This window comes from Streptomyces sp. NPDC028308 (assembly GCF_055565855.1).
Genome location: NZ_JBVHTO010000004.1, coordinates 54,206 through 272,059, shown reverse-complemented (window position 1 = coordinate 272,059; position 217,854 = coordinate 54,206). Strand labels below are relative to the sequence as shown.

Below are 217,854 nucleotides of genomic sequence, written 5' to 3'. Positions count from 1 at the left end.
GGGGGGGGGGGGGCCCCCCCGCCGGGGGGGGGGGGGGGGGGGGGGCCCCGGCCCCCCCCCCCCCCCCCCCCCCCCCCCCACGACAGCGGGAGGCGCCGGACGACCACGTCCGCCTCACCCGCTGGGGCCGGTGAGGCGGACGTGGCGGACGCGGCCGGAAACCGTTCCCGGGGAATCGCACCACGTAATCCCATTGCAGGGACTCCCGGCGGGTGCTGGAGTGACCCCATGGATCACGTGGGAGTACTGGCCCTGTTCGACCGGGACATGCGGGAGGGCGCGCGGCCCGACAGCCCGGGAGCCCGGGTGGAACGCGTCGGCAGGGTGGTGCGCCAGGTGGGCGCCGAGCAGGGCTGGAACGGAGTGGTCTGGTCGGACCTGGACGAGACGAGCGCCGACGCGGCGATCGCCGGGCAGATCCGGTACTTCACCGGTCTCGGGCGCGAGTTCGAGTGGAAGCTGTACGGACACGACCGGCCGGACGACCTCGGGCAGCGGCTGCGGGCGGCCGGGTTCACCCCGGAGCCGGAGGAGACGCTGATGGTCGCCGAGCTGGGCGACCTGGCCCTCGACGCGGCGCCGCCGGACGGCGTACGTCTGCTGCCCGTCACCGACAGCGCCGGTGTCGACCTCGTGGCGGACGTCCACCGGCAGGCGTTCGGCACCGACAGCTCGCGTATGCGCCACCAGCTCCTCGCCCAGCTCACCGGCGACGCGGACGACGTCGTCGCCGTCGTGGCCCTCGCCGGTGACGTCCCGGTGAGCGCGGCCCGCATGGAACTCCTCCCCGGCGCCCGGTTCGCGGGACTGTGGGGCGGCGGCACCGTCGAGGGCTGGCGTGGCAAGGGCATCTACCGCGCCCTGGTCGCCCACCGCGCCCGGGTCGCCGCCGACCGCGGGTACCGCTACGTGCAGGTCGACGCCTCCAGCCAGAGCCGCCCGGTCCTCGCCCGCCTCGGTTTCGTGCCGCTGACCACGACGACGCCGTACGTGTACGCCCCCGGTTCGGACGCCCCGGCGTAGACGGCGTCACCGCTCGCAGGCACGCGGGCCGCCCAGGGTTGAGTCCTGGAGGGCCGCCCGTGCCCCGCTCCCGTCCGTGCCGTCAGTCGAGACCGAACGCGTCCGCGAGCGACTCGACCTGTGCGGTCAGCAGCGTGCCGCCGTCGTGCCCCATGCCGTCGAACTGGCCGGACACCTCCAGGCCGACCGCGCCGTGCAGGTGCGACCAGGCGAGCACCGCGCCGGCGAGCGCCACCCCGGCCGCCTCCTCATCCATGTCCCGCGATGAGGCGGGCTCCCCGTCGGCACCACCCGTGCTGCGGGCGACCCAGCCGGCGACCTCGGCGTCCGCGCGCACCCATGCCGTCGTCTGCGCGACCACCGGCCGTACCGCCGGGCCGGGACGCGCCCCGTGGAAGGCGGCGAGGAAGGGCGCGAGCACCGCGCGGGCACTCTCCAGCGTGTCGGGCGGCGCGCTGTAGCCCGGGACCGGCGTGCCCTGGATCAGCAGGTAGCGGTGCGGCTGTGCGACGGCCCACCCCCGGCACCCGGCGGCGAGCGCCCGGACCCGCTCGCGCGCCGGAGCGTCAGGCGGGAGATCCCCGGCGGCCGCCGTCACCGCCGCCGCCAGGTCCGCGTAGGCGTCGCGGATCAGATCGCTCAGCAGCGCGTCGCGGCTGTCGAAGTACCGGTACAGCGCGGGCCCGGAGAGGCCCACCTCCTTGGCGATGCGCGTGAGCGCCACCGCGGCCGTACCGCCCTCGGCCACCTGGCGCAGCGCGATGTCCTTGATCTCCGCGCGCGTCTGCTCGCGGTAACGGGCCCTCGGACCCTGCTGACTGCCGGCCACGTACGGCTCCTCTCTCGATCCCGCTACACACCCTAACGAACCGCGAGTGGGAACCACTCTTGCTACTAGCCATCGCAAGAGTTACGGTGTCTAACGGAAGCGAGGAGCGGTCACCGACACGCCTCTCCCGCACGCCGTGGCTTCCTCCGCGGACCCGTGCGACCACCTCCAGAGACAAGGACCCCGTATGTCCACCGCCACGCACACCTCCCGCGCCCTCCACGTCGTCCTGGGATCCGGGCCGGCCGGAACGGCGCTCGCCCGGGAACTCGTCCGCCGGGGCCACGCCGTCCGGCTGGTCGACCGCAAGGGCACCGGACCCGCCCTCGAAGGGGTCGAGCGCTTCGGTGCCGACGTCGGCACCGAAGAGGGCGCCGCGGCCGCCACGGCCGGCGCCGAGGTCGTCTACCACTGCGTGAACGTCGCCTATCACCTCCAGGTGGAGGTCATGCCGCGCATCCAGGACGCCCTGCTCGGCGCCGTGCACGGCACGGGCGCCCGGCTGGTCGTCCTCGACACCCTGTATCCCTACGGCGAGACCGGGGGAGCGGTGATGACCGAGGAGTCCCCGTGGAACGCCACGAGCCGCAAGGGCCGGATGCGCGCGGACCTCGACGCGAAGTACCTCGCCGCCCACCGGGAGGGCCGCGCCCGCGTCGTCCTCGGCCGGTCCGCGGACTTCGTCGGCCCCGGCGTCCTCAACTCGACGCTCGGCGCCCTGGTGTTCCCCGCCGCCCTGACCGGCGGCGAGGCCGTGGGTCTCGGGGACATCGACCTGCCGCACAGCTACACGTACATCGAGGACGTCGCCACCGGCCTCGCCACCCTCGGCGAACACCCCGAGGGCGACGGCCGGGTCTGGCACCTGCCCACGGCGCCCGCGCCCACCACCCGGGAGGTCCACGCCCTGATCGAGAAGCGTCTCGGCCGCCCGGTGCGCGCCGTGGTCCTGAAGGACGCGGCGCCCTACGGCCCCTTCGACGAGCAGTTCATGGCCGAGTACGCCGAGATGTTCTACCAGCACACGGAACCGCAGATCGTGGACTCGTCCGCCTTCGAGCAGGCCTTCGGGGTGCGGCCCACGCCGCTCGCCGACGCGCTCGACGCGACGCTCGCCTGGTACGGGGAGTGGCTCGCCCGCCAGTGAGCGGGCGCGACGGGAGTGCCGCGAGCCCCGGGGCGTCCGCGTCCCGGCCGCCGCACGACGCGGCGTGGCATGTCACATCCCGGCCCCTCGGATCCGTCCCCTCCGTATGACCACGAACCAGCAGATCCTTCTGGCGGGCGCGAGCGGCGTCCTCGGAGCCCACGTCACCCGCGCGCTGACCGCGGCGGGCCACACGGTCACCGGTCTCGGCCGGGGTCCCGCCAACGGAGTACGGGCCGACCTGACGGACCGGGACGCGCTGCTGCGCGCCGTCGACGGCCGGCGCTTCGACACGGTCGTCCACGCGGCCACGGCGCTGAGCCGGCCGCCCCTGCGCCACCGCGACATGCACGCCACCGACACCCTGCGCACCGACGGCACGGCCCACCTCGTCGAGGCCGCGCGGATCACCGGCGCCCGGCGGTTCGTCGTGGAGTCCATGGTCTTCGGATACGGATACGGCGACCACGGCGCGCGCGAACTGGCCGAGGACGACGACCTGTTCGGGCCGCCGGGAACGACCCCCGAACTGGAACGGCACATCGCCGCGATGCGCACCAAGGAGCGACTCGCGTTCGACGCCCCGGACCTGGAGGGCGTCTCCCTGCGCTTCGGCCTCTTCTACGGGGCCGGCGGCACCGACGCCCTCCTGCCCCTGCTGCGCAGGCGGGCGCTTCCCGTCGCCGACGACCGCGGCCGTGTCCTGCCGTGGGTGGAACTCGCGGACGCCGCGGCCGCCGTGCTCGCCGCCGTGGAGCGGGGCCGCGGCGGCCAGGCGTACAACGTCGCCGACCGCACGCCGATGGGTTTCGGCGCCCATGTCCGGTCCGTCGCCGAGGAGTTCGGGCTGCCGAGGCCGATGACCGTACCGCTGTGGCTGCTGCGGCCGATGTCGTACGCCCACGTCGCGGCCTCGTCCAGCCTTCGCGTGTCCATCGCCAAGGCGGAACGCGAACTGGGCTGGAGCCCCAGGTTCGCGTCCCCGCGTGAGGGTCTGGCCGCACTGGCCGGACACTCCTGAACGCGCGGCCGGGGCGGCCTCCCGTGCCCACCGGCCGGGCCGGACCGGTCCGCGCGAGGCGACCCGGCCCGGCCGGTGGCGTCCTTCCGTCACGCCCGAGGCGTGCTCCGCGTCGCGTTGACGATGCACACCATCCCCAGCACCACGGCCAGCGCCCCGATGATGATGCTGTTCAGGACGACTCCGGTGTCGGGGCTGGAGCCGACGATCCACGGCGAGATGATCATCCAGGTGCCCAGTGCGCACAGGGCGCCGCTCAGGCCGTACATCCGTTCCGGCGAGCTGGTGAATCCGAGCGCCAGCACGCCGATCGCGATGCCCATGATCAGGTTGTGCGCCACGAGCGGGGGCTGGCTCGTCGTGTAGTGGAGTATCCACGGCGACGCGGCGCAGTACAGACCGAGCAGGAACACCGGTCCGTCCACGAGCGCCACGTCGCGGCCACCGAGCAGGCGGGCGTACCGGGCCCGCATCTCCGGGGCGTCGGGGTGACCGGTCATGTCACCCCGGGTGTGCGAGACGTCGGCCATGACTCGTCTCCTTCGCTCTTGACGGGCTCGACCGCTGGGAGAATGTGCGGTAAGCACCGCGTAAGTACCATCGTGCGCTTATTTTTCCTTTATGTGTAGCGGTGCGGTAAAGGGAAAACTCGCCGACAGCGGTGCGTGGACGTGGTGTTCACCGGACCACGGCTGCCGTTCCGGAGACGAACGCGCAGGTCGGGGGTGCTCGCGAGGAGCCAGGACATGCAGCGTCGCCCGCCGGTCGCGGGGACCGGCGGGCGACGCCTGGGAAGACCGTCGGGGACGGGGCCGCCGCCGCGGACCCGACGGTCCGGTTCTCAGGCCGGCAGCGCCATCAGCGCCACCGGGGACGAGGTCGGTTCGGCGGACCCGCCGGCCGGTTCGACGGTGACGCCCATGCCGGACGCCCCGTCGACGGACCCCTCCATCAGGACCGCCTCCGTCGTGCGGCCGGGGTCCATCAGCCCGGCGGACCGCATGGTCCCCGCGTCGTCGAACCAGAGCTGGTACACCTTGCCGGCGGGCGGCTCGGCCATGCCCGAGGCGATGAACACGGCCTCGTCCAGGCTCTTGGAGACGACGACCGTGCCCCGGGCGCCGTCCGCGAGCTTCGCGCTGCGCGTCCTCGCGTCCGGCGCGCCCAGCACCGAGGCCACCGCGTCCGTACGCTGCTCGGCCCGCTGCGCCTGCTGCCGTGCGTCCTGCGCGCGGTCGTGCTGCCAGACGGTCGTCCCGCCCAGCGCCGCCGCGGTGGCGACACAGGCGGCGAGCGCCCAGCGCGACAGGCCGCGGGCCCGGGCCGCCGACCGCGCGGACCGCGGCGGGGGGACGGTACGGGGAGCGTCCTGGCGGACCGTCGTGATCCGTTGCAGCACCCGGGCCCGGAGTTCCGGGCGCGGTACGGCCGACACCGCGAGGGCCAGCCGCGCGGCCGTCTCGGTGAGTTCGCGGACCTCCTCCGTGCAGGCCTCGCAGTCCGCCGCATGCCGTTCGAAGGCGCCGCGCTCGTCCTCGGAGAGCGCGTGCAGCGCGTACGCGCCGGTCAGTGTGTGCAGGTCGACGGTGCTCACGCCGCCACCCCCAGGCAGTCGCGCAGCCGGATGAGACCGTCGCGCAGCCGGGTCTTGACCGTGCCGAGCGGCAATGACAGCAATTCCGCCACCTCGCGATACGTGAGCCCCCGGTAGTACGCCAGCGTCACCGACTCGCGCTGCAGTTCCGTCAGGGTGCGCAGACAGCGCCGCACCTGTTCGCGCTCCAGACGGGCCTCCACCTGTTCGGTCACCTCGTCGTACTCGGGCGTGCGTTCCAGCAGGGCCGCCTTGTGGTCGCGCGCCACCGAGGCCTCGACCGAGCGCACCCGGTCCACGGCGCGCTGGTGGGCGAGGGTCAGCACCCAGTTGATCACCGAGCCGCGGTCGGGCCGGTAGCGGACGGCCGTCCGCCACACCTCGACCAGCACCTCCTGCGCGACCTCCTCCGACTGGGCCCGGTCGCGCAGCACACTGCGCACGATGCCCAGCACCGGACTCGCCACGGCGTCGTAGACGGACGCGAAGGCCTCCTGGTCCCCGCGCGCCACCTCGCCCATCAGCTCCTGCAGACTCGGCTCCGTGTACGGGTTTCTCCCGATCTCCACGGCTTCTCTCACGGGACGGTCCTCCAGGGCTTACGAGTGGTACACGATTGATCCGGAGCCGGTGCCGCGGCGGATTGGTCCGCTGCCGGAACCGTCAAATCCGGTGACTCGCCCTCGCGCCGTCACCGCATCCCGGAACGGGCTGTCAGTGCTTCCTCCGCGCCGGTCACCGCCAGGCCGTCACCTCCTGCTGGAGGCAGCTGCGCAACTGGTGGAGCCCTCGGCGGGCGTGGCTCTTGACGGTGCCCAGCGGCCAGCCGGTGCGCTGGGCGATCTGCGTCTGGGTCAGGTCCTCGTAGAAGGCGAGGTGCAGGACCCGGCGCTGCGGAGCGGGCAGTCTCGCCAGTTCGTGCCGCAGGAGGACCCGGTCGAGGACGGACTCCGGATGCTGGGCCGAATGGTCCGCGGCGGCGAGGGCGGAACCCGCGGCGGCGACCAGGTCGCTGCGCCGGGCCCGCGCGGTCAGGGCGTCGGCGATCTTCCGACGGGTGATGCCGACCAGCCACCCGGCGAAGACACCGCGGTCGGCGCGGTAGCCGGCGCGGCCCCGCCAGGCGGCGAGGAACACCTGCTGGGTGACGTCCTCCGCCTCCCTGGTGTCGCCCAGTGAACGCCAGGCGAGGGTGTGCACCAGCGCTCCCCAGCGCCGGTAGGCGACCGCCAGGGACCTCTCGTCGCCCGCCACGAAGCCCTCGACGAGGTCCGTGTCGGCGATCGTCTCCGCCTCAGGGTCCCTCCGGGGCAACGTAGTTGCCGTCATGACCACGACTCCTCACGGTGGGGCGCAATCCGCTTTTACGGTGGTCTCATGCTCCGAAGCACACGTACGGGGGACAACTCGCATCGTTTCTGCGTCGTATAGTCGACGCATGAGCGAGAGTGGACCGTCCGGGCGGCTTGCGGAGCCGCCGCCCCCGGAGGCCGGCGTCACCACCGGCGCCCTGGCCCGCCGGCTGGGGGTGTCGCCCACGACCCTGCGCTCCTGGGACCGCCGTTACGGCGTGGGCCCCGCGGTGCGCGCCGACGGACGACACCGCCGCTGGACGCCCCAGGACGTGGCGATGCTGGAGACGATGTGCCGCCTGACCTCGTCCGGGGTGCCGCCCGCCGAGGCGGCCCGCGCCGCCAAGGAGGCCGCGGGCGCACTCCCGCCGTCACCGGGACCGGCGTCGGCCACCGGGACGGGCGCCCCCGGCCGCTCGCGCGCGGCCGGCGCCCTGCCCCTCGGCAACGCCCGGCAGGAGTGCCGCGGCCTCGCCCGCGCCGCCGTCCGGCTCGACGCCCCCGCCGTGGAGCAGCAGCTGGCCTCCCTGGTGGAACTGCACGGCGTGGTCGCCACCTGGGAGGACGTGATGGTGCCGACGCTGCACGCCGTCGGACGCAAGTGGGAGTCGTCCGGGGACCGGTACGTGGAGGTGGAGCACCTGCTGTCCTGGCACATGTCCACCGCGCTGCGCCGTGCGACCTGGCCGGCCGGCCCGAAGACCGCGGACACCGGGGCGGGCCCCGTCGTCCTCGCCTGCGTCCCCGGAGAACAGCACACCCTGCCGCTGGAGGCACTCAACGCCGGACTCGCCGAAGCCGGCCTGCCGACACGGATGTTCGGCTCGGCCGTCCCCGCGGAGGCCCTCACCGCCGCCGTGGGGCGACTGGGCCCCTCCGCCGTCGTGCTGTGGTCCCAGGCGCGCTCCACCGCCAGCCTCCCGCTGGCGCGGCACGTCGCGGGCACGCGCTGGGGCGTCAAGGGCGCGCGCCGCAGGCCGGTCGTGGTGCTCGGCGGCCCCGGCTGGGCGGGCCACCGGACCCAGGGGATGCTGCGGCCCCCGGGGCTGCGGGACGCGCTCGCCGCACTGGCCGGCACGTACGGCACCGGCGCCCAGGAGGCACACACCTGACCGTCCCGACGGCCCGACGACCTCGGGCGCTCCCGCATCCATGCATCCGCGGAACCGGGGCAACGGGAAGAACGGGGTGCGGCACGTGCGCGACCGCGTACGGCGGATGCCCGCGGGCGTCCCGCCGGGACGCCCTCCACACTGTGAAGGGTGGTAGCCATGGCCGGGACCCGCGCAGCGGCGGACGTGCTGGTGGTCGGAGCGGGTCTCGCCGGCCTCGCCTGCGCCCGGGACCTCATCGACTCGGGGCTGACCGTCCGCGTCCTGGAGGCGTCCGACGCGGTCGGCGGACGCATGCGCACCGACCGGGTGGGCGGCTTCACCGTCGACCGCGGCTTCCAGGTCTTCAACACCTCCTACCCGCAGGCCCGTCGGCGGCTGTCCGTGCGCGACCTGCGCCTGCGGCCCTTCACCCCCGGGGTCCTCGTCCACACCGACGAGGGCAGGCTCCGCTTCGCCGACCCGACCCGCACGCCCCGCATGGCGGCCGATCTGCTGCCCGGACGGCTCGCGGGCCCCCGCGACCTGCTCGCCCTCGGCACCCTCTCGGCCCGCGACATGCTCGCGCCGGCGCGCCTGCTCAAGCGCGGGCAGGACCGCACGACCCGGACGGCACTGGCCGCCGCCGGGTTCTCCGAGGACTTCGTGGAGCGGTTCTTCCGGCCGTTCCTCTCCGGCGTCTTCCTGGAGGACGAGCTGGAGACCTCCAGCCGCGTCTTCCACCTGGTCTGGCGCAGCATGCTGCGCGGCACCCTCTGTCTGCCCGCCGACGGCATCGGAGCCGTGCCCCGTCAGCTCGCGGACGCCCTGCCCTCCGGAACGGTCCGCCTGGAGTCCCCCGTGGACAGCCTCACCGACGAGGGGGTCCGGCTGAGCGCGGGCGACGAGGTCCCCGCGCGCGCCGTCGTGGTCGCCACCGGGCCGGGCCCCGCCGCCGGACTGCTGCCCGAGCTCGACCTCCCGCCCTACCGCGTCGTCACGACGTACTACCACGTGGCGGAACGCTCACCGCTCGCCGAACCGACGCTGCTCACCGACACCAGCCGCCGCTTCCTCAACACGTGCGTGCTCAGCGAGGTGGTCCCGGGCTACGCGCCACCCGGCTCCTCACTGGTCGCGACCTCGGTCCTCGGCGGCGACGACGAGGGCCGTGAGGCCGGCGTACGCGACGCCCTCGCGGAGGTGTACGGGACGCCGACGGACGGCTGGCAGCTGCTGACCGTGCGGACCGTGCCGGACGCGCTGCCCGCCATGCCGCCACCGCAGCCGCTCAGCCGCCGTGCCCTCGTCGCCCCGGGACGCTACGTGTGCGGGGACCACCGGGCCACCGGCTCCGTCCAGGGAGCCCTCGCCAGCGGGGCACGGGCCGCCCGCGAGGTGCTACGGGACCTGGGCCGGTAGCCGCGCGGGCCCGGCGGACCGGGCCCCCTCGGGCCGGGGTGGCGTTCCGCTCAGCCGCCGCTGCGGGCCTGCTTGAATCGGGCCAGCCCCTCCGAGAGCTCGACGACCGGGCCGGGGTAGTCGAAGGCGGCGCGCTCGGGGCCCGCGAGTTTCCAGGGCTCGTGAACGGCGGAGGCGTCCAGCCCCGCGAGTTCGGGCACCCAGCGCCGTACGTACGAGCCGTCGGGGTCGTAGCGCTTCGCCTGGATCACCGGATTGAGCACCCGGTTGGGCCGGGTGTCCGTGCCCGTGCCCGCGACCCACTGCCAGTTGAGCTGGTTGTTGACGAGGTCGCCGTCGACCAGCAGGTCCAGGAAGTGCCGGGCCCCGACGCGCCAGTCCACGTACAGCGTCTTCGTCAGGAAGCTCGCGGTCAGCAGCCGGCCGCGGTTGTGCATCCAGCCCTCGTGGCGCAGCTGGCGCATCGCCGCGTCGACCAGTGGGTAACCGGTGCGCCCCTCCTTCCAGGCGGTCACGTCCCGCTCGGCGGAGGCGCCGGACCGCCAGCGGTCGTTCCGCGGGCGGTAGTCGGCGGTGGCCGCGTCCGGTCGCGCGGCCAGCACCTGGTGGTGGAAGTCCCGCCAGGCGAGCTGCCGTACGAAGGCCTCGGAGCCCGGTCCGCCGGCCCGGCGGGCGCGGTGGACCAGCTCGACGGGCGAGAGCGTCCCGAAGTGAAGATGGGGCGAGAAGCGTGACGTGGCGTCCCCGGCCAGGTCGTCGTGCCGGTCCTCGTAGCCCGCGATCCCGTCGCGCAGCCAGGACGCGAGCCGCTTGCGCGCCTCCGTCTCACCGCCGGTGGCCAGCCCCTCGGAGGTCCCCGGCGTGGCGTCGCGCGAGGGCAGCGGCTCGGAGTGGACGCCCTCGGGCACCCGGACCTGCCGGGGCGCGCCGAGGACGTCGCGCAGGTGCTGTTGGGACCAGCGCCGGAAGTAGGGGGTGAAGACGGAGAAGTGGTCGGCGGAGACCGGCGTGACGGTCCCCGGCGCGACCGCCGTGATCACGGTGTCGTGGACGTGCAGTCGGCACCCCTCCGCCTCCAGCGCGGCCCGCAGCCGCTCCTCCCTGCGGTGGGCGTAGGCGCTGACCCCGGCCGCCATGTGGACCTCGTCGGCCTCGGCCTCGGCCACCACCTTGCACACCTGGTCGACGACGTCCCCCGAGCGCACGACGAGCCTGCCGCCCCGCTCGCGCAGCTGGGCGTCGAGGTCGGCCAGGCAGTCGGCGAGGAACGCCAGCCGGTTGGGCGCGGTGAATCCGGCCGCGTCGATGGCCGCGTCGCGCACGAACAGGGGCACCACCTCCGCCGGGCCGTCGAGCGCCGCCCGCAGCGGCGGATGGTCGTTCAGGCGCAGGTCGGAGGTGAACAGGACGACCGAGACGTTCATGGTGCGACTCCGGTGCGGGCGGCGGGGAGGGGACGACCGACTGATTCGGGCGCGGCGCCCCCGGCGGATGCGCGGGTACGGGCGGGCCGTCGCGCCGCGGTCACGGGGCGTGCGAGGGCGCGGGCTCCGGCGCGCCGGCGGTGGCGTCCCTTTCCGCGGCCCTGGCGATGTTGCGGGCCATCCCGCCGAAGACGACGGCGTGGAAGGGCGAGACGCTCCACCAGTAGGCGTGTCCCAGGAACCCGCGTGGATGGAACAGCGCCCTCTGCCGGTAACGGGTCCGCCCGTCGTCGCCCACCTCGGCGTACATCTCGAGCCAGGCCAGGCCCGGCAGCCGCATCTCGGCGCGCAGCCGCAGCAGATGACCGGGCTCGATCTCCTCGACGCGCCAGAAGTCCAGGGAGTCGCCGACCCGCAGCCGGGCGGCGTCGCGGCGGCCCCGGCGCAGTCCCACCCCGCCCACCAGCCGGTCCAGCCAGCCGCGGACGGCCCAGGCCAGCGGGAAGGAGTACCAGCCGTTGTCCCCGCCGATGCCCTCGATGACCCGCCACAGCGCCGCGGGGGAGGTGTCCACCGTCAGCTCGCGCCGGTCCGTGTAGAGGCTGCCGCCCGCCCAGTCGGGGTCGGTGGGCAGCGGGTCGCTGGGCGCGCCGGGCACGGACGCCGACGACCACCGCGTCGTCACCTGGGCGTCGCGCACGCGCTGCAGGGCCAGCCGCACCGCGTCGTCGAAGCCGATCGGGCGCCCCGGCGGGTCGGGGACGTACCGCGTGATGTCGTGCTCGTGGCACACCACCTCGTGGCGTAGCGACTCGGTGAGCGGGCGGGCGATCGACCGCGGCACCGGGGTCACCAGCCCGACCCAGTGGCTGGACAGCCGGGGAGTCAGCACGGGCACGGGCACGATGAGACGACGCGGCAGACCGGCGATCGAGGCGTAGCGGCGCATCATGTCGAGGTACGTCAGCACTTCGGGGCCGCCGATGTCGAAGGCGCGATTGACGTCGGCGGGCATCCGGGCGCTGCCGACGAGGGTGCGCAGCACGTCCCGTACTCCTATGGGCTGGATGCGGGTGTGCACCCAGCTCGGGGTGACCATCACCGGCAGCCGCTCGGTGAGGTAGCGCAGCATCTCGAACGACGCGGAGCCGGAGCCGATGATGACGGCGGCCCGCAGGACGGTGGTGGGCACGCCCGAGTCGAGCAGGATGCGGCCGACCTCGGCGCGGGACCTGAGGTGCGGCGACAGCTCCTCCTCTGGCACGCCGTCGGGGGTGAGGCCGCCGAGGTAGACGATGCGCCGGACGCCCGCGGCGCGGGCCTGCTCCCCGAAGACGCGGGCCGCCCGGCGGTCGGTGTCCTCGAAGTCCTTTCCCGTGCCGAGCGCGTGCACCAGGTAGTACGCGACGTCCATGCCGCGCATCGCCTCGCCGACCGACCCGGCGTCCGTGACGTCGCCGCGCACGACCTCGGCGTCGCCCGCCCAGGGATAGTCGCGGAGCTTGGCGGGGGAGCGGGCCAGACATCGGACGCGGTGCCCCGCGGCCAGCAGTTCGGGGACCAGCCGGCCCCCGATGTAGCCGGTGGCGCCGGTCACCAGACAGTTCAGGCCGGGGCCGGCCTCGTCAGCGCTCATCGCTTCTCCGCTCACCATGTCGTCCGTTTCCGTCGGCCCCCTTCACGATCTCTTCCACGCGGAGGGCCCCGGCGGATGCGCGCGTGTACTCCGTCCGGGGCCGGGGCCTTCGCGCGCGGGCGGAACGCGGACTTCTATAGGCTGATCGCGTGGCTGGACGAGACGACGGTGACGACCGTGCGCGTGACCGCGAGCGCGACGGCGACCCGGCGCGCACCGGTACGGCGCCCGCGGACCTCCGTGCCTTCGCGGTGCAGCTGCGCCGGATGAACGGTGAGATCAACCGCCTGGTGCACGGGTTCGCCGGCGAGCACGGTCTGCACGCCACCGACATCCAGGCGCTCGCCGCGATCCTCGACTCGGCCGAGCCGCTCACGCCGGGGCGGCTGCGCGAGCACCTCGGGCTCACCTCGGGCGCCGTGACCGCCTGTCTGGACCGGCTGGAGCGGGCCGGTCACGTCCGCCGGGTCCGGGAGAGCGCCGACCGCCGCGTCGTCCACGTCCACTACGTGCCCGACGCCCGGTCGGCGGCGCGCGCGCACTTCCGGCCCCTCGCGCAGGCCACCGAGACGGTCCGCTCGCGCTTCGGCGAGGAGGAGCTGTCGGTGGTGCTCCGCTTCCTGACGGCTCTCAACGAGGAGCTGTCCACCGTGCGGTCACCCGGCCGCTGAACCGCCCGCCCGGTGCATCCGGGCGGGCGCCTGGTCCGGAACAAGAGGGCGTGGGCTACGATCCGGACCCACTATTTCTCAATGATTGAGATTGTTTTTCATTGAGATACCTGATAGCTGTACTCGTCCCTGGAGAACCATGTCCCCCCTCACCCCGCGGCGAGCCCGATGGCTGCTCCCCCTCGTCCTGCTCGTCGCCTGGCTCGGTATCGGCGCGACCCTGGGGCCCTACGCCGGAAAGCTGGGCGATGTCGCCACCAACGACCAGGCCGCCTTCCTGCCCCGCAACGCCGAGTCGACCAAGGTCATCGCCGAGCAGCGCGCGTTCCGGCAGAGCGAGACACTGCCCGCGATCGTCGTCTGGACCGCCGACGGCGCCGAGCTGACGGCGCGGCAGCGCGCCGCGGCCACCCGCGCCCTGGCCTCCCTCGCCGGCGCGCCGGGCGTCGTCGGCAAGGTGTCGCCCGCCCTGCCCTCCGAGGACGGCGAGGCCCTGCAAGGAGTCGTCCGGCTGGAGCCCGGCCTCGGCGAGGAACTGCCCACGGCACTCGACCGGATCCGCACGGCCGCCGGACAGGTCCCCGGTGCGACCGTCGAGATCGCGGGCCCCGCCGCCAGCCAGGCCGACCTGTCCGACGCGTTCGCCGGCATCGACGGGCTGCTGCTCGGGGTGGCCCTGCTGACCGTTCTGGTGATCCTGCTGCTCGTCTACCGCAGCCTGCTGCTGCCCCTGGTCATCATGATCGGCGCGGTCTTCGCGCTCGGCCTCGCCTGTGCCGTCGTCTACGTCCTCGCCGACCACGACGTCGTACGCGTCGACGGCCAGGTGCAGGGCATCCTGTCCATCCTCGTCATCGGCGCCGCCACCGACTACGCGCTGCTGCTGACCGCTCGCTACCGCGAGGAACTCGCCGCCCGCGACGACCGGTTCACGGCCGCCAGGGCGGCCCTGCGCCGGTCCTGCGGCGCCATCGTCGCGAGCGCCGGGACCGTGGCGCTCGGCCTGCTGGCCCTGCTGCTGAGCGACCTGACGAACAACAGGGCCCTCGGGCCCGTCGGCGCCATCGGCATCGTCTGCGCCGTACTGAGCACGCTGACCTTCCTGCCGGCCGCGCTGGTCCTCCTCGGTCCCGCCGCCTACTGGCCGGCCAAGCCCCGCTCCGCCGAGGCCGGCGGAGGCGGACACGGCATCTGGCGCCGGGTCGCGGCGCTCGTGGACCGCGCGCCCCGGAAGGTGTGGGCGTCCGCGCTGGCCGCGCTGTTCGTCTGCGCCGCGTTCGCACCGGCGCTCACCGCGCGCGGGGTCCCCCTGGACGAGACCTTCGTCAACGACGCCCCCTCCGTCGCCGCGCAGGAGACCCTCGGCCGTCACTTCCCGGGCGGCTCCGGCAACCCGGCCGTGGTCGTCGCCGACGCGGACCGCCTCCCGCGGGTCACCGCGGCCGCGCGCGGTACCGAGGGCGTCGTCTCGGCCGTGCCGGTCACGGCGAGCGGACGGCCCGGCGGGGGAGACCCGCAGGTCGTCGACGGCAGGGCGCGCCTCGACGTCACGCTGCGGGCCCCCGCGGACAGCGACGCGGCCAAGGACACCGTGGCGCGGCTGCGCGAGGCGGTCCACGCCGTGCCCGGAGCGGACGCGCTGGTCGGCGGCTACACCGCGCAGCAGTACGACACGCAGGACACCGCCGAGCGCGACCGCACGCTCATCGTCCCCGTGGTGCTCGCCATCATCCTGCTCATCCTGACCGGACTGCTCCGCTCGCTGCTGATGCCGGTCCTGCTGGTGGCCACGGTCGCCCTCAACTTCCTCGCCACGCTGGGCGTCTCCGCCCTCGTCTTCCGGCACGGCTTCGGCTTCACCGGCACCGACGCCTCCGTCCCCCTGTACGGCTTCGTGTTCCTGGTGGCCCTCGGCGTCGACTACAACATCTTCCTGATGTCCCGGGTCCGCGAGGAGTCGCTGCGCCACGGGGTGCGCCAGGGCGTGCTGCGCGGACTGGTGGCCACGGGAGGTGTGATCACCTCGGCCGGTGTGGTGCTGGCGGCCACCTTCGCGGCCCTCGGCGTCATCCCGCTGGCCTTCCTCGTCCAGATCGCGTTCATCGTCGCCTTCGGCGTGCTGCTCGACACGCTGGTCGTGCGGTCCCTGCTCGTACCGGCGCTCGTGCGGGACCTCGGGCCCGTCGCGTGGTGGCCCGGCCCGCTCAGCCGCAGGCGCGAAGGCGGCCGACAGGAGTGACATGTCCCGGCGGAACGCGGGCAGCCGGTATGTACGAAGTTGCCAGGCGGAGTCGATGGTGGAGGTGTCTGCCGGTATGGGTGCGAAGGTGTTGGAGCGGTTTCCAGCGGGGTCTCCGCGCGGATCGTGGCCGGCGGAGGAGTACGCCGCCCGCCGCCGGGCCGAGGGTGAGCCCGCCACCGTGGTGATGGACCTCAAGTCGGACGCGTTCCTCGTGGTGGTCCCGGCGCGGGACGACGACCGCGGCTGAGTACGACGTGGGGCAGCGGGGTGAGGGCGTCGCCGCCCCCCGACGAGGAGTGGTCGCGGGCCGGTGCGGGAGCCCGGCCCGTAGCTCGCGGGACGCGGACGCCGCGGGCGTCAGAGCAGCCGCATCGCGAAACTGACGGTCGTCCCGTGGGCGCCGGGCGTGATGGAGAGCCGGTCGGCGACGAGCCGGGTCAGCCACAGTCCGGCGCCCTCCGCGGACGCCTTGGGGGCGTGGGGGAGGTCCGCGAGTACGGCCTCGGTGCAGCCGGGGCCCCGGTCGCTGATCCGGCACTCCAGTTCACCGCCCCGCCGCAGCAGGACCAGCGTCCCGTCCCCGCCGCCGTGCTGGACGGCGTTGGTGGCCACGGCGTCCATGGCGACGACGAAGTCGTCGCGCCGCGGCTCCACGAGCCCGGCCAGCGTCGCGTGCCCCTCCACGAGCACCCGCAGGCGCGGGAGGTCGCCGCTCGCGAACCGGCTGTGCAACAGGACGTCGTGAGGGGTCGGCGCATGCCCGTCACCCGTGTCCAGAGGCATGGGCCGATCACCCGGACACTTCGATGTCGGCCGGTCGCGCACCCAGGCGGCTCAGCAGGGTGGCGTGACGGGCGGAGCAGCGGATCCGCACCCGGTGCCCGGAGTCCCCTTCGAGCAGCCGGACCAGATCCCGCGCGCACCGCACGCTCAGGAACTCGACGCGCCGCAGATCCATCGTGACCGGGACGTCCCCGACGGCGCGGTCCAGGGTGTCCCGCAGCGCCCGGACGAAGTCCGCCCGGGTGGTCAGGTCGGCCTCACCGACCACGTGGAGCGTCCTTCCCGCGTGCAGACATCTCAACTGCCCGATCCGGGTGAGGAGATCACGGGGGTGCGCGTGCCGCATGGTCCGCAGCACGGGCTCCTCGAAGCGGTCCTCGTCGTAGGCGCAGATCTCGCTGTAGAAGCCGTCGGCGAACAGATGCCCCGCCCGCCGCTCCCGGTCCATCATCGCCTCGACGTCGGCCCCGAGGTCCGCCACCCAGCCCATGTCGATGTAGGTGCGCAGTCCGGTGAAGCCTTCGTCCCGCGCGCTGCGGGTCTCCTCGGTGATCCGCTCCCACTGCCGGTCCGCCGTGAACTTCGCCTCCGGCATGATGAGTTGACGCATGCTGCTCAGTGACAGCCGTCCCGTGCGCCGGGCCGTGGCCAGCAGCGGACCGGGCGCCTCCTCGAAGGCCGACCAGACCTGGCTCTCCGCCAGGTGCGGGGGCCCGAAGACGATGACCTTCTCGCCGCGGGCCAGGCCCGCCCACACGAACGCGGACATCACGTCCCGGCCGTGGGTGTCACCCTCGTAGCCGAAGAACGCGTGGTCGCCCGGCCGCATCTGCTGGACCGGAATCGTTCCGGGATGTCGCGTGTTCTCCTCGTGCTCGCTCATGAGCAGGCCCGTTCACCTCCCGACTGCTGTCGCGGTGCTACACAGCGTAGTGGCGGGGGCGGACGCGCAAGGGGGAACGACGAGTTCGGTGCCACGCGCCCGCCGAAGCGGTACGGTGCCCTCACTCCCCTTCTTCCACCTGTCGGTGCGGGCGCGCCGAACCCACGTGCCGGGCCGCCGAGTTCAGGCCGGTGCCCCCGTCGGTCGGTCCGGACGCCTCAGCGACCCGCCCAGCGCGGCGGACCTGCGGACGAACGCCTCGTGCAGGTCGTGGGCCGCGCGCGGGACGGACTCGGCCCGGCGGCGCCGCAGCATCAGCAGGACCCGGGTCGTGTCGTCGTCGAGCGGACGGTAGGTGATCGCGCCGCGCCGCTCCAGCGGGTCGCCGACGACGCTGAAGTCGGGCAGCACCGTGCAGCCGAGGCCCTCGGCGACCATCAGCTTGCCCATCTCGGCGCCGTCGGTCGAGTACGAGAAGACGGGCCCGTGCCCCTCCAGGAGCCGCCGGACGTAGCGGTGCATGACGTAGCCCGAGCGCATCGCGATCAGCGGTTCGTCGAGGAGGGCCGACGCCGGCACGACCGGCAGGGCGGCCAGGGGACTGTCCGGATGCAGACACAACACCGGTCGCCCGCGCAGGAGTTCCGTGCTCTCGAAACCGGCCGGCATGTCGTCGCCGTCGAGGTGGTTGACCAGCCCGAGGTCGAGGCCGCCCTCCGCCAGGGTGCGATGGATGTCGGACTGCTGCGCCCCCACGACCTCCACCTGCGTCATCGGGTGGGCCGCGCGGAACTCCCGCACGGTGGGAATGAGCAGCGGCACCGTCGCCGCGTTCACCGTGCCGACGCGGACCATACGGCTGATGCGGTGCTGCTCGCCCGCCGCGCCCCGCAGCCGGTCCACCGCGTCGAGCACGTTGATGATGTGCGGCAGCAGCTCGCGGCCCTCCGCGCTCATCCGCGCGCCCGAGCGTTTGCGTTCCAGCAGATCGACTCCCAGTTCCCGCTCCAGATTGCGCACCGTCTCGCTCACGCGGGCTGCGAGAGATGGAGTTCCTCGGCGGCCCGGCGCAGGGAACCGAGCCGGGTGACCGCGGCGATGTATTCCAGCTGCTCTGTTCGCACGGCAGCAGAATGCGGGTGGCGCGGCACGGGGTTCAAGGGTTTCCCTGTCACGCCTTCGTGAAATTCGGCGGTCCGGATGACGAGACCGCGCCGCCGTTCCTTGACGGCCTCGACGGGCGGCTGCGACGATCGACGACATGAAGATGCGACTGGACCTCACGCGGCGACGCCATGTCGACCTCGCGCGTGTCTCCAGCTCCTTCTGTTGTCGCGAAGCCTGACGATTCCCGACGGTAGGGTCCCCTTCGCACCGGCGGCCGCCTCACCTCACAGCGGCGTCCGGCCCGGCCCCTTCCACTCGCGCAAGGACCGGCTCCGCCCTTTTCCGCGCGGCGCCGTCTTTTCCTCGTGACCGTCGCGGCTCATGAATTCCGAAGCCGTCCGCATTTCCCCGTGAGAAATGCCGGGCCTCCTTTCGTCATGCCTTCCTCCAGCACGCCGGGAGCATCTCCGTGTCCGCAACAGAACCCGTCCGATTCGCCTACTGGGTGCCGAACGTCAGCGGCGGCCTCGTCACCAGCAAGATCGAACAGCGCACCGACTGGGGCTACGACTACAACCGCGAACTCGCCGTCCTCGCCGAGAACAACGGCTTCGACTACGCCCTCAGCCAGGTCCGCTACATGGCAAGCTACGGCGCCGAGTTCCAGCACGAGTCGACCAGCTTCAGCCTCGCCCTGCTGCTCGCCACCGAGCGGCTGAAGGTCATCGCCGCCGTCCACCCCGGCCTGTGGCACCCCGGTGTCCTCGCCAAGCTCGGCGCCACCGCCGACCACCTCTCCGGCGGCCGCTTCGCGGTCAACGTCGTCAGCGGCTGGTTCAAGGGCGAGTTCACCGCCCTCGGCGAGCCCTGGCTGGAGCACGACGAACGCTACCGCCGCAGCGAGGAGTTCATCCGCGCCCTGCGCTCCGTCTGGACCGAGGACCACGCCGAACTCGCCGGCGACTTCTACCGGCTGCGGGACTTCACCCTCAAGCCCAAACCACTCAACACCCCCGAGCGGCCGCATCCCGAGATCTTCCAGGGCGGCAACTCCACCGCCGCCCGCGCCATGGCGGGCCGCGTCTCCGACTGGTACTTCTCCAACGGCAAGGACTTCGAAGGCGTCACCGAGCAGATCGCGGACGTGCACAAGGCAGCGACCGAAGTCGGGCGCACGCCGCCGAAGTTCGGCCTCAACGGCTTCCTGATCGCCCGGGACACCGAGGCCGAGGCGCGCGAGACCCTCCGTGAGATCGTCGCCCGCGCCGACACCGAGGCCGTCGAGGGCTTCGGGGCCGCCGTGCGGCAGGCCGGAGCGTCCACCGCCGACGGCAAGGGCATGTGGCAGGACTCCGCCTTCGAGGACCTCGTGCAGTACAACGACGGCTTCCGCACCGGGCTGATCGGCACGCCCGAGCAGGTCGCCGAGCGGATCGTCGCCTACAAGCGCCTCGGTGTCGACCTCCTCCTCCTCGGCTTCCTGCACTACCACGAGGAGGTCGAGTACTTCGGCCGCCGGGTGCTGCCGCTCGTACGCGAGCTGGAGAGCCGGCTCCCCGACGGCGAGGCCGCGTCCGCCCCCTCGCACGCCTGACATCCACCGACCTCCGCTCACGAAAGAGGGCCCCATGGCCACCGTCCTGTCCGTCTCCGGCAGTCCCTCTGCCTCCTCCCGCACCGCGAAGCTGCTGCGCCATCTCGACGCCCGGCTGGCCGCCCAGGGACACGAGGTGATCCCGCTCGACATCCGTACGATCCCCGCCGAGGCCCTGCTCGGCGCGGACTTCAGGCACCCGGCCATCGTCGGGGCGACCGCGCTCTTCGCGCGCGCCGACGGGGTCGTGGTCGGCACACCCGTCTACAAGGCCGCCTACTCCGGTGTGCTGAAGGCCCTGCTCGACCTGCTCCCGCAGTACGCGCTCACCGGCAAGACGGTCCTCCCGCTCGCCACCGGCGGCAGTACGGCACACGTCCTCGCCCTCGACTACGCGCTCCGCCCCGTCCTCAGCTCCATGGGCGCCGCGCACATCGTCCAGGGCTGGTTCACCCTCGACAAGGACATCACCACGGGGGAGGACGGCCAGATCTCCGTGGCGCCCGCGGCCGCCGAGGCCCTCACCCAGGTCGTCGACCAGTTCGCGGCGGCCCTCGGCCGTACGCCCCTGCTGGCCGCGGCGGGCTGACCCCCGTGTCCGTCCCCGTGATCGCCGACGACGCCGAGGCACTGGCGGTGGCCGCCTCGCTCGCGGAGGAGTTCCGCGCCGGTGCCTCGGCGCGGGACCGTGAACGGCGGTTGCCGCACGCCGAGTTGGAGCGGCTCTCCGTCTCGGGACTGCTCGCCGTCACCGTGCCGGCCGAGCACGGCGGGGCGGACGTCCGCCAGGAGACCCTCGCGGAGGTCTTCCGCCTGCTGGCTTCGGCCGACGCCAGCCTGGCCCAGATCCCGCAGAGCCACTTCGTCTATGTCAATGTGATCCGCCGTCAGGGCACGTTCGAGCAGCGGAAGTTCTTCTTCGCCGAGGTGCTGGCCGGGCGGCGCTTCGGTAACGCCCAGTCGGAGGCGGGCACCCGGCACGTCCAGGACATCCGCACCCGGCTGGAACCGGCCCCCGACGGCTCCTACGTCCTGACCGGCGTCAAGCACTACTCCACCGGCGCGCTCTTCGCCGACTGGATCCCGGTCCTCGCCCGCGCCGAGGACGACGACCTGCACGTGGCGTACGTCCCGCGCGAGGCGCCGGGGGTAACCGTGGTGGACGACTGGGACGGCATGGGCCAGCGCACGACGGCCAGCGGCACCGTCCGGCTGGACGCCGTGCCCGTGCCCGCTGACCGGGTGGTGCCGCACCACCTCACCTTTCGCGGACCGCAACTCCACGGAGCGGTGGCCCAGTTGCTGCACGCCGCCATCGACACCGGCATCGCGGCGGGCGCGCTCGCCGAGGCGGTGTCCTTCGTCCGCACCAGCAGCAGGCCCTGGTTCGAGAGCGGTGCCGACAGCGCCGCGGAGGATCCGCTGCTGATCCAGCGGATCGGTGAACTGGCCGTCCAGGTAAGGGCTTCCGAAGCGCTCCTGTCCGCCGCGGCGCGCGCGGTCGACACGGCCCGGGCCGGGCTCACCGACGCGTCGGCGGCCGAGGCCTCGGTCGCGGTGGCCGCCGCGAAGGCGCACGCGGCCGCCACCGCCGTGGAGGTCGCGGGAGCCGTCTTCGAAGTGTCCGGAACCCGTTCCGCCCTCGACTCCCTGAACCTGCACCGTCATTGGCGGGACGCCCGCACCCACACGTTGCACGACCCGGCCCGCTGGAAGATCCAGCACATCGGCCGGTACGTGCTCAACGGAACCCTTCCCCCGCGTCACGGACTCCTCTGAGTCCCCCACGATCGGAGACCCCCGTGCCCCTCACCTTCCACTGGTTCCTGCCCACCAACGGAGACAGCCGGCATGTCGTCGGCGGTGGCCACGGCACCCCGGCCACCGCCTCCGGCCGGGACCGGCCGCCGACCGTCGGCTATCTGAGCCAGATCGCGCGCGCCGCCGAGGACCTGGGATTCGTCGGGGCACTCACCCCCACCGGCGCCTGGTGCGAGGACGCCTGGCTCACCACCGCGATGGTCAGCCAGCACACCGAGCGGCTGAAGTTCCTGGTCGCCTTCCGGCCCGGCTTCGTGTCCCCGACGCTCGCCGCGCAGATGGCGTCCACCTTCCAGCGGCAGACCGGCGGCCGGCTCCTGCTCAACGTGGTCACCGGCGGCGAGAGCCACGAGCAGCGGGCCTACGGCGACTTCCTCGACAAGGACGCCCGCTACCGCCGTACCGGCGAGTTCCTGCAGATCGTGCGCGACCTGTGGGAGGGCAAGACCGTCGACCTGTCCGGCGAGCACCTGAAGGTCGAGGACGCCCGCCTCGCCCGGGTGCCCGACCCGGTCCCCGAGATCTACTTCGGAGGCTCCTCTCCCGTGGCCGGCGAGGTCGCCGCGCGGCACGTGGACGTCTACCTCACCTGGGGCGAGCCGCCCGCCCAGGTCGCAGAGAAGATCCGGTGGGTCCGTGGCCTGGCCGAGAAGGAGGGGCGCCGGGTGCGCTTCGGTATCCGGCTGCACGTCATCACGCGCGACACCTCGGAGCGGGCCTGGGCCGAGGCGCGACAGCTGCTCGACGGGTTCGACCCGGAGACGGTGAGGTCGGTGCAGGCAGGACTCGCCCGCAGCGAGTCCGAGGGCCAGCGGCGGATGCTCGCCCTGCACGGCGGCGGACGGGACGCTTTGGAGATCCACCCGAACCTGTGGGCCGGGATCGGCCTGGTCCGGGGCGGCGCGGGCACCGCACTCGTCGGCAGCCACGACGAGGTCGCGGAGCGCATCGTCGAGTACCACCGCCTGGGCATCGACGAGTTCGTGCTGTCCGGCTACCCGCACCTCGAAGAGGCGTACTGGTTCGGAGAGGGCGTACTCCCGCGCCTGGCGTCCCAGGGCCTCTGGCACCACCCGTCCGCCCCGTCCCCGACCCCCACGTCCCAGGTGCCTTTCACGAGCTAGTGTCCTGGGCACGGCCACGGCATCGACCGCTCAGGGGAGCCGCTTCAGGGAGCCCTGCTCCAGCATCCTGTTCCCGCCCCCTGAGAGGCGTGCGCCTGGGCCCGACGGGCGCACAGCCTGGCACTCGCGTACAGGGATCCGAAGTCAGCGTCGAGACCGTCCTGGTCCGGGCGAGGCGCACCACCTCGCCGTCACCGGGACGTTTCCCGGATCACGGCAAGGAGCGCCCGGTCAGTCGGGAGACCGTCGGCGTCGAAGGCGCGGTGGCGACCGAGGTGTTCGATTCGTCCGCCGGTGCAGGTCGTCTGCAGGTACTCCGTGAGCCAGACGTCAGGCGTCGGCACCATCCGCGGTAGTCCGAACGACTCGGGCATCTCGTTCTCGCCGCTGTCGAAGAACATCACCTTGCCGGTCCGGGCCCAGAGCCCTCGAAGCAGGTCGGTGGCGGCTTCAAGACCCAGCCCCCGCACCAGGTGATGCCAAACGGACAACAGGAGGGTGCAGTCGGTCGCCGGAAGAAGGGCGAGTGTGTCGGGGCGAAGCTCGAGGTCCATCACCGCGACGTTGTCCAGCTGGTTCCGTCGTACGGCTGTCATCGCTGTCCGAACGCTTTTCGGATCCGACTCCAGTGCCACGGAGGGTATCCCGCGCTTGGCGAGCTTGATCGGGAAATAGCCGACGTTTGCGCCTACGTCCATTGCGCTCTCCACCCCGAGCCGCTCGACGACCGGCTCCATCGCCGCCCATCGCGACCCGGTACCGACCGATCGCTTGGCCTTCCGCACGGGTATGCCTGGGACCGGCTGGTAGATGCCATCGGGCAGTGCGTCGAGCTTGAGGCGGACCAGATCGATCGCGTCGTCGAGCTTGCGACGCATGCTGCGCAACAGTCGAACCGAGGGGAATCGCTGATGGAGGCGCACCATCCGCGTGGAACTCTGAGTTCGGTCCAATTGGTCCACGGGTACCTCTATCGACTGGCGATATTATTCCGGTCGCTAGTATTCCTGACTTAAAGTGATAATACCTTTCACCTTGGCGTTCCGCAATTTGGCGTAGAGGGAGAGACCGGGGGTTGCGTTCGCCCCGGCGCCGACCGCGGCGGCGGCTTGTCGCTGCCGCTCGTGAGGATCCACCAGGCCACTTGCCCCCTCCGTCGGGAGCCACGCGGCCGGAGCGTGACCAAGGTGCGGCCTGCTGAGTGATGGAGAACGCGTCGAGCCAGGTGGCAGCGCTTGGTCGGCGGGAGTGACGGAGCGCTGATTACCTGGATCCCGGCCTGCTCGGAATTCTAATTGCGCCACTGATTCCTATGACGATGCCAGTCGACCTTACGAACTCGACAATTCCGGCGGGATCGTCGTGCCGGAACACCGACGTGGTTGGCCCTCCCGTCTGATCGCCCAAGATGCCGGCCCTCCGAGTGGGGCATCGGAGTTCCTTTCGCTGCAAAGGCCCCCGGAATGGACGTCCGGCACCCGATCCCACCGAGATGCCCGGCCCGGATGCCCCGCCTAGCATCGGTGGTGGGCACGTGGGTCCTCGGTCCGCGAGCGTCGTCCTCGCGGGACCCTTGCGCCGGGCGGGAGAGGCCCGTGAACGCACCTGCTGAGCTCGTGATCGACACTCCGGCCGGTCTCGCGCACATCACCACACCGGCTCCACGCGCCGTCTGGTGGGAGTTGGCGGGCAAGGATCCGGACACCAACCCCAGTCAGACTCCACTCTGGCTGGACTGCCTGTGCGCCACAGGGCCGTACCGGGACGCGAGCCGCCTCTACGAGTTCGAGCGAGGCCGACGCCTCGTGCTCCCCATGGTCGCCAGAAGACACCGCCCGCGGATCCTGGGCGTGGAGGAGTCCTGGCCTGCCCAATGGGGCATAGGAGGGCCGGTGTGCGCGGAAAGCGTGAGTCCGGCGGAGGCACGTGCGGTCCTCGCGGACCTCGCGCGGCTGCGCGCGCTCCGGGTCGGTGTGCGGCTGCGGCCGACGGGCCAGGCCGCATGGGCGAACGCCGCGACCGGCTTCGATCTCGAGCCCCACATGACGCAGATGGTGAATCTCGACGGTGGCTTCGGCACCGTCTGGGAGGAGCGTTTCGGACGTCGCAGGCGGCGGGACATCCGACGGGCCGAGCGCTCGGAGATGGACGTCGAGGTGGATCGCGGCGGCCGGCTGGTTCCTGCCTTCTACCACCTGTACCGGAAGTCGATCGTGCGCTGGGCCGAACAGCAGCACGAACCGCTGGCATTGGCCCGCTGGCGCAGAACGCGGGAGTTCCCTCTGAGCCGGCTGGAAGAGGTGGCTGCCCGGTTCGGTGACCGGTGTGCGATCTGGATGGCCTGGCGCGCCGGTGAGCCAGCCGGGGCGTGCATCGTCCTGCGCCACGGTGGTCACGCCAAGATGTGGCGCAGCGCTATGGACCGCGAACTGGCGCATCCGGTGCGCGCCATCCCCCTGCTCTACGGGCTGGCGATCGAGGACGCATGCGAGGCCGCCTGCCGGACGTTCGACATGGGAGAGTCCGTCCCGCAGTCCTCGCTCGCCGAGTTCAAGGCGGGGTTCGGCGCGGAGTGCTTCCACTCTCCGCGGCTCCTCCGGGAACGGCTTCCCGTCTCGGCCGCCGATCGCCGGCTGCGGACGGCCGTCAAACGCCTGATTCGCTTTCAGGACCCCTAAGGTCTCCTCCCTCCCGTGGTCACCCCACGTCGACGGGTTCCGCATCGTCGCTGTGATGAAGGGGTTTCAGGCCGTAGGCGTCCAACATCATGCCCAGCAGTCCGAAGTGACTGTTCGGTTGGGCATGGTCGCCCTGCCGGACATGTTCACCCACCAGGATGGTGGGGACATGGTTGGGTCCTTTCGCATCGTCCTCGTCCCAGGTGACGACCAGCAGACTGTTGTGGGTCATCGCCCATTCGGCGTAGCCGCCGAGATTGTTCCGCAGCCAGGTGTCCGCCTGCCGCACACCGCCGTCGTGCATGTCGTGTTCGAGGTCCGGGACGACGAACGCGACCGTCGGCAGATCCGTGAAGTCGCGAGGGAACGCGGTCCACGGGCGGTTGGCGGACGCGGGAAGGTTGTCGAAGTTCACCCACGGGTTGTGCCTGCGCACGTAGGCGCCGTCGGCGCAGCCGGTGAACCCGACGCGCGGCATGCTCTGCGCATAGCCCACGAAGGTGTGGCCGGCTTGGAGGAGTTGAGAGCCGAGATTCCGCGACGTGAGTCTGTGCGGGCAGGAATCGTCGTCGACCCCCAGGAAGGAGCCCGAGAAGAGCGCCAGGTAATTGGGCTGACTGGGGTGGGTGAGTGCGTAGAACTGGGTGAGGGAGGCCCCCTGCCGGGTCAGTTGGTTGAGGTACGGGGCCTCCGCGCTTCCGATGACGGCGCCGTACGGCTGATCCTCCTCGATCACCACGACGATGTGGTCCGGCCGGGGAAGCCCGGTTCGACCCGGTGAGTCGTCACAGCCCGCAGTGGTCAGGAGCGACGCCATCACGGCCGCCCATGCGAGGAGTTTTCTCGCCGAACGGCGTCCCGGCCCCAGTCCTACGCCTCTCACCTGTGGCTTCACCGCTCTCTGTCCGGGGGCCGTTTCGACGCGCGCCGCGCGCGACCGCCGCGAACCGCCACTTGCAGCAATCGGAAATACCGTCACAATCGGTATTGATACCTCTTCCTGGTCGACATCCAGCGCTGATCTGGACCGACAAGCGGGGGTGCCGACGGACGTGTCGCCTACGGCCGTCGTAACAGGGCGGGAGACCGACAGGCCGGAACCGGAAGGTGCCACATGCGTCGAGTCAACGCCTCCGTCGGCCGTGGGAGGACGGCCGGTCCCCTCGAGGAGTCGGCGTTCAGCGTCCTGAGAGGCGTCGTGGGAGTACCGGTTCCCCGGGAGACTTCTTCATGGGCAAGCTCCAGACGCTGACAGGCGGGCGCGTGGCGTCCTTCACCAACGCCGCGGTCCGGCGGCCCGGTGCCGCCGGGGAGCGGCGCCCCTCCGACCGGACCACGGCGCTCCAGTGGGCGACGCGCCTGATCCTTCCCGCTGCTCTCGCCCTCTGGCTGCTGTCCCTGCGCCACGTGGATCTCGCCGGGATGCGCGACTACGGTCTGCTGCAGGTGCTGCCGGTCCTCTTCTGGGTCGCCGTCGGCCTGCTCACCCTCGGCTTCTGCCTGGCGCTGACCGGCCGACGAACCGGCGGTGGATGGTTCGCGGGCTACGTCCTGGGGCTGATCGCGGTCATCCACGCGACCCCCACACTGCTCTATCCGACACTTCGCTACAGCTGGGCATGGAAACACGTCGCGGTCGTCGACGCGGTGATCCGCAACCGCGGTGAGGTACCCAACGCGGACAAGCTCGCCCTTTACAACCAATGGCCCGGATTCTTCGACCTCAACGCGTTCTTCGTGCAGGCCGCTGGTCTGGACTCGGCGCTCGGCTACGCGATCTGGACCCCGCCCGTCTTCAACGCCGTGCTGCTTGCTCCCTTGCTGCTGCTCTACCGGACCGTGACCCGCGACCGCCGGCTGATCTGGGGGGCGGCCTGGGTCTACTACTCGTGTTCCTGGGTGGGGCAGGACTACTTCGCCCCCCAGGCCTTCGCGTTCCTGCTCTTCGTGACGGTGATCGCCCTGATCATGGGACAGTTGCCCACCTCCGCGCTGTACGGTGCGGACGGCATCCACAAGGACCGATGGCCTGTGGGCCGATTCGTGCTGGTCATGGTGATCGCAGCCGTCATCGTGTCCTCGCACCCGCTGACACCACTCATGCTCATCAGCGCACTGGTGGTGCTGTCGCTTCCGCGGCGCAACCGACGGGCCGTACTGCCCGCCCTGGCCGGTACGGTCCTGCTCACCGTGGCCTGGGACGCCACCGTCGCCCGCCCCTACATCTCGGCGAACCTGAACGACTTCCTGGGCGCGCTGCTGAAGCCCGACACCAATGTCGTCTCGGGGCTGGCCGCCCTCGGCACCGCGGCCCCGGGCCACGTCGTGGTGGCGTGGGTCGACCGGAGTCTGTCCGCCACGGTCTTCCTGCTGGCGGGCATCGCTTTCCTGACCCGCCCCTGGGTCCGCCGCACCGGCCTGCCCCTTCTCGTCGTCGCTCCGCTTCCGGTCCTGGCGGCGAATGCCTACGGCGGAGAGATGATCTTTCGCGCCTATCTCTTCGCACTGCCTGCGGCCTCGTTCCTGATCGCGGCCCTCCTCCGCAAGCCGGGCCTTCGGCCGCGCCTTCATGTGCCGGCCGTCTATCCCGTGCTGCTCGTCCTCCTCGCGGGACTCATGTTCGGTTACTACGGCAAGGAATCGGCGAACTACTTCACGAAGGACGAGGTGGCTGCCGGACGTTTCGTCGCGGCCACCTCGCCGCCCGGATCCACGATCGTCTCCCTCACGTCGGCCGTGCCCGGCCTGTACCTGCACTACGACCAGAACGCCCAGGTGCAGTTGGACGAGCAGGACATCGGCGACCGACGGCGCCTGGTGAAGGATCCGGTGAAGGGCTTGGCGGGCTTCGTCCAGCGGGCCACCCCGCAACAGCCCGCGTACATCATCCTGAGCCGGGCCCAGGCGGCCGACATCTACCAAAGAGGAGCTCTGCCCGCCAATACATTGCTGCGCCTGGAATCGGCCCTGTCGAAGAACCGGGACTACATCCCCGTCTTCCGCGGCAAGGACGTGGTGGTCTACCGGTATCAGGGCGCGAAGGGCGGAACGGGACGATGACCTCTCTGCGGCTGGGACTCGCGCTGTCCGGCTGGGCGGCTCTGGCGGTGGTCACCTTCCTGCCGGACGCCCTGATCCTGCGCGTCGTGGTGACGACGGCGTTCTTGATCGCCTGTCCCGGGCTGGCCGCCTCCCGTCGGGCCCGGGCGGGCACCGTGGGCGCCACGGACCGCACGGCGGTTCTGGAGGGGGGTGTCCTTGCCGTGACGGTCAGCTTGTCGATGGCGGTGCTCGTCGCGGTGCCCCTGTTCCTGAGCGACGCGTTCACCGTCACCCGGGCGCTGCTCGCGCTCGCCGCCGCCACAACCGTCCTGGCCCTGATGACGTGGCCGGGCGGACATCGGCGCCGGGCACCGCGAGTCACTCCGGACGCGGACCCAGGGACGGCTGACCCCGGCCGGCCGGAGCTGCCGGCCTCGGACTGAGGCGCCGCTGCGACCTCGCCGAGGTGCCGCAGGCGTTCACGTGAGGCGTCGCCGCGGTCCCGTAGGCCCGAAACACCCGCTCAGCCCCCGCCTGCCCGGCGGGGGCGGTTTTCGAGCCCTCTCTCCTGTTCGCTTGACTCCACTCGCAAATCGGGCGAATGTGTACATATACGTTGTAAATATATGTTGTAGGTGTCACTCGGAGACGCATGATCATGTACAACGAACCGATCACCAGTAGCGACCGGGAAGCCGGGGCACAGGCCGCCGTCAGCCTGGTCATCCCTGCCCTCAACGAGGCGCGCAACATCGCGTGGGTATTCGAGCAGATCCCGGCCTGCGTGGACGAGGTCATCCTCGTCGACGGCGACTCCACCGACGCCACGATCCCCATGGCGCAGTACTGCCTGCCGACCGTGCACAGTGTGCGACAGAGCGGCCGTGGCAAGGGCAATGCGCTGCGTACCGGCTTCCTCGAGGCCAAGGGCGACTACGTGGTGATGATGGACGCCGACGGCAGCATGTCCCCCGCGGAGATCCCCCACTTCGTGCACTTCCTCGACCACGGCTACGACTTCGTCAAGGGCTCGAGATTCGTCGCGGGCGGTGGCTCGCTCGACCTCACCCCCATCCGCAAGATGGGCAACCACGCGCTCCTGATCGCCACCAACCGGCTGTACCACGCCCGCCTGACCGATCTGTGCTACGGCTTCTGCGCCTTCCGCCGCAGTTTCCTCGACCAGCTCGACCTGCATGCCGCGGGCTTCGAAATCGAGGCCGAGATGATCGTGCACGCCCTGCGCTCCGGCCTGCGCATCGCCGAGGTCCCCAGTCTGGAACTGCCCCGGCGCAGCGGCTGCTCGAACCTCCACGCCATATCCGACGGACGCCGGGTACTCCGCACCCTGTTCGCGGAACGGCCGGGCGCCCGGCCCTCCGCCGCTCGCGCCGAGAGGAGCTCGGCGTGAAGTCCGCCCCGGTCCGCTCCCCTCTCCTCCGGCCCCCGGTGCCAGTGGTGGACATCGATCTGGCCCGTCCCGGCGAGTTCCGGCTGCCCGGTGACCGGGGCCAGGTCCAGCCACAAGGACAGGCCCGGGCACTCGTACGAATGCACGGTCGTCCCCTGGGCATGGTCAGCGCCGCGGACACCTCCGGACCCGACGGCCTGTGGCGGGCGCTGGCCGGCGCAGCGCACGTGGAACTGGCAGGGCAGCTCGCGCGGCACCGCGCCGAGGACCGGACCGGACCGGACGACGGTGCCACGGAAGAACAGTGGCGGGCGGACCGACCCCAGGCACTCGACCGGACACCCGTCATCAGCGTGATCGTGGCCACCCGTGACCGGCCGGAGAAACTGCGACGCTGCCTGCAAACGCTGCTGCGCTCGCAGTACCCCGAGTTCGAGATCATCGTGGTCGACAACGCCCCAGCCGACGGTGCGACCGAAGCCCTGGTCCGCAGGGACTTCACCGGACGGGTCCGCTACGTCCACGACCCCGTCGCCGGGCTGGCGCGTGCCCACAACCTGGGGCTCGCCAAGGCGCGCGGATCCGTCGTCGCCTTCACGGACGACGACACGCTCGTCGACCCCGGATGGCTGTCGGCGCTGGCCGAGACCTTCGCACGGGACACGCGGATCGGCTGTGTCACCGGACTGATCGTGCCCGCCGAACTGGAGACCCCGGCCCAGAACGCCCTCGAACTGCAGGGTGGTTTCGCGAAAGGGTACGTGGCGCGCAGCTGGTCACTGATCGATCCGCCGGCGGACCCGCTGTTCCCCTTCACTGCCGGACGCTTCGGCTCGGGCGCCAACATGGCATTCCGTACCGACGTGCTCCGCGCCCTGGGCGGCTTCGACCCCGCGACCGGCGCCGGGACCCCAGGCCGGGGTGGTGACGATCTGCTCGCCTTCTTCGAGATCCTGACGGCCGGTCACACCCTCACCTACCAGCCGAGTGCCATCGTCTGGCACTGCCATCGCCGCACACGGGACGCCATAGCCGCTCAGGCGTTCGGCTACGGTGCCGGCCTCGGTGCCTATCTCACCGGCGCGCTGCTGAGGAACCCGCGTCTGCTGCCCGCACTGCTGCGGCGGCTGCCCCGCGGCATCCGCTACGCCATGACCAGATCGCGCGACCGCGGCGCCCATCCCGAGGCCGAGTGGTCCCGGCGCTTGGCGCTCCTGGAAGCACGGGGGATGGTCTACGGCCCCTGCGGGTACCTCCGCGGACGGCTCACGGGCGCTGACGCGGGAAGCTGATGGTGAGCGCCTTGGGAACCAGCCCGATCGCCGACTCGGCCGCGAGACGCGCCGGAATGCGACGACGCCCCCTGGGCATGCTGCGCGCCGGTATCGGCGCCGCGCTCCCGCGGGAGCGCGTACTGCGCACGGGACACGTCCTCGCGTTCAGTTCCCTCATAAACGCCGCCTTCGGCTTCTTCTTCTGGATCTTCGCGACGCACCTGTACGACGAGCGGACCGTGGGCCTGAGCTCCTCGGCACTCGCCGCGTCCCTCCTGCTCACAGGCATCGGGCAGCTCAACCTCAACGACTTCCTGGTGCGGTTCGTACCGACCGCCGGCCGCCGTACCCGCCGACTCGTCCTCACCTGCTACGCGACCAGCATGTCCTTCAGCGTGGTGGTGGCCGTGGCATTCCTCGCGCTGGTACCGGTGGTCGCGCCGAGGCTCAGTTTCCTCCTGTCCCCGGTCACCGCGATCTGCTTCGTGGTGGCCACGGCGGGCTACGCCGTGTTCGTCCTGCAGGACGGCGCGCTCACCGCGGTCCGTCTGCCGGGCTGGGTCGTGGGCGAGAACCTGATCTTCGCCCTCGCGAAGATCCTGCTACTCGCTCTGGGCGCCGCCCTGGGCCTCTTCTCGGGGATCCTGCTGTCGTGGGCCGGAGCTCTCGTGATCTCGCTGATCGTGGCCAACTCCGTTCTGATACGCAGGGGGATTCCCCGCCACGAGCGGGAAAGGCAAACCGTGCCACCACCGCCCCGCATGCTCGGCTACGCCGCGGCCGACTGGTTCGGCGCCCTGTTCCGGGTAGCCGCGTACACCCTGGTCCCGCTGATCGTGCTGAACAAGCTCGGCGCCGAACAGAGCGCCTACTTCGCGGTGGCCTGGAGCCTCGCCTATGTGCCCTATCTGCTCGCCCGCAACATGGGGACGTCGCTGCTCGCGGAGTCAGTGCGCGGGCCCGAACGACTCGTGGAGCAGTCCCTGCGCGTCCTGCGCCACTCGGGTCTGCTGCTCGGCGGAGTCACGGTCGTCCTGGTCGCCGCGGCTCCACAGATCCTGTCGCTCTTCGGTGCCGCGTACGCGGCCGAGGGAACCACGCTGCTGCGGATGCTGGCCCTGTCCGCCCTGCCGAACCTGCTGCTGAGCGTGGCCATTGACGTGGCCCGGGCGCGGCGGCGCCTGCGCTGGGCGGTGGCGCTGCAGGCGGCGATGTGCGTCCTGGTGCTCGGGCTCACCCCGCTGCTGCTCACGGAGTTCGGTGTCGTGGGCGCAGGCATCGCCTGGCTCGTCACCCAGTGCGTGATCGCCGTCTTCCTGCTCGTTTCCTGGTCCCGCTGGCTCGTCCCCGTCGCTGAAGGGTCATCATGAACAGCGCACTTCCAACCGGTCGCACCGTCCCCACCCTGTCGGTCGTCATCTGCGCCTACACCCTCGACCGGTGGGACGACCTGCGGGCCGCGATCGGGTCGGTACTGGTCCAGGACCCGCCGGCCGACGAGGTCGTGCTGGTGGTGGACCACAACCAGGACCTCCTGGAGCGGGCCGCGCGGGAGCTGTCCGGCGTCCGAGTGGTGCGCAACCAGAGGCGGCGCGGTCTGTCCGGGGGCCGCAACACCGGAGTGGCGGTCTCAGGTGCCGAGGTGGTTGCTTTCCTCGACGACGACGCCACCGCGGAACCGGGCTGGACGGGCCGCCTGCTGGCCCCCTACGGCGATCCCCGCGTCATGGGCGTCGGCGGGTTCGTCCGGCCGCGGTGGGCCTCCCGGCGACCGGTGTGGTTCCCGCCTGAATTCGACTGGGTGGTGGGCTGCTCCTACCGGGGACAGCCCCGACAGGCCGCCCGCGTCCGCAACTTCATCGGCGCCAACATGTCCTTCCGCCGGAGGGAACTCATCGCGGTGGGCGGCTTCCTCGACGCACTCGGACGCGTGGGCAGCCGTCCGGTGGCGAGCTGCGACGAGACCGACCTGTGTCTGCGGATCGCCGCCCGCAGCCCGCAGGCCGTCCTGATGTACGAACCTGCCGCCGAGGTACGGCACCGGGTCCCCGAGTCCCGCGCCAGCTGGGCCTACTTCCGCAACCGCTGCTACATCGAAGGGCTGTCCAAGGCGCTCGTAGCACGGCGCTGCGGCAGCGGACCGGCGCTGGCCAGCGAGCGCGCGTACGTGCGGTCGACCATCCCCAGGGCCCTCGCCCGCAACCTGACCGGGATCCGGCGCCCCGGCGCGCTGCGCACGATCGGGGCGCTGTCCGGGGGTGTGTGCGCTACCGTCGCCGGTTACCTCGTCGGATCGGTCCGGCCGCTGGGTTCCCAGGACCTCTCCCGGAGGCAGGAAGCAGCGAAGTCACCCGCGACGGCCGGCTCATGAGCGGGGTACCCGTCTTCCTCTATCACGCGGTGTCGAACGACTCGCCGCGCTGGCTGGCGCAGTTCACGGTGAGTCCCCGCACGTTCGTGGAGCACCTGGACATGATCGCCGACAGCGGACTGCGCGTGATCCCCTTGCGGCAGCTGGTCGCGGCACTGCTCGGCGGCCCTCCGGTGCCACCTCGGTCGGCGGTCCTCACCTTCGACGACGGATACGCGGACTTCGCCTCCACCGTGGCTCCGCTGCTCGCCGCACGGGGACTCGGCTCGACCCTGTACGTGACCACAGGCGCCCTCACCACCGCTGGACGGCCGTCGGGCGGCGGGCCGTTCCCGTCCGCGGCGACGCTCAGCTGGGCCCAGGTCAGGGAACTGGACACGGCGGGGGTCGAGATCGGTGGACACACCCTTACCCATCCGCAACTGGACACGTTGCCCCCGACATCGGTGCGGGAGGAGGTGGCCGGCTGCAAGCAGCGGATCGAGGACGAGCTCGGGCACCGTGTCGACTCCTTCGCCTACCCACACGGCTATTCCAGCCCGCGCGTTCGCGCGCTGGTACGGGAGGCCGGCTGGATCTCGGCCGCCGCCATCCGCTCGACGTCGGCCTTTAGTTCGGAGAGGGACGATCCGCTGCAGTTCGCCCGGCTCATGGTCCGGGCGGACACGGGTCGGGACCGTTTCGCGCTCTGGACCAGAGGTGGGGGAGCCCCCGTGGCCCCCTTCCCCGAGGGACTGCGGACCAAGGGCTGGCGGGCCTACCGCCGGGCGAGAGCGGCGACCGGTCGGCCGTATCGGGCGATACCCGCGTGACCATCGACCGGGCGCCGCAGTCGCACGGACCGCTGACGGCGTGTCAACGCTGCCAAATTCGAACGAAGTCCACGAGCATGCGCGCCGAGACGCTGTCCGCGGACGGCGCGTAGGGCAGGCCGACGGCCAGGTTGAGGATGACCTCCATGGGCACGTGGGGAATACGTTCCGGGTCGGTCACCCGGAACCGTTCGACCCCATCCACGTACCAGACGAGTCTGTCCTTCTCCCAGAGCACCGCGAAGACGTGGAAGCCCTCGGCGAACCCGGCCGCGGTGAAGGTCCCCCTCTGCTTCCTCTTGGCGCCCTCGGCGTTCCGCCAGTGCACGAACATCGCCAGCTGATTCGGTGAGCCGAGGAACTCCATGATGTCGATCTCGGGTGGGGTGTAGCGGCTCGCGGGCATCATCCAGAACTCCGGTGCCATCCCGGCCTGCGCCGGGATGTGGATCGCCGCCTCGAAGTAGCCGTAGGTGAAGGTCTCTCGTGGCTGGGCGTACCAGTTGTCCCGGCCGGTGGAGATCATGCCGGACGCCCAGGGGTAGACCTTTCCGTCGCTGCCTGGCGTGGCCCTGCGCTGGGCGGTGAGGGTCAGCTTCCCCCCGCTCACGGCGACCTGACCGGGCTGGTACCACTCCAGTTCGTTGTTGCTGCTGATGGTGCAGCCGCGCTCGTTCCAGTCGTAGCACGTGGTCCAGCGGTCCGTGGCGAGACGGGAGCCGTCGAACTCGTCGTGGAAGGCCATGCGCCAGTCGCCGGGTACCGGAGGCCGCGGCACCTCCGCTCCGGGCGTCGAAGTGCAGCCGCCGCATGCCACCGACAACAACATGAGCACTCCGAGCACCACACCCCGTGACGTCATGGACGGGTGCGCATCCCGGCCGCGACGGCGCCGGCCACTCGGCGCGCGGCGAAACCACTGCTCGCGACGAACCGCAACACGGGGCCGAAGGCGCAAGCGGCAGCCAGTTTCGTCTCGCGCGGCGCCGAGGCGGGTCACGGCCGCGTACCGGCCCAGCGGGCGCATTCGTCGACCACGGGTGCGACCGTGTGCGTGAGCCAGCCGTAGCTGCGGCCGAACCTCGGAGACTTGCGGACGTTGTTCGCCACATGCCACAGCCAGCTCAGCAGGGGAATGGCCACCGGGTCGGCGACACCGTGGTCCGGGTTCAGTCCGGCCAGGGCGAGCAGGGCACGGTCGGCGTCCGGTACCCGGCCGGCGCGCAGCGTATCGGCGACCAGGCCACCCAGCGGGCGGCCGGTCACGGTACTGCGCAAGGCCATGACGAAGGAGTAGGCGTCTATCTCGCACGGCCCGTCGGCGCGGCCGCTGCTCCAGTCGAAGACACCGGTGACCTGGAGGGGGTCGCCGTCGAGCAGCACGTTGCCGGGGTGGTAGTCGCCATGGGTCCAGCCCTCGGTCAGCACAGCTCCGGCCAGGGCCGCGTCCAGCCGGTGGCGCAGGGTCTCGAATCCGGCCGCTCGCCGACCGGACCGGTAGAGAGGCATTCCGGCGGAGAGGGCGGTCAGCTGCGACTCGCACCAGGCCGGGATACGGTCGGCCGCTTTGCGGCCACGGCCGGTGGCGGCCCGCAGCTCGGCCAGCAGCCGCATGGCGGGAGCTGCGACGGCGAACGGGTCCTCTGGGGCGTCCAGGATCAGTCGTTCAGCCGGAATGCCCGGGAGCCGGCTCTGGGCAACGGTTCCCGAGGGTTCGGAAGAGCCGGCGAGCCGGGGCAGGAGAGGACGCCAGGGAGCGAGTCGGTTGTCGGCCTCGAGTTCTTGCAGGACTTCCCGCTCTCGCGCCATGACGTGGGCCCCGGCCTCATTCCTGGGGTGCTTGACCACTAGTCTTCCTGCGCCGTGTCGCAGCTCGAAGACCAGCAGGCCCGCCTCGGGCAGCGAGGGTCGCCGGACCACGGTGATGTCTTTGCGACCGGCGCCGCGCATGAGCCAGTGAGCCCGGAGGCGGTCGTCGAGGCCTGCCAGTGCGCGCGGGAAGTAGAGGGGCAGCAAACCGGAGAGCGAGGACATCTTGGCGGGAGTCTTCATACCAGACCTTGCCAGGCCTTCCGCTGCACGACCCGCGCATGCGGGGAATCCATGAACAGGGTCGGTATGCAGCCGTCGAAGCTATGGAATAGCTTGAGAATTTCTACCCATATCGTACCTTTCCGGACGAGATTCTCGGAATGGACCGTAGCGGTGGGCTTGCTGGAGTGGTGCCCGTGCTCCTTGCCGAATCGGCAACCATCCGCTGCATCGCGGCAGGCTGGGCGAGGTGCGCACGGTCTGGCGGGCCGGATCCTGGCGCCGTTCAGTCTGCTCCGCACCCGGCCACCAGTGGCGCCGTGGACGTGACCAAGGCGTGCGAGCAGGCCGATGCCGTAGTCCTGCAGCGCACCGATTGGCCCCAGTGCCAGTACATGACCACTCGCCTCGTACATCGCCCGTCCCATGGCATCGGCGCTTCGGGGGCCGATCTCCTTGGGACGGGCGTGAGTCGCCGTCGCCCGGGGCGTCGACGGGATCAGCGCTGCCAGGCCCTCACGTAGTCGACCATCATGTCCGCGGGGACCAGGTTGGTTCCGCTGTGACTGGGGTTGATGGCGTTGTTGAGGATCAGGTACATCGGGGCGGAGGTGACCCCGGAGGTGATCTGACCGACCTGCTTGCCGTCGTAGTAGTACGTAACGGAACCCTGCTTCCATTCGGCGCCGAAAGTGTGCCAGCCGCCGGAGTAATTGCCGGAAGCACAACCTCCCGGACCGCCTGCCGTGGAATGGAAGTGATAACAGGCCGAGCCGCCCAGGCCCTCCAGGACGTCCAGCTCGCCATCCGTCGGCCAGTTCTGTCCGTCCAGCCAGAAGGACGGCCAGTTGGCCATCTGCGTTCCGGAGGAGGGCGTATAGATGCGGGCCTCGAAAGCGCCGTAAGTGAACTGTGCCTTTCCGTTGCTGGTCACCAGGCCGGAAACGTTGGGATACGTCTTGCCGCTGACGGTGGTCGGCTTTGCGATGAGCTTGAGATGGAGGGAGCCGTCGCCGACAGTGACCTGGGACGGAGAATAGGCGGACCCTTCAGCGGAGTTGGGCGGCTTGGTGTCGCACTCGGAACAACCGAACCAGTTCGAGTTCCACTTGGAACCGTCAAGCTGGGTGCCATTGAACTCGTCACTGAATACAGGGCGCCATGCGCCGGCGATACCCACGGGCGCAGCGGCGTTCGAGGGCGGCGCAGAGGATGGTGCGCTGGGGGTGGGTGTAGCTGTTGGAACGGGAGGCGGCGATTGCGTAGGGGTGGACGCAGGAGTCGAAGCCGTCGGCGTCGGTGTTGGCATCGTTGTGGAGCCGGTGCCGGAGGTGAAGGACTTCACCGGGGAGAGGCTGTGCCAGTTGCCGTGAGACTTGTACGCGACGAAATATGTGTAGGCGCCCGCCGGGAATGTACGCGAGCCCGAGGTGTACGTGGTGGGCGTGGTCCTCAGAGTGGTCGCGGTGGCCCCGGGGAAGTCGTATTGACCGCCATCGGCGGATCGCACGGCGACAGTCAGCGCCTGCAGTTTGACTGTTCTGATGCCATGGACCGTGGCGGTGGCTTTGGTCTGTCCGTTCGCGGCCGCCGATACGGACAGGGAATCGACCACGATGTTGGTGGTGGCGGCATCCGCCGGGTCTGTTTGTGTAAGGAGCCCTCCGACCACTGCGGCAGTGGCGAGCGAAAGTGCTGCCAGCTTCGTTCGCATAGCGCGCGAACGACGGTGCTTCGGCGTATCAACTGTGCAATTCATTGGCATGTACGCGTGACCTTTCGCCCCCATGTGGCAGTCGAGCCATGATCGAGAGGTGAGTGGTGGAGACTGAATGGTCATGGACTCTGCGTGAGGCGAACCCAATCCGCAAGTGCTCGACCGACGCCGAAGCATGCCGGTAATCCTTCGACATTCCTGTCGGGCAGCCGAGTTGGCCAACTCGAGGCGGATTCAGTGATGTCCGACACGTCAGAAATAATTCGGGCATAAGGGTCGAATTATGCGCGTCTGGTGTTCAGTGACCGACGGGGCCACGTCGCGGACAGGCCCGCTGCGGCTGCCGCCGTTTCCTGTCCCTGACCCAGGATGCGAGGAGCGGCTGCCACTTGAACTCGCCCTCGCCGCCTTGCCGTCGACCAGGGGCCGCTGGACGGGCAATGGCGGAGCAGGGTGTCGTAACCCCCGCTACGTGCGGGTCACCTGTCGACGAACCGGTGTCTGGTGCCCGCCGGCGAGGTGAAGAGCCGGCCATCACGGACCTGCCATTCGCTCGTTCCGGCAATTTCGTGGCTGACGAGGAACAGGCCTTGGACGAGGTCTCCGTCATCGTCGGAAGCGGGGATCCGAGCGATCTCCTTGATCTGGTCGGCGAACCAGTCCACGGCGGACTCACGGATGTCAGCCCCGTAGAAGATGTAGTGGGCCCAGTTGACGTGTCGGCGCGGGGAGCCCCACCCATCGGAGTAGTGGTCGTCCTCATGAGAGGAGATGACCTTGCGGACGGCGGCGAGTTGCGTCGCGTCGCACTCCAGCCCCCCTCTGATCGACTCGTACACGCCCATGAGCTGTCCTCTCTTGCTCTCCAGCAGCACTCCGACAGCCTTCGGCTGACGTCGGCTGCGTAGGCAACCCGGTCGGCGGCCCGCCGCAATTTCACGGCGTCGGACTGCATCTGGTCCAGGTACCTGTCCCCGGGGATGGTGCCGTCCGCCGGCCAGGCACCCCGCGTCCGGGTCCGGGGGAGCCGTCAGCCGAGCCGAGCCGGGTGGCCGCTCAGGCCTCGTCCTCGGGAGTCGCGAGCGCAGCGAGGTGCGCCGTGCGTACCTCGGTCGTCTGGCCCTGCACCAGCAGGAACAGCCCCTCCCGGGCCAGCCGTTGCGCCGGGCCGGCGAGGTCCATCGACCGTCCGCCGCCGGCCACGACCGCCGCCGTCGTGGCCGCCCGCATCAGGTCGTAGGCCCGCGTCTTGCAGGCCAGCCGCTCCGCGACGCGCTCCTGCGGGTGGGGATGGTCGGCCAGCGCGTACGCCTGTTCACGCACCCGGCCCAGCCGGGCACGCAGGTCACGCGCGGTCTCCCCGGCGACGGGATCGCCGTCCAGCAGCGCGAGCGCCGCCTCCGCGACCCCGAAGACGGCCGGGGAGGCGTTGGTGTTCCTCGGCCGGTCGGCGGCCGCCCACGTCTCGAACGGCACGCGCAGCGCCACGGCCTCCTCAGGGAGCCACAGGCCGTCCAGCGCGAGGGAGACCGTGCGGGAGGCGGTGAGCGCCGCCAGCCGCATCGGCGGCGACGGACGCAGCCCCGGCTGCTCGCGTGCCTCCGTGAACGCGAACAGCGCCTCACCCGACTCGGTCACACCGGCCAGCAGCATCACATCGTTCAGGCCCCAGCCCGTGTACCAGGGGACCGTCCCGTCGAAGCGCCGCCCGCCGCGCTCCCGCGTCACCCGGACCGGCACGCGCGGAAACGCCCGCAGCTGCGCGTACGCCACCCCCGACAGCAGCTCCCCACGCGCCAGAGGACCCAGCAGCCGCTCCCGCACCGGCAGGTCGCTCCTGGCGAGGGTCTGCACCGGCGTGTGGTGCTGGGTCTGGACGAACCACGTCGAGCAGCACGCGCCCGCGAGGATCTCGGCGACCTCCCGGGCCACCGCGGCGGGCGCGGCCGACCCGCCGTACTCCACCGGAGCGCTCACCCCGAGCAGCCCCGCCCGCCTGATCGCGTCGAGGTGGCCGGCCGGCACTCCCTCCTGGTCCACCCGCTGCGCCGCGGGCGCCAGCAGCTCGGCCGCCAGCCGCCGCGCACGGGTGACGAGAGGGTGCGGTGCGGTGGTCATCGGAGAAAATCCTCCCGGTGTCGTCGTGTCCGGTGTCGATCCCGCGGTCTCCCGTTCGTGTAGGCAGTGACAAGCGGGTCGACACCGAGGAGGACACGTCATGAAGCACTACCTGTTGAGCGTGATGCAGCCGGTGGGAGAGCCGCCTGAGCCGGAGGTGCTGGAAGAGATCATGCACAGGGTGGAGGGGTTCCACGCCGAGCTGCGCGCCGCCGACGCCTGGGTCTTCGCCGGAGGACTGCACGGCCCGGAGACGGCCACCGTGCTGCGGGCAGGTGAGGGCGGCGACGTCCTGGTCACCGACGGCCCCTACACGGAGAGCAAGGAGTACCTGGGCGGGATCTGCCTCATCAAGGCCCCCGATCTCGACGCGGCCCTCGACTGGGGCCGCAGGGCGGCGCGGGCGACCACGCTCCCGATCGAGGTGCGCCCGTTCATGGGCGAAGCCGACGGCTGATGGAGACCACCGGCGCGGAGATCGAGGCCGTGTTCCGCGCGGAGTACGGCCGCGCCGTCGCCGTGCTCGTCCGCTTCCTCGGCGACATCGACCACGCCGAGGAAGCGGTCCAGGACGCGTTCACGACGGCCGTGCGGACCTGGCCGGAGACCGGTGTGCCGCCGAGTCCGGCCGGCTGGATCATCACCACCGCCCGCAACCGCGCCGTCGACCGGCTGCGGCGCGAGTCCTCGCGGCAGAGCCGGCACGCGGAGGCGGCCCGCCTGTACGCGCCGGACGCACCGGCCGAGGAGGGCCCCGTGCGCGACGACCGGCTCCGTCTGATCTTCACCTGCTGCCACCCGGCCCTCTCCCGACAGGCGCAGGTCGCCCTGACCCTGAGGCTGCTCGGCGGTCTCACCACCGCGCAGATCGCCCGCGCCTTCCTCGTGCCCGAGCCGACGATGGCCCAGCGGCTCGTCCGGGCGAAGGCCAAGATCCGCGACGCCCGCATCCCGTACCGGGTCCCGCGCGACGCCGACCTGCCCGACCGCGTGGCAGGGGTGCTGGCCGTCGTCTACCTCGTCTTCAACGAGGGGTACGGCGGCCGGCCCGACCTGTGCCGGGAGGCGATCCGTCTGGGGCGCCTGCTGACCGAGCTGATGCCGGACGAGCCCGAGGCCCTGGGGCTGCTCGCGCTGATGCTGCTGGTGGAGTCCCGGCGTCCCGCGCGTGAGACCCCCGACGGGGAGCTGGTTCTCCTCGCCGACCAGGACCGCTCCCGCTGGGACCGCGAGCTGATCGCCGAGGGGCAGGAACTCGTACGCCGGTGCCTGCGCCGCGACCGGCCCGGCCCCTACCAGATCCAGGCCGCCGTCAACGCCGTCCACAGCGACGCTCCGGACGCCGCCGCCACGGACTGGTGGCAGATCCGCCGGCTGTACGACCAGCTCATGGCCCTCGCCCCGAGCCCGGTCGTCGCCCTCAACCGCGCCGTCGCGGTGGCCGAGACGTCCGGTCCGCAGGCCGCCCTCGCCCTGACCGGACAACTGGACCTGGACGGGTACCACGCCTACCACGCCGTACGGGCGGATCTGCTGAGCCGCCTGGACCGGCGGGCGGAGGCGGCCCAGGCCTACGAGGCCGCCCTCGCGCTGACCGCCAACCCGGGGGAGCGTGCCGTCCTGGAACGCCGCCGGAGGGAGCTGGACGAGCGCCGCACGGACCCAACCCCGCCCGCCCCGCCCGCCGAGCCTCCCTGACGCCGACCGGGGCGGAGATGGAGCCCGTTCACGCACCCCGCGGTCCGTGAATGCCGTACGACTCACCGACGCACAGAGCGGGGACGAGCCGACGGCCGCGCGGAAACACGGAGGCCGGAGTGCCCGGAATTTATTTGGGCACATGAAAGGTTGGTATATACATCGAGACGTCCGACCAGCTCACGAGCACCACGCGCGGCTTCACGGCCGCGCCCGACCAGCGAGGCACCGTGAACCACTCCACCCCCGAGCAGCCCGCCGACGTCGTCGCCCGGCTGCGCGCCACCTTCCGCTCCGGCCGCACCCAGCCCCTCGAATGGCGCACGAGCCGGCTGAAGCAGCTGCGCGAGCTGCTCACCGCCCACGGTGAGGACCTCGCCGCCGCGCTCCACGAGGACCTCGGCAAGAGCTCCACCGAGGCGCATCGCACGGAGATCGACTTCACCATCCGCGAGATCGACCACACCCTCGAGCACCTGGACACCTGGCTGCGCCCCGAGTCCGCGCCCGTCCCCGCACACCTCGGCACCGACGCCACGGCGTGGACGCGGTACGACCCGCTCGGCGTCGTCCTGGTCATCGCCCCCTGGAACTATCCGGTGCAGCTCCTGCTCACGCCGCTGCTCGGCGCGCTGGCCGCGGGCAACACGGTGGTCGCCAAGCCCAGCGAGCTGGCTCCCGCCACGTCCGCCGCACTGGCCCAACTGCTGCCGCGCTACCTGGACACCGACGCGGTCGCCGTCGTCGAGGGCGGCGTCCCGGAGACCACGGCCCTGCTGGCCGAGCGCTTCGACCACATCTTCTACACCGGCAACGGCACCGTGGGCCGCGTCGTCATGCGGGCCGCCGCGGAGCACCTCACGCCGGTCACCCTCGAACTGGGCGGCAAGTCACCGGCGTTCGTGGACCGCGACGCGGATCCGGCCGTCGTCGCCGACCGTCTCGTGCGCGGCAAGTTCCTGAACGCCGGGCAGACCTGCGTCGCACCCGACTACGTGTTGACCGACCCCGCGACCGCGCGCGCCCTGGAGCCGGAGCTGGCCCGCGCCGTCGAGGCCCTCTTCGGAGCCGACCCGAGTACCTCCCCGGAGTACGGACGGATCGTCAACGAACGGCACTTCGACCGGCTCGGCGCCCTGCTCGACTCCGGGCGGACCGTGATCGGCGGCACGTCCGACCGGGCCGCCAAGTACATCGCGCCGACCGTGCTGGCCGACGTCGATCCCGCGTCGCCCGTGATGCGGGAGGAGATCTTCGGCCCGGTCCTGCCGATCGTCACCGTGGCGGACCTCGACGAGGCCATCGGCTTCATCAACGACCGCGACAAGCCGCTGGCGCTGTACGCCTTCACCGAGTCGGACGACACGCGCCACCGCCTCGCCGCCGAGACGTCCTCCGGCGGCCTCGGGTTCGGTCTCCCGCTGGCTCATCTGACCGTCTCCGACCTGCCGTTCGGCGGAGTCGGCGAGAGCGGCATGGGTAGCTACCACGGGCGCTACTCGATCGACACGTTCAGCCACCGCAAGGCGGTGCTGGAGAAGCCGCTGCGCTGAGCCGCGCGACGACACGGCCCGGGTCCGTCGAGGACGGCCCGGGCCGTCGGCGTGTGCGTGCCAGGCAGTGGCCGTGAGCCCGCCGGTGTCCGTGAGTTGTCCGGTGTGCGTGGGGCCGGCGGAGGCGGTGAGTCGCTCAACCTCCGCCCGTCGGGGGGCGGTTCGGTGCCAACGTTGTCAGATCCGACTGGTCTACACCCTTGACTGGTACAGACCAAAGCGGTTGAGTGTGGCCTCACAACCCCCCACCGCGGCCGCCCCCGACGCCGTGGCCGGCGCGGTCCGGCGCGTTCGTGCGGGCCTGCTCCGCTCCGCCCTGTGCCGGGCGCGGCCGTGTTCGCGAAGGAGTCGATTTCCTGTGTCGAGACGCCGAATCTCCGCCGTCATGGCCGCCCTCATCATCGGCACGGCCGCGCCGGTCCTCATGCCGGCCGCGGACGCGTCCGCCGCGTCCTGTTCTAGCTACCCCTCCTGGGTCGCCGGGAAGTCCTACGTCACCGGCAACATCGTGCGGTACACCGACGGCAAGGCTTACATCGCCGAACACGACAACCCGGGCTACGACCCGACCATCAGCACCTGGTACTGGGAGCCGTACGCCTGTGACGGCGGGTCCACCACGCCCTCCGACGGCTTCGTCGTGAGCGAGGCGCAGTTCAACCAGATGTTCCCGAACCGGAACTCGTTCTACACGTACAACGGGCTGAAGGCCGCCCTCAGTTCCTACCCCGGCTTCGCGAACACCGGCAGCGACACGGTCAAGAAGCAGGAGGCCGCCGCCTTCCTCGCCAACGTCAACCACGAGACCGGCGGTCTGGTCCACGTGGTGGAACAGAACACCGCCAACTACCCCCACTACTGCGACTGGAGCCAGCCCTACGGGTGCCCGGCCGGCCAGTCCGCGTACTACGGCCGCGGCCCCATCCAGCTCAGCTGGAACTTCAACTACAAGGCCGCGGGCGACGCGTTGGGCATCGACCTGCTGCGCAACCCCAACCTGGTGCAGACCGACGCGTCCGTGGCCTGGAAGACCGGCCTCTGGTACTGGAACACCCAGAGCGGACCGGGCACGATGACGCCGCACAACGCGATGGTCAACAGCGCGGGATTCGGCCAGACCATCCGCAGCATCAACGGCTCGCTGGAATGCGACGGCAGGAACCCGGCGCAGGTCCAGAGCCGGGTGGACGCCTACCAGCGGTTCGTGCAGATCCTCGGCACGTCGGCCGGCGGCAACCTCTACTGCTGAGTAATCCCGCCGGTTCTGCACTGTCAGGTGCATGGCAGGTGCGGCATCCTGTGTTCGCCTTCGCTCCTCCCCGTCGTCCGGCACGGAAGGACACCGTCACAGTGATGCCGCATCCCCGCCCCCTGCGCCCCCTGCTCGCCGTCACCGCCGCAGGCGCGGCGCTCGCCTCCGTCCTCCTCGGCCCCGGTCCCGCGAGCGCCGCCGACGTGCCCGCCGCCGGCGCCTACTACGTCCAGAGCGCGACCACCGGTCTCAACGCCGCCGACAGCGGGGGAGCGGTCGTGCAGCACAACCCCAGAGGCGACGAGGACCACCAGCGGTGGACGCTGCGGGCCGGTGGATCCTCGTACGTCCTGGAGAGCGCCGACAGCGCGGGCAGCTGTCTCGGCCGCTCGGGGGACCAGGCCAGAACGGCGCCCTGCGACAGCGGCGACGCCGCGTGGGAGGTCATCCCGGCCGGGTCCGACCGGTACACCCTCAAGGTCCCCGGGGCGGACCGGTACCTGACCGTGGGCGCCGCGCCGGCCGGCTCCACCTACCCGGCCCAGCTGGTGGTCGGCGCCGCCGGGGACCTCGCGGCCTTCTACCTCACCCCCGTGGACCCGGTCACCTCCCCGATGCCTCCCGAGGACCGGCGCACCCTGGACCAGGTCACGTTCCTCACCGCCCACAACGCCTACGCCAACGGAGTGGACGGCGGCTTCGCCCCGCCCTTCGTCAACATGTTCCCGAACCAGAGCCGCGGCATCGACCGGCAACTCGCCGACGGGGTACGGGGTTTCATGCTCGACATCCACCAGACCCCGGACGGCGCGATCCTCTGCCACAACAGCTGCACCCTCGTCAGCAGGCCGGTCGCTCTGTGGGTCGACCTCCAGCGCATGGTGAACTTCCTGAAGCAGCACCCCGACCAGTTCGTCACCGTGTTCCTGGAGGACTACGTCGACCCCGGCGTCCTGCGCGCCGAACTCGCCCGCGTGAACGGCCTGTCCGACGTCCTCTACCGCCCCGACCGGACCGGCGTGCGCCAGAACGGCTGGCCCAGGATGGCCGACCTGCTGGCCGCGGACGACCGGCTGCTCATCTTCACCGACCACAGCCGCGCCGCCGACGAGTCGGCGGGCCTCACCCGGGACAGCTTCGGCGTCATGTACCAGCGGGAGTGGACGGTGGAGAACTACTGGTCCATGGGATCAGGGCTCGGTTCCTCCGACTGGTCCTGCTACAGCCGCTGGTACGACATCCCGCTGACCCGCACGGAGGGCGCCTTCCGTCCGCTCTTCGTCATGAACCACTTCCGCGACGCCACGATCGCGTCCACGGCCTCCACGGACAACACCAAACTCGCCGACCGCGCCCAGCGCTTCTGCCGCCCCGCCGCCCGAAAGAAGCCCAACTTCCTGGCCGTGGACCGCTACGACCTCGGCAACCCGACGGCAGCGGTGAACACGTTGAACACGTACACGTATCCGTAGAGGTTTCGGGGTGCGGCAGTTCGGCGACGGGGCCCGGCGATCGCGGGCCGCGTGTGAAGCCTCGGCGGCATACTGTCCCGAGCCATGACCGGCGGACGGGACCTGTCATGCGACCGGAGGGGGGAACCGAAATGCCGCTGGAGTTCGGACTGTGGCGCGTGGACGACAAACCCGTGCGCGTCCTCAAGCGGCCGATGCCCCTGGAGTCCCGGCTCGAGGAACTCATCGAGGCGGATCCCGGCATCCTGGGGCATCCGCTGCTGCTGATAGGCCGTCAGGTTCCTACGCAGTACGGCAAGGTCGTCGACCTGCTCGGCATGGACGCCGAGGGGGGTCTGCACGTTCTGGAGCTCAAGAGGGACCGCACACCGCGCGAGGTGGTGGCCCAGGTGCTCGACTACGGTTCCTGGGTCCAGGCGCTCACCAACGAGCAGATCCGCGAGATCTACTCGTCCTACGCTCGTGGCAGGGGGCTTCCGGAGGAACTGGACGAGGCGTTCGCGCTGCGGTTCGGCGGCACCCCGCCGGAAGCGCTCAACGCGACCCACGCCCTCACCATCGTCGCGAGTGAGATCGACGCGGCCACGGAGCGCATCGTCACGTATCTCGCGTCCGGGTTCCAGGTGCCGGTCAACGTGCTCTTCTTCCGCTACTTCGAGGACGAGGGCCGCTCCTACCTGGCCCGTACCTGGCTGATGGACGAGGCGGAGACCGCGGCACCGGCGGCCGGAGGGAAGGGGCGCGGAAAGCAGGAGCCGTGGAACGGGACGGACTGGTACGTGTCGTTCGGCGATGAGCCTGGCGGCCGGAACTGGGACGACGCCTGTCGCTACGGATTCGTGTCGGCCGGCGGCGGGGAGTGGTTCTCGCGGACGTTGCGCTCCCTGCCACTCGGGGCGCGAATCTTCACCCACATACCCAAAGTGGGATACGTGGGTGTCGGCACGGTCTCCGGGGAGGCGCAGCCCTACGAGGACGCCGTTCTCGAAGTCGACGGTGACAGTCGGCGGATGGCCGACCTCCCCCTGACGGGCACCTACCGACGGGCCGGGGAGACGGCGGACCCGGGCGGGGAGGACGCTCGCGAGTGGGTCGTCCCGGTCACCTGGGAACGTGCCGTGCCGCGTGAGGCGGCGTTGTGGCGCACCGGGTTCTTCGCCAACCAGAACTCCGCGTGCAAGCTCCGCGCCCGCTTCACGATCGAAGAAGTGTCCCGCCACTTCGGCATCGACGCGGAGATCTCCTGATCGACGTCCAGCACGACCCAGCCCACCCGGGCGGATCCCGGCCCCGAACTCACCCCCGCGGAAGGCCGATCTCCGCGAGGTCCTTCGTGAGGTCGGCCAGGGTGATGTCCGGGTTCAGGAGTGTGACCACTTCCTCCGTCAGGGGGAGGGACGAGTAGACGTGGCGGACCGCCTCCAGGGGGACCGGGACCTCGTAGTAGTCCTCGGCCCACCGCTGGTACGCCTCGGGTGAGCGGTCCACCAGCAGCTGGAAGAGGTGTCCGGCACCGTCCGGGTCCCCGGTCCGCGAGTCCGGGAAGTCGATCGCCCCGGCGCGCCAGGCGTCGTCGCCCGCCTCGCGCCACAGGCACACGGTCACGACGGGCATCCCGTCCTCGTCGCAGAACGCGGGCTCCTCGACGCACCCCCGGAACACCTCGGGCACCTCGTCCAGCACCCCGGGCCACGGGCCGTCGTTCGCGTAAGGGCTCATGGGCGACTCGTGGTCGAATCCACGGATGTAGACACCGGCGGACGAGAAGACGACGGAGTACTCGTCGCCGGAGCCGTTGCTCATCAAGGCCGAAGACTCCCGCTCCGGCCAGCGGTCGGCGAAGGAGTGGTGGCGGTCCGGCCCGTCAGGGTCCAGAACCGCATCCAGGACGGCCAGGGCACGGCAGTGCTCACGCAGAACGGCTGCACCGGGCAGCTGCCGCGCGACATCAAGTACGGTCACCCGCACATCAAAGCGCACGGCACTGACAGGGCGTAGGCCGAGAGCGGCTCCGAGCGACCCTTGCGGCTCGCGCCCGCGTTCACCTGACCTGTGGCACACTGCCGCGATGACTCCAGAGGCGATCACCGCGGCCGCCGCCGGCACGTGGACCATGGGCGATCTCGTCGTCAACCGCGTCGGGTTCGGCGCGATGCGGCTGACGGGCAGTGCCGCCTTTCACCAAGGGAAGCCAAGCGACCGGGACCGTTCGATCGCCGTGCTGCGGCGGGCGGTCGAGCTGGGCGTCAACCACATCGACACCGCCGCGTTCTACTTCTCGTCCCTGCGCTCCGCGAACGAACTCATCAACAGCGCACTGGCCCCGTACCCGGACGACCTGGTGATCGCGGCCAAGGTCGGGCCGTACCGCGACTACTCGGGGGAGTGGCTCGCCCCGGCGCGACCCGAGGACCTGCGCGGCCATGTCGAGGAGAACCTGCGCCAGCTCGGCCGCGACCACCTCGACCTCGTGTACCTGAGGCGCATGCGGCAGGAGTCGATCTCCGAGCACTTCGGCGCGCTGGCCGAGCTGCGCCAGGCCGGACTGATCCGGCACCTCGGTGTCTCCTCCGTCGAACTCCGGCACCTCGCCGAGGCCCAGGCCATCGCGCCGGTGGTGAGCGTGCAGAACCAGTACGGACTCGGTGCGTCGGACCCCGGGACCGACAACGTCCTGCGGTCGTGCGCGGAACAGGGCATCGCCTTCGTGCCGTTCTTCGCCATCGCGGGCAAGGGCGGTGCGCAGGGCGCGGACGCCCCGGCAGGCCCGGACGACGACGCCGTACAGGCCGTCGCGCGGGCGCACGATGCGACGCCCGCGCAGATCCGCCTGGCCTGGACGTTGCGGCAGGGCCCGCACGTGCTGGCCATCCCCGGCACCGGCAATCCGGACCACCTTGCCGAGAACGTGGCAGCGGGCGCGCTCCGACTCACGGACGAGGAGACGGCCCGCCTCGACGCGGTGCATCAGGCGGCCCGATGAGAGTGGCCCGCACGCACGGCGGGCCACTCCCCGCCCGCCTCAACCCCCGCTCGCCCGAGGTCTGTTACGCGGTGTCACCGGCCCACAGTTCGGTGCTGTGGGCGCCGACGAGAGCGCTGATGCGGGCGAGTACGTCACCGGCCGGACGCGGGTCCAGCCGGCGGCCGTCACGCAGGCGCAGAGCGACCTGATCGTCGACTGCCTCCTTGGCGCCGATGACGGCCTGGTAGGGAACCAGACGTTCCTCCCGGATGCGGGCGCCCAGGCTGCCGCGTTCCGGTCCCACGATCCGGGCACGCAGTCCGAGACGGGCGCAGCGATCGGCGAGGGCCGCGGCGTCGGTCAGTTCGTCGTCGGAGACCGGGAGCACGACCAGCTGAGTGGGGGCGAGCCAGGCGGGGAAGGCGCCGCCGTGCTGTTCGACGAGATGGGCGACGGCCCGCTCCACGCTGCCGATGATGCTGCGGTGGACCATGACCGGGCGGTGTCTGGCGCCGTCCGCACCGATGTAGTGCAGGTCGAACCGCTCGGGCTGGTGGAAGTCGACCTGGACGGTGGACAGGGTCGACTCCCGGCCCGCCGCGTCGGTGACCTGGACGTCGATCTTGGGCCCGTAGAACGCGGCCTCTCCCTCGGCTGCCTCGTAGGCCAGACCGGAGCGGTCGAGGACGTCGGTCAGCAGGGCGGTGGACCGTTCCCACTTCTCGGGTGCGGCGACGTACTTGCCACCGCGGCCCGGCAGGGAGAGACGGTAGCGGGTCGCGGTGATGCCGAGCGCCGCGTACGCCTGCGCGATCAACTCCAACGCCGCCCGGGCCTCCTCGGCGACCTGGTCCAGGGTGCAGAAGATGTGCGCGTCGTTGAGCTGGATGGCCCGCACGCGGGTCAGTCCGCCCAGCACGCCCGAGAGTTCGGACCGGTACATGCCGCCGAGTTCGGCCATGCGCAGCGGCAGTTCGCGATAACTGTGCGAGCGGGAGCGGTAGATCACCGCGTGATGCGGGCACAGGCTCGGCCGCAGGACGACCTGCTCCCCGCCGAGGTCCATCGGGGGGAACATGTCGTCGCTGTAGTGCGCCCAGTGCCCGGAGATCTCGTACAACTCCCGCTTGCCGAGGACGGGTGAGTACACGTGCTGATAGCCCGCCCGTCGCTCGGCGGCACGGATGTACTCCTCCAGGGCGTGCCGCACGGCGGCGCCGTCGGGCAGCCAGTACGGCAGGCCGGCGCCGATCAGGGGATCGGTGTCGAACAGGTCCAGTTCACGGCCGAGTCTGCGGTGGTCGTGCGCGGTGGTCATCGCGGTCTCCTCGCTGGTGGCGGAGCGAGTGGCCGGGCATACGACGCAGCCCCGGGGCACTCGCCCCGGGGCTGCGGATCAGGTCGTCTGTCAGCGCGCCGGGACACTCTCCGGCGTCGTCGTGATCATGGCAGCGCGCTTCATGACGGGGACGTTAGCAGGGCGCGGCGATGTCCACAGGTCATTTTTCGTCGGCCGTGCCCGGACGTGCGGAGGTGGCGACCCACCGTACGGACACCTGAACGCCCCGCTGTGACAACGCAGTTGCCCGATCGTGCACCGCACGCGGTGAACGGGCCGACGGCGAACTACGACTGGCGCGCGTCGGCGATCCGGTCCAGTTCCCGCATCGCCTCGCTGTGCGCGCTCATCCGGCGGCTCACCGTGCCGGTCGTGAACAACGCGACGCCGACGACCGACACCGGCACGGAGAGACCGAGTACGGCGAGCGCCTCGGGCCAGTCGCGCTCGTTCCCGCAGTAGTCGTATCGCTGCAGCCCGTCGTTGGCCGTGCCGCGATCCGTGAACAGCCGCGACTCGCACTCCCTGGGGTACTGGTCGTCGGGCTTCCTCTCGACCTCGTAAGGCGTCAGTACGAGCACGGCGCACCACGCCCACAGGAGTCCCGCCAGAGCCAGCAGGCCGATGCCCCAGCCGCGTATCCGGCCGGACCGGTCGCGGAAGTCGAGGTCGTACTCACGTGATCGCATGACGGACGAATCTAGTGGCCGCGCAGCCGTCTTCACACATCGGCCGGACGGACGAGAGCGCCCCGCGGGAGCCGAAGCCGCCCTCGCTGCCGGAGCCGCCGCGAGGGGCGAGCCGCGAACAGTGAGGAGCCGGCCGCCGATCCGCACGGCAGCGGCCCCGCGCGGCTAGCTGAGCCGCGCCGCGGGCGTACGCCTCGATCGCGCCCCGCTGGTACGCGGCCGGCCCCGGAGCGATCGCCTCGTACGCGGCGGGCCAGGCGTCGTTGTCCACACACGCGCGCCCGATGGCCCGGTAGTTGCCCGGTAGTCCTCGGCGGACACGGCGCGCAGCCCCGTCAACGCCCTGCGCGAGTTCCCCGAGTCGGCCGGGACCCTTCGGTGTCACCACCGATGCCGTTTTGGACGGGCACACCGACGCCGTTCCGGACCGCCGTGTGCCCGCCGGTCAGTCCAGCTGGTCGTGCAGGAAGGACACCGTGCTCTGCCAGGCCTGCGCGGAGGACTTCGGGTCGTGGACCTCGGGGCGGCCGTCGTTGAAGAAGGCGTGCTGGGCCGGATAGACGCGGAAGTCCGGCGTGATGCCGGACTGCTGCTGGATCGCGGCCCGCAGCTGGTCCAGCTTCTCCGGCGGGATGCTCGTGTCGAGCTCGCCGTAGTGCCCCTGGACCTGGGCCTTGAGGGCGGAGAAGTCGGGCAGCTCACCCTGGATGACGCCGTAGTACGGGACGGCCGCGCCGACCCGCGGGTCGGCCGCCGCCAGGTAGATCACGAAGCCGCCGCCCATGCAGAAGCCGACCGCGCCGACCGTCTCCGAGGTGACCTCCGGCAGGCCGAGCAGGTGGTCGACCGCGCCGGAGAGCAGCTCGACGCCGCGCGCCACGGGCAGGTCCTGCATCATCCGCAGGGCCTCGCCGCTCTCGTGGGCGACGTTGCCGCCGTAGAGGTCGGGAGCGAGGGCCACGAAGCCCTCCTGAGCGAGCCGGTCCGTGACGTCGGCGATGTGGTCGGTGAGGCCCCACCACTCCTGGATGACGATCACGCCGGGGCCCTGCCCGGACGGGGGCAGTGCCAGGTACCCGTGCGCGGTGGACCTGGCGCTGGGGAAGGTGACGTTCTGGTGGGCGGGGGCGCCGGTCGGCCTCGGCTTCTCGGTCATGCTTTCAACTCCTGTGGGGACAGCGCTGGGCGGGGGACTGGGTCCCGAGTCGATCTCCACGATGTCACGGGCGGACCCACACCCCGGTACCGGCCCGCGTGACCCGCCGGTACCGTCCGGCGACACCTATCCGTGCCGGTCCGCGACACCTACCCGTACCATCCGACGGCCCCCCCGGTACCGAGACGTAGGACCCGGCCGTACCGATCCGTGGGCCCGCAGACCCAGAGACCCTTCGTCCCGCCTCCAGGCGCCCGCGAGGACTCCCGAACACCGCCCCCGAACAGACGCCGCCGACCCCAGGCACCCCACCGTGGACACAGGCCCTTCGCCGATGCCGTACCCTAGCGTGTTACGTATAACTTCCGGAGAGGTCCTGATGAGACGCATCGCCCTGGTCACCCTCGTCGTCGACGACTACGACGAGGCGATCCGCTTCTACACCGAAGCCCTCGGGTTCCGGCTCGCCGAGGACGCCCCGCGGCCCGACGGCTCCCGCTGGGTCGTCGTCGAGCCGGGCGCCCCGGGCCAGGGCACCGGGCTGCTGCTGGCCCGCGCCAAGGACGACGCCCAGCGCGGCCGGGTCGGCGACCAGACCGGCGGGCGCGTGGGCTTCTTCCTGCACACCGACGACTTCGCCCGGGACCAGGAGAGGATGCGCCGCGCCGGTGTGACCTTCCTGGAGGAGCCGCGCCACGAGCCCTACGGCACGGTCGCCGTCTTCCAGGACCTGTACGGCAACCGCTGGGACCTGCTCCAGCCCGCCCCCGGCGCCTGAGCCCGCGCCCGCACCCCACTCCGCCCCACAAAGCCCGCCACCCGCACGACCAGCCGAGGAACCGAGACGCATGACCGCGCACCGCATCGACACCGACACCATCCGCCGCCTGCCGAAGGCGGTGCTGCACGACCACCTCGACGGCGGCCTGCGCCCCGCCACCCTGGTGGAGCTGGCCGCCGAGGTCGGCCACACGCTGCCCACCACCGACCCGCAGGCGCTCGCCGACTGGTACTACGAGGCCGCCAACTCCGGTGACCTGGTGCGGTACATAGCCACCTTCGAGCACACCCTCGCCGTCATGCAGACCCGCGAGGGCCTGCTGCGCACCGCCGAGGAGTACGTCCTCGACCTGGCCGCCGACGGGGTGGTCTACGGCGAGGTGCGCTACGCCCCCGAGCTGATGCTGAACGGCGGGCTGACCCTGCCCGAGGTCGTCGAGACGGTGCAGGAGGGCCTCGCGGCCGGTATGGCGAAGGCGGCGGCCGCCGGCACCCCGGTGCGGGTGGGCACCCTGCTGTGCGGGATGCGCATGTTCGACCGGACCCGGGAGATCGCGGACCTCGCGGTGGCGTTCCGGGACGGCGGTGTCGTCGGCTTCGACATCGCCGGCGCCGAGGACGGCTTCCCGCCGGCCGACCACCTGGCCGCCTTCGAGCACCTGCGCCGCGAGAGCGTCCCCTTCACCATCCACGCCGGTGAGGCGCACGGCCTGCCCAGCATCCACCAGGCCCTCCAGGTCTGCGGCGCCCAGCGCATCGGGCACGGCGTGCGCATCACGGAGGACATCGTGGACGGCAAGCTCGGCCGGCTCGCGGGCTGGGTGCGCGACCGCCGTATCGCCCTGGAGATGTGCCCGACGTCCAACCTCCAGACCGGCGCCGCGACCTCGATCGCGGACCACCCCATCACGGAGCTGCGCGACCTGGGCTTCCGCGTCACCCTCAACACCGACAACCGTCTGGTGTCCGGCACGACGATGACCCGCGAGATGTCCCTCCTGGTCGAGCACGCCGGCTGGACCGTCGAGGACCTGCGCACGGTCACGGTCAACGCCCTCAAGAGCGCCTTCATCCCGTTCGACGAGCGGGCCGCCCTCATCCGCGACGTCGTACTGCCCGGTTACGCCGCCGCGTCCGGGCGTACGGACGCGGCGGCCGCCGCTCACGCGGGCGTCTGACTCCTCAGCGCCGCAGACCCCGGACGTACGCCGCCTGGCCGACGTGCTGGAGGTCGTCGGCCAGGACGCTGACCAGGCGCACGCCCAGGGTGACGGGCGGGTCCCACCGCTCGTCCACCACGCGCTCCAGGTCCTTGTCGGCCAGTCCGCGCAGGAACGCCGACGTCTGTTCGTGCACGGCGTCGAAGTAGCCCGTCAGGAGGTCGCCCGAGTCCACCCGGACCCGGGCGACCTCCTCCGGCGTGTGCCCGTATCCGGTGTCCGACTCGGGCAGTCCGAGCGCGAAGCGGTCCGCCCAGCCGGCGGAGAGCCAGACCTGTTCGCGGCCGGCCACGTCCGCGACGTGGTCGTCCTGCACGCGCGCGAGATGCCAGATCAGCCAGGCGATCGAGTTGGTCCCGTCCTGGGGCGGGGTGTTCAGCTCGTCGGCGGAGAGACCGTCGACGGCAGCGTGCACCTCCTCCTGGATGCGTCCGTAAGCTTCGGCGAGAACGTCCTTGGAATGCATGCCCCCCACCCTCTCTCAGCGGTGGCGTGAACGCGATCGACGCGCTGGCGTGTGTCCGTCACCGCCTCGGCGGCTCCCCGGGGGCCGAGCCGTGCCGTGGAGCGGCCGGAATCCGACGGCCCGACCGCCCTCCGCCCCGCCCCGGCACACCCTGCGCCCGGCGTGAACTCACCCCGGCGGAACGGAAGGTGTCGCCGGCGACGGCGACGGCAAGAAGACGACGGGCTGCTCCGCAGGTACAAGTAGGGGTGGCGCGGTCCCGGCGGGTGTCCGGCCGGGACCGCGGCCCTCATCCGGTGGTGCAGGGCGTCCCGTTCAGCGTGAACGACGCCGCTTTCCCGGTGTCGCCGGAGTGGCTCGCCTGGAAGCCGATCTGCGTGGCGGCCCCGGCGGGCAGCGTGGAGTTGTACGACAGGCCCCGGGCGGTGACCGCGCCGCCGGCGGGGCTGTAGGCCGCTCCCCAGCCGGAGGTGATGGTCTGTCCGGGCGGCAGGGTGAAGGCGAGCGACCAGTCACGGACGGCGGCCGTCCCCGTGTTGGTGAGGGTGATGGTCGCCGTCAGGCCGCTGTTCCAGGCGTTGACGGTGTAGCCCACCCGGCACGCTCCCGGCGAGGGCTCGGGGCCCGGGCCCGGAGCGGTCGCGTCGAGACCGAAGAACGCGATCGCGCGTGCCGCCATGCCGGCGGTCGGCAGGGTGTGGCCGGTCCCCTGGATGCTGATCGCCTCCACGGGCGCCTGGGCGCCGGTGCCGCCGTGACGGGTCCGGGTCCAGCCGGACTGCGGCTGGTCGGTGTACGCGGGGGTCCGGCTCACCCCGTGCACGTTCGTCCACTGGTCGATCTCCTCGCCGAAGTTCGGGTAGCGCAGTGTGGTGTCCTCGGTGCCGTGCCAGATCTGCACGCGGGGGCGAGGACCGCTGTATCCGGGGTAGGCGGCCCGGGCCAGGTCGCCCCACTGCTGCGGGGTCCTGTCGACGGTGCCGTTGGCGCAGGCGCTGTTCCAGCCCGAGCCGTCGGTGGTGGCGAAGCAGGAGTGCGGTACGCCCATGAAGGCGGCCCCGGCCTTGAACACGTCGGGGTAGTCGCCCAGCAGCACGTTGGTCATCATGGCGCCCGAGGAGGCGCCGGTGACGTACACCCGCTCCGGGTCCGCGTTCAGATGCTGCTCGACGTACCCGACCATCGACCCGATGCCCACCGGGTCGCTGCCCCCGTCACGCCGGAGCGCCTGGGGCGAGGAGACGTCGAAGCAGTTGCCGCCGCGGGTCGCCGAGGGGTAGACGACGACGAACCCGTACCGGTCCGCGAGCGACGCGAACTCCGTGCCGGTGTGGAAGGCGGGTCCCGAACCGGTGCAGTAGTGCACCGCCACCAGCACGGCCGGCCGTGCGCGGACGCTGTCCGGCACGTACAGGTGCATCCGCAGACCGCTCGGGTTGGTGCCGAAGGAGGTCACCTCGGTGAGGGTGGCGGCCGACGCCGGGGGAGCGGCGGCGACGAGCAGGAGCGACGACAGCAGGGGCAAGACTCCCGCGAGGAGAGCCGTCAGCAGGGCTCGCACCGGTCGCCGTACGGCGGCAGGCTCGTGCGTGGATCCGCAGGTCATGTGCGCGTCCTTCCTGTGCGGGTTGCCGTACCGGGGAAGGCCGTCCGAACCCGCCTCGCGGGGCGGGGCGGACGGCCCGGACGACGCCGGTCAGGAGGCGGTGCAGCTCCCGAGCAGCGGCGGCGACGTGTTGCCGTTGGTCATGACGGTGAAGCCGAAGCTGGTCGACGCCCCGGCGGCCAGGCTGCCGTTGCCGTTCGGCCGCATCGTCATCACGTTGCCGCTGCTGTCCCAGGTGGGGGACCCGTTCCAGGTGGCGGAGACCTTCTGCGGCGGGGTCACGGTGACCGTCGCCGTCCAGCCGGTGATCGCGGTGCTGCCCGCGGTCACGGTCACCTGCCCGTTGAAGCCGCCGTTCCACTGCGCGGTCGTCGTGTAGGACACGGAGCAGGTGGCACCGCCGCCTCCGCCTCCGCCGCCCGTACCGCCGAGAGCGGAGATCACGGCGTCGTAGGCGGGCTTGGCGGCGTAGTTGCCGTCGAAGAGCAGGGGAGTGCCGCTGCTGCGCCAGGAGTACTTGTCGGTGATGCCCCAGACGGTGATGCCGGTGCACCGCGAGACCCCCAGACAGGCCTTGACCACGTTGCTGTAGCTGGTCGCCTGGGAGGAGCCGGAGCCCTCGATGTCCAACTCGGTGATCTGTACGTCGACTCCGAGGTCGGCGAAGCGCTGGAGGTTGGCCCGGTAGTCGGAGGGCACCGGCGAGGCGCTGTTGAAGTGGGACTGGAAGCCCACGCAGTCGATCGGCACGCCGCGGGACTTGAAGTCCTTCACCATGTTGTAGACCGCGTTGCTCTTCGCGTTGACGCCGTCGGTGTTGTAGTCGTTGTAGCAGAGTTTGGCGGCCGGATCGGCGGTGCGCGCGGTGCGGAACGCCTCCTCGATGAAGCCGTTGCCGAGCCTGTCCTGGAACGGCGAGCTGCGTCGTGCGCCGCTGCTCCCGTCCTGGAAGGCCTCGTTGACCACGTCCCACGAGTGGATCTTGCCCTTGTAGTGCTGCATGACCTGGGTGATGTGGTTGTTCATCGCGGAGCGGAGGTCGGAGGCGCCGAGTCCGCTCACCCAGCCGGGCAGTTGGGAGTGCCAGACCAGTGTGTGGCCGCGGATCTTCATGCCCTTGCTCTGCGCGTGGCCGACGATCTGGTCGGCCTGGCCGAAGCTGAACGAGTTCCGGTTCGGCTCGACGGCGTCCCACTTCATCTCGTTCTCCGGGGTCACCGAGGTGAACTCCCGGTCGAGGGTGGCCGCGTACGCCGACTCGCCGAGGTGGCCGGCCGCCACGGCTGTGCCGAAGTAGCGGCCCTGCGCGGCCGCCGCCGAACCGAGCGTGGTGGCGGCGTGGGCCGTGTCCGAGAGGGCTCCGACGCCGCCTGCGGCGAGGAGTCCCGCCGTGGCGAGGACGAGTGCCCTGCGGGCTCGGGACCGGCGGCGGGGCGGGGGTGCGGGCCCGCGGTCGACGGGCGGCGGGCTTGCAGTCATGTGCATGTCATCCCCTTCTACGGGTTGCCGGAGAGGTCCGGCAGCGTGCATGAGGGTGGGGCGGATGAGAGCGCGAGGCGCTGCATTCGAAAGTTGCGAGCGTGTTTCCGAATGGCTGCGCAGAACGTACGGGCAAGGGTCGTGCCGGTCAACCACTTGCGCGCAGATCCCGGGCCGTTGGGCCGAAAGGTGTGCAGGCGCGAAGGCGGTCCGGCCTCGTCGGTAACGGTTTGATCGCGCGCCTGCACCCCCGTTGACCCCTGCGAAGTGCTCCTTTACGGTCCAGGAATCGCAGCGACTTTCGGCAATGCAGCCGAAACTTTCGAAAGGTGCGCCATGAAGACACGTGCGCGGTTCCCCCGGATGCTCGCCGGAGGCGTGACGATGGCCCTGGCCCTGAGCCTGTCCGCCTGCGGGGACGGGGACAGCACGTCGTCCTCCGACGGGGGCAAGATCCACGTCCTCGTGTACGGGGACGCCACCAACAAGGTCGAGAAGCAGCTCGTCGCCGACTTCAACAAGACGTCCAAGGTCAAGGCCGTCCTGGACACCATCCCGGGCGCCGACTACCAGCAGAAGCTCCAGACGATCATCAGCACTCCGCAGGCTCCGGACGTCTTCTTCAACTGGGGCGGCGGCAGCATCCAGCCGTTCGTCAAGGCGGACCTGCTCCTGCCGCTGGACGACATGATCAAGGACGACCCCGACCTCAAGGCCAAGTTCCTCCCCTCGGTCTTCAACACGGCCGTGATCGACGGCAAGTCGTACGGCATACCGATGCGCGGCACCCAGCCCGTCCTGCTGTTCAGCAACAAGAAGGTGCTCTCCGAGGCGGGCGTCGAACAGCCCAAGACCTGGGACGAGTTGCTCGCCGCTGTCAAGAAGCTGAAGGCCGCCGACGTCACGCCGATCGCCCTCGGCGGCGGCGACCAGTGGCCGACGCTGATGTGGTTCGAGTACCTCTACGACCGCGTCGCCGGTCCCGGGCTCTTCAAGAAGGCGCTCGACGGGGACAAGGACGCCTGGGCGAGCGCGGACAGCAAGAAGGCGCTGAGCATGCTCAAGGAGCTGATCGACGCCGGTGCCTTCGGGACCAACTTCGACTCGGTGAAGTTCACCGACGGCGGGTCGCCCGCCCTGCTGGCCGGCGGCAAGGCCGGCTTCGAACTGATGGGCTCCTGGGAGTACTCCACCCAGCAGGACGCCAACAAGGAGTTCGCCGAGAAGAACCTCGGCTACAGCTCCTTCCCGAGCATCGACGGCACCAAGGGCGACCCGGCCAACCTCGTCGGCAACACCAACAACTTCTACTCCGTGCTGAAGAAGACCAAGCACCCGGAGGCCGTCGCGGAGTTCATGAAGCTGATGTACTCCGACGGGTTCGTGAAGAAGCAGCTGTCCATCGGCAACCTGCCGACCACCACGAACACCGAGAAGTTCCTCGACACCGCCGCGAGCCCCGAGTACTCGCGCTACCAGTTCGACCTGGTGAAGAAGGCCCCGTCGTTCCAGCTGTCGTGGGACCAGGCGTACCCGCCGGCGGCCATCACGCCCATCCACCAGGCCGTGCAGCAGTTCTTCAACGGCCAGCTCGACGCGGACGGCTTCATCAAGGCCATGCAAGCCCTTCCGACCGCCTGAGTCCGGCATGACGACACAGATGACGCCCGTCCGCCCTCCCGCCCCGGCGCAGAAGTCGGCACCGCGCCGGGGGCGGAGCTCCCAGGTCTCCGGCGTGGGGCAGCCGGGATTCGCCTGGGCGCTGCCCGCCACCGTGTTCTTCGGCCTCTTCGCGATCGCCCCGCTGATCATGGTGGGGGTGCTGTCCTTCACGAGCTGGAGCGGCCTCGGATCACCCGAGTTCGTCGGCATGGACAACTGGACCCGGGTCTTCGAGGACCCGGTCATGATCAAGAGCATCTGGCTGAGCCTGCTGATCACCGCGCTCGGCGTGGCCCTGCAGACCCCGCTGAGCATCCTGCTCGGCGTGTGGGCCGCCGGAAAGCAGCGCAACCGCGCCGTCCTCTCGACGATCTACTTCGTCCCGCTGCTGCTGTCCTCCACAGCCGTCTCCGTGCTGTGGCGGGCGCTGCTCGACCCGAACTTCGGGGTGCCGTCGCAGGCGAAGTGGCTGTTCGGCGACGGCAACCTGTTCGGGAGCCAGTCCACCGCGATCGGTGTCCTGGCCTTCGTGAGCACCTGGCAGTTCACGCCGTTCCACACGCTGATCTACCAGGGGGCCGCCCGCGCGATCCCCCAAGTGCTCTACCAGGCAGCGGAGATCGACGGCGCGGGACGCTACCGGCAGTTCTTCCACATCACCCTGCCGCAGCTGCGCAACTCGATCATCACCTCGATGATCCTGATGGTGGTCGGCGGACTCACGACCTTCGAGACGGTGCTCATCCTGACCCAGGGCGGGCCCGGCACCGACACCACCATCAGCGCCTACTACATGTACCAAAAGGCCTTCAAGGGCTTCGACTTCGGCGCCGCCTCGGCCATCGCGCTGGTCCTGGTGATCGCGGCCACGATCATCTCGCTGATCGTGGTGCGCGTCTCGGGCTACGACAAGATGCGCGGCTCAACGGAGGGTCTGTCATGAAACGACGCCCCAACTACGTGGCCGGGGCGGCCTCCATCGGCTGGCTCTTCCTCGTCGGGCTGCCGCTGTACGTCATGCTCGCCGCGACGGTCCAGTCCCGCTCCGAGTACGCCCAGAACGGCCCCCTGTCCTTCCCGGACAGCTTCACCTTCGACAACTACACCGGGGCCTTCTCCAACGGCTTCGGACGCTACTTCCTCAACACCGTCATCGTCACCGTCTGCGTCGTCGGCCTGGTGCTCCTGCTCGTGCCACCGCTCGCCTACGCCATCGTGCGGGCCCGCGGCAGGGTCACCTCCGGGATCTTCCGGCTGTTCCTGCTGGGCCTCGCCATCCCGGCCCAGGCCGTGATCGTCCCGATGTTCTACCTGATCAGCAAGGCCGGCCTCTACGACAACCTCATCGGTGTCATCCTGCCGACGGCCGCCTTCTGCATGCCGATCACCGCGCTCATCCTCAGCGGCGCCATGCGCGACATCTCCCAGGAGCTGTTCGAGGCCATGGCCATGGACGGCGCCTCCACCCGGCGGGTGTTCTTCCAGCTCGTGCTGCCGCTCTCCAAGAGCGGGCTGTCCACGATCGTGGTGTTCTCCGCGCTCCAGGCGTGGAACGGCTTCCTGTTCCCGCTCGTCCTGACCCAGTCCGACTCGACCAAGTTGATCACGCTGGGCCTCTACAACTTCCAAACCGAGCACGGCATCAACATCCCCGGCCTGCTGGCCGCCGTGGTCCTGTCCATGATGCCCGTCCTGCTCGTCTACCTGTTCGCCCGTCGCGCCCTGGTCCAGGGCCTGATGGGCGTCGGAGGAAAGTGACCGCCAACGTGGCAGTTGAGACAACCCCCGTCACCGTCCCGCACCTCTGGAACGACCCCGCCCAGGACATCGACACCAGGGTCTCGGCCCTGATCGACGCCATGACCGTCGAGGAGAAGGTCGCCCAGCTCTTCGGTATCTGGGTCGGCGCGTCCGACGAGGGCGGCGAAGTGGCCCCGCACCAGCACGACATGGAGGAGGCCGTCGACATCGAGACCCTCCTGCCGGCCGGCCTCGGCCAGCTGACCCGGCCCTTCGGCACCGCTCCCGTCGACCCCGCACTCGGCGCGCTCTCCCTCATGCGCACCCAGCAGCGGATCACCTCGGCCAACCGCTTCGGCATCCCGGCCGTCGCCCACGAGGAGTGCCTCACCGGCTTCGCCACCTGGGGTGCCACCGCCTACCCCGCGCCCCTGTCCTGGGGAGCCACCTTCGACCCGGACCTCGTCCGCCGGATGGCCACCGCCATCGGGCGCGACATGCGCTCCCTGGGCGTCCACCAGGGCCTCGCGCCCGTACTCGACGTGGTGCGGGACGCCCGCTGGGGCCGCGTCGAGGAGACCATCGGGGAGGACCCCTACCTCGTCGGCAGCATCGGCACCGCCTACGCGCAGGGCCTGCAGTCGGCCGGAGTCGTCGCCACCCTCAAGCACTTCGTCGGGTACTCGGCGTCGCGCGCCGGACGCAACCTCGCACCCGTCGGCATCGGGCCGCGCGAGCGCGCCGACGTCCTCCTGCCCCCCTTCGAGATGGTCCTGCGCGACGGCGCCGCCCAGTCGGTGATGCACGCCTACACCGACACCGACGGCGTGCCCTCCGCGGCCGACGAGGAACTGCTGACCGGGCTGCTGCGCGACACCTGGGGCTTCGAAGGGACGGTCGTCGCCGACTACTTCGGCATCGCCTTCCTCAAGATCCTGCACGGTGTCGCCGGGGACTGGGCCGACGCCGCCGCGGCCGCGCTGCACGCGGGCGTGGACGTCGAACTGCCCACCGTCAAGACGTTCGGCGCACCCCTGTTGGAGGCCGTCTCGGCCGGGCGCGTGCCCGAACCGCTCGTCGACCGCGCCCTGCGCCGGGTGCTCACCCAGAAGGCCCGGCTGGGCCTGCTCGACGCCGACTGGAGCCCGGTGCCCCCCGCGCTCGCCGACGCCGACCCGGACGACCCCCAGGCCCTGCGCGGCACGGTCGACCTGGACACACCCGCCAACCGCGAACTGGCCCGGGAGATCGCCGAACAGGCGGTCGTGCTGCTGCGCAACGACGGGACGCTGCCGCTCGCCCGCCCGCGCCGCATCGCCCTGGTGGGCCCCAACGGCGACGAGCCGACCGCCGTGCTCGGCTGCTACTCCTTCCCCCTCCACGTCGGCGTGCACCACCCGCAGGTGCCGGCCGGGATCGACCTGCCGACCCTGCGGGACGCCCTGGAAGAGGAGTTCCCGGACGCGGAGATCACCGTGGTGCGCGGTACCGGGATCGACGACGGGGACACCTCCGGCATCGCCGGGGCGGCGGAGCTGGCCGCACGGGCCGACCTCGTCGTCGCGGCCCTCGGCGACCGGGCCGGCCTGTTCGGCCGGGGGACCAGCGGCGAGGGATGCGACGCCGACTCCCTGGCGCTCCCCGGCGCCCAGCAGCACCTGCTCGACGCCCTCCTGGACTCGGGTACCCCCGTCGTCGCCGTCCTGGTCGCCGGCCGGCCCTACGCGCTCGGCGCCGCCACGGACCGGGCCGCCGCCATCGTGCAGTCGTTCTTCCCCGGCGCGGAGGGCACGAAGGCGATCGCCGGCGTCCTCAGCGGCCGGGTCGGCCCCAGCGGCCGTCTGCCCGTGAGCGTGCCGCGCGGTCCGGGCGCACAGCCGTCCACCTATCTCGGCGCGCGGCTCGCCCAGGCCAGCGAGGTGTCGAACATCGACCCGACCCCGGCCTTCGGGTTCGGACACGGCCTGTCGTACACCACGTTCGCCTGGAGCGACCTCGCCGTGGACGCCACGGAGCGCCCCACGGACGGGGAGTTCACCCTCGCCCTCACGGTGCGCAACACCGGGGACCGGGAGGGGACCGAGGTCGTCCAGCTGTACCTGCGCGATCCGGTCGCCTCGGTGGTCCAGCCGGTCCAGCGGCTCGTCGGCTACACGCGGGTGCGGCTCGCGCCGGGCCAGGCGCGACGCGTCCGGGTGACCGTACCGGCCGACCTCGCGTCGTTCACCGGGCGCGACGGGCGGCGTGTGGTGGAGCCCGGGGAGCTGGAGCTGCGACTGGCGGCGTCCAGCACCGATCCGCGGCTGACGGCGACGGTCACGCTGACCGGTCCCGAACGGCACGTGGACCACACCCGGCGACTGCACGCCGACTTCACCCAGTCCGCCGGGTGACCGGTGACCGCCGCCGCGGACCGGTGTCCCCGGTCCGCGGCGGCGGCTCCCTCACACGTGTGTGACGTCCCGGGCGGGCGGCTGATCCGTGAGGACGGCCATCAGCGCCCGGGCCGCGGGACTCGTCGCCTCCTCCGGCGGCAGCATGGCGACCGTCTCGTACGACACGTCCTCGACGCCCTTCAGAGGGAGCGCGGTGAGCACGGACGCCTCCGGCTTGTGGCCGAAGTGCCGGGGGACGACGGCGATACCGAGGCCCTGCTGGATCAGTTCCAGCAGGCTGTGCACGTCGTTGACCTCCAGGGCGACCGTACGGTGGACGCCGGCCATCGCGAAGGCGGCGTCGGTGACGCGCCGCGGCCCCCAGTCGGGGTGGAAGTCGACGAAGGCCTCGCCGCCCAGGTCCTGCGGTGCGACCGGCCCGCCCCCGGCGAGGCGGTGCTCCGGATGGCACAGGACGGTCATCGGCTCGCCGGTGAGCGGCACCGAGCGCAGCTGCTCGCTGTCCGCCTGCGTCCGGACGGCGAACGCCAGGTCCAGGCGGCCGGCCGCCACCTCCTCGGCCAGTGCCCCCGAGCCCGCCTGCCGCAGCCGGATCTCCACGTCCGGGTGCTGCCGCCGGAACGCCGCCAGGAGCCTGGCCACCCCGACCCCGGCGACGCACTGCTCGGTGCCCAGCGACAGGGTGCCGCGCAGCACGCCCTGCACCGCCGCCACCGCGTCGTGGGCGGCCCGCACCTGGGCGAGGATCCGCTCCGCCTCGCCCAGCAGGGCGCGGCCGGCCTCCGTGAGCGTCACGCGGCGGGTGGTGCGCACGAACAGCGGTGCCTGGAGCTCCCGCTCAAGGGCCCGGATGGACGCGGACAGGCCGGACTGCGACACCAGCAGCCGTTCCGCCGCACGGGTGAAGTGCTGGTCCTCGGCGACGGCTACGAAATGCTGGAGATGGCGCAGTTCCATGATTGAGAAGCGTAGACGCTGAATCCCATCCGATTCTCCTGTTGGACCGCATGCCGGTGCGCGGGTGAAAGTGGAGGACGTCCCTCTGGATCTCTCCTCCTGGAGCCCACGTTGTACACGCCGCACACCGACCGTTACGAGGCCATGCCCTACCGCCGCACCGGACGCAGCGGCCTGAAGCTCCCGGCGCTGTCGCTGGGGCTCTGGCACAACTTCGGGCCGGACCGTCCGGTGGACACCCAGCGGCAGATCCTGCGCCGCGCCTTCGACCTGGGCGTCACCCACTTCGACCTGGCCAACAACTACGGCCCGCCGCCCGGCGCCGCCGAGTCCGCGCTCGGGGACGCGCTGCGGGCGGACTTCGCGCCCTACCGCGACGAGCTGGTCATCTCGACCAAGGCCGGATACCTGATGTGGCCGGGCCCGTACGGCGAATGGGGATCGCGCAAGTACCTGCTGTCCTCGCTGGACCAGAGCCTGTCCCGGATGGGCCTGGAGTACGTGGACATCTTCTACTCGCACCGCCCCGACCCGGAGACCCCCCTGGAGGAGACCATGGGTGCCCTGCACTCGGCGGTCCTCCAGGGCAAGGCGCTGTACGTCGGAGTATCGAACTACTCCCCGGAGCAGACCAGGGAGGCCGCCCGCATCCTCGGTGAACTGGGCACGCCGCTGCTCATCCACCAGCCGCGCTACTCGATGCTCGACCGCCGGCCCGAGGAAGAGGGCCTCCTGGACACGCTGGACGAGCTCCAGGTCGGCTCCATCGCCTACTCGCCCCTGGAGCAGGGCCTGCTGACCAGCCGCTACCTCGACGGCATCCCCGAGGGTTCGCGCGCGGCGAGCGACAGCCCCTTCCTGAGCGCCGACAAGGTCACCGAGGAGCTGGTGGGGCAGCTGCGCGAGCTGAACGAGGTCGCCGAGTCCCGGGGCCAGTCGCTCGCGCAGATGGCGCTGGCCTGGGTGCTGCGCGGTGGGCGGGTGACCTCCGCGCTGATCGGGGCCAGCAGCCCCCGGCAGCTGGAGGACAGCGTGGCGGCGACGGGTGCGCTGGACTTCTCCGCCGAGGAGCTGTCCCGGATCGACGGGATCATCGGCGCGGCCGGCCGCTGAACCGGGGACCCTTCCTCAGCCGCCCGGCGCGTCGAGACGCTCCAGCAGATGGACGGTCACCGAGTCTCCGGCCTCCTTCCCGATCGCCTTGCGCACGTCGGCCTTCACGGGCAGCTTGTGCGTTCCGTCGCCCAGGGCCATGAAGGAGCTGCGGAAAGGGTGACCGTCGATGGTGCCCCGCACCTTGACGAGGCCGCGCGTCCCGAAGAACGCGGCTGAGCCGGGCCACACGACGTAGGTCCAGCCGCCCTTCTCCGTGCTCTTGAGCAGTTCCGCCGTGAAGTGCTCGTCCAGGTTGTTCGCCGTACTCATGTGTTCCTCCGCTCCCGGTGGTTCCTCTTCCCAAGAGACCACCGGGAGCGGCGGAACTCATCGCGGGCGCTCAGGCGGCCCCGGCCGGCACCCGGTCCAGGAAGCCGAACACGTCCTGGATGCGGCCCCCGGCGTCGAGGGTGATCACGTCGGATCCGGCGACGGGCGCCGAGCCGTCCGCGTCGGCGACCAGTTCCCAGCCGAAGCGCGCGATGTCGTGGTGGGCGTCGACGGCGCCCGTGAGCCGGAACGAGTGACCCGGGAACTGCTCCTGCGCCGCGGCGATCACGGCGGCGAGCTGCTCGTGCCCGCGGACGTCGGCGAGCGGATCGGTGTAACCCCCGTCGGTGGCCCACGCGGCGGCCACCGCCTTCACCCGGCTCTCCGGGTCCCGGGCGTTCCAGGCCTCGAAGTAACGGGCCACGGCGGATTCATGACGCTCATTGCCTGCGGACATGGTCGATCAGCCTCCATCGAGATGTACGTGCTGGTCAGAGACCGGATTCCGCGGTGTGTTCGCCCGCCGGGATCCGGTACCGCAACCATGCCGGGCCGCCCGCGGGAGCGTCGATTACCTCCGGGGTAAGAGGGCCCGAACCGTTTCGGCCAGTCGCGGCACGGAATATGCCAAGAGACTGGCTGGAATGGCATGGTGACAGAGTGTCAGTAGTGGCGATACTCGATGAACAGGGTGATTCAGCCACGTCCGCCGAGCACCCTCGCACCGAGAGCATCTTCGCACCACAGCACCGCACACGAGCCGCAAGGAAAGAGAGGCCGGACCGGCAGCGAGCGCCGTAATGGGGGAGCGATCGTGCATGACGAATTCCTGTGCCATGTGACCGCCTACGGAATATGCGGCGGCCAGCGCGTCGGCGTCCCCTTGGGGACCTACCGCGCACCCACACTGGCGCTGGCCCTGTGGTGGATGCGGGACCGCGCCTCCTGGATCGCCGAGCGCCTCGATCCGCGCCCGGACAATCCGAACTTTCCCCCGAACTCCATCACGCCGGTGGGAGCGGGCGTGCCCGACGTGCCGGCCGTGCTGCGCGCCTGGTGCGGCGACACCCTCCAACAGGAGGTCGTCGCCGAGGAGTTGGCCGCCGGGAAGCTGGTTCGCATCACCACGAACGACGACACCACCGAGTACGAACTGCTCGCCGAGTCCGTCGACGCGCTGCGGATGCAGCGCTTCGTCCCCGTCCTCTCCACGCCCGCGGCCTGACCCCCGCCCGTGCCCGGCCCTGACGCCGGTCCTGCCGCCCGTGACCGCTGCCGCCCAGGCGGGCATGCGGATGAATCGCTAGAATTCAGGCATGAGAGAACGGCCGGTCGCGACAGCGCCCGAGCTCGTCCTCGAGACCGAGGCGGGCTCCACGGTGATCAGTCCCAGCCGCGACTATCACGTCGGGCGGGACCCACTCAGCGATGTCGTCATCGACGACATCCGAGTCTCGTGGCACCACGCCGTACTGCGACCGGAGGGCGACCACTGGACGGTCGAGGACGAGGGCAGCACGAACGGCACCTTCGCCGACGGCCGCCGCGTCCACGAGTGGGGCGTCGGCCCGGGCAGCGTCATCCGCTTCGGCAACCCCTCGGACGGCCCCCGCGTCCTGCTCGTCGACCGCCGGCCGGCCGCGCCGGAACGCCCGTCCGCCGTCCACACCCCCTCCGCCACCGGGACCTTCCGGCAGCCGACCACCGTACGGCCACTGCCCGCCCGCACGGTACGCATCGGCCGCGGCGGCGACAACGACCTGGTCGTCGACGACCTCGTCGTCTCCCGCCGGCACGCAGAGCTGCGCGCCCGGGCCGACGGCACCTACGAGATCGTCGACCTCGGCAGCCACAACGGCACGTTCCTCAACGGACAGCCCGTCGAGCGGGCCGTCGTCACCGCCGGTGACATCGTCGGCATCGGCCACTCCGCCTTCTGCCTCGTCGGCGACCAGCTGCAGGAGTACGTCGACACCGGTGAGGTCTCCCTCGACGTCCAGGACCTCGGTGTCGCCGTCGACCACGGCCGCAAGACGCTCCTCGACCAGGTGTCCTTTCCCGTCGGCGAGAAATGCCTGCTGGCCGTCGTCGGCCCCAGCGGCGCCGGCAAGTCCACCCTGCTGAACGCCCTGACCGGGCAGCGCCCCGCCGACCGCGGCACGGTCCTGTACGACGGCCGGGACCTGTACCGGGACTACGCCGAACTGCGCCAGCGCATCGGGCTCGTGCCCCAGGACGACATCCTGCACGCCCAGTTGACCGTGCGGCGCGCGCTCACCTACGCGGCCGAACTGCGCTTCCCCCAGGACACCGCCAAGGCGGAACGCCGCGCCCGGGTCGACGAGGTGATCCGCGAGCTGGGCCTGGAGGAGCGGGCCACGCAGCCCATCCACAGCCTGTCGGGCGGCCAGCGCAAGCGCGTCAGCGTGGCCCTCGAACTGCTGACCAAGCCCTCGCTGCTCTTCCTCGACGAACCGACCTCCGGCCTCGACCCCGGCATGGACCGCTCGGTGATGCACATGCTGCGCGGCCTGGCCGACGACGGCCGGACGGTCATCGTCGTGACGCACAGCGTGCTCAGCCTCGACGTCTGCGACCGCCTCCTGGTGCTCGCGCCCGGCGGCAAGGTGGCCTTCTACGGGCCGCCCGAGGAGGCCCTCGCCTACTTCGGTTTCGAGGAATGGCCCGAGGCGTTCGAGGCCTTCGAGCGGGACCACGACCGGGACTGGGCGGGGGACTACCGCGACTCCGTGCTCAACCGCCAGTACATCCTCAACGCGTCCGCCCAGCCGCCCCTGCCGCAGGAAGAGCAGGCCCGCGTCTTCGGACCGCCGCCCAAGGCACAGAGCTGGGGCGCCCAGCTCGGCACCCTGGTCAGACGCTACGCCGCCGCGCTCGGCGCCGACCGCACCTTCCTCATCATCATGATCGCGCTGCCGTTCGTGATGGGCGCCATGGCCCGGGCCCTGGCCGGGAGCAAACTCACCCAGGAGACGGCGATGAACGCGCTGCTCATCCTGTGCGTGGGCGGCGTGCTCACCGGCGCGGCCAACGCCGTGCGCGAACTGGTGAAGGAACGCGTCATCTACCAGCGGGAGCGCGCCGTCGGCCTGTCCAGATCGGCGTACCTGATGTCCAAGGTCGTCGTCCTCGGCACCGTCACGATCCTCCAGGCGGTCGTCCTCACCCTGGTCGCCCTGCTCGGCGTCGACCTCAACGCGCCCGGCGGAGAAGGCGTCCTCATGCCACCCCTGGCCGAGATCACGGTGGCCGTGGCCATGCTCGCCTTCACCGCGATGATGCTCGGCCTGCTCGTCTCCGCGCTGGTCCGCAAGGAGGAGGTGACCATGCCGTTGCTGGTGCTGCTCGCGATCGTGCAGGTCGTCTTCTGCGGCGCCCTGCTCAAGCTGAACGGAGTGCCCGGCATCGAGCAGCTGGCCTGGCTGGTGCCCTCGCGGTGGGCGCTCGGCGCGATGGCCGGCACGATAGGACTCGCCCGCGTCGTGCCCGGGGACCTGACCGGTGATCCCCTCTTCAAGCACTCGGTCGGCGTGTGGCTGCTGAACATCGGGATGCTGGTCGTGCTCTCCGTCGTCTTCGGATACCTGGTGGCGCGCCTGCTGCGCCGACACGAGCCCGCGGTCATGCGGAAGTAGGTGCGATGACGGCTCCCGACTTCCGCCCCACCCATGTCGTCCCCCAGGACGGGATGTCCGCCTGGGAGACACCCGATCCCTCCCGGCCCACCGTGCCGCTCGACGCCCTGCTCCCCGTGCAGCTCGCCGAGCGGCGCGGGGACTGGGGGCGGATCGTCTGCGCCAACGGCTGGTCCGCCTGGGTCGACGGCCGCCTGCTGATCGCCGTCCCGCAGGCACCGCCCGCCGCGAGCAGCCCGCTCACCCGTACGGCGGACCCGCGCCCCCTCCTCACCCGAGTCCAGGAGTCGCTCGCCCGCTACCGGAGCGCGACGGAGGACCTGACCGCGGGCCGCCTCGACGGAGAGGCGTTCCGCGGCCGTACGCACGGGATGCGGGCCGGCGTGGTCGTCGACGGGGAGTCCGTGTGGCTGTACGACGCCGAGCACGAGCGATGGGTGTACAGCGACGGCACGCGGCTCAGCACCTACGCGGCGCCGGGGGAGCCCTCGGCGGCGGCCCCGGAACCGGCACGGCCCCCCCGGGAGGCCACCCGGGTCGTCGAGGCCGACGCCGACCCGCCTCCGGCCGCGCCCGCCGCGGAGGCCGGCCCCGCGACGGCCGGGCCCTCGGGACAACCCGGGCCCGCCGGTCCGACGGGACCCCCGGACGATGCCGAGCCCGCCGGGCCGGCGCGCCCCGCGACGCAGGCGCCCGCCGGGCCGACCCGCTTCACGGGCGAAACGGCGTCCCCGCAGCCCACGCGGCGCGCGGGGGAGACGGACACCGAGCCGCCCCTCCCCACGGACGAACCGCCCCGCCTCGTCCAGGAACCGGGGCCGGGCGAGCCGACGCGCCCGGCCCCGGACCCCGCTCCTGACGGCGGGTATGAGCCGACGCGTCTCGTCGCGGAGCCGGCGCCCGACGGTGGACACGAAGCGACCCGTCTCGTCACCGAGTCGGACGCTGCCGGGGAGCCGACGCGCCCGGCGCCGGACCCCGCTCCCGACGGCGGGCATGAGCCGACCCGTCTCGTCACCGAGTCGGACGCCGCCGGGGAGCCGACGCGTCTCGTGCGGGACCCGGGGCCCGAGGGCGGGCACGGGGCACCCCCTCTCGTCGCGGAGCCGCAGCCTGAAGAGCAGGAGACGCGTCTGTTGCGGGAACCGGCTCCGGACGGTGGGCACGGGGCGACCCGTCTCGTCACGGGGTCGGAGGCCGCCGGGGAGCCGACGCGCCCGGCGCCGGACTCCGCTCCCGACGGCGGGCATGAGCCGACCCGTCTCGTCGCGGAGCCGCAGCCTGAAGAGCAGGAGACACGTCTGTTGCGGGAACCGGCTCCCGACGGTGGGCACGAGGCGGCCCGTCTCGTCACGGGGTCGGAGGCCGCCGGGGAGCCGACGCGTCTCGTGCGGGACCCGGCGCCCGACCGGGGGCACGAACCGACCCGGGTCGTGCGGCGTCCGGACGCGTCGCGGGGTGTGCGCCGGGGTGACCACTGATGGCCGACACGCCCCACGACACGAGCGTGTACGCGGGGCGCCCCTCGGGTCTGGTCGGGAAGCAGATCGCCGGCTACCGGATCGAGCGCGAGATCGGCCGCGGCGGCATGGCGGTCGTCTACCGCGCCAAGGACCTGCGGCTGGACCGGACCGTCGCCCTGAAGCTGCTCGCACCGGAACTCGCGCGCAACGACACCTTCCGCCGGCGCTTCACCCACGAGTCGCGGGTGGCGGCCGCCATCGACCATCCGCACATCGTGCCGGTCTTCGAGGCGGGCGAGACGGACGGCGTCCTGTACATCGCGATGCGCTTCGTCTCCGGGCAGGACCTGCGCCATCTGCTGGACCGGGAGGGTCCGCTGCCCGCCGGGACGGCCGTCCGCATCGCCGCGCAGGTGGCGTCCGCGCTCGACGCCGCGCACGAGCACGGGCTCGTGCACCGGGACGTCAAGCCCGGCAACATCCTGGTGGCGCGCGGCACGGACAGCGACCACCCCGAGCACGTCTACCTCACGGACTTCGGCCTGACCAAGAAGTCGCTGTCGCTGACCGGCTTCACGACCGTGGGACAGTTCGTGGGCACCCTCGACTACGTGGCACCCGAGCAGATCTCGGGGCGTCCGGTGGACGGGCGCTGCGACGTGTACGGCCTCGCGTGCGTCGTCTACGAACTGCTGGCCGGGCGGCCCCCATTCCAGCGGGACGACGACATGGCCCTGCTGTGGGCCCACCAGTACGACCAGCCGCCGCCCCTCACCGAGAAGCGCCCGGACCTCACCTCCGGCGCCGACGCCGTCCTGGCGCGGGCGCTGGCCAAGACCCCGGACGACCGGTACGACTCCTGCCGGGCGTTCGTGGCCGCGCTGCGCGCCGCCGTGACGGGGCGGGTGGAGGGAGGTCACGAGCCGACCCGGGTGGACCACGGCGCCCTCGCCGCGCCGGAGCACCCCGGCGCGCCGCCCGAACCGCCGGAGTGGGCCCGCCCGGTCTTCCGCCGTTAGGCCCTACGGGTTGCGGTCGCGGGCCCCGGCCGCCGGGACCTCGCCGCGGCGACGCACCCGGGTGGCCGACAGGGCGCCGAGGAACCCGGCGACGAGCCCCCACAGCAGCGCGAAACCGACCGCCGTCCAGATCCGGGGCCGCAGCAGGAGCTGTCCGGAGAGACCGCCGCCGAGGTCTCCGATGCCCAGGAGCGACAGCCCGTAGTGCGCGGAGAGGCGGGCGAGGAGGCAGATCGCGAGCACCGTGAGCGCCAGGGCGACCGCCAGGTGCAGGGCGTGCTGCCAGGCGCGTACCCGGGCGGGGGAGCGGGTGGCCATGAGGAAGGCGGCGCCCAGCACCAGTACGGCGTCGACGGCCACCAGCCACCACACCCGGCCGTCGTACTCGGCCAGGGTGCTCAGGTTGAGCGTGGAGATGTCCCGGGTGCGGAGCACCTCGTCCAGGACGTGCGGCATGGGCAGACCGAACGGGCCCTGGACGCGGCCTTCCCAGGAGGCGCCCAGGCCGATCGTGAAGGCGAGCCAGACGAGGTTCGGCAGGCCGAGCAGGATCACCGCGAAGGTCTCGGCGACGTGGCCTCGGGTGGCGGCGACGACCAGGGCGACGACGAGACCCACGGCCACGCAGGACAGGAGCAGGGCGACCATCGCGAAGGCGGCGGGGCGCACCGGCTCCTGGAAGCGCAGCAGCCGTGCGGGGAGCGGGGCGCGGGGCGACACGAGCACCGCCAGCACGATGACGCCGGCCAGCCACAGCAGCCCGAACAGCACCGTGAGCGGCAGATCCGCCTCGAAGCCCACCTTCGGGGACGCGCCGAGCAGGTCGCCGATGTCGGAGACGACACCGTCCCCGAGGGAGATCTCGAAGTCCTGCCGGGCGGCGAGCGCCAGTCCGATCAGCCCCAGCAGCCATACGACGGCGACCCGGGCGGCCCAGCCGCTCAGCTCCGAGGTGCCGGCCACGGCCCGGTGCCGCAGCGGGCGCAGGAAGCCGGCCGCGACCACGAGGGCGCCGGCGAGGGTGACCGACAACGGCATCGCGGTGAGGTCGGCCTGCGTGTCGGCGATGGCCCCGGCGTCGCCCGAGAGCTCGATGCTGCCGCCGACCGCGGTCACCACGGCGGCGGCGACGACCCGGGGGAACGCGCTGCCGGGCAGGTCTGCCGCGCCGGCCGCCCAGAGTCCGAGGGCGGCGACCGCGCCCATCGCGATCAGCGCGGCCAGGACCGTGGTGACGGCCTGGATCCAGCCGTGGCGGGCGACGGTTCGGTCGGACGGTGTCTGGGCGCTCACGTTGTCACGCTAAGCAGGGCGGCAGAGGTCCGCCCGCCGGGGAGGGCCGACCGCGTCCGCTTGCGAGGGACGCGGGACCCGGGCACACAATGGGCTCGTTGTGGAATAGAGCGGCACAAAACGTACCGACTGTGCCGCGAGGTCCCTCCGCAGGGAAGAAGAGCTCGTGAGCGTCGAACCGCCGTCCTCCGGCCGTCCCACAGGCCCCCCTTCGGGCCCGCTGTCGGGCCCCTCGCAGCCGGGGCCGTCCCAGCCCGGTCCCACCCAGCCGAACGCCCGCCCCCCGCAGGGGCCCTCGGGTGACTCGGGCGCCGGCGGAACCGGTGGTCCGGGCGGCGACGGAGGCGGCGGTCCGTCCGGCCCGCACCCCTCCGGCGGCGCGAGCATGGGCGGCGGCCCCCAGCGGCCCTGGTGGAGATCGGCTCCCCGGGTGGCGGTCATCGCCACCGCGGTCGTGGCGGCGGTGATCCTGGCCGTCGTCCTCACCCGTCCGGACGGTTCCTCCGGGGGCACGGCCGCCCCTGGTGGCGGCGAGGTCTTCCTCCAGGCCGCCGCGAAGACGGGACCCGACCCGTACACGGAGTCGACGGCGAAGGACAGTTCCACCACCCCCGAGACGCCCGCACCGCCCAGCGGCACCTCCGCCTCCGCGAACGCGCCGCGCGGCGTGGAGGGTTCGGCACCCGGCCTCTACGGCGGCACCCGCAAGGTCGCCAGCTGCGACGTGGAGAAGCAGGTCTCGGCGCTCGGCGCGGACCCGGCGAAGAACAAGGCGTTCGCGTCGGTCGCGGGAGTCCAGCCGTCGGAGGTGCCCGCCTACCTGCGCTCGCTCACCCCGGTCCAGCTGCGCATGGACACCTGGGTCACCAACCACGGCTACCGCAACGGCGCCGCCACCAGCTATCAGGCGGTCCTCCAGGCCGGTACGGCCGTGCTCGTCAACGACCGCGGTCTGCCGCGGGTGCGCTGCGCGTGCGGGAACCCGCTGACGGATCCGGTCCCGCAGAAGACGGCCCCCCGGACGACCGGTGACTCCTGGCCCTCGTACCGCCCCCAGAACATCGTGGTCGTCACCCCGGCGCCGACGGTCATCAACGTCTTCGTCCTCTTCGACCCGGAGCACGACGACTGGTTCCGCCGCGAGAAGGGCGACACCGGCAAGCAGGACAAGAAGACCGATCCGCCGTCCGAGCGGCCCTCCCCGTCGGTGACCGGCCCGAGTTCCGGCTCCGCGTCCCCGTGCGTGTCCCCGCACGGTGTGACCCCGCCGCCGGGCTGCGGGACGACACCGCCCGAGTCGTCCTCCTCCTCGTCCTCGTCGCCGTCCGCGCCCTCGTCGCCGCCGACCTCGCCGCCGTCACCCCCGACGTCCGAGGCCCCGAAGCCGCCCCCGGACTCCTCGGCGGCCTCCGACGCCACGTCGGAGTCGGCGTCCACCTTCAGCGCCCCGGGGGCCTCCGGCCCCCGGTCGTTCCCCCGGGTGCTCTGAGCGAGGACCCGCCCGGCGGTCAGCCGGTCCGTACGACCAGGGCGTAGTCCCCGAGGCCGAGCAGCCGGTCGCCGGGGATCTCGCCCAGGGCCGTGTAGATCTTCTCGACGCGCCCGGTGACCGGGTCGAAGGAGACGTCCTTCACGGTGCCCCGTTCGTCGCCGTCCTCCGTCAGGACCCTGGCGCGCAGGGCCTCATGGTGCGGTGGCGAGGGTGCCGGCGCCGGGTCGGGCGGGAGGTCGGAGCGGACGAGGACGGCGTCGGGTCCGAAGGCGTGGAAGGCGTTCCAGGGGATCGTCGTCTCCTTGCGTCCGCGCGCGGGCGCGATCCGGGCGTGGCTGACCGTGCCGGACGCGGCGTCGACGGTCAGTGACTCGACCACCCCGATCTCGTCCGCACCGCCGAGCGTCACCACCGGCAGCCCGTGGGCCTGGGAGAACATCATCACGGCGCCGTCCCCTTCTCGAACCCGTCCCGGCTCCCGCCGGGAGCCCCCTCCTCGGGCGCGGCGGTCCGGGCCGCGCCGCCCCGGAGGTGGAACGCCTCCACCTGGCTCACGAAACCGGCGAGGTCGTCGGCGACGAACCGGGTGGCGTCGGCCGGGATCACGAGCGCCTGCCCGGAGACGGCCAGCGTCTCGCCCCGCGGCACGAACACCTTGTGCCGGCGGCGCTTGGAGCCGGGCTCCAGCGATTCCCGCGCGGCGATCCGGAACCCCACCACGCGCCCGCTGTCCCCGCCCTCCACCACGACGTCCAGCACCGTGCCGACCTCCGAGCCGGTGTCGGTGAGCACCCTGGCCCCCAGCACCCGGCCGTGCGTCGCCTCCCCCTTGGCGACCACCGCGGCCGGCTCCGCCAGCACCTCGGTGCCGCGGATCATGACCGCGTGCCGGCCGAGCGAGTGCACCGCGTTCCAGGGCAGACTCTGCTTCAGCGGACCCGCCAGCAGCCCCCGCCCGCTGAGCGTGAACCCGGTGACCCGGCCGGCGGGACCGTCGAAGACGGTGTCCTTGATCTGCGCGACGACATCACCGCCCAGCGTGACCACCGGGCGCTTGGTGAGGCCGCGCGCGGCCATCAGCTCGCTCACCGCGTCCCCCTCCTGCCGTCCCTGCCGCTCTTGCCGAACCCGCGTCCCCGCTGCACCGCGATGACGGTCCCCGACCGCCTGCTCGACTGCACCCACACCGTCGCCACCGCCAGCAGTGCCAGGGCACCGACAACGACGACCAGCCACACCCACCAGGCCACCGTCCACCTCCGGTCATTGAGGCCTCCCGGCCGACGTCGGCCGGTCCGGCTCTGTCCATCTGCCCCAGGCGGACGGGAGGATGCGCCCCCGCCGGCACGGGAGGAAGCCCCCTCTCCGGTAAGCGCAACCTGGCCGCTCGGCAGCGGACTTGAGGCCGCCCGAGAGGTACCGGATCGTTACGGCAGGCAATTGTTGCCCAAGGTCAACGACCCGATACGGTAGGCGGACAACTGCTCCACGACGGCCCTGTACGCTGCCGTCCCCTGCGGCTCCCCCAGCCCCGCAGGCGTCCCTGTCCCCAGACATCTCGAAGGATCGCCGTGCATTCAGGTCGGAGTCCAGGTCAGGCGGCCATGTCGCTGTCGGTGCGCGAGGCCGGCCGGTCGACCGTGATCGCAGTCCGCGGGGAGGTGGATCTGGACAACGCGGGGCAGCTGGACGAAGCGATCACCTCGGCGGCGCTGGCCCGGCCGGGGGCGGTGGTCCTCGACCTGTCCGAGGTCACCTTCGCGGACTCGACGACGGTCAACGTCGTCCTGCGCTGCTACGGCGCGATCGGTCCGCGTCTGAGGCCGGCGGCGCTCTCCGCGTACATGGACAGACTGCTGACGATCACCGGCGTCTCCCAGGCGCTGCCCGTGTACGGCACGGTGGCCGAGGCGCTGGAGGCCGCGGACCCCGGACAGGGGTGAACCGCCCGCCTCTCAGGACGCTCCCCGGTCCGGCTCCGGACGCGCGTGGGAGAGGGACGGGCCGAGCGACCACAGTCCGGCCAGCAGCGCCCTGAGATCGGCGTCGGGCATCCGCAGCAGCGCGTCCTTGATCCACTCGGCGCGCTGCCTGTGCACCGTGTCGAGGACGCCGCGGCCGCGGTGCGTCAGGTCCAGGGAGATGCCCCGGCGGTCCTCCGAGATGAGGGAGCGGGTCAGCAGGCCGGCTCTTTCGAGGCTGTCGCACACCCGGCTGGCCCGGGAGCGGCTGATCTGCGCGCGGTCGGCGAACGCCGAGAGGCTCAGGCCGGGACTGCTGCCCACGAGGGTCAGCGCGCGCAGCAGCGACGGCGAGAGCCGGCTGTCGACCGCCGCCGCCGTACGCGCCGACACCGCCACCAGGATCTCCGCAGCCGCCGACAGCTGATCGGCGGCGCGAAACAGTACGTCCTCCCGTATCCGGGGGGTATGGCCTTCCATCTGTCCGAACCTCTGTCGTCGCACCGCACCCGGTGACCGTTCACGCTCTCCGACTGTGGGCCCTGCCCGGTCGCACCGGGATGACACCGGCGCCATGTGGGAATCCTGTGACGAAACTCGCAGGCCCGCTCACCGGCGGCCCGTGGCGCCGGTCCTGTGAACCCCGGGAAAATCGGGGTGACTGGGAAGGAGATCTCGGGGTACGAGCACTGAGCAGCAGTGAGTGACCCACCGGCCTCCGAGAGAGATACGCATGATCGAGCACCTGGGCGGAGCAGTGATACCGACTGGCTTCGACGTGCCCGTGGAACCGCTTCGGCGGACGGCGCACTACACGGGCGAGCCGGGATGCATCGCCGAAGCGCGAGCCTTCGCCGAACTGTTCCTGGAGCAGCTCCGGTCGGAGTGGTGCGCCGAGATCGCCCCGCAGCTCGGCGGCGACCTCCTGCTGATCGTGAGCGAACTGGTCACGAACGCGGACCGGCACAGCCAGGGTCCGTACATCCTGGAACTCGAAGGCACCGACACCTCCGTCGCGGTCTCCGTCTACGACAGCAGCGTGACCCTGCCCCGTCGCTTCCCGCGTGACCCCCAGCGGGTCGGCCGGCACGGGCTGGAGATCGTCCACGCTCTCGCCACCGAGGTCACGGTCGGCCGTGTCCCCGTCGGCAAGTGCGTCAGGGCCGTCGTCGACCTGCGCCCTTGAACCGGATCACCGCAGTGGAAGAACGGCCTCGAAGAGGCACGACGACGAACCACGGACGCCCCACGCGACGGACCGTCCGTGAGGCCGTCCGGTGTGCCGCAGTAGGCTCGCGGGAGTCGACGGCCGGCGCAGGTGATTCGAGGGGATGAGCGTGGCAGATCGTCCGCTGGGGATCAGTGAACGCGGTGTCATGCCTCGCCTCGGCAGCTCCGACCCGCTGTGGGAACTGGACGCGGCCCCCGCGCTGCTGCTGGTCGAGGACGACGCCGGAGACGCCCTGCTGGTGCGCGAGGTCCTCGCCGACAGCGGCCTGCCGATGGACGTCACCTGGTGCAAGTCCCTGGCGGAGGCACGGAGTTTCCTCAGGCGCACGCGGCACGCCGTGTGCGTGCTGCTCGACCTGCACCTGCCGGACACCCACGGACTGAGCGCGGTCCGGCTCGTACGCGACGCGTCGCCCGACGCGGCCGTCGTGGTGCTCACCGGCGTGGCCGAGAACGAGGCGGGCCTCGCCGCGGTCGCCGAGGGCGCACAGGACTTCCTCTCCAAGGACGGCCTGGCACCGGAGTCGCTGAGCCGCGCCGTCCGCTACGCCCTCCAGCGCAAGCAGGTCGAGCGGTCGAGCGCCGAACTCCAGGCGAGCCGGCTGATCGCCCGGGAGAACGCGCGCCTGGAGCGCGGGCTGCTGCCCACGCCCCTGCTGCGCGGCGGCGGCTGCGCGGTGGCCTCCCGCTACAGCCCCGGCCGCGACCACGCCCTGCTCGGCGGGGACTTCTTCGACGTCGTCGAGAGCACGGACGGAACGGTCCACGCGGTGATCGGCGACGTCTCCGGCCACGGTGCCGCCGAGGCCGCCCTCGGGGTCTGCCTGCGCGTGGCCTGGCGGACCGCCGTGCTTTCCGGCTGCGTCGGCACGGACCAGGTCCGCCTCCTGGAGGAGATCCTCAGCGCCGAGCGCGCCGACGACTACATCTTCGCCACGCTCACCATCCTCCGGCTCGACCGGGACCGCAGCAGGCTGCGGGTGATCCGGGCCGGTCATCCCGGGCTCCTGGTACGGACCCCGGCGGGGCTCGACCTGTTCGAGCCGCCCCCCGGTCCCGCGCTCGGACTCATCCCGGACCGGGCCCGGTGGCCCGAGACGGAACTGCCCGCACACGACATCAGCGCCGTGACGCTGTTCACCGACGGCCTCTTCGAGGGCGTGGTGGCACCCGACCGGCGACTGGGAGAAGAAGGACTGCTCGAAGTGGCGAGGAAACACATGGGCCTGCAGGGCCGGCCCTTCGTCGACGCCGTGGTCGACGAGGTCGCGGAGCTGACCGCCGCCCACGGAGGGCTCGCCGACGACGTGGCCGTCCTGCACCTGTCGACGGACGGCGCCTCATGACCCGAGCGGAGCAGACCCCCGGGTCCGACGGTGGCGCGGGCGGCGGTACGGACGAAAGGCCCACGGTCGTCGCACGGCTGAGCGTCCAGGGCTGGATCCTCGTCGTGCTGGCGGTGAACGTGCTGCTGGTCGTCCTCTTCGCGGTGTCGGGCGGCGTCCTCCAGGCCCGTGCGGACGACCGCACCGACCGGCTCAGCGACCACATCCAGCCCGCGCGGTCCAGGGCCTTCCAGCTGGAGACGTCGCTGGTGGACCAGGAGACGGGCGTGCGCGGCTTCGTGCTGAGCAAGGACCCCGGCTTCCTGGAGCCGTACGAGTCCGGGCAGCGGGAGGAGAAGAAGCTGCACGACTTCCTCGTCGACGAACTGGCCGCTTACCCCCGGATCTCCACCGACCTGCGTGAGGTCCGGGAGGCCGGCGAGTCCTGGCGCCGCGACTACGCGCGACCGCTCATCGCGGCGGCCCGCGCCTCCGGGGGACAGGAGAACACCCCCGGCCTGGAGGCGAGCAAGACCAAGTTCGACGAGACCCGGGCCCGCCTGGCCAAGCTGGAGAAGGACATCAGCGAGCTGCGCGACGACACCCGCGCCTCGGCCGAGGACAGCCGTCGGCTCCGCACGTACTTCTTCATCGGCATGCTCGCGGCCTTCCTGGCGAGCGGCGTCGCGCTGACGCTGCTGCTGCGCCGGATCGTCGGACGCCCGCTGCGCGCCCTCGAAGCGGCCTCGACGGAGGTCAGCGGCGGGGACTTCCGGCGCACGATCCGCCTGGAGGGACCGCGCGACCTGGAGGCGGTCGCCAAGGCGGTCGAGGACATGCGCCGGCGCATCGTCGACGAGCTGTCCGAGTCCCAGGGCCGCGAGGTCCTGCTCAAGGAACAGGCGGCGGAACTCGACGCCCAGACACTCGAACTGAAGCGCTCCAACGCCGAGCTGGAGCAGTTCGCCTACGTCGCCTCCCACGACCTCCAGGAACCGCTGCGCAAGGTCGCGTCCTTCTGCCAGCTCCTGGAGAAGCGGTACGGGGACCAGCTGGACGACCGGGCCAAGCAGTACATCGACTTCGCCGTGGACGGCGCCAAGCGGATGCAGGTGCTCATCAACGACCTGCTCACCTTCTCCCGGGTCGGCCGGGTCGGCGAGGAGCACGCCACGGTGGCCCTGGACGCCGTACTGGACCGGGCGCTCGCCAACCTCAGCGTCTCCCTGGAGGAGACCGGCGCCCGGGTGGTGCGCGAGGGACCGCTGCCCTCGGTCACCGGCGACCCCACCACCCTCACGATGCTCTGGCAGAACCTCGTCGGGAACGCGGTGAAGTTCCGCCACCCCGACCGGGCGCCCGAGGTCGTCGTCAGCTGCGAGGCGGAGGGGGAGGACCAGTGGCGGCTGTGCGTGCGCGACAACGGCATCGGCATCGAACCCGAGTTCCGGGAGAAGGTCTTCGTCATCTTCCAGCGCCTGCACGGCCGTGACGAGTACGACGGAACGGGCATCGGACTTGCCCTGTGCCGGAAGATCGTCGAGCATCACGGAGGCGGTATCAGTCTGGACGGCACCGCCGGTGAGGGCACGCGCGTGTGCTTCACCCTGCCCGCGACGCCGCCGGAGCCCATCGACCGGGCCGAGGCCGAGCGTCCACACGAAGGAGCACGCACGTGACGTCCCCCGCGGAACCCATCCAGGTCCTGCTCGTCGAGGACGACCCCGGCGACGAGCTGATGACCCGTGAGGCCTTCGAGGACAACAAGATCCGCAACACCCTGCACGTGGTGCGCGACGGCGAGGAGGCGCTCGACTTCCTCTACCGCCAGAACCAGTACGCGGACGCGCCGCGCCCCGACCTGATCCTGCTCGACCTGAACCTGCCGAAGTACGACGGACGTCAGGTACTGGAGCGCATCAAGTCGGACGACGAGCTGGCGCTGATCCCGGTCGTCGTGCTGACCACGTCCTCGGCCGAGGAGGACATCCTGCGCAGCTACCGACTGCACGCCAACGCGTACGTGACCAAGCCGGTCGACCTCGACCAGTTCATCGCGGCCGTCCGGCAGATCGACGACTTCTTCGTGACCGTGGTCAAGCTGCCCAAGACGACCTGACGGCCCCGGCGGTCATCCGGGGCGCTCGGGCCCGCCCTTGCCCGGCGCACCGGGCACCGGTGCCGCGACGAGGTGTTCCCGCGTCCCCGTCACCTCCAGCAGCCGGTCCAGGCAGACACTCCCGCCCGCCAGCCGGATGCGCGCCCCGGCCTCCCCGGCCAGCCGCCGGACCATGAGCAGCGCGGACAGCCCCATCGCGTCGCAGGACGTGATGTCGGCGCAGTCCAGGCGCAGTTCGGTGGTCCCCGGATGATCGGCGAGCTGCCGGGAGGCGGCCGTCACGAGCAGGTCGGCGCTGTCGCGGTCGAGGGTGCCGCCGAGCCCGATGCGCAGGCTGCGCGGTTCGGCCGCGGACGGGGTGACCTCGAGCTGAGGTGAGGGTGGCGACGGGTTCATACCGGGCTTTCCTGATCCGGGGACAGGGTTCGTGGGGCTGTGGGACACGGCGTCGCGGGCCTCGCGCACCAGGCCGGTGGCCCGGGGGAAGTCACGCAACTGCGCGCACAGCAGGTCCAGGGCGAGCAGCGGCGCCCGCCGCGGCACGTCGCGGGCGCCGAGGACGGCGGCGGTCCACGTCGTGAAACCGGTGAGGAGTTCGGCGTCGTCCGTGTAGAGGCCGGCGGCGAGGGAGTCGACGAGCCGGGCGACGTCCTCGGCGGCGGGCTGGCCCCAGGGCGGGAGCCGTTCCGTCAGACCGGCCAGGACCGCCCCCACCAGCTGCGGCGCCGACCGGGCGACGAGGGTGTACTCCTGGTCGGCGAGATGAGGCAGGCGCGCGACCGGCTCGTGCGGTACCGCCGGAGCGCGGGGCGGTCCGCCGGCCAGCGCGTCCGCCGCGCTGTGGGCGTCGGGCGCCCAGGCGTCGGCGCCCAGCAGACGCGCGTACCGGCCGTCCGCGCCGAACGCCGCGCCGCCGGCCACCACGGGCACGGACGCGCGTTGGCAGGCGGTGATGGTGGCGTGGGCCGTGGGCAGCCGGGTCGTCAGTGAGCCGGACAGTGCCACGGCGTCAGGACCCGTGCGGTGCAGCTGTCGGATCAGCTCCGGAGCCGGAACCCGGGCCCCCAGCCAGTCGACCCGCCAGCCCCGCAGCCGCAGCACCTCGGCGAGGAGCCGGGCGGGCAGGGCATGCCACTCGCCGTCTACGCAGGCCACGGTGATCCGGCCGCGCGTCGGTGCCGCGCGGTGCGCTTCCGGATGCCGGGTGACCGCGGTGACGACCCGGTCGGCGACGGCGGTCGCGGCGTGCTCCCGGGCCACCGGGATCCGGTCGGCGGCCCATGCCTCGCCGACCTGCCGCTGGACGGCGGCGACGACCTCGACGAGGAACGCCTCGGCTGCCATGCCCGAGCCCAGGGCCGCGTCCACCACGGCGAGGGCGGCGGGTTCGTCGCCCGCCAGTGCGGCGGTCCGCAGCGCGTCGGCCCAGGGTCGTCCGGGCCCGCCGGACCGCCCGGCTGTGTACGGTTCCGTCATCCGGCGGACCTGCCGGGCCCCTGACCGTCCACCGCGCTGAACCGGCGGACGCGCGGGGCGCCGACCGCGACCACGGCCATGTCGTCGTGGGCGCCGCCGCCGACCCAGTCGGACGCCAGCATCTGCACCCGTTCCACGACGGCCTCCGTCGGCATGTCGGCGCACCCGGCCAGCGCGTCGCGCAGCCGCTCGTCGCCGAACACATCGTCCCCGAGCGGGCCGCCCCGGGCCTCGGTGATCCCGTCGGTGTAGAGGAGGCAGATCTCGCCCGGCGCGAGGCTCACCGTGGCCGAGCTCACGGTCACCGCGGGCAGCGCGCCGAGCAGGGTGCCACGGGTGCGCGCCTCCTCGACCTGCCCGTCGTGGCGCACGATGAGCGGCGAGAGATGGCCCGCGCTGGATAGGCGCAGCCGCACGTCCCGTCCCCGGCGCAGGACGGAGCACAGCACCAGCGTGGCGAAGCGGGCGTGTCGCGAGGTGAGCAGGGCGCCGTTGAGCAGCGTCAGCATGCGTGAGTGGTCGTCGGCCAGCGGCAGCAGCGCGTGCAGCGAGTTGTGGATCTTGCCGGTCAGCACCGCGGCCTCGAGTCCCTTGCCGCAGACGTCGCCCAGGACGACGAGGGACTCCTCGCCCGAACCGGACGCGGGGTGCACGTCGTAGAAGTCCCCGCCGATCCGCTCGCTCTCCCCGGACGGGCGGTAGCCCGCCGCGAACTCGATGCCCGCGACCGGCGGCAGCGGGGGCGGCAGGAGTTCGCGCATCAGCGTCTTGGTGATGGACGCCTGTTCGGCGTACATCCGGGCCGCCGACAGGGCGGCGCCGGCGCGGGCCGCGAGCAGCCGGGCGAACAGTTCCTCGCTCTCGTCGAAGGAGGCCTGCCCGGACCTGCGCAGCAGGATCAGCGCACCCGCGGGCACGCCGTGTCCCGGCAGCGGCGTGACCACCATGGACCCGACCTCGCCGAAGCCGGGCGGTACCACCCAGTCCGGGGAGGCCGCCGGGTCGATCCAGCGCGAGGGGACGGGCGGGAAGCCTTGGAGTGCCTCTTCGAGGCCGGGGACGTCGGCCGGCGTGCCGGCGGAGCCCGCGCGGACCGGGGTGCCGCCGCGGACGCAGTAGGTGACGGGATGGCGTCGGCCCGCGGCCGGGGCGACGACGAGCGCCGCGTCGGCGAGGTGTTCGGCGGCCAGCCGGGCCGTCACGTCCATGACCCGGGACAGGTTGAGGGAGGACAGCAGGCGGGTGGACGCCTCCACGAGGAACGCGGTGCGCTGCCGCTCCGTCCGCAACTGCGCGTCGGCCAGGCGGTGTGCCGTCTCGTCGACGAACCACCACACGACGGCTCCGTCGCCGCGGACCACGGGGTGCGCGGCGAAGCTGCGCTCTCCGACGGGCCCGTGCGCGGCCGCGGCGTCCGGTCCGTCCGGGCTCGGTTCCGCTCGGAGCCCGCGCAGACGTCGGTGGGCGGCGGTGAACCAGCCGGGGGTCACGTCGTCGATCCGGACGCCGGGCGCGGCACCGGGGAGGACCGCCGCGGCCGCCCGGTTCACCTCGCGTACGGTGCCGTCCGGCGCGGCGATCAGGACGGGTCAGGGAGCGGCGTACCAGGCGGCGTCCGCCTCGGCACGGTCCGCCGGAGCGCGGGGACTCGGGGGAATTTCCAGTGGATTGACCACATATGCGGAACTCGCGGGGCGGGCTCCTTCACCTCTCAGTGTCGATGACACGTCCTGGTCGGGTGCCCCGCCCACGGCATTTCAGGCCGTCGCCTCTCCCGGAACGGCAGTTGGGGGTTACGGATGCGCCCCTGCGACGTGTGCGACATCACGGGGGAGTGAGAGGTCCATGAAGTCGGCGACTCGGGGCACAGTGAGGGGGGCGGCACGTCCTTGCCGGCCAGGAGATCCACAGTCGAGACGCAAGGGTGGGGCCGACCATGGCGAGAAGCAGGGCCGGACTGCGAACGGGCGGCGGGATCCGCGGTCTGCCGGCCGTCCGGAAGGTGATGCGGGCGGGCCTGCGCAGCACGGGTGCGCCCGGCCGGGGGAGGGTCGTGGCGGGCGGGCTGCTGTGGGGCGCGGCGGCCGCGGCCCTCGGCGCCTCGGGAGACCGGACTGCACGCCGCGCGGCACTGCGTGGCATCGGCACCGTCGCGATCGCGTCGACGGCGACCCGCGCCCTCGCACGCCCGGCGGCGCGCAAGGTGCAGCCGCTGGAGGCGGCCGGACACGCGGCCTCCGCCGCCGCGTTCGCCGCGGGCGTCGTCCTCGAAGCACCCCGCTACGGTCTGCTCGTCGTCCCCGGCGCCGTCGCGCTCACCATGGCCCGCATACGGTCCCGCGTCCGGCACCCGGGAGACGTGGCCGTCGGCGTCGCGATCGGGGTCGGCGCCGCCGCGCTGACCGCGCGTTGGTGGCCGGTGAAGCCGGAGGCGGCCGCCGCCGCGGCACCACCGCGCAGGCCCGCACCGGCCCTGCCCGAGGGCGCCGGGCTGCACATCGTCGTCAACCCCTCCTCGGGTCTGTCCCGGAACACCGAGACACCCGACGTGGCCGAGCACCTGCGCACCCTGCTGCCGAAGGCCGAGATCCTGCTTCCGCAGCAGGGTCAGCCCCTGCCCGAACTGCTGGAGCAGGCCGCGCGACGGGCGAAGGAACAGGGAGGTGCGCTCGGCGCCTGTGGCGGGGACGGCACGGTGAACGCCGCGACCGAGGCGGCGGCCCGGCTCGGCGTACCCCTCGCGGTGTTCCCGGGCGGCACGTTCAACCACTTCGCCGTGGACCTCGGCAACCAGTCCGCCGAGGATGTCGCCCGGGCCGTGCAGGACGGCGACGCGGTCGTCGCGGACCTCGGGCGGGCCAAGACCCCGGGCGGGCCCGAGCAGATCTTCGTCAACACCTTCAGCCTGGGCGTCTACTCGGACCTGGTCAGCGCGCGGGAACTGCTGGAGAAGCGGATCGGGAAGTGGCCCGCGCTCGTGGTCGGCCTAGCCAAGGTCCTCGCGACAGGCAGCCCGGTGAGCGTGTCGGTCAACGGGAGCCCGAAGCGGCTGTGGCTCCTGTTCGCCGGCAACGGCCTCTACCACCCGGCCGGCTTCGCGCCGACGTACCGGACGCAGCTGGACGACGGGCTGCTGGACGTCCGTGCCGTCGACGGCGGCACGCCCTTCGCGCGCACCCGCCTGCTGATCGCCGTCCTGACCGGCACCCTGCACAACAGCCGCGTCCTGACCACGGCCCAGGTCCGCAGCCTGCGGCTCGAAGTGCGGCACGGCGACCCGCGGTTCTCCTACGACGGTGAGGTGACCAGCGCCGCGGCGCCCCGGCTGGTCCTGGACAAGCTGACGCGTGCGGTGACCCTGTACCGGCCCGCCGACAAGGACCAGTGGCTGCGCTGAGCCGGACCGTCCGCGACATCCGAAAGGCCGGTGGCGCCACCCCTGACAAAGAAGGGGTGGCGCCACCGGCCTTTCGGATGTCGCGGTGGAGGCGGACCGTCAGGCCCGCTCGACGCGCTCCACGTCACTGAGCATGCCGTTGCGCAGCTGCTCGATGATCCGCTTGATCAGTCGCGAGACGTGCATCTGGGAGCAGCCGAGGCGTTCTCCTATTTCCGCCTGGGTGGCTTCCTCCACGAACCGCAGGTGGATGATCTGCCGGTCGCGCTCACTGAGCTCCGCCACCAGCGGGGCCAGCGTGTGGAAGTCCTCGACGAGGCGCATGCCGTCGTCCTCGACGCCGATGAAGTCGGCGAGGACGGCTTCCCCGTCCTGGGTGCCGTCGCCCGTGAGGGCGGCGTCCAGGGAGGAGGAGTTGTACCCGTTCGAGGCGATCTGCGCCTCCACGACCTCCTGCTCCGACAGGTTCATGAGGGTGGCCAGTTCGGCGACGCTCGGGTCGCGGTCCAGGCGGCTGGAGAGTTCCTCGCGCGCCTTGGCCAGTTCCACGCGCAGTTCCTGGAGGCGGCGCGGGACGTGCACCGCCCACGTCGTGTCACGGAAGAAGCGCTTGATCTCGCCGACGATGTACGGCAGCGCGAAGGACGTGAACTCGACCTCGCGCGAGATCTCGAAGCGGTCGATGGCCTTGATCAGGCCGATCATCCCGACCTGGGCGATGTCCTCCAGGTCGTCGCCGCGGTGCCGGAAGCGGCCCGCCGCGAAGCGGACCAGCGACATGTTCATCTCGATCAGCGTGTTGCGCGCGTACTGGTACTCGTGCGTGCCCTCTTCGAGTTCCGCGAGGCGCTGGAAGAACTGTCGGGACAACTCCCTCGCGTCGCGGGGAGCCACGGCGCGCGGATCCTCGACGACCGGCAGAGCCTCCTGACACGTTCCGGTCCGGGCGGACTCCTGGGTGACCTTCGACCGGCTCACGGCGGTGACGGTGTCCATTACCTCTCCCACGAAACTGTTCGCCCTTCCAAACGTCGTGTCTCGCGACTACCCCGTAAGTGCGAACCCATGTCTGCTGATTCGGGGCGAGTTTTCTGACGGACCGTCAGCTCGCCAGTACGGAGTCGTCGGACGTGCGGGCTCCCGGCAGCCGGTGGCGGGCGGCGATGAGGGCCGCGTCCACGTCGTTGGTACCGGTCGCGACGCAGAGCGTGTACGCCAGGTCGTCCATGCGGCGGCGGACTTCGGCGCCCCCGCTCTCGGCGTGCAGCACCCGCAGCGTGTCGTACTGCTCGACGAGGTTGTCCAGGACGGCGGGGTGGGCCATCAGCACGGTGTTCTCCCGGTGGATAGTCGTCGACGGTGATCGACCGTCGATGGTGATCGTTCTCGACGCCCCCTACCCGGCGCCTGATGCCGTACGCCGTGCCCAAGGGCCCGAGTCCGCCGGGCCCTTCGCCCCCGTACCCGTGGGCCGTTGGTCCCGCCGACACGCACAACGCCTGAGCGGGCCCGCCGTTACGGACCACGCGGGCCCGGTTTGGGCCTCACGTGCGGCGAGGGTCCCGGCCCGCCACCGCGGCGGGCCGGGACCCTGTCGCCTTCGGCGCGGCCGGGGCGACACCCGGCCGGCGGGGGAGACGCGCGGCCGGGCCGCGACCGCGCGCCACCGGGGCGTCACTCGTCGATGGCCGCCCCGAAGGCCGCGTCGAGCGAAGGCGCCCCGAGCGAGGCCGCGTCGAACGTCCAGGACCCCGTCGCCGAGATGCCGCCGGCTCCGGCGGAGAGCACCCACACGAAGCCGTCGCCCGTGTTCTCGCCGGGCGCGGACGCCAGCAGCCCGAAGCGGCCGTCGGCGTTCGGGTCGGTCAGCCGGACCTGCCCGCCCCATTTGTCGCCCTTCTCGACGACGCCGGGGACGTTCGCCGAGTTCTGGTCCCAGGACTTGGCGCCGCTCGCGGTGAGCCCGGCGGCCGTACCGCGCAGCACCCAGACGGCACCCGCGTCCGCGACCGTGCCGACGTCCTCGCCGGACGCGCCCACGGCCACGTCCGCGTAACCGTCGCCGTCGGTGTCCGCGACGGACAGGTCGGTACCCCAGCCGTCGCCGGCCTCGGCGGTCCCGGGGACGCCGGGGGAGTCCTGCGTCCACCACTGGGGTTCGGCCGCGGGCCCGTCGGGGCCTCCGTGACGCACGCCGAGGAGGCCACCGGTCATCGACTCGCCCCCGTCGTCGGGGGAGTGCGGCTCACCGGTGACCAGGTCGTCGTAGCCGTCGCCGTCGATGTCACCGGACGCGGCGACCGGGCCGCCGCGCAGGTCGCGCTCGTACGTCAGCCCGTCCGCCTGTCCGGACAGCAGCGCCGACCAGCCGTGCCCCGGTTCGCCGCCCACGGTCACGCCGGACACGACGAGGTCGGCGTAGCCGTTGTCGTCGTAGTCGCCGGTGGTGAGCGACTTGGGGAGGATGTCGCGTTCCTCCGCCTGTGCGGAGAGCCGCTGCCGCGATTCGCGCTTGAGGGCGCTGGGCGAGCCCGCGTCGTAGCCGAACAGCTCCAGGTCGTCCCGGTCGAGTACGGCGAGCAGATCGCCCGGGGTCTCGGCGGTGAAGTGGGCGGCGGCCAGTCCCGAGCCGAACCGCTCGCCCGCGGTGGGTTCCTGGGTCTCCAGCCAGTCGCTGGCGGAGCCGGTGAGCCCGGACGCGGACCCCCACAGGATCGCGACACCGCCCGCGTCCTTGACGGTGCCGAGGTCCTCACCGGGGATGCCGACGACCGCGTCGTCGTAGCCGTCGCCGTCCAGGTCGCCGGTCGCCACCGAGGATCCGAAGCCGTCGGCGGGCTCGGCGGCGCCCGCGACACCGGACGTGGACTGGCTGAACCGCGCGGCGTTGCCGGTGCCGATGCCTCTGGACGACCCGTACTGCACGGTGACCAGGCCGGCGCCCTTCTGGCTGCTGACGGTCGCGCCCGGCGCGCCGACCAGGACGTCCTCGTAGCCGTCGCCGTTGAAGTCGCTGTTGCGGTCGTCGGCGTGGGTGCCGCCCGGTGTCCCCGCGTAGGCGGAGGGGGCGGCCGCGATGGCGGCACCGGTCACGAGAAGGAATGAGGCCGCGGCGAGGGCGGCCGAACGGTTCTTGCGCACGAGCGGCTCCTTGGAGAAAGGATGGCCGGGCAGCGCCGGGGGGTGTCCGGAAAGGGCCCGTTCCTTGTCCGGCGCCCTGTTCGACACCGCGTGCGGCGCAAGGGTTGTACGCCGGAGCGGCCCGGAACCGGAGCGGGCACGGTCTGTTTCCGGCCAGGGAGGACGAGGCGCGCGCACACCGGTCCCGTCGACTTCGTACGTAGGCGCGGCGCCCCGGCGGGTGGGACGTCGGGGGCCCGGCGGCTCAGCGGACGTCGGCGGCGGGCCGCTCGACGGTGATCAGCTCGTGCAGGTAGCGCTTCGTGATGCGGCCCGCGTGGCGCGTGTCGATCAGCTCGCGCAGGCACGCGAGGAGACCGTCCCGCGCGGTGGCCTCCAGCGCCAGATGACCCGAGTACGTCATCAGCACGTCGAGGTACTCGGCCGCGGAGTAGCCGATCTCCCGTGCGTGGCGGCTCGACGTGACCGGACCCAGCTGCTCCAGCTCGCGCGTGTCGGTGGCAGTCTCCGCCTCGTCCACCAGGCGCAGGCCCGGCGGGGTCGCCGGGTCCCAGCGCTCGTAACAGCCCTGCGCCCGGGCGAAGAAGGCGTCGCTGCCGCCGGCCACGTGGTGCGTGGTGACCAGGGCGAGGCAGCCGCCCGGCCGCAGCGCCCGCGCCGACTTGGCCACGCGCACGGCCGGGTCGATCCAGTGGAAGGCGGTGGCGCTGACCACCAGGTCGAAGGGCTCGTCGGGCAGGGGCCAGTCCTCGAAGGAGCCCACCTCGACGTGGACGCGCGGGAAACCGCTCAGGTTGCGCCGGGCGACCGCCGCCAGCGAGGGGCCCCGCTCCACGGCGGTGATCTCGCAGCCGGACTCGGCGAGCGCCGCGGTGAGCTGGCCCGTGCCCGGCCCCAGTTCGAGGACCCGGCTGTCCGGACCGAGCCCCGCCCGCTCGACGAGCTCGGCCGTCAGGGCGGGCGGGTACGACGGTCGTGCCCGGTCGTACCGCTCGGCCGCCCCGTCGAACGTGTCCCGCAGTTCCATGACCCCGCCTCCCGGACCTGTCCCCCCCCGGCACGGTGTCACGAGTCGCGGTTCCACCGACAGCGGAACGCCGATCTCCCGGCGCGCGGCGCTTCTACGCTGGGAGGGTGAGCAACCACGTGCCGAACGAAGCCCGCGTCATTCCCCTCCGCCCGGCGGCGGGGTCCTCGTCGAGCGCCCCCGCGGCCCGCGCGCCGCAGGGCCCGCGACCGGTCGGCCCGCCCCAGGGGGCGCCCGGTGGCCGGCCGGCGCCCAAGGAGCCCCTGCTCCGTGACCTCGTCGGTGACGTGCTGCGCCGCGAGCGACTCGCCCAGGAGCGCACGCTCCAGGACGTCGCCGATGCCGCCCGGATCTCGATGCCGTATCTCTCCGAGCTGGAGCGGGGCCGCAAGGAGGCCTCGTCCGAGGTCCTCGCCGCTGCCGCCCGCGCCCTGGGTCTCGGCCTCGGCGATCTGCTGTCCCTCGCCCAGGGCGAACTCACGCGCCTCGCCCTGCCCCGCTCGACCGGCGCCCGCGCCGGTCACGGCCGGCGCACGTCGTCGACCGCGCCGTACAACGGCCTGTGCCTGGCGGCCTGACCGAAACCGACGAACCGGCCGCCCGAGAAGTCGGCCGGCCGGCGGCCCGGTGACCCGGACGGCTCTCCCCGCCCGACCGACGCCGCACCCGGCGCCGAGGAACGGGGACCGCCCCTCGGCGCCGGGTGCGGCGTCGGTCGTCGAGGGCAGGGCGCCGACGTTCTGTTCGGCCGCGACGGGCACGCTTCCCTCGGGGCCGCGACCGGCCCTGCGCCGCCCCTGTCGGGACGCGTATGGCGTGCGCCGAGGCGCTGGTCGGGGCGCGAAGTCGGACGCCTCCGCCGGGACGTGACCGGCCGGGCTCGACGCCCCGACGGGACGTAACCCTCGGTGCGGCGACGCCTCCGCCGGGCCGGGAACGGCCTGCGCTCCGACGCGCCGGTCGAGACGCGACCGTCCGCGCGGCGACCCATACGGCCGCGACCGGCCCTGCGCCGACGCGCTGGCCGGTCGTCGAGAGACGCGCGCCGACGCATCGGCTGGCGCGTGAACTGCCGTGCGCCGACGCTTCGTCCGCGACCGGCCGTTCGCGACGCCTGCGCCGGGACGCGACCGGCCGGGCGGCGGGCGGGCCTGTTCGGGGCTCAGGTCGTTGCGAGGCGGCGGCTCAGGACCTCGTCGGCCAGGCCGTACGCCACCGCCTCCTGGGCGGTGAAGACCTTGTCGCGGTCCATGTCCGCGCGCAGGGTCGCCACGTCGTGGTGCGTGTGCCGGGAGAGGACCTCCTCCACCTGGGAGCGGATCCGCAGCATCTCCTTCGCCTGGAGGCTGAGGTCCGAGACCGTCCCCTGCCGTCCGCCGCTCGCGGGCTGGCCCAGCAGCACCCGGGCGTGCTCCAGTACGAACCGCCGCCCGGGGTCGCCGCCGGCCAGCAGCACGGCGGCCGTCGACGCCGCCTGCCCCACGCAGAACGTGGAGATCGGCGCCTGCACGAACGTCATCGTGTCGTAGATCGCCATCAGTGAAGTGAACGAACCACCGGGCGAGTTGATGTAGATCGCGATCTCGCTCTCCGGGCTCGACGACTCCAGATGGAGGAGTTGCGCGATGACGACGTTGGCGACACCGTCATCGATCTCCGTGCCCAGGAAGATGATCCGCTCGGACAGCAGCCGGCTGAAGACGTCGTACGACCGCTCGCCCTGCGGGGTCCGCTCGACGACGTTCGGAATCGTGTAGGAACCCATGTCACAGCCCCATCCGTCGGCGGGACGCGGCGGGCCGGACGTCCTCCAGGGACTCCACGACCCGGTCCACCATGCCGTACTCCAGCGCCTGTTCGGCCGTGAACCAGCGGTCACGGTCGCCGTCCCGGGAGATCGTCTCCTCGCTCTGCCCGGTGTGCTCCGCGGTGATCCGCTCGATGGCCTTCTTCGTGAACTCCAGGTTCTGCGCCTGGATCTCGATGTCCGCGGCGGTGCCCCCGATGCCGGCCGACGGCTGGTGCATCATGATCCGCGCGTTCGGCAGGGCGAAACGCTTGCCGCGGGCGCCGACGCTGAGCAGGAACTGGCCCATGCTCGCGGCGAATCCCATGGCGAGCGTCGAGACGTCGTTGGGGATCAGCCGCATCGTGTCGTAGATCGCCAGGCCGGCGGTGACCGAACCGCCCGGGCTGTTGATGTACAGGCTGATGTCGGTCCGCGCGTCCTCCGCCGAGAGCAGGAGCAACTGGGCGCAGACCCGGTTCGCGGAGACCTCGTCCACCTGGGTGCCGAGGAACACGATGCGCTGGCCGAGCAGTTGCGCGGCGAGATGGTCGTCGAAGCGCGTCGCCTGGGTGTCGCCGTCCTCGGCCCGTGGCCGCGAAGCCGGATCCCAGCCGGTCATGAGTGATGTCATCGGTCCTCCTTGTGGTGGGCGGCTGCCTCGCCGCGCACTCCACTGTCGGCCCGGACGTCCCGTGGGACCGGCTTTCTTTGCCCGCAGCAGATTCGCCACGGGCAGAGGCGTTCCGGGGTTTCAGGCGCTCAGTGCTCCCCGCTCTCGCGCAGCTGACGGAAGAAGGCGCGCACGTCGGACACCAGCAGACCGGGCTCCTCCATCGCTGGGAAATGCCCGCCGCGGTCGAATTCCGTCCACCGCACGATGGAGTTCGTGCGGTCCGCGACATGGCGCAGCGGAATGAAATTGTCGTGCGGGAAGACGGCGAGTGCGGTGGGCGCGGAGGAAGGGGCGGGTGGCTCACCCCAGTAGTCGGCGTGCGCGCGTTCGTAATAGATGCGGGCGGACGAGCCGGCCGTTCCGGTCAGCCAGTACAGCATGACGTCGGTGAGCAGCTGGTCCCGGTCGACGGCCTCCTCGGGACGCTCGCGCGCATCCGTCCACTGTTTGAACTTCTCCACGATCCACGCGAGTTGGCCTACGGGTGAATCCGTCAGCGCGTACGCGAGCGTCTGTGGGCGGGTGGCCTGGATGTCGGCGTATCCCTGTTCCTCCCGTGCCCAGCGCTGTCCGCGCCGCCATGAAGCGAGAGTGCGTTCCCTTTCCTCCGGGGTCAGTGCGGCCAGTTCCTCCGGCGTCGGCTCCGAGGTCGCGGACCCCGAGGGCAGCAGGTTCAGATGGACACCGATGACCTCCTCGGGGCGGATCCGGCCCAGCTCACGGGAGACGGCCGCTCCCCAGTCGCCGCCCTGTGTCCCGTAGCGCTGATAACCGAGGCGCCGCATCAGTTCCGCGAACGCGGCGGCCACCCGCCGGAATTCCCAGCCGGTCTCCCGTGTGGGTCCCGAGAAGCCGAATCCGGGAATGCTCGGCAGGACGAGGTGGAAGGCGTCGGCGGGATCGGCTCCGTGTGCCCGGGGGTCGGTCAACGGGCCCACGATGTCCTGGAATTCGACGATCGAGCCGGGCCAGCCATGGGTGACGACGAGCGGCGTCGCATCGGGTTCCGGGGAGCGGATGTGCGCGAAATGAATCGTGGCTCCGTCGATCTCCGTGCGGAACTGCGGCCACGCGTTGAGACGTTTCTCCGCCGCCCGCCAGTCGTACGTGTGCCGCCAGTAACGTACGAGCTCGCGGAGGTAGTCGCGTGGAACTCCGTATTCCCAGCCCACGCCCGGCAGTTCGTCCGGCCAGCGCGTGCGGTCGAGCCGTTCGCGCAGGTCGTCCAGATCGCTTTCGGGAATGTCGATGGTGAAGGGCCGGATGAGAGGGGAGGCGTTCTGCGGCGTGGTCATGTCCGCGAATGCTATCCCCGCTCAGCCGGGGGTGACGTGGGCCGCCGCCGACGCGCCCGCCGCGGCGAGCCGGTCCAGGACGGCGGTCAGCACGGGGTCGCTCTCCGCGCCGGCCCGGACCGCCGCGAAGACGTGCCGGGTGGGCCGCTGACCCTCCGGGGCCCGCAGCACGAGCCCCGGACGGTGCAGGGGCCGCACCAGTCGCGGTACGAGGGCCACCCCGGCGCCGGCCTCGACCAGCGCCGTCAGCGACTGCCAGTCGTTCACCGCGTGCCGGATCTCCGGCGTGAAACCGGCGGCCGCGCACACCGAGCGGGTCACCGCCCCGCAGCAGCTGCGCGCGTCCCCGACGACCCAGGGATCGGCGGCGAGTTCCCGCAGGGGGACCCGGTCCGCCCCGGCCAGGCGGTGCATGGCGGGCAGTGCGACGTCGAGGACGTCGGCGAGCAGCTCGGTGCGGGTGTAGCGGCGGTCGGTGGAGGGGGGAGCGGCGGCGAAGTCCACGGCCACCGCCACGTCGACCTCTCCCGCGTCGAGCCGGGTGAACAGGTCGGGCGGCTCGGCCTCGACGACGGCGACGCGCAGGTCGGGACGCGTCCGCGCCAACTCGCCCAGCGCGACGGGCAGGAGGCCGGAGATCGCGCTGGAGAAGGCCCCGACGGTGAGGGTGCCGCGCTGCCCCCGGCCCCACGCCTGGAGGTCGGCGCGCGCCCGCTCCAGCTGCGCGGCGATGGCGTCGGCGTGCTCCAGCAGGATGCGCGCCTGCCCGGTCAGCCGGACGCCACGGCCCTGCCTCTCCACCAGGGGAACGCCCAACTCGCGCGAGAGCGCCGCCAGTTGTTGCGACACGGCGGACGGGGTCAGATGCAGGGCCCGCGCGGTCCCGGCGAGGCTGCCACGACGCTCCAGCTCCCGCAGCGTGCCCAGCCGGCGCAGATCGATACTGAAGCCGCCGCTTACCTGTTCCATCCACAAAGATTAACTGGACCTGATGATCCGGAAGGGCGGACGATCTCCGCCATGACCTCGATCCCCGCCTCCTTCGTCATCCTGCACGGCTGGCGCAACCGCCGTCCGGCCGGCCACTGGCAGCACTGGCTGGCACGCGAACTGACCGCCCGCGGCAGCCACGTCCACTACCCCCAGCTGCCCGACCCGGAGGACCCGGACCTCGACGTGTGGATCGACCGCGTGCGGACCCTGCTCACCGCGCGGCCGGACGGCCGGGACGCCGAGCGGGTCGTCGTCTGCCACAGCCTCGCCGCCGCGGTGTGGCTGCATGCGGCGGCCCGCGGGGTGGTCCGGGCCGACCGGGTCCTGCTGGTCGCGCCGCCCTCCGCCGAGGTGCTGCGGCGCCACGCGGAGGTGGCCGCGTTCGCGCCCGCCGGAACCACCCCGGGACACCTGGCCTCCGCCGCCGGGACGACCCGTCTGGCGGCCGGGGACGACGACCCCTACTGCCCCGGCGGAGCGGCCCGGATCTACGGGCGGCCGCTCGGCCTCGACACGGACGTGATCCCCGGCGGCGGGCATCTGGACCCCGACGCGGGCTACGGCCCCTGGCCGTCCGTCCTCGGCTGGTGCCTCGATCCCGCGGTCCGGATCACCGCCCGGCCCACCCCGGCGTGACCCCTCGGGGGCGCCGGGTACGGACCCGCCCGCCGTGCGACCGATGAGTTTCCGGACGAGGATCGGTCGACACAGGTGAAGAGGTTCCCGCCCGAGGAGGTACCGCATGTCCACCGACGGATTCACCACGTGTCTGTGGTTCGACGGCCAGGCCGAGGAGGCCGCCGACTTCTACGTCTCGGTGTTCAAGAACTCCCGGATCGGCAGGGTCGGCCGCTACACCGAGGCGGGCCCCGGCCCCGCCGGCTCCGTGATGGTCGTCGAGTTCGAGGCCAACGGCCAGAAGTTCGTCGCGCTGAACGGAGGGCCGCAGTTCACCTTCAGCGAAGCGGTCTCCTTCCAGATCGCCTGCGCCGACCAGGAAGAGGTGGACCACTACTGGAACCGACTCACCGAGGACGGCGGCGAGCCGGGCCCCTGCGGCTGGCTGAAGGACAGGTTCGGCCTGTCCTGGCAGGTCTTCCCGTCCCGGCTCATCGACATGATCGCCGACCCCGACCCGGTGAAGGCGGCGCGCACGACCCAGGCCATGTACGCCATGAGCAAGATCGACCTCGCGGCCCTGGAGAAGGTCTACGCGGGCGAGTAGCACCCGGATCGGATTGCCGGACAGGGCGCACGCACGCCCTGTCCAGGCCCGCTGCGTCCCGGTGGGCACGCCCGCTCGCTGGGCTCCCGGCGCCCGGCCGGGACGGCGTCCGCTACCCGTGCAGCGCCGGGTACGCACCGTCGCGGCCCAGCAGCTCCTCGTGCGAGCCGATCTCCCGCATCTCCCCGTCCCGCATCATGACGATGCGGTCCGCGTCCCGGATCGTGGAGAGCCGGTGCACCGCTATCAACATCGTCCGCCCGTGCAGCAGCCGGGCCGGCGCCTGCCGCACGAGCGCCTCCGAGGGCGTGTCGAGCGCCGAGGTGGCCTCGTCGAGGATCAGCACCCGGGGGTCCCTGATCAGCGCCCTGGCGATCGCGAGGCGCCGGCGCTGACCTCCGGACAGTCGGGCTCCGTGCTCGCCCACCAGCGTGTCGAGTCCCTCGGGCAGCCGGTCGACGAACTCCAGCGCGTTGGCGTCCCGCAGTGCCTCCCGCACCACCGTCTCGTCGGCGTCGTCCATGCCGTACGCGACGTGCTCCCGGATCGTGCCGACGAACAGGATCGACTCCTGGGGCACCACCGAGACGAGGCGCCGGTAGGTACGCGGGCGACGACGTCGAGGAACATCCGGGCCGGTGACCCGGACCGCCCGTTGAGCAGGTCCAGCGCAGGCCCGAACTGAGCACCTGCGCAGTGTGTTGTCCACCGCCGCAGCGCCTTGCCCTCCAGCCCGTGGGCACGGGTGACCGAGATCAGCTGGGTCGTCTCAGTCACCCGCGAGGACGGGTGCTCGACCTCGTGGCGTAAGTGCTCGTCGCAGCCGCACCGGGCTGTGCTCGACGGTGAAGACGACGTCCGCGCCGGAGTGCACACCGCAACGGCCGCCCCGCGTGCCCCAGTTGGCCGCTGTGTCCAGCTCGACAGGAGCGGGCAACTATCTCTGCACGGAGTGTGGACTCAACAACATCGGCATGCAACTCTCCAACAACTGAGCGCAAAAACGCGACCCTTGCTCTCTCGTGACTCTTCCGCGTCCCCCCGTGACACCGCTCCAGGGCAGGAGAAGGATGACCAGACACCGTTGGAGAGGCCGCCTGTTGGCGGCCCTGCTGACCACAGCGCTCGCCCTCATCGGGCTTCCCGCGCTGACCACGCCGGCCGCCGCGGCCGGCGGACCCAACCTCGCCGCGGGCCGGAGCGCCACCGCGAGCAACTCCAAGGCCGAGTACGGCGCACCCGCCACCACCGACGGCAACGCGGCCACCTACTGGGAGAGTTCGGGCTCCGGCTTCCCGCAGTGGGTGCAGGCCGACCTCGGCGCCGCCGCCCGGATCGACGAGGTGGTCCTGAAGCTCCCCGCCTCCTGGGAGAGCCGGAACCAGACGCTCTCGGTGCAGGGCAGCGGCGACGGCACGAGCTTCGAGACGATCAAGTCCTCGGCCTCGTACGCCTTCACGCAGAGCGCCGGCAACACGGTGACGATCGAGTTCCCGGCGACCCAGGCCCGCTATGTGCGGATCGCTGTCACGGCGAACACCGGTTGGTCCGCCGCGCAGCTCTCGGAGCTGGAGGTCCACGGCGCGAGCGACTCCACCGGGAACCTCGCCGCGGGCAGGCCGTTCACGGCCAGCAGCTCCACGCAGACGTACGCCGCCGCGAACGCGGGCGACGGGAACCGGGCCAGCTACTGGGAGAGCCGGAACGGCGAACTCCCGCAGTGGGTCCAGGTGGACCTAGGCTCGTCGGTGCGTGTCGACCGGGTGGTGCTGAGGCTGCCTTCCGGCTGGGGCGCGCGGACCCAGACGCTCAAACTGCAGGCGAGCACGACCGGTTCGGACTTCCAGGACCTGACGGCCTCGAAGGGCTACGAGTTCAACGAGGCGAACGACCTGTCGCAGAGCGTGGCCTTCAACGCCACCACGACCCGCTACGTCAGGGTGCTCGTGACGGCCAACACCGGCCAGCTGGCCGGGCAGTTGTCGGAGCTCGAGGTGTACGGGCCCGCCACCGGCGACACTCAGGCGCCGACCGCGCCCGCCGACCTGGCCTACACCGAACCCGCGTCCGGCCAGATCAAGCTGACCTGGAAGGCCGCCACCGACAACGTCAAGGTCACCGGGTACGACGTCTATGCCAACGGCGAGCTGCGGACCTCCGTCGCCGGTGACGTCACGACCTACACGGACACCCAGCCGGCCTCGGCGACCGTCGCGTACTACGTGCGTGCCAAGGACGCGGCGGGCAACCAGTCCGGCAACAGCAACACCGTCACCCGCAAGGGGGACTCCGGCGACACCCAGGCCCCGACCGCCCCCGCCGATCTCGCGTTCACCGAGGCCACCAGCGGCCAGGTCCGGCTCACCTGGCGGGCCTCCACGGACAACGTGAAGGTGACCGGCTACGACATCTACGCGAACGGCACCCTGCGCAAGAGCGTCGACGGCGACGTCACGACGTACACCGACACCCAGCCGGCCTCGGCGACCGTGACGTACCGCGTGCGCGCCAAGGACGCGGCGGGCAACCAGTCCGTCGACAGCAACACCGTCACCCGCAACGGCTCCACGGGCGACGGCGCGAACCTCGCCGTCGGCAAGCCCGTCTCCGCCTCCTCCAGCGTCTTCACTTTCGTCGCGGAGAACGCCAACGACGACCGGACCAGCACGTACTGGGAAGGCGGGCCCGGCAGCTACCCGAACAGCCTCACCGTCAAGCTCGGCGCCAACGCCGACGTCGACACCGTCGTCCTCAAGCTCAGTCCGGACGCGGCCTGGGCGGCACGCACCCAGCGCGTCCAGGTGCTCGGCCGGGAGCAGAAGGCCACCTCCTTCACGAGCCTGGCCGCCGCGAAGGACTACACCTTCGACCCGGCGAGCGGCAACACGGTCCGCATCCCCGTGACCGGCCGCGTCGCGGACGTCCAGCTGGTGATCACCGCCAACTCGGGCTCCTCCGCCGGGCAGATCGCCGAGTTCCAGGTCCTCGGCACCCCGGCGCCCAACCCGGACCTGCAGGTCACCGGGATCACCTCGGCACCGGCGAACCCCGTCGAGTCCGACGCCGTGAAACTGACCGCGACCGTACGCAACTCCGGCACGCAGGCGTCCGAGGCGACCGGCGTCGAGTTCCGGCTCGGCGGCACCAAGGTGGGCACGGCCGACGTCGGCGCGCTCGCCGTGGGGGCCTCGGCCACGGTCACCGCCGACATCGGAGCCCGCGACGCCGGGACCTACCAGGTCGGCGCCGTCGTAGACCCGGGCGACAAGGTCATCGAGCGGGACGAGGGGAACAACTCCTACACCAGCCCCACCTCCCTCGTCGTCAAGCCCGTCTCCAGCTCCGACCTCGTGGCGTCCTCTGTCGGCTGGTCGCCCAGCGCACCCGCCGAGGGCAACACGGTCACCTTCTCCGTCACGCTGAGGAACCAGGGCACGGTGGCCTCCGCGAGCGGCGCCCACGGCATCACGCTGACGGTGCTGGACTCGTCGGGCGCCACCGTCAAGACGCTCACCGGCTCCTACGACGGCGCCATCGCGGCGGGTGACACCGCCTCCGCGGTGAAGCTCGGCACCTGGACCGCCGGCAAGGGCAAGTTCACCGTCAAGACCGTGATCGCGGCCGACGCCAACGAACTGCCGGTCAAGCGCGACAACAACACCAGCAGCCAGCCCCTGTTCGTCGGCCGCGGCGCCAACATGCCGTACGACATGTACGAGGCCGAGGACGGCACCACGGGCGGCGGCGCGCAGACCGTCGGACCCAACCGCACGGTCGGCGACCTCGCCGGCGAGGCGTCCGGCCGCAAGGCCGTCACCCTCAACAGCACCGGAAACTACGTGGAATGGACGACCAAGGCCGCCGCCAACACCCTCGTGACCCGCTTCTCCATCCCGGACGCCGCGGGCGGCGGCGGCACCAGCTCGACCTTGAACGTCTACGTCGACGGCAAGTTCCTCAAGGCCATCGACCTGACGTCAAAGTACGCCTGGCTGTACGGCGCGGAGACCGGCCCGGGGAACTCGCCCGGCTCCGGTTCGCCACGGCACATCTACGACGAGGCGAACCTGATGCTCGGTCAGACCGTCCCGGCGGGCAGCAGGATACGGCTCCAGAAGGACGCGGCCAACGACTCCAAGTACGCGATCGACTTCGTGAGTCTGGAGCAGGCGTCGGCGATCCCCAACCCGGACCCGGCCACGTACACCGTGCCGGCCGGCTTCTCCCACCAGGACGTGCAGAACGCGCTCGACAAGGTGCGCATGGACACCACCGGCAAGCTCGTCGGCGTCTACCTGCCGGCCGGCGACTACGAGACGTCGAGCAAGTTCCAGGTCTACGGCAAGGCGGTCCGGGTCGTCGGCGCGGGCCCCTGGTACACGCGCTTCCACGCCCCGTCGTCGCAGGAGAACACCGACATCGGCTTCCGGGCCGAGGCCAGTGCCAAGGGGTCGTCGTTCGCGAACTTCGCGTACTTCGGCAACTACACCTCGCGCATCGACGGCCCCGGCAAGGTCTTCGACTTCGCCAACGTCTCCGACATCACCATCGACAACATCTGGAACGAACACATGGTGTGCCTCTACTGGGGCGCCAACACCGACGGCATCACCATCAAGAACTCGCGCATCCGCGACATGTTCGCCGACGGCATCAACATGACCAACGGCAGCACGGACAACCACGTCGTCAACAACGAGGCGCGGGCGACCGGTGACGACAGCTTCGCGCTGTTCTCCGCGATCGACGCGGGCGGAGCCGACGAGAAGAACAACCTGTTCGAGAACCTCACGTCGATCCTGACCTGGCGTGCGGCGGGCGTCGCCGTCTACGGCGGGTACGACAACACCTTCCGCAACATCCACATCGCCGACACCCTGGTCTATTCGGGCATCACCGTCAGCTCGCTGGACTTCGGCTACCCGATGAACGGCTTCGGTACGACGCCCACGACCCTGGAGAACATCTCGGTCGTCCGCTCGGGCGGCCATTTCTGGGGCTCCCAGACCTTCCCCGGCATTTGGATGTTCTCCGCCTCGAAGGTCTTCCAGGGCATCCGCGTCAACAACGTCGACATCGTCGACCCGACGTACAGCGGGATCATGTTCCAGACCAACTACGTGGGAGGACAGCCACAGTTCCCGATCAAGGACACCGTCCTCACGGACGTGACGATCACCGGAGCGCACAAGAGCGGCGACGCGTTCGACGCGAAGTCCGGGTTCGGCCTGTGGGCCAACGAGATGCCGGAGGCCGGTCAGGGGCCCGCCGTCGGTGAAGTCACCTTCCACAACCTCAAGATGAGCGACAACGCACAGGACGTGCGGAACACGACGTCCACCTTCAAGATCAACATGCTGCCGTAGCGCGCCCCTCGCGCCGTCGGCCGCCGTACCGCCCGCGGGCGGCGGGGTCCCGTACCCCGCCGCCCGTAGGGCATCCAGGCCCACCGGACCGCCATCCGCCACGCGCACCAGCGCCGCCGGTGATCGACTGGTGCACCCGGACACCCCGGCTTACGTTGGTGAAGTGAATGTCGGCGACCGCGCCGGCCCGCGACGACGCACGGACATCTAGATGACGGCCTCTCACGCGACACCCTCGAAGTCTGCCGAATCCCCGGAGCGGGGCCGGGGCAGCGGCATCGCACTCCTCGTCATCGCCTCGTGTCAGCTGATGGTGGTCCTCGACATCACCATCGTGAACATCGCTCTTCCGCACATCCAGAACTCGCTCGGATTCTCGACCGAGAACCTGTCCTGGGTGATCAACGCCTACACACTCACCTTCGGCGGTCTGCTGCTGCTCGGCGGACGCCTCGGTGACATCCTGGGCCGCCGCAGAGTCTTCATGTTCGGCGTCCTGCTCTTCGTGTTCGCGTCACTGCTCGGCGGACTCTCCCAGGAGTCCTGGCACCTGCTCGCGGCCCGTTCCCTCCAGGGCGTCGGCGGAGCCATCGCGTCTCCCACGGCCCTGGCGCTGATCACCACCACCTTCCGCGAAGGCCCGGAACGCAACCGGGCGTTCGGCGTGTTCGCGGCCGTCTCGGCAGGTGGCAGCGCGATCGGCCTGCTCGCGGGCGGCATCCTCGTGGAGTGGCTCGACTGGCGCTGGGTCTTCTTCGTCAACGTGCCCATCGGCCTGCTGATCGTCCTGGCGACCCCGCGCCACATCCGCGAGTCCGAACGCCACCCCGGGCACTTCGACCTCCTCGGCGCACTCACCTCCACCCTGGGCATGGTGCTCCTCGTCTACGGCTTCATCCGCGCCTCGGAGGACGGCTGGAGCGACAGCGTGACCCTCGGGTCCTTCGCCGCCGCGTTCGTGCTGATCGGCGCGTTCATCGTCGTAGAGCGCCGGTCGAGACAGCCCATCACGCCGCTGTGGATGTTCCGTGACCGCAACCGTGCGGGCGTCTACGCCATGATGCTGACCCTCTCCGCGGCGATCTTCGGCATGTTCTTCTTCCTGACCCTGTTCGTGCAGAACATCCTGCACTTCAGCCCGCTGAAGGCCGGCCTCGCCTTCCTGCCGGTGAGCGCGATCATCGCGGTCGGCGCGGGAGTCGCCTCGCAGCTGCTGCCCCGGTTCGGTCCCAAGCCGTTCATGGCCGCCGGCTCGATCCTGGCCGCCCTCGGACTCGGGTGGCTGACACTCACGGACGTGGACAGCACGTACCTCGGCAGCATCCTCGGCCCGGTGCTGGTCTTCGGCTTCGGCATGGGCATGCAGTTCGTGTCGCTCACGCTGATGGCCGTCTCGGGTGTGTCGTCCCGGGAGTCGGGCGCGGCGTCCGGCATCCTCAACGCCACCCAGCAGGTGGGCGGATCGCTCGGCCTGAGCGTGCTGGTCACCGTTTTCGGCACGGCCAGCCGCAACGAGGCCACCCAGCAGATCCGCGACTTCATGGCCGACGCGAGCGCCGCCCAGCGGCTCGAGTTCCGCAGGACGGGACAGCTGCCGCCTCCGTGGAGCGACGAAGTGCTGACGTCCGGAATCTCCAGCGCCTTCGTCGTGGCGGCGATCCTCGCCGTCGTGGCCGCGCTGGTCGCCCTGATCGTCATCCAGGTGCGTCCCGACGATCTCGAACGGCTCCAGGGCGGCGCCGTCGCCGGAGTACCGGCCGGGGGCGTCCCCGAGGACGCGGCCCCGGTGGCGGGGCGGGACACGGACTCCCGTGGCGGCCCGCCGGGCTGAGGGGCGCCTCAGCGGAGGTGGCCGGCGACCACCCGGGTGATCTCGCGCGCGATCCGGGCGATCCCCGGCGAACGCACCGGGCACGCCCGCGGCTCGGGCGTGGTGGGTGCGAGGCAGAAGTGCAGGGGGTCGTCGTCGCGATGCAGGGCGGTACGGCCCGGCCGGGTGCAGTACGCCGGGTGCTCCCGTTCGTACGCGGTGCACGGCAGGTACTGCGCCCAGGTGTAGCGACCGGACGCCGGGCTCACCGCCCTGCCCGCGTCGGCGACCAGATCGTGCGAGGCGTCCGCCTGCCGTTCGTACAGGGCGTTGACCCTCCGGACCCGGTCGGGGGTGACCGGGTCGGGACCCTGGAGCACCCACACGATCCTCGGGCGCCGGGCGCCGCCCGCCGCCGCGATCTGGTCGGTGAGCCGGTCCGCGTCGGCCGCGTACCGCGAGAGGTACCTGCCCCGCGCCCTGTCGTAGGTGATCCCGTCCATGCACGGGGTGTAGCCCCAGGAGTTGCCCCAGAACTGGAGCACCACGAAGTCCGGCCGCAATGAGCGCACCAGCGCGGCCGCTTTGTCCTTCGCCGGCACCAGTGACCTGTCCGCGGTGCCCTCCACGTAGTCGCACAGGGTGGTGCCCGAGTAGGGCGCGCTCGTGTACCGGGCGCGCACCCGGGCCCGCAGCTCCGCGCCGAGCACCTTCTGACTCTCCATGGCCAGCGAGTCCCCGAGGTAGAGCACCGTGGGCGGCTTCACCTTCACCTTCGCCCTCGCCTTCGGGGGCGTCGCGGCGGGGGAGGCCGCGGCGCGCCGCTCGACGGTCGCGGACGGCGTCCCGGAGCCGCCCCCGGGCCCGACCGGCGCGGGCGCCCGCCCCTCGGACGCGGGGTCCCCGCAGGCGCCGAGCAGCAGCCCGGCCAGCAACGCCCCCACGATCCACGGCTTTCGCATCCGGCCACTCCCGCCCCGCCCGCCGAAAGGGCCTCCCAGGCAAGCACACGCACCCGGAAACGGGGAAGACGTACGTCGGCCACCGGGCCGCCCCCCCCGGCCGGGCCCCGCCATGACGCGTTCTCGTCGTTGACGCGCCGGGCCGGCCTCCGGTCCAATGCAGCTGTCCGCCGGGCGCCGTCGAACCCTTCGCAGTCACGAGGTGAACGCCGTGTTCAAAGGCGCCAAGGCGCTTCTCGTCCCGCTCGCGCTGCTCCTTGGCTCCGCCGCACCCGCCGAGGCCCGGCACGACGCCGAGCCGCCCGCGCGCGGCTGGGTCGGCACCTGGGAGGCACCGGCGGTCGTGGGCGTCTCGACACCCGAGGTCGCCTCGGGCGACTCGCTCCGCCAGGTCGTGCACGTCAGCGTCGGCGGGCCCCGCGTCCGCATCCGCCTCTCCAACGCGTTCGGCACGCAGCCCCTGGTCCTCGGCCGGGTCACCGTGGCCGTCCGGGCGGCCGGCGCCGACGCCGTACCCGGTTCGGTGCGCCGCGTGACCTTCGGGAGCGACGTCGTCCCAGCGGGCCAGGACGTGCGGAGCGACCCCGTACGCCTGGACGTCGCCCCGGACAGCGACCTGCTGGTGAGCGCCCACCTCCGGGCGGTCCCGCGATCGCAGACGGTGCATCCGCTGGCCCGGCAGGTCGCGTACGTCGCGAGGGCGGGCGACCGAGCGGACGACGTGTCGGGGGCCGCGTACACCGAGACGACCCCACAGCGCTTCTACGTCACCGGTGCCGACGTCTTCGCCCCGCCGGCCCGCGGCACGGTGGTCGCCTTCGGCGACTCGATCACGGACGGCTACGGATCGACGGAGGGCGCCGACCAGCGCTGGCCGGACCATCTCTCCGACCGGCTGCAGCGGCTGCCCGCGCACCGGCGGTCCGGGGTCCTCAACGCCGGCATCAGCGGCAACCGCCTGCTGCGGGACGGCGGTGCCTTCGGCGTGAAGGCCCTGGAGCGGCTGGACGAGGACGTCTTCTCGCGCACGGACGTCCGCACGCTCGTCCTGCTGGAGGGCATCAACGACATCCAGCAGGAGCCGCACCAGACGGACCCGGCGGCGATCACCGCGGCGTACCGGGACATCGTGCGGCAGGCGCACGCGCACGGCATCAGGGTCATCGGCGCCACGCTGACCCCCTTCAAGGGCTGGCGCGTCCACGACAGCACCCTGGAAGCCACCCGTCTCGCCGTCAACGACTACATCCGCACCAGCGGCCTCTTCGACCACGTCGTCGACTTCGACCGTGCCGTCCGCGACCCGGCCGACCCGCTGCGCCTCCTGCCCGCCTACGACGCGGGTGACCACCTGCACCCCAACGACGCCGGTTACGCGGCCATGGCGGCGGCCGTCGACCTGCGCACCCTGTGACACCCGACCGTCCCTCCCCGGACGGGAGCGCAAGCCCTGACGTGCCGTCAAGCGCCCGTGCCTGAAGTCCACTTCGAGCGACGCGTGCTCCCGGCACCTTGGAAGTGCCCCCGTCCGCCACCACACCGGGGGAGTCCTGGACGGCGGGCGGGCACGCGTGCCCGAGGCGCGGGCGCGCCTGGGGGACGAGTCCGGGCTCGAACCGTGACCGGTGGCGCAGCGGACGGATGGCGCCGAGTGGCCGCCGCCGAACCGGAGTTCAGTGCCGGGGCGGCAGGTCGTTCACGAGGACGGCGGCCCCCTCGAAGCGGCCGGCCTTGAGGTCCTGCAGCGCCTCCTGGGCCCGTGACAGCGGATACGCGTGCGTGGTCGCGCGGACGCCGTACCGCGCCGCGAGGGTGAGGAACTCCCGCCCGTTCGCACGGGTGTTGGAGGTGACGCTGCGCAACTCCTTCTCGTAGAACAGCTCCCGCTCGTAGTTCAGCGGCGGTGTGTCGCTCAGGTGGATGCCCGCCACCGCGAGGACCCCGCCGCGGTCGAGGGCTCGCAGGGCGACCGGTACCAGGTCTCCCACCGGTGCGAAGAGGATCGCGCTGTCCAGGGGCTCCGGGGGAGCGTCGTAGGGTCCCCGGGCCGAGGTCGCGCCGAGTTCGAGCGCCAGCCGCCGCGCCGCCGCGTCCCGGGTCAGGACGTGCACCCTGGCACCCTGGGCCACCGCCACCTGCGCGCACAGGTGGGCGCTGCCTCCGAAGCCGTACAGGCCCAGCCGGCCGTTCGGCGGGAGCGCCGCCCGCAGCAGCGCCCGGTGGCCGATGATGCCCGCGCACAGCAGGGGCGCGAGGGCGACGTCGTCGAGATCCCGTGGCAGGCGGTACGCGAACGCGGCGGGCACCGTCGTGTACTCGGCGTATCCGCCGTCGGCGTCCCATCCCGTGTACGACGAACCGGGGCAGAGGTTCTCCGCCCCGCGGACGCAGTGCGCGCAGGTGCCGTCGGTGCCGCGCAGCCAGGCCACGCCCACCCGGTCACCCCGCGAGAACCCGCTCACGGCCGCCCCGGTCGCCGCCACCACGCCGACCACCTCGTGCCCCGGAGTCACCCCGGGCCTGCGCACCGGGAGGTCGCCCTCACTGATGTGCAGGTCGGTGCGGCAGACCCCGCAGGCGCGCACGTGCACCAGCAGTTCGCCCGCCGCCGGTACCGGTACCGGCTTCTCGACGAAGCGCAGCGGCTCCTTCTCGATCGGCCCCGGACGGGCCACCTCCCACGCGTGCATCATCCGTGTCCCGTCCCGTCGACGACCGCCGTGCCCTCTTCTTGCGTGCCGTGCCCCAGTCTCGTTCAGGTCGCCGCGCTCGGCGCGCGGCGCCGGGCCGGGCTGGCTAGCGTGAGGAGCGAGAACAATCCCGCGAACCGGAGAAGGTCGACGTCATGGCGGTACAACCTGAAGGAACACCGTGCTGGGCCGACGCGATGTTCGGCGATGTCGAAGGAGCCAAGGGCTTCTACGGTGACGTGCTCGGCTGGACGTTCGGCGAGTCGTCGTCGGAGTTCGGCAACTACACGCAGGCGTACGCGGACGGCAAGGCGGTGGCCGCCGTCGTACCGCCGATGCCGGGGCAGGACGGGCAGTCCGCATGGTGCCTGTACTTCGCCTCGGCGGACGCCGACGCCACCGCGCGCAGGATCCGCGAGAACGGCGGCGAGGTGCTGATGGAACCGATGCAGGTCGGTGACTTCGGCACCATGCTGCTGGCCCGCGACCCGAGCGGTGTCACCTTCGGCGTGTGGCAGGCCGGTGTCCACGAGGGCTTCGAGGCGACGGCCGTGCCGGGCGCCTACTGCTGGGCCGAGGTGTTCACCCGTGAGCCGGAGAAGTCGGACGCGTTCTTCCCGGCCGTCTTCTCCTACAACGCCCAGCAGATGGCGGACGAGCACGTGGACTTCCGGGTCTTCCGCCTGGGCGAGGGCCAGCCGGTCCTGGGCCGGATGCGGATGACGGAGGACTTCCCGCCGGAGATGCCGCCCTACATCAACGTGTACTTCACCGTCGAGGACTGCGACGCGGCGGTGGCGAGGGCGACCGACCGGGGCGGTGTCCTGCGGTTCGGGCCCATGGACAGCCCGTTCGGGCGCTTCGCCGCGCTGAGCGACCCGCAGGGCGCGGCCTTCACGGTGATCGACGTCAAGACCACCCAGGGCGAGATGCCCCAGCTCTCCGACGTCTCCTGAACGCCGGTCCGGCGCGCGGTGATCGGCCGGCCCGGCTCTCCGGAGCAGGGCCGGGCGAAAACCCCCGGACGGCGAATTCGAGAAGTCCGAATGCGGAATTCCGGTGAGTTGGATGCGTCGATTTCCGGTCGTTTCCGCGAAGGCTCCCGGCATGCGGGAAAAATGCCTGGTGAGGGCGCGGAATAAGAACGTCCCGAGAAAAAGGCCGGCCGCTCGCCGCACCCCAGGGCAACCATGCGCAGTACTCGTCCGTCTCTTCCAGTGGCCGCTCCCGCTCCGGGCGGCTGACCCCCCACAGGGACTGGGAGTGGAAAAGACCGCATGCTCCGCATTCATTTCACCCCGCAGGATCTCCAGAATGTCCGCGTCGCCCGGCAGCCCGATCCGCTCTGGGAACTGATATGCAGCGTCTGCCGACTGGAAACCGGGGAGGCGCCGCTCGAATTCGGTCCATGGCGCCGGTCGGCGCGCGCCAGGCTCGCCGTCGACCAGGCGGCGAACCGCGCGCTGGGCCCGGTGCGCCGGCTGATCCCCGCGTCCGGCTACATCCCCGACTTCCTCACCCCGCCCGTCACCGGCGAGGGCCTCGCGGCCGGGCTCGAACGGGTGCGTGCGACGCCCCGTGCGCGGCTGGTGCACGACCTCTCCCGGCTGGCCGAGTCCCGGCCGCTGCCCGACTGGGCCGCCACGCTCGGCAGACCGGGCTCGGACTCCCTCACGCTGCTCGCCGGAGCCATGGGCCGCTCCTTCCGCACGCTGCTGGAGCCGTACTGGCCGCTCATCCGTACGGCCGTCGCCGGCGACGTGGATCTGCGGACCCGCACGCTGCTCGACGGCGGCACCCAGGCGCTGCTGGAGGGGCTGGGGCCGCTCGCGCGCTGGCGGCCCCCGGTGCTCGAAGTGGACTATCCCGTCCACCGCGACCTCCACCTGGAAGGACGCGGCCTGCTGCTCGTCCCCTCGTACTTCTGCTGGCGGCGCCCGACGGCGCTCGCGGACCCGGGGCTCGACCCCGTGCTCGTCTACCCGGTCGCCAAGCCGCCGCTGGACGTCGTCCGTACGGCGGAGGACGGGCTGGAGAAACTGCTCGGGCGCACCCGCGCCACGGTGCTGAGCGCGGTGGCCGGTTCGAGTGCCCGGACCAGTTCCGAGGTCGCCGAGGCGGTGGGCATCTCCCTGCCCAGCGTCAGCTACCAGATCGGGGTGCTGCGCGACGGGGGACTGGTGGCGAGCCACCGCGACGGGAAGTACGTGCTGCACACGGCCACCCCGCTGGGCCGGCGCCTGATCGTCGGGAACGGCGGCGGGGCCGGCCGCCCCGGGCCCGGAGCGGCCGTCGGGGCGTGGCATGATCGGGGGCATGTCTGAACGCGTTGTGGCCGCCTGTGACGGGGCTTCGAAGGGAAATCCCGGACCCGCCGGCTGGGCCTGGGTGGTCGCCGACGACGCGGAGACGCCCACCCGCTGGGAGGCCGGCCCGCTGGGCACGGCCACCAACAACGTCGCGGAACTCACCGCGCTGGAGCGTCTGTTGACGGCGGTCGACCCCGGGGTCCCGCTGGAGATCCGGATGGACTCCCAGTACGCGATGAAGGCCGTGACGACCTGGCTGCCCGGCTGGAAGCGCAAGGGCTGGAAGACGGCCGCCGGGAAGCCGGTCGCCAACCAGGAGCTGGTCGCGCGTATCGACGAGCTGCTCGACGGCCGTTCGGTGGAGTTCCGCTACGTGCCCGCGCACCAGGTGGACGGCGACCGCCTGAACGACTTCGCGGACCGTGCCGCGAGCCAGGCGGCCACCGCCCAGGAGCCCGCGGGCAGCGATCTGGGCTCCCCGCAGCCGCCTCCGTCACCGGACACGCCCGTGTCGGGGGCCCAGCGGCGCCGGCCCGCGGGCAAGTCCGCCCGTACGGGTGGCGGGGCCTCCCGCACGGGCGGTGCGGCGCGGACGATCAAGGCGAAGTTCCCGGGGCGCTGCCTGTGCGGACGCCCCTACGCCGCGGGCGAGCCCATCGCGAAGAACGCGCAGGGCTGGGGCCACCCGGAGTGCCGCACGGCCGACGCCGACGCCTGAGCACGTCGTACGCACCAGGACAAGGTGCGGCGGGTCGGCCGTACGGGACCGGGGTGGCTCACACGACGGTGCCGCGCCAGCCGCCCGTCTCCAGGCCACGGGACTCGATGTACTTCTTGAACCGCTCCAGGTCGCCCTTGGTCTGACGCTTGACGAAGCCGAGCTTGTCGCCGACGGTCTCGGCGAGGCCCTCCGGCTGGAACTCCATCTGGAGCATCACCTTCGTGCGGCTCTCGTCCAGGTGGTGGAAGGTGACCACACCCGCCTGCTTGGCCTCGCCGCCGACCGTGGTCCACGCGACGCGCTCGTCCGGGATCTGCTCGGTGATCTCCGCGTCGAACTCCTTGCTCACCCCGTCCACCTTGGTGACCCAGTGGGTGAGGGTGTCCGAGCGCTGCTCGATGCGTTCGACGCCGCTCATGAACTCGGGGAACGTCTCGAACTGGGTCCACTGGTTGTACGCGGTGTGGACCGGGACGCCGACCTCGATGGATTCCTCGACCTGAGACACGGGTTACCTCCTCGTCGGACGTGCGCCCGGACCATCCGGACGCGTCGACGCGGGTACCCGGGCCCCACGATGCGAATCCCCGCATTCCGTTTTCTCACCTGACACGGCGTCACCGGGCCCCGCCCCGGCCCCGGTAGACGCACACCCCGCCCGGACGCCCCACCGCCCACTCCTCACCCGTCCCGGCACAGGAGCGTCCGGTGAGGACGGCCGGTGTCAGATCCTCCCGCCCGAGACCACGCCAGGGCTCGGCCACCTTCTCGCCGTCAGGCGCGAAGCCGAGGGCGTCCAGCACTCGCCAGTACAGGTGGGATTCCGGACCGTCCGGTCCCCGGCGTCAGGCGGTGTCGAACGTGTAGTGCTTCGTGTGGTCCAGCAGGTCGGCCGGACGTACGTCGGACCACGGCTTCATCGTCTCGTTCAGGTCGACGACGTCCCGCGTCCCCCCGGTGGGGAGGTAGCCGGAATCGGGGTGGCGGCGCTGCCAGTCCGCCCACAGCTTGTCGATGTAGGCGTGGTGGAGCCAGAAGACCGGGTCGTTGGGGGAGACCCCGGTGGCCATCTGTCCGCCGACCCAGACGTGCACCCGGTTGTGGAGGTTGACGCCCCGCCAGCCTTCGAGGTGGTTGCGGAAGCCGTCGGCGGAGCTGTTCCACGGCGCGGCGTCATACGTGGGCATGGCGAGCACGGAGTCCACCTCGGCGCGCGTCGGCAGTTCCCGGTTGCCACTGCCGAGCGCACGGCGCAGGTAAGTCCGGCCGTCCACGCGTATGTTGATCGGCCAGACGCCCGCGGACGCGGCGAACGGGCCGTCCGTCACCCGGCCGTCCAGGCTGCGGCCGGTGCCGCCAAGGAAGTCGGGGGCCCACAGCGAGGAGCGGACCGAGCGGTCGGTGCTCCAGTCCCAGTACGGCAGCGCCACGGCCGGGTCGATCGCCTGCAGCGCCCGTTCGAAGTCGAGCAGGAATCTGCGGTGCCAGGGCAGGAACGACGGTGAACGGTGGCCGGTGCGCTCGCCGTTGTCGGTGTCGCCGAGGACGAAGGCGTTGTGGGTGGTGACGAACTCGTCGTAGCGGCCGCTGCGCTTCAGCCGGAGCACGGCGTCGACGAAGCGCCGCTTCTCGTCGGTGGTCAGGGCGGCCTGGTTCCTGCGGACGGTCATGTGCGGGCTCTTCCGGTCTGCTCGGGGCGGGTTCTCAGCGGGCGGCGGGTGCGAAGGGGACGAGCGGCGCCCCCTGTAGTTCCACGACGGCGGCGCGGGCGGCGGCGAGCGGCGTGGGCACCGGGTCGTAGTGGCTGACGACGCTGATCCAGCGGCCGTCCGCGTTCTGCATCACGTGCAGTTCGACCCCGTCGACGAACACGCCGTATCCGGAGCCGTGATGGTGTCCGCCGCCGGTCGGACGGCCCTCTATGCGACGGCCGCGGTAGACCTCGTCGAACGGCGCCGGTCCCGACGGGTGTCCCGCGGCCGTCGCGGCGGGTGCGGTGACGCTCTGTGATCCGGCGGCCGCGGCGAGCGCGGCGGCGGCACCGAGGGCGCGGCGACGGGTGAGTTCGGGCATGCGAAGTCCTCCTGGAACGGCTCTCTTTGCTGACCCGGCATGCTTAGCGGGCTGTCCGGAGGCGGGAGAAATCGCCGGAATCCGGTTGGCTACGATCCGGACAATCCGGAGGAAGTCGTGCAGAGTTGAACCAGGATGATCTTGCTGTGCGGGACGTCCGGGGCTGACCCGAGGGGGATTTCCTCCCGGCGGCGGCTCCCAGGCGTGGACGATCTTGCGGAGCGAGGCGGCCCGCGTGGCGCGGCTCACGTGCGCGGACTGACGTGAAACAGGGCGCCGGGCGCGGCCGTGGACGTTGACTCCGTGCCGGGCCGGCGGCCGGGATGTGGCCGACCGCCCCGGTGTCCGGTCAGTGGGCCAGGGAGGCGCCGCAGCGGTTGCAGTAGCGGGCGTCGCTCTCCGTAGCCATGCGTCCGCACTCGGCGCAGACCTGCTGGAGCAGGCAGGCGGGCTCGCCGCCCCCGGAGGCCGTGCTGAGCCCCGCGTTCAGGGCGGGTCGCACCCCGGGGCGGGACGGACTCGGCAGGACCGTCAGGCAGTACAGGCCGCTCTCGCCCGCGTGCAGGCTCTCCTCGCGGTCGCGGGGGAGCCAGATCGCCGTGTGTGCCGTCACCTGCTGGTCGCCGTCGGCCGACCGCAGATGCCCGCGACCGTCCAGGACGATCACGAGAACCTCGCGGCCGCCGGGCAGCTCGACCGGGGCGCCAGGTGTGACCCGGACAGCCGTCACCTTCAGCTCCGATCCCGCGGCCTCCAGCCGCCAGACCTCGTCCCGGGGCCCGGCGACACCCCGCACCAGTTCGTCGAGGGCGGCCAGGACGGGTGCGACGGGCGAACGCATGGGGGCGGACCTCCTGATGTCGGGGGCGGGCGTGGCCGCGATCGTACGCCCGGTGGGTGGCGCGCGGACGAGCCGGTGCCGGGCGTGCCGCGGCCCCTGCGGCGGGCGGTACCAGGGCACTCCAGGGGGCGTGCCTTCGTACGCCTGAGCCCGCCGTGAACCGACTGCTCGCCCTCGACGCGCTGCTACTCTTCGTGACCAACTCATCGACTATGCGTGATGCAAGGGGAGTGCGCGTGAAGATCGCGTGCGTCGGCGGCGGCCCGGCAAGTCTGTACCTCTCGATCCTGATGAAGCGTCAGGAACCGTCCCACGACATCACCGTCCACGAGCGGAACCCGGCCGGCTCGACGTACGGCTGGGGCGTGACCTACTGGAGCGGCCTCCTCGACCGGCTGCACGAGGGCGACCCCGAGTCGGCGCGGGCCGTGCGCGAGGCCTCGGTCCGCTGGAGCGACGGCGTCGCCCACGTCGGGGACCGCACGACGGCACACCATGGCGACGAGGGCTTCGGCATCGGCCGCCACCGGCTGCTCGGCCTCCTCGCCGAGCGGGCGGAGTCCCTGGGGGTGCGGATCGAGTTCGAGCACGAGATCGCCGCCGGCGATCCGCTTCCGGAGGCCGATCTCGTCGTCGCCGGGGACGGCGTCCACAGCGGTCTGCGCGAGCGCCACGCCGACCACTTCGGCAGCGCCGTAGCCCTCGGGCGCAACCGCTACATCTGGCTCGGCACGACGAAGGTCTTCGAGGCGTTCACCTTCGCGTTCGTCGAGACCGATCACGGCTGGATCTGGTGCTACGCCTACGGATTCGGCGAGGACCGCAGCACCTGCGTCGTGGAGTGCGCACCGGAGACCTGGACGGGTCTCGGCCTCGACACGGCGAGCGAGGCCGACGGCCTGGCCCTGCTGGAGAAGCTCTTCGCCCACCTCCTGGACGGGCACCGGCTGATCGGCCGGGCGCAGTCCGACGGAAGCGCCCAGTGGCTGAACTTCCGCACCCTCACCAACCGCACCTGGCACCGCGACAACCTCGTCCTGCTCGGCGACGCCGCCCACACCACCCACTACTCCATCGGCGCCGGAACCACGCTCGCCCTGGAGGACGCGATGTCCCTGGCGAACGCCTTGGGCGCCCACCGGGAGCTGCGGCCCGCCCTCGCCGCGTACGAGCGCGAGCGCCGGGCCGCGCTGCTGCCGGTGCAGAGCGCGGCGCGGCACAGCGCCCAGTGGTACGAGAACCTGCCGCGCTACATCCACCTCCCGCCCGCGCAGATGTTCGCCCTCCTCGGTCAGCGGCATTCCCCGCTGCTGCCGTACGTTCCCCCGCAGCTCTACTACCGGATCGACCGCGCCGCCGGGAGCCTGGAGTCGCTGCGGCGGCTCAAGCGGTGGCTCGGACCCCGGATCGCCCGCACGGTGCAGGCCCGCTCGGGAAGCTGAAGGATGCGGCGTCGAACTAGGTGAATGGCCATTCACTAGATAAGGTGAATGGCCATTCACCTCGATCTCCCGCGCCGATTCCTGGAGTGCTCATGACGGCCGTACGCGAAACGCGCGGCGTCCGTGACCGCCTGACGGTCCCGGTACTGGCGTTCGGCGGGATCCTCATGGCCGTCATGCAGACGGTCGTGGTGCCCCTGCTGCCCGACCTGCCGCGCCTGACCGGGGCCTCCGCGAGCGCCGTGTCCTGGATGGTCACCGCCACCCTGCTGTCGGGCGCCGTCCTGACGCCCGTGCTCGGGCGCGCCGGGGACATGTACGGCAAGCGCCGGGTGCTGCTGGCCGCGCTCGCCCTGATGACCCTCGGCTCGGTGCTGTGCGCCCTCACCTCGGACATCGCCCTGCTCATCACCGCGCGCGCACTGCAGGGCGCGGCGGCGGCCGTCGTACCGCTCTCCATCAGCATTCTGCGGGACGAACTCCCGCCCGAGCGCACCGGTTCCGCCGTGGCCCTGATGAGTTCGACCGTGGGGATCGGCGCGGCCCTCGGACTGCCGCTCGCCGCGCTGATCGTCCAGTACGCGAACTGGCACGTCATGTTCTGGGCCACCAGCGCGCTCGGCGCCGTCGGTCTCGCGCTCGCCTGGTGGGCGGTGCGCGAGTCGCCGGTCCGTGAGCCGGGGCGGTTCGACACGCTCGGGGCGCTCGGCCTCGCCGCGGGCCTGGTGTGCCTGCTGCTCGGCGTCTCCCAGGGTGGCCAGTGGGGCTGGGGCAGCCCGGTGATCCTCGGCCTGTTCACGGCCTGCGTGCTCGTCCTCGCCCTGTGGTGGAGGCAGCAGCTCCGCGCCGAACGGCCCCTGGTCGACCTGAGGCTGGCCGCCCGGCCGCGCGTCGCGCTGCCCCACCTGACCGCGCTGCTGACCGGCTTCGCCTTCTACGCCAACTCCCTGGTCACGGCGCAGCTCGTGCAGGCGCCCGAGGCCACCGGCTACGGGCTCGGCCTGTCCATCGTGGCGACCGGACTGTGCCTGCTGCCGGGCGGGGTGACCATGCTGCTGCTCTCACCCGTCTCCGCGCGCCTCTCGGCGGCCCGCGGCCCGCGCGTGACGCTGGCTCTCGGCGCGGCGGTCATCTCCTTCGGCTACGGCATACGCATCGCGGACAGCCGCGAACTCTGGGTGATCATCCTGGGCGCCACCGTCGTCTCCACGGGCACGACCCTCGCCTACTCGGCCCTCCCCACCCTCATCCTGCGTGCCGTCCCGGCCGGCCAGACCGCCTCCGCGAACGGCGTCAACGTCCTGATGCGCACGGTCGGGCAGGCGGTGTGCAGCGCGGCCGTCGCCGCCGTGCTCGTCCACCACACGAGCCGGCTCGCCGGGGTCGCCGTGCCCACCCTGCACGGCTATCTGCTGGCGTTCGCTCTGGCGGGTACGGTCGCCCTGGTGGCCTGCGCCGCCGCGCTGTCCATCCCCGGCGATCCGGCGGCCCCCGCGTCCGGTGGGGCTCGGCGGCCCCGCGGCCGTACGGCGTCCCGGCGCGGGGCGGCGGGCCGTGGGCCCCGCGAAGACGAGGCACTCGAAGGAGCATGAGCACCATGAACAGCCCGCCCTCCGGTCTCGCACCGGCCGCACCGCCGCGCCGGGACGCCCGGACGACGAAGGCGGCCATCCTCCGGGCGACCCGGTACCTGCTGGCCCGGCACGCGCACGCGGACATCACGCTCAAGGCGATCGCCGACCGCGCGGGCGTCAGCGCGCCGCTGATCCTGAAGTACTTCGGGAACAAGGACACCCTCCTCGCGCAGGTGATGTCCTTCGAGGCGGACGCCGCCGCCCTCCTGGACGCGCCGCTCGACGCCCTCGGCCGCCACATGGTCCGTCATCTCCTGGTCAGTCAGCGGGACCACGGCGCCGACCCCCTCCTGCGGATCGTCTTCGCCCCGCTCCACGGCGAGCAGGGCGACATCCTGCGGGCCAACTTCCGCGCCCAGGTGGGCGACCGCCTGGCGGAGCGTCTCGACGGCCCGGACGCCGGACTGCGCGCCGAACTCGCGGTGAGCGTCCTGCTCGGCCTCGGGGTCATGTACGGCATCGCCCGGGGGACCCGGCTGCGCGCCGCCGACGTCGACGACATCGTCGACAGGTACGCGCCCGCGGTGCAGGCCCAGCTCACGCCGTAACGCGCCTCCGGTGACGGTGCCGCGCCGCCTTCCGTGATCCCTGCGGCCTGCGCGGACTTAGCCGGCCCGACGGGCCCTAGTTCACGCCCTGAGGGCGGAACTGGATGCTGATGCGGGGGCCCGTGACACGCGTCGATTTCGGCACGGCGTGCTCCCAGGTGCGCTGGCAGGAGCCGCCCATCACGATCAGATCGCCGTGCCCGAGGGGGTAGCGCAGCGTCTCCCCGCCGCCGCGGGGACGCAGGGCCAGGTCCCGCGCCGCGCCCACGGACAGGATGGCGACCATCGTGTCCTCGCGGGCGCCGCGCCCGATGCGGTCGCCGTGCCAGGCCACGCTGTCGCGGCCGTCCCGGTAGTAGCAGAGCCCGGCCGTGGCGAACGGCTCCCCGAGTTCGGCGGTGTACCGCGCGCTGAGCGCGTCGCGTGCCTCGTCGAGGACGGGGTGCGGAAGCGTCCGGCCCGCCCGGTAGTAGGAGAGCAGCCGGGGTACGGCGACCACCTGCTCGTACATCTGGCGGCGCTCGGCCCGCCAGGGGACGTCGGCGGCGAGCTGTTCGAACAGCGCGTCCGCGCCGCGGAGCCATCCCGGCAGCAGGTCGATCCAGGCCCCGTCGCCGAGCACGGTCCGCCGAAGACCGTCGAGGGAGGTCAGGCCCACGTCGTCGGTCTGGTCGAACAGTGAGCCCTGGAGGTGCGTGGACATGCTTTCAGCGTACCTCGCTAATCGAAAATATGTTCCATGAGGCGAGGTGGATCGGAAGTGTCGCTTCCGCGAGGCAACCCCGTGCGCGTCGGTGCCGTCTTGATCGACAGCGGCGGGACGGTGCGCGACGGTACTTCGGAGGGTTTCCCGGGCTGATGTCCGGTCCACTATGCGTTCGATGTATACACGGCATGTAGAGATGCTGTGTATACGAGGGGCGACCGGAATCCGCCCGCGCCGTCCGCCCGGTGACATCCCCGACCGGCCGCAGTGCACCGGCACCCCGCCGGCGCCAGACCGAAAGGCACGTATGTACAGCAAGGCATTCGCCCCGGAGTACCAGGGCGCTCTGACCACCCTGTCGGTGAACTCGTCGCTGACGGACGTCCTCGCCGCCGGCACCGAGCGGCTGCGCGCCGCCGAGCGTGCCGGGGAGCACGCCGAGGCGGCCCGCTCCGGACTCGCGGTCGCCGAGGCCCACCGGCGGCTCGGCCAGGTGACGGACGCGGACCGCGCCTGGAAGGCCAGCTACCGCACCGCCCGGGAGGCGGGGGACACCGGTGCCATGGCCTGGGCGCTGTGGAGCGGCGGGACCCTGGCCAGGCAGCGCGGGGCCTTCCCCCTCGCCCGACGCCTGCTGCGGCTGGCCGCCGAGCTCGGCGAGGTCGCCGGGGACGTGGTGGTCCGCGGCTACTCGCTCGCCGGACTCGCGGAGACCGGGCGGATCCAGGGCGACTACGCGGCCGTCGCCGCGCTGCACGAACAGCTGCTGGCCGAGGCGCGGAAGCGGGGCGAGGCCCGCCACACCGTGTGGGCCCTGGAGGGCATCGCCCAGATGCACCGCAACACCGGGTCGTACGACACCGCGTACGCGATGTTCGAGGAGGCCGCCGGGATAGCCGCGCGCGCGGAGGACCGGCGCGGCCACGCCTGGGCGCTGCGGGGGCTGGCCGACATCGTCTCCGTGCGCGACGGTGACACGCGCCGGGCGCTGGAGCTGCTCGCCGAGGCGGAGGTCTCCTGCCGGGAGATGAACCTGGTGAGCGCGCTCGCCTACAACCACAAGATGCGGGGCAACGTCCTGTACCGGGCCGGGCGCATGGAGGAGGCCCGGGACATGTACGCGCTGGCCCTCGCCGAGTTCGAGGGCATGAGCGAACCGCGTGGCCGGGCACTGGCCCGGCTCGGGCTGGTCAAGTCCCGGGCCCGGCTCGGCCGCGACCGCGCCGAGACTTCGGCGGACCTGACCGAGCTGGCCGGCCTGCTGGAGGACATCGGGCTGCGGCACGGGCGCGCCCTGATCGACCGGGCCCGCGCCGAACTCGGTCTCGACGAGTTCGCGTCGGCGGGAACGGCACCGGTCGGGACGGGGGCGGAAACAGCCCTGGCCCAGGGGCGGCCGGACCACGGCACACCCGGAACCACGGCCGACGGGACCGGTCCTGCCGCCGACGCGGGCGCGGAGGCGGGCCGGTGACCGCCCTCACCACTCCGTACGCGGACGAGCGGACGGCACCCGCCGACGTGTCCCGCCTGCTGCGCCGCTGCCGCGAACTGGTCGCACCCGCGCTCGGCGAGGCCGTCGGCACCCTGCACCCCTGGGTCGGGGAGATGGCCGGTTACGCGCTGGGCCGCGTCGAGGCCGGCGGGACGCCCACCGTGCGCAGTCCCGGCAAGGGCGTACGGCAGGCGCTGGCGGTGCTCGGCGCCGAGGCCGTCGGAGCCCCCGCCGAGGCAGGCGTGCCGGCCGCGGTCTGCGTCGAACTCGTGCACACCTTCTCGCTGTTGCACGACGACATCATGGACGGTGACCCGCTGCGTCGGGGCAGGCCGGCCGTGTGGAAGGCGTACGGCACCGGCCCCGCCGTCCTGGCGGGGGACGCCCTCTTCGCCCTCGCCGTCGAGACGCTGGCGGCAGGACCCTCGCGCGCCGGCGCCGTACCGCCGCGCCGGGTCGAGGCCGGTCCTGCCGAGTCCCTCTCGCGGAACGCCGGGCCGACTCCCGTCCACATGCCGGCGGCCGTACGCCGTCTGACCGCCGCGCTTCGCGACCTCGTGCACGGTCAGGCGGACGACCTGCAGTTCGCCCGGCGTCCGTGGTCCGGCCCCGAAGCGGTGAGCGTGGGGGAGTACGAGACGATGGCCGAGCGCAAGACGGGTGCCCTGCTCGGGTGCGCGCTGGCGCTCGGGGCCCAACTCGCGGGAGCGGGAGGGGAGACGGTCACCGCTCTGGACCGCGCCGGCCGTCATCTGGGCGTGGCCTTCCAGATCACGGACGACCTGCTGGGCATCTGGGGCGACCCGGCCGTCACCGGAAAGCCGGTCCACGGCGACCTGCGCCAGGGCAAGAAGACCCTGCCGGTCCTCGCCGCCCTGGACACGCCGGGCCGTGCCGAACTGACCGGACTGTTGGCCCGCGCCGCCCGGGACGACTCCGCCGTGCGGCGGGCGGCGCTCCTGGTCGAGCGGTGCGGTGGCCGCGCGGCGGCGCTGAGCGCGACCCGGCGTCATCTCGCCGACGCCGAGGCCCTCTTGGCGGCGGCCGCGCTGGCTCCGCGTCCGCTCTCCGAGCTGCGAAGCCTCCTCGCGGGCCTCACGCACCGCACCGTCTGACACCCTTCGGCCCCCGGTCCCGAGGACGGGCCGGGGGCAGGCGACGGGCGACCGCACACGCATACCGGCAGCGGCGACGAACAACTCGTCCCCGCAACGGACTTGGGACCGTCACCGGCGCGGCCGACGGTCCCGCGTCCTTCCGCCGGTCAGTGCTGCTGGGCCTTCTGCGGCGTCGCCTCGCTGGGCCGGACGACGACGAACCCCTCACCCTCCAGCTTGAGTTGCACCGCCTCGCCCGAACCGCCCCGGATCATGGACCCGAACGACTGCGAGCGGTGCAGCGAGGTGTTCAGGTGCGCGCTCCAGCCGACCACCGCGTCCGTGTCCACGTACACCGGCTGCTGCGGCGAGACCGGGATGACCAGCGGATTGCCCTCGCAGATCAGCCCGAGCCTGCCCTGCCCGGTGAAGACACTGTTGAACAGGCCGCCGCCGGAGATGCCCGCGCCTTTCACCGTCTTTATCTCGTACGACAGCGAGGCGTCGAAGCACAGCACGTTGCGTCCGTTGACGGTGAAGACGTCACCGGGCTCGACGTCCACGATGAAGCAGTTCTGCGCCTCGTGCGCGAACCACGCCTCGCCCTGTCCGCGCACCGCCATCAGCGCCAGTCCCTCACCGGTGACCGCCCGCTTCAGCATGCCCCCCACACCCTGGCCCTTGCGCTCGAACTGCAACGCCCCACGCCAGGCGATCATCGCCCCCTGCCGCGCGAACATCTCGCCGTTCACGGCGTACTTGATGGACTTGGCGTTCTGCACGGTCATGCCGGGCGCTACGGCCGGCTGCACCATGTGGTCACTGGAAAAGAGGTCACCCTTCATGGGCGCATCTTGTCCCGGAGCGGTCCGTTCCGACAAGATCGTTTCCCGTCGGGCGGCGATCCAGGACCGAACTGCAACATGGCACCGGTGTACCAGCGACGGCGGCGGGACGACCGCCCGGGTGTACTTCCCGAGGCGCCGGCGCGGGTGCTTCCGTAGGCTGGCCGGGGAGGCACTCATGACAGTCCGCCGGATCGGTCTCGTCACGCACGGAGGACGCCGGGAGGCCGTGGACGCGGCCCGCAGCGTCCGCGCCTGGTGCGAGGAACACGGTGTGCAGTGCACGGACATCGACGTGTGGCACGACGGCGGCCGGCACAGCGCCCACGAGGAGAACGAGGCCGCGGGCGACCCCGACCTCGTCGTCACCCTGGGCGGTGACGGCACCTTCCTGCGCGGAGCCCGTCTCGCCGCCGAGAACGACGCCCTCGTCCTCGGGATCGACCTGGGCCGGGTGGGCTTCCTGACGGAGGTGTCGGCCGCCGCGGTGCGCTCGGCACTGGACGCCGTACGCGAGGACCGCCTCACCGTCGAACAGCGCATGCTGCTCACCCTGCGCGCCTCCCGTGCCTTCGAGGTCCCGCCGGACATGGAGGCGCTCATGCGCTACGGACGCGGCCCCCTCCTGCCGCCTCCCGGGGTGCGGACGGACTGCGACACCGGTGACGAATGGGGCGTGGCCCTGAACGTCACCGCGCTCAACGACATCGTCCTGGAGAAGCTGTCGCGGGACCGGCAGGTGTCCGCCGGCGTCTACCTGGCCGGGCGGCTCCTGGCGTCCTACTCGGCGGACGCCCTGCTGGTGGCCACCCCGACCGGCTCGACCGCGTACAGCTTCGCCGCCGGCGGCCCGGTCGTGTCCCCCCGCACGGACGCGCTGATCTTCACCCCGGTGGCCCCGCACATGACGTTCAACCGGTCGGTCGTGGCCGCCCCCGACGAGCCGATCGCCCTGCGCCTGCTCGAACGCTCCGGCCAGGCGGCGGTCAGCATCGACGGCCAAGTGCGGGGCGTGCTGGAACCGGGCGACTGGATCGGCGTCTACGCGGCCCCGCGGCGGCTGCGCGCCGTCCGGCTGGGCCCGACCGACTTCTACGGCCGGCTGCGCGAGCGGATGAACCTCACCGATGCGCCCGCCGCGATCGCGGACGGGGACGCCGCCCCCCTGTGGCCGCAGACCACACCGCCGCCCCCGGACCTCGCGCATCTGGCCATGCCGCCCAGGCCGAACCCGCCCGGCTGAGAAGGGCGCCCCGGCGCCGACAGGGTGCCGCGCCGCCGTGCGGACCTGGCCGCGCTTCCCGTGGGAGAAGCGGTCAGGACCTGACCGCTTCCCGCGCCACGATGGGCGCATGCCGAAGACCTCCGCGCGACTGCTCTCCCTCCTCTCGCTGCTCCAGGCCCGCCGGGACTGGCCCGGAGCCCTGCTGGCCGAGCGGCTGGAGATCAGCCCGCGCACCGTGCGCCGTGACGTGGACCGGCTGCGGGAGCTGGGCTACCCCGTGGTGGCCACGAAGGGGCCCGACGGCGGCTACCGGCTCGACGCGGGCAAGGACCTGCCCCCGCTGCTGTTCGACGACGAGCAGGCCGTCGCCCTGGCGGTGGCCCTCCGGATCGCCGCCGCCACCACCGGCGCCGGCATCGAGGAGGCCGCGGTGCGGGCCCTGCACACCGTCCGGCAGGTCATGCCGGCCCGGCTGCGCCACCGCGTCGACGCCCTCCCCGTCACCGCCGTGGCGCGCCCCGCCGACCGGCCGGACCCGCAGGTCGACACCGGCGTCCTCGTAGCGCTCGGGGCCGCCGTCCACGCCCACGAGGAGCTGCGCTTCGACCACGTCCCCGGCGCGCCGAACCGGCCGGGAGGGGACGCCGCCGGGGCTACGCGGCGCCGCGTGCAGCCCCACCACCTCGTCACCTGGGACGGCCGCTGGTACCTGGTCGGCTGGGACCTCGACCGTGAGGACTGGCGCGTCTTCCGGGCCGACCGGATCACCCCGCGCACCCCCACCGGACCCCGCTTCGTCCCGCGTGAACCGCCCGGCGGGGTCGCCGCCTTCGTGGCCGGGAGGTTCCGGGGCTCCGAGAGTTCGGGAGGGTGGCCGTGCCGCGGTGAGGTGATCCTGGGCCTGCCCGCCGCCGCCGTGTCCCGCCACCTCCGGGACGGGATCGTCGAGGAACTCGGCCCCGACCGCTGCCGGCTCGTCCTGGGCTCGTGGTCGTGGGCGGCCCTGGCCGCCTCCGTCGGCAGGTTCGACGCCGACTTCGAGGTCGTCGGCCCGCCCGAACTGGCGGACGCCGTCACGCGGTTGAGTCGCCGCTGCGCCGGTGCGGTGAGCGCTGCTCCGCGTCCGCGGTGAGCACGTCTCCACGTCCGCGGTGAGCGGCGGGCCCCGTGGACGAACCGCTCCCGGCGGAAGGGCGGGCGCGTTCCCGGCGGATCACCGCCGGCCACCGCCGAGGGGCACGCACGGCAAAAAGGTCCGGGCCGGCGGTGGTGCTCGCCGGCCCGGACCTCGGACAGGGCTCAGACCAGGTCGAACCGGTCCAGGTTCATCACCTTGTCCCACGCCGCGACGAAGTCCTTCACGAACTTCTCCTTGGCGTCGTCACTCGCGTAGACCTCGGCCAAGGCGCGCAGTTCGGAGTTCGAACCGAACACCAGGTCGGCACGGCTGCCGGCCCACTTCAGCTCACCCGTGGCGGCGTCGCGGCCCTCGAAGGTGCTCTGGTCCTCGGAGGTCGCCTTCCACGTCGTCCCCAGGTCGAGCAGGTTGACGAAGAAGTCGTTCGTCAGCGAGCCCGGGGTGGTGGTGAGGACGCCGAGCTGCGACTGCCCGTGGTTGGCACCGAGGACGCGGAGGCCGCCGACCAGGACCGTCAGCTCGGGGGCGCTCAGGGTCAGCAGGTTGGCGCGGTCGAGGAGCAGGTACTCGGCCGGCAGGCGGTTGCCCTTGCCCAGGTAGTTGCGGAAACCGTCGGCGGTCGGCTCGAGCGCGGCGAACGACTCCACGTCGGTCTGCTCCTGCGACGCGTCCACGCGGCCCGGGGTGAACGGGACCTGGACCTCGAAGCCGGCCTCCTTGGCGGCGCGCTCCACGGCGGCGGCACCGGCGAGCACGATCAGGTCGGCGAGGGAGATCCGCTTGCCGCCCGACTGCGCGGCGTCGAAGGACTCCTTGATGCCCTCCAGGGTGCGCAGCACGGCCGCCAGCTGGTCGGGGTCGTTGACCTCCCAGCCGCTCTGCGGCTGGAGGCGGACGCGTGCGCCGTTGGCACCGCCGCGCTTGTCGCTGCCGCGGAAGGAGGAGGCCGAGGCCCAGGCGGTGGACACGAGCTGGGACACCGTCAGGCCCGAGGCGAGGACCTGCTCCTTGAGGGAGGCGACGTCCTCGGCGTCGACGAGTTCGTGCGTGAGGGCGGGCAGCGGGTCCTGCCACGGCAGCACCTCGTCCGGGACCTCGGGGCCGAGGTAGCGGACGACCGGGCCCATGTCACGGTGCGTCAGCTTGAACCAGGCACGGGCGAAGGCGTCCGCGAACTGGTCGGGGTTCTCCAGGAAGCGGCGCGAGATCTGCTCGTAGGCCGGGTCGAAGCGGAGCGCGAGGTCGGTCGTCAGCATCGTCGGGGCGAGCCGCTTCGACGCGTCGTGGGCGTGCGGGATGGTGCCCGCGCCCGCTCCGTCCTTGGCCACCCACTGGTGCGCGCCGGCCGGGCTCTTCGTCAGCTCCCACTCGTACCCGAAGAGGTTCTCGAAGAAGCCGTTGCCCCACTGCGTGGGCGTGCTGGTCCAGGTGACCTCGAGGCCGCTGGTGATGGTGTCGGCGCCCTTGCCGGTGCCGAAGGTGTTCCTCCAGCCGAGGCCCTGCTCCTCCATGGAGGCGGCCTCCGGGTCGGCGCCGACGTGGTCCGCGGGACCCGCGCCGTGCGTCTTGCCGAAGGTGTGGCCGCCCGCGATCAGGGCGACGGTCTCCTCGTCGTTCATCGCCATCCGGCGGAAGGTCTCGCGGATGTCGCGGGCCGCGGCGAGCGGGTCCGGATTGCCGTTGGGGCCCTCGGGGTTGACGTAGATGAGGCCCATCTGGACCGCGCCGAGGGGGTTCTCCAGCTCGCGGTCGCCGGTGTAGCGCTCGTCGCCGAGCCAGGTGGTCTCGGGGCCCCAGTAAACGTCCTCGTCGGGCTCCCAGACGTCCGCGCGGCCGCCGGCGAAGCCGAAGGTCTCGAAGCCCATCGACTCCAGGGCGACGTTGCCGGTGAGGATCATCAGGTCGGCCCACGAGAGGCTCTGGCCGTACTTCTTCTTGACCGGCCACAGCAGGCGGCGGGCCTTGTCCAGGTTGCCGTTGTCCGGCCAGCTGTTGAGGGGCGCGAAGCGCTGCTGGCCGGCTCCGGCGCCGCCGCGGCCGTCACTGATGCGGTAGGTGCCGGCGCTGTGCCACGCCATCCGGACCATGAAGGGGCCGTAGTGGCCGAAGTCCGCGGGCCACCAGTCCTGGGAGGTCGTCAGGACCTCGGCGATGTCCTGCTTGACCGCCTGCAGGTCAAGGGACTTGAACGCCTCGGCGTAGTCGAAGTCCTCGCCGAGGGGGTTCGCCACCGCGGGGTTCTTGGCGAGGATCTTCAGGTTGAGCCGCTCCGGCCACCACTGACGGTTTCCGCCGCCCTGCGTCGGGTGCGGCGCGCGCCCGTGCGCGACCGGGCAGCCACCGCCGTCCTCTGTTTTCGCGTCTGTGACGATTGCATCATGGTTCTCAGACATGGGAATCCTTCCGGACCAGGCGGATCACGGTGCTCAAAGACTGCGGGCGGTGGAACAGTTGAGGCGCGGGCCCCGGGAGGAGATCCCGGCCCCGATGGCCGGAAGGCGGTCGTCGGCGGTCGCGGCCGGGCGGGGGCCACGAACGCCGCGCGGCTCACCTCGGCACCGAGGCGGTCACCGTCCCCGACGGTCCGGAGCGGTGGGACGCGGACGGCCGCCGGCCGCCGTGCGGTGCCGCGGGGCTTCCCGGCGGTGATCCCGTCACGTCTCAGTCTCCTGCCGTACTGGGTCGTCCTGTCCCTTGGCTATTGCCGGAACCGATCCTACGATGGACAGAGTCCAAGTCAATAAGCATGCCAAATCCACAGGGGATCGAATCCGGACGTCCACGCCGAACGTGAACATCCCACCGAGCCTGAATAGGTGAACCGACATGAGTGACCTGCTGGAGCGACTGCGCGGGCGTGGCTGGCGGATGACGTCCCAGCGGCGCGTCGTCGCGGAGGTCCTCGACGGCGACCACGTCCATCTCACGGCCGACGAGGTGCACGCCCGCGCGGCCGAGCGGCTGCCCGAGATATCCCGGGCCACCGTCTACAACGCCCTGGGGGAGCTGGTGTCCCTCGGCGAGGTCATCGAGGTCTCCACCGACGGCCGCGCCAAGCGCTACGACCCCAACGCCCACCACCCGCACCAGCATCTGGTCTGCTCGGGCTGCGGCACCATCCGCGACGTCCACCCGACCGGCAGCCCGTTGGCGGACCTGCCTGCGGAGGAGCGGTTCGGCTTCACGGTGTCCGAGGCGGAGGTCACCTACCGCGGGCTGTGCCCCTCCTGCGCCTGAGGGCGCGAGGAGAGACAACCGGCGTCTTCCCGTCGGCGGGGGCGGGCTCCGGTCCCGGCCCGCTCAGCCGCCGTCACCGCCCGTGTGCCCGACGGCGAGGGGCTCGAAGGCGACGCGTGTCGTCGAGCCGTCGTCCGCCCAGCGCACCTCGACTCCGTGCCCGTCCGCCGACACCCCGGTGACCGCCCCGGCGAGAGGCACCGGTTCCGGCTCCTCGGTGAGCGTGGCCAGGCTCGCGTACACCGCGGTGCCCTCGGCCTCACCCGTGAGCCGCGGGACCCGGGCCCAGGAGGTGAACGCCGTGCCCTGGGGCGCCCGCGCCTCGTCCGCCTCGCTCCAGCCGTGCAGCGGATGCAGCGCGGAGTGCGGGCTCCCGTCGGGGCCGGTCGCCCAGCCCGTCTGCTCGACGAGCGCCCCGGGCGGGGCGCCCACGACCCGGTGCACCCGCAGTTCGAGCCGGCCGCGTACCACGGTGACGCTCTCCACCCGCAGCCCCGGCACGGTCGGCGGACCGCCCGCGAACACCGGCCGGTGCCAGGACGCCGCCCACCCCCAGCCGTCCCCGCCGCCCGCCCCGAGCGGATGTATCCGGCGCCGCACGCTGCGCGCCCCGCCGACGACCAGCCCCAGGTGGTTGTCCGCGACGTTCCCGGCGGCCGTGGGGCCGGTACGGGTGCTGTAGGCCTGACGGCCGTAGAGCGGGTCGTCCTCGGCCGCCGACTCACCCTCGTGCGGGCGGACGTGGTCGCTGCCGTGGTTGTGCAGCCGGACGATGCCGTCGGAGCCCGTGCTCTGCACCAGGAACCCCGGCGCCGGCAGTGCCAGGACCCGGTCGGGTCCCTCGCTGGGCGCCGGCTCCTCACGGGCCGTCCACAGCGGGTGCCCGTCGGGCGCGAGCAGACCGACGAAGGCCTTCGACGCCCAGTACGGCGAGGCCGGACCCGAGTAGCGCTGCAGGGTCGCCGCGTGCGGGCCGTGCCAGCCGAGGCCGAGCAGGCCGTTCCCGTCGACGGCGCCCCGGTCCAGGAAGTGGCGCAGCGCGCCGCTCATCAGCCTGCGCGAGGTGCCCGGGGACAGCGGCGTGTCGCCGGTGACGGCGCCGAGCGCCACCGCCGAGGCGGCGGCGAACCGGTAGGTGAGCGACCGGCCGAAATGCACCGGCGCCCCGTCGGCCCCGAACATCAGGGAGTAGCTCTCCAGATGCTCACGCAGCCGGGCACCGTACGGGGCCGTCCCCTCCGTGCCGGCGAGATGCGCGTCGAGCACCGGATACAGGTGCAGGGCCCACCCGTTGTAGTGGTCGAAGGCGCGCCCGTCGCCGTCCGCGTACCAGCCCTGGCCCCGGTACCAGCCCTCCAGCAGCCCGAGCGCCCGCTCCCTCGCGCGGGCCGTCCGCGCGTCGCCGCGGCCGACCGACTCCAGGAACCCGGCGACGGTGTACGGGAAGAGGTACCAGTTGTTCGGTGCCGGTACGTGCTCCAGGGCGCCGCTCAGCCATCGCGCCGCCCGGTCCCGCACGTCGCCGTCGAGGCGGTCCCACAGCCACGGGCGGGTCAGGCGCAGGCCGAGCGCCACCGACGCGGACTCCACCATCGGCTGGCCCTGCACATGGTGGTCCAGGATCAGCGGCCAGGACTCGGCGTCGTCGCGGCCGGGCGTGCGGGTGCCGGCGGCCAGCCCGTCGGCGTAGCGGTCGAGCCAGCCGTGCGGGTCCTTGCCGTCGGCGCCCGCGGTCCGGAAGGCGGCGGCGAGGAACGTACGGGCGTACCCCTCCAGCCCGTCGGAGCGGACGCCTGAGACCGACGGGGGTCCCGGCAGGTCGAGCAGGGCTCCGTGCGGCGTCGCCCAGCGCCAGGCGGCGCGCAGCAGGAGGTCGGCGGCCGTCTCCCAGTGGGCGCGGGTGTAGCCGGTGAAGGGGCTCGATTCGCGGTCGTCGGCGGGAAGTCCGGGCATGGTCATGCGAGGTAGGCCAGCCTTTCGTGTCGTACGGGATGGGCGAAGCCGTCGCCCGCGGCCCAGCGCGCGACCTCGCCGACGGCGAGCTCGGCCAGGCGCGCCCACTCGTTGCCCTGGGAGCCCGCGAGGTGAGGGGTGATCAGGGCGCCGTCGCAGTCCCACAAGGGGTGGTCGGGCGGCAGCACTTCGGGGTCGGTGACGTCCAGGACCGCCCGGATCCGGCCCGCGGTGACGGCCTCGGTGAGCGCCTCCTGGTCGACCACCGCGCCGCGGGCGGTGTTGACGAGTACGGCGTCCTGCCGCATCGCCGCGATGAGTTGACGGCCGACGAGTCCGCGGGTCGCGGGCAGCAGCGGGGTGTGGACGCTGACGACGTCGCTCCGGGCGAACAGCTCGTCGAGTTCCACGGCCCGCACACCCAGCGCGGCGGCCTCCTCGGCTGTGACGTACGGGTCGTGCAGCAGGACCCGCAGATCGTAGGGACGCAGCAGCTCGATCACCCGCCGTCCGACCAGGGAGGCGGACAGGATTCCCACCGTGCGGCGGAAGTTGCCGACGTCGCGCGGGGTGCCGAGCCAGTCGTCGCGGCGACGCGCCACGCGGTGGTCGCGGGCGCGTTCGAGGACGCGCTTGCCACTGAGCAGGATCATGGCGACCGTGTACTCGGCCACGGGCAGGGCGTTGGCCGCGGCGGCGGAGGACACGTCGAGGCCCCTGTCCCAGCACGCCGTGGTGACGTGGTGGCGCACCGACCCGGCGGAGTGGACCACGGCCCGCAGCCGGGGGGCGGCCTCCAGCACGGACGCGTCCAGCACGGGACAGCCCCAGCCGGTGACGAGCACCTCCACGTCGCGCAGGACGGCGCGGGCCCGTTCGGTGCCGAGGTCGTGTAGGGCGGGCGGCGGCACGAGGTCGCAGACCCGGCCCAGCGCCTCCACGGCGTCCGGGGTGAACACGGCCGCCGCGGCGTCCGGCCCCATGGCGAGAGCGGTGCGCGGGAGGGTGCGGCCGCCTGACGAGGTGTGCATGGTGCTCCTGGTGTACGTGCGGGTCCTGCCGGGGTGCGTGGGCCAACGCCGGTTCGGTGCGCGAACGCGCGTGCCGCACCGGCCCGTCGGGCTATTTCACCGCGCCGGCCGTGAGCCCCGAGCGCCAGAACCGCTGGAGCAGCACGAAGGCGGCGATCAGCGGCAGGACGGCCAGCAGGGAGCCCATGATCACGACGGGGTAGTACTCGGGCGAGACGGACGCCGAGCTGTTCCAGGTGTAGAGGCCGAGGCTCACCGGATAGAGGTCCTGGTCGGACAGCATCACCATCGGCAGGAAGAAGTTGTTCCATATCGCCGTGAGCTGGAAGAGGAAGACGGTGACCAGGCCGGGGCCGAGCATACGCAGCGACACCCGTACGTAGGCGGTGAGTTCGCCCGCGCCGTCCACGCGGGCCGCCTCCAGGACCTCGTCCGGGACGTAGCCCTGGCTGAAGATCCGCCCCAGATACACTCCGAAGGGGTTGAACAGCGCGGGGACGAACACGGCCCAGAAGCTGTTGACCAGTCCGGCACCGGACGCCATCAGGTACAGCGGCAGAGCGAGCACGGTCTGCGGCACCATCACGGCGGCGAGGACCAGGCCGAACAGCTTCTCCTTGTGCCGGAAGCGGTACTTGTCGAACGCGTAGCCGCAGGCGACGCTCACCAGCGCGCTGACCGCGGCGCCCAGCACCGCGTACAGCAGGCTGTTGGCGTACCAGCGGCCGTACAGGCCGCCGTCCATGGCGAAGAGGTCGCGCAGGTTCCGCGCGAAGGAGAAGCCGCCCGGTGACAGCACGTCGCTGCCGAACAGCGCGTCCCGGTTCTTCGACGCGGCCAGCACCAGCCACAGCACCGGCAGCAGGGTGTACAACACCCCCATGCCGACGACGGTGTTGACGGCGGCGCGGCCCAGCAGCCGGGGGCGCAGCGCGGTGGGGGAGCCGGTGCTCATCGGGCGGCCTCCTGTCGGGCACCCGCGCGGTTCGTCCAGCGGGTCACGCCGTACGAGAGGGCGATGGTGAGGATGAGCAGAATCACCGAAGCGGCCGCGGCGAGGCCGTAGTTGTTGCGGGTGAACGCCGCGTCGTAGATGTACATGCTGGGCGAGAAGCGGGAGTTGATCATCGGTGTGGACTGGCTGAGCAGCATCGGCTCGGTGAACAGCTGCAGCGCCCAGATGAGGGTGAACATGGCGACCATGACGACGGAGGAGCGCACCAGCGGCGCCTTGACGCCCAGCGCCGTACGGACCGGTCCCGCGCCGTCGACGACCGCGGCCTCCAGCACCTCGCGGGGGACGGCCTGCAACGCCGCGTAGAAGATCACCATGTTGTAGCCGAGATTGCTCCACAGGGCGATGTTCACGATGGCCGGCAGCACGGTGTGCACCCCGAGGAAGTCGACGGTGATGTCGGCCCGGCCCAGCAGTTCGACGACCGGGCTGATCCCCGGCGTGTACAGGTACAGCCAGATCAGGGCGGCGATGATGCCGGGCACCGCGTGCGGCAGGAACAGGCCGAGCTGTGCCCAGGACCGCAGGCGCACGACCCCGGAGTCGAGCAGCAGCGCGAGGGCGAGGGCGCCGGCCACCATGAGCGGGATGTAGACGAGGCAGTACAGCACCACGATCCCGAGGCCGCCGAGGAACGTGGGGTCGGAGAGCACGGCGGCGTAGCTGCGCAGACCGACGAAGACCCGGCGCTCGGGGCCGAATCCGAGCCCTGGCTGGTCGTCGCTGAAGAAGCTCAGCCACACGGCGGTCGCCACCGGAACCAGGAACACCGTGGTGAGGAGGAGGAAGAAGGGCGCCATCAGGACGCCGCAGGCGAAGCGTTCACGACGGCGTGCCGAGGCCCGCCCGGCGGAGCCGGCCGTGGCGCCGGCCGGGCGGGCCGTCGCGCGGACCGGGGGTGCGGTGGTGGTCAAGGTGGTCACCTGCCTTGATCGGTGAGGTGGGGTCCGCGTCGGTCAGTCGCTGTGCTCGGTGGTCGCCAGTCCCAGCGCCTTCAGGTCCGGCATCGTCCCCTCCTGCGCGGCCCTGACCGCGTCCACCAGGGACATCCGGCCGGCGCCCGCGCGGGCGAAGCCGTCCTGCATGACGCGGTTGGTCGCGGTCATCCGCGGGCCCCAGGTCCAGCCGTCGCGTATGACCGCGGCCTCCCGCTCGAAGAGGCGGTAGATGTCCTGGCCGCCGTAGTAGGAGCGGTCGAACGCCTCGCGGCCGACCTTCACCAGGGCGGGCGCGGCCGGGTACTGGCTGCTGGTGCCGCTGGACAGACGGGCGCGCAGCGCGTCGGGGTGCGAGACCTGCCACTCGATGAACTCCATCGCGGCCTCGGGGTGCGCGCTGTCCCTGGTGACCGCGAAGGTCGAGCCGCCGTGCGTGCCGACCGCGGGCCGGGCGGTGTCCCACCGGGGCATCGGCGCGATGGACCACTGTCCCTTCTGGCCGGGGCGGGCGTTCATCTGTGCCCCCGCGTCCCAGGCGCCGCTGAGCCGTACCAGGACCAGCCCGCCGCCGATCTGGGCGTCGCCGCGCCGGCTCTCCACCTCGTTGACGTGGAGGAGGTCGTCGTCGACGAGACGCTGCCAGTAGGCGGCGACCTCCCGGGTGCGGGCGTCCGTCAGCGAGACGTTCCAAGCGCCGTCGCGGGTGTCGAACCACTGCGCGCCCGCCTGCCACGCGTAGGCGGCGAACTGGGAGGCCCCGTCGGTGGGGAACAGCGCCAGTCGCCTGGTGCGGGACCTGCGCCGCACAGTGCGGGCGAGTGCCTCGAACTCGTCCCAGGTGCGCGGGACTTCGAGGCCGTAGTGCTCGAACAGGTCCCGGCGGTAGTGCATCACCATCGGCTCCACGTCGAGCGGGACCGTGAAGACCCGGTTCTCGAAGGTGGTCAGGCCCCACGCCTGCGGGAGGAGCCCTGCGCGCAGGCGGTCGCTCAGCAGCGGGGTGAGATCGCGGGCGACGCCGTCGATGGCGAACCCGGGCACCTGCGGGTACTCGATGGTCGCCACGTCCGGGGCGTTGCCCGCCCGTGCCGCGTTGCTGAGCTTGGCGTATCCGCCCTGTCCGCCCGAGGGGATCTGCTGGAAGTCGACCTGGACGCGGTCGTGCGTGCGGTTGAAGGCGTCGACCACCTCCTGACTGCCCCGCAGCGCGGACCAGAAGGTGATGCGCGTCGCCCCGCCCCGGCTCCGCGACCCCCGGCTCTCCCCGGAGGAACAGCCGGCCGCCGCGCCGGTGAGGGGGACGGCGGCGATCGAGGTGAGCAGGGACCGGCGGCTCGGTCGGCCAGGCATGGACGCCTCCTGCGGCTCAGATGCGAGACACGGGCATCCTGATCGACTGAGTGAGTGGGGGTCAAGAGACCGATCAGAAGAAACGAAGCAGTCAAACGATCGGCGCAGTGCGGGTGGATCCCCGGACCTTCAGCTCGGGCAGCAGCTCCACCCGGCGCGGCCGGCCGGGCGCCGACGCCCGCGTGCCGTCGAGCCGCTCCAGCAGCAGAGCGGCCGCCACCCGGCCCACCTCGGACTTCGGCGGCGAGACCGCGGTCAGCGGGGTGCTGCCCAGCGCCGCGACCACGTCGTCGTAGGCCACCACCGAGCAGTCCTCGGGGACGCGCACCCCGCTGTCGGCGAGCTGCTGCACCAGCATCAGCGCGTCCACGTCCCCGTGCAGCACGGCGGCCGTGGCGCCCCGCTCCCGCATCAGCGCGGCCAGCGACTCGGGGGCCGTCTCGCCGGAGTCCGCTCCCGCGTCCTTCGCGCTCAGCACGACCACGGAGTCCTCGACACCGGGCCGGTCGGCGACGATGCCGGCGAAGGCGGCCCGCAGCGCGCGTGCCGTGGGGCTGTCGTCGCGGGCGGCCAGCACGATGCGCCGGTGTCCGAGACCGGTCAGGTGCTCGACCGCCAGCCACATCCCGAACCAGTGGTCGGAGCAGACCGAGTCGACGGCGTGCAGCGGTCCGCCGGGGCGGGGCCGGCGCTCCATCAGCACCGTCGGCACCCGGATGCGGGAGAGCCAGTCGGCGTCGGCGGCCTCCGACGCGGCGGTGCGCCAGCGGGGGGCGATCAGCAGTCCCCGGGCGCCGTCCGCGAGGGCCCGTTCCACGATGGGGCGTTCCGCGCCGGGCGCCTGGGGGGCGATGTGCAGGGCGACGCGTATCCCGGCCTCCGCCAGGACCGCACGCGCGCCGTCCATGGCCTCGTACAGGTAGGTGTGCCGCTCCGGCACCACGAGCGCCACCGGCCCGCCCGGCCGGTCCGGCGGGGCGGGCGGGGGAGTGCTCGGCTCCAGCGCGTCGGTGACCGGACGGGCGACGCCGTGACCGCGGCGCAGCCGGCCCGCGCGGGCCAGCTCCTCGACGTCGCGCCGGGCGGTGACGACGGAGACCTCCAGTTCGGAGGCGAGGTCGGTCACCTTGACGGCGCCTCGGGACTCCACGACCGCGAGAATCCGCTGCCGCCTGACCTCGCCCGGTTCCCGCATGCCCGTGATCCCCTCGCGGCCCGATCGCTCGTGTTCGTTTGAGCGTTTCGAGGGCGAGCATATCGGGCCGGGCGTGTCGTGGGTCCGGTGGGGATCACCCGGTCGGAGCACCGGCCGCGGTCCCGGACGGGGGCCGCGGCCGGTGGCCGGCTCAGCTGAAGGGGTCGAGGGTGAGGTACGCCTGCTGCGGGTTGCCGTCGTGCACCAGCGACTCGTGGTTGCCGACGTCGTCGAACGCGAACGCGTACGCCTTGCCGTCGGCCATCTGCGCGTGGATCTTCCGGGCGTAGTGGTTGGTCACCGTGTCCTGGTAGAAGCTCGCCGAGCCGGTGTCGGGCTGGTTGGGGTTGACCAGCAGCGTGGAGCGGTTGAAGCCCGCGCACAGGGTGCGGGAGATGGGACCGCGCACCAGGTCGTTCGGGGCGTCCAGGAGTTTGTAGCAGCCGAAGATGCTGTCGGAGTCGGGCTTCTGGAAGCTGGTGACGATCGCGCCCGCCGCGTTGGTGAAGTTCATGACGTTCCCGGAGACGCGGCCGTAGTACTTGGTGTTCGGCTGGTCCGCGAACGGGGTCACCGTCAGAGTCGACGAACTGTACTTCTGCCAGACGCGGTTGACGTAGTCGTCCATCACATTGCCCGGCAGCGCCCCGCTCTCGATGCCGTGTCCGGGGGCGAGGGCCCGCAGGACGGTGCCGTCGGGCGCGGTCTGGATCAGGTTGGCCCAGCCGCCGGGCTGTCCCCGCAGGGCGTTGAAGAACCCGGTGTAGCCGCCCGGCTTGAGGTGGCCGGTGTTCTTCGTGGTGCCGTCGGCGAGCTGGACGCCGACGGCGTAAGGGGCGGAGAACATGTCGACCTGCGTGCTGTTGAGCCACAGTCCGCTGTCGTTGAGCGTGTACTCGGACCAGTTGAAGAGGGTGTTGCGGTTGGGGTCGCTCGGGTTCTGCACGGCCGGCTGCACGAGACCGCCGGTCGTCAGCCGGAAGTCGAGCTTCTTGCCGTAGGAGAAGTAGATCCGGCCGGAGAACTTCGGGATGCGGATCGTCTTGGACTGCCCGTTGGCCGGTCCCACGATCGACGCGTCGGGCGCGGGCGTCGGCGGGTTGCCGCCGGTCGGCCAGGCGTGGAACGTGCCGTTCTCGTCGGCCCAGCCCTGCTGACCCGTCGAGAGGAGCGTCCCGAGGTCGTAGATGTAGACGGGGCCGCTGCGACCGGAGTTGTTGGTGAACTTGAGCGGGATGGTCGCCGGGACCGCCGCCTCGGCGCGGGTCGGGGCTCCGAACGTCAGCAGTGCCGCGGCCAGGGTGGCAACGGCCGCCGTCAGTGATCGCCACTTGAGTTTTCTGGGCACGCGCGGCCTCCTCGCGAGGTGGACTCCAAGCGGACGGGAGACGTCCGGATTGTTTGAGAGCGCTCTCAAAGTCGCGCAGGGTGGCGTACATGTCAACTACTTGCGCAGGGGTCGGTGCGCAACCGCCTTTGCCGCAAGGGGTATTGACCCGGTCGCGAGGCACTGGTTGAGTGGCTCATCCACTGACCAAGTGGCTCAGCCACTCAGCCACCTCACGTGGCCTTCGGCCCGACCGCACTCCCCGCACCGCTCGGTCCGAGCGGCCCGCGCCGCCCGAGAAGGAGACCTCCGTGGAGGCACTGCCCCGCGAGACGATCGTGGACGTTTTGGAACACCGGCTGCGCGAGGACATCCTCGACGGCCGCCATCCGACCGGCGGTTACCTGCCCCCGGAGCGGCAGCTGGCCGACGGCTACGGCGTCACCCGCACCACCCTCAAGCACGCGTTCGGCCGGCTCGTCCAGGCGGGCCTGCTGGAGACCAGGCACGGGGTCGGGACCAAGGTGCGCGACTACGTACGCCTGGGCGGCGCCGATCTGCTGCCCATGCTCGTGCGCCATGACGCCCGCTGGGTGCACGAGGTGTTCGAAGTGCGGCGCAGCATCGGCGCGTTGATCGCCGAACGGGCCGCGAGGAAGGCGACCCGATCCCAACGCGAGGAACTGCGCGCCCACTTGGCCGCCGTACGGGAGGCGGCGGGCGGCGACGCCGTGCAGCTGGCGGACGTCGAGGTGCACCGAGCGCTCGCGCGCGCCACCGGCAACCGGGTCTACGCCCTGCTCACCAACACGCTGTTCAACGCCTACCTGCCCGTCCGCGCCGCCCTCGCGGAACCCTTCGCCGACCCCGAGGCGGCCCACGACCGGCTGGCGCCCGTGGTGGCGGCCGTGCTCGCGGGCGACGGCCCGCGGGCGCACGCGGCCGCCGACGCCTACCTGGAGGCCACCGAGCGGATCATGCTGGAGGGACTCGCGTGAGGGGCACCGAGTTCACGGAGACGCTGCTCGGCACCGTCCGCCTCGACGACGGGAGCCGCGAGCGCCGCGTCCGCCTCGACCTGCGGGCCCGCGCCGACACGGTGACGGCTCCGCACCGGACGACCACGGCCCGCCTGACCGGGCGGGTCCGCGTCGTCGGCCTCGCGGACGACGGCCGAGCCGAAGGCGAGCTGGAGGTGTCGCCTCTCGCACGGCGGCGCATCCGCTACCGGCTGTCGTTCACGGCGGGCGGACGGCGGCTCGACCTCGACGGCTGGAAGTCGGTGACCCCGCGCCGCCCGGTGCGGTCGATGACCGTCCTGCCGTTCACGCTGTACGAGGACGGGGCGCGCGTGGGCGAGGGCGTCCTGCGCTTCCCGCTCACCACCGGACTGCTGCCCTTCCTCCTCAGTTTCCGCTTCCCGCGCGTCCCCGGCCAGGACACCGCTCAGGACCGGGCGGCCGGGGAGGCGGGCGCCGGGCACATGGCGGCCCGCTGGGACGGAACTCCCGGCCGTACCGAGGTCTGGTACACCACGCTCACCGACCCGGCGAGCGGCACCGGCCTCTGGCTGCACCACGAACTCACCGCGCCCGCCGACGGATCGGAGCCGGTGGCCCACGGCTGGGTCGCCGCCTACCCCCGGAACGGGCCGGTCGAGCACGCCCGTTTCGGGCCCGTCCCGTGGACCGCGCCGACCGACGGCTTCACGGGCGCCGGCGTCACGGCCCGCCAGGGACGACTCGACGGACAGGCCGGCGCGTTCTCCTGGCGGCTCACCGAACACCCCGACGGTCCACCCCTGTTCACCTTCCCGCGCTGGTCCTGGCGCCGCCCGCTGCTGCCCGCCGCCCAGATGCTCCCGGCCGCGCGGGCCACCTACCGGGGGGAGTTCACCCATGGCGGCACGACCCTGACCCTGGACTCGGCACCCGGCGCCTCCGCGCGGATCTACGGGCACGGCAACGCCCGGCGGTGGGCCTGGCTCCACGCGGACCTCGGCGGCGGCGACGTCCTGGAGATCGTCGCCGCCGTGTCCACCCGTCCCGGGCTGCGCGGGCTGCCGCCGCTCGTCTTCCTCCGGCTCAGGCACCGGGGCCGGACGTGGCCGAGGCGGGCGGAGCGCACGGCGGTGGGCTGGCTCGGCGCCGGACGCTTCCGGGCCCGGATCGGCCTGCCCGAGTGGAGCGTCACGGGACGTACGGCACTGCGCCGCGTCCGCGTCGACGTCGTCCAGCCGGCCGCCCGCACCCTGGACCTGGAGTACCGCGATCCGGACGGCGCTCGCGCCCGCTGCCGCAACAGCGAGTCGGCCGACGCCCACGTGGTGCTGGAACGGTGGTGGGGCCGCTGGCGCACCGAGGCGCGGTGGTCCCTGGACGGCACCGCGCACGCCGAGGTGGGGGAGCGATGACCGCCGAAGGACTCGTCGCCGCCCTGCTCGCCGACACCGGCCGGGACGACTGGGCGGGACGGGTGCCGCACCGGCTCGGCACCGTGCTCGCCTCGCTGCCCCGCCCCGCCCGGACCGGCGTCCGCACCGCCGTCGCCGCGGTGGAGACCTACGCGGTGCTCCGCACCGGCAGGCGCCTCGCCTCGCTCGGCGCCGACGAGCGGGAAGCCGTGCTGGCCTCGCTGGCCGCCCGGCCCGCGCTCGTCCCGCTCCTCGACGTCCTCAAGATGCCCGTGCTGCTCGCCGCCGGCACCGAACGGACGGCGGCGACACGGGAGGCGGCCCCGCACCTCCGAGCGGGCGCGCCGGCGGACCCGCCCCTCGACTGCACGCCCGCCGAGGAATGGCCCGCGCGCACCACCGCGGACGCGGTCGTCGTCGGGTCCGGCGCCGGCGGTGCCATGGCCGCCCGCACCCTCGCCCGCGCCGGACTGCGCGTCGTCGTCCTGGAGGAGGGCGCCCACCACTCGACGGCGTCGTTCGGACGCCGGGCGCCGCTCGACCGGTTCGCCGACCTCTACCGGGACGGCGGAGCCACCCTCGCGCTCGGCGACCCGCCGCTGCTGCTGCCGGTCGGCCGCGCCGTGGGCGGCACCACGGTGGTCAACTCCGGCACCTGCTACCGGACTCCGGACCACGTCCTGGAGCGCTGGAGCAGCCGTTACGGATTCGAGGCGGCCGAACGCTTCGGACCGCTGCTCGACGAGGTGGAGCGCACCCTGCGCGTCGCCGCCCAGCCCGTCGACGTGCTCGGCAACAACGGTCTGCTCGCGCTCGCCGGTGCCGCGAAGCTCGGCTGGCGGGCAGGACCCCTGCGCCGCAACGCCCCCGGGTGCAAGGGCTCCTGCCAGTGCGTCGTCGGCTGCCCCACCGGCGCCAAGCAGAGCGTGCAACTGTCCGTGCTGCCCGACGCCTGCGCGGCCGGAGCCCGCATCGTCACCGGCGCCCGGGCGCACCGCGTCCTGGTGCACCGCGACGGTCCCGGCACGCCACGAGCGGCCGGGGTGCGGGCCGGGCGCCGCGACGGCAGCGAGCTGGAGATCCTCGCCCCCCTCGTCGTGACGGCGGCCGGAGCGCTGCACACCCCCGGCCTGCTGCGCCGCTCCGGGCTCGGCGGGCATCCCCGGCTCGGCCGCAACCTCAGCGTCCATCCGGCCACCAGCGTGGCCGGACGCTTCGCCGAACCGGTCACCGCCTGGCGCGGCGTGCTGCAGAGCGCCGGAGTCGAGGAACTGCACGACCAGGGCATCCTCATCGAGGCGACCGCGAGCCCGCCGGGCATGGGCAGCTTCGTCCTGCCGGGCCTCGGCCGCGAACTGCGGCGCGAACTGGAGGACACGGCCCGGCTCGCCACGCTCGGCGCCATGATCGCCGACCGGCCCTCCGGCCGCGTCCAGGGGCGCGGGCGCACCCTCGTCCGCTACGACCTGGACCGCCGGGACGGCGAACGGCTGATGACGGCCGTGCGCGCCATGGGGCGACTGCTCTTCGCCGCCGGTGCCGAGGAGGTGCTCACCGGTCTGCCGCTCGCGCCCCGCGCCCGCTCGCTCGGCGAACTCGACGAGCTGCTCGCCGGTGCGGGACCGCGGAACCTGCACCTGTCCGCCTTCCACCCGACCGGCACCGTCGCGGCGGGCGCCGACCCGCGGCGCGCCCCGGCCGACCCCGAGGGCCGGCTGCGCGGGGTGCGCGGAGTCCTGGTGGCGGACGCCTCCGTGCTCCCCGGATGCCCGGAGGTCAACCCGCAGCTGAGCATCATGGCGGCCGCGCTGGCCGTCACCGGCGGCCAGGTCGCACGAGAGGGCGGGGCGGAAACCCGGCACCCGGGCACCTGAGCCGGCGTCCACCCCAATGGCCCGGCGCCGTTCGCGGCCCGCGCGGTCCGCGCCGAGCATGAGGCGTACGCGTAGGACGGGCGCCGGACCGGCGGGAAGAGGACGAACGGCCATGAGCACACGCATCCCCGATGGTGGAGACCGAGCGAGCCGGACCCACGGGACGGCGGCCCCCGACCGCTCCGGACGCGGGGGCGGACGTCCGGGCCGTACCCGTCAGGTCCTCGCGCTGGCGACGGTGCTCGTCGGCGGCGCCGCACTCGTCTCGTGCAGCACGGACAGCGGGGACGAGGGCGGCGGGGCCTCCTTCAGCGCGCGGCCCACCCGGCCGGACAAGTCCTCGTTCACGGGGACCCCGCCGTCCGCGCTGGCCTCCTCGGCGGCCTCCGCCATCGACTCCGCCCGGGCGTCCGCGTCGGCGGCGGCCTCCTCCGCCTCCGCTGCCGCCTCCTCGTTCGGGGCGTCGGTCGCCGCCGACACGGCCCGTGGCTCCGCCGCGGCGGAGGCCGAGCTCAAGAAGGTCGACGGCCGCGGCAACGCCCTGTCCGAGGTCGCGATGACGGGCATGCCGAGGGCCCAGACCGGCGGGCTGCTCGCCGTGCTGGTCACCATCACCAACAAGACCGACCAGAAGGCGTCGTACGCCGTGCAGGTCGAGTTCAGGAATTCCGACGACAAGGTCGTGGAGACCCGGTTCGTCGGAGCGGAGGACCTCGCCCCGGGCAAGCGGGCCCAGCCGATCGCCTTCAGCCGGCAGCCCGCCGAGCCGAAACTCACCCCGTACCTGGCCAAGGCCCAGCGCTACTGACCCCGACGGCCGCCGCCCCGCCGGACGGCGCTCACGTCCCGGGGGCCTCTTCCGGCTCCCGCACCAGATGCACCGCCGTGCTGGACCAGTCACCCGGCGGCAGGTCAGGACGCAGGCCGTACCCGGTGAGCACGGCGGCGTGGTGGACGGTGCCCGTACGGGTGTCGCGGTAGCGGGCCGACGGTGTCAGGCCGCGCAGCCGGACCGGCAGTTCCGGGGTGCCGTGCCGGGCCGTGCGCCGCCAGCCGAGCAGCAGCACCTCCGAGCCGTCCCCGGCGGTGTACTGCACCACCGAGGGGAGGTCCGGTGAGGGCGCCGAGAGGCGGTCCAGCCTGCCGTGCTGCACGAGATGCCGCACCCTCTTGTACTCGGCCACCAGGTCGGCCGCCTCGCGCAGTTCCTCCTCGGACCAGCGGGTGAGGTCGCCGCCGATCCCCAGCGCCCCGGCCATCGCCACGTGGAAGCGGAAACGCAGGGGCACCGTGCGGCCCGTGAGCTGGTTCGGCACGTCGGTCACCCAGGCGCCCATGGTGCGCGCCGGGTAGACCTGCCCGTAGCCGTGCTGGATCCACATCCGGTCGGCGGCGTCGGTGTTGTCGGACGCCCACGCCTGGTCCGTACGCGCGAGGATGCCCAGGTCGACGCGGCCGCCGCCGCCGCTGCACGACTCGATCCGCAGGCCCGGGTGGTCGGCCCGCAGGCGGTCGATGACGTCGTAGAGGTTGCGCACGTACTCGTGCCACAGGCGGTCGGAGCCGTCCTGCCGCCCGGGCCAGCCGGCCTCGCTGAAGGCCCGGTTCATGTCCCACTTGAGGAAGTCGATGCCGTGGTCGCCGACCAGGCGGGTCAGCCAGTCGTGGGCCCAGTCCGCGACGTCGCGGCGCGCGAAGTTGAGCACGAGCTGGTTGCGCAGCTCGGAGCGCGCGCGCTCGGGGAAGTGCAGGACCCAGTCCGGGTGGCGGCGGTACAGGTCGCTGTCCGGGTTGACCATCTCGGGTTCCACCCAGAGGCCGAACTTCATGCCGAGCCCGTGCACCGCTCGGACCAGCGGGGTGAGCCCGTCGGGGAAGCGGTCGGGTGAGGGCGTCCAGTCGCCGAGTCCGGCACGGTCGCTGCGGCGGGCCCCGAACCAGCCGTCGTCGACGACGTACAGCTCGACGCCGAGCGCCGCCGCCCTTTCGGCGAGGGCCAGTTGGCCGGCTTCGTCGACGTCGAAGCCCGTCGCCTCCCACGAGTTGTAGAGGACCGGAGCGAGCTCGTCGGGGTGCGGCAGGACATGGGCGAGGATGTACGCGTGCCAGGCCCGGCCGGCCGCGCCGAAGCCGCCGTCGGTGCAGACCGCCGCGAACACGGGAGCGGTGAACTCCTCGCCGGGGGCCAGCGGCACGCTGACGCCGTCGTGGGCGACACCGCCGGTGAACGCGGCCCGCCCGTCCGGGGTGCGCTGGGCGGTGATGCGCCAGCTCCCGCTCCAGGCGAGGGCCGCGCTCCACACCCGCCCGTGCTCCTCGGTCGCCTCGCCCGCGTCGAGCATCACCCACGGGTTCGCGTGGTGGCTGGTGATGCCGCGGCGGCTGGTCAGCACCGTCTCGCCGTAGGGGAGCGGGTCGCGGCGCACCTGGCTCTCGGCGGACCACTGGCCGGTGACGTGACTGAGGCGGTAGTCCGCGAGCGCGGGCAGGGTCCACGCGGCGGAGTCGGCGCGCAGCAGCGTGACGGGTTCCGTGCCGTCGTTGCGCACGACGGTCCAGCGTTCGATGACGTCCGTGTCCTGGTGCACGCGGTAGTGCAGGTCGACGTGCAGTGGGTGGCTGCGGTCGCGGAACGACAGCACCAGTTCGGCGTCGTCGTGGCGGTGGCCGGTCGGCAGCCACTCGAAGGCGCGGGATCCGTCGGCGAAGCGGACCTGGAGCGAGGGCGGCCCGTACCGGGTGCCGCCGTCGACGGGGAGTTCCTCGCCGACGCCGGGTGTCCCCTCGAAGCTGTTGCCCGCCGGGTCGCGGGGCGCCACGAGGTCCCCCGCCTCCGCGAGGGTCAGGCGCGGGCCCCAGGCGAGATGGCAGGGCGCCCCGGCCTCGTCGACTCTCAGCGCGTACGACGTCCGCGGCGTGGACAGCAGCCAGACCCCGGTGTCCGGGGCGAAGGAGATCATCGACAGGGTTCCTCACGTTCCGTGGCGCGACGAGACACGCGAAAGCCAACCGCGACCTTCGATCATGTGTCAACACCCTGCCGCGAGTTTCCATTTGTAGGTCACAGGCGCCGCAGAGGCGGCACTCACGATAATCCTGTTTCTTTCATTGACAGCAGAAAATAAGGGCCCTAGGTTCCGGCCATGCGCTCGACCACTCGGACCGAGGCGTTCCCGGCCCACACGCCGGCCGCCTCACAGATCTTCACCACCGTGCTGTCCCACGGTCCGCTCACCCGTTCCGACATCGCCGCCCGGACCCGCCTGTCGGCCGCCGCGGTCACCAAGGCGGTCCGGCCCCTGATCGAGGCCGGGTACCTCCGCGAGGACGTCGGCGAGGACGCACGGCAGGTGTCGCTCGGCCGCCCCGCCAACCCGGTACGGGTCGACGGGGGGAGGGCGCTGTTCATCGGCGTCAAGATGACCGGCGACGAACTCATCGCCGTGCTCACGGACCTGTGCTGCCGGATCAGGGTCGCCCGGCACGTGCCGCTCACCTCGCACGACCCGCAGGCCGTACTCGCCTCGACCGCGGCGCTGGTACAGGAGCTGCTGACCGAGGCGGACGGCTTCGGGGTCCGGGTGCAGGGGCTCGGCATCGCGGTGTCCGGAGACGTGGACCGCGCCGACGGGGTGGTGCGCTACTCGCCGTTCCTGGAGTGGCGCGACGTCCCGCTCGCCGAACTGGCGGGCATGGCGACCGGGTTGCCGGTCACCGTCGACAACGACGTCCGGGCCCTGACCGTCGCCGAGCAGTGGTTCGGCGCCGGGGTGGGCCTGTCGGACTTCGCCCTGGTGACCGTCGGCGCGGGCATCGGCTGCGGTCTCGTGGTGCACGGCCGGGTCGTCTCGGGAGCCCACGGGGTCGCCGGGGAGATCGGGCACGTCGCCATCGACCCGGCCGGCCCGCTCTGCCACTGCGGCAACCGCGGCTGTGTCGAGGCCATCGCCTCGGACTCCGCGATCGTCGTCGGGGTCAGGGAGGCGACCGGCGTGCACGTGGCCGACGCCGCCGAGGCCCTGGACCTCGCCCACGCCGGCGACCCGGGAGCCCGGGAGGTGTACGCCCGGGCCGGCGAGGCCATCGGCCGGGGCATCGCCACGGTCGCCAACCTGCTGGGCCCCGAACGCGTGATCATCTCCGGCGAGGGCCTGGCCGCCTACGACCTCTTCGCCGAGCAGATCCGCGACGCCTTCGCCGGCGCCGCCTTCGGCTCGGCCGCGCGGTGCGACGTACAGACGCGGCCCCTGCCCTTCGAGGAGTGGGCGCGCGGCGCCGCCGCCACCGCGATCCAGTCCTTCACCACCTCGCACACGAACTGAACAGACCCATGGCCGGCCGTAGTCGGGCCGCGCCCGGCGGTGCGGACACGTACCGCGGACAGACACGTCCTGACATGCACGAGGAGTAGCGATGACGCAGCAGAGCCGCATACCCCTGGCTGCGCGTGGACCCGGCCGGCGCAACGTCGTCGGCGGGCTGTTCGGGATCGGTGCCGCCGCCCTGGCGGCACCCGTCCTGACCGCGTGCGGCGGGGGAGCGGCGGCCGACCCGAAGTCGGTCACCTTCGGATCCAACGGCGCCGACGCCACCCCCAAGTCGGCCTACGCCGCACTGACCAAGGCCTTCGCCAAGGACAGCGGCCTCAAGGTGAAGACCAACACCGTCGACCACGACACGTTCCAGAAGGGCATCTCCACCTATCTGCAGGGCACCCCGGACGACGTCTTCACCTGGTTCGCCGGGTACCGCATGCAGTACTTCGCCAAGAAGAGGCTCTGCAGCCCGCTCGACGACGTGTGGGACACCATCGGCGCCGGCTTCAGCGACGCCACCAAGCAGCTCTGCCGCGGCGAGGACGGCAAGTACTACTTCGTCCCGCTCTACAACTACCCGTGGGCCGTCTTCTACCGGAAGAGCCTCTTCGAGGAGCGCGGCTACGAAATCCCGCGCAAGTGGGGCGAGTTCGTGGCCCTGGCCAAGCGCATGAAGAAGGACGGCCTCTCGCCGATCGCCTCCGGGTACGGCGGCGGCGACAGCTGGAGCGTCCTCGGCGCCTTCGACTACCTCAACCTGCGCACCAACGGCTACGACTTCCACATGTCCCTCATGCGGGGCGAGGGCGCCTGGACCGACAAGCGCACCCTCGCCACACTCGACCACTGGCGCGAACTCGCCCCCTATCACCAGCAGGGCGCCGGCGGCCGCTCCTGGCAGGACGCCGCCCAGTCGCTGCTCGACAAGAAATCCGGCATGGCCGTCATCGGTCTCTTCCTCGGCCAGCAGATCACCGACGAGAAGATCCGCGGCGACATCGACTTCTTCCCCTTCCCGGAGATCGACGCCGCCCACGGACAGGACGCCGTCGAGGCCCCCACCGACGGCTTCATGCTCAGCCGCAGGCCCAAGAACGAGGACGGCGCCAAGAAGTTCCTGAAGTTCCTCGGCCAAGCCCGCGCCGAGGAGCTCTACATGGACGTCGACCCGAGCAACCTCGCCGTCAACGAGCAGGCCGGCACCGGCTCGTACAACGCGCTGCAGAAGAAGTCCGCCGAACTCATCGCCTCCGCCAAGCACATCACCCAGTTCGCGGACCGCGACAGCGACCCCGGCTTCATCTCCACCGTCGTCCTGCCCGGACTCACCCAGTGGCTCGGCCACCCCGACGACGGCTCGGGCATGCTCAAGAAGATCGAGTCCCAGCGCTCACGCTTCTTCACCGCCTGACCGGGACCGGAAAGGCCGCACCCACCGTGTCCTCCACCCCCAGCACAACGCCCGCTCCCCGCAAGGCCCGCGCGCGCCGCCTCGGTCCCGGAGACCGCGTCTTCCTGACCGTCGTCATCGGCATCCCCCTCGCGGCCCTCCTCTTCTTCGTGTGGCTGCCCGCGCTGGCCTCCCTGGCGCTGTCCTTCACCACCTGGGACGGCATCGACCTGGCCGACATCCACTGGACCGGCCTCGGCAACTACCGCGAGATCTTCACCAACTACCCGCCGTTCTGGCCTGCCGTGCGCCACAACGTGGTCTGGCTGCTCTTCACGGCCCTGCTGCCGACCCCGTTCGGCATCTTCCTCGCCTACCAACTCGACCGGAAGATCCGCTTCACCCGCGTCTACCAGACCGCGATCTTCCTGCCCATGGTGCTCTCGCTGGCCGTCGTCGGCTTCATCTGGGAGATCATCTACAACCCCGACACCGGACTGCTCGACGGCCTCCTGAGCGCCATGGGAGCCGGCCACCACGTCGACTGGCTCGGCGACCCCGACCTGAACCTCTGGGCCGTCCTCGTCGCCTCCGGCTGGCGGCACACCGGCTACATCATGATCCTCTACCTCGCCGGACTGAAGGGCTTCGACCCGGCGCTCAAGGAGGCCGCCGCGCTCGACGGCGCCAACGGACGCCAGACCTTCCTGCGCGTGGTGTTCCCGGCCCTGAAGCCGGTCAACATCATCATCCTGGTCGTCACGGTCATGGAGTCCCTGCGGGCCTTCGACATCGTCTACGTCCTCGGCGGCGGCGTCGGCAGCAAACCCGGCCTGGAACTGCTGTCCCTGCTCATCACCGACAACATCATCGGCGAGTCCAGTCACATCGGGTACGGCTCAGCCCTCGCCGTCGTGCTGCTCCTGGTCTCCCTTGCCGCCATCGGGACGTTCCTCGTCCAGACCATCCGCAAGGAGGACCAGTGACCACCACCGTGCCGCGCCCGGCCTCCCCGCCGCGCACCCGGCCGCAGGCGGCCGGCGCCCCGTCCGGGCCGCGGCGGCAGACCGGCCGCCACCTGATGCTGACCGCCGTCGCCGTCCTGTGGCTCGTCCCGCTGCTGTGGGCCGTGCTCACCTCGCTGCGGCCGTACTCGGACACCGCCCGGCACGGCTACCTGTCCTGGCCGCACAGCCTGGGACTCGGCAACTTCGCGGACGCCTGGAACCAGTCCGGGATGCCGCACTTCTTCCTCAACTCCGTTCTCATCACCGTCCCTTCCGTCCTCGGCACCCTGCTGTTCGCGGCCGCCGTCGCCTTCTTCGTCTCCCGTTTCGACTTCCGCTGGAACATCGCCCTGCTGATGCTGTTCACCGCGGGAAACCTGCTGCCGGCGCAGGTCCTCATCACCCCCCTGTACCGGATGTACCTGCTCGTCCCGCTGCCGCAGTGGATGAGTGACTCGCTCCTGCTCTACAACTCGGCCTGGGGCATCATCGCCATCCACATCGCCTACCAGTGCGGCTTCTGCACCTTCGTGCTCAGCAACTACATGAAGACGATCCCGAAGGAGATCTCCGAGGCCGCGCTCGTGGACGGCGCCCCCGTCTGGCGGCAGTTCTTCCAGATCGTCCTGCCGCTGTGCCGGCCGGCGTTCGCGGCCCTCGCGACGCTCGAGTCGATCTGGATCTACAACGACTTCTTCTGGCCCCTCGCCCTCATCGAGACCGGCGACAAACGCCCCGTCACCTCCGCCCTGGCCAACCTCCAGGGCGCGTACTTCACCAATCCCAACCTCATCGCGGCCGGCGCACTGATGACCGCGATCCCCACGCTGCTGGTGTACTTCGCGCTCCAGCGCCAGTTCATCAGCGGACTCACCATCGGCTCGGGCAAGGGATGAGCCGCCCGACCGCAGGGGCCTGAGCCGCCCCACCGCCCCCACCGCCCCCGCCGCCCCCGTCCCAGGAGGTCCGACCCATGCGGTCATCCTCGTACCCCGTCCTGCCCGGAACCGCCCGCCGCTCCCTGAGAGGGCTGGTCGTCCTGGCCCTCACCGCGGGCTTCGCCACCGCCTTCCCCGCCGCCCACGCGGACACCCCGAGCGACCCCGCCGGCACCACCGCCGTCGCCGCCAAGCCCTTCATGGGCTGGTCGAGCTGGAGCATGCAGTCGTCCAAGTACCCGGGCCTCAACCCGGACGGCGACTACAGCTACCTCACCGAGGCGAACGTCCTCAAGCAGACGGACGCCCTCGCCGCCAAGCTGAAGAAGTACGGCTACGACCACGTCAACATCGACGCCGGCTGGTGGATGGACAAGAACTGGAAGACCGGCTTCGACCGGTACGGCCGTCAGACACCCGACCCCGTCCGCTTCCCCCGCGGTATGAAGGCGGTCGCCGACCACATCCACGCCAAGGGACTCAAGGCCGGCATCTACCTCCCCGTCGGCCTGGAGAAGGGTGCCTACGGCGGCGGCGAGGTGCCGATCTGGAACGCCCCCGGCTGCACCACCGGCGACATCGTCTACCCGGACCTGCGCACCACCAACGGCTGGGACAACGCCTACAAGATCGACTTCGGCGACGCCTGTGCGCAGAAGTACATCGACTCGCAGGCACAGCAGTTCGCCGACTGGGGCTACGACTTCCTCAAGCTGGACGGCGTCGGCCCCGGCTCCTTCAAGTCGGGTGACAACTACGACAACGTCGCCGACGTCGCCGCCTGGCAGCAGGCCATCGCGACCGCCGGCCGCCCGATCCACCTCGAACTCTCCTGGTCCCTCGACATCGGCCACGCCGCCGACTGGAAGAAGTACTCCAACGGCTGGCGCATCGACACCGACGTCGAGTGCTACTGCAACACCCTGGTCACCTGGGAGAACTCGGTCGACGACCGCTGGGACGACGCGCCCGCCTGGAGCCGCAAGGCGGGCCCCGGCGGCTGGAACGACCTCGACGCCGTCGACGTCGGCAACGGCGAGATGGACGGCCTCACCAAGGCCGAGCGGCAGAGCTACATGACGCTGTGGGCCATCAGCAAGTCGCCCCTGTTCACCGGTGACGACCTCACCAGGCTCGACGGCTACGGCGTCTCCCTGCTCACCAACCAGGAGGTCATCGCGGTCGACCAGAACGACTCGCCCGTGGCACGCCCGGTCACCACGGTCGGCGACCAGCAGGTCTGGGGCACCGAGAACCCCGACGGCAGCCACACCGTCGCCCTGTTCAACCTCGGGGACTCGCCCGCCTCCGTCACCGCGCAGTGGGCCTCCTTCGGATTCACCGGCAACGCCGCCGTGCGCGACCTGTGGAACAAGGCGGATCTCGGCACCCACAAGAACAGGATCACCGCGGCCCTGCCCGCGCACGGCTCACGGCTCTTCACCGTCAGGCCCGCCGGGAGCACCCTGGCCACCACGAGCTACGAGGCGGAGTCCGCCGCCAACACCCTCTCGGGCAACGCCTCCCCGGCCGGCTGCGACGCCTGCTCCGGCGGCAGGAAGGTCGGCAACCTCTACGGCGGCGGCAAGCTGCGCTTCAACGACGTCACGGTGAAGAAGGACGGCATCTACACCGTCCGCGTCTCCTACGTCAGCGGAGACCCCCGCTCGGTGACCGTCCTGTCCAACAGCGGCAACGGCAGCAGCCAGAAGTTCCCCTCCACGGGCGACTGGAGCACCGCCGAGACCGTCAGCGTGCAGCTGGCGCTGAAGGCCGGGACCAACACGATCACCTTCGACAGCGGCGACGGATACGCGCCGGACATCGACCGGATCGTCGTCCCGCAGTCCGTCTGACCCGCTTCCCAAGGGGCCCGGCGACCTGACCCGCCGGGCCCCGCGGTACCCCGTACGCCCCACCCGACGGCCCCCGCCGTCGTCCCCGCACGAGCCGCTCCCCGGATTTGGAGTGCACACCGTGGACATCCAGCCCACCGCCCCGCACGACGACAGACCCAGCAGACGAGGCTTCCTCGCGCTCGCGGCCGCGGCGGGCACGGCCGCCGCCATCGGCGGCCTGCCCGCCTTCACCGCGTCGGCGGCGCCCGCCCGCCCCACCCGGTCACCCCTGCTGTCCGCGGCCGACGCCGCCCGGAACACGCTGTGGTGGCAGGCCCCCGGCTCCGCCACGTCGATGATCGAACAGGGCCTGCCGGTCGGCAACGGACGCCTCGGGGCGCTCGTGAGCAACGACCCGGCCCGCGAACTCATGATGATCACCGACGCCACCCTGTGGACCGGCGGCCTCAACGACGAACTGCAGAGCGACGGCCAGTTCCCCTACGGCCGCGACGACTTCGGTTCCCTGACGCTGCTCGCCGAGCTCACGCTCACGCTCACCGGCCACGACCTCGGCCGCGTCGACAACTACCGCCGCACCCTCGACATGGCCCAGGGCCTGGTCACCACCACCTACGACATCGACGGCGTGACCTACCGGCGGCAGATCTTCGCCAGCCGCCCCGACGACGTCATCGTCCTGCACCTGTCCCAGCAGGGCGGCGGCAGCCACACCGGCACCGTCTCCCTGGCCGGCACCCACGGCGAGTCCACCACCGCCGACGGCGCGGGACGGTACGCCTCGTTCGGCGCCGCCTTCGCCAACGGACTGGCCTACGGCGCCGCCGTCACCGCGCGCAGCGGCACCGGCCGGGTCCGCGTCGACGGGACCTCGATCGCCTTCAGCGGCTGCAAGGAGCTGACCGTCGTCGTCAGCGGCGGCACGAACTACGCGCCGGACGCCGCCGCGAAGTACCGCGACCCGTCCGTGGACCCGCCAGGCCTGGCGAGGACGAAGGTCCTGGCCGCGGCACGGCACACGGCGAGCACCCTGCTCGACACCCATGTCGCGGACTTCCGCCCGGTGTTCGCGCGCCTGGACATCGACCTCGGCCCGTCCTCCGCCGCACAGCGCGAACTCGACACCTGGGAGCGGGTGCGGGCACGCCACCGGGACGACGTGCCCGACCCCGAACTGGAGGCCGCCTACCTGCAGTTCGGACGCTACCTGATGATCTCCGGATCGCGGGGCAGCCTGCCCATGGGACTCCAGGGCCCGTGGCTGGACGGCAACGACCCGGACTGGATGGCCGACTACCACACCGACATCAACATCCAGATGAACTACTGGATGGCCGACCGCGCGGGCCTGCCGGACTGCTTCGACGCCTACACGGACTACTGCCTCGCGCAGCTGCCCGACTGGACGGACGTCACGCGGCGGCTGTTCAACGACCCCGCCAACCGCTACCGCAACTCCACCGGGAAGATCGCCGGCTGGACCGTGGCCATCTCCACCAACCCCTATGGCGGGGGCGGCTGGTGGTGGCACCCGGCCGGCAACGCGTGGCTGTGCCAGAGCCTGTTCGAGCACTACGAGTTCACCCAGGACCGGGCCCACCTGGAGAAGATCTACCCGCTGCTCAAGGGCGCCGTCGAGTTCTGGGAGGCCCGCCTCGTCACCACTACCGTCAACGACGCGTCGGGGGCCGAGCGCGAGGTGCTGATCGCCGACAGCGACTGGTCGCCCGAGCACGGCCCGCTCGACGCCAAGGGCATCACCTACGCCCAGGAACTCGTCTGGAACCTCTTCGGCAACTACCGCACCGCCGCCGGGACCCTCGGCAAGGACACCGCCTACCGCACGACCGTCGGCCGGCTCCGCGAGCGCCTGTACCTGCCCGTCGTCAGTCCCGAGACCGGCTGGCTGGAGGAGTGGATGTCGCCGGACAACCTGGGCGAGACCACGCACCGGCACCTCTCCCCCCTCGTCGGACTCTTCCCCGGCGACCGGATCCGCCCCGACGGCTCCACACCGAAGGACGTCGTCGACGGCGCGACCGCCCTCCTCACCGCGCGCGGGATGAACAGCTTCGGCTGGGCCAACGCCTGGCGCGGACTGTGCTGGGCGCGGCTGAAGAACGCCGAGAAGGCCTACCGGCTCGTCGTCAACAACCTGAAACCGTCGACGGACGGCGGCAACGGCACCGCGTTCAACCTCTTCGACATCTACGAGGTCGAGAAGGGACGCGGCATCTTCCAGATCGACGCGAACTTCGGTACGCCCGCCGCCGTCGTCGAGATGCTGGTCTACTCGCGGCCCGGTCACGTCGAGCTGCTGCCCGCGCTGCCCGCCGCCTGGGCGGCGTCAGGTTCGGTGTCCGGCGTCGGCGTTCGCGGCGGTTTCGTCGCAGACCTCGCCTGGCGGGACGGCAAGGTCACCCGGGCCACGCTGAGGAGCGTCGGCGGCCGGGAGACGACCGTCGTAGCGGGCGGTGTCTCGCGGCGGGTCCGCCTCGCACCCGGTGAGTCCGTCACCCTGCGGAACCTCGGATGAGCGCCACTCGCGGCCCTCGCCGCTCGGCGGGCGCCGTCTGCGCACTGCTGCTGGCGGTCCTCGTCGCCCTCGCCACCCCGTCGTCCGCACAGGCACGGACCCCGCCGGCCCCCGCGAAGGGCACGCACTCCGTGGTCACGTGGGGCGCCTCCGCCGACCGGCAGGGCGCCGGCCCCGCCGACCGCAGCTACCGGCTGATCGTGCGCACCAGCGTCGGCGGCACGAACCTGCGCATCCGGCTGTCCAACGCCTTCGGCGAGCACCCGGTGACCTTCGCGAGCGCGTACGCCGGGCTCCAGAAGCAGGGCGCGGAGCTGGTCCGCGGCTCCAACCGCGCACTGAGCTTCGGCGGGGCCGCGTCGGTCACCGTCCCGGCCGGGCAGACCGTGCTCAGCGACCCGCTGCCGGGGCGGCTGGCGGCCCGCAGCGGTCTGGTCGTCAGCCTGTACGTCACGGGCGCGGAAGGCCCGACGACCGGTCACGGCATGGCGATGCAGACCAACTACGCCACCGCGGGCGACCACGCCGCGGAGGAGGGCGCCGCCAACTGGACCGACCCGATGGGCTCCTGGTACTGGCTCGACGCCGTCGCCGTGGAGACCTCGACGGCGACCGGCTCGGTGGTGGCCCTCGGCGACTCCATCACCGACGGCTGGGCCTCCAGCACCGACGAGAACCGGCGCTGGCCGGACTACCTCGCCCGGCGGCTCCAGGCGGCGTCCTTCTCGACCGTGAAGGGGGTGGCCAACGAGGGCATCTCCGGCAACAAGGTCCTTGCGGACGGCGCCGGGGAGTCCGCGCTGAAGCGACTGGGGCGTGACGTGCTCTCCCAGCCCGGTGTGAGGACGGTGTTCCTGTTCGAGGGCATCAACGACATCAAGGCCCACTCCGGGGTCACGGTGGACGACATGATCGCCGGCTACCGGGAGATCGCCGACCGGGCGCACGCGGCCGGCAAGTGCGTCGTCGGCGCGACGGTCATGCCGTTCAAGGGCTGGTACGAGTACGACGCCGCCGCCGAGGCCGTCCGCCAGGGCGTCAACGACTGGATCAGGAACAGCGGCGAGCTCGACGCCGTGACGGACTTCGACCGGATCACCCGCAGTCCCTACGACCCCGAGCTGCTCCTGCCGTTCTTCGACGGCGGCGACCACCTGCACCCCAACGACAAGGGTATGCAGGCCATGGCCGACGCCGTCGACCTCGCGAGCCTGGAGTGCGACCGCGCCGCGGGCTGAGCGTCCGGCCGCCGGTGTCCGCGCGAGCGGACACCGGCGCGATCGCCTACGCTCCGGACGCATGACCGTGCTCGGAGTCGACATCGGGACCTCCAGCAGCAAGGGCGTGCTGGTCGACGAGGACGGGACCGTGCGCGCCACCGCCGTACGCCCGCACAGGGTCGACCGACCCCGTCCCGGGCACGTCGAGATGGACGCCCGCGTCTGGTGGGAGGAGTTCGTCTCCCTCGCCGGCGAGCTGGCCGGGCAGGGCGCGCCGGTCACCGCCGTGGGCGTCAGCGGCATGGGCCCGTGCGTCGCCCTGGCCGACGAGGCGGACGAGCCGCTGCGCCCGGCGATCCTCTACGGGATCGACACCCGCGCCACGGACCAGATCGCCCGCCTGGAAGCCGAGTTGGGCCGTGACGCCGTCCTGCGGCGCTGCGGCTCGCTGCTCTCCACGCAGGCCGTCGGACCCAAGATCGCCTGGGTAGCCGACCACGAGCCGCGGGTGGCGGAGCGGGCCCGGCGGCTGTACATGCCGAGCTCCTACCTCGTCCGCCGGCTCACCGGCGCGTACGTGCTGGACCACCACTCCGCGAGCCAGTCCGTGCCGCTCTACGACTCGGTGGCCCAGGACTGGTACCGGCCCTGGGCCCGGCGGATCGCCCCGGACCTCGAACTGCCGCCGCTGCGCTGGCCCGGCGAGACCGCCGGACACCTCACCGGGGAGGCGGCCGCCGCCACCGGACTGCCCGCCGGCATCCCCGTCGTCACCGGGACCGTCGACGCCTGGTCCGAGGCGCTGAGCGTGGGCGCCCAGCGCACCGGGGACCTGATGCTCATGTACGGCAGCACCATGTTCCTGATCAACACGGTCGCCGAACGGCTCCTGGTGCCCGAGCTGTGGAGCACGGTCGGCGCGCTGCCGGGCACGCGGAGTCTCGCGGGCGGCATGGCCACCTCGGGCATGATCACCGACTGGCTGCGGCAGCTGTTCGGCGACCCCGCGCACGCCGAACTGCTCGCCCGGGCCGAGAGTTCCGGTCCCGGCGCGCGGGGTCTGCTGATGCTGCCGTACTTCGCGGGGGAGCGGACGCCGGTCGCCGATCCGGACGCGCGCGGGGTGATCGCCGGGCTGACCGTGGAGCACACACGCGGCGACCTGTACCGGGCCGCGCTGGAGGCGACCGCGCTGGGGGTGCGGCACAACGTCGGTGCGATGCGCGCGGCCGGCGCGGACATCCGCCGGGTCGTCGCCGTCGGCGGAGGCACGCGCGGCGGATTGTGGACCCGGATCGTCTCCGACGTCACCGGTCTGGCGCAGGAGATCCGCGCGGTCACCGTGGGGGCGAGTTACGGAGCCGCGTTCCTGGCGGCGGGAGCCGTGGGGGACCCGGACATCGACGCCTGGAACCCCGTCCGCGCGCGCGTGGAACCGGACCCGGGTCTGCGGACGGCCTACGACGAGCTGTACGAGCTCTACCTGGACCTGTACCCGGCGACCCGCGACATCGGCCACGCCCTCGCCCGGCGCCGACGCGCCGCGTCCGGTCCGCCGGAGCCCCGCGACTGACCGCGTCCGCCGGGGCGCGGACCTCGTGCCCGCCTCCACGGACGGCCCCCGGAAGCGTTCAAGATCTGAAGCCGGACGGCTCCTCACGGCCGGGCGGGAACGATTCCGGTGTGAAGTATTGACGGCTACATGACACTCCGGTTGACTCGCGGCCCAGCGCTGGAACCGGTACCGGTACCGGTTCCGTGGGCGCAGTCGTCCGCCGGTGCGTCAGGAGGCAGCCGTGCGCGTCACCATCGCCGATGTGGCCCAGGCGGCCGGAGTGAGCAAGACGACCGTGTCGCGGGTGCTCAACACCCGCGGCGAGGTCGACGCGTCGACCGCGGCGAAGGTCCGCCACGTCATCGACCGCATGGGTTACGTGCCGAGTTCGGGCGCCGTCGGCCTCGCCCGCGGCAACAGCAGGACCGTCGGCATGCTGGTTCCCTCGCTGACCTGGCCCTGGATGGGCGAGGTCCTCCAGGGCGTGGTCGACACCGTCGAGGCGGCCGACTTCGGCCTGCTGCTGTTCACCTGCAACCGGGGCGCCGAGTCCGTCGCCCGCTTCACCCACCAGGTGTCGGCCCGCGCCTTCGACGGGCTGCTCGTCGTGGAGCCCGAGAACACCCTCGGCATGCTGACGGCCCTGCACCGGGACGGACTCCCCGTCGTCCTCGTCGACGACCGCGGCCGCCACCCGGAGTTCCCCTCCGTGACGGCCGCCAACGCCGAGGGCGGGGCCGCGGCGGCACGGCACCTGCTGGCCGACGGCCGGCGCCGGCCGCTGGTGCTCACCGGCCCGCTGCGCTTCGGCTGCGTCCGCGACCGGCTGGCGGGATTCCGGGCCGCCTACGCCGACCACGGCATCGACGTCGGCCAGGTGACCGAGGGCGACTTCACCGAGGCCGACGGCCGGGCCCGGGTGGGCGCGCTGCTCGCCGCGGGGCGCCGCTTCGACGCGGTCTTCGCGCACAACGACCTGGCGGCGATCGGCGTCCTGGGCGCCCTGCGCGACGCCGGACTCCGGGTGCCGGAGGACGTCGCGGTGATCGGCTTCGACGACATCCCGGTGGCCCGGCACACCGAACCCTCCCTCACCACGGTCCGGCAGCCGATGCGCGAGATGGGGGAGACGGCGGCGCGCCTGCTCCTCGCCCGGCTGGCGGGGCACCCGTCCCCGTCCTCTCCCGTCGTCCTGCCCACCCGGGTCACCGTCCGGGGCTCCGCTCCGGCCCGCTAGCCGCCACCCCCACGCTCCCCTCCGCCGAGCGCCCCGGCAGACCCAGGACGCCCGGCACCCGTACCCGGTCCGGCCTCCACGCCGTGCACCGGCACCCCCGCACCATCCAGCACCTCGGCACACCCGCACCGCACATGACCGGCACCCCCAACCTCCTCCAGGAGAGCCGCATGCCAGCCCGTACCTCCCGCACGCTCATGACCGCCCTCGCCACCCTGTCCGCCCTGTCCCTGCTGACGGCCGGGACCGCCCTCGCCGCCCAGGACCCGCAGAGCGGCGCGGTCGCCGCGGCGGCCTGGGACACCGACCGGGCCGCGGAGGCCTACGCCCTGAACCCGGCCGCCGTCACCGCCTCCGGCAGCGAGAACGCCGGCACCGCCCCCGGCCTCGCCTTCGACGGCAACGCCTCGACGCGCTGGTCGAGCCAGTTCGCCGACGACGCGTGGATACGCGTCGACCTCGGCGCCACGCTGCGCATCGACCGCGTCGCCCTGGAGTGGGAGGCCGCCTACGGCAAGCGCTACGTCCTGGAGGTGTCCAGGAACGGCACCGACTGGACCCCCTTCTACACCGAGACCGCCGGCACCGGAGGGTCCGTCACCGCGCACACCTACCCGCAGGAGGTGACCGGCCGCTACGTGCGCCTGCGCGGCGTCGAACGGGCCACGCCCTACGGCTACTCGCTGTACTCCTTCAAGGTCTACGGCGGCGAACCGGCCCCCGCCTCGACGACCCGCTCCAACCTCGCCCTGCACCACCCGGCCTACTCGAACCTCTACCAGCACGCGGGCAACTCGCCGGCCTTCGCGACCGACGGCGGCTGGCCCGCGGACCTCAAGAGCGACTCCAGCCGCTGGTCCAGCGACTGGAACGCCGACCGGTGGATCTCCGTCGACCTGGGCGCGACGTCCACCATCGACACCGTCGACCTGTACTGGGAGGCGGCCTACGCGGTCGACTACGAACTGCAGGTGTCCGACGACAACAGGACCTGGCGCACCGTCCACCGGCCGTCCGCCGCCGAGGTCGCCGCCCGCCGCGCCGACGTGAAGTCGCCCGGCGAGGCCGTGGGCCGGCACGACAGCGTCCGGCTGTCCCAGCCGGCCACCGGGCGCTACGTGCGGATGCTCGGCAAGGAGCGGCGCTCCTTCTACAACCCGGCGCCCGCCACCGCCCAGTTCGGCTACTCCCTCTACGAGTTCCAGGTCTGGGGCACGGGCGGCAGCGCCGCCGCGGCCTATCCCGCCCTGCCCGGCGAGCAGTCCGGCACCTACCAGACCACGTTCTTCGACGACTTCACGTCGGCGAGCCTCGACCGCTCCAAGTGGCGCGTGGTCAGAACCGGCCAGGAGATGGGTTCGGTGAACGGCGAGTCGCAGGCCTACGTCGACTCCGCCGACAACATCAGCACGCAGAACGGCAGCCTGCTGCTGAAGGCGAAGTACTGCAAGGGCTGCACCCAGGCGGGCGGCGGCACCTACGACTTCACCTCCGGGCGCATCGACACCAACACCAAGTTCGACTTCACCTACGGGCGGGTCAGCGCGCGCATGAAGCTGCCCGTCGGCGACGGCTTCTGGCCCGCCTTCTGGCTGCTGGGCAGCAACGTGGACGATCCGTCGGTGTCCTGGCCCGCGTCCGGCGAGACCGACATCATGGAGAACATCGGGTACGCCGACTGGACCAGCACGGCACTGCACGGCCCGGGTTACTCCGCCGACGGCAACATCGGTGCCCGCCAGACCTACCCCGACGGCGGGCGGGCCGACCAGTGGCACACGTACGCGGTCGAGTGGACGCCCACGGGCATGCGTTTCTACGTCGACGACCGGCTGGTCCAGGAGACGACGCGCAACAAGCTGGAGTCCACGCGGGGCCAGTGGGTCTTCGGCCACAACCAGTACGTCATCCTCAACCTCGCCCTGGGCGGCGCGTATCCGGCGGGCTGGAACAAGGTCACCACGCCCTACTGGGGGCTGCCCCAGTCCAGCGTCGACCGCGTCGCCGCCGGGGGAGTGCGCGCCGAGGTCGACTGGGTGCGCGTGGAACAGAAGCGGTGACCCGGGGCTGCCGGGCCCCTTGACGGATGATTGGTCCAGTCCTACCTTCCAGTCACCCGTTCATTGACGGGGTCGCCGTTCATGTGCATGAACTGCGAAACCCCCCACGGACCAAGGGAGTCGGGATGCTCGCACGCCTGCGAGCGCTCACCGTCACCAGCGCGGTGTGCGCCTCCACGATCCTCACCGTCCCCTCGGCCTTCGCCGAGGTGGAACCCGGCGGATGGACGCCGGTCTCCCCGAGCTACACCGAACAGGAGCGGGGGTGCGGGCAGATCGACGGACTCACGTTCCGGCTGACCTGCTCCACCGCCGACGGAGACCAGCGGGCTGAACGCCGCTACGCCACCTACACAGGAGGGACCCGGCAGTTCGAGGGCTACTTCCGCGTCGCCGCCCTCAGCGGGACGCGGATCAGCCTCAAGCAGACCTTCAACGAATCGGCCGCGGGCCCGTACTTCATGCTCGCGGTCGAGCGCGGCGGCCGGCTGTACGCCGTGCACGGCGGCGACACGCTCTCGGGCGCCGGCACCGTCGGCGCGACGGTACGCGTCAACACCGTGCATCAGGTGGGCAACCAGCACCGCACCTACATCAACGGCTCGCTGAAGCACACCTACGCGAGCCCCGGCGGCAGCTTCTACGACAAGTTCGGCGCCTACCGCACCAGCAGCGGCAACGGACCCGCCACCGTGGTGTGGAGCGACGTCCGCTTCTGGCGCAAGTAGCCGTCGCCCCATGCGTACGCGCACACGGGTGGTGGTGCCGGCAGTGCTGCTCCTGGCACTGCCGGCCTGCTCATCCGACCCCGGGACCCGTCCTCCGCAGGCCGGCCGGACGCTGCACGCCGTCCGTGCCACCCCCACCGACATCGACCTGACCTGGAAGAAGGCCGGGCCCGGCACCTCCGGGCACGTCCTGGAGTTCGCGACCGAGGAGAAGGGCCCGTACACCGTCCTGCGGTACCTCCCGCCGGGCGTGACCTCCTACCGCCACCCCGACCTGATGCCCCGCACGACGTTCCGCTACCGGCTGCGGCCGTTCTCGGGACCCGCCTCGAAACCGGTCCGCGTCGACCTGCCGCCGGGCGGGATGACGGCCGCGGACGAGGACAGCGGACACGACTGGCTGCCCGCCCGCACGGACCGGGCCCGCAAGGTCCCTGGCCGGCCCCTGCGCGTCTCCGGCGCGGGTGCGCCCTCGGGCCTGCGTGCCGAGATCCGCCACGCCAACGGCATCCGGTTCACCTGGACCGACAACGCCTCCGACGAGGTGGGACTCCTGCTGGAGATCCGCCGCCGGCCCGGGGAGGAGTACGAACCGGTCGTCGTCATGGACCCCGACACCAACGCGACGGGGCTGATCACCCTGCCGGAGGAGAAGCACGCTGCCTACCGCGTCCGCGCCTTCACCTACGGCCCGGCCTCGAACGTGGTCCGTCTGACCACGGGCGGAAGCGGGTGAACGCGTCCCGCCCGGCCGCGCGGACCGGGCGCCCGCCCGTCAACTCCCCTCGCCCGCCCTCGACATGCGCAGGGCGAGCTGCTGGAGCAGATCCGCCGACTTGACGTCGGTGCGGCCCGAGTCGTGCACCTCGGCGAGCTCGGAGAAGAGGAACGCGAAGGCCCCCACCAGCGAGATGGTCGCGGGCAGATAGGCGTCCGCGACGGCCTGCCCCGCCTCGGCGGGACCGGCGTCCGCGGGCACCTCGACACTGGGGAACACCTCCGTCACGAGCGAGCCGAGCTGCGTCTGGGTCGAGTCGACCTCGGCGTCCTCGTCCTGAGCGATCCTGCGGACCATCGCGTTGGTCTCGGTGAGGACGCCGATGGCTCGCAGGATGATCTCCGTCTGTTCCATGCCGTGAGCCTAGACGTGCGACCGCCTCGATGGTCATGACCCTCGCAACCTCCGTGGCCGCGGACACCGGAACCTGCCCGGTCACGCCCCCCGGGGGTCCCGCGTCTGACAGCCAGCGGGACGAAATGGTAGAAGCGTGCATGACCAACTTCAGCTCCACGCGCCCCACCCGCGTCCGATGACCGGGGGCATCGACACCCCGGACCGCCGGGGCCGCACCGGACTCGACCGCACCGGCCGGGACCTGACCGGCAACCCGCGGGTCAAGATCCGCGACGTGACACTGCTCTCCAGCCACTGGTACGTGGAACGCACCACGACTTTCGACTTCCGGCACGCCGACGGCACCTGGAGCACCCAGGAACGCGAGACGCACGACCGCGGCAACGGCGCCACCATGCTGCTGTACGACGCCGAGCGCGAAACCGTGCTGCTCACCCGGCAGTTCCGCTATCCCGTGTACGTCAACGGACACCCCGACGGGATGCTGGTCGAGACGCCCGGCGGACTCCTCGACGAGGAGGACGAGCACCCCGAGGTCGCCGTACGGCGCGAGGTGGTCGAGGAGACCGGGCACACCATCGGCGAGGTCCGGCACGTCTTCGACGTCTACATGAGCCCGGGTTCGGTCACCGAGCGCGTGAGTTTCTACGCCGCCTCCTACGGCCCGTCCACCCGCACGCACGAGGGCGGGGGCCTGGCGGAGGAGGGTGAGGACATCGAGATCGTCGAACTCCCCTTCCGCAGGGCCCTGGAGATGATCCGCACCGGCGAGATCGCCGACGCGAAGACCATCATGCTGCTGCAGTGGGCCGCGCTGGAGGGCCCGTTCAGCGCCGGATGACGCACGGCGTCACCGGGTCGGCGGGCGCCACTCGAAGAGGATGATCGTGGCGTCGTCCTGGAGATGGTCGCTCTGGGACTCCACGATGGAGTGGATCAGCCGCCGCAACACCTCCGGGGGCAGCTCGCCGCCCGCCGTGGCGCGGATGACGGAGTCGGTGAACCGTTCGAGGCCGAACAGGCCGCCGTCCCAGGTCCGCGCCTCGGTGACACCGTCGGTGTACATCAGGACGCGGTCGCCCGGCTCCAGGGTGATCTCGTGCACGTGGCGCGAGCGCGCGGCGAGCAGGGAGGGCAGCCCCATGGGCGGCTCCGCCTCGCGGTCCATGGCACCCTCCACCACCCGTTCGTCCCGGATGAGCAGGGGCGGCGGGTGCCCGCAGTTGATCCACCGCAGCAGTCCGGTGGCCAGGTCGAGCTGGCACAGGACCGCGGTGCAGAACTGGTCCGGCAGCCACTCGCCCAGCGCGGCGTCCACGGACTCCGCGAGCTCCGGCAGATCCGCCCCCGTACGGCGGGCGTTGCGGCAGGCCGCCAGCGACACCGCGGTGGTCAGCCCCGAGGCCAGGTTGTGCCCCATGGCGTCGAGCACCGACACGTGCAGCGCTGTCTCCGTCAGCGAGTGGTCGAAGCCGTCCCCGCCGATCTCGTAGGCGGGCTCCAGGACGGCCGTCGACACGGCGTGCGTGTTGCCGATCGTGCGGGGCGGGAGGAAGGCGCGGAGCATCTCGGCGGGCAGCTGCATCGGTTCGGTGCGGGTGCGCCGTACGAAGGAATCCTTGTACGCCCGCTTCGACGTGATCATCATGGCGAGCAGCGTCGCGAGGGTCCGGCCGCGCCGCAGCGACAGAGGGTCCAGGGACGGGCAGTGCACCGCGAGGACGCCGAGGCGTTCGGCCCCGTCCAGCAGCGGCAACCACGCCGTCATCCCGCCCAGCTCGGACTCCTCGACGCGCAGCGACTGCGTGCGGTACGTCCAGCCCGCGAGGGAGTCGTCGATGTCGAGCGTCGAGGCCACGTCCGTCAGCGGCACGAGCCGGCGCTGCTGCAGATCGGCGAGGTACACCACGGAGTGCTGGAGCCCGAGGGCCTTGGAGCACCGCGCCACCGCCGTGGTCAGGTCCAGCGCCGCGTTGCCGGGATCGGCGAGGAACTCCGTCAGGAGCGCCTCCTCGCTCTCCGCCGTCGCCACCTGTTCTCCCCTCGTCGTGCGTCGCGGCCCGTCGCTCGGGTGTCCCGCCCAGCAGTCTCACACCGGCGCCCGCACCGCGCCCGGCGACACGGAGCCCCCGTCGCCCCCGGAGACCGTCACGCACCGTGTTCACCTGGAGTCCCTGGCGTGCCGGAACGTGTGGTCTGCCTCAGCCTGGATACGCGGGCTGCAAGGCAACGACAACCGTCCGTCCGGAGGACACAGACACATGGGCAGTCAGAACGGCGAAGAAGTGATGGGCGACGAGGTCTACCAGCCCGACGGGACCGAGGGCCGGGAGGACGACGGCATCCTCGACCCGGAGGACACCCTCTCCGACCGCGAGTCCGACCCGTACGAGGAGGGCTGGTCCCCGCCCGAGCGGCCGCTCGCCGTGGACCACGAAGGAACCACGGCACGGGAGCAGCGGGAGGGCGAGAGCCTGGACCAGCGGCTCGCGGAGGAGCGGCCGGACCCGGCGCTGGAGGAGCCCGACACCGGTGACGGCGTCGGCGACCTCCCCGACGGCGAGGGGGAACCCGTGGACGACGAGGTCGGGCAGGAGCGAGCCGGCCGCCTGGTCGCCCCCGACGAGGGCGCCCACGAGGACGCCGAGAAGGACATGCTCGCCGAGGACGTGGGCATCGACGGCGGCGCGGCCTCCGCCGAGGAGGCCGCCGTCCATCGCATCCCGGACGACGAGACCGGCCCCCTGTAACGGCCGGACACCCCCGCCCGCCCCTCACCTGGAGGACACCCGTGGACCGCGACTCCGCGCGCCCCGTCACCTCACCCGACCGCCACCACTCCGAGGTGACCCTCCGGGTGAACGGCAAGCCGTACCCCCTCACCGTCGACCACCGCTCCGTCCTCCTGGACGTGCTGCGCGAGGACCTCGGCCTCACCGGCGCCAAGAAGGGGTGCGACCACGGCCAGTGCGGCGCCTGCACGGTCCTGGTGGGCGGCCGCCGCGTCAACAGCTGTCTCCTGCCGGCGGTCGCCCACGACGGCGCCGACATCACGACCGTCGAGGGCCTCGCCGGCGGGGACGGCGAGGCGCTGCACCCACTCCAGCAGGCCTTCCTCGACCGCGACGCCTTCCAGTGCGGCTACTGCACACCGGGGCAGCTGTGCAGCGCCGTCGGCGCCGTGGCCGAGGCGGAGGCGGGCCATCCCTCGCACGTGACCGACCCTGCCACGCCCTCGGGACGGCCGGTACCGCTGGACGCGGACGAGATCCGCGAGCGGCTCAGCGGCAACCTGTGCCGCTGCGGCGCCTATCCGCACATCGTCGAGGCCGTCGAGGACGTGATCCGGTGAAACCCTTCGCCTACGTACGCGCGGAGAGCGTCGAGGAGGCCGCCGACGCCTACGCCGCCCACCCCGGTGCCCGCTACCTCGGCGGCGGCACCAACCTGGTGGACCTGATGAAGCTCGGCGTGGAGGAGCCCGCCACCCTCGTCGATGTAAGCCGCCTGCCCCTGGACACCGTCGAGGAGCTGCCCGACGGCTCGGTACGCGTCGGAGCGACGGTGCGCAACAGCGACCTCGCGGCCCACCCGGCCGTCCGGGACCGCTACCCGGTGCTCTCCCAGGCCCTCCTCGCCGGCGCCTCGGGACAGCTGCGCAACGTCGCCACCACCGGCGGCAACCTGCTCCAGCGCACCCGCTGCCCCTACTTCCAGGACGTCGACAAACCCTGCAACAAGCGCAGCCCCGGCTCCGGTTGCGGCGCGCGGGACGGCGTCCACCGCGACCACGCGGTGCTCGGCCACTCCGAGCAGTGCATCGCCACCCACCCCTCCGACATGGCCGTCGCGCTCGCCGCACTCGACGCGCGCGTGGAGCTGTACGGACGCGACGGCCGGCGCAGTGTCCCGGTGGCCGAGTTCCACCGGCTCCCCGGCGACCGTCCGGAGCAGGACACCGAGATCGGTCCCGGCGAGCTCGTCACCAGGGTGCTGCTCCCCGCTTCCACGTCCGGACTGCCCTCCGCCTACCGCAAGGCCCGTGACCGTGCCTCGTACGCCTTCGCGCTCGCGTCGGTCGCCGCCGTGCTGGACGTGGCCGACGGCGTCGTGCGGCACGCCGGGATCGCCTTCGGCGGACTGGCCCACCGGCCCTGGCGGGCCCGCCGCGCGGAGGAGGCGCTGCTGGGGGCGGCGCCCACCAGGGCCGCGTTCGAACACGCCGTGGACCTGGAACTTGAGGCCGCCCGACCGCTGCGCGACAACGCCTACAAGGTGCCCCTCGCCCGCGGCCTCGCCATCGACGTACTGGGCCGTCTCGCGCCCCCCGCCGTCACCTGAACCCGGCGTCCCGGACGTCCCGGACGGCCCGCACCGCCGTCACCCGAACCCCGCCCCGGACCGGCACCCGACCAGGCCGGATCCCGGCACGCACCAGGAGGACCCATGGCCGACACCGGTACCGCGCTGGGCGCACCCGCCGAACGCCGGGAGGGCCGCGACAAGGTCACCGGCGCCGCCCGTTACGCCGCCGAGCACCCCCTGCCGCGCCGCGCCCACGCCTGGCCCGTGCCCGCCACCGTCGCCGCCGGTTCCGTCCGGGCGATCGACACCGCCGCCGCACTCGACGTGCCCGGGGTGCTGTCGGTGCTCACGCACGAGAACGCGCCCCGGCTGGCGGAGCCCGACGACGCCACGCTCGCCGTGCTGCAGAACGACCGGGTGCCGCACCGCGGCTGGTTCGTGGCCCTGGTCGTCGCCGACACCATGGAGGCGGCCCGGGCGGGAGCCGCCGCCGTACGTGTCGACTACGCCGTCCGGGACCACGACGTGACCCTCACCGAGGGCCACCCGGCGGCGTACGTCCCCGAGGAGGCCAACGGCGGCTACCCGGCCCACCGCGAACAGGGCGACCCCGAGGGCGCCTTCTGCTCCGCGCCGGTCCGCGTCGACGGCGACTACCGCATCCCTCCGCTGCACAACCACCCGATGGAGCCGCACGCCGCCACCGCCCGCTGGGAGGGCGACCGGCTGGTCGTGCACGACTCCAGCCAGGGCGCCACGACCGTGCGCACCGTGCTGGCGCAGCTCTTCGGCATCCCCGAGGAGAGCGTCACGGTGCTCTCCGAGCACGTCGGCGGCGGCTTCGGGTCCAAGGGCACCCCGCGCCCGCACGTCGTGCTCGCGGCGATGGCCGCCCGGGTGACCGGCCGCCCCGTCACGCTCAACCTGCCCCGCCGCCGGCTGCCCGCCGTCGTCGGCCACCGCGCCCCCACGCTGCAGCGCGTCCGGCTGGGCGCCACCGCGGACGGCACCCTGACCTCCGTGCTCCACGAGGTGACCACGTACACCTCGCGCATCAAGGAGTTCGTGGAGCAGGCCGCCATGCCCACGCGGGTCATGTACGGCTCACCGCACAGCCTCACCACGCACCGGGTGGTGCCGCTGGACGTCCCCAGCCCGTCCTGGATGCGCGCCCCGGGCGAGGCCCCGGGCATGTACGCCCTGGAGTCGGCCATGGACGAACTGGCCGTCGAGCTGGGCATGGACCCGATCGAGCTGCGGATCGCCAACGAGCCCGACACCGAGCCCGACAGCGGAAAGCCCTTCAGCAGCCGCCATCTGGTCGAATGCCTGCGCGAGGGGGCGCGGCGCTTCGACTGGTCCCGCCGGGACCCCCGCCCTCGCTCGCGGCAGGAGGGACCCCTGCTGATCGGGTCGGGCGTCGCGGCGGCCACGTACCCGGTGCTGGTCTCGCCCTCCACGGCGGCGGCACGCGCCCTGCCCGACGGCGACTTCGTGGTCCGCCTCAACGCCACGGACATCGGCACCGGAGCGCGCACCGTCCTCGCGCAGGTCGCCGCCGACGCCCTCGGCGTCCCGCTCGACCGCGTCCGCACCGAGGTGGGGAGCAGCGATCTGCCCCCGGCCCCGCTCGCCGGCGGCTCGTCCGGCACCGCCTCCTGGGGCTGGGCCGTGCACGAGGCCTGCTCCCGGCTCCGGGCGCGCTTGGGCGGCCACGAGGGACGGCTGCCGGACGGCGGCATCGAGGAGCGTGCGGACACGGCGGGCACCGCCGACGCCGAGAGCGACTACGCGCGGCACGCGTTCGGCGCCCACTTCGCCGAGGTCGCCGTCGACACCGTCACCGGAGAGGTACGGGTCCGCCGCCTCCTGGGTGTCTACGCCGCCGGACGCATCCTCAACCCCCGCACCGCGCGCTCCCAGTTCATCGGCGGCATGACGATGGGCCTCGGCATGGCGCTGACCGAGGGGAGCACGATGGACGCCCCGTTCGGCGACTTCACGGAGTCCGACCTCGCGTCGTACCACGTGCCCGTGCACGCCGACATCCCGCCGGCCGTCGAGGCGTACTGGGTCGACGAGGACGACCCGCACCTCAACCCCATGGGCAGCAAGGGGATCGGCGAGATCGGCATCGTCGGCACGGCGGCCGCCATCGGCAACGCCGTCCACCACGCCACGGGGATCCGCCTGCGCGAACTGCCCCTGACGCCGGACCGCGTACTCACCGCCCTGGCGGACCACGGAAGCGGGGGACGGCTCCCGTAGCGGAGGGCGGGGCCGCGTCCGCACGCCTTCGAGCGGGCCCGCCCGGCCGGTCCGAGGACCAGGGCGGCGCCGACGCAGACGGGCAGGCGCCGGACGCCAGCCCCCCCGGGACACCAGCCCTCAGCCCTCAGACCCCGTGCGACCGACGACCGACGACCGACAAAGCCGACGCGGTGCCTGCGAAGCGCAGGCCCGCGTCGGCTGACACGGTGGGGGCCGTCTCGCGACGGACACCCGGTCATTCCGGTGTCTGGTGCGCCCCGGTCAGCGGCCGGTACTCGGGACGCCTGCCCATCCGCTCGGAGGCGAGGAGCGCCAGCAGGGCCGTGACGGCCGCGAGCGCGGCGAGCACCGACACGAGGCCGGCCAGCCACGGCGGAGCCGCGGTGATCTCCAGGCCCTGCGAAAGGCCCGGCGACCTGAGCCGGCCCTCCAGCAACTGCATGACGGCAAGCGCCGTCGGCACGACCACGGCGGTCGCGAGCAGGGGCAGGGCGTTCTTGAGGACCAGCGCCAGGGCGAGCAGCAGACACAGTGCCGAGGCGCCGAGGGCGAAGCCGTACGCGTTCGCCGAAGCGCCGTCCCGGTGCAACGGGAAGTAGGCCAGCGCGCACATCAGGAGGGCCGCGGCGGCGACCCGGGCCGGCCAGGCGGGAGGCGCGCCGTCCTGGCGCGGCGGGCGGGGTCGGCGCGGACGCCGAGCGCGTCCGTGGTCCTCCGGTGCCTCGTGGGCGAGCGCCGGCAGGTCCGCGGAGCCCGGCTGGGCCGCGGAGCCCGGCTGGGACGACGGGAGCACGGAGTGCCCCGCCAGCAGACCGGTGCCGTGCGTGGGCACGTTCTGCTCCTGGGCCAGCTTGCCGATGAGCTGCACGAGCTCCTCGACCGGGCGGCTCGCGGCGGCCCGTACCGCCTCCTCGGCGCAGTGCTGCTCCACGGGCGGCCGGTGCAGCAGTGCCATCAGGCGGGTGACGTCCTCCACCGGGCGGGACTCCGCCGCGGCGCGGATCGCCTCGTCGGCGGAGTCGGGGTGGCGCGGCGGCCGGGTGAGCAGCGCCACGAGCCGGGTGACGTCCTCGACGGAACGGTCCACGCCGACCGCCCGCAGGGCGTCGACGGTGGCTCGCGCGTACTCGGGCGACTGCTCCAGAAGCGTGATGAGCTGCACCACTTCTTCCAGCGGACGGTCGGCGACGGCGGCGTGCACGAGTCCGTGCACGGGGTCGGCGTACTGCTCCTGAGGTGCTGGTCCGGCCCGCACGGGTCCCTCTTGTGCCGGGCGCGCGGGCGGGGCTTCTGCCGTGGGTTCCGCGCCGACGGGCGGCAGGGGCGGCATGGGCGGCGCCGGGGGACCGGCCGCGTCGTGCGCGGGTATCTCCGGCTGGTCCGGGCTGGGCGAGAAAGAGAAAGAGCGGGTGGTCATGGTCGGCTCCATGAAGAGGGTGCGGCTGCCGCCACTCCCCGATGTGCGACGGCAAGCTGATGCTGACCATTCCTATGGGGCCCTCCACCGCCCCGCCACCCGGATGCGGCACCCGTGTGAGTGGCGTCCCCCGCAGGGGTGGGTTCGGAGCTGTACGGGAGTCGGCCCTCGTCAGGCCGTGAGTGCCTCTCTCGCGGTGGCCGCCACCGCGTCGGCCACCGCGGTGAGCGCCGGCGAGTCGAGTTTCCACTGCTGCCAGTACAGCGGCACGTCGACACCGCGCTCCGGGTCGAGCGGGACGAGCCGTCCGTCGTCCAGCAGCGCTGCCGCCTGTACGACCGGCACCATGCCCCAGCCCATCCCGGCCACGACGGCGTCGACGAAGCCCTCCGAGGTGGGCACGAAGTGGCGCAGGGCGGCGGCGCGGTGCCCCGGGCCGCGGAGCGCGCGGACGAAGGCGTCCTGGAGGTCGTCGCGCCGGTCGAAGGCGACGACGGGCGCCTGCGCGAGCACTTCGTGCAGCGGGGTGTCCGGCTGTCCGCCGAGCCACCTCCCGGCCCAGGCGGGGCTCGCCACCGGGAGGTAGGGCATGCGTCCGAGCGGGCGCACGGAACAGCCGGTCACGGGATCGGGCGAGGAGGTCACGGCCGCCATCACCCGGCCCTCCCGGAGCAGGGCGGCGGTGTGGTCCTGGTCCTCGCGGCGCAGCTCGAAGGAGAGGCGCAGGTCTCGCGGTACGCGGGTGAGCGCCGGCAGGAACCAGGTGGCGAGGGAGTCGGAGTTCACGGCGATCGACAGCCGTGTGGGCTCGCCGGAGTCCGTCATGCCCAGCTCCGCGTGCGCGTCGCGCTCCAGCCGGGCCAGCTGACGGGCGAAGCGCACCACGACCTCGCCGGACTCGGTCGGCCGCACCGGTTTCGTCCGGGTCAGCAGGACGCGCCCGGTGCGCTGTTCGAGTGCCTTGACGCGCTGGCTGACCGCGGAGGGGGTCACGTGCAGGGCGCGGGCGGCGGCGTCGAAGGTGCCCTCGTCGACGACCGCGAGCAGGGTGCGGACCTGGTCGAGCGGCAACTCTGTCATCACGGGAGCTAATGATAGGTGAGAATCTTTAGCTGTACTTTCGTGCGAGCTCTTCCTAGCGTCGGTCGCATGACCAACGCCTTCAGCGCCGCGGCGGCCGGATTCGGCACCGGGCTCTCACTCATCGTCGCGATCGGCGCCCAGAACGCCTTCGTGCTGCGCCAGGGCGTCCGCCGCGACGCGGTCCTCGCGGTGGTGGGCATCTGTGCGGTGTCCGACGCCGTGCTGATCGCGCTCGGGGTCGGCGGGGTGGGCGCGGTGGTCGTGGCCTGGCCCGAGGTGCTGACCGCGGTGGGCGTGGTCGGCGGGGCCTTCCTGGTCGTCTACGGCGTGCTGGCCGCCCGTCGGGTGTTCCGGCCGGCCGCCCTGCGGGTGGAGGGGGAGGCGGCCGGGTCGCGGCGGCGGGCGGTGCTGACCTGTCTGGCGATGACCTGGCTCAACCCGCACGTCTACCTGGACACGGTCTTCCTCCTCGGGTCCGTGGCCGCCGACCGGGGCCCGCTGCGGTGGACCTTCGGGCTCGGTGCCGTCCTCGCGAGCCTGTGCTGGTTCACCGCGCTGGGCTTCGGCGCCCGTCTGCTGAGCCGCTTCCTGGCCCGGCCCTCGTCGTGGCGCGTGCTGGACGGTCTCGTCGCCGCGACGATGATCGGCCTGGGCGCCTCGCTCATCGCCGGAGCCTGATCCGCCCTGTCCGTGAGGCTGTGGCCGCCTGCGCTCGCCCCGGTGCACCACGGCGACGGCCGTCAGGCCCAGCGCCAGCCCCGCACCCGTCTGCACTCCGAACGGTTCGCCGAACATCAGCGCTCCCCACACGGCGGTCACCGGCGCCATCAGGAACATGAGGGTGTTGACCCGGGTCACTCCGCAGCGCCGCAGGAGGAGCCAGTACAGGCCGTAGCCGCCGAACGTGGGCAGTACGACGAGCCAGGCGACGGCGACCCAGAAGGGCGTGGCGGAGGGCGGGGCCGCCGTCCCGGTCGCGGCGGCGAGCGCGCCGAAGACGACGGCGCTGGTCCCGACGTGGACCGTCATGGCCACGGACGGAGGGACCTGGGAGGGGGAGCGCCGGTCCAGGATCGTGGCCGCCACCAGGCAGAGCATGCCGAGGAACGGCACGAGGTACGCCCACCCGGGGACCCCCTCGGCGGCTCCCGCGTCGGCCGACGTGACCACGGCGACGCCGGTGACGCCCAGGGCCAGCCCGGCCCACTGCGTCCGGGTGACGCGGGTGCCGAGGAGAGGGCCCGCGAGCGCCCCGGTCACCAGGGGCTGCGTGCCGTCGATGAGGGCCGTCGTGCCGGTGGAGACGCCGAGCTGGATGGCGTAGTACACGGTCAGGAGGTAGCCGCTCTGCGACAGGGCCCCCACGAGGACCTGCCGGGCGAGCTCCCTGCGTGTCGCCCCGCGCCACGCGCGCCGCGTGACCGTCAGGGAGGCCATGCCCAGGACGGCGGCCAGGGGCAGGAACCGCCACAGCAGCAGCGTGACCGCGGGCGCGCTTCCCGCCCCGAGCCCGGCGCCGATGAAGCCGGAGCTCCAGGCGACGACGAATGCGATGGAGAGCAGCGGGTTCACTGCGGAGACACCTCCCGGGCCGAGGTCCGGACCGGCCGCGTGTCGAGTAGACCGATCTGTTTACTTCGCTGTCGAGTATACGGATCGGTTTACTGTGGTGGCATGACGAGTGCGACCGGATCCCCCCGCGAGGCCGGGGCCGCCCCCCGCCGGGTGACCCTCACCCCGGCGGCCCGCCGCGTCCTGGAGGCGGCGGGCAGGCTTTTCTACGAGCGCGGCATCCACGCGGTCGGCGTCGACCTGATCGCGGCCGAGGCGGGGGTCACCAAGAAGACCCTGTATGACCGCTTCGGCTCCAAGGAGCAGATCGTCGTCGAGTACCTGGCCGGCCGGGACGAGCGTTGGCGGGCCTTCCTCGCCCCCCGGCTCGAAGCCGCACGCACCCCCGCGGAGAAGGTCGCCGCCGTCTTCGACGCCTCACGGGACTGGACACGGGTGCACAGCCCCCGGGGGTGCGGCATGGTCAACGCGCACGCGGAGATCGACGACCCGGCCCACCCGGCGTCCGCGATCATCGACGGCCAGAAGCAGTGGATGCTCACCCTCTTCACCGACCTCGTACGACCGCTCGCCCCGGAGGCGGCCGAGTCCGCCGGGCGCACCCTGATGCTGCTGCACGAAGGCGCCCTCGTCGCCCACGGCATGAACGTCTTCCCCGGAGCGGTCGACCACGCCCGCACCGAGGCCTGCCGGGTGGTGGCACGGGCCGCCGCCCAAGGACGGGAGGGCTGACGCCCCGTCCTCCATGCGGGCCCCCGGTGCGAGTGGTTGCCGCGGTCGACGATAGTGAGGGCTGACACCGAAAGATGTATCGAGCATCCAGGACGGCCGTGGACACCAGCAGCAACACCACCGACAACGACGCGGAACCCCACGACGCGAAGCCGCGACCGGCCGAGCCCGCCGCCCGGCAGACCGGATGGCGCCGCTGGGCCATGGACACCCGGCCGCTGCGCCGCCCGGCCTACCGGCGGCTCTGGTCGTCGACCGTCGTCACCGCCGTGGGCAGCCAGCTCACCGCCGTCGCCGTCCCCAAGCAGATCTACGACATCACCGGCTCCTCCGCCTGGGTCGGCTACGCGAGCCTCGCCGGCCTCCTGCCGCTGGTCGTCTTCGCGCTGTGGGGCGGCGCGGTCGCCGACAGCATGGACCGCCGCAAACTGCTCCTCGTCACCAACACCGGCGTCGCCGTCACCTCCCTGCTGTTCTGGATACAGGCGGCCACCGGACTCGGCTCGGTGCTCGTCCTGATGGTGCTGCTCGCCCTCCAGCAGGCGTTCTTCGGCCTCAACGCCCCCGCCCGTACCGCCTCCATCGCCCGCCTGGTCCCGCCGGAGGAACTGCCCGCGGCGAACGCGCTCGGCTCGACCGTCATGCAGGTCGGCCTGGTGGCGGGCCCGCTGCTCGCCGGCGCCCTGATCCCCGTGATCGGCCTGGCCGAGCTGTACCTCATCGACGCCCTCGCCCTGTGCGTCACCGTGTGGGCCGTGCACCGGCTCCCCGCGCTGCCGCCACTCGCCGCCTCGGCGGCCCGCCGCGCCGGACTCCGCGAGGTCGTCGCGGGCTTCCGCTACATCTCGCTGCACAAGGTGCTGCTGCTGTCCTTCCTCGCCGACATCGTCGCCATGGTCTTCGGCATGCCCCGGGCCCTCTTCCCGCAGCTCGCCTCCGAGACGTACGCGCCCTACGGCGAAGGACTCGCCCTCGGCCTGCTGTTCGCGGCGATCCCCGTCGGCGCCATGGCCGGCGGACTCCTGTCCGGCACGTTCTCGCGGGCCCGCCGGCACGGCTTCATGGTCATCGCCGCCGTGGTGGCCTGGGGCGTGGCGATCACCGGCTTCGGACTGAGCACCAGCCTCTGGGTGGCCGTCGCGTTCCTCGCCGCGGCCGGCGTCGCCGACATGGTCTCCATGGTCTTCCGCGGCGCCATCCTCCTGTCGGCGGCGACGGACGAGATGCGCGGGCGGATGCAGGGCGTCTTCACCGTCGTGGTCGCGGGCGGACCCCGCCTCGCCGACGTCCTGCACGGGACGGCCGGTTCACTGCTCGGGGCACGCACGGCCGTCGTCGCCGGCGGACTGCTGGTCGTGGCCACCACGCTGCTCCTGGCCTTCGTGACACCGGCGCTGCGCCGCTACGAGATCTGAGCCCGGCGGAGCGGGGCGCCCCGGCCGCCTCACGGGAGGTCGGCGGCCGAGTCCTCGGGAGCGAGGTCCGGACGGAGCCGGTGCCACGACGGCTGCCGCAGCAGCCCGGCGCGCGTACGGGTGCTGTAGCGCACCTCGCCGACCAGCAGCGGCAGCACCCAGCGCGCTCCCGGCGCGTGCGGCACCGGGTCGAAGGGGCAGGTGTCGCTCGCCGCCGCGTGCAGGAGCCGGGCGAGCGCCGCCCGCTCGTCCTCGCTCCAGCCGGTGCCCACGCTGCCGACGTAGCGCAGCCGCCCGCCCTCGCGCTGTCCCACCAGAACGGCACCGGGCAGTCCGGTCAGCCTGCCGCGGCCCGGCGACCAGCCGCCGATGATCACGTCCGCGGTCAGCAGGTTCCGGATCTTGATCCAGGCCCGGGAGCGGACCCCGGGCTCGTAGACCGAGTCCAGCCGCTTGCAGACCAGCCCCTCCAGGCCGTTGTCGCGGGTGAGCTGCAGTGCCGCCTCCCCGTGGCCCACGATCGCGGACGGCGTGGACCAGGCGGGCCCGTCGAGGTTGAGCGACTCCAGCTCCCCGCGCCGGCGGGCGTAGGTGAGGTGCGTCAGGTCGTCGCCGCGCAGGTGCATCACGTCGAACAGCATCAGGTGGGCGGGCGCCTCCGCGGCCCGGCGTGCCGCCATGGCCGGGGCGTGCGCGAGACCCATCCGCGACTGGAGCCGCTGGAAGTCACCACGCCCCCGCTCGTCCAGCACCAGGATCTCCCCGTCCAGGACCGCCGGCGTACTCCCGAGAGCCCCGCCCAGCGCCCCCAGTTCCGGGTAAGCGGCGGTGATGTCGTCCCCGGACCGGGCGCGCAGCAGCACGCTCCCGTCCCCGGGCAGGTAGACCACCACGCGCTGCCCGTCCTGCTTCGTCTCGTAGGCCCAGCGCGGGTCCTGTGCGGTGGGGGGCAGCACACCTGGAGTGGCGAGCATGGGGGCGATGCGCGGGAGTCTCACCCTTCAGTTGTCGACCGCCCGAGCGCGGTTCCACGCCCTTCACGCCGGTCTTTCCCCTGAACGGGGCCGCCGTCAGCCCTTGACGGCCCGTGCCATCAGCGTCTGCGGCCGAAGGCCGCGCCGGACGTCCAGCTCGCCCGGCACCCCGGTGCGTACGGCGGTGGCGAACTCCCGGCGCAGCACCGGCCGGCCCTCCTCGCTGTCGAGACCTGTGCTGTCGTACACGAGCGGCGGCTGCGCCCCGAACAGTTCGACGCGGGTGATGCCTTGCGAGACGTTCACCGCCCCGGAGAGCGAGGCCTGGCTGACCGCGCCGTTCTCGTGCTCGCAGGTGAGCTCGATCCAGTGGCGCGGGTCACCGGTGCCCCGGATGCCGGTGATCGGCCCGACCGCCGCGTCGAGCAGGTCCAGCAGATGCGGGCCGAGGTCAAGCAGCGCACCGTGTTCCAGCCGCCAGGAGGTCGCGAAGTCACCGCCGAGGAAGGCGCCGTGCACCAGGCAGGAGCGGGCCCCGCCACGTCCAGGCCGCGTGCGGCGCCGATGAACTCCCGGACGGCGGGGTGATAGCGGTTGGACAGCACGAGCTGGGAGACGACCCTGGCCTCCTCGACCGCGTCGGCGAGCCGCCGGGCCGAGGGCAGGTCGACGCCGAGGGGCTTCTCCAGCAGCAGCGCCCTGCCCGCCCGGGCGGCACGGAGGGCGAGGTCCGCCTGGACGGCCGGGGGCACGGCGAAGGCGACCGCCTCACAGCCGTCGAGCAGTTCCTCGAAGCTCGCCGCGACGGCGGCCCCGTACGGTGCGGCGGTCTCCCGGGCCGCCTCGGCGCGGCGCGCCCACACGCCGGTCAGCAGCGTCTCGGGCCCGGCGGCGAGCACGCGCGCGTGCACGGCCCGCGCCCAGGGGCCCGCGCCGACGAGCCCGACCCCCACCGGCGGGAAGGATCAGGCGGGCGGAGTGCCGTTCACGGGGAGTCCGTTCTGTCGTGGGGCGCGGGTGACGGAACTCCATCACGAGATGCCGCGTCCTGACCAGGGCCGGGAAGCCCGTCCGCCGCGGAGCCGCGCACGCCGGGGATCCGCACCTCGCGCCTCTGTCGCACAACAGGCGCACGGCGTCATCATTCGGTCATGGACCCCACTCACGACAAAGACGGCGTCGCGGACGCCCCCTCGCTCCCCGCACTGGCCGAGGACTGGCAGCGATGTCTCGCGGTCGCGGCGCACCCCGACGACCTGGAGTACGGCGCGGCGTGCGCGGTCGCCCGCTGGACGGCCCAGGGCAAGCAGGTCACCTACCTCCTCGCGACGCGCGGCGAGGCAGGAATCGACGCGCTGCACCCCGACCGGGCGAAGCCGCTGCGCGAGGCCGAGGAGCGGGCCGGCGCGCTCGAAGTCGGCGTCGACACCGTCGAGTTCCTCGACCACCGCGACGGTGTCGTCGAGTACGGACTCGACCTGCGGCGCGACATCGTCCGGTCGCTGCGGCGCCACCGCCCCGAGGTCGTGGTCACCGGTGCGTTCTCCGTCCGGATGATCGGCGGCATGACCAACCAGGCGGACCACCGCGCCGTGGGCCTGGCCGCTCTCGACGCGGCACGGGACGCGGGCAACCGCTGGATCTTCCCGGAGCTGGAGGACGAGGGCCTCCAGCCGTGGAACGGCGTCCGCATGGTGTGCGTCGCGGGCGCCGAACGGCCCACCCACGGCGTGGACGTCACCGGTGAACCCCTGCGCCGGGGCATCGCCTCCCTGGAGGCCCACGCCGAGTACACCAAGGGACTGGGGGACCAGGCCTTCGAACCGGGCGCGTTCCTGACCTGGGTCGGCCGGACGGCCGGCCAGGCCCTCGGCGTCGAGTCGGCGGTCCTCTTCGACGTCCACCAGCTCATCCCCGACGGCCCGCCGCCCTGGGCGTGAACACGGGCCCCACGGCCGATCCGCCGGAGCACCAGCCCCCGCTCCGGCGGAACTTGACCTGATCGAGGGTTTCCCGCCGCCCCGAGACCCCTAGGCTGATCGGCGTTGATCACCGCCACCCCCAGGAGCGAACGTGACTCTGCCCCGTCAGCAGGCCTTCGGGCGCCCGGCCGTCCTCCGCCGGGAAGCCGTCGCCGCGGTCGTCCCCGTCGCCGTCGCGGCCCTGCTGGCCGCGGCCTCACCCGCCGCTGCCGCCGGGGGAGCGCCCGGCGTGGGCGACCCCTACTTCACCCTCGCGGGCAACGGCGGCTACGACGTCCGCCACTACGCCCTGACCCTCGGCTACGACCCCGGCAGCCGCCACCTCGACGGCAAGGCGGTCGTCACCGCCCGCGCCACCCAGCGGCTCACCCGCTTCGACCTAGACCTCAAGGGACTGAAGGTCACCGGCGTGACGGTCGGCCACGACAAGGCCGCCTTCCGCCGGGACGGCCAGGAACTGGTGATCACCCCGAAGCACGCGCTGCGCGAGGGCCGGCAGTTCCGTGTCACCGTCACCTACGCCGGCACGCCCGGCCCGGTGACCGACCCCGACGGCTCACTGGACGGCTGGATCCCCACGGACGACGGGGCGTTCGTGGCGGGCGAACCGCAGGGGGCCATGACCTGGTTCCCGGGCAACAACCACCCCAAGGACAAGGCGTCCTACGACATCACCCTCACCGTGCCCGAGGGGCGCACCGCGGTCTCCAACGGCGTCCTGCTCGGCCGGCGGACCGCCCACGGCCGCACCACCTTCCGCTGGCGGCAGGCCGAGCCGATGGCCGCGTACCTGGCCACCGCGACGGTGGGCACGTTCGAGGTCGAGCGGTACAGGACCGCGGACGGGATCGAGGTCTACAACGCCGTCGACCCGCGCGAGGCGGCCGAGGCGGCACCCGTCCTCAAGAAGCTGCCGTCGGTACTGGCCTGGGAGAGCAAGCTGTTCGGCCCGTACCCCTTCCGCGCCGCCGGCGCCGTGGTCGACCACGCCCCGCGGGTCGGATACGCGCTGGAGACCCAGACCCGCCCCGTCTACGACCGCGCACCGGACCTCGGCACCCTCGTCCACGAGAGCGCGCACCAGTGGTTCGGCGACTCGGTCTCCCTGACCAGCTGGAAGGACATCTGGCTCAACGAGGGCTTCGCGACCTACGCCGAGTGGCTCTACGCCGAGCAGCACGGCGGCGAGAGCGCCCAGAAGGCCTTCGACGACCTGTACGCGCGCCCGGCGGCCGACGACCTGTGGGCGTTCGCCCCCGCCGACCCCGGCGACGGAGCCCACATCTTCGCGACCCCCGTCTACGCCCGCGGAGCCATGGCCCTGCACAAGCTGCGCACCGCCGTCGGCGACCCGGTCTTCTTCCGCGTCCTGCGGACCTGGGCCGCCGACCACCGGGACGGCCACGGCACCACGGCGCAGTTCACGCGTCTCGCCGAGCGGCTGTCCGGCAAGGACCTCGACGCGCTGTTCCGCACCTGGATCGGCACGGCGGGCAAGCCGCAGCGGCCCTGAGGGAAGCCGCCCGGCCGCGGCCCGCCGTCAGGCGGGTCGCAGCCAGAGCGTCGCCAGCGGGGGCAGAGTCAGCCGCAGCGACGCCGGACGGCCGTGGCTCGGCTCCGGCTCGGGCTTCAGCACACCGCAGTTGGTGACGTCGCTGCCGCCGTACCGGGCGAGGTCGGTGTTGAGGACCTCGTGCCAGGCGGGCACGTCGTCCGGCACCCCGAGCCGGAAGTCGTGCCGCACGACCGGGGAGAAGTTGCTGACGGCGAGCAGCGGGGAGCCGTCGGCGGCGTGGCGGAGGAAGGCGAAGACGTTGTCCTCGGCCGCGTCGCCCACCACCCAGGAGAAGCCCGAGGGGTCGGTGTCGCGCTGCCACAGCGCCGGCTCACCCTTGTAGTGGGCGTTGAGGTCGCGGACCAGGTCTCGGACCCCGCGGTGGTCGGGCTCGGCCTCGTACCCCGGGTCCAGCAGCCACCAGTCGGGCCCCTGGGCCTCCGACCACTCCCCGCCCTGCGCGAACTCCTGCCCCATGAACAGGAGTTGCTTGCCCGGGTGGGCCCACATGTAACCCAGGTAGGCGCGTTCGTTGGCCCGCTGCTGCCACCAGTCGCCGGGCATCTTGGCCACGAGCGCCTGCTTGCCGTGCACGACCTCGTCGTGGGAGATGGGCAGCACGTAGTTCTCGCTGTACGCGTACACCATCGAGAAGGTCATCTCGTTGTGGTGGTACTTGCGGTGCACCGGGTCCTTCGAGATGTAGACCAGCGAGTCGTGCATCCAGCCCATGTTCCACTTCAGCCCGAAGCCGAGGCCCCCGTCGGAGGTCGGCCGGGTGACACCGTTCCAGGCGGTCGACTCCTCGGCGATGGTGACCACGCCCGGGTTCCGCCGGTACACGGTGGCGTTCATCTCCTGGAGGAAGGAGACGGCGTGCGGGTCCTCGTTGCCGCCGTACATGTTCGGCGTCCACTGTCCGGGCTCGCGCGAGTAGTCGAGGTAGAGCATGGAGGCGACGGCGTCCACGCGCAGGCCGTCGATGTGGAACTCCTCGCACCAGTACACGGCGTTGGCGACCAGGAAGTTCCGCACCTCGCGGCGCCCGTAGTCGAACTCCAGCGTGCCCCAGTCGGGGTGCGCGGCCCGGTGGGGGTCGCCGTGCTCGTACAGCGGGGTGCCGTCGAACTGGGCCAGTGCCCAGTCGTCGCGCGGGAAGTGCGCGGGCACCCAGTCCATGAGCACGCCGATCCCGGCCCGGTGCAGGGCGTCGACCAGGTACTTGAAGTCGTCCGGGGTGCCGAGCCGGGAGGTCGGGGCGTAGAACCCGGTGATCTGGTAACCCCAGGAACCGCCGAAGGGGTGCTCGGCGACCGGCATCAACTCGACGTGCGTGAACCCGAGTTCGGCGACGTACCGCGGAAGCTCCTCCGCCAGCTCGCGGTAGCTCAGGCCGGGCCGCCAGGAGGCCAGATGCACCTCGTACACCGAGAACGGGGCCTCGTGCACCGGGACGTCGCCGCGGTGCGCCATCCAGTCCTGGTCACCCCACTCGTACGCCGACTCCGTCACGATCGACGCGGTCGCCGGGGGCACCTCGGCACGCCGGGCCATCGGGTCGGCGCGCATCGTGTGCGTGCCGTCCGGGCGGGTGATGTCGAACTTGTACGCCGTTCCCGCCCCGATGCCGGGAAGGAACAGCTCCCACACTCCGGTGGAGCCGAGCGAGCGCATCGGGTACGCGGCGCCGTCCCAGTGGCAGAAGTCCCCGCACACCCTGACGCCCCGGGCGTTCGGCGCCCAGACCGTGAAGCGGGTGCCGACGACCCCCTCGTGGACCATCGGCTGCGCGCCCAGGGCCCGCCACAGCTCCTCGTGGCGCCCCTCGGCGATCAGGTGCAGGTCGAGTTCACCGAGGGCGGGCAGGAAGCGGTAGGGGTCCGCCACCTCGGACTCGTCACCGTCGTAGGCCACGAGCAGCGTGTACGCGGGGACGGCGTCGAGAGGCAGGACGCCGGAGAACAGGCCGTCGCCCTCGTCGCGCAGCTCCGTGCGCTCTCCGTCGACCCGCACGGCCACCGTCCGGGCGTACGGGCGCAGGACGCGGAACCTGACGCCGCCCGGGACAGGGTGGGCGCCCAGCAGGGCGTGCGGGTCGTGGTGGGCACCCGACAGCAGCCGCGCGCGGTCCGTCGCGTCCATGGCCTCGGCCGGGCGGACGCCCGGGGTGCCGTGCCCGGGTCGCGGCGGTCCCGCCCGGGATGTCATGGCGGCGGGCTCCGGGGTCCCGGCCGACAGGACGGGAGCGGACGGATCGGGAACGACTGTGGTGTGGGGTGCCACGGCTCTTGAGCCTCCTTGAGCAGAGAGAAAGCGGGAACGAAAAAGGGGCGCGCGCTACTGCCGCCGGGGGTTGAGCGGCGTCTCGGCGAGCCGGGTGATCGCCGCCATCGGCACGGGCAGCCAGTCGGGCCGGTGCCGGGCCTCGTACAGCACCTCGTAGACCGCCCGGTCCGTCTCGTACGCCCGCAGCACCTCGGGTTCCTCCCGGGGGTCCCAGCGTGCCTCGGCGGCATAGCCCGCGCAGTACGCCTCGCGGCAGCGCTGGGCCCATTCCGGCCGCCACGGGCGCCGGGAGCGGGCCGCGTAGTCGAAGGAGCGCAGCATGCCCGCGACGTCGCGGGCGGGGGACTGGGCGCGCCGGCGCTCGGCGAGCGGACGGGCCGGTTCGCCCTCGAAGTCGATCACGAACCACCGCCGCCCGGTCCGCAGCACCTGGCCGAGGTGGAGGTCGCCGTGGATCCGCTGGGCGGGACGGGCGGTGTCGAGGCGCGCGAGCGCGTCGTACGCGCTCTGCAGCCCGGGCACGTACGGCAGCAGCGCGGGGACGGAACGGGCGGTGGCGTGCAGGCGTTCGGTCATCGCCTCCGCCAAGCGCCTGTTGTGGCGCCGGGTCGGGGTGTCGAGGGGGAAGGCCTTGGCGAGCGCCAGGTGCACCTCGGCCGTGGCCCGTCCGAGCGCGTACGCCTCCTGGGTGAAGTCCCGTTCCGAGCTGAGCGTCTCCAGCGCCAGGGCCCAGCCGTCGGTGGCGTCGCGCAGGTACGGCTGGAGGACACCCAGCGTCGCCTGCTCGGGGTGCGAGGTCTGGAACCAGGCGGCCGGCGCGGGCACCCGCGTGCAGCCCTGCCGGGCCAGCGACGCGGGCACCTCCAGGTCCGGGTTGACGCCCGGCTGGATGCGGCGGAACACCTTCAGGATGAAGGAGTCGCCGTACACCAGTGAGGTGTTGGACTGCTCGGCGTCCAGCAGGCGCGGGGCCAGCCCGTGGGGCAGCGGCACCCGGGTGTCCCGTTCGAAGCGCAGCGGGCCCGCCGTCCCCGGGTGGCGCAGCCGCTCCAGCAGCAGCCCCGCGGCCTCGGAGTCCTGGAGCGCGTCGTACACCATGAGGCCGGCCAGCGGACCCTCGTCGGCCCGCCCGATGACGGCGTGCGCCAGCTTGGGCGGCAGGAACTCCCGCACGCCCAGGAGCAGCTGGTAGCAGTCGTCGGGCGGGGGAGAGGTGCCGGGCCCGCGACCGGCCGGCGGGCCCTCGTGCTCGGCCCGTACCAGAAGATGCAGACAGCCCGGGTGCAACTCGGTCACCGACAGCAGGGTCAGGTCCGTGATGGTCCGGCCCTTCCCCGCGAACCAGCGCTGCCGCGGCAGCCATGCGAGCAGCAGCTCGGCGAGCGAGCTGAGCAGCGGGGCGCGATCGAGGCTGCTCGGTCTTTGCAGTGCAATCTTCGGCATGGCGACGCGTCCTTTCAGATGTACACGATCAAGAACGCCGGATGACGCGGGAGGAGAGGGCCCGGAGCCGGAACCAGTAGAAGCCGTGGCCCGCCAGCGTCAGCAGGTACGGCAGCTCGCCGATGGCCGGGAAGCGCACCCCGCCGATCAGCTCGACCGGGTGCCGCCCGTCGAACTCCCGCAGGTCCAGCTCGGTCGGCTGTGCGAAGCGGGAGAAGTTGTGCACGCACAGGACGAGGTCGTCCTTGTACTCGCGCAGGAACGCGATGACGGCCGGGTTGGTGGAGGGGAGTTCGGTGTAGGAACCGAGGCCGAACGCCTTGTTCTGCTTGCGGATCTCGATCATGCGCCGGGTCCAGTGGAGCAGGCTGGAGGGGCTGCTCATGGACGCTTCGACGTTGGTGACCTGGTAGCCGTAGACCGGGTCCATGATCGTCGGCAGGGAGAGGCGGCCGGGGTCACAGGTGGAGAAGCCCGCGTTGCGGTCCGGGGTCCACTGCATGGGGGTGCGGACGGCGTCGCGGTCGCCGAGCCAGATGTTGTCGCCCATGCCGATCTCGTCGCCGTAGTAGAGGATCGGCGAGCCGGGCAGGGACAGCAGCAGCGCGGTGAACAGTTCGATCTGGTTGCGGTCGTTGTCCAGCAGCGGGGCGAGGCGCCGCCGGATGCCGATGTTGGCGCGCATGCGCGGGTCCTTGGCGTACTCCGCGTACATGTAGTCGCGTTCCTCGTCGGTGACCATCTCCAGGGTCAGCTCGTCGTGGTTGCGCAGGAAGATGCCCCACTGGCAGTTCGAGGGGATGGCGGGGGTCTTGGCGAGGATTTCGGAGACCGGGTAGCGCGACTCGCGGCGGACGGCCATGAAGATGCGGGGCATCACCGGGAAGTGGAAGGCCATGTGGCACTCGTCGCCGCCGGCGGCGTAGTCGCCGAAGTAGTCGACGACGTCCTCCGGCCACTGGTTGGCCTCGGCCAGCAGCACGGTGTCGGGGTAGTGGGCGTCGATCTCGGTGCGGACCCGCTTGAGGAACTCGTGGGTCGCGGCCAGGTTCTCGCAGTTCGTGCCCTCCTCCGTGAAGAGGTAGGGGACCGCGTCCAGCCGGAACCCGTCGATCCCGAGGTCCAGCCAGAACCGCAGGGCCGCCAGGATCTCCTCCTGGACCCGTGGGTTCTCGTAGTTGAGGTCGGGCTGGTGGGAGAAGAAGCGGTGCCAGAAGTACTGCTTGCGGACGGGGTCGAAGGTCCAGTTGGAGGCTTCGGTGTCGACGAAGATGATGCGGGCGTCCTGGTACTGCTTGTCGTCGTCGGCCCAGACGTAGTAGTCGCCGTAGGGGCCGTCGGGGTTGTTGCGGGACTCCTGGAACCACGGGTGCTGGTCGCTGGTGTGGTTCATGACGAAGTCGATGATGACGCGCATGCCGCGCTGGTGGGCGGCGTCGACGAACTCCACGAAGTCGGCGAGGTCGCCGAACTCGGGCAGTACGGCGGTGTAGTCGCTGACGTCGTAACCGCCGTCGCGCAGCGGTGACTTGAAGAAGGGCGGCAGCCAGAGGCAGTCGACGCCGAGCCACTGGAGGTAGTCGAGTTTGCTCGTGAGGCCCTTGAGGTCACCTACGCCGTCGCCGTTGCTGTCCTGGAAGGAGCGGACGAGGACCTCGTAGAAGACGGCTCGTTTGAACCATTCGGGGTCGCGGTCCTTGGCGGGGGTGTCCTCGAAGGTGTCCGGGACGGGTTCGTTGACGATCATGTGGTGACCGACCCTCCGATCTGCGATGAGGACGGGCGCAGGGCGGTGCCGTGCTCATCCGGGGAGTCGTGGTTCTCAGCCTCCCGGCCCACAGCGAGGACATGCGCACCGCCGGGGGCCAGCCGCACGTAGTTCGTGCTGCCCCAGTGGTAGGTCTCGCCGGTGAGCTCGTCGTGCACGGGCACCGTCTCGTGCCAGTCCAGGCCGAGTTGCGGCATGTCCAACGAGACCGTGGCCTCCTGGGTGTGGTGAGGGTCGAGGTTCGCCACCACGAGAACCGTGTCCGAGCCGTCGCGCTTGCTGTACGCGATCAGCGCGTCGTTGTCCGCCCGGTGGAAGCGCAGGTTGCGCAGCCGGCGCAGGGCGCCGTGCGAGCGCCTGATCCGGTTCAGCCGGGCGATCAGCGGGGCGATCGTCCGGCCGTCCCGCTCGGCGGACTCCCAGTCCCGGGGACGGAGCTGGTACTTCTCGGAGTCCAGGTACTCCTCGCTGCCCGCGCGGACGGGGGTGTTCTCGCACAGCTCGTAGCCGGCGTAGACGCCCCACGCGGGGGAGAGGGTCGCGGCGAGCACCGCCCGCACCTCGAAGGCGGGGCGCCCGCCGTGCTGGAGGTAGGCGGGGAGGATGTCGGGGGTGTTCACGAAGAAGTTGGGCCGCATGTACGCGGCCGACTCGCCCGACAGTTCGCTCAGGTACTCCGTGAGTTCCTGGCGGGTGTTGCGCCAGGTGAAGTAGGTGTACGACTGCTGGAAGCCCACCGCGGCCAGCCGGTGCATGACCGCGGGCCGGGTGAACGCCTCGGCCAGGAAGATCACGTCGGGGTCGGTGCGGTTGACGTCGGCGATGACCTGCTCCCAGAACACCACCGGCTTGGTGTGCGGGTTGTCCACCCGGAAGATCCGCACGCCGTGGTCCATCCAGTGCCGCAGGACGCGCACGGTCTCCTCGACCAGGCCCGGCATGTCCCGGTCGAAGGCGATCGGGTAGATGTCCTGGTACTTCTTCGGCGGGTTCTCCGCGTAGGCGATGGTCCCGTCCGGACGGTGCTGGAACCACTCCGGGTGCTTCTCCACCCACGGGTGGTCCGGCGAGCACTGGAGCGCGAAGTCCAGGGCCACCTCCAGGCCGAGGCCCGAGGCCCGCCGTACGAAGGCGTCGAAGTCCTCGATCGTGCCCAGGTCCGGATGGACGGCGTCGTGGCCGCCCTCCGGCGAGCCGATCGCCCACGGCACGCCCACGTCCTGCCGGCTGGCCGAGAGGGTGTTGTTCGGGCCCTTGCGGAAGGTGGTGCCGATCGGGTGGATCGGCGGGAGGTAGACGACGTCGAAGCCCATCTCCGCGATCGCGGGCAGCCGCTCGGCGGCCGTGCGGAACGTCCCGCTGACCGGGGGCCGGCCCTCCTGGACCACGGCGCCCTCGGAGCGCGGGAAGAACTCGTACCAGGCGCCGAACAGGGCCCGTTCGCGCTCCACGAGGAGGGGCATGGGCTCCGTACGGGTGAGCCGGTCGCGCAGGGGGTGGGCGGCGAGGACGGCGTCCACCTCGGGGGTCAGCGCGTCCGACAGGCGTGCTTCCGCCGGCCTGGAGTCGTCGCGCAGTGTCCGCGCGGCGACCTTGAGCGTCCGGCGGGCGGCGCCCCGCGGGGCCCCGGCGGCGGCCCGCTCGAACAGCGCGGCACCTTCGTCCAGGATCAGCGGGATGTCGATGCCGGCGGGGACCTTTATCCCCGCGGCGTGCCGCCAGGCGGCGATGGGATCGCTCCACGCCTCCACGCGGTACGTCCACGCGCCGGCCGCCTCGGGGGTGACCTCGGCTCCCCATCGGTCGGAGCCCGGGGCGAGTTCGCGCATCGGGGTCCAGGGGCCCTCCCGGCCGTCCGGTCCGCTCAGCACGACGTTGGCCCCGACCGCGTCATGACCCTCACCGAAGAGGGTGGCGGTGACCTGGAAGGTCTCGTCCACGACGGCTTTCGCCGGCCGGGTGCCGCGGTCGACGACGGGCCGCACATCCACGATCGGGATGCGGCCGGTGGCCGGGTTGCCTTCCAGGTCCATGGGATTCGCCTCCGCCGTCCTCAAGCACACGCCTGCGGTTGAGAGCTGCATCGGAAAGCCCGGCCGTGCAGCGGGGTTCTGTCGTTGTCGTCATCCACCGAGTGCCGGGCTGACGCCGCGGCTCTGCTTGCTCGCGCCACCGTGGGGCCGGCCGCTCATGTGGTGGAGGGCCTTGGCCGCCGTGTGGGGGCGCAGGTAGCGTTCGGCGGCGTCGGCGGCCTCACGGGCGCAACGCTCGCCCATCAGCACGCACAGGGTGTACGCCGTGTTCTCGAACTTCCCCCGCACCGTGTGGTCGGCGGGGGCCGCGAGCAGCAGGCGTTCCCACGCCCGGTATCGCTCAAGATGCAGGGCGACCTCGGCTTTTGCGGGTAGCAACATCTCGCTGGTCACCTTCCCACTTGTCGACTGCGCACGGCTCGTCCAGGGTTTGCCCGAAGGGCCGTGCACGGAGAGGAACCGGTTCGTCACAGCACCGGAGCCCTCCCCCATGGTGCACGGGACACCCGCGAGCGTCTTGTTGGCTCTTCAACGAAAAAACCGGGGCCGGTTCTCGAGTTGCACGAACGGGCTAGCGCTCCCACCCTGAGAGTGACTCAGGAGCGATCACTGCTCACGCTTCGTGTTCGGGGCTCGGCCCGTCAGGGCGGTGGGAGAAGCGAGAGCTTCGCCGGTGAGGAGCCAACGACGATGAACGCTGTAGTGCCCTGCTACTACCACCTCGACGTGGAGGTCAGCCCGGAAAAGGTCGGGCAGGTCAGGCGTATCCTGGCCGCCCATCTCCGGTACTGGAACCTGGAGATTCTCGTCGAGTCCGTCTGTCAGTGCGCGGAAGCTCTGCTGCACACGATCGACCGCCACGCGACGGACAAGAACACCTCCATCGAGATGTGGTGGAACGGTCAGCACCTGATCACCGCCATCTCGGACAACAACCAGGACATCCGCCCGCACTACGCGCCGCAGGGGTGCCTGGCCCGGATCGCCGCGCTGAGCGACGGCTGGGGCTGCTGCGCCACCGGTGTCGGCGGCAAGATCATCTGGTTCGCCCGGCGCGTGCAGGCGTCCGAACGCGCACCGCTGGTGCCCGCCGCGCCTTCGCCCGCCCTTCTGGAGGCGCTTCAGGCCCCCCGCGAGATGCCGGTGCCGGCCCTGGTCGGCCCGACGAGCGAGATCCCGCTCGAAGCGGAGACCGAGCGCGCCGACGGCCCGGCGCCGGACGAGGCCGAGCACCGGCCGGCGCACCGTCCGCGAGTTCCCGTGTGACGCGCGCACGTGTGCCGGATCTCCCCGTGACACACGTTCTCCCCGCGCCCTTTCGGCGCCCCACCGGGCCGCGGCCTGCTCCGGCAGCCGCGGCCGGGTGGCGTCCGGAACCGGCCCGGCTCCAAGGATCGGCGCACCCTGAAGTCTCCCCGGGCAGCGGGTACTTGACTTGAAGTGCGCTCCAGGATCCAGACTCCCCGTCAGGTCCGCGAACGCCGGGCCGGCAGGGAGGGCACACCCATGAGGTACCGCACGATCGGCACCGACCCGGCGACCCGCCGCGAGGTGAGCGTGCTGGCGCTCGGCGCGATGCTGTTCGGCTCGATGACGGACGAGAAGACCTCGTTCGCCGTCCTGGACCGCTACGTCGAGGCCGGGGGAAACTTCATCGACACCTCCGACAATTACGCCTACTGGGTGGACGGTGGCCAGGGCGGCCAGAGCGAGACCCTGCTCGGGCGGTGGCGGCGCAGCCGCGGAGTCGGGGACGAGATCGTCATCGCGACCAAACTCGGCGCCCGCCCGCTCGCCCCCGGCACCGGCTTCGTCGACAACCCGGAGGGACTGTCCGCGAAGGTGATCAGGGAAGCGGCCGAACGGAGCAGGGAACGGCTCGGCACGGACCGCCTCGACCTGCTGTACGCGCACATCGAGGACCGGACCGTCTCGCTGCGGGAGACCGTCGAGGGCTTCGCCGGGCTGGTGGCCGAGGGGACCGTCGGGCTGCTCGGGGTGAGCAACCACGCCGCCTGGCGGGTGGAGCGGGCGCGGGCGATCGCCGCCGCGGCGGGACTGCCCGGCTACGAGGTGCTGCAGTACCAGCACAGCCTGCTCCGGCCGCGCACCGACGTGCCCGACGGGCTCTTCCCCGAGGGAAGCCTCGGCGGTGCCACCCCGGACCTCCTCAGCTACCTGCGTGCCGAGCCCGGCCTGACCCTCGTGGCCTACTCACCCCTGCTGGGCGGTGCCTACACGCGGGACGACAAGCCCCTGCCGTCCGACTACGACCACCCCGGCACGCCCGCCCGCCTCGCGGTGCTGCGGGACGTCGCGAGGGAGACCGGGGCGACGGTCAACCAGGTCGTCCTCGCCTGGCAGATCGGCGGCACGCTGCCCGTGATCCCGCTCGCCGGTGCCTCCTCGGTGGCCCAGCTGGAGGAGAACCTGGCCGCCGTCGACCTGGAACTGACACCGGAGCAGCGCGCCCGGCTGGACGCGGCGCACTGACCGGCCGGGGCGCCGACGGGAGCGTGTCGGGGAGACGGCACGCACGCCCGGCGCGGCGCCCTCAGCGCTTCCGGGTCCGCCCGGTGCGGCACGTGGTGAGCAGCAGCGCGATGTCGTCCGGCCGCTCCGTGGCGTGCCGGGCCTCCTCGGTGAGCCGGTTGGCGGTGCCCGCGAGCGAGGGGGCGCCGGGCCGCGAGCGCGGGCCGCCCGCCTGGGAGAGGGCGGTCCGCAGGTTCGCGATGCCGTCGTCGATGTCGTGGCCCGGCCTCTCGACCAGTCCGTCGGTGTACAGCGCCAGCACGGCGTCCGGTTCCAGGAGCAGGTCCGTCACCGGGTAGACGGCACCGGGGTCCACCCCGAGCACCACCCCGCCGGGCAGGTCCAGCACCTCGGTACGGCCGTCGGGGTGACGCAGCAGGGGCTGCGGGTGACCCGCCCGGGCGGCCCGGGCACGCCCGGTGCCCGGATCCAGCCTCACGTAGCAGCAGCTCGCGAACTGTCCGGGGTCCAGGTCGATGAGCAGCCGGTTGGTGCCGCTCATCACCTCGTCCGGGGGCTGGTCGCCGAGCGCGAACGCCCGCACGGCGCTGCGCAGTTGGCCCATGGTGGCCGCTGCCTGCACTCCGTGTCCCTGCACGTCGCCGATGACCAGGGCGAGCCCGTCGCCCGCCTCCACGACGTCGTACCAGTCGCCGCCCACGTCCATCCCCTTGGTGCCCGGCAGATAGCGGCCCGCCGTCTCCACCAGGGGGTGCGCGGGCAGCCGGTGCGGCAGCAGCGCCTCCTGCAGCCCCCGGGCGAGGGCCGCCTCCGTGTCGTAGCGCCGGGCCCGCTCCAGGGCCTGGGCGATCAGTCCGGCCAGGGCGGTCAGTACCGCCCGTTCCTCGGTGCTGAAGGGGCGGGGGCGGTCGAAGCCCAGGATGCAGGAGCCGACCGGCCGGCCCGAGGCGATCAGCGGCAGGAACGCCCGGGCTCCCTCCGTGGCGTCCAGGGGGATGTCCGGGTACGCCTCCGCCAGCTGCGGCATGGACTCGAAGAACAGCGGACGTCCACTGGTGAGCGTGTCGACCCCCGGCAGGTGGGTGTCGAGACCGACACCGTCGAAGGGCGCGAGGAAGCCCTTCGGGAAGCCCGTCTCCCACGCGAGGTAGAGATGGCGCTCCTGCAGCAGGTAGATGGCCAGGCGCCGGCCGCCGAAGGCGGGCAGCAGCTCGCGCATCACGACCTCGGACACCTGGCGCGCGGTCACCGCCTCGGTCAGCGCGATGGCGAGGACGATCGGACGGTACAGCGGCGCGGTCGAGGTGATCCCCTCCGTGGTCCCGTCGCCGGTGATCTCGTCGGCGGTGAGCTGGCGGGCGTCCACCGGCGCGGACTGCGCGGCGGAGGCGCCCCCCACCGGCACCACCTTGCAGGCGAGGCTGTCCGGGCCCGGATGGACCGACAGGGTGAGCCACTCGCCCTCGTCCGGCCCCGCAGGACGCCGGCCGGGATCCCCCGAGGGGCGTCTGACCTGGAAGTGCACCGCCCCCGGTGACAGCAGCGCGCCGCGCAGATGATCCTCGTACCGGGGGCGGTCGAGCCACGGCACGGCCTCCCACAGCGACCGCCCGAGCAGCTCCGTCCGCGGCCTGCCGAGCAGCTGGGCGGCGCGCGGATTGACGTACGTGATCATCCCGAGCCGGTCGAGCGCGAACACGCCCTCCGTGAGCAGGTCGGCGGCCTCGGCGGCGGCCGGGCCCGGCCCGGGGTCGATGACGAGCCCGTTCACACGGTGCGCGCGCGACGCCTTGCCGGGGGTCCCGCCGGGCGTCCACAGCTCCAGCAGGCGCCGGCCCCCCGCCACCCCGCGCACCGTCAGCGGGAGCGCCGGGGGACGCCCGGTGGCCGTCTCGCGCAGGGCGACCAGCAGCCGGCCCGCGTCGTCGGGCGTCAGCGCCCGCGCCAGCGCCTCCGGCGTTCCGGGGAAGTCCTCGGGGTCGACGCGCAGCAGGTCCCACAGCGCGTCGTCCCCGGTCACCATGGCGTTCGCCGGATCCCAGGTGAACCGGCCGAAGCGGGCCGGGGACGCGCCGAGGGCGGGCGGCCGCACGCACAGCGGCTCGCTGTCCCAGGTCAGCCCGGGATGCTCGTCCTCCAGCGACAGCAGCGCGGTCCCCAGCCCTTCCGCCACCGCGGTCATCCGGTCGAGGTCCAGCACCGCCTCGGGCGGGTCCGGGACGGAAGGGTGCAGCACGGTCAGTACCCCGAAGCACGTCGACGCGCCCACCACGGGCACGTACGCCGAGCCGAACTGGAACGGCAGGCCCGCGGCGAGCTGCGGGTAGCGCCGCATGGTCTCCGTGGCGTCCGCGAGCAGGACGTCGGTGCCGAGCCGGTGGGCATCGGCCGCCGGGAAGGGCCGGTCCACGTGGATGCGCCACCAGGGGCGGAACAGCGATCCCGGCAGTCCGGCGAGCACGGCCAGCTTGAGCAGCCCGGGGGTGCGCGAGCGCAGGTACACGCCGCCCGCGTAGCCGCCGACCGCCTGGATCGAATCGGCCACGGCGCGGTGGAGCAGCGCGGCCAGCCGTTCCTGCGCCCGCTCCGTACGGTCGGCGCTCCCAGTCATCGGTCTGTCCTCGTCCGCGCAGCACGCACCTGGTCGGTAACACAGCCAGAATGCGCTCCCCGGACCCGCCCCCGCACCTCGGCGCCGCCGGGGGCACGCCGTCCGGACCACCGCGGGTCGGCGACGCGCGGCGAGGGCAGGCCTCAGGGGCGGCGGTACAGGGTGATGGAGTGGCCGACCTCCTCCACGGGCCTGCTGGTGGCGATCAGCTCGGCGAGCCGGCCCTTCGCCTTCGCCGCCGCGGAGTCGGAGACCACGAGCAGACCGTGCACGGAGGCCGTGGGCACCTTGCGCGGGTCGGACGCCCGGATCCCGTAGTGGGAGGGCACTCCGCTGCCCTTGTAGACCAGCCAGACCCGCTCGCCCGCGTGCCGGTCGCGGAGCCGGTCGGCGAGCCGTCCCAGGTCCTGGCCCCAGTCGACGTTCGAGTCGTGCAGCCGCAGATGGGTCGCGGAGGGCCCGCCGAACGCCTCGTTGGAGTACGGCAGGTAGTACGGGTACGTCAGCAGCGAGCTCACGGCGGCGAACGCCACGAGGGCCCCCGTCACCAGGCGCGCCCGTCGCCCGCGCCAGAGGGTCACGGAGGCGGCCGCGACCGCGAGGAACACCGGCACGAAGATCGCGTACCGGACGCCCAGGTCACGGGAGCCGAGCATGGCCGCCGCGAGCAGGACCGCCGGACAGGCGAGCACGTACGGGGCCGCGGCCCGCATCCGCGGTACGGCCAGGAGGGCGACGGCACCGGCCGACCAGAGGGCGAGCGCGCCCAGCGGCGTCTTGATCAGCAGTGCCACCGGCAGGTAGTACCAGAGGGACCCACGGTAGTGCCGGCCGAGCAGGAAGCCCTCCCAGGCCGCGTACTCGAAGCCGAACTGGACGCGCATGCCGTCCCGGTACGGCCGCGGGAACGGCAGCAGGTCCGTGACCAGCCCCCGGGTCCCGCGGATGTCCGGTACACCGGCCGGCGCCGACCACCGCAGCCGCGGATCGACGGCGAGGTAGGCGGCCCACACCACGGCCACGACGACCAGCACCACACCGGCCGCCGCCACGACCCCCCGCCCCAGCGGCCGGGCCCGCGGCCTTACGCCGGACCTGCGGTCCCGGTACGCGACGCACACCGACCAGCCCACCAGGCACAGCACCACCGGCACGGCCGCGAGCATGCTCATCCTCGTGGCCACGGCCGCGCCCAGTGCCGCGCCGGCGAACGGCAGGTACAGCGCCGGACGCCGCCGCGCCCGCCACACCAGCCAGACCGAGGTCAGCAGGAAACCGGCGGCCGGCACGTCCAGGGTGGCCAGCGATCCGTGAGCGATGAGGTCGGGCGAGAACGCGTACAGCGTCAGTGCCGCAGATCCGCCCCAGGGACCGGTGAGATCACGGGCGAAGGCGAACACCACCAGCCCGAACAGCAGCGTCAGGACGATCACCGGCAGCCGCGCCCACAGCAGCAGCCGCCCGGGATCGTTGCCCGACTCGTACAGCAGATGCCGGCCCAGTGCCGTCTGGTCACCGGTGAAACCGGGGTCGAGGTGCGGACGGGCGAACACCAGCCCCGAGGCGATGATCAGCTTGCCCAGCGGCGGGTGCTCCGGGTTGTAGCGCAGGCTGTGCTGCTGCGCGTAGACCACGGCGGTGCCCGCGTACACCGGCTCGTCGATGGTCGGCGTCTGCCGTACGGCCGTCGAGACCATCGCGAACGCCATCTGGGCCAGCAGGGCGACCACCACCAGCGGCAGCAGCCATCGCCGCTGCCGTCGCGGCCCGACCCGTCCGGCCGAGGGGGAGTCCCGCACCCCGGCCGGGCCGGTCCGCCCGGCGCCGGGGCCGAGCACCGGCGCCGCGTCCTGTGCCGTCACGCGGGCACCCCGGCGAGCGTTCCGGCCATGCCGCCACTTCCTCTGTCCGCCACGCACGACGACCTCACGGCCCCACCCTTCCGCCCTCCCTTGGTACGCGGCCCCGCCCGGAACGGTTCAACGGCGCGGCCCGCGCCGGGAGATGCCGTCCGACACGCTAGAGCACGGAGGCCACCGGGGTGCGCGCGTCCCGCCGGACGCGGCATGCCGACACCGGCCGGTCCGCCCGCCGCGCCCGCGCAGCCGCCTCATCCGTGCGCCCCCGTCCCGACCGGCCGCGGTCGCCCACCGGCCGACGCGTCGCGTGCCAGAATCGCAACCGTGGATGGGGGGATCCTCGAACGCGAGAAGGAACTCGGCCAACTGGCCGCGGCCGTACGGGAAGCAGCCGACGGCGCGGGTTCGGTGGCGCTCGTCCTCGGCGAGGCCGGAATCGGCAAGTCGAGCCTCGTGCGGGCGCTGCCCGAGGTGCTTCCCGCCCAGGCACGCGTGCTGCTGGGGGAGTGCGACGACCTGGCGACCCGACGTCCCCTCGGCCCCTTCCGCGATCTCCTCGGCAGCGTCGGCGCCCCACTGGCCGACGCGCTCAACGGAGGCGGCGACCGGCACCGCGTCCACGACGCCCTGCGCACGGAACTGACCGGGCCGCCCCGCCCGACCGTGCTCGTCGTCGAGGACGTGCACTGGGCCGACGAGGCGTCGCTCGACGCCCTGCGGTTCCTCGTCCGCCGGGTCGAACGGCTCCCGGCGGTCCTCGTGATGACCTACCGGGACGACGAGCTGGACCGGGAGCACCCGCTGCGCCCCCTGCTCGGCCAGGTGTCCCGGGCGGAGCGGGTGCTGCGGCTGCCGTTGTCCCCGCTGTCCCTGGACGCCGTACGACGGCTGAGCGCGGGTGGCGGTCTCGATCCCGCGCAGGTGTACGAGGTGACGTCCGGCAACCCGTTCTTCGTCGCCGAGGTGATGGCCGCCGGCGCCCTCGGCGAGGTGCCCCCGACGGTGGTGGACGCCGTACTGGCCCGGCTGCGGGCGCTGGACGGGTCCACCCGGGACGCCCTGGAGCACAGGCTCGCGGAGGTCCTGCTGTCCGACGGCGTCTCCGCGCTGGCCGCGGCCGAGCGGCGCGGACTGCTCGTCGTGACCCCCGAACGGGTCGGCTTCCGGCACGAGTTGATCCGCTGCGCCGTCGCGGACTCGCTGCCCGCGACACGCCGCATCGCGCTCAACCGCGACGTGCTGAGCGCTCTCACCGCCCTGCCGGGCACCGACTCCTCACGGATCGTCCACCACGCGGCGCAGGCCGGAGACCTGGAGGCGATCGCCCGCTACGGGCCCGGCGCCGCCCGCGACGCCGCGCAGGCCGGCGCGCACCGGGAGGCGGCCGCCCTGCTGAGGCTCGTCCTGCGGCACGGCGAGCGGTTCGCCCCGGCCGAACGCGCCGAACTGCTGGAGCGGTACGCCGTCGAGAGCTACACCGTCGCGGACTCCCGCTCCGCCGTCCGCGCTCAGCGGGAGGCGGTCGAGCTGCGGCGGTCGCTGGGGGACGCCCGCGCGCTCGGCGCGGCACTGCGGTGGCTCTCGCGGATCCGCTGGTGGGCGGGGCACGCCGAGGAGGCGCGGGAGGCCGCGCAGGAGGCCATCGCCGTACTGGAGGGCGCGGGAGACGAGCGGCTGCTCGCCCTCGCCCTCAGCAACATCTCCCAGCTCCTCATGCTCTCCGACCGCAACGCCCAGGCCGTCGCCTTCGGCGAGCGGGCCGTCGGACTGGCGCGCGGGACCGGGGACAGGGAGATCCTCACGCACGCTCTCAACAACGTGGGTTCCGCGCGCTGGCGGGGCGGAGACCCGCTGGGACGGGCGCAGTTGGAGGAGAGTCTGAAGGTGGCTCTGGCGGCGGGCGAGGTCGAGCACGCCTGCCGGGCCTACGCCAACATCATCTGGACCCTGCTCGAAAACCTCGAACACCGCGAGGCGGACCGCTTCCTGGCACCCGCCATGGAGCTGGCCGACCGGGCGGAGCACCTGGGCTTCCTGAGCTACCTCCAAGTGGAGATGGCCATGCGGCGGTTCGCCGCCGGGGACTGGGAGGACGCCGAACGGTACGCCGAACTCGGTGTGCGGGAGTTCGTCCCCGCCCGCAGTCCCGCCCTGACCGTGCTGGGCCGCGTACGGGTCCGCAGCGGCCGCGCCGGTGCGCGCGAACTGCTCGGCCGGGCCTGGGAGATCGCGGTGCGCAGCAGCGAGCTCCAGCGCACCGGACCGGTCGCCGCCGCCCTCGCCGAGGCGGCCTGGCTCGACGGCGACCACGGCGCGGTGGCGGCGGTGGCGGGCCCGGTGTTCGCGCAGGCCCGCCGCCTGGACGCGGTGTCCCACCGCGCCGAACTCGGCTACTGGCTCACCCGGGCGGGGTGCCCGGTCCCCGCGGACGGCTCGGAGCACCCGTACGCGCTCCAGGCAGCCGGCCAGTGGCAGGCCGCGGCCACGGCCTGGCAGGAGGCCGGCTGCCCGTACGAGCGGGCGGCGGCGCTCGCCGAGAGCCCCGAACCCGACGACAAGCTCACCGCGCTCGCCGCCCTGGACGCGCTGGGCGGCCGGCCGTTGGCCCGCTTGATCCGTGCACAGCTGCGGGACCTCGGCATCCGGCGCATCCCGCGAGGGCCGCTCACCACGACCCGGGGGAACCCGGCCGGTCTCACCGAGCGCCAGCTCCAGGTGATGCGACTGCTCGCCCGCGGGCTGACCAACCCGGAGATCGCCGATCGGTTGGTGCTGTCCGTGCGGACCGTCGACAACCACGTCGCCGCGGTGCTCGACAAACTCGGTGTGCACACCCGGCGCCAGGCGGCGGAACGCGCGCGGGAACTGGGCGTGCTGCCCGCGCGCGAAACGTAGGTAGCCGCCGCGTCGAGCTGAGTGACCGGCACGCATGTCCACGGGACGGACACGGGACTAGAAAGTTGAACCGTAAGCGAGAGCGGGTCGCGGGGAACCCGGACACGGGAGGGTCCTCGAACACGGCCCCAGACACGGGGGATCTCATGGACAGGACGCCCGCACAGACGGCGCGCGCACAACTGACAGCCTTCCAAGGGCAGTTGATCGGACCGGAGGACTCCGGCTACGAGGACGCCCGGACCGTCTACAACGCCATGATCGACAAGCGCCCCGCCCTGGTGGCGCGCTGCACAGGCCCCGAGGATGTGGCCCTGGCCATCGGCTTCGCCCGCGAACGACGGCTGCCGCTCGCGGTCCGCGGCGGCGGACACCACGGGGCCGGACTGGGCACCTGCGACGGCGGCCTGGTCGTCGACCTCTCCCCGCTCAAGGACATCCACGTGGACCCCGAAGCCCGCACCGTGCGCGTCGGCGGCGGCTGCCTGTGGGGCGAGGTCGACCGCGCCACCCACGAGCACGGCCTCGCCACGCCCAGCGGCATCATCTCCACGACCGGCGTCGGCGGACTCACCCTGGGCGGAGGGCTCGGCCACCTCACCCGCAAGTGCGGGCTGACCGTGGACAACCTGCTCGCGGCCGACCTGGTGCTGGCGAGCGGGGAGCGGGTGCGCGCCAGTGCCGAGGAGAATTCCGACCTGTACTGGGCGATCCGCGGAGGTGGCGGCAACTTCGGCGTCGTCACCTCGTTCCTCTTCCGGCTGCACGAGGTGAGCACGGTCGTCGCGGGACCGACGTTCTGGCCGGTCGAGCTCGGCGCCGAAGTCCTCGCCGCCTACCGCGACTTCATCCCGCACGCGCCCCGCGACCTGAACGGCTTCTTCCTCTACGGCTCGGTCCCGCCGGGGCCGCCGTTCCCCGAGGAGATCCAACTGCGCAAGGTCTGCGGCGTGGTGTGGTGCTTCGCCGGGGACGACACGGACGCGGCCGCAGGGGCGATGGCACCCCTCCTGGACGCGCTCCCCGAGCCCTTGGTCCACGGCGTCGCGCCCATGCCCCATCCCGCGATCCAGTCCGCCTTCGACGGGATCTACCCGCCCGGGGACCAGTGGTACTGGCGGGCCGACTTCGTCGACGACATCCCCGCCGAGGCGATCGACCTGCACGCCAAGTTCGGTGCCGAACTGCCCAGCTGGAAATCGACGATGCACCTGTACCCGGTCGACGGCGCCGTCCACGACCACGCCCCGACCGACACCGCCTGGAGCTATCGCGACGTGCGCTGGGCCTCCGTCTACGCGGGCGTCGACCCCGACCCCGCCAACGCCGGCCCCATCCGGCAGTGGACGGTGGACTACTTCGAGGCGCTGCACCCGTTCTCCGCCGGCGGGGCGTACGTCAACATGATGATGGACGAGGGCCAGGACCGGGTCCGCGCCGGCTACCGGGACAACTACGCCCGGCTGGCGCGCATCAAGGCCGACCGTGACCCGTACAACCTGTTCCGCGTCAACCAGAACATCCGTCCCGCCTAGAGGGGCCGTCCGGGGCACCCCGGGTCCGCGGTGCCCCGGACGACACCCCTGACCGACCGGGCCCTGCCCATCGTCCGCCGGCTCGTCGCCGCCCACGGCGGACGACGGCTGACGGGCCGGGGTCTATTCCCGGCGACAGGGGTGGCGTTCACACCAGGACCGGCGGTCCTGCTTCCCGCCGGGACCTGGCTGCCGGGCCCGCACGGGCGCAGTGTGGCTTCATGAACACCACCACCACACCCGCACCGGTCAGGAGCCGCGTGACACCCCTGCGGACGCTGCTGGGAGGCACCTACGTCCCCCGCACCGACCGCACGCGCCGCCGACGCCCGGCTCACCGGAACACGTTGTCCGACTCCTCCCAGATCGAGGGATCGCCCCGCATGTACTCCCGCGGGGTCCTCGACGACGTCTGATACATCGCGTCGATCTCCGCGGCGAAGCGGTTGACGATCGCGTCTCGGCGCAGCTTCATCGACGGCGTGAGCAGGCCGTTGGCCAGGTCGAAGGGCTCCGGCAGGACCCGGAAGACGCGGATGGACTCCGAGCGGGACACCGTGCTGTTGGCCGCGGCGACGGCACGTCTGACCTCCTCCCGCAGCTCGTTCTCCTCGCGCACCTCCCGGCCCGGCGTCTCCCCCTGAAGGGAGCGGGCCGTGCGCCAGTGCGCGAGGAAGGCGGGGTCGAGGGTGATCAGGGCGCCCACGCAGGGGCGGTTGTCGCCCACGACCACGGCCTGGTGGATCAACGGGTGGACGCGCAGCCGCTCTTCGAGGAGCGCGGGCGCCACGCTCTTGCCGCCGCTCGTGATGACGATGTCCTTCTTGCGGCCCGTGATGGTCAGATATCCCTCGGAGTCGAGTCTGCCGATGTCCCCGGTCGCGAGCCAGTCGTCCAGGAACGAGGCGGCCGTGGCCTGCGGGTCGTTGACGTACCCCTGGAACACCGAGGGCCCCCGGACGAAGATCTCCCCGTCGTCGGCGACATGGATGTCCGTGCCCGGCAGCGGACGCCCCACCGTGCCGGACTTCTCCCGGCCCACGGGCTGCGCCGTGATCCCGCCGCTGGTCTCGGTGAGGCCGTACCCGTCGTGGACGAAGATCCCGATTCCCGCGTAGAACAGGGCGAGTTCGCGGTTGAGGGGGGAACCGCCCGACACGGCGCCGCAGACCCGGCCGCCGAGCGCCGCGCGCAGTTTCCGGTACACGGCCTTCTCGTAGAAGGCGTGTTGCAGGCGCAGATCGAAGCCGGGCGCGGGACCTGTCCCCAGCCGGTGCCGCTCGGCGACCATGGCGAAGTCCTTCGCGGTGCGCACCGCCCGTTCGAACAGGGCCCCGTGACCCGCCTGTTGAGCCGTCCGCAGGAAGTTCTTGTAGATCTTCTCGAAGACGAACGGCACGGCGTACAGGTAGGTGGGCTGGAAGGACCGCAGAGCGGCGGAGAGCGCGTCCTCGCTCAGGTCGGGTTCGTGACCCAGCAGCAATCCGCCGCGTATGCACAGACCCTGGATCATCAGGCCGTACACGTGGGAGAAGGGCAGGAAGGCGAGCACGGCCGGCTGCTCTCCCGGCGGCGCCGCGGTGTGGCCCCAGCCCGCCAGCAGCGTGTCGCAGGGGCTCGCCAGGCCGCGGTGGGTCAGCGCGCACCCCTTGGGCTGCCCCGTCGTGCCGGAGGTGTAGGCGACGACCGCGGTCGAGTCGGGCGGCACGATCCGCCGCAAGGCGTCCACGGCCATCGGCGGTATGGAACGTCCCCGCTCGGTGAGATCGGCCAGCGCCCCGGCGTCCAACTGCCATACGTGGCGCAGCCGGGGGAGTGAGGCGCACGCCGAGCCGACCGTCATGACGCCCTCCTCGTCCTCGACGACCACCGCGACGCACTGCGCGTCCCCGAGGATCCACGAGACCTGGTCGTGCGACGACGTGGGGTAGATCGGCACGATCTCGGCGCCCAGGCACCACAGGGCGTGGCTGAGCACGGTCCACTCGTAGCGGGTACGCGCCATGATGGCCACGCGGTCGCCGGGGGAGATGCCGGAGGCGATGAGTCCCCGGGCCGCGCCGACGACCTCGTCCCGCAGTTGAGCGGCGGTGACCGGTGTCCAGGACGCCGAGGAGGAGTTCGTGCGGCGTGCGGCCTGCCGGAGCCCGGGATCACGGAGCGCCGTGTCGAAGAGGCTGTCGGCCAGTCCTCCCTGCATGGGTGCCGTGACCGCAGGGGGGTGTTCGAACTCGTGCATGCGCCGCTCCGCAATTCTCCGCGACGTGACCTCACCGAGAGGCGCTGGGTCGAGGATCTCGAATGTAGCCCACAGCGACGACCACTGTGCTGGGAATGACGGACCGGTGCCGCACTGATCGCCGGACGACGCCGTGACGGCCGGCCCGTCCCGGCCGCGGGTCAGCCCGTCTTGGTGGCGAGGACGCGGTGCAGGGCGGTCTTCAGGTCGGCCACGAACGCGTCGCTGGTCCGGTCGTCGAGGAGGCCGAGGGACAGGTACGGGTTGAGGTCCTCCAGCTCGACCAGGAGGAGCTCCCCGTCCGGGGCACGGCAGGCGTCGACGCGCTGGATGCCGTGGTCGAGGGTGTTCCACTCGACGAAGAGCCGGGCGAACTCCAGGTCGGCGGGGGTGGGTTCGTACCTCTCGAGTTCCCAGCGCCGGTCGGGCCGGGGCGCGTACAGGGCGTACTGAAACGAGCCGTCGACGAAGTAGAACGACACCTCGTACCGGAACGGGACGCGGGGCTGGACGAGGACGCCGTCCAGGGAGAGGTCCGCCAGCCGGTCGCGGGGCACGAACCGCAGGCCGATGGAGTCCGCGCCGGCCTTCGGCTTGACGACGTACTCGTCGACCTCGGGCAGCCGGCCGAGGTCCCGCAGCCGGTCGACGGTGGGGATGACGGGAAGGCCCTGCGCGGTGAGGTCCAGGAGGTACTGCTTGCCGGCCATGTCGGCCCGGCCCGTCAGCTGGTTGTAGACGAGCGTCCCGCGCTCGGCGGCCGCGGCACGGAAGGCGTCGTAGGCCTCCTGGTGGTGCAGCACGGGCCCGCTGTTGCGGACCACGACCAGGTCGAAGGCGTCCATCAGCGTGACCGTGTCGAGGGGGTGGCACAGGGCGACGTCGAAGTCCTCGCGCAACCGGGAGGTGAGGAAGATGTCCTCGTCGCAGTACCGCCGCCCGCCGGCCTGGTAGGCGAGGTCGGTGACGAACAGGACGCGGTGCTGAGCGGTCGGCATGTCTCTCCCGGAGTGCGAGGGCGCTCCCGCACGCTATCCCGGCCCAGCGCCGCCGCCGGACGGGGGTTGTCAGTGCCGTCCGCTACCTTTCGGATCATGGGGAACTGGGGAGGGTCCGTGGCGGCCCGTACGGATGGTGACCTGCGCGATCTCATGGAGGCGGCGGGTTTCGACGAGGTGGAGGACGCGGAGGTCCTGGAGGACGGCTGGCAGGTGGCCGACTTCGCCGACGCTCCGGAGCGGTCGCTGGCCGCCCTCGTCGGCAGGACCGGGACACCGGCGCTGATGGTGTCCTTCATGGACAGTGACGTGGGTCTGGTGAAGGGGGTCACTCCCGAGGGGCACGGCTGGGAGGGCCTGCTGGACCGCGAGACGGCGGAGAGCTACGAGATACCGCTGGAGGAGTTCCCCGTCGAGCGGGCGGTGGAGGGCGCGCTGGCCTGGTCGGCCGCGGCCGGACTGACGGCCGACGCGGCCGTCGTCGAACAGGCGCTGACGGAGTCGACCCTGTTCGCCGAGGAACTCGCCTCGCTCCTGTACGCGGGCCTGGGCATCCCGGGAGCGGAGTCACCCGCCTCCGACGAGGACGACGCGTAGCAGCCGACCGATCCGAGGCCCGCGTGAGTGGGGCGGGCCGGTCCCGTCCGGGTGGTGTGCCACGTCGAGCTGTTCGGCGTGAACGCCCCAGGGAAGTCGCTCAGTTGTCCACCGGTGGCGCCGATCTCCTCGGCGAAGAGACCGAGATGGTTGGCGCAGCTGAGCATCTTGTCGAAGGCGTACCGGGCCGGTCCGACGCAGTGGGGCCCGGGAGACGCCTGACGTTCGGCGGGCGACCAGCCCGGCGCCGGCACGGCCGAAAAGCACGGCCCGTGTGATTGGCCGGAGATCGCTCTGGCTGCCCGGGGCGGGCGTCCATACGATACGGACGCCCCGCCTTCACAGCTCCTTCACAATGGCGGGTGATGCACAGGCACGTCTTTGGCATGTGCATGACGCACGTGTCGCTCCATCCGATCCCGCACCTGGTCCCGCGACGGCCCTCCGCGCACGCGGAGCGCCGCACCCCCCTGATTCCGGCGGACACATCCCGTGCCGCCGGAGAACCGACGCAACGGATTGGACCGATATGGCTGGTGGGCTGTTCCTGAGCGGCGCGATCGCCGCTCTCTTCGCCACCGCGATCCCCGTCACCGACCCGTCCTCCGGGTTCACCGACCCGCCCCCGGACAAGATCGTCATCAAGGTCGCCACGGTGAACGGCTCCGGCTGTCCGCAGGGCACCGCGGCCGTCGCCGTCTCCCCGGACAACACCGCCTTCACCGTGACCTACAGCGACTACCTCGCCCAGGTCGGGGGCAGCTCCGACCCCACCGCGTTCCGCAAGAACTGCCAGCTGAACCTGATCGTCCACGTGCCGCAGGGCTTCACCTACGCCGTCGCCAGCGCGGACTACCGCGGCTTCGCCGCACTCCAGTCGGGTGCCACCAGCACCGAGAAGGCGTCCTACTACTTCCAGGGGTCCTCCAACACGGCCGCGATCACCCATCCCTTCCGCGGCCCCTACAACGACAACTGGCAGGCCACCGACACCACGGACTGGGCCCAACTGGTCTGGGCGCCCTGCGGAGTGCAGCGGAACTTCAACATCAACACCGAACTCCGCGTCAACGCGGGCACGTCCGCGCCCGGCAGCACCAGCTTCATGACCATGGACTCCACCGACGGCGACATCAGCACCGTCTACCACCTGGCCTGGAAGGAGTGTCCCGGCAGGTGACCCCCGCCGTCCACCGGCTCCCGCGCACCGGAGCCGGTGGACGCGCGGCCCCGGACCGGCCGAATACCGCTCCCCGGGATTCCTCTCTTGGAGGGAACGGATCCGGATTCCGAGTCCGTCCGGGTTTGGAGCCGCATTCCGTGGTGAGCCGTAGTGGTAGATCGCATTGTCGAAGCAGTAAGGATGTGAACTGCGGTGTCCGAGAACCAGAAGGCCGAAGCCAAGACCGAGCAGGCCAAGGGCAAGGCCAAGGAGGCCGTCGGGCGCGTGACGGGCAACGAGCGGATGGTCGCCGAGGGCAAGGCGGACCAGACCAAGGGCGATGCCCGGCAGGCCAAGGAAAAGGCCAAGGACGCATTCCGGCACTGAGGATCACTGCATCCTTCGGGCCCGCCGCACGTTCTTGTGGCGGGCCCGCCTTTTTCCGGGGGAAATGCGCAGGCCGGCGGTCGACTCGACGCCCGGCCGCACCGTACTCGAAGGAATTCCCGCCCTCGCGCGCCGGCCGACCGAACGGGGCCGTTTCCAGCGGGCAGGGCCAGAAACAGAGTTCAGACCACGAGGCTTGAGGAGCGAAGGATGTGCGGGGAACACGGGACGCACTCCACCGACACGGCGGCCGTTGCCGGCCGACCGCGCTCGTGCGGACCGAGCAGTCCGGCCGAGGCACGCCAGGCCGTCAGGGACGCCCTCGAAGGACGTTTCCAGGGCCAAGACCCCCGAGGTGACGACGACGCCGTCGGTGACGCGCTGCTCGTGGCCTCGGAACTCACCAGCAACGCCATCCTGCACGGCGGCGGCGTCACCGACTTCGAAGTGACGCTGGTCGACCACGCCGTACAGGTGTCCGTGAGCGACGGCAGCGACCAGGTGCCCGAGACGAAGCAACGCGTGGACGAACAGGGCCGGATGCGCGTCGGGGGCCATGGATGGCCGATCATCTGCCGGCTCGCCCGCGACATCGTCGTCTCCAGTCTGCGCCCGAGCGGCAAACGCATCACCGCGATCGTGCCGCTCGCCTTCGCCTGAGCGCGGGACCCCGCCCCGTCCGGAAATCGCCGGACGGGGCCGATCGCCGGATGCGGTGAAATCCGCGGTCCGCGGAGCGCCGTTCCCGACTCGACCTGCCTGGACCGTCATTCGGTGGCGGTCCTCGGCGTATGCGCGGATGAACCCGGGGGAATGCGGAGCCCCTCGCCCGAGCCGACGGGTACGGGAATAGTCCGGGCCTCAAGCAGTTCGCTCCGGAGCGTTCTGCGCCCAACTCGCCTGCCCGGCGGAGCGCCTCACACACCCGTTCCCGTGAATTCGCGGGAGTGACTCTGCGTGTACGCGCATTTTCGGCCGAGGCCGGGTGCCCCGGGATCACGGGGCGCTGAAGGTGCGAACACGTCTGTTTGATCGCAGGATGGCAGGGCAACCGAATTTCGTGCTTCGGACCGGAGGCGCGCCAGCGGGAGTGGTATGCCGCCTCGGCCGTCCCTCGGGGACCGGCGGCGCCGTACTCCCGCGGTCATCACCAGACAGCACCGTGGAGGAGCGATACCGCATGCTCACCGATGTATCCACCTGCCGTTCCGCCGACCCCGCCCGCAGCGGCTCTGCCGCCAGGCGGTCGCATGACGATGCCCCGGACACGGCGTCGGCTTTCGCCCGGCTGGCCGAGCTGAGTGAGGGGCACGAGCGCGACATCATCCGGGACGAACTCGTCGAGGCCTGGCTGCCGATGGCGCATCGCATCGCCGGCCGCTTCCGCGACCGGGGGGAGTCGATCGAGGACCTGCGGCAGGTCGCGGCCCTCGGCCTGGTCAAGGCCATCGACCGCTTCGACCCCTCGCGCGGCGCCTTCGAGAGCTACGCCGTGCCGACCATCACCGGTGAGATCAAGCGTCACTTCCGCGACCGCATGTGGGCGTTGAGGGTTCCGCGCCGCGTGCAGGAACTGCGGAACAAGGTGCGGGTCGCACGACGCGAACTCACCCAGAACCCGGGCTCCCCCGAGCCCTCGATCGCCGACATCGCCGCCCACTGCGGTCTGACCGAGGAAGAGACCGCTGACGGCATGGAGGCGCTGGAGAGCTACAGCACGCTCTCCCTCGACGCCGAGATGCCCTCCGGGGACGACGGGTACAGCCTCGCCGACACCCTCGGCGCCGCCGACTCCTCCTTCGACACCGTGGTGGACCGCGAGGCCGCGAAGAAGGGTCTGAGCCGTCTGCCCGAACGCGAACGCGCCATCCTCTACATGCGGTTCTTCGAGGACATGACCCAGAACCGCATCGCGGACCGGCTCGGCATCTCGCAGATGCACGTCTCCCGGCTCATCAGCAGCAGTTGTGCCCGCGTCCGGGCCGAGGCGCTCGCGGACGAGACGCAGCGCCCCGGCCCCGCGGGACCATCCGCTACCGACTGACCGTTCCACCACCCTCTCCGCACGTGCGCTCCCGCCCCGCCCGGCCGCGACAGGCCGGACCGCCGCCCTGTGACCAAGGAGTACGACCATGCTGATGCCCCACCCTGAGACGCTGCGCAAGCTCGTGGAGGAGTACGAGGCGCTCGCCGACCAGGAAGCCGCGGACGCCGTGGGAAGGCCCGGCCAGCGCGCCCAGGACCTGGCCTACACCCTCTGCGTGTCGACCGGGACCCGTGACGTGCGGCGGGCCCTCGCCGCGGCCCGGCAGCAGCTCGCGGCGACCGCCACCCCCGTGTCGCCCGCCCCGCAGCGCACCCTCGGCCGTACGACGGTCGGGCGCCGCGTCATCACGAACGGCAGGCCGCTCGGCCTCGGCGTCGGTGTCCCGGACGCCGAGACGCCGGTCATGAGCGACTGACACCGGGCGAGGAGCGCACAACGGCTGACCGGCCGCACCCCGAGGGGTGCGGCCGGTCAGTGGCGTGTGGGACCCGGCGGCGCGGACACCGCAGTGCCCGCGCCGGCCCGTCAGCTCTCGACGATGCCCCGGACGTGCTCCAGGGAGCCGCAGTCCGCCTCCAGTTGACGCTCCCGCTCCTTGAGGAAGGCCGCGCCCAGTTCCTCCCGGCGCTCCATGGCGACGTTCTCGCGGGCGCCGTTGAGGATGGTCCGCTCCTCCTCGTCGGCGTGGTGCGTGACGGCCTCGACGAGCTTCTCGAGCTTCTCGTCCCACTCGTCGGAGCCGACCTCGTCGACCTCCAGGAGCGCGAGCAACGCCTCGTTGCCCTCCTCGTGTTCCGACTCGCCGTGCTCGACCTCTTCGTCGTCGATGTTCTTGTAGCGCTTGAGGGCCGGATAGACCTCGCGCTCCTCCGCGACGGCGTGCGCGATCAGCAGCCCGGCGAATTCCTTGAGCGCGCTCGCCCTGTCGGCCTCGACACTGCGCATGGCACGGAAGAGATCCTCCATCCTCCGGTGATCCTCGAGAATGAGTTCGACGACATCCTGCGTTGCAGACACGGCGGTACACGCCTTTCCTTGAAAGAGATCGGTCCACTCAGGCGCATACCCCGGTACGCCCCGACCACCACGGTGATTTTGCGGCGCCGGAGTGAAAAAAGCGTTTCCGCGAGGACAGCCGCGCACCAGGAGGAACGTTGCCGGGCCTAGGAAAAGACGTGGGCGCCGCGGGGAGCGGGCGCGACGAGACGGAGGAGGAGAGGGCCGACCGGAAATGGGGCGAGCTCATCCAGGAGATCCGGGTCGCCCAGACCGGCGTGCAGATCCTCTTCGGCTTTCTGCTCACCGTCGTCTTCACTCCGCGCTACGCACAGCTGCGTGACACCGACCAGACGATCTACATCGTCACCGTCGTGCTGGGCGCCGCCGCCACCGGCGCGCTGATCGGCCCGGTGTCCATGCACCGGCTCGTCTCCGGGAGCCGGGTGAAGCCGCAGATGGTCCAGTGGGCCTCCCGGCTGACCTTCGCCGGGCTGATCCTGCTGCTCGCGACCATGACGTCCTCGCTCCTGCTGATCCTGCGGGTGGCCACGCACGACAGCTACGTGCCCTGGCTGGTCGCCGGGATCGTCGCCTGGTACCTGTTCTGCTGGTTCGTCCTGCCGGTGTGGGCACGTCACCACCACACGGCCGCCCTCCCGGCAAACCGGGACACGCCGGCCCGGTAGGTTCCCGCCCTCGGGCCGGACCGATCCGGCCGTATCGCGCGTTCAACGACGCCGACGGGGCACTGGACCACGAGCGCCCGCCGATCCCAGGCGCGGCGACTGGTCCGATCCGGTCGGCCGACCGGACCTTTCGAGAGGAGTACAGGGTGGACGACTCCCTGTGGAACTACACGCCCACCAGCGGCCACACGCCCGACGACGACCTGACGGGGTACGCGGTCGAGGCCGAGGACGGCCACATCGGCAAGGTCGACAAGCACTCCAACGACGTCGTCGCCCAGTACATCGTGGTCGACACCGGCGTGTGGATCTTCGGCAAGCAGGTGATGCTGCCCGCCGGCACGATCAAGGACATCGACCACAAGGCCCGGAAGATCCTCGTGTCCCGCACCAAGGACGAGATCAAGGCGTCTCCCGAGTTCGACAAGGAGAAGCACCTGGGCGACCCCGCCTACCGCGACCAGCTGGGCGGGCACTACGGCTCCGGTCACTGACGGCCGTCCGCGCGGCCGACGCCCTCACCGCCTGCCCGTACGCCGGGGTCAGGCGGTGAGGGCGTGCTGCGGGGCACTCGTCACGGACGGTGTGCTCCGCTCCGTGGCTCTGACGGGATACGTCGTCTTCGAGGGGTCCACCACCGGGTCGCCGAGCACCAGCCGGCCGGCGGCGTGCAGCGCGTCGCACTCGTCCGTCGGGAGCGCGACGTAGCAGCCGCCGCGCCGGGCGGCCGAGGAGACGGGCTGCCAGTAGCCGTAGCGGCGGCGGCCGTTGGCGTGCACGGTGAGGCAGACGGAGAGCCGCTGCTCCGTGATCAGACGCAACACCTCGGCACCGCCCGCACTGAGCGGGGTGTGAGGGCGGGGGACGGCCCGGAGCGGCGTCACCCGGCCCTGGTCACGGCCCACGGACCCGGGAGAACGGTGGAGGGCGAGCGTCATGTGGAGGCAGCCTTTCGACGGACGTGGTTCGATCGCGTACCGCCGGAGCGGTGACGTTCTCGCTGCCCGGCATTGTTGCGGAGACCACTGACAACGCGGGCAGGGCAGGGCTGCGGAACTCTGCCTGTCAGCCGGATGCTCACTTTCCCGGGTTCCACACCTACCCCGGCCGCCTCGCGCACGACGGCACCCGGGCCCGTCCGCTCACCAGGGCAGGAAGGCGTGCACGTCCTTGCCGTCGGGGCGCACCACCACGCTGACCTGGTCGGAGAGCGCGTGGACGAGGTGCCAGCCGATGCCGCCGCCGCCCTCACGAGGATGGAAGGGGCGCGGGGCCGGCTTCGTCGTGCTGGTGTCGCGCAGGGTGACGTGGACGCCGTCGAACGTCCGGCGCATCCGCAGCTCGAAGGGGCCCGGAGCGTACTGGATCGAGTTCGCCGCGAGCTCCGTCACCACGAGGAGGATGTCGTCCCAGTGCTCAGGAGTGCTGGGCGGTGCCGTGCGGGCGAGCGCGGTCAGGAAGCCCTCCGCCGTCAGGCGCGCGTCGGTGACGTTGCGCAACTGTCCGGCGAAGGAGCTGCTGAGGATGTCGATGTGCTCGCGTGACAGGTTCTCGTCCCCACTCGGTCTTCTTGCCATGTCGCCTTCCCGGAAATCGGCACCGGGACTCCTGCTTCTTCCGACGGGTCGGAGCGCGGGGTCGTCCGCGCCGGCGGGCGACGGTCCCGGGCTCTCGGGCTGCGTCACGTGCCCTCCACTCCTCGCCGGACCGCTCCGCGCACGGACGCGCCCGGCGTGGCTGATCAGGCCGCGGCCGCCCTGGCCCGGCGGGTCGCCGTACGCCTGCGCAGCGCGCGCCGCTCGTCCTCGCTCGTGCTGCCCCACACGCCCTGGGTCTGCTCGGAGTCCAGCGCCCACTCCAGGCACGCGTCCTGGACCGGGCAGCCCCGGCAGACGGCCTTGGCTTCCTGGATCTGCAGCAGGGCAGGGCCGGTGTTGCCTATGGGGAAGAAGAGATCGGGGTCGGCGGTGCGGCATGCCGCGGACTCGCGCCAGTCGTCCATGAGGGCCTCCTGTCATCGTGGTCGTCGGTCGGATCGGTGCTTGGGTCGCCGTCCGGGTCACCCCTGATCGCCCATGTGAAACGGAAGGGGCGCTGCGGGTTCGGTTCCGCAGACGGACGACGTGCACGGCGCACGGCGTACCGTTGCCGCTGTCGGCACGCAGGCCGGGGGGTTCCGACCCGGCGCGAGGGGGCCCCGATGGTGGCAAGATGGAATCGCCAGGTGTGCGCCAGTTCCCCATCGGTGAGGCAGGTGGACATGTCGCAGGAACCCGGCGAGGTCTGGGAGCAGTTCGCCGTCGGTCTGGCGGACATGGCCCGCGACCTGTTGGCGCAGGAGTCGGTCCAGGACACGCTGGACCGGGTGGTCGAGCACGCGACCGTGCTGATCAGGGGATGCGACGAGGCGGGCATTCTCACCGTGCGGCGAGGAGAGGTCCACGCCCTGGCGGCGACGGACGACGTGGTGCGCGTGGCGGACCGGATCCAGCAGGACCTGCGGGAGGGGCCCTGCTTCGACGCGGTCGCCGACCGCCAGCCGGTCTACGCCATCGAGGACCTGCGTCAGCCGCACGAGCGCTGGTCCCGCTTCGCCCCTGAGCTGAGGAAGCTGGGCATGGGCAGCATGATGGGCTTCCTCCTGTTCACCGAGGACGACTCCCTGGGCGCCCTCAATCTCTACTCGCGGCGGTCCTACACCTTCGACGAGACGGCGCAGCGCGCGGGCTGGATCCTCGCCTCGCACGCGGCGGTGGCGTTCTCGGCGGCCCGGACGCACGCGCAGCTCAGTCACGCTCTGGAGACCCGGCACGAGATCGGGGAGGCCATGGGCATCCTGATGGGCCGCTACGGGCTGAGCGAGGAGACCGCGTTCAAGGTCCTGAAGAAGGCCTCCCAGGACCACAACATCAAACTCCGTGAGATCGCCCGGCAGATCTGCGAGACCGGCGACAAACCTGACAGCCCGTTGGAATAGGCGGAGTTCTGCCGGGCACCCGAACGGTCGGTAAACGAAGAAGCGCCTGAATTCCTCGGGTGCTGTCGCCAACTGCACCGACAGCGGGAGAATCTGATGACGAGTTATGGCAGTTCCTCTGCCGCGTCCTCCGGATCGCGCACGAACGGTCTGGCCATCGCGAGCCTTGTGTGCGGAATCGTAGGACTCTTCTTCCTGAACATCGTTCTCGGTCCCCTTGCCATTGTGTTCGGTGTGATCGGAATGCGTCAGGCCGGGGTCAAGGGCGGCGGCGGAATGGCGAAGGCCGGTGTCGTTCTCGGAATCGTGGACCTGGTCATCTTCGCGGTTCTCCTGGCGGTGGCCGCGTCGAACGGCGGCTTCACCTGGTACGTGGGCAGCTGACCGGCCGACGACGGACGTCACGGAGGGGCCCCACCGGAACCGATCCGGTGGGGCCCCTCGTCGTCGCGTGCGCCGGGGCCCTCAGGTGGTGAGGTGGCAGAGCAGGAGACAGACGTCGTCGTCCCGCTCGGAGTCGTACAGCATCGGGTCCAGGATCCGGTCGGCCGTGCCTTCCAGATCCTGGTCGAGGTCGCGGACCCGCTGGGTGGCGAGGGCCCGCGCCAGCCGCTCGATCCCGGGATCGATGCCCTGAGCCCGCCGTTCGACCAGCCCGTCGGTGTAGAGCGCGAGGGTCGAACCGGGAGCGAGCCGTGTCGTGTGGTCGCGGATGTCCTGGTCGAGCGGGATGCCGAGCATGGCGCCGGGCCTGGCGTCCAGTATCCGCACCTCGCCTTCGGGGGTGCGCAGGACGGGGGGCGGGTGCCCGGCGGCGGCCCAGGTGACGGTGGGCTCGTCCGGCCGGAAGCGGGCGATGACCGCGGTCGCGTACAGGTCGGGCTGGAGGTGGTGCAGGAACATGTGCAGTCGGGTCAGGAGCTGGCCGGGGGAGCCGCCGTCGACGGCGTAGGCCCGCAGCGCGGTGCGCAGTTGGCTCATCATGACGGCGGCGTGCAGACCGTGCCCGGTGACGTCGCCGACGACGGTGACCAGGCTGCCGTCGGGCTGGCGGAAGGCGTCGTACCAGTCGCCGCCGATGTTCAGGCCGTGGGTGGCGGGCAGGTAGCGCGCGGCCAGGCGCAGGCCCGGTGTGCTCGGCAGCTCGGTGAGCAGGGCACGCTGGAGGGTCTCGGCGATGTCGCGGTTGTGCTCGAAGCGCTGGGCGTTGTCGATCGCGATGCTCGCCCGGCGGGCCAGTTCGACGAGCATGACGGCGTCGTCGGCGTCCCACCGCGCTTCGGGAGGCGTGAGCGTGACCACGCCGAGCGGGGAGTGGCGCGTCGGCAGCGGGATGCACAGCAGCGGCTGCGTGGGGTGCAGGGCCGACGGCGGGTGGTCGTCGACGCCGGACAGGCCCCCCGGATGGTCTGCGGCGTACTGAGGGCGTCCTGTGCGGGCGGCGGCCACGGCGGCCGCCGGTCGGGGGCTCGGTCTGCCGGCTTCGTCCTGGTCGCTGAAGAGCCACACGTCGACGCTGCGGGCGTAGGCGGGCACCAGCAGCTGGGGCAGACGCCGCAGGATCTCCTCGTGGTTGAGGGACGCGGTGAGGGCGGCGCTCGCGTCGGCGAGGAACGTCAGCCTGCGGCGCGCGTGCTCGGCCTCCCTGCGGGCCTCGCGCTCGGCGGTGAACAGCTCGCGCTGGGCGCGTCCGGCCGCGTCGAGTTCGGCGTGCAGGGCGAGGACGCCCTGGTTCGTCTGGTGCAGTTCCTCCCGGTGGAAGGCGACCAGCTCCTCCTGCTCGGCGAGGTTCTCCAGGACGATCGACGTGTCCTCGTCCGCGCTTAGCAGCGCGTCGGCGAGGCTCGTCCCCTCGAACGGCGCCTGGTCCGCCGCCGGTTGGTGCCCGCCGGGCAGTTCCGCGCTCGCCTGCCAGGCCGGCTGCTGCGGGACGGAACCGGCGCCCTCGTGCGAGCGTACGCTCGCCGTGATGCGGCCGGGCCGTCCGTCCTGCCCGGGCGCACCGGTGCGTACGTCGAGCCGCCAGGTCCCGCCCTTGGTGAGGCACTGGCGCAGCTGCGCGCCGAGAGCGGTGACCAGCCGGGTGCGTTCCAGGGTGGAGACGCCGTGGGCGGCCACGATACGGGCGGTGTCGATGCGCGCCCGGGCGGCGTCGGCGACCGTGGTGATCTGCCAGGTATGGGTCATGGTTCGCGATCCGGCGGGACAGGCGTCAGCACCGCCACGGTCGTGTCGTCCCGCACGGGCCTCGCGGCGCTGCTGGAGTCACGCACGATGACGGCGGCCGTGACGGCGGGGTCGAGGGAGTCGAGGGGGACGGCGGGCGGGGGAGACCAGCGGCTGGGCAGGCCGTCGCTGTGCAGGATGAGCAGGCTGTCGGCCGTCCAGGGCAGCCGCTGGCCGGGCAGCCGGGCCGGGTGGTGGGCGCCGACTATGCCGGGGTGGGACAGCAGCGGCTGCCAGCCGCCGCCGGAGCGCAGCCGTGCCCCGACGTTGCCGACCCCGGCGAAGTCCAGGGTGCGCGCGTCGAGGTCGAGCCGGGCCACGGCGACGGCGGCTCCCCGGGTGCGGCGGAGCGCGGTGTGCAGCCGGCCGAGCAGTTCCACCGGGGGCAGGTGCGGCCGGTGGCGCAGTTCATCCAGGGCGGCGCCGGACGCCTCGGCCGCCGCCTCGCCGTGCCCGAGGCCGTCGGCCAGCAGGAGCGTCACGTGGTCTCCGGCGCGCACGCAGGCCCACGCGTCACCCGAGTGCTCGGCGGCGGCCAGGGGGATGTTGACGCCGCCCGCCCGCACCCGCTCGTCCGCGCCCTGGGCGTCCCGCCCGCTCCGGTCCCCGCGGACGGCGCGGATCCGGGCCAGGGCGACGGTGCCGCGGCCGGGCGTGCTCTGGAGGTCGAAGTCGTCGGCGACGCGCCGGCAGGTGCCCAGTCCGGCCCCGAGCGAGGAGGCCGTGGAGTAACCGTCGCTCAGGGCGGAGGGGAGGTCCGTGATGCCCGGGCCGTGGTCGATCGCCAGGATCTGCACGGCCCGGCCCCCGCCGTCGGGCGTGAGTCCGGCGTCCACGGTGTCGATCAGGACCTGTCCGCCCCCGGCGTGCTTGAGCAGGTTGGTGGCGAGTTCGGTCGCGACGAGCGCGGCCGCGGCCGTACGGTCCTTGTCGAGCCCCGCGTGGTCCGCGGCTCTCTCGGCGGCCACCCGGGCGTCCCGTACCCGCGTGGAGTCGTGGACCGGCACATCCCAGACGCGCGTCATGGACTCTCCTCACGCTGATGCGGCGGGACGGCCGACCAGCTGATCACGGTGACGGCGGTGCCCGCGCCCGGGCGGCTGTCGATGGTGAACTCGTGCACCAGCCGCCGTGCGCCGCCGAGTCCGAGGCCCAGCCCGCCGCCGGAGGTGTAGCCGTCTCTCAGCGCGCGCTCGACGTCGGCGATGCCGGGCCCCTCGTCGCGGAAGGCGAGGCGCAGGCCGCGCGCGAGACCGTTCTCCAGGACGGTGGACTCGACCTCGCCGCCCCCGCCGTGCACCAGGGTGTTGCGGGCGAGCTCGCTCGCCGCCGTGACCAGCTTCGTCTGCTCCACCAGTCCGAAACCGAGCTCGGCCGCCGACTGGCGCACGTGCTGGCGCACCCACGCGAGGTCCATGTCCGAGCGGATCGGCAGACGGGCGGTGACGCAGCCGGAGGTTTCCGTCACGGGGTCTCCTGGCGTCCGGGGCTGTGCGGGGGAGGGGGCGGCGAGGTCAGCATCCGCATGGCCTCCTCGGCGTCCAGCGCGGTGCGCAGGCCGGGCAGGGTCAGGCCGAGTTCGACCAGCGTGATCGCGACGGCGGGCCGCATCCCGGCCACCACCGTCCGCGCGGCCAGCAGCCTGGCGGTGGCCGCGATCTCCGCGAGCACCCGGCCGAGGAAGGAGTCGACCATCTCGACGCCGGAGATGTCGATCACGACGCCGCTGACGGAGCTGCCGACGACGGCCTCGCCGATGTCGTGCTTCAGCTGCTCGGCGGCCGAGTCCTGCAGGTCGCCCTGGAGCGTGACGAGCAGGACGTCGCCGAGCTTCAGGACCGGCACGGCGGCGCTGGAGAGGCCGATGGGTCCGCCCCTCACCGGGCGCTCGCAACGGTGCGTTCCTGGTCGACGACGACGATGCCCTGCTGGTGCAGGGCGTACTCCAGGGCGTCGGCGAGGCTCGCGCGGGTGACCACCGACCCCAGGTCGATGCCGAGGTGGACGATGGTCTGGGCGATGGCGGGCCGGATGCCGGAGACGACGCATTCCGCTCCCATCAGGCGTGCGGCCGCCACGGTCTTCATCAGGTGCTGGGCCACCAGCGAGTCGACGGTCGGCACGCCGGTGATGTCCAGGATCGCGAAGCGGGCCTGCTGGGTGACGACGGCTTCGAGCAGGCTCTCCATCACCACCTGGCTGCGGGCGCTGTCGAGGGTGCCGATCAGAGGGACGGCGACGACGCCGTTCCAGAGCTTGATGACGGGGGTGGCGACCTCGAGGAGCTGGAGCCGCTGACGGTCGATCAGCTCCTGGCCGGCGGTGAGCGTGGTCTCCAGGACGACCAGCCGCAGGGTTCCGAGCAGCGCGGTGAGGGTGACCGCGCACTCCTCGGCGTGCCCCTCGCCGGCACCGACGGGCTCCGCTCTGAGCAGTTCGGTCACGGAGGGCCGCAGGGCGGCGACCTCCTGGGCGATCTGGGCGGACGTGGCACCCGAACGCGCGCGGGAGGCGGCCATGCGCCTCAGCTGTTCGCGCACCGTGCTGAAACCGGCGGCCGCCAGGTCCTCGACCTGGTCCGCGAGGGCGACCGCCGCCAAGGCCTCGACCACGGCCCTGCCCGCTTCCACCGCCTCGTCCCGGGAGACCGTGAACACGGTGCGGAACAGGGACTCGTCGGCCCAGCGCTGCGCGATCTGCTCGCGACGGCGATGCAGGAAGTCCCCGACGTCCTGCGCCGGTGCACCTCGGTGTGCCGCCTCGTGGTCCGCCACGTGCTCGTCTCCTTCGTCGTACGGTGACCGGCCCGGGGAGCATGCCGGAGGGCGCGGTCTGTTGTCGTGCGACAACTGTAGTCACGCCGCGCGCGGGCCCGTCACCGCGTCGGCGGAAGATCGCCCCGCCGGGTGGCGCCTAGGGTTCGTGGGCGGGCCGGCCGTGCCAGTCCAGGCACACCACGAGGGCGTCGTCCTGCGGCTTCGGTCCGCCGCGGTGACCGGTCAGTTCCCGCAGGACCGCGCGGGGCACCTCAGCCGCGGGCAGCAGCCGCGTGGACGTGATGGCCCGCTCCAGTGCCTTCTCGCCGTACGTCTCGCCGCCCGGCGCGGCGACGGCGTGCACGCCGTCGCTCACGAACACCAGCCGGTCGCCCGGCTCGCACTGGAACTCCTGTACGACGTAGTCGGTCTCGTCGAACATGCCGAGGGGCAGCTGCGCCTCGAACTCGACGCACTCCACCCGCTTGTCCCGCAGCCGGAGCATCTGGGGCGAACCGGCGTCCACCACCCGCATCAGACCGGTGGACAGCTCGAAGTCCACCATGAGCACGGACAGGTGCGAGGACCCGCGGTACTGCGCGTAGATCGCCTGGTCGGCGAGGGCCGCCTGGTCCTCGACGGGGATCCCCGCCCGGCGGGCGTTGCGCAGCGCGTTGATGCCCAGGTGGGTCAGCAGCGCGGCCTCGATGCCCTCGCCCATGCCGTTGGTTATGTAGAGCACCAGGCGGTCCGCGTTGGCCGACCAGTCGAAGTTGTCGCCGAAGATCGCGTAGGCGGGCTCCAGCTGGGCGCCGAGGTCGTACTCCGGGCGGGAGGAGGAGCGGCCGGGCAGCAGCTGCCACTGCATCTCGGCCGCCAGCGTCAGCCGGTCCTTGCGGCGTGCCTGGAGATACAGGTCGGTGTCGCGTTCGGCCACGAGCACCTCGTGGCCGAGCACCTCGGCGATGTCCGCGAGCTCCGTGAGCGTGTCCTCGGTGAGGTGGTCGGCGGGCAGCGTCACGCTCAGCACGCCGAGCCGGTCGCCGCGCACGGTCACCGGGAGATGGGCACGCCGCCGTTCCGTGCCGAGGTCCTCGACGAAGGGCTCCTGGGAGCCGAAGGCCCGGCCCACGGTGCTGTTGTGCACCGGGACCGGTTCCGTGGTGTGCGGAAGCTCGGAGACCGGCTGGAGCACGGTGAGTCCGTAGTCGGCCATGAAGAGGTCGACGGACTCGGCCGCGAAGCACCTGCCCAGGACCTCGCGGGCGGCGTCCAGCAGTTGGTGGGGAGCCGCGGTGCGCAGAGCGCGCTCCGCAGCCACGAATCTGTTCACGATGTCGGATACGCCATTCTTCGACTAGTACGATTCCGGGTCCGTGCTGAGGAGAGGTCGCCCGTCCGTCCACGGGTACCGGTGTCTATTGTTTTGTGTCTGACGTCGTTCCGGCGAGCTGACAGTGCCCGAGAAGACTGGGAGAGTGAGACGGTGACTTCCTCCGGCCCGCGTCCGCAGCCCGGTGAGGTGGCTCGCGTGACCTCAGAGGCGGCCGAGCTGCTGGAGATCCTCTGGGGGCGGGCCTCCACGGCACCGGTCTCCGCCTCCCAGCTGCGGGTGCTCTTCATCCTCGAGCACAACGAGGGGATCAACCTGCGCACGCTCGCCGACGGGCTCGGCTCGACGCCGCCCTCCACCAGCAGGCTCTGCGACCGGCTCCAGGCCGTCGGGTACGTCGAGCGGGTGCCCAGCGCCACCAGCCGCCGCGAGCTGTGCCTCTTCCTGAGCCACCAGGGCCGGTCGTTCCTGCGGGAGCTGAGGGTGCGCCGCGAGAGCGCCCTGGAGTCGGTGCTGGCCCAGATGCCCGCCGCGAAGCGCACGGCGCTTCTCCAGGGGCTGGAGGCCTTCTGCGCCGTCGCGGCGGCCGAGATGCAGGTCGACGCCGACCTGGACGTACGCACGGCCTGACCGGCGCACCTGTCCGCCGCCGGTGCCGCGGCGCGCGTGCTCGCGGGCCGGATCCGGCCTGCGCCGGCCGCCGGCCTCACCCAGCGCGACATCCTTGGTCCTCTCCGTGCGTCCGACGCGTCATCACATTGTTGCCCGGCGGCCATAGTTGTCAAATGACAACTGTTGTTCGGATTTTTCCGTTCGTCCGGCCGGTGAGGCCGTCGGCGTTCTTCTGCCCCGAAAGGGCCTACTGCCGACCGGTGAGTTCGCTCACCTGAGCAAGAGCGGCGTCCACGCTCTCCGACGACGGCACCGCCATGTTCACCCCGGTGAGATCCAGGATGCGCCGGACGGTCGGAGTGGGGGAGATGAGCCGGACGCTGCCGCCGACGGACCGGGTCTGCTCGCGGGCCTGCAGAAGCGCGTTTATCCCGGACGAGTCCATGAAGGAGACGGCGGCCAGGTCCAGCAGCAGGTGGTAGCGGCCGCGGCTCACCTGGTCGGACATGTGACGGCGCAGCTCAGGCACCGTGTCGACGTCCAGGAAGCCCTCGACGGTGAGCAGGGCGACACCGTCCCGAGGGAGTGTCACGTCGACGGACACCGGAACTCGCTCGGTCGACACAGTTACCTCCACTAGACACCACAGTCGGGCTTCCCCACTGCTGAGCAGGGCTCGATGCGCCGGAGGCGGTCTGCCGGGCCGGCAGGTCCGCCGGGCGATCCGTCCGGTGCCGGACGCGGGGAGCACGTGCACGCCTACCCCTCCAGGCGGTACGCACACATGGAGGTCGTGCGGCCTAACCGCCGGGAGGCCGTGCCCGGGCCTACGCCACCCGGATCCCGACGATGCAGGTGTCGTCGTCCGTGTCCGACCTGCTGTACGTCAGCAGCCGGTCCAGCTGGTGGTCCAGCGAGGGAGCGGTCGCCCGTGCGGTGGTCAGCAGCTGCTTCAGCGACTCCTCCACCGACCGGTCACGCCGTTCGATCAGACCGTCCGTGTACATCAGCAGCGTGTCGTCCACCGCGAGCTGCACCTCGGACTCCTCGAAGGCGGCCTCCGGCACGGCGCCGAGCAGTATGCCCTTGAGAAGGGGGAGCGGAGTCGCCTCCGTGTCCCGGATGAGCACCGGTGGCAGATGACCGGCCCGCGCCCACCGCAGCACCCGGGTGTCCGGGTCGTAGAGGCCGCAGACCGCCGTCGCCGTGACGGCACCCGTCAGGTGGTGGGCCACGATGTTGAGCCACGACAGGAGCTGACCGGGACCCGCGCCCGTCACGGCGAGCCCGCGCAGCGCGTTGCGCAGCACCACCATGCTGGTCGCGGCCTCTATGCCGTGGCCCGCCACGTCGCCCACGCACAACAGGACCAGCCCCGAGGGCAGCACCACGGCGTCGTACCAGTCGCCGCCGACCAGCTGTTCGGTCTCCGCGGGGCGGTAGCGCACGGCCGCCTGGATACCGGGCGCCTTCAGGGGGGCCTGGGTCGGGGGCATGATCGCGTGCTGGAGCTGGAGGGTCAGCCGGGCCCGCTCGTGGGCCTGCTGCTCGCTGTGCGCCAGCTGGTCGCGGGTGGCCGCCAGCGCCACCTCCGTCCAGTGCTGGGCCGAGATGTCCTGGTACGCGCCGCGTACGACGAGGGGGCGGTCGTCGACGTCGAGCACCGGTTCGGCCACCACCCGGATGTGCCGGGTCACCCCGCCGGGACGCTGGAGCCGGAACGCCGCCGTGGCCGGCCGCCGGTGGTGCAGCAGCGTTCGCAGGAAGCGGCCGATGGTGACGGCGTCGTCGGGGTGCGCGTGGGCGGCCAGCTCCTCCAGCGGCACGGGGGAGCTGGACGTGGACCGCCCGTAGAGGTCGAAGAGCGTGCCGTTCCAGGTGATCTCGCCGGTGAGGAGGTTCTCCTCGAAGCCGCCGATCCGGCCGAGCCGCTGCGCGTGCTGGAGCAGACTGGCGAGCCGCGCGGTCTCGTCCTCGATCCGCCAGATGAGCAGCACGCTGTCGCCGTGCCGGCTCACGCTGATGTCGGCGACGGCCGCCAGCGGCACCTGGTCGACCAGGGCCGTGAGGTCCATCCGCCGGGCACGGAACGGCTCGCCCGTGGCGTAGACCCGCTCGACGCGCTGGAAGAGCTCGCTCTCGCCGGCCGCCATCGGATACGCCTCCAGCAGCAGCGCGCCGTTGACGACGCCGCGCGGCCGGCCCGCGGGATCGAGGAAGCGGCTGTTCACGTGCCGGATGCGGAAGTCCGAGAGGTGTCCGTCGTCACCGAGGTGGGGCACGAGGACGAGCGCGGGGTCGTGCAGCCCGTCGACCAGGTCCATCAGCTCGGAGACGTCGGCCGTCAGCGGGCCGCGGGCCTCGGCGCCGTCGACCAGGAGCGGCTGCGTCTCCAGCGTGTGGGCGCACAGCTCCGCGAGGGCCTCGACCTGACGGACGACCTGAGGTGACTGCGGCTCCAGCGGGGACGGCCAGGCGATCTCGAGGACGCCGTGGATGCGGCCGCCCGCCCCGGCCGGCGCGGCGACCCGCCCACCGCCCGGGAAGTGCCCGTTGCCGATGGTCGGCAGGCCCTCCTCGGCCAGCGAACCGGTCCACTGGGTCGTACGGTGCGACAGGGCACGGCGTGCCACCGTCGCCACACCCGGCGGCACGTAGCGCCAGCGGGCCGCCTCCGCCGTGGAGAAACCGGCGCAGCCCGCCAGCGTCAGCGAACCGTCGGCGCCCGCCGCCCAGATGGCCA

At 72.3% G+C, this 217,854-nt stretch carries 188 protein-coding genes and 6 pseudogenes (1 of these 194 running past the window's edge); 104 read left to right on the top strand and 90 right to left on the bottom strand.

The window, feature by feature from the left end:
* Positions 1–228 precede the first annotated feature (228 nt).
* The gene (locus ACZ4VA_RS11420) at positions 229–1,023 is read left to right on the top strand and encodes a GNAT family N-acetyltransferase (RefSeq protein ID WP_356242756.1); all 795 of its coding nucleotides are present in this window, start codon (positions 229–231) and stop codon (positions 1,021–1,023) included.
* 82 nt (positions 1,024–1,105) lie between these two features.
* Here the strand turns inward: ACZ4VA_RS11420 and ACZ4VA_RS11415 are convergent, their stop codons facing one another.
* On the bottom strand, positions 1,106–1,852 hold the full coding sequence (locus ACZ4VA_RS11415) for a TetR/AcrR family transcriptional regulator (RefSeq protein ID WP_356164301.1): 747 nt from the start codon (positions 1,850–1,852) through the stop codon (positions 1,106–1,108).
* Between the two features lie 187 nt (positions 1,853–2,039).
* On the opposite strand from ACZ4VA_RS11415, the gene ACZ4VA_RS11410 reads away from it, so the two are divergent.
* Both ACZ4VA_RS11410 and ACZ4VA_RS11405 read left to right on the top strand, forming a co-directional pair.
* On the top strand, positions 2,040–2,999 hold the full coding sequence (locus ACZ4VA_RS11410) for an NAD-dependent epimerase/dehydratase family protein (protein WP_356164299.1): 960 nt from the start codon (positions 2,040–2,042) through the stop codon (positions 2,997–2,999).
* Positions 3,000–3,105: 106 nt separating this feature from the next.
* Positions 3,106–4,020: an NAD-dependent epimerase/dehydratase family protein gene (locus ACZ4VA_RS11405; protein ID WP_388904577.1), complete on the top strand. Its 915-nt coding sequence runs from the start codon at positions 3,106–3,108 to the stop codon at positions 4,018–4,020.
* Positions 4,021–4,109: 89 nt separating this feature from the next.
* On the opposite strand, the gene ACZ4VA_RS11400 is transcribed toward ACZ4VA_RS11405, so the two are convergent.
* The 4 genes from ACZ4VA_RS11400 to ACZ4VA_RS11385 all read right to left on the bottom strand — a co-directional run bounded on the left by ACZ4VA_RS11400 (position 4,110) and on the right by ACZ4VA_RS11385 (position 6,943).
* Entirely contained in the window at positions 4,110–4,550 is a 441-nt protein-coding gene (locus ACZ4VA_RS11400; RefSeq protein ID WP_468080946.1) for an SPW repeat protein, read from the bottom strand.
* 311 nt (positions 4,551–4,861) lie between these two features.
* A complete protein-coding gene (locus ACZ4VA_RS11395) occupies positions 4,862–5,614 on the bottom strand; it encodes an anti-sigma factor (RefSeq protein ID WP_356164293.1) in 753 nt (250 codons plus the stop codon).
* Positions 5,611–6,195, bottom strand: coding sequence for a sigma-70 family RNA polymerase sigma factor (locus tag ACZ4VA_RS11390; protein ID WP_468080944.1), 585 nt, complete (start codon positions 6,193–6,195; stop codon positions 5,611–5,613). The genes ACZ4VA_RS11395 and ACZ4VA_RS11390 overlap by 4 nt, the downstream gene beginning before the upstream one ends.
* A gap of 154 nt (positions 6,196–6,349) precedes the next feature.
* Complete coding sequence (locus tag ACZ4VA_RS11385) at positions 6,350–6,943, bottom strand: sigma-70 family RNA polymerase sigma factor (protein WP_356164291.1); 594 nt, start codon at positions 6,941–6,943, stop codon at positions 6,350–6,352.
* Between the two features lie 109 nt (positions 6,944–7,052).
* Between ACZ4VA_RS11385 and ACZ4VA_RS11380 the strand changes: the two genes are divergently transcribed.
* Together ACZ4VA_RS11380 and ACZ4VA_RS11375 are read left to right on the top strand one after the other, a co-directional pair.
* The gene (locus tag ACZ4VA_RS11380; RefSeq protein ID WP_356164289.1) at positions 7,053–8,078 is read left to right on the top strand and encodes a MerR family transcriptional regulator; all 1,026 of its coding nucleotides are present in this window, start codon (positions 7,053–7,055) and stop codon (positions 8,076–8,078) included.
* 159 nt (positions 8,079–8,237) lie between these two features.
* Positions 8,238–9,479, top strand: coding sequence for an NAD(P)/FAD-dependent oxidoreductase (locus tag ACZ4VA_RS11375; RefSeq protein ID WP_388904573.1), 1,242 nt, complete (start codon positions 8,238–8,240; stop codon positions 9,477–9,479).
* Positions 9,480–9,529: 50 nt separating this feature from the next.
* Here the strand turns inward: ACZ4VA_RS11375 and ACZ4VA_RS11370 are convergent, their stop codons facing one another.
* Positions 9,530–10,903 carry a cryptochrome/photolyase family protein gene (locus ACZ4VA_RS11370; protein ID WP_452921203.1) on the bottom strand — a complete coding sequence of 458 codons (1,374 nt, stop codon included), beginning with the start codon at positions 10,901–10,903 and terminating at the stop codon, positions 9,530–9,532.
* 100 nt (positions 10,904–11,003) lie between these two features.
* Positions 11,004–12,539, bottom strand: coding sequence for an SDR family oxidoreductase (locus ACZ4VA_RS11365; protein WP_356164283.1), 1,536 nt, complete (start codon positions 12,537–12,539; stop codon positions 11,004–11,006).
* 149 nt (positions 12,540–12,688) lie between these two features.
* Here ACZ4VA_RS11365 and ACZ4VA_RS11360 point away from each other — a divergent pair, with 149 nt between their 5' ends.
* The 3 genes from ACZ4VA_RS11360 to ACZ4VA_RS11350 all read left to right on the top strand — a co-directional run bounded on the left by ACZ4VA_RS11360 (position 12,689) and on the right by ACZ4VA_RS11350 (position 15,699).
* The gene (locus tag ACZ4VA_RS11360; RefSeq protein WP_356164281.1) at positions 12,689–13,210 is read left to right on the top strand and encodes a MarR family winged helix-turn-helix transcriptional regulator; all 522 of its coding nucleotides are present in this window, start codon (positions 12,689–12,691) and stop codon (positions 13,208–13,210) included.
* Between the two features lie 139 nt (positions 13,211–13,349).
* Positions 13,350–15,449, top strand: coding sequence for an MMPL family transporter (locus ACZ4VA_RS11355; RefSeq protein WP_356164279.1), 2,100 nt, complete (start codon positions 13,350–13,352; stop codon positions 15,447–15,449).
* Between the two features lie 55 nt (positions 15,450–15,504).
* Positions 15,505–15,699, top strand: coding sequence for a hypothetical protein (locus ACZ4VA_RS11350; RefSeq protein WP_356164277.1), 195 nt, complete (start codon positions 15,505–15,507; stop codon positions 15,697–15,699).
* 110 nt (positions 15,700–15,809) lie between these two features.
* Here ACZ4VA_RS11350 and ACZ4VA_RS11345 read toward each other — a convergent pair whose 3' ends face one another.
* From ACZ4VA_RS11345 to ACZ4VA_RS11335, 3 genes and pseudogenes are all read right to left on the bottom strand, one after another.
* Positions 15,810–16,235, bottom strand: a complete 426-nt coding sequence (locus ACZ4VA_RS11345) for an ATP-binding protein (RefSeq protein WP_356164275.1) — start codon at positions 16,233–16,235, stop codon at positions 15,810–15,812.
* A gap of 7 nt (positions 16,236–16,242) precedes the next feature.
* Complete coding sequence (locus ACZ4VA_RS11340; RefSeq protein ID WP_468080938.1) at positions 16,243–17,118, bottom strand: MEDS domain-containing protein; 876 nt, start codon at positions 17,116–17,118, stop codon at positions 16,243–16,245.
* Between the two features lie 183 nt (positions 17,119–17,301).
* Positions 17,302–18,242 (bottom strand): annotated as a pseudogene (locus ACZ4VA_RS11335) (LysR family transcriptional regulator).
* A gap of 137 nt (positions 18,243–18,379) precedes the next feature.
* On the opposite strand from ACZ4VA_RS11335, the gene ACZ4VA_RS11330 reads away from it, so the two are divergent.
* The 5 genes from ACZ4VA_RS11330 (at position 18,380) to ACZ4VA_RS11310 (ending at position 22,764) form a co-directional block, all read left to right on the top strand.
* Positions 18,380–18,463 carry a putative leader peptide gene (locus ACZ4VA_RS11330; RefSeq protein ID WP_355794513.1) on the top strand — a complete coding sequence of 28 codons (84 nt, stop codon included), beginning with the start codon at positions 18,380–18,382 and terminating at the stop codon, positions 18,461–18,463.
* Between the two features lie 231 nt (positions 18,464–18,694).
* A complete protein-coding gene (gene sfnG / locus ACZ4VA_RS11325; RefSeq protein WP_452921199.1) occupies positions 18,695–19,819 on the top strand; it encodes a dimethylsulfone monooxygenase SfnG in 1,125 nt (374 codons plus the stop codon).
* Positions 19,820–19,853: 34 nt separating this feature from the next.
* Entirely contained in the window at positions 19,854–20,408 is a 555-nt protein-coding gene (gene ssuE / locus ACZ4VA_RS11320) for an NADPH-dependent FMN reductase (protein ID WP_356164267.1), read from the top strand.
* A gap of 5 nt (positions 20,409–20,413) precedes the next feature.
* Positions 20,414–21,598 (top strand): SfnB family sulfur acquisition oxidoreductase, encoded by a 1,185-nt coding sequence (locus tag ACZ4VA_RS11315; RefSeq protein WP_468080935.1) that lies wholly within the window; start codon positions 20,414–20,416, stop codon positions 21,596–21,598.
* Between the two features lie 23 nt (positions 21,599–21,621).
* On the top strand, positions 21,622–22,764 hold the full coding sequence (locus ACZ4VA_RS11310; RefSeq protein ID WP_355791254.1) for an LLM class flavin-dependent oxidoreductase: 1,143 nt from the start codon (positions 21,622–21,624) through the stop codon (positions 22,762–22,764).
* Positions 22,765–22,955: 191 nt separating this feature from the next.
* On the opposite strand, the gene ACZ4VA_RS11305 is transcribed toward ACZ4VA_RS11310, so the two are convergent.
* Positions 22,956–23,642: a methyltransferase domain-containing protein gene (locus ACZ4VA_RS11305; RefSeq protein ID WP_356164263.1), complete on the bottom strand. Its 687-nt coding sequence runs from the start codon at positions 23,640–23,642 to the stop codon at positions 22,956–22,958.
* 717 nt (positions 23,643–24,359) lie between these two features.
* Between ACZ4VA_RS11305 and ACZ4VA_RS11300 the strand changes: the two genes are divergently transcribed.
* On the top strand, positions 24,360–25,442 hold the full coding sequence (locus ACZ4VA_RS11300; RefSeq protein WP_468080932.1) for a GNAT family N-acetyltransferase: 1,083 nt from the start codon (positions 24,360–24,362) through the stop codon (positions 25,440–25,442).
* A gap of 19 nt (positions 25,443–25,461) precedes the next feature.
* Here the strand turns inward: ACZ4VA_RS11300 and ACZ4VA_RS11295 are convergent, their stop codons facing one another.
* Positions 25,462–26,181 carry an alkaline phosphatase family protein gene (locus ACZ4VA_RS11295; RefSeq protein WP_355794057.1) on the bottom strand — a complete coding sequence of 240 codons (720 nt, stop codon included), beginning with the start codon at positions 26,179–26,181 and terminating at the stop codon, positions 25,462–25,464.
* A gap of 491 nt (positions 26,182–26,672) precedes the next feature.
* Between ACZ4VA_RS11295 and ACZ4VA_RS11290 the strand changes: the two genes are divergently transcribed.
* The 7 genes from ACZ4VA_RS11290 to ACZ4VA_RS11260 all read left to right on the top strand — a co-directional run bounded on the left by ACZ4VA_RS11290 (position 26,673) and on the right by ACZ4VA_RS11260 (position 34,352).
* On the top strand, positions 26,673–28,502 hold the full coding sequence (locus tag ACZ4VA_RS11290) for a glycosyltransferase (RefSeq protein ID WP_356164257.1): 1,830 nt from the start codon (positions 26,673–26,675) through the stop codon (positions 28,500–28,502).
* Positions 28,499–28,927, top strand: a complete 429-nt coding sequence (locus ACZ4VA_RS11285; protein ID WP_356164255.1) for a hypothetical protein — start codon at positions 28,499–28,501, stop codon at positions 28,925–28,927. The genes ACZ4VA_RS11290 and ACZ4VA_RS11285 overlap by 4 nt, the downstream gene beginning before the upstream one ends.
* Positions 28,928–29,142: 215 nt before the next feature.
* Positions 29,143–29,895: a glycosyltransferase family 2 protein gene (locus ACZ4VA_RS11280; RefSeq protein WP_356164253.1), complete on the top strand. Its 753-nt coding sequence runs from the start codon at positions 29,143–29,145 to the stop codon at positions 29,893–29,895.
* On the top strand, positions 29,892–31,187 hold the full coding sequence (locus ACZ4VA_RS11275) for a glycosyltransferase family 2 protein (RefSeq protein ID WP_356164251.1): 1,296 nt from the start codon (positions 29,892–29,894) through the stop codon (positions 31,185–31,187). Before ACZ4VA_RS11280 ends, ACZ4VA_RS11275 begins: the two co-directional genes overlap by 4 nt.
* Positions 31,188–31,243: 56 nt before the next feature.
* A complete protein-coding gene (locus ACZ4VA_RS11270; protein WP_356164249.1) occupies positions 31,244–32,539 on the top strand; it encodes a lipopolysaccharide biosynthesis protein in 1,296 nt (431 codons plus the stop codon).
* Positions 32,536–33,540, top strand: a complete 1,005-nt coding sequence (locus ACZ4VA_RS11265; RefSeq protein WP_389389321.1) for a glycosyltransferase family 2 protein — start codon at positions 32,536–32,538, stop codon at positions 33,538–33,540. Before ACZ4VA_RS11270 ends, ACZ4VA_RS11265 begins: the two co-directional genes overlap by 4 nt.
* On the top strand, positions 33,537–34,352 hold the full coding sequence (locus ACZ4VA_RS11260; protein ID WP_452921191.1) for a polysaccharide deacetylase family protein: 816 nt from the start codon (positions 33,537–33,539) through the stop codon (positions 34,350–34,352). Before ACZ4VA_RS11265 ends, ACZ4VA_RS11260 begins: the two co-directional genes overlap by 4 nt.
* A gap of 43 nt (positions 34,353–34,395) precedes the next feature.
* Here the strand turns inward: ACZ4VA_RS11260 and ACZ4VA_RS11255 are convergent, their stop codons facing one another.
* From ACZ4VA_RS11255 to ACZ4VA_RS11235, 5 genes are all read right to left on the bottom strand, one after another.
* Entirely contained in the window at positions 34,396–35,130 is a 735-nt protein-coding gene (locus tag ACZ4VA_RS11255) for a glycoside hydrolase family 16 protein (RefSeq protein ID WP_355793169.1), read from the bottom strand.
* Between the two features lie 218 nt (positions 35,131–35,348).
* Positions 35,349–36,404 carry a phosphotransferase family protein gene (locus ACZ4VA_RS11250; RefSeq protein WP_452921189.1) on the bottom strand — a complete coding sequence of 352 codons (1,056 nt, stop codon included), beginning with the start codon at positions 36,402–36,404 and terminating at the stop codon, positions 35,349–35,351.
* A 478-nt stretch (positions 36,405–36,882) separates the two neighbouring features.
* On the bottom strand, positions 36,883–38,097 hold the full coding sequence (locus ACZ4VA_RS11245) for a glycoside hydrolase family 16 protein (RefSeq protein WP_468080926.1): 1,215 nt from the start codon (positions 38,095–38,097) through the stop codon (positions 36,883–36,885).
* Between the two features lie 482 nt (positions 38,098–38,579).
* On the bottom strand, positions 38,580–38,975 hold the full coding sequence (locus ACZ4VA_RS11240; protein WP_468080924.1) for a hypothetical protein: 396 nt from the start codon (positions 38,973–38,975) through the stop codon (positions 38,580–38,582).
* A 181-nt stretch (positions 38,976–39,156) separates the two neighbouring features.
* Positions 39,157–40,218, bottom strand: a complete 1,062-nt coding sequence (locus ACZ4VA_RS11235) for an acyl-CoA dehydrogenase family protein (protein ID WP_355785141.1) — start codon at positions 40,216–40,218, stop codon at positions 39,157–39,159.
* Between the two features lie 100 nt (positions 40,219–40,318).
* Here ACZ4VA_RS11235 and ACZ4VA_RS11230 point away from each other — a divergent pair, with 100 nt between their 5' ends.
* The 6 genes from ACZ4VA_RS11230 (at position 40,319) to ACZ4VA_RS11205 (ending at position 47,440) form a co-directional block, all read left to right on the top strand.
* A complete protein-coding gene (locus ACZ4VA_RS11230) occupies positions 40,319–40,675 on the top strand; it encodes a YciI family protein (RefSeq protein WP_355785138.1) in 357 nt (118 codons plus the stop codon).
* The gene (locus ACZ4VA_RS11225; protein WP_355785135.1) at positions 40,675–41,916 is read left to right on the top strand and encodes an RNA polymerase sigma factor; all 1,242 of its coding nucleotides are present in this window, start codon (positions 40,675–40,677) and stop codon (positions 41,914–41,916) included. Before ACZ4VA_RS11230 ends, ACZ4VA_RS11225 begins: the two co-directional genes overlap by 1 nt.
* A 230-nt stretch (positions 41,917–42,146) precedes the next feature.
* A complete protein-coding gene (locus tag ACZ4VA_RS11220) occupies positions 42,147–43,469 on the top strand; it encodes an aldehyde dehydrogenase family protein (protein WP_356164232.1) in 1,323 nt (440 codons plus the stop codon).
* Positions 43,470–43,827: 358 nt separating this feature from the next.
* A complete protein-coding gene (locus ACZ4VA_RS11215) occupies positions 43,828–44,718 on the top strand; it encodes a glycoside hydrolase family 19 protein (protein ID WP_355785129.1) in 891 nt (296 codons plus the stop codon).
* Positions 44,719–44,822: 104 nt separating this feature from the next.
* Positions 44,823–46,193, top strand: a complete 1,371-nt coding sequence (locus tag ACZ4VA_RS11210) for a phosphoinositide-specific phospholipase C-related protein (protein WP_452921181.1) — start codon at positions 44,823–44,825, stop codon at positions 46,191–46,193.
* Between the two features lie 131 nt (positions 46,194–46,324).
* Positions 46,325–47,440 (top strand): endonuclease NucS domain-containing protein, encoded by a 1,116-nt coding sequence (locus tag ACZ4VA_RS11205; RefSeq protein ID WP_355787218.1) that lies wholly within the window; start codon positions 46,325–46,327, stop codon positions 47,438–47,440.
* Between the two features lie 49 nt (positions 47,441–47,489).
* Here ACZ4VA_RS11205 and ACZ4VA_RS11200 read toward each other — a convergent pair whose 3' ends face one another.
* Positions 47,490–48,155 (bottom strand): hypothetical protein, encoded by a 666-nt coding sequence (locus tag ACZ4VA_RS11200; protein ID WP_355787221.1) that lies wholly within the window; start codon positions 48,153–48,155, stop codon positions 47,490–47,492.
* A gap of 106 nt (positions 48,156–48,261) precedes the next feature.
* Here ACZ4VA_RS11200 and ACZ4VA_RS11195 point away from each other — a divergent pair, with 106 nt between their 5' ends.
* Positions 48,262–49,176, top strand: coding sequence for an aldo/keto reductase (locus ACZ4VA_RS11195; protein WP_356242837.1), 915 nt, complete (start codon positions 48,262–48,264; stop codon positions 49,174–49,176).
* A 64-nt stretch (positions 49,177–49,240) separates the two neighbouring features.
* Here the strand turns inward: ACZ4VA_RS11195 and thrS are convergent, their stop codons facing one another.
* The 4 genes and pseudogenes from thrS to ACZ4VA_RS11175 form a co-directional block, all read right to left on the bottom strand.
* Positions 49,241–50,476 (bottom strand): threonine--tRNA ligase, encoded by a 1,236-nt coding sequence (gene thrS, locus ACZ4VA_RS11190; protein ID WP_468080918.1) that lies wholly within the window; start codon positions 50,474–50,476, stop codon positions 49,241–49,243.
* A gap of 308 nt (positions 50,477–50,784) precedes the next feature.
* Complete coding sequence (locus tag ACZ4VA_RS11185; protein ID WP_356164222.1) at positions 50,785–51,186, bottom strand: hypothetical protein; 402 nt, start codon at positions 51,184–51,186, stop codon at positions 50,785–50,787.
* Positions 51,187–51,370: 184 nt separating this feature from the next.
* Positions 51,371–51,484 (bottom strand): annotated as a pseudogene (locus ACZ4VA_RS11180) (MerR family transcriptional regulator); the annotation flags it as partial.
* Positions 51,485–51,631: 147 nt separating this feature from the next.
* Entirely contained in the window at positions 51,632–52,342 is a 711-nt protein-coding gene (locus ACZ4VA_RS11175) for a dienelactone hydrolase family protein (protein WP_468080916.1), read from the bottom strand.
* 379 nt (positions 52,343–52,721) lie between these two features.
* Between ACZ4VA_RS11175 and ACZ4VA_RS11170 the strand changes: the two genes are divergently transcribed.
* Together ACZ4VA_RS11170 and ACZ4VA_RS11165 are read left to right on the top strand one after the other, a co-directional pair.
* On the top strand, positions 52,722–53,120 hold the full coding sequence (locus ACZ4VA_RS11170) for a VOC family protein (RefSeq protein WP_356164218.1): 399 nt from the start codon (positions 52,722–52,724) through the stop codon (positions 53,118–53,120).
* 70 nt (positions 53,121–53,190) lie between these two features.
* Positions 53,191–54,300, top strand: coding sequence for an adenosine deaminase (locus tag ACZ4VA_RS11165; protein ID WP_356164216.1), 1,110 nt, complete (start codon positions 53,191–53,193; stop codon positions 54,298–54,300).
* A 4-nt stretch (positions 54,301–54,304) separates the two neighbouring features.
* On the opposite strand, the gene ACZ4VA_RS11160 is transcribed toward ACZ4VA_RS11165, so the two are convergent.
* From ACZ4VA_RS11160 to ACZ4VA_RS11150, 3 genes are all read right to left on the bottom strand, one after another.
* The gene (locus ACZ4VA_RS11160; protein WP_468080913.1) at positions 54,305–54,808 is read right to left on the bottom strand and encodes a mycothiol transferase; all 504 of its coding nucleotides are present in this window, start codon (positions 54,806–54,808) and stop codon (positions 54,305–54,307) included.
* 289 nt (positions 54,809–55,097) lie between these two features.
* Positions 55,098–56,414, bottom strand: coding sequence for an extracellular catalytic domain type 1 short-chain-length polyhydroxyalkanoate depolymerase (locus ACZ4VA_RS11155; protein WP_468080911.1), 1,317 nt, complete (start codon positions 56,412–56,414; stop codon positions 55,098–55,100).
* Positions 56,415–56,504: 90 nt separating this feature from the next.
* Entirely contained in the window at positions 56,505–57,893 is a 1,389-nt protein-coding gene (locus ACZ4VA_RS11150; protein ID WP_389389439.1) for a glycoside hydrolase family 10 protein, read from the bottom strand.
* A gap of 336 nt (positions 57,894–58,229) precedes the next feature.
* Between ACZ4VA_RS11150 and ACZ4VA_RS11145 the strand changes: the two genes are divergently transcribed.
* Genes ACZ4VA_RS11145 through ACZ4VA_RS11130 form a run of 4 tightly spaced genes read left to right on the top strand, consistent with a single transcriptional unit; the run spans position 58,230 to position 63,688 of the window.
* On the top strand, positions 58,230–59,534 hold the full coding sequence (locus ACZ4VA_RS11145) for an ABC transporter substrate-binding protein (protein ID WP_468080909.1): 1,305 nt from the start codon (positions 58,230–58,232) through the stop codon (positions 59,532–59,534).
* Positions 59,535–59,541: 7 nt separating this feature from the next.
* On the top strand, positions 59,542–60,498 hold the full coding sequence (locus tag ACZ4VA_RS11140; protein ID WP_468080907.1) for a carbohydrate ABC transporter permease: 957 nt from the start codon (positions 59,542–59,544) through the stop codon (positions 60,496–60,498).
* Positions 60,495–61,313, top strand: coding sequence for a carbohydrate ABC transporter permease (locus ACZ4VA_RS11135; protein ID WP_389389335.1), 819 nt, complete (start codon positions 60,495–60,497; stop codon positions 61,311–61,313). Before ACZ4VA_RS11140 ends, ACZ4VA_RS11135 begins: the two co-directional genes overlap by 4 nt.
* Positions 61,310–63,688: a beta-xylosidase/alpha-l-arabinosidase gene (locus tag ACZ4VA_RS11130; RefSeq protein ID WP_356242853.1), complete on the top strand. Its 2,379-nt coding sequence runs from the start codon at positions 61,310–61,312 to the stop codon at positions 63,686–63,688. Before ACZ4VA_RS11135 ends, ACZ4VA_RS11130 begins: the two co-directional genes overlap by 4 nt.
* Before the next feature lie 51 nt (positions 63,689–63,739).
* Here the strand turns inward: ACZ4VA_RS11130 and ACZ4VA_RS11125 are convergent, their stop codons facing one another.
* Entirely contained in the window at positions 63,740–64,648 is a 909-nt protein-coding gene (locus ACZ4VA_RS11125; RefSeq protein ID WP_356164207.1) for a LysR family transcriptional regulator, read from the bottom strand.
* Between the two features lie 111 nt (positions 64,649–64,759).
* On the opposite strand from ACZ4VA_RS11125, the gene mgrA reads away from it, so the two are divergent.
* Positions 64,760–65,761 (top strand): L-glyceraldehyde 3-phosphate reductase, encoded by a 1,002-nt coding sequence (mgrA, locus tag ACZ4VA_RS11120; protein WP_355788343.1) that lies wholly within the window; start codon positions 64,760–64,762, stop codon positions 65,759–65,761.
* 15 nt (positions 65,762–65,776) lie between these two features.
* Here mgrA and ACZ4VA_RS11115 read toward each other — a convergent pair whose 3' ends face one another.
* Positions 65,777–66,073, bottom strand: coding sequence for a DUF1905 domain-containing protein (locus tag ACZ4VA_RS11115; RefSeq protein WP_356164205.1), 297 nt, complete (start codon positions 66,071–66,073; stop codon positions 65,777–65,779).
* Positions 66,074–66,143: 70 nt separating this feature from the next.
* The gene (locus ACZ4VA_RS11110) at positions 66,144–66,530 is read right to left on the bottom strand and encodes a nuclear transport factor 2 family protein (protein ID WP_389389338.1); all 387 of its coding nucleotides are present in this window, start codon (positions 66,528–66,530) and stop codon (positions 66,144–66,146) included.
* Positions 66,531–66,887: 357 nt separating this feature from the next.
* On the opposite strand from ACZ4VA_RS11110, the gene ACZ4VA_RS11105 reads away from it, so the two are divergent.
* The 4 genes from ACZ4VA_RS11105 (at position 66,888) to ACZ4VA_RS11090 (ending at position 72,211) form a co-directional block, all read left to right on the top strand.
* Positions 66,888–67,298 (top strand): hypothetical protein, encoded by a 411-nt coding sequence (locus ACZ4VA_RS11105; RefSeq protein WP_355788334.1) that lies wholly within the window; start codon positions 66,888–66,890, stop codon positions 67,296–67,298.
* A gap of 91 nt (positions 67,299–67,389) precedes the next feature.
* A complete protein-coding gene (locus tag ACZ4VA_RS11100; protein ID WP_355788331.1) occupies positions 67,390–69,729 on the top strand; it encodes an ABC transporter ATP-binding protein/permease in 2,340 nt (779 codons plus the stop codon).
* Between the two features lie 5 nt (positions 69,730–69,734).
* The gene (locus ACZ4VA_RS11095) at positions 69,735–71,210 is read left to right on the top strand and encodes a hypothetical protein (RefSeq protein ID WP_468080902.1); all 1,476 of its coding nucleotides are present in this window, start codon (positions 69,735–69,737) and stop codon (positions 71,208–71,210) included.
* Positions 71,210–72,211 (top strand): serine/threonine-protein kinase, encoded by a 1,002-nt coding sequence (locus tag ACZ4VA_RS11090; protein ID WP_356243393.1) that lies wholly within the window; start codon positions 71,210–71,212, stop codon positions 72,209–72,211. Before ACZ4VA_RS11095 ends, ACZ4VA_RS11090 begins: the two co-directional genes overlap by 1 nt.
* 3 nt (positions 72,212–72,214) lie before the next feature.
* On the opposite strand, the gene ACZ4VA_RS11085 is transcribed toward ACZ4VA_RS11090, so the two are convergent.
* Positions 72,215–73,504 (bottom strand): streptophobe family protein, encoded by a 1,290-nt coding sequence (locus ACZ4VA_RS11085; protein WP_468080899.1) that lies wholly within the window; start codon positions 73,502–73,504, stop codon positions 72,215–72,217.
* A gap of 166 nt (positions 73,505–73,670) precedes the next feature.
* Here ACZ4VA_RS11085 and ACZ4VA_RS11080 point away from each other — a divergent pair, with 166 nt between their 5' ends.
* A complete protein-coding gene (locus ACZ4VA_RS11080) occupies positions 73,671–74,993 on the top strand; it encodes a DUF6777 domain-containing protein (RefSeq protein ID WP_356164196.1) in 1,323 nt (440 codons plus the stop codon).
* A 19-nt stretch (positions 74,994–75,012) separates the two neighbouring features.
* Here the strand turns inward: ACZ4VA_RS11080 and ACZ4VA_RS11075 are convergent, their stop codons facing one another.
* Genes ACZ4VA_RS11075 through ACZ4VA_RS11065 form a run of 3 tightly spaced genes read right to left on the bottom strand, consistent with a single transcriptional unit; the run spans position 75,013 to position 76,246 of the window.
* On the bottom strand, positions 75,013–75,438 hold the full coding sequence (locus ACZ4VA_RS11075) for a PRC-barrel domain-containing protein (RefSeq protein ID WP_356243540.1): 426 nt from the start codon (positions 75,436–75,438) through the stop codon (positions 75,013–75,015).
* On the bottom strand, positions 75,438–76,085 hold the full coding sequence (locus ACZ4VA_RS11070) for a PRC-barrel domain-containing protein (RefSeq protein WP_355782187.1): 648 nt from the start codon (positions 76,083–76,085) through the stop codon (positions 75,438–75,440). The genes ACZ4VA_RS11075 and ACZ4VA_RS11070 overlap by 1 nt, the downstream gene beginning before the upstream one ends.
* On the bottom strand, positions 76,082–76,246 hold the full coding sequence (locus ACZ4VA_RS11065) for a hypothetical protein (RefSeq protein ID WP_355782185.1): 165 nt from the start codon (positions 76,244–76,246) through the stop codon (positions 76,082–76,084). The genes ACZ4VA_RS11070 and ACZ4VA_RS11065 overlap by 4 nt, the downstream gene beginning before the upstream one ends.
* A 354-nt stretch (positions 76,247–76,600) precedes the next feature.
* Between ACZ4VA_RS11065 and ACZ4VA_RS11060 the strand changes: the two genes are divergently transcribed.
* On the top strand, positions 76,601–76,939 hold the full coding sequence (locus ACZ4VA_RS11060) for an STAS domain-containing protein (protein ID WP_355782182.1): 339 nt from the start codon (positions 76,601–76,603) through the stop codon (positions 76,937–76,939).
* 12 nt (positions 76,940–76,951) lie between these two features.
* Here ACZ4VA_RS11060 and ACZ4VA_RS11055 read toward each other — a convergent pair whose 3' ends face one another.
* Positions 76,952–77,437 (bottom strand): MarR family winged helix-turn-helix transcriptional regulator, encoded by a 486-nt coding sequence (locus ACZ4VA_RS11055; protein ID WP_355782179.1) that lies wholly within the window; start codon positions 77,435–77,437, stop codon positions 76,952–76,954.
* A 253-nt stretch (positions 77,438–77,690) separates the two neighbouring features.
* On the opposite strand from ACZ4VA_RS11055, the gene ACZ4VA_RS11050 reads away from it, so the two are divergent.
* The 4 genes from ACZ4VA_RS11050 to ACZ4VA_RS11035 all read left to right on the top strand — a co-directional run bounded on the left by ACZ4VA_RS11050 (position 77,691) and on the right by ACZ4VA_RS11035 (position 81,631).
* The gene (locus tag ACZ4VA_RS11050; RefSeq protein ID WP_355782176.1) at positions 77,691–78,143 is read left to right on the top strand and encodes an ATP-binding protein; all 453 of its coding nucleotides are present in this window, start codon (positions 77,691–77,693) and stop codon (positions 78,141–78,143) included.
* A gap of 190 nt (positions 78,144–78,333) precedes the next feature.
* Complete coding sequence (locus tag ACZ4VA_RS11045) at positions 78,334–79,533, top strand: PP2C family protein-serine/threonine phosphatase (protein WP_355782192.1); 1,200 nt, start codon at positions 78,334–78,336, stop codon at positions 79,531–79,533.
* Complete coding sequence (locus tag ACZ4VA_RS11040) at positions 79,530–81,191, top strand: sensor histidine kinase (protein ID WP_356164187.1); 1,662 nt, start codon at positions 79,530–79,532, stop codon at positions 81,189–81,191. The genes ACZ4VA_RS11045 and ACZ4VA_RS11040 overlap by 4 nt, the downstream gene beginning before the upstream one ends.
* Positions 81,188–81,631, top strand: coding sequence for a response regulator (locus ACZ4VA_RS11035; RefSeq protein ID WP_355794499.1), 444 nt, complete (start codon positions 81,188–81,190; stop codon positions 81,629–81,631). The genes ACZ4VA_RS11040 and ACZ4VA_RS11035 overlap by 4 nt, the downstream gene beginning before the upstream one ends.
* A 12-nt stretch (positions 81,632–81,643) precedes the next feature.
* Here ACZ4VA_RS11035 and ACZ4VA_RS11030 read toward each other — a convergent pair.
* From ACZ4VA_RS11030 to ACZ4VA_RS11020, 3 genes and pseudogenes are all read right to left on the bottom strand, one after another.
* Positions 81,644–81,940 (bottom strand): annotated as a pseudogene (locus ACZ4VA_RS11030) (STAS domain-containing protein); the annotation flags it as partial.
* 123 nt (positions 81,941–82,063) lie between these two features.
* Positions 82,064–83,107 (bottom strand): annotated as a pseudogene (locus ACZ4VA_RS11025) (cobalamin B12-binding domain-containing protein); the annotation flags it as partial.
* Positions 83,104–84,657, bottom strand: a complete 1,554-nt coding sequence (locus tag ACZ4VA_RS11020) for a PP2C family protein-serine/threonine phosphatase (RefSeq protein ID WP_468080894.1) — start codon at positions 84,655–84,657, stop codon at positions 83,104–83,106. The pseudogene ACZ4VA_RS11025 and the gene ACZ4VA_RS11020, both read right to left, overlap by 4 nt.
* A gap of 386 nt (positions 84,658–85,043) precedes the next feature.
* Here ACZ4VA_RS11020 and ACZ4VA_RS11015 point away from each other — a divergent pair, with 386 nt between their 5' ends.
* Complete coding sequence (locus tag ACZ4VA_RS11015; RefSeq protein WP_356164185.1) at positions 85,044–86,504, top strand: diacylglycerol/lipid kinase family protein; 1,461 nt, start codon at positions 85,044–85,046, stop codon at positions 86,502–86,504.
* A gap of 99 nt (positions 86,505–86,603) precedes the next feature.
* Here the strand turns inward: ACZ4VA_RS11015 and ACZ4VA_RS11010 are convergent, their stop codons facing one another.
* The 4 genes from ACZ4VA_RS11010 to ACZ4VA_RS10995 all read right to left on the bottom strand — a co-directional run bounded on the left by ACZ4VA_RS11010 (position 86,604) and on the right by ACZ4VA_RS10995 (position 90,672).
* Positions 86,604–87,500 carry an RNA polymerase sigma factor SigF gene (locus ACZ4VA_RS11010; protein ID WP_356243406.1) on the bottom strand — a complete coding sequence of 299 codons (897 nt, stop codon included), beginning with the start codon at positions 87,498–87,500 and terminating at the stop codon, positions 86,604–86,606.
* Positions 87,501–87,606: 106 nt separating this feature from the next.
* Positions 87,607–87,834, bottom strand: a complete 228-nt coding sequence (locus tag ACZ4VA_RS11005; protein WP_356164183.1) for a DUF5133 domain-containing protein — start codon at positions 87,832–87,834, stop codon at positions 87,607–87,609.
* A 344-nt stretch (positions 87,835–88,178) separates the two neighbouring features.
* Complete coding sequence (locus ACZ4VA_RS11000) at positions 88,179–89,645, bottom strand: esterase (protein ID WP_452921162.1); 1,467 nt, start codon at positions 89,643–89,645, stop codon at positions 88,179–88,181.
* Positions 89,646–89,889: 244 nt separating this feature from the next.
* Positions 89,890–90,672 (bottom strand): class I SAM-dependent methyltransferase, encoded by a 783-nt coding sequence (locus ACZ4VA_RS10995; RefSeq protein WP_355783833.1) that lies wholly within the window; start codon positions 90,670–90,672, stop codon positions 89,890–89,892.
* A 107-nt stretch (positions 90,673–90,779) separates the two neighbouring features.
* On the opposite strand from ACZ4VA_RS10995, the gene ACZ4VA_RS10990 reads away from it, so the two are divergent.
* Positions 90,780–91,250 carry a helix-turn-helix domain-containing protein gene (locus tag ACZ4VA_RS10990; protein ID WP_356164177.1) on the top strand — a complete coding sequence of 157 codons (471 nt, stop codon included), beginning with the start codon at positions 90,780–90,782 and terminating at the stop codon, positions 91,248–91,250.
* A 584-nt stretch (positions 91,251–91,834) separates the two neighbouring features.
* Here ACZ4VA_RS10990 and ACZ4VA_RS10985 read toward each other — a convergent pair.
* The 4 genes from ACZ4VA_RS10985 to ACZ4VA_RS10970 all read right to left on the bottom strand — a co-directional run bounded on the left by ACZ4VA_RS10985 (position 91,835) and on the right by ACZ4VA_RS10970 (position 95,398).
* Complete coding sequence (locus ACZ4VA_RS10985) at positions 91,835–92,437, bottom strand: ClpP family protease (protein WP_355792151.1); 603 nt, start codon at positions 92,435–92,437, stop codon at positions 91,835–91,837.
* Between the two features lies 1 nt (position 92,438).
* Entirely contained in the window at positions 92,439–93,092 is a 654-nt protein-coding gene (locus ACZ4VA_RS10980) for an ATP-dependent Clp protease proteolytic subunit (RefSeq protein ID WP_355792154.1), read from the bottom strand.
* A gap of 128 nt (positions 93,093–93,220) precedes the next feature.
* Positions 93,221–94,429, bottom strand: coding sequence for an epoxide hydrolase family protein (locus ACZ4VA_RS10975; protein WP_356164174.1), 1,209 nt, complete (start codon positions 94,427–94,429; stop codon positions 93,221–93,223).
* A gap of 21 nt (positions 94,430–94,450) precedes the next feature.
* Positions 94,451–95,398, bottom strand: coding sequence for a LysR family transcriptional regulator (locus ACZ4VA_RS10970; protein WP_468080889.1), 948 nt, complete (start codon positions 95,396–95,398; stop codon positions 94,451–94,453).
* A 51-nt stretch (positions 95,399–95,449) separates the two neighbouring features.
* Between ACZ4VA_RS10970 and ACZ4VA_RS10965 the strand changes: the two genes are divergently transcribed.
* Entirely contained in the window at positions 95,450–96,058 is a 609-nt protein-coding gene (locus ACZ4VA_RS10965) for an RBBP9/YdeN family alpha/beta hydrolase (RefSeq protein ID WP_356164170.1), read from the top strand.
* A gap of 106 nt (positions 96,059–96,164) precedes the next feature.
* A complete protein-coding gene (locus ACZ4VA_RS10960) occupies positions 96,165–96,647 on the top strand; it encodes a VOC family protein (RefSeq protein ID WP_356164168.1) in 483 nt (160 codons plus the stop codon).
* A 112-nt stretch (positions 96,648–96,759) separates the two neighbouring features.
* Here the strand turns inward: ACZ4VA_RS10960 and ACZ4VA_RS10955 are convergent, their stop codons facing one another.
* Positions 96,760–97,356, bottom strand: a complete 597-nt coding sequence (locus tag ACZ4VA_RS10955; RefSeq protein ID WP_468080886.1) for an ATP-binding cassette domain-containing protein — start codon at positions 97,354–97,356, stop codon at positions 96,760–96,762.
* Positions 97,357–97,717: 361 nt separating this feature from the next.
* Here ACZ4VA_RS10955 and ACZ4VA_RS10950 point away from each other — a divergent pair, with 361 nt between their 5' ends.
* Together ACZ4VA_RS10950 and ACZ4VA_RS10945 are read left to right on the top strand one after the other, a co-directional pair.
* Positions 97,718–102,013 (top strand): discoidin domain-containing protein, encoded by a 4,296-nt coding sequence (locus ACZ4VA_RS10950; RefSeq protein ID WP_468080884.1) that lies wholly within the window; start codon positions 97,718–97,720, stop codon positions 102,011–102,013.
* 211 nt (positions 102,014–102,224) lie between these two features.
* Positions 102,225–103,844, top strand: a complete 1,620-nt coding sequence (locus ACZ4VA_RS10945) for an MFS transporter (protein ID WP_356164164.1) — start codon at positions 102,225–102,227, stop codon at positions 103,842–103,844.
* 8 nt (positions 103,845–103,852) lie between these two features.
* Here ACZ4VA_RS10945 and ACZ4VA_RS10940 read toward each other — a convergent pair whose 3' ends face one another.
* The gene (locus ACZ4VA_RS10940; protein WP_356243424.1) at positions 103,853–104,785 is read right to left on the bottom strand and encodes an SGNH/GDSL hydrolase family protein; all 933 of its coding nucleotides are present in this window, start codon (positions 104,783–104,785) and stop codon (positions 103,853–103,855) included.
* A gap of 211 nt (positions 104,786–104,996) precedes the next feature.
* Here ACZ4VA_RS10940 and ACZ4VA_RS10935 point away from each other — a divergent pair, with 211 nt between their 5' ends.
* Positions 104,997–106,199, top strand: a complete 1,203-nt coding sequence (locus tag ACZ4VA_RS10935) for an SGNH/GDSL hydrolase family protein (protein ID WP_468080881.1) — start codon at positions 104,997–104,999, stop codon at positions 106,197–106,199.
* Between the two features lie 259 nt (positions 106,200–106,458).
* Here the strand turns inward: ACZ4VA_RS10935 and ACZ4VA_RS10930 are convergent, their stop codons facing one another.
* Positions 106,459–107,475, bottom strand: a complete 1,017-nt coding sequence (locus tag ACZ4VA_RS10930) for a zinc-binding alcohol dehydrogenase family protein (RefSeq protein WP_355789666.1) — start codon at positions 107,473–107,475, stop codon at positions 106,459–106,461.
* A 155-nt stretch (positions 107,476–107,630) separates the two neighbouring features.
* Here ACZ4VA_RS10930 and ACZ4VA_RS10925 point away from each other — a divergent pair, with 155 nt between their 5' ends.
* The 3 genes from ACZ4VA_RS10925 (at position 107,631) to ACZ4VA_RS10915 (ending at position 110,502) form a co-directional block, all read left to right on the top strand.
* Positions 107,631–108,431: a VOC family protein gene (locus tag ACZ4VA_RS10925; protein ID WP_355789660.1), complete on the top strand. Its 801-nt coding sequence runs from the start codon at positions 107,631–107,633 to the stop codon at positions 108,429–108,431.
* 321 nt (positions 108,432–108,752) lie between these two features.
* Entirely contained in the window at positions 108,753–109,799 is a 1,047-nt protein-coding gene (locus ACZ4VA_RS10920; protein ID WP_356243430.1) for an ArsR/SmtB family transcription factor, read from the top strand.
* On the top strand, positions 109,780–110,502 hold the full coding sequence (locus tag ACZ4VA_RS10915; RefSeq protein ID WP_356164156.1) for a ribonuclease H family protein: 723 nt from the start codon (positions 109,780–109,782) through the stop codon (positions 110,500–110,502). The genes ACZ4VA_RS10920 and ACZ4VA_RS10915 overlap by 20 nt, the downstream gene beginning before the upstream one ends.
* A gap of 58 nt (positions 110,503–110,560) precedes the next feature.
* On the opposite strand, the gene ACZ4VA_RS10910 is transcribed toward ACZ4VA_RS10915, so the two are convergent.
* The 4 genes from ACZ4VA_RS10910 to ACZ4VA_RS10895 form a co-directional block, all read right to left on the bottom strand.
* A complete protein-coding gene (locus tag ACZ4VA_RS10910) occupies positions 110,561–111,013 on the bottom strand; it encodes an SRPBCC family protein (RefSeq protein ID WP_356243433.1) in 453 nt (150 codons plus the stop codon).
* Between the two features lie 337 nt (positions 111,014–111,350).
* Positions 111,351–112,175, bottom strand: a complete 825-nt coding sequence (melC2, locus tag ACZ4VA_RS10905; RefSeq protein ID WP_468080877.1) for a tyrosinase MelC2 — start codon at positions 112,173–112,175, stop codon at positions 111,351–111,353.
* Positions 112,176–112,209: 34 nt separating this feature from the next.
* Complete coding sequence (gene melC1, locus ACZ4VA_RS10900) at positions 112,210–112,578, bottom strand: apotyrosinase chaperone MelC1 (protein WP_355794258.1); 369 nt, start codon at positions 112,576–112,578, stop codon at positions 112,210–112,212.
* Between the two features lie 349 nt (positions 112,579–112,927).
* Entirely contained in the window at positions 112,928–113,419 is a 492-nt protein-coding gene (locus ACZ4VA_RS10895) for a hypothetical protein (protein ID WP_388904526.1), read from the bottom strand.
* A gap of 236 nt (positions 113,420–113,655) precedes the next feature.
* On the opposite strand from ACZ4VA_RS10895, the gene ACZ4VA_RS10890 reads away from it, so the two are divergent.
* The 3 genes from ACZ4VA_RS10890 to ACZ4VA_RS10880 all read left to right on the top strand — a co-directional run bounded on the left by ACZ4VA_RS10890 (position 113,656) and on the right by ACZ4VA_RS10880 (position 117,043).
* Positions 113,656–114,861: an FAD-dependent monooxygenase gene (locus tag ACZ4VA_RS10890; RefSeq protein WP_356243445.1), complete on the top strand. Its 1,206-nt coding sequence runs from the start codon at positions 113,656–113,658 to the stop codon at positions 114,859–114,861.
* Between the two features lie 92 nt (positions 114,862–114,953).
* Entirely contained in the window at positions 114,954–116,453 is a 1,500-nt protein-coding gene (locus tag ACZ4VA_RS10885; protein WP_468080874.1) for an MFS transporter, read from the top strand.
* The gene (locus ACZ4VA_RS10880) at positions 116,450–117,043 is read left to right on the top strand and encodes a TetR/AcrR family transcriptional regulator (RefSeq protein WP_356164146.1); all 594 of its coding nucleotides are present in this window, start codon (positions 116,450–116,452) and stop codon (positions 117,041–117,043) included. Before ACZ4VA_RS10885 ends, ACZ4VA_RS10880 begins: the two co-directional genes overlap by 4 nt.
* A 76-nt stretch (positions 117,044–117,119) precedes the next feature.
* On the opposite strand, the gene ACZ4VA_RS10875 is transcribed toward ACZ4VA_RS10880, so the two are convergent.
* Entirely contained in the window at positions 117,120–117,746 is a 627-nt protein-coding gene (locus ACZ4VA_RS10875) for an alpha-ketoglutarate-dependent dioxygenase AlkB (RefSeq protein WP_452921141.1), read from the bottom strand.
* 310 nt (positions 117,747–118,056) lie between these two features.
* Between ACZ4VA_RS10875 and ACZ4VA_RS10870 the strand changes: the two genes are divergently transcribed.
* Complete coding sequence (locus ACZ4VA_RS10870; protein WP_468080872.1) at positions 118,057–119,223, top strand: tetratricopeptide repeat protein; 1,167 nt, start codon at positions 118,057–118,059, stop codon at positions 119,221–119,223.
* Positions 119,220–120,359 (top strand): polyprenyl synthetase family protein, encoded by a 1,140-nt coding sequence (locus ACZ4VA_RS10865; protein WP_452921139.1) that lies wholly within the window; start codon positions 119,220–119,222, stop codon positions 120,357–120,359. The genes ACZ4VA_RS10870 and ACZ4VA_RS10865 overlap by 4 nt, the downstream gene beginning before the upstream one ends.
* Positions 120,360–120,508: 149 nt before the next feature.
* Here ACZ4VA_RS10865 and ACZ4VA_RS10860 read toward each other — a convergent pair whose 3' ends face one another.
* Positions 120,509–121,186 (bottom strand): AIM24 family protein, encoded by a 678-nt coding sequence (locus ACZ4VA_RS10860; RefSeq protein ID WP_355781627.1) that lies wholly within the window; start codon positions 121,184–121,186, stop codon positions 120,509–120,511.
* A gap of 178 nt (positions 121,187–121,364) precedes the next feature.
* Between ACZ4VA_RS10860 and ACZ4VA_RS10855 the strand changes: the two genes are divergently transcribed.
* Together ACZ4VA_RS10855 and ACZ4VA_RS10850 are read left to right on the top strand one after the other, a co-directional pair.
* On the top strand, positions 121,365–122,429 hold the full coding sequence (locus ACZ4VA_RS10855) for an NAD(+)/NADH kinase (RefSeq protein ID WP_388904518.1): 1,065 nt from the start codon (positions 121,365–121,367) through the stop codon (positions 122,427–122,429).
* A 109-nt stretch (positions 122,430–122,538) separates the two neighbouring features.
* Positions 122,539–123,543: a helix-turn-helix transcriptional regulator gene (locus tag ACZ4VA_RS10850; protein WP_356243462.1), complete on the top strand. Its 1,005-nt coding sequence runs from the start codon at positions 122,539–122,541 to the stop codon at positions 123,541–123,543.
* 167 nt (positions 123,544–123,710) lie between these two features.
* Here the strand turns inward: ACZ4VA_RS10850 and katG are convergent, their stop codons facing one another.
* Positions 123,711–125,942 carry a catalase/peroxidase HPI gene (gene katG, locus ACZ4VA_RS10845; protein ID WP_356164134.1) on the bottom strand — a complete coding sequence of 744 codons (2,232 nt, stop codon included), beginning with the start codon at positions 125,940–125,942 and terminating at the stop codon, positions 123,711–123,713.
* Positions 125,943–126,375: 433 nt separating this feature from the next.
* Between katG and ACZ4VA_RS10840 the strand changes: the two genes are divergently transcribed.
* The gene (locus ACZ4VA_RS10840) at positions 126,376–126,786 is read left to right on the top strand and encodes a Fur family transcriptional regulator (protein ID WP_355795832.1); all 411 of its coding nucleotides are present in this window, start codon (positions 126,376–126,378) and stop codon (positions 126,784–126,786) included.
* Between the two features lie 63 nt (positions 126,787–126,849).
* Here the strand turns inward: ACZ4VA_RS10840 and ACZ4VA_RS10835 are convergent, their stop codons facing one another.
* The 7 genes from ACZ4VA_RS10835 to ACZ4VA_RS10805 all read right to left on the bottom strand — a co-directional run bounded on the left by ACZ4VA_RS10835 (position 126,850) and on the right by ACZ4VA_RS10805 (position 135,568).
* The gene (locus ACZ4VA_RS10835) at positions 126,850–128,745 is read right to left on the bottom strand and encodes a DUF2264 domain-containing protein (RefSeq protein WP_468080868.1); all 1,896 of its coding nucleotides are present in this window, start codon (positions 128,743–128,745) and stop codon (positions 126,850–126,852) included.
* On the bottom strand, positions 128,742–129,770 hold the full coding sequence (locus ACZ4VA_RS10830) for a hydroxyacid dehydrogenase (RefSeq protein WP_355792177.1): 1,029 nt from the start codon (positions 129,768–129,770) through the stop codon (positions 128,742–128,744). The genes ACZ4VA_RS10835 and ACZ4VA_RS10830 overlap by 4 nt, the downstream gene beginning before the upstream one ends.
* A gap of 91 nt (positions 129,771–129,861) precedes the next feature.
* Positions 129,862–130,725: a carbohydrate ABC transporter permease gene (locus ACZ4VA_RS10825; protein WP_355792180.1), complete on the bottom strand. Its 864-nt coding sequence runs from the start codon at positions 130,723–130,725 to the stop codon at positions 129,862–129,864.
* A complete protein-coding gene (locus ACZ4VA_RS10820; protein WP_388904510.1) occupies positions 130,722–131,708 on the bottom strand; it encodes a carbohydrate ABC transporter permease in 987 nt (328 codons plus the stop codon). The genes ACZ4VA_RS10825 and ACZ4VA_RS10820 overlap by 4 nt, the downstream gene beginning before the upstream one ends.
* A 33-nt stretch (positions 131,709–131,741) precedes the next feature.
* The gene (locus ACZ4VA_RS10815) at positions 131,742–133,073 is read right to left on the bottom strand and encodes an ABC transporter substrate-binding protein (protein ID WP_468080865.1); all 1,332 of its coding nucleotides are present in this window, start codon (positions 133,071–133,073) and stop codon (positions 131,742–131,744) included.
* Between the two features lie 91 nt (positions 133,074–133,164).
* Entirely contained in the window at positions 133,165–134,268 is a 1,104-nt protein-coding gene (locus tag ACZ4VA_RS10810) for a substrate-binding domain-containing protein (RefSeq protein ID WP_452921130.1), read from the bottom strand.
* Between the two features lie 151 nt (positions 134,269–134,419).
* On the bottom strand, positions 134,420–135,568 hold the full coding sequence (locus ACZ4VA_RS10805; RefSeq protein ID WP_452921208.1) for a glycoside hydrolase family 64 protein: 1,149 nt from the start codon (positions 135,566–135,568) through the stop codon (positions 134,420–134,422).
* A 338-nt stretch (positions 135,569–135,906) separates the two neighbouring features.
* On the opposite strand from ACZ4VA_RS10805, the gene ACZ4VA_RS10800 reads away from it, so the two are divergent.
* The 4 genes from ACZ4VA_RS10800 (at position 135,907) to ACZ4VA_RS10785 (ending at position 140,690) form a co-directional block, all read left to right on the top strand.
* The gene (locus tag ACZ4VA_RS10800) at positions 135,907–136,593 is read left to right on the top strand and encodes a FadR/GntR family transcriptional regulator (RefSeq protein ID WP_388904502.1); all 687 of its coding nucleotides are present in this window, start codon (positions 135,907–135,909) and stop codon (positions 136,591–136,593) included.
* Positions 136,590–138,008 (top strand): hypothetical protein, encoded by a 1,419-nt coding sequence (locus ACZ4VA_RS10795; protein ID WP_468080862.1) that lies wholly within the window; start codon positions 136,590–136,592, stop codon positions 138,006–138,008. Before ACZ4VA_RS10800 ends, ACZ4VA_RS10795 begins: the two co-directional genes overlap by 4 nt.
* A complete protein-coding gene (locus ACZ4VA_RS10790) occupies positions 138,005–139,882 on the top strand; it encodes a GMC family oxidoreductase (protein WP_468080860.1) in 1,878 nt (625 codons plus the stop codon). Before ACZ4VA_RS10795 ends, ACZ4VA_RS10790 begins: the two co-directional genes overlap by 4 nt.
* Before the next feature lie 112 nt (positions 139,883–139,994).
* Positions 139,995–140,690, top strand: a complete 696-nt coding sequence (locus tag ACZ4VA_RS10785; protein ID WP_355791504.1) for a hypothetical protein — start codon at positions 139,995–139,997, stop codon at positions 140,688–140,690.
* Positions 140,691–140,721: 31 nt separating this feature from the next.
* Here ACZ4VA_RS10785 and ACZ4VA_RS10780 read toward each other — a convergent pair whose 3' ends face one another.
* On the bottom strand, positions 140,722–142,842 hold the full coding sequence (locus tag ACZ4VA_RS10780) for an alpha-galactosidase (protein WP_389389362.1): 2,121 nt from the start codon (positions 142,840–142,842) through the stop codon (positions 140,722–140,724).
* 183 nt (positions 142,843–143,025) lie between these two features.
* Between ACZ4VA_RS10780 and ACZ4VA_RS10775 the strand changes: the two genes are divergently transcribed.
* The 12 genes from ACZ4VA_RS10775 (at position 143,026) to ACZ4VA_RS10720 (ending at position 159,464) form a co-directional block, all read left to right on the top strand.
* A complete protein-coding gene (locus ACZ4VA_RS10775; RefSeq protein WP_356164118.1) occupies positions 143,026–144,204 on the top strand; it encodes an ROK family transcriptional regulator in 1,179 nt (392 codons plus the stop codon).
* A gap of 91 nt (positions 144,205–144,295) precedes the next feature.
* Positions 144,296–145,609 carry an ABC transporter substrate-binding protein gene (locus ACZ4VA_RS10770; protein ID WP_468080857.1) on the top strand — a complete coding sequence of 438 codons (1,314 nt, stop codon included), beginning with the start codon at positions 144,296–144,298 and terminating at the stop codon, positions 145,607–145,609.
* A 26-nt stretch (positions 145,610–145,635) separates the two neighbouring features.
* Complete coding sequence (locus ACZ4VA_RS10765) at positions 145,636–146,574, top strand: carbohydrate ABC transporter permease (protein ID WP_355795148.1); 939 nt, start codon at positions 145,636–145,638, stop codon at positions 146,572–146,574.
* Positions 146,571–147,491 (top strand): carbohydrate ABC transporter permease, encoded by a 921-nt coding sequence (locus tag ACZ4VA_RS10760; RefSeq protein ID WP_356164114.1) that lies wholly within the window; start codon positions 146,571–146,573, stop codon positions 147,489–147,491. Before ACZ4VA_RS10765 ends, ACZ4VA_RS10760 begins: the two co-directional genes overlap by 4 nt.
* Before the next feature lie 77 nt (positions 147,492–147,568).
* The gene (locus tag ACZ4VA_RS10755; RefSeq protein ID WP_356243495.1) at positions 147,569–149,389 is read left to right on the top strand and encodes an alpha-galactosidase D; all 1,821 of its coding nucleotides are present in this window, start codon (positions 147,569–147,571) and stop codon (positions 149,387–149,389) included.
* Positions 149,390–149,510: 121 nt separating this feature from the next.
* The gene (locus ACZ4VA_RS10750; RefSeq protein WP_468080853.1) at positions 149,511–151,928 is read left to right on the top strand and encodes a glycosyl hydrolase family 95 catalytic domain-containing protein; all 2,418 of its coding nucleotides are present in this window, start codon (positions 149,511–149,513) and stop codon (positions 151,926–151,928) included.
* Positions 151,925–153,166, top strand: coding sequence for an SGNH/GDSL hydrolase family protein (locus tag ACZ4VA_RS10745; RefSeq protein WP_468080851.1), 1,242 nt, complete (start codon positions 151,925–151,927; stop codon positions 153,164–153,166). Before ACZ4VA_RS10750 ends, ACZ4VA_RS10745 begins: the two co-directional genes overlap by 4 nt.
* 61 nt (positions 153,167–153,227) lie before the next feature.
* Entirely contained in the window at positions 153,228–154,721 is a 1,494-nt protein-coding gene (locus tag ACZ4VA_RS10740) for an FGGY-family carbohydrate kinase (RefSeq protein WP_468080849.1), read from the top strand.
* A 223-nt stretch (positions 154,722–154,944) separates the two neighbouring features.
* Positions 154,945–155,940, top strand: coding sequence for a LacI family DNA-binding transcriptional regulator (locus ACZ4VA_RS10735; RefSeq protein ID WP_468080847.1), 996 nt, complete (start codon positions 154,945–154,947; stop codon positions 155,938–155,940).
* Between the two features lie 170 nt (positions 155,941–156,110).
* Positions 156,111–158,000 (top strand): discoidin domain-containing protein, encoded by a 1,890-nt coding sequence (locus ACZ4VA_RS10730; RefSeq protein WP_356164104.1) that lies wholly within the window; start codon positions 156,111–156,113, stop codon positions 157,998–158,000.
* Between the two features lie 125 nt (positions 158,001–158,125).
* Complete coding sequence (locus ACZ4VA_RS10725) at positions 158,126–158,728, top strand: hypothetical protein (protein WP_356164102.1); 603 nt, start codon at positions 158,126–158,128, stop codon at positions 158,726–158,728.
* A 10-nt stretch (positions 158,729–158,738) separates the two neighbouring features.
* A complete protein-coding gene (locus ACZ4VA_RS10720; RefSeq protein ID WP_356164100.1) occupies positions 158,739–159,464 on the top strand; it encodes a fibronectin type III domain-containing protein in 726 nt (241 codons plus the stop codon).
* 39 nt (positions 159,465–159,503) lie between these two features.
* Here the strand turns inward: ACZ4VA_RS10720 and ACZ4VA_RS10715 are convergent, their stop codons facing one another.
* Positions 159,504–159,860, bottom strand: a complete 357-nt coding sequence (locus tag ACZ4VA_RS10715) for a hypothetical protein (protein ID WP_356164098.1) — start codon at positions 159,858–159,860, stop codon at positions 159,504–159,506.
* Positions 159,861–160,038: 178 nt separating this feature from the next.
* Here ACZ4VA_RS10715 and ACZ4VA_RS10710 point away from each other — a divergent pair, with 178 nt between their 5' ends.
* Complete coding sequence (locus ACZ4VA_RS10710) at positions 160,039–160,704, top strand: NUDIX domain-containing protein (RefSeq protein ID WP_468081112.1); 666 nt, start codon at positions 160,039–160,041, stop codon at positions 160,702–160,704.
* A gap of 9 nt (positions 160,705–160,713) precedes the next feature.
* Here the strand turns inward: ACZ4VA_RS10710 and ACZ4VA_RS10705 are convergent, their stop codons facing one another.
* On the bottom strand, positions 160,714–161,895 hold the full coding sequence (locus tag ACZ4VA_RS10705; RefSeq protein ID WP_356164096.1) for a PP2C family protein-serine/threonine phosphatase: 1,182 nt from the start codon (positions 161,893–161,895) through the stop codon (positions 160,714–160,716).
* 229 nt (positions 161,896–162,124) lie between these two features.
* Here ACZ4VA_RS10705 and ACZ4VA_RS10700 point away from each other — a divergent pair, with 229 nt between their 5' ends.
* The 4 genes from ACZ4VA_RS10700 to ACZ4VA_RS10685 all read left to right on the top strand — a co-directional run bounded on the left by ACZ4VA_RS10700 (position 162,125) and on the right by ACZ4VA_RS10685 (position 166,436).
* Positions 162,125–162,613: a DUF5709 domain-containing protein gene (locus tag ACZ4VA_RS10700; RefSeq protein WP_355790186.1), complete on the top strand. Its 489-nt coding sequence runs from the start codon at positions 162,125–162,127 to the stop codon at positions 162,611–162,613.
* 41 nt (positions 162,614–162,654) lie between these two features.
* Positions 162,655–163,215 carry a (2Fe-2S)-binding protein gene (locus ACZ4VA_RS10695; protein WP_356164094.1) on the top strand — a complete coding sequence of 187 codons (561 nt, stop codon included), beginning with the start codon at positions 162,655–162,657 and terminating at the stop codon, positions 163,213–163,215.
* Positions 163,212–164,204 carry an FAD binding domain-containing protein gene (locus ACZ4VA_RS10690; protein ID WP_468080842.1) on the top strand — a complete coding sequence of 331 codons (993 nt, stop codon included), beginning with the start codon at positions 163,212–163,214 and terminating at the stop codon, positions 164,202–164,204. The genes ACZ4VA_RS10695 and ACZ4VA_RS10690 overlap by 4 nt, the downstream gene beginning before the upstream one ends.
* A gap of 105 nt (positions 164,205–164,309) precedes the next feature.
* Positions 164,310–166,436 (top strand): xanthine dehydrogenase family protein molybdopterin-binding subunit, encoded by a 2,127-nt coding sequence (locus ACZ4VA_RS10685; RefSeq protein WP_468080840.1) that lies wholly within the window; start codon positions 164,310–164,312, stop codon positions 166,434–166,436.
* A 238-nt stretch (positions 166,437–166,674) separates the two neighbouring features.
* Here the strand turns inward: ACZ4VA_RS10685 and ACZ4VA_RS10680 are convergent, their stop codons facing one another.
* Entirely contained in the window at positions 166,675–167,856 is a 1,182-nt protein-coding gene (locus ACZ4VA_RS10680) for a hypothetical protein (RefSeq protein WP_356243517.1), read from the bottom strand.
* A 171-nt stretch (positions 167,857–168,027) separates the two neighbouring features.
* Positions 168,028–168,936: a LysR family transcriptional regulator ArgP gene (locus ACZ4VA_RS10675; protein WP_452919577.1), complete on the bottom strand. Its 909-nt coding sequence runs from the start codon at positions 168,934–168,936 to the stop codon at positions 168,028–168,030.
* Between the two features lie 69 nt (positions 168,937–169,005).
* Here ACZ4VA_RS10675 and ACZ4VA_RS10670 point away from each other — a divergent pair, with 69 nt between their 5' ends.
* Positions 169,006–169,617: a LysE/ArgO family amino acid transporter gene (locus ACZ4VA_RS10670; RefSeq protein WP_356243521.1), complete on the top strand. Its 612-nt coding sequence runs from the start codon at positions 169,006–169,008 to the stop codon at positions 169,615–169,617.
* Here the strand turns inward: ACZ4VA_RS10670 and ACZ4VA_RS10665 are convergent.
* Positions 169,567–170,511 (bottom strand): annotated as a pseudogene (locus ACZ4VA_RS10665) (DMT family transporter); the annotation flags it as partial. The gene ACZ4VA_RS10670 and the pseudogene ACZ4VA_RS10665 overlap by 51 nt on opposite strands.
* Positions 170,512–170,613: 102 nt before the next feature.
* On the opposite strand from ACZ4VA_RS10665, the gene ACZ4VA_RS10660 reads away from it, so the two are divergent.
* Both ACZ4VA_RS10660 and ACZ4VA_RS10655 read left to right on the top strand, forming a co-directional pair.
* Positions 170,614–171,243: a TetR/AcrR family transcriptional regulator gene (locus tag ACZ4VA_RS10660; protein WP_468080837.1), complete on the top strand. Its 630-nt coding sequence runs from the start codon at positions 170,614–170,616 to the stop codon at positions 171,241–171,243.
* Positions 171,244–171,317: 74 nt separating this feature from the next.
* Positions 171,318–172,658, top strand: a complete 1,341-nt coding sequence (locus ACZ4VA_RS10655) for an MFS transporter (RefSeq protein ID WP_468080836.1) — start codon at positions 171,318–171,320, stop codon at positions 172,656–172,658.
* Positions 172,659–172,687: 29 nt separating this feature from the next.
* Here the strand turns inward: ACZ4VA_RS10655 and ACZ4VA_RS10650 are convergent, their stop codons facing one another.
* Both ACZ4VA_RS10650 and ACZ4VA_RS10645 read right to left on the bottom strand, forming a co-directional pair.
* Complete coding sequence (locus tag ACZ4VA_RS10650) at positions 172,688–173,656, bottom strand: ATP-dependent DNA ligase (protein WP_468080834.1); 969 nt, start codon at positions 173,654–173,656, stop codon at positions 172,688–172,690.
* A 72-nt stretch (positions 173,657–173,728) separates the two neighbouring features.
* Positions 173,729–174,585 (bottom strand): annotated as a pseudogene (locus ACZ4VA_RS10645) (Gfo/Idh/MocA family protein).
* 198 nt (positions 174,586–174,783) lie between these two features.
* On the opposite strand from ACZ4VA_RS10645, the gene ACZ4VA_RS10640 reads away from it, so the two are divergent.
* Together ACZ4VA_RS10640 and ACZ4VA_RS10635 are read left to right on the top strand one after the other, a co-directional pair.
* Positions 174,784–175,572: a PIG-L deacetylase family protein gene (locus tag ACZ4VA_RS10640; protein ID WP_389389376.1), complete on the top strand. Its 789-nt coding sequence runs from the start codon at positions 174,784–174,786 to the stop codon at positions 175,570–175,572.
* Between the two features lie 133 nt (positions 175,573–175,705).
* Positions 175,706–177,127: a M1 family metallopeptidase gene (locus tag ACZ4VA_RS10635; RefSeq protein WP_468080831.1), complete on the top strand. Its 1,422-nt coding sequence runs from the start codon at positions 175,706–175,708 to the stop codon at positions 177,125–177,127.
* A gap of 27 nt (positions 177,128–177,154) precedes the next feature.
* On the opposite strand, the gene glgB is transcribed toward ACZ4VA_RS10635, so the two are convergent.
* From glgB to ACZ4VA_RS10610, 5 genes are all read right to left on the bottom strand, one after another.
* The gene (gene glgB / locus ACZ4VA_RS10630; protein ID WP_468080829.1) at positions 177,155–179,452 is read right to left on the bottom strand and encodes a 1,4-alpha-glucan branching enzyme; all 2,298 of its coding nucleotides are present in this window, start codon (positions 179,450–179,452) and stop codon (positions 177,155–177,157) included.
* Positions 179,453–179,506: 54 nt separating this feature from the next.
* Positions 179,507–180,898 (bottom strand): maltokinase N-terminal cap-like domain-containing protein, encoded by a 1,392-nt coding sequence (locus ACZ4VA_RS10625; RefSeq protein ID WP_356164072.1) that lies wholly within the window; start codon positions 180,896–180,898, stop codon positions 179,507–179,509.
* Between the two features lie 28 nt (positions 180,899–180,926).
* Entirely contained in the window at positions 180,927–182,645 is a 1,719-nt protein-coding gene (treS, locus tag ACZ4VA_RS10620; protein ID WP_388904473.1) for a maltose alpha-D-glucosyltransferase, read from the bottom strand.
* Entirely contained in the window at positions 182,642–184,699 is a 2,058-nt protein-coding gene (locus ACZ4VA_RS10615; protein WP_468080826.1) for an alpha-1,4-glucan--maltose-1-phosphate maltosyltransferase, read from the bottom strand. Before ACZ4VA_RS10615 ends, treS begins: the two co-directional genes overlap by 4 nt.
* Positions 184,700–184,789: 90 nt before the next feature.
* A complete protein-coding gene (locus tag ACZ4VA_RS10610) occupies positions 184,790–185,080 on the bottom strand; it encodes a DUF5133 domain-containing protein (RefSeq protein WP_355793953.1) in 291 nt (96 codons plus the stop codon).
* A gap of 309 nt (positions 185,081–185,389) precedes the next feature.
* Between ACZ4VA_RS10610 and ACZ4VA_RS10605 the strand changes: the two genes are divergently transcribed.
* Together ACZ4VA_RS10605 and ACZ4VA_RS10600 are read left to right on the top strand one after the other, a co-directional pair.
* Positions 185,390–185,965: a pep a2 gene (locus ACZ4VA_RS10605; protein ID WP_355793954.1), complete on the top strand. Its 576-nt coding sequence runs from the start codon at positions 185,390–185,392 to the stop codon at positions 185,963–185,965.
* 240 nt (positions 185,966–186,205) lie between these two features.
* On the top strand, positions 186,206–187,192 hold the full coding sequence (locus ACZ4VA_RS10600; RefSeq protein ID WP_356175218.1) for an aldo/keto reductase: 987 nt from the start codon (positions 186,206–186,208) through the stop codon (positions 187,190–187,192).
* A 61-nt stretch (positions 187,193–187,253) separates the two neighbouring features.
* On the opposite strand, the gene ACZ4VA_RS10595 is transcribed toward ACZ4VA_RS10600, so the two are convergent.
* Positions 187,254–189,803, bottom strand: a complete 2,550-nt coding sequence (locus ACZ4VA_RS10595) for a SpoIIE family protein phosphatase (RefSeq protein WP_468080823.1) — start codon at positions 189,801–189,803, stop codon at positions 187,254–187,256.
* A 143-nt stretch (positions 189,804–189,946) separates the two neighbouring features.
* A complete protein-coding gene (locus ACZ4VA_RS10590) occupies positions 189,947–191,665 on the bottom strand; it encodes a phospholipid carrier-dependent glycosyltransferase (protein WP_468080821.1) in 1,719 nt (572 codons plus the stop codon).
* A gap of 321 nt (positions 191,666–191,986) precedes the next feature.
* Here ACZ4VA_RS10590 and ACZ4VA_RS10585 point away from each other — a divergent pair, with 321 nt between their 5' ends.
* Together ACZ4VA_RS10585 and ACZ4VA_RS10580 are read left to right on the top strand one after the other, a co-directional pair.
* The gene (locus ACZ4VA_RS10585) at positions 191,987–194,557 is read left to right on the top strand and encodes an ATP-binding protein (protein ID WP_468080819.1); all 2,571 of its coding nucleotides are present in this window, start codon (positions 191,987–191,989) and stop codon (positions 194,555–194,557) included.
* A 146-nt stretch (positions 194,558–194,703) separates the two neighbouring features.
* Positions 194,704–196,092: an FAD-binding oxidoreductase gene (locus ACZ4VA_RS10580; protein ID WP_468080817.1), complete on the top strand. Its 1,389-nt coding sequence runs from the start codon at positions 194,704–194,706 to the stop codon at positions 196,090–196,092.
* A 334-nt stretch (positions 196,093–196,426) separates the two neighbouring features.
* Here the strand turns inward: ACZ4VA_RS10580 and ACZ4VA_RS10575 are convergent, their stop codons facing one another.
* Together ACZ4VA_RS10575 and ACZ4VA_RS10570 are read right to left on the bottom strand one after the other, a co-directional pair.
* Positions 196,427–198,331, bottom strand: a complete 1,905-nt coding sequence (locus ACZ4VA_RS10575; protein WP_468080815.1) for an AMP-dependent synthetase/ligase — start codon at positions 198,329–198,331, stop codon at positions 196,427–196,429.
* A 161-nt stretch (positions 198,332–198,492) separates the two neighbouring features.
* Positions 198,493–199,329, bottom strand: a complete 837-nt coding sequence (locus ACZ4VA_RS10570) for a hypothetical protein (protein ID WP_468080813.1) — start codon at positions 199,327–199,329, stop codon at positions 198,493–198,495.
* A gap of 96 nt (positions 199,330–199,425) precedes the next feature.
* Between ACZ4VA_RS10570 and ACZ4VA_RS10565 the strand changes: the two genes are divergently transcribed.
* The 6 genes from ACZ4VA_RS10565 (at position 199,426) to ACZ4VA_RS10540 (ending at position 203,937) form a co-directional block, all read left to right on the top strand.
* Positions 199,426–199,926: a hypothetical protein gene (locus ACZ4VA_RS10565; RefSeq protein WP_356244012.1), complete on the top strand. Its 501-nt coding sequence runs from the start codon at positions 199,426–199,428 to the stop codon at positions 199,924–199,926.
* Positions 199,927–200,455: 529 nt separating this feature from the next.
* Positions 200,456–201,106, top strand: coding sequence for a DUF4360 domain-containing protein (locus tag ACZ4VA_RS10560; RefSeq protein WP_355786514.1), 651 nt, complete (start codon positions 200,456–200,458; stop codon positions 201,104–201,106).
* Positions 201,107–201,301: 195 nt separating this feature from the next.
* On the top strand, positions 201,302–201,475 hold the full coding sequence (locus ACZ4VA_RS10555; RefSeq protein ID WP_355786516.1) for a CsbD family protein: 174 nt from the start codon (positions 201,302–201,304) through the stop codon (positions 201,473–201,475).
* 210 nt (positions 201,476–201,685) lie between these two features.
* Positions 201,686–202,135: an ATP-binding protein gene (locus ACZ4VA_RS10550; protein ID WP_355786519.1), complete on the top strand. Its 450-nt coding sequence runs from the start codon at positions 201,686–201,688 to the stop codon at positions 202,133–202,135.
* A 520-nt stretch (positions 202,136–202,655) separates the two neighbouring features.
* Positions 202,656–203,519, top strand: a complete 864-nt coding sequence (locus ACZ4VA_RS10545; protein ID WP_468080810.1) for a SigB/SigF/SigG family RNA polymerase sigma factor — start codon at positions 202,656–202,658, stop codon at positions 203,517–203,519.
* 88 nt (positions 203,520–203,607) lie between these two features.
* Positions 203,608–203,937, top strand: a complete 330-nt coding sequence (locus tag ACZ4VA_RS10540) for a DUF5133 domain-containing protein (RefSeq protein WP_356175240.1) — start codon at positions 203,608–203,610, stop codon at positions 203,935–203,937.
* Positions 203,938–204,047: 110 nt separating this feature from the next.
* Here the strand turns inward: ACZ4VA_RS10540 and ACZ4VA_RS10535 are convergent, their stop codons facing one another.
* Positions 204,048–204,539: a hemerythrin domain-containing protein gene (locus tag ACZ4VA_RS10535; RefSeq protein WP_468080808.1), complete on the bottom strand. Its 492-nt coding sequence runs from the start codon at positions 204,537–204,539 to the stop codon at positions 204,048–204,050.
* 158 nt (positions 204,540–204,697) lie between these two features.
* On the opposite strand from ACZ4VA_RS10535, the gene ACZ4VA_RS10530 reads away from it, so the two are divergent.
* Complete coding sequence (locus ACZ4VA_RS10530; protein ID WP_356175244.1) at positions 204,698–205,207, top strand: DUF6328 family protein; 510 nt, start codon at positions 204,698–204,700, stop codon at positions 205,205–205,207.
* A gap of 146 nt (positions 205,208–205,353) precedes the next feature.
* Entirely contained in the window at positions 205,354–205,701 is a 348-nt protein-coding gene (locus ACZ4VA_RS10525) for a PRC-barrel domain containing protein (protein ID WP_356175246.1), read from the top strand.
* 48 nt (positions 205,702–205,749) lie between these two features.
* Here the strand turns inward: ACZ4VA_RS10525 and ACZ4VA_RS10520 are convergent, their stop codons facing one another.
* The 3 genes from ACZ4VA_RS10520 to ACZ4VA_RS10510 form a co-directional block, all read right to left on the bottom strand.
* Positions 205,750–206,145 (bottom strand): hypothetical protein, encoded by a 396-nt coding sequence (locus tag ACZ4VA_RS10520; RefSeq protein ID WP_468080805.1) that lies wholly within the window; start codon positions 206,143–206,145, stop codon positions 205,750–205,752.
* A gap of 204 nt (positions 206,146–206,349) precedes the next feature.
* Complete coding sequence (locus ACZ4VA_RS10515) at positions 206,350–206,784, bottom strand: ATP-binding protein (RefSeq protein WP_355783116.1); 435 nt, start codon at positions 206,782–206,784, stop codon at positions 206,350–206,352.
* Positions 206,785–206,948: 164 nt separating this feature from the next.
* On the bottom strand, positions 206,949–207,209 hold the full coding sequence (locus ACZ4VA_RS10510; protein WP_468080803.1) for a WhiB family transcriptional regulator: 261 nt from the start codon (positions 207,207–207,209) through the stop codon (positions 206,949–206,951).
* A 258-nt stretch (positions 207,210–207,467) separates the two neighbouring features.
* Between ACZ4VA_RS10510 and ACZ4VA_RS10505 the strand changes: the two genes are divergently transcribed.
* Together ACZ4VA_RS10505 and ACZ4VA_RS10500 are read left to right on the top strand one after the other, a co-directional pair.
* On the top strand, positions 207,468–208,184 hold the full coding sequence (locus tag ACZ4VA_RS10505; protein WP_402373836.1) for a GAF and ANTAR domain-containing protein: 717 nt from the start codon (positions 207,468–207,470) through the stop codon (positions 208,182–208,184).
* Between the two features lie 96 nt (positions 208,185–208,280).
* Positions 208,281–208,568, top strand: a complete 288-nt coding sequence (locus tag ACZ4VA_RS10500; RefSeq protein ID WP_389389386.1) for a DUF4190 domain-containing protein — start codon at positions 208,281–208,283, stop codon at positions 208,566–208,568.
* 81 nt (positions 208,569–208,649) lie between these two features.
* Here the strand turns inward: ACZ4VA_RS10500 and ACZ4VA_RS10495 are convergent, their stop codons facing one another.
* The 6 genes from ACZ4VA_RS10495 to ACZ4VA_RS10470 form a co-directional block, all read right to left on the bottom strand.
* Positions 208,650–210,371, bottom strand: coding sequence for a PP2C family protein-serine/threonine phosphatase (locus ACZ4VA_RS10495; protein WP_468080800.1), 1,722 nt, complete (start codon positions 210,369–210,371; stop codon positions 208,650–208,652).
* The gene (locus ACZ4VA_RS10490) at positions 210,368–211,435 is read right to left on the bottom strand and encodes an ATP-binding protein (protein WP_468080798.1); all 1,068 of its coding nucleotides are present in this window, start codon (positions 211,433–211,435) and stop codon (positions 210,368–210,370) included. The genes ACZ4VA_RS10495 and ACZ4VA_RS10490 overlap by 4 nt, the downstream gene beginning before the upstream one ends.
* Positions 211,432–211,827, bottom strand: a complete 396-nt coding sequence (locus ACZ4VA_RS10485; protein ID WP_355789707.1) for an anti-sigma regulatory factor — start codon at positions 211,825–211,827, stop codon at positions 211,432–211,434. Before ACZ4VA_RS10485 ends, ACZ4VA_RS10490 begins: the two co-directional genes overlap by 4 nt.
* A 47-nt stretch (positions 211,828–211,874) precedes the next feature.
* Positions 211,875–212,291 carry an STAS domain-containing protein gene (locus tag ACZ4VA_RS10480; protein WP_468080796.1) on the bottom strand — a complete coding sequence of 139 codons (417 nt, stop codon included), beginning with the start codon at positions 212,289–212,291 and terminating at the stop codon, positions 211,875–211,877.
* The gene (locus tag ACZ4VA_RS10475; protein ID WP_356175267.1) at positions 212,288–213,184 is read right to left on the bottom strand and encodes an STAS domain-containing protein; all 897 of its coding nucleotides are present in this window, start codon (positions 213,182–213,184) and stop codon (positions 212,288–212,290) included. The genes ACZ4VA_RS10480 and ACZ4VA_RS10475 overlap by 4 nt, the downstream gene beginning before the upstream one ends.
* A 139-nt stretch (positions 213,185–213,323) precedes the next feature.
* Entirely contained in the window at positions 213,324–214,499 is a 1,176-nt protein-coding gene (locus ACZ4VA_RS10470; protein ID WP_452919540.1) for a PP2C family protein-serine/threonine phosphatase, read from the bottom strand.
* Between the two features lie 198 nt (positions 214,500–214,697).
* On the opposite strand from ACZ4VA_RS10470, the gene ACZ4VA_RS10465 reads away from it, so the two are divergent.
* The gene (locus tag ACZ4VA_RS10465) at positions 214,698–215,129 is read left to right on the top strand and encodes a MarR family winged helix-turn-helix transcriptional regulator (RefSeq protein WP_356175272.1); all 432 of its coding nucleotides are present in this window, start codon (positions 214,698–214,700) and stop codon (positions 215,127–215,129) included.
* A 229-nt stretch (positions 215,130–215,358) separates the two neighbouring features.
* Here ACZ4VA_RS10465 and ACZ4VA_RS10460 read toward each other — a convergent pair whose 3' ends face one another.
* Both ACZ4VA_RS10460 and ACZ4VA_RS10455 read right to left on the bottom strand, forming a co-directional pair.
* Entirely contained in the window at positions 215,359–215,736 is a 378-nt protein-coding gene (locus tag ACZ4VA_RS10460; RefSeq protein ID WP_389389391.1) for an STAS domain-containing protein, read from the bottom strand.
* Between the two features lie 202 nt (positions 215,737–215,938).
* Positions 215,939–217,854 carry the 3' portion of a SpoIIE family protein phosphatase gene (locus ACZ4VA_RS10455; protein WP_468080793.1) on the bottom strand. 577 nt of this gene lie beyond the right edge of the window, so only the last 1,916 of its 2,493 coding nucleotides appear in the window; its start codon lies beyond the right edge, outside the window; its stop codon occupies positions 215,939–215,941.

Excerpts from the sequence above, each read along its gene's own strand:
- ACZ4VA_RS11420 (WP_356242756.1), top strand. The coding sequence starts at position 229 with ATGGATCACGTGGGAGTACTGGCCCTGTTCGACCGGGACATGCGGGAG.
- ACZ4VA_RS11410 (WP_356164299.1), top strand. The coding sequence starts at position 2,040 with ATGTCCACCGCCACGCACACCTCCCGCGCCCTCCACGTCGTCCTGGGA.
- ACZ4VA_RS11405 (WP_388904577.1), top strand. The coding sequence starts at position 3,106 with ATGACCACGAACCAGCAGATCCTTCTGGCGGGCGCGAGCGGCGTCCTC.
- ACZ4VA_RS11400 (WP_468080946.1), bottom strand. The coding sequence starts at position 4,550 with ATGGCCGACGTCTCGCACACCCGGGGTGACATGACCGGTCACCCCGAC.
- ACZ4VA_RS11385 (WP_356164291.1), bottom strand. The coding sequence starts at position 6,943 with ATGACGGCAACTACGTTGCCCCGGAGGGACCCTGAGGCGGAGACGATC.
- ACZ4VA_RS11380 (WP_356164289.1), top strand. The coding sequence starts at position 7,053 with ATGAGCGAGAGTGGACCGTCCGGGCGGCTTGCGGAGCCGCCGCCCCCG.
- ACZ4VA_RS11375 (WP_388904573.1), top strand. The coding sequence starts at position 8,238 with ATGGCCGGGACCCGCGCAGCGGCGGACGTGCTGGTGGTCGGAGCGGGT.
- ACZ4VA_RS11370 (WP_452921203.1), bottom strand. The coding sequence starts at position 10,903 with ATGAACGTCTCGGTCGTCCTGTTCACCTCCGACCTGCGCCTGAACGAC.
- ACZ4VA_RS11365 (WP_356164283.1), bottom strand. The coding sequence starts at position 12,539 with ATGAGCGCTGACGAGGCCGGCCCCGGCCTGAACTGTCTGGTGACCGGC.
- ACZ4VA_RS11355 (WP_356164279.1), top strand. The coding sequence starts at position 13,350 with ATGTCCCCCCTCACCCCGCGGCGAGCCCGATGGCTGCTCCCCCTCGTC.
- ACZ4VA_RS11350 (WP_356164277.1), top strand. The coding sequence starts at position 15,505 with ATGGTGGAGGTGTCTGCCGGTATGGGTGCGAAGGTGTTGGAGCGGTTT.
- ACZ4VA_RS11345 (WP_356164275.1), bottom strand. The coding sequence starts at position 16,235 with ATGCCTCTGGACACGGGTGACGGGCATGCGCCGACCCCTCACGACGTC.
- ACZ4VA_RS11340 (WP_468080938.1), bottom strand. The coding sequence starts at position 17,118 with ATGAGCGAGCACGAGGAGAACACGCGACATCCCGGAACGATTCCGGTC.
- ACZ4VA_RS11330 (WP_355794513.1), top strand. The coding sequence starts at position 18,380 with ATGAAGATGCGACTGGACCTCACGCGGCGACGCCATGTCGACCTCGCG.
- ssuE (WP_356164267.1), top strand. The coding sequence starts at position 19,854 with ATGGCCACCGTCCTGTCCGTCTCCGGCAGTCCCTCTGCCTCCTCCCGC.
- ACZ4VA_RS11305 (WP_356164263.1), bottom strand. The coding sequence starts at position 23,642 with ATGCGTCGCAAGCTCGACGACGCGATCGATCTGGTCCGCCTCAAGCTC.
- ACZ4VA_RS11290 (WP_356164257.1), top strand. The coding sequence starts at position 26,673 with ATGGGCAAGCTCCAGACGCTGACAGGCGGGCGCGTGGCGTCCTTCACC.
- ACZ4VA_RS11285 (WP_356164255.1), top strand. The coding sequence starts at position 28,499 with ATGACCTCTCTGCGGCTGGGACTCGCGCTGTCCGGCTGGGCGGCTCTG.
- ACZ4VA_RS11280 (WP_356164253.1), top strand. The coding sequence starts at position 29,143 with ATGTACAACGAACCGATCACCAGTAGCGACCGGGAAGCCGGGGCACAG.
- ACZ4VA_RS11270 (WP_356164249.1), top strand. The coding sequence starts at position 31,244 with ATGCGACGACGCCCCCTGGGCATGCTGCGCGCCGGTATCGGCGCCGCG.
- ACZ4VA_RS11265 (WP_389389321.1), top strand. The coding sequence starts at position 32,536 with ATGAACAGCGCACTTCCAACCGGTCGCACCGTCCCCACCCTGTCGGTC.
- ACZ4VA_RS11260 (WP_452921191.1), top strand. The coding sequence starts at position 33,537 with ATGAGCGGGGTACCCGTCTTCCTCTATCACGCGGTGTCGAACGACTCG.
- ACZ4VA_RS11250 (WP_452921189.1), bottom strand. The coding sequence starts at position 36,404 with ATGAAGACTCCCGCCAAGATGTCCTCGCTCTCCGGTTTGCTGCCCCTC.
- ACZ4VA_RS11245 (WP_468080926.1), bottom strand. The coding sequence starts at position 38,097 with ATGCGAACGAAGCTGGCAGCACTTTCGCTCGCCACTGCCGCAGTGGTC.
- ACZ4VA_RS11235 (WP_355785141.1), bottom strand. The coding sequence starts at position 40,218 with ATGACCACCGCACCGCACCCTCTCGTCACCCGTGCGCGGCGGCTGGCG.
- ACZ4VA_RS11230 (WP_355785138.1), top strand. The coding sequence starts at position 40,319 with ATGAAGCACTACCTGTTGAGCGTGATGCAGCCGGTGGGAGAGCCGCCT.
- ACZ4VA_RS11225 (WP_355785135.1), top strand. The coding sequence starts at position 40,675 with ATGGAGACCACCGGCGCGGAGATCGAGGCCGTGTTCCGCGCGGAGTAC.
- ACZ4VA_RS11210 (WP_452921181.1), top strand. The coding sequence starts at position 44,823 with ATGCCGCATCCCCGCCCCCTGCGCCCCCTGCTCGCCGTCACCGCCGCA.
- ACZ4VA_RS11205 (WP_355787218.1), top strand. The coding sequence starts at position 46,325 with ATGCCGCTGGAGTTCGGACTGTGGCGCGTGGACGACAAACCCGTGCGC.
- ACZ4VA_RS11195 (WP_356242837.1), top strand. The coding sequence starts at position 48,262 with ATGACTCCAGAGGCGATCACCGCGGCCGCCGCCGGCACGTGGACCATG.
- thrS (WP_468080918.1), bottom strand. The coding sequence starts at position 50,476 with ATGACCACCGCGCACGACCACCGCAGACTCGGCCGTGAACTGGACCTG.
- ACZ4VA_RS11185 (WP_356164222.1), bottom strand. The coding sequence starts at position 51,186 with ATGCGATCACGTGAGTACGACCTCGACTTCCGCGACCGGTCCGGCCGG.
- ACZ4VA_RS11175 (WP_468080916.1), bottom strand. The coding sequence starts at position 52,342 with ATGACCGAGAAGCCGAGGCCGACCGGCGCCCCCGCCCACCAGAACGTC.
- ACZ4VA_RS11170 (WP_356164218.1), top strand. The coding sequence starts at position 52,722 with ATGAGACGCATCGCCCTGGTCACCCTCGTCGTCGACGACTACGACGAG.
- ACZ4VA_RS11165 (WP_356164216.1), top strand. The coding sequence starts at position 53,191 with ATGACCGCGCACCGCATCGACACCGACACCATCCGCCGCCTGCCGAAG.
- ACZ4VA_RS11160 (WP_468080913.1), bottom strand. The coding sequence starts at position 54,808 with ATGCATTCCAAGGACGTTCTCGCCGAAGCTTACGGACGCATCCAGGAG.
- ACZ4VA_RS11155 (WP_468080911.1), bottom strand. The coding sequence starts at position 56,414 with ATGACCTGCGGATCCACGCACGAGCCTGCCGCCGTACGGCGACCGGTG.
- ACZ4VA_RS11150 (WP_389389439.1), bottom strand. The coding sequence starts at position 57,893 with ATGACTGCAAGCCCGCCGCCCGTCGACCGCGGGCCCGCACCCCCGCCC.
- ACZ4VA_RS11145 (WP_468080909.1), top strand. The coding sequence starts at position 58,230 with ATGAAGACACGTGCGCGGTTCCCCCGGATGCTCGCCGGAGGCGTGACG.
- ACZ4VA_RS11140 (WP_468080907.1), top strand. The coding sequence starts at position 59,542 with ATGACGACACAGATGACGCCCGTCCGCCCTCCCGCCCCGGCGCAGAAG.
- ACZ4VA_RS11135 (WP_389389335.1), top strand. The coding sequence starts at position 60,495 with ATGAAACGACGCCCCAACTACGTGGCCGGGGCGGCCTCCATCGGCTGG.
- ACZ4VA_RS11125 (WP_356164207.1), bottom strand. The coding sequence starts at position 64,648 with ATGGAACTGCGCCATCTCCAGCATTTCGTAGCCGTCGCCGAGGACCAG.
- ACZ4VA_RS11115 (WP_356164205.1), bottom strand. The coding sequence starts at position 66,073 with ATGAGTACGGCGAACAACCTGGACGAGCACTTCACGGCGGAACTGCTC.
- ACZ4VA_RS11110 (WP_389389338.1), bottom strand. The coding sequence starts at position 66,530 with ATGTCCGCAGGCAATGAGCGTCATGAATCCGCCGTGGCCCGTTACTTC.
- ACZ4VA_RS11100 (WP_355788331.1), top strand. The coding sequence starts at position 67,390 with ATGAGAGAACGGCCGGTCGCGACAGCGCCCGAGCTCGTCCTCGAGACC.
- ACZ4VA_RS11095 (WP_468080902.1), top strand. The coding sequence starts at position 69,735 with ATGACGGCTCCCGACTTCCGCCCCACCCATGTCGTCCCCCAGGACGGG.
- ACZ4VA_RS11090 (WP_356243393.1), top strand. The coding sequence starts at position 71,210 with ATGGCCGACACGCCCCACGACACGAGCGTGTACGCGGGGCGCCCCTCG.
- ACZ4VA_RS11075 (WP_356243540.1), bottom strand. The coding sequence starts at position 75,438 with ATGATGTTCTCCCAGGCCCACGGGCTGCCGGTGGTGACGCTCGGCGGT.
- ACZ4VA_RS11060 (WP_355782182.1), top strand. The coding sequence starts at position 76,601 with ATGTCGCTGTCGGTGCGCGAGGCCGGCCGGTCGACCGTGATCGCAGTC.
- ACZ4VA_RS11055 (WP_355782179.1), bottom strand. The coding sequence starts at position 77,437 with ATGGAAGGCCATACCCCCCGGATACGGGAGGACGTACTGTTTCGCGCC.
- ACZ4VA_RS11050 (WP_355782176.1), top strand. The coding sequence starts at position 77,691 with ATGATCGAGCACCTGGGCGGAGCAGTGATACCGACTGGCTTCGACGTG.
- ACZ4VA_RS11045 (WP_355782192.1), top strand. The coding sequence starts at position 78,334 with ATGCCTCGCCTCGGCAGCTCCGACCCGCTGTGGGAACTGGACGCGGCC.
- ACZ4VA_RS11040 (WP_356164187.1), top strand. The coding sequence starts at position 79,530 with ATGACCCGAGCGGAGCAGACCCCCGGGTCCGACGGTGGCGCGGGCGGC.
- ACZ4VA_RS11015 (WP_356164185.1), top strand. The coding sequence starts at position 85,044 with ATGGCGAGAAGCAGGGCCGGACTGCGAACGGGCGGCGGGATCCGCGGT.
- ACZ4VA_RS11010 (WP_356243406.1), bottom strand. The coding sequence starts at position 87,500 with ATGGACACCGTCACCGCCGTGAGCCGGTCGAAGGTCACCCAGGAGTCC.
- ACZ4VA_RS10995 (WP_355783833.1), bottom strand. The coding sequence starts at position 90,672 with ATGGAACTGCGGGACACGTTCGACGGGGCGGCCGAGCGGTACGACCGG.
- ACZ4VA_RS10985 (WP_355792151.1), bottom strand. The coding sequence starts at position 92,437 with ATGGGTTCCTACACGATTCCGAACGTCGTCGAGCGGACCCCGCAGGGC.
- ACZ4VA_RS10980 (WP_355792154.1), bottom strand. The coding sequence starts at position 93,092 with ATGACATCACTCATGACCGGCTGGGATCCGGCTTCGCGGCCACGGGCC.
- ACZ4VA_RS10975 (WP_356164174.1), bottom strand. The coding sequence starts at position 94,429 with ATGACCACGCCGCAGAACGCCTCCCCTCTCATCCGGCCCTTCACCATC.
- ACZ4VA_RS10970 (WP_468080889.1), bottom strand. The coding sequence starts at position 95,398 with ATGGAACAGGTAAGCGGCGGCTTCAGTATCGATCTGCGCCGGCTGGGC.
- ACZ4VA_RS10965 (WP_356164170.1), top strand. The coding sequence starts at position 95,450 with ATGACCTCGATCCCCGCCTCCTTCGTCATCCTGCACGGCTGGCGCAAC.
- ACZ4VA_RS10960 (WP_356164168.1), top strand. The coding sequence starts at position 96,165 with ATGTCCACCGACGGATTCACCACGTGTCTGTGGTTCGACGGCCAGGCC.
- ACZ4VA_RS10950 (WP_468080884.1), top strand. The coding sequence starts at position 97,718 with ATGACCAGACACCGTTGGAGAGGCCGCCTGTTGGCGGCCCTGCTGACC.
- ACZ4VA_RS10945 (WP_356164164.1), top strand. The coding sequence starts at position 102,225 with ATGACGGCCTCTCACGCGACACCCTCGAAGTCTGCCGAATCCCCGGAG.
- ACZ4VA_RS10940 (WP_356243424.1), bottom strand. The coding sequence starts at position 104,785 with ATGCGAAAGCCGTGGATCGTGGGGGCGTTGCTGGCCGGGCTGCTGCTC.
- ACZ4VA_RS10930 (WP_355789666.1), bottom strand. The coding sequence starts at position 107,475 with ATGCACGCGTGGGAGGTGGCCCGTCCGGGGCCGATCGAGAAGGAGCCG.
- ACZ4VA_RS10925 (WP_355789660.1), top strand. The coding sequence starts at position 107,631 with ATGGCGGTACAACCTGAAGGAACACCGTGCTGGGCCGACGCGATGTTC.
- ACZ4VA_RS10920 (WP_356243430.1), top strand. The coding sequence starts at position 108,753 with ATGCTCCGCATTCATTTCACCCCGCAGGATCTCCAGAATGTCCGCGTC.
- ACZ4VA_RS10915 (WP_356164156.1), top strand. The coding sequence starts at position 109,780 with ATGATCGGGGGCATGTCTGAACGCGTTGTGGCCGCCTGTGACGGGGCT.
- melC2 (WP_468080877.1), bottom strand. The coding sequence starts at position 112,175 with ATGACCGTCCGCAGGAACCAGGCCGCCCTGACCACCGACGAGAAGCGG.
- melC1 (WP_355794258.1), bottom strand. The coding sequence starts at position 112,578 with ATGCCCGAACTCACCCGTCGCCGCGCCCTCGGTGCCGCCGCCGCGCTC.
- ACZ4VA_RS10895 (WP_388904526.1), bottom strand. The coding sequence starts at position 113,419 with ATGCGTTCGCCCGTCGCACCCGTCCTGGCCGCCCTCGACGAACTGGTG.
- ACZ4VA_RS10885 (WP_468080874.1), top strand. The coding sequence starts at position 114,954 with ATGACGGCCGTACGCGAAACGCGCGGCGTCCGTGACCGCCTGACGGTC.
- ACZ4VA_RS10880 (WP_356164146.1), top strand. The coding sequence starts at position 116,450 with ATGAGCACCATGAACAGCCCGCCCTCCGGTCTCGCACCGGCCGCACCG.
- ACZ4VA_RS10875 (WP_452921141.1), bottom strand. The coding sequence starts at position 117,746 with ATGTCCACGCACCTCCAGGGCTCACTGTTCGACCAGACCGACGACGTG.
- ACZ4VA_RS10870 (WP_468080872.1), top strand. The coding sequence starts at position 118,057 with ATGTACAGCAAGGCATTCGCCCCGGAGTACCAGGGCGCTCTGACCACC.
- ACZ4VA_RS10860 (WP_355781627.1), bottom strand. The coding sequence starts at position 121,186 with ATGAAGGGTGACCTCTTTTCCAGTGACCACATGGTGCAGCCGGCCGTA.
- ACZ4VA_RS10855 (WP_388904518.1), top strand. The coding sequence starts at position 121,365 with ATGACAGTCCGCCGGATCGGTCTCGTCACGCACGGAGGACGCCGGGAG.
- ACZ4VA_RS10850 (WP_356243462.1), top strand. The coding sequence starts at position 122,539 with ATGCCGAAGACCTCCGCGCGACTGCTCTCCCTCCTCTCGCTGCTCCAG.
- katG (WP_356164134.1), bottom strand. The coding sequence starts at position 125,942 with ATGTCTGAGAACCATGATGCAATCGTCACAGACGCGAAAACAGAGGAC.
- ACZ4VA_RS10840 (WP_355795832.1), top strand. The coding sequence starts at position 126,376 with ATGAGTGACCTGCTGGAGCGACTGCGCGGGCGTGGCTGGCGGATGACG.
- ACZ4VA_RS10835 (WP_468080868.1), bottom strand. The coding sequence starts at position 128,745 with ATGACCATGCCCGGACTTCCCGCCGACGACCGCGAATCGAGCCCCTTC.
- ACZ4VA_RS10830 (WP_355792177.1), bottom strand. The coding sequence starts at position 129,770 with ATGCACACCTCGTCAGGCGGCCGCACCCTCCCGCGCACCGCTCTCGCC.
- ACZ4VA_RS10825 (WP_355792180.1), bottom strand. The coding sequence starts at position 130,725 with ATGAGCACCGGCTCCCCCACCGCGCTGCGCCCCCGGCTGCTGGGCCGC.
- ACZ4VA_RS10815 (WP_468080865.1), bottom strand. The coding sequence starts at position 133,073 with ATGCCTGGCCGACCGAGCCGCCGGTCCCTGCTCACCTCGATCGCCGCC.
- ACZ4VA_RS10810 (WP_452921130.1), bottom strand. The coding sequence starts at position 134,268 with ATGCGGGAACCGGGCGAGGTCAGGCGGCAGCGGATTCTCGCGGTCGTG.
- ACZ4VA_RS10790 (WP_468080860.1), top strand. The coding sequence starts at position 138,005 with ATGACCGCCGAAGGACTCGTCGCCGCCCTGCTCGCCGACACCGGCCGG.
- ACZ4VA_RS10785 (WP_355791504.1), top strand. The coding sequence starts at position 139,995 with ATGAGCACACGCATCCCCGATGGTGGAGACCGAGCGAGCCGGACCCAC.
- ACZ4VA_RS10780 (WP_389389362.1), bottom strand. The coding sequence starts at position 142,842 with ATGATCTCCTTCGCCCCGGACACCGGGGTCTGGCTGCTGTCCACGCCG.
- ACZ4VA_RS10775 (WP_356164118.1), top strand. The coding sequence starts at position 143,026 with ATGCGCTCGACCACTCGGACCGAGGCGTTCCCGGCCCACACGCCGGCC.
- ACZ4VA_RS10770 (WP_468080857.1), top strand. The coding sequence starts at position 144,296 with ATGACGCAGCAGAGCCGCATACCCCTGGCTGCGCGTGGACCCGGCCGG.
- ACZ4VA_RS10755 (WP_356243495.1), top strand. The coding sequence starts at position 147,569 with ATGCGGTCATCCTCGTACCCCGTCCTGCCCGGAACCGCCCGCCGCTCC.
- ACZ4VA_RS10745 (WP_468080851.1), top strand. The coding sequence starts at position 151,925 with ATGAGCGCCACTCGCGGCCCTCGCCGCTCGGCGGGCGCCGTCTGCGCA.
- ACZ4VA_RS10740 (WP_468080849.1), top strand. The coding sequence starts at position 153,228 with ATGACCGTGCTCGGAGTCGACATCGGGACCTCCAGCAGCAAGGGCGTG.
- ACZ4VA_RS10730 (WP_356164104.1), top strand. The coding sequence starts at position 156,111 with ATGCCAGCCCGTACCTCCCGCACGCTCATGACCGCCCTCGCCACCCTG.
- ACZ4VA_RS10725 (WP_356164102.1), top strand. The coding sequence starts at position 158,126 with ATGCTCGCACGCCTGCGAGCGCTCACCGTCACCAGCGCGGTGTGCGCC.
- ACZ4VA_RS10720 (WP_356164100.1), top strand. The coding sequence starts at position 158,739 with ATGCGTACGCGCACACGGGTGGTGGTGCCGGCAGTGCTGCTCCTGGCA.
- ACZ4VA_RS10715 (WP_356164098.1), bottom strand. The coding sequence starts at position 159,860 with ATGGAACAGACGGAGATCATCCTGCGAGCCATCGGCGTCCTCACCGAG.
- ACZ4VA_RS10710 (WP_468081112.1), top strand. The coding sequence starts at position 160,039 with ATGACCGGGGGCATCGACACCCCGGACCGCCGGGGCCGCACCGGACTC.
- ACZ4VA_RS10700 (WP_355790186.1), top strand. The coding sequence starts at position 162,125 with ATGGGCAGTCAGAACGGCGAAGAAGTGATGGGCGACGAGGTCTACCAG.
- ACZ4VA_RS10685 (WP_468080840.1), top strand. The coding sequence starts at position 164,310 with ATGGCCGACACCGGTACCGCGCTGGGCGCACCCGCCGAACGCCGGGAG.
- ACZ4VA_RS10680 (WP_356243517.1), bottom strand. The coding sequence starts at position 167,856 with ATGACCACCCGCTCTTTCTCTTTCTCGCCCAGCCCGGACCAGCCGGAG.
- ACZ4VA_RS10675 (WP_452919577.1), bottom strand. The coding sequence starts at position 168,936 with ATGACAGAGTTGCCGCTCGACCAGGTCCGCACCCTGCTCGCGGTCGTC.
- ACZ4VA_RS10670 (WP_356243521.1), top strand. The coding sequence starts at position 169,006 with ATGACCAACGCCTTCAGCGCCGCGGCGGCCGGATTCGGCACCGGGCTC.
- ACZ4VA_RS10660 (WP_468080837.1), top strand. The coding sequence starts at position 170,614 with ATGACGAGTGCGACCGGATCCCCCCGCGAGGCCGGGGCCGCCCCCCGC.
- ACZ4VA_RS10655 (WP_468080836.1), top strand. The coding sequence starts at position 171,318 with ATGTATCGAGCATCCAGGACGGCCGTGGACACCAGCAGCAACACCACC.
- ACZ4VA_RS10640 (WP_389389376.1), top strand. The coding sequence starts at position 174,784 with ATGGACCCCACTCACGACAAAGACGGCGTCGCGGACGCCCCCTCGCTC.
- ACZ4VA_RS10625 (WP_356164072.1), bottom strand. The coding sequence starts at position 180,898 with ATGCCGAAGATTGCACTGCAAAGACCGAGCAGCCTCGATCGCGCCCCG.
- treS (WP_388904473.1), bottom strand. The coding sequence starts at position 182,645 with ATGATCGTCAACGAACCCGTCCCGGACACCTTCGAGGACACCCCCGCC.
- ACZ4VA_RS10615 (WP_468080826.1), bottom strand. The coding sequence starts at position 184,699 with ATGGACCTGGAAGGCAACCCGGCCACCGGCCGCATCCCGATCGTGGAT.
- ACZ4VA_RS10610 (WP_355793953.1), bottom strand. The coding sequence starts at position 185,080 with ATGTTGCTACCCGCAAAAGCCGAGGTCGCCCTGCATCTTGAGCGATAC.
- ACZ4VA_RS10605 (WP_355793954.1), top strand. The coding sequence starts at position 185,390 with ATGAACGCTGTAGTGCCCTGCTACTACCACCTCGACGTGGAGGTCAGC.
- ACZ4VA_RS10600 (WP_356175218.1), top strand. The coding sequence starts at position 186,206 with ATGAGGTACCGCACGATCGGCACCGACCCGGCGACCCGCCGCGAGGTG.
- ACZ4VA_RS10595 (WP_468080823.1), bottom strand. The coding sequence starts at position 189,803 with ATGACTGGGAGCGCCGACCGTACGGAGCGGGCGCAGGAACGGCTGGCC.
- ACZ4VA_RS10580 (WP_468080817.1), top strand. The coding sequence starts at position 194,704 with ATGGACAGGACGCCCGCACAGACGGCGCGCGCACAACTGACAGCCTTC.
- ACZ4VA_RS10575 (WP_468080815.1), bottom strand. The coding sequence starts at position 198,331 with ATGCACGAGTTCGAACACCCCCCTGCGGTCACGGCACCCATGCAGGGA.
- ACZ4VA_RS10570 (WP_468080813.1), bottom strand. The coding sequence starts at position 199,329 with ATGCCGACCGCTCAGCACCGCGTCCTGTTCGTCACCGACCTCGCCTAC.
- ACZ4VA_RS10565 (WP_356244012.1), top strand. The coding sequence starts at position 199,426 with ATGGGGAACTGGGGAGGGTCCGTGGCGGCCCGTACGGATGGTGACCTG.
- ACZ4VA_RS10560 (WP_355786514.1), top strand. The coding sequence starts at position 200,456 with ATGGCTGGTGGGCTGTTCCTGAGCGGCGCGATCGCCGCTCTCTTCGCC.
- ACZ4VA_RS10550 (WP_355786519.1), top strand. The coding sequence starts at position 201,686 with ATGTGCGGGGAACACGGGACGCACTCCACCGACACGGCGGCCGTTGCC.
- ACZ4VA_RS10545 (WP_468080810.1), top strand. The coding sequence starts at position 202,656 with ATGCTCACCGATGTATCCACCTGCCGTTCCGCCGACCCCGCCCGCAGC.
- ACZ4VA_RS10540 (WP_356175240.1), top strand. The coding sequence starts at position 203,608 with ATGCTGATGCCCCACCCTGAGACGCTGCGCAAGCTCGTGGAGGAGTAC.
- ACZ4VA_RS10520 (WP_468080805.1), bottom strand. The coding sequence starts at position 206,145 with ATGACGCTCGCCCTCCACCGTTCTCCCGGGTCCGTGGGCCGTGACCAG.
- ACZ4VA_RS10515 (WP_355783116.1), bottom strand. The coding sequence starts at position 206,784 with ATGGCAAGAAGACCGAGTGGGGACGAGAACCTGTCACGCGAGCACATC.
- ACZ4VA_RS10510 (WP_468080803.1), bottom strand. The coding sequence starts at position 207,209 with ATGGACGACTGGCGCGAGTCCGCGGCATGCCGCACCGCCGACCCCGAT.
- ACZ4VA_RS10505 (WP_402373836.1), top strand. The coding sequence starts at position 207,468 with ATGTCGCAGGAACCCGGCGAGGTCTGGGAGCAGTTCGCCGTCGGTCTG.
- ACZ4VA_RS10500 (WP_389389386.1), top strand. The coding sequence starts at position 208,281 with ATGACGAGTTATGGCAGTTCCTCTGCCGCGTCCTCCGGATCGCGCACG.
- ACZ4VA_RS10495 (WP_468080800.1), bottom strand. The coding sequence starts at position 210,371 with ATGACCCATACCTGGCAGATCACCACGGTCGCCGACGCCGCCCGGGCG.
- ACZ4VA_RS10490 (WP_468080798.1), bottom strand. The coding sequence starts at position 211,435 with ATGACGCGCGTCTGGGATGTGCCGGTCCACGACTCCACGCGGGTACGG.
- ACZ4VA_RS10485 (WP_355789707.1), bottom strand. The coding sequence starts at position 211,827 with ATGGACCTCGCGTGGGTGCGCCAGCACGTGCGCCAGTCGGCGGCCGAG.